Source organism: Rhodanobacter sp. UC4443_H10, assembly GCF_052978325.1.
Map to the genome: position 1 here is coordinate 1,810,605 of NZ_CM129668.1, position 230,686 is coordinate 2,041,290.

186 protein-coding genes, 1 other RNA gene, 1 pseudogene and 1 riboswitch (2 of these 189 only partly in view) are annotated in these 230,686 nt (G+C 66.8%); of the genes and pseudogenes, 92 read left to right on the plus strand and 96 right to left on the minus strand.

Annotated elements, in window-relative coordinates:
• The 6 genes from ACVCMB_RS08550 to ACVCMB_RS08575 form a co-directional block, all read left to right on the plus strand.
• Positions 1–367, plus strand: the end of a protein-coding gene (locus ACVCMB_RS08550; protein ID WP_447106658.1) for a glycosyltransferase family 2 protein. 2,234 nt of this gene lie to the left of the window's left edge; 367 of the gene's 2,601 nt are visible here — the last part of the coding sequence; its start codon lies beyond the left edge, outside the window; its stop codon occupies positions 365–367.
• 119 nt (positions 368–486) lie between these two features.
• Positions 487–2,262 carry an autotransporter assembly complex protein TamA gene (locus tag ACVCMB_RS08555; protein WP_447106659.1) on the plus strand — a complete coding sequence of 592 codons (1,776 nt, stop codon included), beginning with the start codon at positions 487–489 and terminating at the stop codon, positions 2,260–2,262.
• A gap of 263 nt (positions 2,263–2,525) precedes the next feature.
• On the plus strand, positions 2,526–6,275 hold the full coding sequence (locus ACVCMB_RS08560) for a translocation/assembly module TamB domain-containing protein (RefSeq protein ID WP_447106660.1): 3,750 nt from the start codon (positions 2,526–2,528) through the stop codon (positions 6,273–6,275).
• 106 nt (positions 6,276–6,381) lie between these two features.
• Positions 6,382–6,642: a WGR domain-containing protein gene (locus tag ACVCMB_RS08565; protein WP_395120076.1), complete on the plus strand. Its 261-nt coding sequence runs from the start codon at positions 6,382–6,384 to the stop codon at positions 6,640–6,642.
• A gap of 21 nt (positions 6,643–6,663) precedes the next feature.
• On the plus strand, positions 6,664–7,731 hold the full coding sequence (gene hemE / locus ACVCMB_RS08570; protein ID WP_447106661.1) for a uroporphyrinogen decarboxylase: 1,068 nt from the start codon (positions 6,664–6,666) through the stop codon (positions 7,729–7,731).
• Positions 7,732–7,929: 198 nt separating this feature from the next.
• On the plus strand, positions 7,930–9,822 hold the full coding sequence (locus tag ACVCMB_RS08575) for a GGDEF domain-containing response regulator (protein WP_447106662.1): 1,893 nt from the start codon (positions 7,930–7,932) through the stop codon (positions 9,820–9,822).
• A gap of 10 nt (positions 9,823–9,832) precedes the next feature.
• Here ACVCMB_RS08575 and ACVCMB_RS08580 read toward each other — a convergent pair whose 3' ends face one another.
• From ACVCMB_RS08580 to ubiH, 3 genes are all read right to left on the minus strand, one after another.
• A complete protein-coding gene (locus ACVCMB_RS08580; RefSeq protein ID WP_395120079.1) occupies positions 9,833–10,621 on the minus strand; it encodes a dienelactone hydrolase family protein in 789 nt (262 codons plus the stop codon).
• Positions 10,622–10,703: 82 nt separating this feature from the next.
• Positions 10,704–11,915: a UbiH/UbiF/VisC/COQ6 family ubiquinone biosynthesis hydroxylase gene (locus tag ACVCMB_RS08585; protein WP_447106663.1), complete on the minus strand. Its 1,212-nt coding sequence runs from the start codon at positions 11,913–11,915 to the stop codon at positions 10,704–10,706.
• Positions 11,912–13,135, minus strand: a complete 1,224-nt coding sequence (gene ubiH / locus ACVCMB_RS08590) for a 2-octaprenyl-6-methoxyphenyl hydroxylase (RefSeq protein ID WP_447106664.1) — start codon at positions 13,133–13,135, stop codon at positions 11,912–11,914. The genes ACVCMB_RS08585 and ubiH overlap by 4 nt, the downstream gene beginning before the upstream one ends.
• Positions 13,136–13,234: 99 nt before the next feature.
• Here ubiH and ACVCMB_RS08595 point away from each other — a divergent pair, with 99 nt between their 5' ends.
• The 9 genes from ACVCMB_RS08595 (at position 13,235) to ACVCMB_RS08635 (ending at position 22,408) form a co-directional block, all read left to right on the plus strand.
• Entirely contained in the window at positions 13,235–13,834 is a 600-nt protein-coding gene (locus ACVCMB_RS08595) for a hypothetical protein (RefSeq protein WP_447106665.1), read from the plus strand.
• A 1-nt stretch (position 13,835) separates the two neighbouring features.
• Positions 13,836–14,408 (plus strand): cob(I)yrinic acid a,c-diamide adenosyltransferase, encoded by a 573-nt coding sequence (locus tag ACVCMB_RS08600; protein WP_395120083.1) that lies wholly within the window; start codon positions 13,836–13,838, stop codon positions 14,406–14,408.
• 8 nt (positions 14,409–14,416) lie between these two features.
• The gene (locus tag ACVCMB_RS08605) at positions 14,417–15,337 is read left to right on the plus strand and encodes a histone deacetylase family protein (protein WP_395120084.1); all 921 of its coding nucleotides are present in this window, start codon (positions 14,417–14,419) and stop codon (positions 15,335–15,337) included.
• A gap of 97 nt (positions 15,338–15,434) precedes the next feature.
• Positions 15,435–17,837 (plus strand): LPS-assembly protein LptD, encoded by a 2,403-nt coding sequence (locus ACVCMB_RS08610; RefSeq protein WP_447106666.1) that lies wholly within the window; start codon positions 15,435–15,437, stop codon positions 17,835–17,837.
• Positions 17,838–17,870: 33 nt separating this feature from the next.
• Positions 17,871–19,220 (plus strand): peptidylprolyl isomerase, encoded by a 1,350-nt coding sequence (locus ACVCMB_RS08615; protein ID WP_447106667.1) that lies wholly within the window; start codon positions 17,871–17,873, stop codon positions 19,218–19,220.
• A 5-nt stretch (positions 19,221–19,225) separates the two neighbouring features.
• On the plus strand, positions 19,226–20,224 hold the full coding sequence (gene pdxA / locus ACVCMB_RS08620; RefSeq protein ID WP_395120087.1) for a 4-hydroxythreonine-4-phosphate dehydrogenase PdxA: 999 nt from the start codon (positions 19,226–19,228) through the stop codon (positions 20,222–20,224).
• Between the two features lie 88 nt (positions 20,225–20,312).
• Positions 20,313–21,104 carry a 16S rRNA (adenine(1518)-N(6)/adenine(1519)-N(6))-dimethyltransferase RsmA gene (gene rsmA, locus ACVCMB_RS08625; RefSeq protein WP_395120088.1) on the plus strand — a complete coding sequence of 264 codons (792 nt, stop codon included), beginning with the start codon at positions 20,313–20,315 and terminating at the stop codon, positions 21,102–21,104.
• Positions 21,105–21,157: 53 nt separating this feature from the next.
• A complete protein-coding gene (gene apaG, locus ACVCMB_RS08630; protein ID WP_395120089.1) occupies positions 21,158–21,541 on the plus strand; it encodes a Co2+/Mg2+ efflux protein ApaG in 384 nt (127 codons plus the stop codon).
• Between the two features lie 15 nt (positions 21,542–21,556).
• Complete coding sequence (locus ACVCMB_RS08635) at positions 21,557–22,408, plus strand: symmetrical bis(5'-nucleosyl)-tetraphosphatase (protein ID WP_395120090.1); 852 nt, start codon at positions 21,557–21,559, stop codon at positions 22,406–22,408.
• Between the two features lie 109 nt (positions 22,409–22,517).
• On the opposite strand, the gene secA is transcribed toward ACVCMB_RS08635, so the two are convergent.
• Together secA and ACVCMB_RS08645 are read right to left on the minus strand one after the other, a co-directional pair.
• Positions 22,518–25,250, minus strand: coding sequence for a preprotein translocase subunit SecA (gene secA, locus ACVCMB_RS08640; protein WP_395120091.1), 2,733 nt, complete (start codon positions 25,248–25,250; stop codon positions 22,518–22,520).
• 182 nt (positions 25,251–25,432) lie between these two features.
• Positions 25,433–26,362 carry a peptidoglycan DD-metalloendopeptidase family protein gene (locus ACVCMB_RS08645; RefSeq protein ID WP_395120092.1) on the minus strand — a complete coding sequence of 310 codons (930 nt, stop codon included), beginning with the start codon at positions 26,360–26,362 and terminating at the stop codon, positions 25,433–25,435.
• Between the two features lie 27 nt (positions 26,363–26,389).
• Between ACVCMB_RS08645 and ACVCMB_RS08650 the strand changes: the two genes are divergently transcribed.
• Positions 26,390–26,872: a DUF721 domain-containing protein gene (locus ACVCMB_RS08650; protein ID WP_395120093.1), complete on the plus strand. Its 483-nt coding sequence runs from the start codon at positions 26,390–26,392 to the stop codon at positions 26,870–26,872.
• A gap of 216 nt (positions 26,873–27,088) precedes the next feature.
• On the opposite strand, the gene lpxC is transcribed toward ACVCMB_RS08650, so the two are convergent.
• From lpxC to rnpB, 16 genes are all read right to left on the minus strand, one after another.
• Entirely contained in the window at positions 27,089–28,003 is a 915-nt protein-coding gene (gene lpxC, locus ACVCMB_RS08655; protein WP_395120094.1) for a UDP-3-O-acyl-N-acetylglucosamine deacetylase, read from the minus strand.
• 425 nt (positions 28,004–28,428) lie between these two features.
• Positions 28,429–29,607: a cell division protein FtsZ gene (ftsZ, locus tag ACVCMB_RS08660; RefSeq protein WP_395120095.1), complete on the minus strand. Its 1,179-nt coding sequence runs from the start codon at positions 29,605–29,607 to the stop codon at positions 28,429–28,431.
• Between the two features lie 123 nt (positions 29,608–29,730).
• Entirely contained in the window at positions 29,731–30,963 is a 1,233-nt protein-coding gene (ftsA, locus tag ACVCMB_RS08665) for a cell division protein FtsA (RefSeq protein ID WP_447098155.1), read from the minus strand.
• Positions 30,964–30,973: 10 nt separating this feature from the next.
• The gene (locus tag ACVCMB_RS08670; RefSeq protein WP_395120097.1) at positions 30,974–31,708 is read right to left on the minus strand and encodes a cell division protein FtsQ/DivIB; all 735 of its coding nucleotides are present in this window, start codon (positions 31,706–31,708) and stop codon (positions 30,974–30,976) included.
• Entirely contained in the window at positions 31,705–32,739 is a 1,035-nt protein-coding gene (locus ACVCMB_RS08675) for a D-alanine--D-alanine ligase (RefSeq protein WP_447106668.1), read from the minus strand. The genes ACVCMB_RS08670 and ACVCMB_RS08675 overlap by 4 nt, the downstream gene beginning before the upstream one ends.
• On the minus strand, positions 32,736–34,175 hold the full coding sequence (gene murC, locus ACVCMB_RS08680) for a UDP-N-acetylmuramate--L-alanine ligase (RefSeq protein WP_447106669.1): 1,440 nt from the start codon (positions 34,173–34,175) through the stop codon (positions 32,736–32,738). The genes ACVCMB_RS08675 and murC overlap by 4 nt, the downstream gene beginning before the upstream one ends.
• A complete protein-coding gene (gene murG, locus ACVCMB_RS08685) occupies positions 34,172–35,278 on the minus strand; it encodes an undecaprenyldiphospho-muramoylpentapeptide beta-N-acetylglucosaminyltransferase (protein WP_447107152.1) in 1,107 nt (368 codons plus the stop codon). Before murG ends, murC begins: the two co-directional genes overlap by 4 nt.
• A gap of 23 nt (positions 35,279–35,301) precedes the next feature.
• Entirely contained in the window at positions 35,302–36,537 is a 1,236-nt protein-coding gene (ftsW, locus tag ACVCMB_RS08690; protein WP_447106670.1) for a putative lipid II flippase FtsW, read from the minus strand.
• Between the two features lie 129 nt (positions 36,538–36,666).
• Positions 36,667–37,767, minus strand: coding sequence for a phospho-N-acetylmuramoyl-pentapeptide-transferase (gene mraY, locus ACVCMB_RS08695; RefSeq protein ID WP_395120100.1), 1,101 nt, complete (start codon positions 37,765–37,767; stop codon positions 36,667–36,669).
• Complete coding sequence (locus ACVCMB_RS08700; RefSeq protein ID WP_447106671.1) at positions 37,757–39,139, minus strand: UDP-N-acetylmuramoyl-tripeptide--D-alanyl-D-alanine ligase; 1,383 nt, start codon at positions 39,137–39,139, stop codon at positions 37,757–37,759. Before ACVCMB_RS08700 ends, mraY begins: the two co-directional genes overlap by 11 nt.
• Positions 39,136–40,641 (minus strand): UDP-N-acetylmuramoyl-L-alanyl-D-glutamate--2,6-diaminopimelate ligase, encoded by a 1,506-nt coding sequence (locus ACVCMB_RS08705; RefSeq protein WP_447106672.1) that lies wholly within the window; start codon positions 40,639–40,641, stop codon positions 39,136–39,138. The genes ACVCMB_RS08700 and ACVCMB_RS08705 overlap by 4 nt, the downstream gene beginning before the upstream one ends.
• On the minus strand, positions 40,638–42,452 hold the full coding sequence (locus ACVCMB_RS08710; protein WP_447106673.1) for a peptidoglycan D,D-transpeptidase FtsI family protein: 1,815 nt from the start codon (positions 42,450–42,452) through the stop codon (positions 40,638–40,640). The genes ACVCMB_RS08705 and ACVCMB_RS08710 overlap by 4 nt, the downstream gene beginning before the upstream one ends.
• Positions 42,452–42,712 carry a cell division protein FtsL gene (gene ftsL, locus ACVCMB_RS08715; RefSeq protein WP_395121244.1) on the minus strand — a complete coding sequence of 87 codons (261 nt, stop codon included), beginning with the start codon at positions 42,710–42,712 and terminating at the stop codon, positions 42,452–42,454. Before ftsL ends, ACVCMB_RS08710 begins: the two co-directional genes overlap by 1 nt.
• 5 nt (positions 42,713–42,717) lie before the next feature.
• Complete coding sequence (gene rsmH / locus ACVCMB_RS08720; RefSeq protein WP_447106674.1) at positions 42,718–43,677, minus strand: 16S rRNA (cytosine(1402)-N(4))-methyltransferase RsmH; 960 nt, start codon at positions 43,675–43,677, stop codon at positions 42,718–42,720.
• 26 nt (positions 43,678–43,703) lie between these two features.
• The gene (mraZ, locus tag ACVCMB_RS08725) at positions 43,704–44,150 is read right to left on the minus strand and encodes a division/cell wall cluster transcriptional repressor MraZ (RefSeq protein ID WP_447106675.1); all 447 of its coding nucleotides are present in this window, start codon (positions 44,148–44,150) and stop codon (positions 43,704–43,706) included.
• Positions 44,151–44,473: 323 nt separating this feature from the next.
• An RNA gene (gene rnpB / locus ACVCMB_RS08730) (RNase P RNA component class A) lies at positions 44,474–44,838 on the minus strand.
• A 246-nt stretch (positions 44,839–45,084) separates the two neighbouring features.
• On the opposite strand from rnpB, the gene ACVCMB_RS08735 reads away from it, so the two are divergent.
• A complete protein-coding gene (locus ACVCMB_RS08735) occupies positions 45,085–46,056 on the plus strand; it encodes a hypothetical protein (protein ID WP_395120106.1) in 972 nt (323 codons plus the stop codon).
• A gap of 514 nt (positions 46,057–46,570) precedes the next feature.
• On the opposite strand, the gene rsmI is transcribed toward ACVCMB_RS08735, so the two are convergent.
• The gene (gene rsmI, locus ACVCMB_RS08740; RefSeq protein ID WP_395120107.1) at positions 46,571–47,398 is read right to left on the minus strand and encodes a 16S rRNA (cytidine(1402)-2'-O)-methyltransferase; all 828 of its coding nucleotides are present in this window, start codon (positions 47,396–47,398) and stop codon (positions 46,571–46,573) included.
• 74 nt (positions 47,399–47,472) lie between these two features.
• On the opposite strand from rsmI, the gene ACVCMB_RS08745 reads away from it, so the two are divergent.
• From ACVCMB_RS08745 to dusB, 8 genes are all read left to right on the plus strand, one after another.
• Positions 47,473–49,380 (plus strand): penicillin-binding protein activator, encoded by a 1,908-nt coding sequence (locus ACVCMB_RS08745; protein WP_395120108.1) that lies wholly within the window; start codon positions 47,473–47,475, stop codon positions 49,378–49,380.
• Positions 49,380–49,736: a YraN family protein gene (locus ACVCMB_RS08750; protein ID WP_395120109.1), complete on the plus strand. Its 357-nt coding sequence runs from the start codon at positions 49,380–49,382 to the stop codon at positions 49,734–49,736. The genes ACVCMB_RS08745 and ACVCMB_RS08750 overlap by 1 nt, the downstream gene beginning before the upstream one ends.
• A gap of 26 nt (positions 49,737–49,762) precedes the next feature.
• Positions 49,763–51,133 (plus strand): FAD-binding oxidoreductase, encoded by a 1,371-nt coding sequence (locus tag ACVCMB_RS08755; protein ID WP_447106676.1) that lies wholly within the window; start codon positions 49,763–49,765, stop codon positions 51,131–51,133.
• A 78-nt stretch (positions 51,134–51,211) separates the two neighbouring features.
• Positions 51,212–51,805 (plus strand): uracil-DNA glycosylase family protein, encoded by a 594-nt coding sequence (locus tag ACVCMB_RS08760; RefSeq protein ID WP_395120111.1) that lies wholly within the window; start codon positions 51,212–51,214, stop codon positions 51,803–51,805.
• 229 nt (positions 51,806–52,034) lie between these two features.
• A complete protein-coding gene (locus ACVCMB_RS08765; RefSeq protein WP_395120112.1) occupies positions 52,035–53,315 on the plus strand; it encodes a nucleoside permease in 1,281 nt (426 codons plus the stop codon).
• A gap of 76 nt (positions 53,316–53,391) precedes the next feature.
• Positions 53,392–55,515, plus strand: coding sequence for a TonB-dependent receptor (locus ACVCMB_RS08770; RefSeq protein WP_447106677.1), 2,124 nt, complete (start codon positions 53,392–53,394; stop codon positions 55,513–55,515).
• A 1-nt stretch (position 55,516) separates the two neighbouring features.
• Positions 55,517–56,629: a PepSY-associated TM helix domain-containing protein gene (locus ACVCMB_RS08775; protein ID WP_395120114.1), complete on the plus strand. Its 1,113-nt coding sequence runs from the start codon at positions 55,517–55,519 to the stop codon at positions 56,627–56,629.
• A gap of 69 nt (positions 56,630–56,698) precedes the next feature.
• Entirely contained in the window at positions 56,699–57,685 is a 987-nt protein-coding gene (gene dusB, locus ACVCMB_RS08780; RefSeq protein WP_447106678.1) for a tRNA dihydrouridine synthase DusB, read from the plus strand.
• A 49-nt stretch (positions 57,686–57,734) separates the two neighbouring features.
• Here the strand turns inward: dusB and ACVCMB_RS08785 are convergent, their stop codons facing one another.
• Positions 57,735–59,432 carry a lysophospholipid acyltransferase family protein gene (locus tag ACVCMB_RS08785; protein ID WP_447106679.1) on the minus strand — a complete coding sequence of 566 codons (1,698 nt, stop codon included), beginning with the start codon at positions 59,430–59,432 and terminating at the stop codon, positions 57,735–57,737.
• 178 nt (positions 59,433–59,610) lie between these two features.
• Between ACVCMB_RS08785 and ACVCMB_RS08790 the strand changes: the two genes are divergently transcribed.
• The 7 genes from ACVCMB_RS08790 to ACVCMB_RS08820 all read left to right on the plus strand — a co-directional run bounded on the left by ACVCMB_RS08790 (position 59,611) and on the right by ACVCMB_RS08820 (position 67,254).
• On the plus strand, positions 59,611–60,765 hold the full coding sequence (locus ACVCMB_RS08790; RefSeq protein WP_447106680.1) for a transporter substrate-binding domain-containing protein: 1,155 nt from the start codon (positions 59,611–59,613) through the stop codon (positions 60,763–60,765).
• 163 nt (positions 60,766–60,928) lie between these two features.
• Positions 60,929–62,125 carry a methionine adenosyltransferase gene (gene metK / locus ACVCMB_RS08795; RefSeq protein WP_395120118.1) on the plus strand — a complete coding sequence of 399 codons (1,197 nt, stop codon included), beginning with the start codon at positions 60,929–60,931 and terminating at the stop codon, positions 62,123–62,125.
• Between the two features lie 235 nt (positions 62,126–62,360).
• Complete coding sequence (locus ACVCMB_RS08800) at positions 62,361–63,464, plus strand: GGDEF domain-containing protein (RefSeq protein ID WP_395120119.1); 1,104 nt, start codon at positions 62,361–62,363, stop codon at positions 63,462–63,464.
• A gap of 290 nt (positions 63,465–63,754) precedes the next feature.
• On the plus strand, positions 63,755–64,294 hold the full coding sequence (locus tag ACVCMB_RS08805) for a hypothetical protein (protein ID WP_395120120.1): 540 nt from the start codon (positions 63,755–63,757) through the stop codon (positions 64,292–64,294).
• Positions 64,295–64,349: 55 nt separating this feature from the next.
• Entirely contained in the window at positions 64,350–66,212 is a 1,863-nt protein-coding gene (locus ACVCMB_RS08810; protein WP_447106681.1) for an ATP-binding cassette domain-containing protein, read from the plus strand.
• 132 nt (positions 66,213–66,344) lie between these two features.
• On the plus strand, positions 66,345–66,974 hold the full coding sequence (locus tag ACVCMB_RS08815; protein ID WP_447106682.1) for a glutathione S-transferase family protein: 630 nt from the start codon (positions 66,345–66,347) through the stop codon (positions 66,972–66,974).
• 4 nt (positions 66,975–66,978) lie between these two features.
• On the plus strand, positions 66,979–67,254 hold the full coding sequence (locus ACVCMB_RS08820; RefSeq protein WP_395120123.1) for a GIY-YIG nuclease family protein: 276 nt from the start codon (positions 66,979–66,981) through the stop codon (positions 67,252–67,254).
• 86 nt (positions 67,255–67,340) lie between these two features.
• Here the strand turns inward: ACVCMB_RS08820 and ACVCMB_RS08825 are convergent, their stop codons facing one another.
• The 7 genes from ACVCMB_RS08825 to ppc form a co-directional block, all read right to left on the minus strand.
• Positions 67,341–68,693 (minus strand): sensor histidine kinase, encoded by a 1,353-nt coding sequence (locus tag ACVCMB_RS08825; protein WP_447106683.1) that lies wholly within the window; start codon positions 68,691–68,693, stop codon positions 67,341–67,343.
• Positions 68,683–70,080 carry a sigma-54-dependent transcriptional regulator gene (locus ACVCMB_RS08830; RefSeq protein ID WP_447106684.1) on the minus strand — a complete coding sequence of 466 codons (1,398 nt, stop codon included), beginning with the start codon at positions 70,078–70,080 and terminating at the stop codon, positions 68,683–68,685. Before ACVCMB_RS08830 ends, ACVCMB_RS08825 begins: the two co-directional genes overlap by 11 nt.
• A gap of 105 nt (positions 70,081–70,185) precedes the next feature.
• Complete coding sequence (locus tag ACVCMB_RS08835) at positions 70,186–72,606, minus strand: ADOP family duplicated permease (protein WP_447106685.1); 2,421 nt, start codon at positions 72,604–72,606, stop codon at positions 70,186–70,188.
• 2 nt (positions 72,607–72,608) lie between these two features.
• Positions 72,609–75,050: an ADOP family duplicated permease gene (locus ACVCMB_RS08840; protein WP_447106686.1), complete on the minus strand. Its 2,442-nt coding sequence runs from the start codon at positions 75,048–75,050 to the stop codon at positions 72,609–72,611.
• A complete protein-coding gene (locus ACVCMB_RS08845; RefSeq protein ID WP_395120129.1) occupies positions 75,047–75,811 on the minus strand; it encodes an ABC transporter ATP-binding protein in 765 nt (254 codons plus the stop codon). The genes ACVCMB_RS08840 and ACVCMB_RS08845 overlap by 4 nt, the downstream gene beginning before the upstream one ends.
• 122 nt (positions 75,812–75,933) lie before the next feature.
• Positions 75,934–77,181: an efflux RND transporter periplasmic adaptor subunit gene (locus ACVCMB_RS08850; RefSeq protein WP_447106687.1), complete on the minus strand. Its 1,248-nt coding sequence runs from the start codon at positions 77,179–77,181 to the stop codon at positions 75,934–75,936.
• 181 nt (positions 77,182–77,362) lie between these two features.
• Positions 77,363–80,068, minus strand: a complete 2,706-nt coding sequence (gene ppc, locus ACVCMB_RS08855) for a phosphoenolpyruvate carboxylase (protein WP_447106688.1) — start codon at positions 80,066–80,068, stop codon at positions 77,363–77,365.
• Positions 80,069–80,178: 110 nt separating this feature from the next.
• A riboswitch (S-adenosyl-L-homocysteine riboswitch) is annotated at positions 80,179–80,282 on the plus strand.
• An 81-nt stretch (positions 80,283–80,363) separates the two neighbouring features.
• Between ppc and ahcY the strand changes: the two genes are divergently transcribed.
• Both ahcY and ACVCMB_RS08865 read left to right on the plus strand, forming a co-directional pair.
• Positions 80,364–81,803: an adenosylhomocysteinase gene (gene ahcY / locus ACVCMB_RS08860; RefSeq protein ID WP_447106689.1), complete on the plus strand. Its 1,440-nt coding sequence runs from the start codon at positions 80,364–80,366 to the stop codon at positions 81,801–81,803.
• A 23-nt stretch (positions 81,804–81,826) separates the two neighbouring features.
• On the plus strand, positions 81,827–82,888 hold the full coding sequence (locus ACVCMB_RS08865) for a MurR/RpiR family transcriptional regulator (RefSeq protein ID WP_395120133.1): 1,062 nt from the start codon (positions 81,827–81,829) through the stop codon (positions 82,886–82,888).
• A gap of 63 nt (positions 82,889–82,951) precedes the next feature.
• On the opposite strand, the gene ACVCMB_RS08870 is transcribed toward ACVCMB_RS08865, so the two are convergent.
• Positions 82,952–84,412, minus strand: coding sequence for an APC family permease (locus ACVCMB_RS08870; protein ID WP_447106690.1), 1,461 nt, complete (start codon positions 84,410–84,412; stop codon positions 82,952–82,954).
• A gap of 50 nt (positions 84,413–84,462) precedes the next feature.
• Here ACVCMB_RS08870 and dgcA (ACVCMB_RS08875) point away from each other — a divergent pair, with 50 nt between their 5' ends.
• The 11 genes from dgcA (ACVCMB_RS08875) (at position 84,463) to ACVCMB_RS08925 (ending at position 99,545) form a co-directional block, all read left to right on the plus strand.
• Positions 84,463–85,452, plus strand: a complete 990-nt coding sequence (gene dgcA, locus ACVCMB_RS08875; protein WP_395120135.1) for an N-acetyl-D-Glu racemase DgcA — start codon at positions 84,463–84,465, stop codon at positions 85,450–85,452.
• Positions 85,453–85,481: 29 nt separating this feature from the next.
• On the plus strand, positions 85,482–86,996 hold the full coding sequence (locus tag ACVCMB_RS08880; protein WP_447106691.1) for an N-acyl-D-amino-acid deacylase family protein: 1,515 nt from the start codon (positions 85,482–85,484) through the stop codon (positions 86,994–86,996).
• Between the two features lies 1 nt (position 86,997).
• Positions 86,998–88,050 carry a DUF1611 domain-containing protein gene (locus ACVCMB_RS08885; RefSeq protein ID WP_447098124.1) on the plus strand — a complete coding sequence of 351 codons (1,053 nt, stop codon included), beginning with the start codon at positions 86,998–87,000 and terminating at the stop codon, positions 88,048–88,050.
• Between the two features lie 143 nt (positions 88,051–88,193).
• A complete protein-coding gene (locus ACVCMB_RS08890) occupies positions 88,194–90,734 on the plus strand; it encodes a TonB-dependent receptor (RefSeq protein WP_447106692.1) in 2,541 nt (846 codons plus the stop codon).
• Between the two features lie 116 nt (positions 90,735–90,850).
• On the plus strand, positions 90,851–92,551 hold the full coding sequence (locus ACVCMB_RS08895) for an N-acyl-D-amino-acid deacylase family protein (RefSeq protein WP_447106693.1): 1,701 nt from the start codon (positions 90,851–90,853) through the stop codon (positions 92,549–92,551).
• Positions 92,552–92,846: 295 nt separating this feature from the next.
• The gene (locus ACVCMB_RS08900; RefSeq protein ID WP_447106694.1) at positions 92,847–93,905 is read left to right on the plus strand and encodes a GNAT family N-acetyltransferase; all 1,059 of its coding nucleotides are present in this window, start codon (positions 92,847–92,849) and stop codon (positions 93,903–93,905) included.
• Positions 93,902–95,596 carry a thiamine pyrophosphate-binding protein gene (locus ACVCMB_RS08905; protein WP_447106695.1) on the plus strand — a complete coding sequence of 565 codons (1,695 nt, stop codon included), beginning with the start codon at positions 93,902–93,904 and terminating at the stop codon, positions 95,594–95,596. The genes ACVCMB_RS08900 and ACVCMB_RS08905 overlap by 4 nt, the downstream gene beginning before the upstream one ends.
• A gap of 98 nt (positions 95,597–95,694) precedes the next feature.
• On the plus strand, positions 95,695–96,942 hold the full coding sequence (locus tag ACVCMB_RS08910) for a carboxylate--amine ligase (protein ID WP_447106696.1): 1,248 nt from the start codon (positions 95,695–95,697) through the stop codon (positions 96,940–96,942).
• A gap of 76 nt (positions 96,943–97,018) precedes the next feature.
• Positions 97,019–97,843, plus strand: a complete 825-nt coding sequence (gene metF / locus ACVCMB_RS08915; protein ID WP_395120143.1) for a methylenetetrahydrofolate reductase [NAD(P)H] — start codon at positions 97,019–97,021, stop codon at positions 97,841–97,843.
• A gap of 130 nt (positions 97,844–97,973) precedes the next feature.
• Positions 97,974–98,573, plus strand: a complete 600-nt coding sequence (locus ACVCMB_RS08920; RefSeq protein WP_447110594.1) for a DUF4124 domain-containing protein — start codon at positions 97,974–97,976, stop codon at positions 98,571–98,573.
• A gap of 54 nt (positions 98,574–98,627) precedes the next feature.
• Positions 98,628–99,545 (plus strand): branched-chain amino acid transaminase, encoded by a 918-nt coding sequence (locus ACVCMB_RS08925; protein ID WP_447106698.1) that lies wholly within the window; start codon positions 98,628–98,630, stop codon positions 99,543–99,545.
• Positions 99,546–99,756: 211 nt separating this feature from the next.
• Here ACVCMB_RS08925 and speD read toward each other — a convergent pair whose 3' ends face one another.
• Positions 99,757–100,542: an adenosylmethionine decarboxylase gene (speD, locus tag ACVCMB_RS08930; RefSeq protein ID WP_136258246.1), complete on the minus strand. Its 786-nt coding sequence runs from the start codon at positions 100,540–100,542 to the stop codon at positions 99,757–99,759.
• Positions 100,543–100,914: 372 nt separating this feature from the next.
• Here speD and crp point away from each other — a divergent pair, with 372 nt between their 5' ends.
• Positions 100,915–101,529: a cAMP-activated global transcriptional regulator CRP gene (gene crp, locus ACVCMB_RS08935; protein ID WP_395136028.1), complete on the plus strand. Its 615-nt coding sequence runs from the start codon at positions 100,915–100,917 to the stop codon at positions 101,527–101,529.
• 94 nt (positions 101,530–101,623) lie between these two features.
• Positions 101,624–102,361 carry a sulfite exporter TauE/SafE family protein gene (locus tag ACVCMB_RS08940; protein ID WP_395120146.1) on the plus strand — a complete coding sequence of 246 codons (738 nt, stop codon included), beginning with the start codon at positions 101,624–101,626 and terminating at the stop codon, positions 102,359–102,361.
• A 198-nt stretch (positions 102,362–102,559) separates the two neighbouring features.
• On the opposite strand, the gene ACVCMB_RS08945 is transcribed toward ACVCMB_RS08940, so the two are convergent.
• From ACVCMB_RS08945 to ACVCMB_RS08960, 4 genes are all read right to left on the minus strand, one after another.
• Positions 102,560–103,276, minus strand: a complete 717-nt coding sequence (locus tag ACVCMB_RS08945; protein ID WP_447106699.1) for an HAD family hydrolase — start codon at positions 103,274–103,276, stop codon at positions 102,560–102,562.
• Positions 103,273–104,067 carry an indole-3-glycerol phosphate synthase TrpC gene (trpC, locus tag ACVCMB_RS08950; RefSeq protein ID WP_395120148.1) on the minus strand — a complete coding sequence of 265 codons (795 nt, stop codon included), beginning with the start codon at positions 104,065–104,067 and terminating at the stop codon, positions 103,273–103,275. Before trpC ends, ACVCMB_RS08945 begins: the two co-directional genes overlap by 4 nt.
• A 70-nt stretch (positions 104,068–104,137) precedes the next feature.
• Complete coding sequence (gene trpD, locus ACVCMB_RS08955; protein WP_447106700.1) at positions 104,138–105,187, minus strand: anthranilate phosphoribosyltransferase; 1,050 nt, start codon at positions 105,185–105,187, stop codon at positions 104,138–104,140.
• On the minus strand, positions 105,184–105,783 hold the full coding sequence (locus ACVCMB_RS08960) for an anthranilate synthase component II (protein ID WP_395120150.1): 600 nt from the start codon (positions 105,781–105,783) through the stop codon (positions 105,184–105,186). The genes trpD and ACVCMB_RS08960 overlap by 4 nt, the downstream gene beginning before the upstream one ends.
• Before the next feature lie 282 nt (positions 105,784–106,065).
• Here ACVCMB_RS08960 and ACVCMB_RS08965 point away from each other — a divergent pair, with 282 nt between their 5' ends.
• From ACVCMB_RS08965 to ACVCMB_RS09010, 10 genes are all read left to right on the plus strand, one after another.
• Entirely contained in the window at positions 106,066–106,275 is a 210-nt protein-coding gene (locus ACVCMB_RS08965; protein WP_447106701.1) for a helix-turn-helix domain-containing protein, read from the plus strand.
• Entirely contained in the window at positions 106,275–109,565 is a 3,291-nt protein-coding gene (locus ACVCMB_RS08970) for an SNF2-related protein (RefSeq protein ID WP_447106702.1), read from the plus strand. The genes ACVCMB_RS08965 and ACVCMB_RS08970 overlap by 1 nt, the downstream gene beginning before the upstream one ends.
• Entirely contained in the window at positions 109,562–110,272 is a 711-nt protein-coding gene (locus tag ACVCMB_RS08975) for a DUF4391 domain-containing protein (protein ID WP_447106703.1), read from the plus strand. The genes ACVCMB_RS08970 and ACVCMB_RS08975 overlap by 4 nt, the downstream gene beginning before the upstream one ends.
• Positions 110,269–112,149, plus strand: a complete 1,881-nt coding sequence (locus tag ACVCMB_RS08980) for an ATP-dependent nuclease (RefSeq protein ID WP_447106704.1) — start codon at positions 110,269–110,271, stop codon at positions 112,147–112,149. Before ACVCMB_RS08975 ends, ACVCMB_RS08980 begins: the two co-directional genes overlap by 4 nt.
• 2 nt (positions 112,150–112,151) lie before the next feature.
• Positions 112,152–113,561 carry a DUF2130 domain-containing protein gene (locus tag ACVCMB_RS08985; protein WP_447106705.1) on the plus strand — a complete coding sequence of 470 codons (1,410 nt, stop codon included), beginning with the start codon at positions 112,152–112,154 and terminating at the stop codon, positions 113,559–113,561.
• Positions 113,562–113,578: 17 nt separating this feature from the next.
• Positions 113,579–115,447 (plus strand): site-specific DNA-methyltransferase, encoded by a 1,869-nt coding sequence (locus ACVCMB_RS08990; protein WP_447106706.1) that lies wholly within the window; start codon positions 113,579–113,581, stop codon positions 115,445–115,447.
• A gap of 9 nt (positions 115,448–115,456) precedes the next feature.
• Positions 115,457–117,115, plus strand: coding sequence for an RNA-binding domain-containing protein (locus ACVCMB_RS08995; RefSeq protein ID WP_447106707.1), 1,659 nt, complete (start codon positions 115,457–115,459; stop codon positions 117,113–117,115).
• A gap of 105 nt (positions 117,116–117,220) precedes the next feature.
• Positions 117,221–120,292: a type III restriction-modification system endonuclease gene (locus ACVCMB_RS09000; RefSeq protein WP_447106708.1), complete on the plus strand. Its 3,072-nt coding sequence runs from the start codon at positions 117,221–117,223 to the stop codon at positions 120,290–120,292.
• Positions 120,293–120,307: 15 nt separating this feature from the next.
• The gene (locus tag ACVCMB_RS09005; RefSeq protein ID WP_447106709.1) at positions 120,308–121,966 is read left to right on the plus strand and encodes a hypothetical protein; all 1,659 of its coding nucleotides are present in this window, start codon (positions 120,308–120,310) and stop codon (positions 121,964–121,966) included.
• 258 nt (positions 121,967–122,224) lie between these two features.
• Positions 122,225–122,944 (plus strand): MobA/MobL family protein, encoded by a 720-nt coding sequence (locus ACVCMB_RS09010; protein ID WP_447106710.1) that lies wholly within the window; start codon positions 122,225–122,227, stop codon positions 122,942–122,944.
• A 121-nt stretch (positions 122,945–123,065) separates the two neighbouring features.
• On the opposite strand, the gene ACVCMB_RS09015 is transcribed toward ACVCMB_RS09010, so the two are convergent.
• The 9 genes and pseudogenes from ACVCMB_RS09015 to ACVCMB_RS09055 all read right to left on the minus strand — a co-directional run.
• On the minus strand, positions 123,066–124,520 hold the full coding sequence (locus tag ACVCMB_RS09015) for a YfjI family protein (protein ID WP_447106711.1): 1,455 nt from the start codon (positions 124,518–124,520) through the stop codon (positions 123,066–123,068).
• Entirely contained in the window at positions 124,510–124,875 is a 366-nt protein-coding gene (locus tag ACVCMB_RS09020) for a hypothetical protein (protein ID WP_447106712.1), read from the minus strand. Before ACVCMB_RS09020 ends, ACVCMB_RS09015 begins: the two co-directional genes overlap by 11 nt.
• A 2-nt stretch (positions 124,876–124,877) precedes the next feature.
• Positions 124,878–125,186, minus strand: coding sequence for a helix-turn-helix transcriptional regulator (locus ACVCMB_RS09025; RefSeq protein ID WP_447110561.1), 309 nt, complete (start codon positions 125,184–125,186; stop codon positions 124,878–124,880).
• Between the two features lie 435 nt (positions 125,187–125,621).
• Complete coding sequence (locus ACVCMB_RS09030) at positions 125,622–126,521, minus strand: recombination directionality factor (protein ID WP_447106714.1); 900 nt, start codon at positions 126,519–126,521, stop codon at positions 125,622–125,624.
• A 14-nt stretch (positions 126,522–126,535) separates the two neighbouring features.
• Positions 126,536–127,510 (minus strand): YqaJ viral recombinase family nuclease, encoded by a 975-nt coding sequence (locus ACVCMB_RS09035; protein WP_447106715.1) that lies wholly within the window; start codon positions 127,508–127,510, stop codon positions 126,536–126,538.
• A gap of 67 nt (positions 127,511–127,577) precedes the next feature.
• Complete coding sequence (locus tag ACVCMB_RS09040; protein WP_447106716.1) at positions 127,578–128,030, minus strand: hypothetical protein; 453 nt, start codon at positions 128,028–128,030, stop codon at positions 127,578–127,580.
• Positions 128,031–128,042: 12 nt separating this feature from the next.
• The gene (locus ACVCMB_RS09045; protein WP_447106717.1) at positions 128,043–128,999 is read right to left on the minus strand and encodes a DUF932 domain-containing protein; all 957 of its coding nucleotides are present in this window, start codon (positions 128,997–128,999) and stop codon (positions 128,043–128,045) included.
• 314 nt (positions 129,000–129,313) lie between these two features.
• Positions 129,314–129,439 carry a hypothetical protein gene (locus ACVCMB_RS09050; protein ID WP_447106718.1) on the minus strand — a complete coding sequence of 42 codons (126 nt, stop codon included), beginning with the start codon at positions 129,437–129,439 and terminating at the stop codon, positions 129,314–129,316.
• Between the two features lie 106 nt (positions 129,440–129,545).
• Positions 129,546–129,638: pseudogene (locus ACVCMB_RS09055) on the minus strand (arsenate reductase (glutaredoxin)); the annotation flags it as partial.
• A 171-nt stretch (positions 129,639–129,809) separates the two neighbouring features.
• Here ACVCMB_RS09055 and ACVCMB_RS09060 point away from each other — a divergent pair.
• From ACVCMB_RS09060 to ACVCMB_RS09070, 3 genes are read left to right on the plus strand one after another with little or no spacing between them, the layout of a single operon-like run.
• On the plus strand, positions 129,810–131,753 hold the full coding sequence (locus tag ACVCMB_RS09060; RefSeq protein ID WP_447106719.1) for an FTR1 family protein: 1,944 nt from the start codon (positions 129,810–129,812) through the stop codon (positions 131,751–131,753).
• Positions 131,754–131,765: 12 nt separating this feature from the next.
• Positions 131,766–132,389 carry a cation transporter gene (locus tag ACVCMB_RS09065; protein WP_447106720.1) on the plus strand — a complete coding sequence of 208 codons (624 nt, stop codon included), beginning with the start codon at positions 131,766–131,768 and terminating at the stop codon, positions 132,387–132,389.
• Positions 132,386–132,973: a phosphatase PAP2 family protein gene (locus ACVCMB_RS09070; protein ID WP_447106721.1), complete on the plus strand. Its 588-nt coding sequence runs from the start codon at positions 132,386–132,388 to the stop codon at positions 132,971–132,973. The genes ACVCMB_RS09065 and ACVCMB_RS09070 overlap by 4 nt, the downstream gene beginning before the upstream one ends.
• Positions 132,974–133,003: 30 nt before the next feature.
• Here the strand turns inward: ACVCMB_RS09070 and ACVCMB_RS09075 are convergent, their stop codons facing one another.
• The 8 genes from ACVCMB_RS09075 to arsH all read right to left on the minus strand — a co-directional run bounded on the left by ACVCMB_RS09075 (position 133,004) and on the right by arsH (position 141,666).
• Entirely contained in the window at positions 133,004–133,993 is a 990-nt protein-coding gene (locus ACVCMB_RS09075) for a cation diffusion facilitator family transporter (RefSeq protein ID WP_447106722.1), read from the minus strand.
• A gap of 69 nt (positions 133,994–134,062) precedes the next feature.
• Positions 134,063–134,386, minus strand: coding sequence for a P-II family nitrogen regulator (locus tag ACVCMB_RS09080; RefSeq protein ID WP_447106723.1), 324 nt, complete (start codon positions 134,384–134,386; stop codon positions 134,063–134,065).
• Entirely contained in the window at positions 134,383–137,517 is a 3,135-nt protein-coding gene (locus ACVCMB_RS09085) for an efflux RND transporter permease subunit (RefSeq protein ID WP_447107153.1), read from the minus strand. Before ACVCMB_RS09085 ends, ACVCMB_RS09080 begins: the two co-directional genes overlap by 4 nt.
• On the minus strand, positions 137,517–138,614 hold the full coding sequence (locus ACVCMB_RS09090) for an efflux RND transporter periplasmic adaptor subunit (protein ID WP_447106724.1): 1,098 nt from the start codon (positions 138,612–138,614) through the stop codon (positions 137,517–137,519). The genes ACVCMB_RS09085 and ACVCMB_RS09090 overlap by 1 nt, the downstream gene beginning before the upstream one ends.
• Positions 138,611–139,915, minus strand: coding sequence for a TolC family protein (locus ACVCMB_RS09095; protein ID WP_447106725.1), 1,305 nt, complete (start codon positions 139,913–139,915; stop codon positions 138,611–138,613). The genes ACVCMB_RS09090 and ACVCMB_RS09095 overlap by 4 nt, the downstream gene beginning before the upstream one ends.
• Before the next feature lie 71 nt (positions 139,916–139,986).
• Entirely contained in the window at positions 139,987–140,376 is a 390-nt protein-coding gene (locus ACVCMB_RS09100; protein ID WP_447106726.1) for a hypothetical protein, read from the minus strand.
• Positions 140,377–140,440: 64 nt separating this feature from the next.
• On the minus strand, positions 140,441–140,860 hold the full coding sequence (gene arsC, locus ACVCMB_RS09105) for an arsenate reductase (glutaredoxin) (protein ID WP_447107154.1): 420 nt from the start codon (positions 140,858–140,860) through the stop codon (positions 140,441–140,443).
• 20 nt (positions 140,861–140,880) lie between these two features.
• Positions 140,881–141,666, minus strand: coding sequence for an arsenical resistance protein ArsH (gene arsH, locus ACVCMB_RS09110; RefSeq protein WP_447106727.1), 786 nt, complete (start codon positions 141,664–141,666; stop codon positions 140,881–140,883).
• A gap of 72 nt (positions 141,667–141,738) precedes the next feature.
• On the opposite strand from arsH, the gene ACVCMB_RS09115 reads away from it, so the two are divergent.
• The 4 genes from ACVCMB_RS09115 (at position 141,739) to ACVCMB_RS09130 (ending at position 144,301) form a co-directional block, all read left to right on the plus strand.
• Positions 141,739–142,248: an arsenate reductase ArsC gene (locus tag ACVCMB_RS09115; RefSeq protein WP_447106728.1), complete on the plus strand. Its 510-nt coding sequence runs from the start codon at positions 141,739–141,741 to the stop codon at positions 142,246–142,248.
• A complete protein-coding gene (arsB, locus tag ACVCMB_RS09120) occupies positions 142,245–143,333 on the plus strand; it encodes an ACR3 family arsenite efflux transporter (RefSeq protein ID WP_447106729.1) in 1,089 nt (362 codons plus the stop codon). Before ACVCMB_RS09115 ends, arsB begins: the two co-directional genes overlap by 4 nt.
• A gap of 13 nt (positions 143,334–143,346) precedes the next feature.
• Positions 143,347–143,859 carry an arsenate reductase ArsC gene (locus tag ACVCMB_RS09125; protein ID WP_447106730.1) on the plus strand — a complete coding sequence of 171 codons (513 nt, stop codon included), beginning with the start codon at positions 143,347–143,349 and terminating at the stop codon, positions 143,857–143,859.
• A gap of 73 nt (positions 143,860–143,932) precedes the next feature.
• Positions 143,933–144,301 carry an ArsR/SmtB family transcription factor gene (locus ACVCMB_RS09130; protein WP_447106731.1) on the plus strand — a complete coding sequence of 123 codons (369 nt, stop codon included), beginning with the start codon at positions 143,933–143,935 and terminating at the stop codon, positions 144,299–144,301.
• 20 nt (positions 144,302–144,321) lie between these two features.
• On the opposite strand, the gene ACVCMB_RS09135 is transcribed toward ACVCMB_RS09130, so the two are convergent.
• Together ACVCMB_RS09135 and merC are read right to left on the minus strand one after the other, a co-directional pair.
• The gene (locus ACVCMB_RS09135) at positions 144,322–144,537 is read right to left on the minus strand and encodes a GDCCVxC domain-containing (seleno)protein (RefSeq protein ID WP_447106732.1); all 216 of its coding nucleotides are present in this window, start codon (positions 144,535–144,537) and stop codon (positions 144,322–144,324) included.
• Between the two features lie 70 nt (positions 144,538–144,607).
• Positions 144,608–145,030: an organomercurial transporter MerC gene (merC, locus tag ACVCMB_RS09140; RefSeq protein WP_447106733.1), complete on the minus strand. Its 423-nt coding sequence runs from the start codon at positions 145,028–145,030 to the stop codon at positions 144,608–144,610.
• Between the two features lie 68 nt (positions 145,031–145,098).
• Between merC and merR the strand changes: the two genes are divergently transcribed.
• Positions 145,099–145,506 (plus strand): Hg(II)-responsive transcriptional regulator, encoded by a 408-nt coding sequence (gene merR / locus ACVCMB_RS09145; protein ID WP_447106734.1) that lies wholly within the window; start codon positions 145,099–145,101, stop codon positions 145,504–145,506.
• A 128-nt stretch (positions 145,507–145,634) separates the two neighbouring features.
• On the opposite strand, the gene ACVCMB_RS09150 is transcribed toward merR, so the two are convergent.
• The 13 genes from ACVCMB_RS09150 to ACVCMB_RS09210 all read right to left on the minus strand — a co-directional run bounded on the left by ACVCMB_RS09150 (position 145,635) and on the right by ACVCMB_RS09210 (position 160,360).
• On the minus strand, positions 145,635–146,003 hold the full coding sequence (locus ACVCMB_RS09150) for a hypothetical protein (protein ID WP_447106735.1): 369 nt from the start codon (positions 146,001–146,003) through the stop codon (positions 145,635–145,637).
• A gap of 34 nt (positions 146,004–146,037) precedes the next feature.
• Positions 146,038–146,394 carry a copper-binding protein gene (locus ACVCMB_RS09155; protein WP_447106736.1) on the minus strand — a complete coding sequence of 119 codons (357 nt, stop codon included), beginning with the start codon at positions 146,392–146,394 and terminating at the stop codon, positions 146,038–146,040.
• 3 nt (positions 146,395–146,397) lie between these two features.
• Complete coding sequence (locus ACVCMB_RS09160; protein ID WP_447106737.1) at positions 146,398–149,574, minus strand: efflux RND transporter permease subunit; 3,177 nt, start codon at positions 149,572–149,574, stop codon at positions 146,398–146,400.
• Positions 149,571–150,857, minus strand: coding sequence for an efflux RND transporter periplasmic adaptor subunit (locus ACVCMB_RS09165; RefSeq protein WP_447106738.1), 1,287 nt, complete (start codon positions 150,855–150,857; stop codon positions 149,571–149,573). Before ACVCMB_RS09165 ends, ACVCMB_RS09160 begins: the two co-directional genes overlap by 4 nt.
• Complete coding sequence (locus ACVCMB_RS09170; RefSeq protein ID WP_447106739.1) at positions 150,854–152,125, minus strand: TolC family protein; 1,272 nt, start codon at positions 152,123–152,125, stop codon at positions 150,854–150,856. The genes ACVCMB_RS09165 and ACVCMB_RS09170 overlap by 4 nt, the downstream gene beginning before the upstream one ends.
• A gap of 76 nt (positions 152,126–152,201) precedes the next feature.
• Positions 152,202–152,558 (minus strand): hypothetical protein, encoded by a 357-nt coding sequence (locus tag ACVCMB_RS09175; protein WP_447106740.1) that lies wholly within the window; start codon positions 152,556–152,558, stop codon positions 152,202–152,204.
• Between the two features lie 118 nt (positions 152,559–152,676).
• The gene (locus ACVCMB_RS09180; protein WP_447106741.1) at positions 152,677–154,719 is read right to left on the minus strand and encodes a DUF4396 domain-containing protein; all 2,043 of its coding nucleotides are present in this window, start codon (positions 154,717–154,719) and stop codon (positions 152,677–152,679) included.
• 91 nt (positions 154,720–154,810) lie between these two features.
• Positions 154,811–155,263, minus strand: coding sequence for a DUF411 domain-containing protein (locus ACVCMB_RS09185; protein WP_447107155.1), 453 nt, complete (start codon positions 155,261–155,263; stop codon positions 154,811–154,813).
• Positions 155,264–155,265: 2 nt separating this feature from the next.
• Positions 155,266–156,378, minus strand: a complete 1,113-nt coding sequence (locus tag ACVCMB_RS09190; RefSeq protein ID WP_447106742.1) for a c-type cytochrome — start codon at positions 156,376–156,378, stop codon at positions 155,266–155,268.
• An 11-nt stretch (positions 156,379–156,389) separates the two neighbouring features.
• A complete protein-coding gene (locus ACVCMB_RS09195; RefSeq protein WP_447106743.1) occupies positions 156,390–157,688 on the minus strand; it encodes a copper resistance protein B in 1,299 nt (432 codons plus the stop codon).
• Positions 157,685–159,463, minus strand: a complete 1,779-nt coding sequence (locus ACVCMB_RS09200; RefSeq protein ID WP_447106744.1) for a copper resistance system multicopper oxidase — start codon at positions 159,461–159,463, stop codon at positions 157,685–157,687. The genes ACVCMB_RS09195 and ACVCMB_RS09200 overlap by 4 nt, the downstream gene beginning before the upstream one ends.
• Before the next feature lie 113 nt (positions 159,464–159,576).
• Complete coding sequence (locus ACVCMB_RS09205; protein ID WP_447106745.1) at positions 159,577–159,984, minus strand: hypothetical protein; 408 nt, start codon at positions 159,982–159,984, stop codon at positions 159,577–159,579.
• A gap of 58 nt (positions 159,985–160,042) precedes the next feature.
• Positions 160,043–160,360 (minus strand): hypothetical protein, encoded by a 318-nt coding sequence (locus ACVCMB_RS09210; protein ID WP_447106746.1) that lies wholly within the window; start codon positions 160,358–160,360, stop codon positions 160,043–160,045.
• A 150-nt stretch (positions 160,361–160,510) separates the two neighbouring features.
• On the opposite strand from ACVCMB_RS09210, the gene ACVCMB_RS09215 reads away from it, so the two are divergent.
• Entirely contained in the window at positions 160,511–161,740 is a 1,230-nt protein-coding gene (locus ACVCMB_RS09215) for an ISL3 family transposase (protein ID WP_395118704.1), read from the plus strand.
• Positions 161,741–162,094: 354 nt separating this feature from the next.
• On the opposite strand, the gene ACVCMB_RS09220 is transcribed toward ACVCMB_RS09215, so the two are convergent.
• From ACVCMB_RS09220 to ACVCMB_RS09240, 5 genes are all read right to left on the minus strand, one after another.
• Positions 162,095–163,324, minus strand: coding sequence for a tyrosine-type recombinase/integrase (locus ACVCMB_RS09220; RefSeq protein ID WP_447106747.1), 1,230 nt, complete (start codon positions 163,322–163,324; stop codon positions 162,095–162,097).
• A 240-nt stretch (positions 163,325–163,564) separates the two neighbouring features.
• Positions 163,565–164,737 carry a DmpA family aminopeptidase gene (locus tag ACVCMB_RS09225; RefSeq protein WP_447106748.1) on the minus strand — a complete coding sequence of 391 codons (1,173 nt, stop codon included), beginning with the start codon at positions 164,735–164,737 and terminating at the stop codon, positions 163,565–163,567.
• Positions 164,737–166,014, minus strand: a complete 1,278-nt coding sequence (locus ACVCMB_RS09230) for an APC family permease (RefSeq protein WP_447106749.1) — start codon at positions 166,012–166,014, stop codon at positions 164,737–164,739. The genes ACVCMB_RS09225 and ACVCMB_RS09230 overlap by 1 nt, the downstream gene beginning before the upstream one ends.
• Positions 166,015–166,198: 184 nt before the next feature.
• Positions 166,199–168,688, minus strand: a complete 2,490-nt coding sequence (locus ACVCMB_RS09235; protein WP_395120153.1) for a TonB-dependent receptor plug domain-containing protein — start codon at positions 168,686–168,688, stop codon at positions 166,199–166,201.
• Between the two features lie 265 nt (positions 168,689–168,953).
• Positions 168,954–169,856, minus strand: a complete 903-nt coding sequence (locus ACVCMB_RS09240; protein WP_395120154.1) for a LysR family transcriptional regulator — start codon at positions 169,854–169,856, stop codon at positions 168,954–168,956.
• 205 nt (positions 169,857–170,061) lie between these two features.
• Here ACVCMB_RS09240 and dgcN point away from each other — a divergent pair, with 205 nt between their 5' ends.
• The 5 genes from dgcN (at position 170,062) to ACVCMB_RS09265 (ending at position 176,005) form a co-directional block, all read left to right on the plus strand.
• Positions 170,062–171,105, plus strand: a complete 1,044-nt coding sequence (dgcN, locus tag ACVCMB_RS09245) for an N-acetyltransferase DgcN (protein WP_395120155.1) — start codon at positions 170,062–170,064, stop codon at positions 171,103–171,105.
• On the plus strand, positions 171,090–172,076 hold the full coding sequence (dgcA, locus tag ACVCMB_RS09250) for an N-acetyl-D-Glu racemase DgcA (RefSeq protein WP_395120156.1): 987 nt from the start codon (positions 171,090–171,092) through the stop codon (positions 172,074–172,076). The genes dgcN and dgcA (ACVCMB_RS09250) overlap by 16 nt, the downstream gene beginning before the upstream one ends.
• A gap of 104 nt (positions 172,077–172,180) precedes the next feature.
• Entirely contained in the window at positions 172,181–173,983 is a 1,803-nt protein-coding gene (gene ggt, locus ACVCMB_RS09255; RefSeq protein ID WP_447106750.1) for a gamma-glutamyltransferase, read from the plus strand.
• Positions 173,984–174,097: 114 nt separating this feature from the next.
• Positions 174,098–175,318, plus strand: coding sequence for a helix-turn-helix domain-containing protein (locus tag ACVCMB_RS09260; RefSeq protein ID WP_447106751.1), 1,221 nt, complete (start codon positions 174,098–174,100; stop codon positions 175,316–175,318).
• A 36-nt stretch (positions 175,319–175,354) separates the two neighbouring features.
• Complete coding sequence (locus ACVCMB_RS09265; protein ID WP_395120159.1) at positions 175,355–176,005, plus strand: Vgb family protein; 651 nt, start codon at positions 175,355–175,357, stop codon at positions 176,003–176,005.
• Between the two features lie 46 nt (positions 176,006–176,051).
• Here the strand turns inward: ACVCMB_RS09265 and ACVCMB_RS09270 are convergent, their stop codons facing one another.
• The 7 genes from ACVCMB_RS09270 to ACVCMB_RS09300 form a co-directional block, all read right to left on the minus strand.
• Positions 176,052–177,188 (minus strand): NAD(P)/FAD-dependent oxidoreductase, encoded by a 1,137-nt coding sequence (locus tag ACVCMB_RS09270; protein WP_447106752.1) that lies wholly within the window; start codon positions 177,186–177,188, stop codon positions 176,052–176,054.
• A gap of 107 nt (positions 177,189–177,295) precedes the next feature.
• On the minus strand, positions 177,296–178,522 hold the full coding sequence (locus ACVCMB_RS09275) for a dicarboxylate/amino acid:cation symporter (protein WP_447106753.1): 1,227 nt from the start codon (positions 178,520–178,522) through the stop codon (positions 177,296–177,298).
• Entirely contained in the window at positions 178,519–179,295 is a 777-nt protein-coding gene (locus ACVCMB_RS09280; RefSeq protein ID WP_395120162.1) for a L,D-transpeptidase family protein, read from the minus strand. The genes ACVCMB_RS09275 and ACVCMB_RS09280 overlap by 4 nt, the downstream gene beginning before the upstream one ends.
• Before the next feature lie 141 nt (positions 179,296–179,436).
• Entirely contained in the window at positions 179,437–180,294 is an 858-nt protein-coding gene (locus ACVCMB_RS09285; RefSeq protein ID WP_395120163.1) for a MurR/RpiR family transcriptional regulator, read from the minus strand.
• Positions 180,295–180,481: 187 nt separating this feature from the next.
• Positions 180,482–181,573: a dipeptide epimerase gene (locus ACVCMB_RS09290; RefSeq protein WP_395120164.1), complete on the minus strand. Its 1,092-nt coding sequence runs from the start codon at positions 181,571–181,573 to the stop codon at positions 180,482–180,484.
• Positions 181,574–181,625: 52 nt separating this feature from the next.
• Positions 181,626–183,029: a C40 family peptidase gene (locus tag ACVCMB_RS09295; protein ID WP_447106754.1), complete on the minus strand. Its 1,404-nt coding sequence runs from the start codon at positions 183,027–183,029 to the stop codon at positions 181,626–181,628.
• A gap of 25 nt (positions 183,030–183,054) precedes the next feature.
• Entirely contained in the window at positions 183,055–184,206 is a 1,152-nt protein-coding gene (locus ACVCMB_RS09300; protein ID WP_395120165.1) for a DUF819 family protein, read from the minus strand.
• Positions 184,207–184,371: 165 nt separating this feature from the next.
• Here ACVCMB_RS09300 and ACVCMB_RS09305 point away from each other — a divergent pair, with 165 nt between their 5' ends.
• The 8 genes from ACVCMB_RS09305 (at position 184,372) to ACVCMB_RS09340 (ending at position 196,125) form a co-directional block, all read left to right on the plus strand.
• Entirely contained in the window at positions 184,372–185,892 is a 1,521-nt protein-coding gene (locus tag ACVCMB_RS09305; protein ID WP_447106755.1) for a transglutaminase-like domain-containing protein, read from the plus strand.
• Between the two features lie 54 nt (positions 185,893–185,946).
• Positions 185,947–188,973: a TonB-dependent receptor gene (locus ACVCMB_RS09310; RefSeq protein ID WP_395120167.1), complete on the plus strand. Its 3,027-nt coding sequence runs from the start codon at positions 185,947–185,949 to the stop codon at positions 188,971–188,973.
• A gap of 91 nt (positions 188,974–189,064) precedes the next feature.
• Positions 189,065–190,372, plus strand: coding sequence for a diaminopimelate decarboxylase (gene lysA / locus ACVCMB_RS09315; protein WP_447106756.1), 1,308 nt, complete (start codon positions 189,065–189,067; stop codon positions 190,370–190,372).
• Positions 190,369–191,580, plus strand: coding sequence for a dipeptidase (locus tag ACVCMB_RS09320; RefSeq protein ID WP_447106757.1), 1,212 nt, complete (start codon positions 190,369–190,371; stop codon positions 191,578–191,580). The genes lysA and ACVCMB_RS09320 overlap by 4 nt, the downstream gene beginning before the upstream one ends.
• Positions 191,567–193,195: a serine hydrolase gene (locus ACVCMB_RS09325; RefSeq protein WP_447110562.1), complete on the plus strand. Its 1,629-nt coding sequence runs from the start codon at positions 191,567–191,569 to the stop codon at positions 193,193–193,195. The genes ACVCMB_RS09320 and ACVCMB_RS09325 overlap by 14 nt, the downstream gene beginning before the upstream one ends.
• Complete coding sequence (locus ACVCMB_RS09330; protein WP_447106758.1) at positions 193,192–194,007, plus strand: M15 family metallopeptidase; 816 nt, start codon at positions 193,192–193,194, stop codon at positions 194,005–194,007. The genes ACVCMB_RS09325 and ACVCMB_RS09330 overlap by 4 nt, the downstream gene beginning before the upstream one ends.
• A gap of 137 nt (positions 194,008–194,144) precedes the next feature.
• Positions 194,145–195,191 (plus strand): serine hydrolase domain-containing protein, encoded by a 1,047-nt coding sequence (locus ACVCMB_RS09335; protein ID WP_447106759.1) that lies wholly within the window; start codon positions 194,145–194,147, stop codon positions 195,189–195,191.
• Positions 195,192–195,354: 163 nt separating this feature from the next.
• Positions 195,355–196,125: an N-acetylmuramoyl-L-alanine amidase gene (locus ACVCMB_RS09340; protein WP_395120176.1), complete on the plus strand. Its 771-nt coding sequence runs from the start codon at positions 195,355–195,357 to the stop codon at positions 196,123–196,125.
• Positions 196,126–196,137: 12 nt separating this feature from the next.
• On the opposite strand, the gene ACVCMB_RS09345 is transcribed toward ACVCMB_RS09340, so the two are convergent.
• The 4 genes from ACVCMB_RS09345 to ACVCMB_RS09360 form a co-directional block, all read right to left on the minus strand.
• Positions 196,138–199,263 carry an efflux RND transporter permease subunit gene (locus ACVCMB_RS09345; protein ID WP_447106760.1) on the minus strand — a complete coding sequence of 1,042 codons (3,126 nt, stop codon included), beginning with the start codon at positions 199,261–199,263 and terminating at the stop codon, positions 196,138–196,140.
• Entirely contained in the window at positions 199,260–200,426 is a 1,167-nt protein-coding gene (locus ACVCMB_RS09350; protein ID WP_447106761.1) for an efflux RND transporter periplasmic adaptor subunit, read from the minus strand. Before ACVCMB_RS09350 ends, ACVCMB_RS09345 begins: the two co-directional genes overlap by 4 nt.
• Positions 200,416–201,927: an efflux transporter outer membrane subunit gene (locus ACVCMB_RS09355; RefSeq protein ID WP_447106762.1), complete on the minus strand. Its 1,512-nt coding sequence runs from the start codon at positions 201,925–201,927 to the stop codon at positions 200,416–200,418. Before ACVCMB_RS09355 ends, ACVCMB_RS09350 begins: the two co-directional genes overlap by 11 nt.
• 270 nt (positions 201,928–202,197) lie before the next feature.
• The gene (locus ACVCMB_RS09360) at positions 202,198–205,047 is read right to left on the minus strand and encodes a TonB-dependent receptor (RefSeq protein ID WP_447106763.1); all 2,850 of its coding nucleotides are present in this window, start codon (positions 205,045–205,047) and stop codon (positions 202,198–202,200) included.
• Positions 205,048–205,182: 135 nt separating this feature from the next.
• Here ACVCMB_RS09360 and ACVCMB_RS09365 point away from each other — a divergent pair, with 135 nt between their 5' ends.
• Entirely contained in the window at positions 205,183–205,965 is a 783-nt protein-coding gene (locus ACVCMB_RS09365; RefSeq protein WP_395120184.1) for a DeoR/GlpR family DNA-binding transcription regulator, read from the plus strand.
• A gap of 166 nt (positions 205,966–206,131) precedes the next feature.
• Here the strand turns inward: ACVCMB_RS09365 and ACVCMB_RS09370 are convergent, their stop codons facing one another.
• On the minus strand, positions 206,132–207,238 hold the full coding sequence (locus tag ACVCMB_RS09370) for an amidohydrolase family protein (RefSeq protein WP_447106764.1): 1,107 nt from the start codon (positions 207,236–207,238) through the stop codon (positions 206,132–206,134).
• Between the two features lie 113 nt (positions 207,239–207,351).
• Between ACVCMB_RS09370 and ACVCMB_RS09375 the strand changes: the two genes are divergently transcribed.
• The 5 genes from ACVCMB_RS09375 to ACVCMB_RS09395 are packed head-to-tail and all read left to right on the plus strand — an operon-like array spanning position 207,352 to position 213,832.
• Positions 207,352–209,469 carry a glycoside hydrolase family 36 protein gene (locus tag ACVCMB_RS09375; protein ID WP_447106765.1) on the plus strand — a complete coding sequence of 706 codons (2,118 nt, stop codon included), beginning with the start codon at positions 207,352–207,354 and terminating at the stop codon, positions 209,467–209,469.
• On the plus strand, positions 209,466–210,485 hold the full coding sequence (locus ACVCMB_RS09380; protein ID WP_447106766.1) for an EamA family transporter: 1,020 nt from the start codon (positions 209,466–209,468) through the stop codon (positions 210,483–210,485). Before ACVCMB_RS09375 ends, ACVCMB_RS09380 begins: the two co-directional genes overlap by 4 nt.
• Entirely contained in the window at positions 210,428–211,717 is a 1,290-nt protein-coding gene (locus tag ACVCMB_RS09385; RefSeq protein WP_447106767.1) for a D-tagatose-bisphosphate aldolase, class II, non-catalytic subunit, read from the plus strand. Before ACVCMB_RS09380 ends, ACVCMB_RS09385 begins: the two co-directional genes overlap by 58 nt.
• The gene (locus tag ACVCMB_RS09390; RefSeq protein WP_447106768.1) at positions 211,704–212,864 is read left to right on the plus strand and encodes an SIS domain-containing protein; all 1,161 of its coding nucleotides are present in this window, start codon (positions 211,704–211,706) and stop codon (positions 212,862–212,864) included. The genes ACVCMB_RS09385 and ACVCMB_RS09390 overlap by 14 nt, the downstream gene beginning before the upstream one ends.
• Positions 212,861–213,832, plus strand: coding sequence for an N-acetylglucosamine kinase (locus ACVCMB_RS09395; RefSeq protein ID WP_447106769.1), 972 nt, complete (start codon positions 212,861–212,863; stop codon positions 213,830–213,832). The genes ACVCMB_RS09390 and ACVCMB_RS09395 overlap by 4 nt, the downstream gene beginning before the upstream one ends.
• Before the next feature lie 42 nt (positions 213,833–213,874).
• Here ACVCMB_RS09395 and trpE read toward each other — a convergent pair whose 3' ends face one another.
• Positions 213,875–215,365, minus strand: coding sequence for an anthranilate synthase component I (trpE, locus tag ACVCMB_RS09400; protein WP_447106770.1), 1,491 nt, complete (start codon positions 215,363–215,365; stop codon positions 213,875–213,877).
• Positions 215,366–215,494: 129 nt separating this feature from the next.
• Between trpE and ACVCMB_RS09405 the strand changes: the two genes are divergently transcribed.
• Positions 215,495–216,607 carry a hypothetical protein gene (locus tag ACVCMB_RS09405; RefSeq protein ID WP_447106771.1) on the plus strand — a complete coding sequence of 371 codons (1,113 nt, stop codon included), beginning with the start codon at positions 215,495–215,497 and terminating at the stop codon, positions 216,605–216,607.
• Between the two features lie 3 nt (positions 216,608–216,610).
• Here ACVCMB_RS09405 and ACVCMB_RS09410 read toward each other — a convergent pair whose 3' ends face one another.
• Genes ACVCMB_RS09410 through pdsR form a run of 4 tightly spaced genes read right to left on the minus strand, consistent with a single transcriptional unit; the run spans position 216,611 to position 220,362 of the window.
• Positions 216,611–216,994, minus strand: coding sequence for a hypothetical protein (locus tag ACVCMB_RS09410; protein ID WP_447098055.1), 384 nt, complete (start codon positions 216,992–216,994; stop codon positions 216,611–216,613).
• 57 nt (positions 216,995–217,051) lie between these two features.
• Positions 217,052–219,082 (minus strand): ATP-binding protein, encoded by a 2,031-nt coding sequence (locus ACVCMB_RS09415; RefSeq protein ID WP_447106772.1) that lies wholly within the window; start codon positions 219,080–219,082, stop codon positions 217,052–217,054.
• Positions 219,083–219,100: 18 nt separating this feature from the next.
• Entirely contained in the window at positions 219,101–219,685 is a 585-nt protein-coding gene (locus tag ACVCMB_RS09420) for a hypothetical protein (RefSeq protein WP_447106773.1), read from the minus strand.
• Positions 219,673–220,362 (minus strand): proteobacterial dedicated sortase system response regulator, encoded by a 690-nt coding sequence (gene pdsR, locus ACVCMB_RS09425; RefSeq protein ID WP_447098052.1) that lies wholly within the window; start codon positions 220,360–220,362, stop codon positions 219,673–219,675. Before pdsR ends, ACVCMB_RS09420 begins: the two co-directional genes overlap by 13 nt.
• Before the next feature lie 305 nt (positions 220,363–220,667).
• Between pdsR and ACVCMB_RS09430 the strand changes: the two genes are divergently transcribed.
• The gene (locus ACVCMB_RS09430; RefSeq protein WP_447098051.1) at positions 220,668–220,793 is read left to right on the plus strand and encodes a hypothetical protein; all 126 of its coding nucleotides are present in this window, start codon (positions 220,668–220,670) and stop codon (positions 220,791–220,793) included.
• 55 nt (positions 220,794–220,848) lie between these two features.
• Positions 220,849–221,157, plus strand: coding sequence for a hypothetical protein (locus ACVCMB_RS09435; protein WP_447099683.1), 309 nt, complete (start codon positions 220,849–220,851; stop codon positions 221,155–221,157).
• A 346-nt stretch (positions 221,158–221,503) separates the two neighbouring features.
• Here the strand turns inward: ACVCMB_RS09435 and rpe are convergent, their stop codons facing one another.
• Complete coding sequence (rpe, locus tag ACVCMB_RS09440) at positions 221,504–222,172, minus strand: ribulose-phosphate 3-epimerase (RefSeq protein WP_447106774.1); 669 nt, start codon at positions 222,170–222,172, stop codon at positions 221,504–221,506.
• Positions 222,173–222,530: 358 nt separating this feature from the next.
• Here rpe and ACVCMB_RS09445 point away from each other — a divergent pair, with 358 nt between their 5' ends.
• Positions 222,531–223,535 (plus strand): IS110 family transposase, encoded by a 1,005-nt coding sequence (locus ACVCMB_RS09445; protein ID WP_447106191.1) that lies wholly within the window; start codon positions 222,531–222,533, stop codon positions 223,533–223,535.
• Between the two features lie 15 nt (positions 223,536–223,550).
• Here the strand turns inward: ACVCMB_RS09445 and djlA are convergent, their stop codons facing one another.
• Positions 223,551–224,363: a co-chaperone DjlA gene (djlA, locus tag ACVCMB_RS09450; RefSeq protein WP_395120200.1), complete on the minus strand. Its 813-nt coding sequence runs from the start codon at positions 224,361–224,363 to the stop codon at positions 223,551–223,553.
• Positions 224,360–224,674 (minus strand): c-type cytochrome, encoded by a 315-nt coding sequence (locus ACVCMB_RS09455; RefSeq protein ID WP_447106775.1) that lies wholly within the window; start codon positions 224,672–224,674, stop codon positions 224,360–224,362. Before ACVCMB_RS09455 ends, djlA begins: the two co-directional genes overlap by 4 nt.
• A gap of 122 nt (positions 224,675–224,796) precedes the next feature.
• Between ACVCMB_RS09455 and ACVCMB_RS09460 the strand changes: the two genes are divergently transcribed.
• The 3 genes from ACVCMB_RS09460 to ACVCMB_RS09470 are packed head-to-tail and all read left to right on the plus strand — an operon-like array spanning position 224,797 to position 226,591.
• Positions 224,797–225,693, plus strand: a complete 897-nt coding sequence (locus tag ACVCMB_RS09460) for a phosphoribosylaminoimidazolesuccinocarboxamide synthase (protein ID WP_447106776.1) — start codon at positions 224,797–224,799, stop codon at positions 225,691–225,693.
• A gap of 23 nt (positions 225,694–225,716) precedes the next feature.
• Entirely contained in the window at positions 225,717–226,187 is a 471-nt protein-coding gene (locus ACVCMB_RS09465; RefSeq protein WP_395120203.1) for an Mpo1 family 2-hydroxy fatty acid dioxygenase, read from the plus strand.
• On the plus strand, positions 226,184–226,591 hold the full coding sequence (locus ACVCMB_RS09470; protein WP_395120204.1) for a hypothetical protein: 408 nt from the start codon (positions 226,184–226,186) through the stop codon (positions 226,589–226,591). Before ACVCMB_RS09465 ends, ACVCMB_RS09470 begins: the two co-directional genes overlap by 4 nt.
• A 52-nt stretch (positions 226,592–226,643) precedes the next feature.
• Here ACVCMB_RS09470 and ACVCMB_RS09475 read toward each other — a convergent pair whose 3' ends face one another.
• The 3 genes from ACVCMB_RS09475 to ACVCMB_RS09485 form a co-directional block, all read right to left on the minus strand.
• Entirely contained in the window at positions 226,644–227,051 is a 408-nt protein-coding gene (locus ACVCMB_RS09475) for a hypothetical protein (RefSeq protein ID WP_395120205.1), read from the minus strand.
• Between the two features lie 108 nt (positions 227,052–227,159).
• Entirely contained in the window at positions 227,160–230,228 is a 3,069-nt protein-coding gene (locus tag ACVCMB_RS09480) for an error-prone DNA polymerase (RefSeq protein ID WP_447106777.1), read from the minus strand.
• Positions 230,225–230,686: the 3' portion of a Y-family DNA polymerase gene (locus ACVCMB_RS09485; RefSeq protein ID WP_447106778.1), read on the minus strand. 939 nt of this gene lie beyond the right edge of the window; only the last 462 of its 1,401 coding nucleotides appear in the window; the start codon falls outside the window, past its right edge; it ends in the stop codon at positions 230,225–230,227. The genes ACVCMB_RS09480 and ACVCMB_RS09485 overlap by 4 nt, the downstream gene beginning before the upstream one ends.

Genomic DNA, 230,686 nt, shown 5'->3' on the forward strand with positions numbered 1-230,686 from the left:
GTATCGCGCCCGCGTGCCCTGCAGCTGGCGCGACACGCTGATGGCCTCGCTGGCCAGCATGGGCCTCTCCCACGCGATCGCCCGCGGCATCCTGCACGGACTGACCCGCGAGAAGACCTCGTTCGTGGTCACCGCCAAGAGCCGCCGCCTGGGCGGCAGCAACTTCGCCGCGTTCGCGCCGGTGCGCGAGGAGTTGCTGATGGCGCTGGCGCTGATGCTGTGCATCGCCGGCATGGCCGAGGCGTTCGGCACGCGTTATATCGAGGGCACGTTGTGGATGATCATCCTCGCCGCGCAGTCGATCCCCTACGTGTCGGCGGTGACCGGTGCGTGGATCGCGCATCGATCGGGCGACAAGGCCGGTTGAAATCCAGCGTGACCCGCAGGCCCGGGCACCGAAGCCACCTGCCGGCATTCATGCGAGCCCTACGCCCATTTGGGTAAGCTGCGGCGACCTGTCATCCCGTCCAAGGACGCCCTTCGCGCATGCGCCGATGCCGCCGACGCCTGAGCCTGCTGTTGTTGCCGTTGCTTGCGCTGGCTTCGCTGGCGCACGCGAGCGTCGCGCTGCACGTGGACGGCGTGGAAGATCCGCTGAAGGCGGCGGTGATCGACCGCCTGGAGCTGTCGCAGTACGCCAAACGCGAGGTCACCGCCGCGCAGGCCGCGCGCCTGTACCAGCGCGTGCCGGAGCAGGTGCGCGCGGCGCTGCAGCCCTACGGCTACTACGACGCCAGCGTCACCGGCGAGCTCAGGCAGGTCGGTGCGGACTGGCGGGTGGACGTGCATGTGACGCCCGGCGAGCCGGTCAAGGTGGCCAAGGTCGAACTGCAGCTCGATGATGCCGCCGGCAGGATCGCGCCGATCCGCCGCGCGAGCCGCGCGATCGAGCGGCTCGCCGGCAAGACGCTGAACCACGAAGCCTACGAGGAGGCGCGCGACGCCATGAGCGCGCAGCTGACCGCCAACGGCTACCTCGACGCCCGCCTGCTCACCCACCGGGTGGAAGTGAACCGCGGCGAGCGGCGCGCGGTGGTCAAGCTGGGGTGGGAAGTCGGCCCGCGCTATCGCTACGGCCAGGTGCACTTCGAGGGTTCGCAGTTCAACGAGGGCTTTCTCGATCGCTACGTGCCGTTCCAGTCCGGCGACTATTTTTCGCAGGACCAGTTGCTGGCCTTGCAGCAGGCATTGAATGGCGCGGACTACTTTGCCGTGGTCAACGTGCTGCCCGACGTCGACGAGGCGCAGCACGGCGTCGTCGACGTCACCGTGCAGCTGGCGCCGGCCAAGCGCACGATCTACACCGGCGGCCCCTTCATCGGCACCGACACCGGCTTCGGCATGCGCGGCGGCATCGAACGGCGCTGGGTCAACCGGCGCGGGCACAAGTGGAAGAACGAGCTGGTGGTGGCGCAGCGGCTGAAAACGCTCTCGACCATGTACACCATCCCGCTGCCCGGCCCGGACCAGCGCAGCTACAACGTCGGCGCGAATTTCCGCGACGCCGACACCGACACCTCGCAATCGCGGACGCTGGAGCTGGTTGGCAACGAAACGCGCCAGTGGCACGGCTGGACGCGCACGCTGGGCTTGCATGCGCTGGCCGGCACCTTCACCGTGGGCAAGCACGGACGCGAACCGGACAACACGCCGGGCATCGAGCACGGCCGCAGCACCGAGGTGTTCGCCGAAGCCTCGCTGACCCGCAAGCAGGCCGACAACCCCGCCTTCGTGCACCGCGGCTGGTCGCTGACCCTGGCCGCGCGCAGCACCGCCGGCAGCCTGCTCTCCGACGCGAGCTTCAATCAGGTCAGCGCCGACGCCAAGTGGATCCGCGCGTTCGGAGCGAAGCAGCGCAACCGGCTGATCCTGCGCGGCAGCGCGGGCATCACCCGCACCGACGACTTCGCCGCGCTGCCGCCGCAACTGCGTTTCTTCGCCGGCGGCGACCGCTCCGTGCGCGGCTACGGCTACCAGTCGATCGGCCCGCGCAACAGCTACGACCGCGTCATCGGCGGGCGCAACCTGCTGGTGGCCAGCACCGAGGTGGAGCACTACTTCACCCGCAACTGGGGCATGGCCGCCTTCGTCGACGCCGGCAACGCCTACACCGGCACCGATTTCCGCCCGAAGATCGGCGCCGGCCTGGGCCTGCGCTGGCGCTCGCCGGTGGGCATGGTCCGGCTCGACCTCGGCACGCCGATCCACGATTCGGACCATCACGGCATCGAGTTGCACGTGGTGATCGGGCCAGATCTGTAAGCAGCCGGGATTCGGGAAAGGCTGAACTATTGACTATTGAACATGACGCTCACCACAAACACCTCACCCACCACCGCTCTCCCTGAGCGCAGGCCTGAAAGGCCGAAGTCGAAGGGCGCCCCGCGGAAGACTGTCCTTCGACTTCCTCGCTCCCCAAAGCAGCGGCCATCCATGGCCGCTCCCCGCGTGCGCTTCGCTACGCTCAGGGCGAACGGCAGTGAACATTCCATCCGCGTAAACGCCAAGCGGAGCAGGCTGACGGCATGAAGTGGATCAAGCGCATTGCCGTCGCCGCTGTCGCGCTGCTGCTGGTGGCGACGCTGGCGTCGTGGTGGCTGCTCGGCACCGCTCCGGGCCTGCGGTTCGCCCTGGCGCGTGCGCAATCCCTGAGTGGCGGAACGTTGCAGGTGCAGCAGGCGCAGGGGCGGCTGGCCGGGCCGCTGCAACTTTCCGGCGTGCGCTACGACGACGGCCACGGCACCGTGGTGGATCTGGCCACGGTGCGGCTGAACTTGCGCTTCTGGTCGCTGCTGGGCAAGCGCGTGCACCTGACCGCGCTCGACGTGGAGCGCGTCACGGTGGCGTTGCCCGCCGCCAGCACCGATGAAAGCGCAAGCTCCGGCAGCCTGTCGCTGCATCTGCCGGTGGAGCTGATCCTGGATCGCGTGCACGTCGGCCCGATCAAGGTGACGCAGGCGGGCAAGGACGTGTTTGCCGCCGATCGGCTCGACCTGGCCGGGCGCTGGACCGACCGCGGCATCGCGCTGCGCCAGCTCGCGCTGCGCGCACCGGACGGCCATGCCGATCTCGCCGGCGAGCTGGTCTTCGGCAAGAGTTATCAAGGCAACGGCACGCTGGGCTTTGCGTGGAAAGCCGGCGACACCGATGTCGCCGGCACGCTCTCGATCCACAGCGACGGCAGGCGGGCCACGCTGGATGGCGCGCTCACCGCACCGGCGCCGATGAAGCTGCACGCCGAACTCGCCCAGGCCGGCGAATTCGGCTGGAGCGGCACGCTCGAGGCGCCGCGTTTCGACCCCGCGCCGCTGCTCGGCGAAGGCTCGCTGCAATCGCTGGCGTTCTCGCTCGCGGGGCACGGCGACCGCCACGGCGGCACGCTCGAAGGCCAGCTCGACCTGAACCAGTACCGCGTGCTGCTGCAGCCGCTGCGCGCGCGGTTCGACCCCGACTACCACACGCTCACGCTCGAACGACTCCGGCTCGGCTCGCCGCACTTCAAGGGCAACGTGGAAGCGAGCGGCACCGTGCAGCTGGACGCCAAGCCGCTCGCCGCCAACCTGCAGATCGGCTGGACCGACCTGCAACTGCCGGCCGAGCTGGCTGGTCGGGAGTTGGCCAGCCACGGCCAGCTCAAGGCCACGGGCAGCGTCGACGCGTACCGCGTGCAAGGCAATCTCGCGCTGGGCCCGCCCGGCAAGCTGGCGCAGCTGGCGTTGGAACTGGACGGCACGCCGCAGCGCTTGCAGGTGCGCACGCTCGACCTGAAACAAGCCAAGGGCCGGCTCCAGGCGCACGGCGAGCTGACCTTGCAACCGGGGCTGGCGTGGCAGGCCGAGGTCCGCGCCGAGGCCTTCGATCCTGGCCAGTTGCTGGCGCACTGGGACGGCGCGCTCGATGCCGACATCGCCAGCCAGGGCCGGCGCACGGCCGACGGACTCGACGCCACGCTGGACATCCGCAAGCTCGCCGGCAACCTGCGCAAGCGCGCGGTCAGCGGCCACGGCAAGCTGCACCTGTCGCCGCAGCGGGTGCTGGACGGTCGGCTGGAACTGGCCTCCGGTCCCAGCTCGCTGCAACTGACCGCGCGGCCCGGCGCCAGCAACGACGCCGAACTGCAACTGGCGATCGCCTCGCTCGGCGACTGGCTGCCCGATGCCAGCGGCCGTCTGGACGGCCATTTGCGAATCCAGGGCAAGCTGCCGAAGCTCGGCATCAACGGCCAGCTGCACGGAGAGGCGTTGGCCTGGCAGCAGCAGCGCGCACGGCGCCTGCGCCTGATCGTGGGGCTGCCGGACATCAGCCGCGTGGCCGGCAAGCTGGACCTGCAACTGGATGACACTACCGTGCAGGGGCTGACATTCCAGGATATCCACGCGCTGGCCGAAGGCAGCGATTCCAACCATCGGCTCGAAGTGCAGGCGCGCGGCAGCCAGCTGTCCGGCACGCTCGACCTGCACGGCGCGCTCGCCGGTTCGCGCTGGAGCGGCACGCTGTCGACGCTGAATCTGGAACCCCAGGGCCTGCCGCCGTGGCGTCTGCAGCATGCCACCCAGCTCGGCTACGACGATGGCGCGATGCAGCTTGCCGACCTGTGCATCACCGCGGGCGACCCACTGCTGTGCGCCAGCGCGCGCCGCGACAAGGCCGGCAACCTCGACGCCAGCTATCGGCTGCAGGCCCTGCCGCTGGCGCTGCTGCTGAACGCCACCGGCGAAGCCGACCTGCCGCTGCGCGCCGACGGCGACATCGAGGGCAGCGGCAAGATCCACCGCAGCGCGGCCGGTGCGCTGAGCGGCCAGGCGTCGATCGGCTCGGCACACGGTGCGATCAGCTATACCGACGACGGACGCGCGCCGCTGCTGCGCTACGACCGCCTGCAGCTCGACGCCAATCTCGCGCCGCAGCGCCAGCAGATCGACCTGCATGCCGCGCTGAACGATGGCGGCCGCATCGACGGTCAGCTCGGCATCGCCGGCGCGCAACAGGCGCTGAGCGGCCAGCTGGAATTGCACGTGGGCAACCTCGCCTTCGTCGAGTTGCTCAGCCACGAACTGGCCAACGTGAAGGGCCGCGCCGACGGCCGCTTCCAGTTCGCCGGCAGCCTGGCGCAACCGCTGTTGACGGGCCAGGCCGAGCTGGGCGATTTCACCGCGGAGATTCCCGCCGCCGGGCTGACCCTCGCGCAGGGACAACTCCACGTGACCACGCTCGACGGACAGCAATTGCAGATCCGCGGCAGCGTGCAGTCGGGCAAGGGCAGTGTCGCGGTGGACGGCAGCGCCAGCCTCGACGGCGCCCTGCCCACGCGACTCACCATCAAGGGCAGCCAGTTCACCGCGGTGGACATCCCGGCGGCCAGCGTGGTGCTCTCGCCCGACCTGCTCGTGCAGCAAGGCGCCAACGGCATCGACATCACCGGCGCGGTGAGCCTCGACCGTGCACGGGTGAACGTGGACAAGCTGCCCGACGCCGGCGCCAGCGCCGCCTCGCCCGACGTGGTGGTGGTGGACGCCCGGCAGGCGCAGGGCGCCGCCAGCGGCACGCCGTTGAACGCGATGGTCAAGGTCAACCTGGGCGAGCAGACCCACGTCACCGGCATGGGCCTGGACGGCCGCCTCAGCGGCGTGCTGACGGTGATCGAAAAGCCTGGCCGCGCCACCATCGGCCAGGGCCAGATCGCGGTGAACGGCACCTACCGCGCGTACGGACAGGACCTGCAGATCCAGCGCGGCCAGCTGCTGTTCGCCAGCACGCCGATCGACAACCCCGGCCTGAACATCCGTGCGGTGCGCAAGCTCAACCCCAACGCCACCATCGACGAGGGCCAGGAAGTGGGCCTGTACGTCTCCGGCACCGCGCAGCGGCCGATCCTCACCGTGTTCTCCAACCCGGTGATGGAGCAGTCCGACGCGCTGTCGTACCTGATCACCGGCAAGCCGCTGTCCGAGGTCAAGGGTGGCGAAGGCAGCATGGTCAGCGCCGCGGCGCAGGCGCTGGGTTCGGCCGCGGGCGACCTGCTCGCCAAGCGGATCGGCTCGCAGCTGGGGCTGGACGACATCGGCGTGTCCAGCAACGAGGCGCTCGGCGGCAGTTCGGCGTTCACCGTCGGCAAGTATCTTTCGCCGCGGCTTTATCTCAGCTACGGCGTGGGCCTGTTCGAGCCGGGCGAGGTGATCACCCTGCGCTATCGGCTGAGCAAGCGCTGGAACCTGGAGGCGCAGCAGGCCACCGAGTTCAGCCGCGCCAGCCTCAACTACCGGCTCGAAAGATAGGGCCGCCGCGGCCGCCGACGGATTGCCGCGGCGGCAGACGGCCCTGGCCCGGCCCGCTAGAATGGCGGGTGCTGCGGCAATCACGTCCGCACCGTTTCGGAAAACCATGCGCCTCTACCTGCAATCCGTGCCCGGCAGTACCGACACGCCGCGCTATGTCCAGATCACGCTGGAGCAGGATCTGCTCGGCGGCTGGACGCTGTACCGCGAGTCGGGCACCCAGGGCGGGCGCGCCACCATGAAGCGCGAGCAGTTCCTGGAACGCGACGCGGCCATTGCCGCGTTCGAGAAGACCCGCGACGCGCAGCTCAAGCGCGGCTTCCGCCTGATGTTCGCCCAGGGCCAGGAAGGCCCGTACGGGCGCTGAAATCCCTCACCGTTGATTGCCATGCCCGATGCCCTGAACAACGACCGCTTCCTGCGCGCGCTGCGCCGCGAGCCCACCGACACCACGCCGATCTGGGTGATGCGCCAGGCCGGCCGCTACCTGCCCGAGTACCGCGCCACCCGCGAGCGCGCCGGCAGCTTCATGGGCCTGGCGCAGAACCCGGAATACGCCTGCGAAGTGACCCTGCAACCGCTGCGGCGTTTCGACCTCGACGCGGCGATCCTGTTTTCCGACATCCTCACCATTCCCGACGCGATGGGCCTCGGCCTCTCGTTTGCGCACGGCGAAGGCCCGCAGTTCGCGCGCCCCGTCCGCACCGCGGCGGACATCACCCGGCTCGCCGTGCCGGACATGGATGGCGAACTGCGCTACGTGATGGACGCGGTGCGGCTGATCCGCCGCGAACTGCACGGCCGCGTGCCGTTGATCGGTTTTTCCGGCAGCCCGTGGACGCTGGCCTGCTACATGGTCGAGGGCCACGGCTCGCGCGATTTCGCCACGCTCAAGACGCTGTGCTGGAACGAGCCGAAACTCGCCCACCAGCTGCTCGACACGCTGGCCCAGGCGGTGACCGCCTACCTGCTCGCCCAGGCCGCGGCCGGCGCGCAGGCGCTGATGATCTTCGACACCTGGGGCGGCCTGCTCGGCCCGGCGCCGTTCCGCGAGTTCTCGCTGCGCTACATGACGCGGATCGTGGCCGCGCTGAAAGAGCACGCCGCTTCGCGCGAACTGCCGGTGATCCTGTTCTCCAAGGGCGCCCATGGCCAGTTGGCGGCGCTGGCCGACAGCGGCTGCGCGGCGCTTGGCGTGGACTGGACGGTCGACCTGGCCGACGCGCGTGCCGCCGTGGCGGGCCGCGTGGCGCTGCAAGGCAACCTCGATCCGGCGATCCTACGCGCCAGCCCGGCGGTGATCCGCCGCGAGGCCCGCGCGGTGATGGACAGCTACGGCAACCACCCCGGCCACGTGTTCAACCTCGGCCACGGCATCACCCCGGAGGTCGATCCCGACCACGTCAAGGTGCTGGTGGACGAGGTGCACGCCTACGGGCGCACGCTGCGCGCCTGATCGAGGACCGGCCCGCGCGCGGCACTCAAGATCGGCGACGCGACGCCGATACCCCAGTGGCATGGACCCCGGTGCGAGCAGCCAGGCCGCGGCCTGCGGCAGGCCGAATGCCTCGCGGCCCGGCATGAGATGCGCGGCAGTCGCACATCCGCCCGCATCCCGCGTACCGTGTGCGTCATCGACCCAACGAGCAGCTGCATGAAGGCCATCGAACAACTGCGAATCAACGGCGGCCTGCCCAGCCCGAAGGGTGTGGCGCTGGCGATCATGCAGATCAGTCGCCGCGACGACGCGACGCTGGAGGAAATCAGCCGCCTGGTGCAGAGCGACCCGGTCACCAGCGGGCGCCTGCTGCACATGGCCAACGCCGCCAGCATCGGCGGCCGCCCGCTGGCCAGCATCCCCGAGGCGATCATTCGCCTCGGCCTGGCCGCCGTGCGCCAGCTGGCGATGGGTTTCTCGCTGGTCGACCAGTACCGCAGCGGCGCCTGCAAGAGCTTCGACTACCCGCGCTTCTGGTCGCACTCGCTGCTGATGGCGGTGGCCATGCAGGAACTGGGCAAGCGGGTGCGGCTCGCGTCGCCGGATGAACTGTTCGCCTGTGGCCTGCTCGCCCGCATCGGGCAGCTGGCGCTGGCCACGCTGTACCCCGAGGAATACGCGCAGCTGCTGCAACGCGGCGGAGAGACCACGGTGGAGGCGGAGCGGCAACTGCTGCACGTCGACCACAACGAACTCACCGCGGTGATCCTCGAAGACTGCGGCATCCCGCGGGCACTGGCCGAGCCGGTGTTCTTCCACGAAAACGTCGAGTCGGCCAGCTTCGCCGAGGGCTCGCGTCCGTACCAGCTCACCCGGCTGTTCCACCTGGCCAGGCGGCTGGCCGACCTGAGCCTGGCGCCGGACGAGCAGCGTACCCAGCACATCGGCGAGCTGATGCTGCTGGGCGGCAGGATCGGCCTGGACGCCGGCGAACTCGGCATCCTGCTCGACCAGGTGCATGCGCAATGGCACGACTGGAGCGCGGTGCTGCAGGTTCCCGACGACAACGTGTCGGCCTTCACCGACCTGGTCGCCACCCCGGCCGCCGCCGCTGACAACGCGCCCGCCGTGGAGGTCTCGCGCGTGCTGTGGGTGGCCAGCGCGGCGCCGGTGCGCGCGATGCTGGCGGAGATCCTCGGCGGCATGCCCGATCAGGTGGTGCACTCGGCCGGAAGCGGCGAGGAAGGCCTCGCGCTGGCCGTGCAGCTGATGCCGCAGGTGGTGATCGCCGACTCGCGCATGCCCGGGCTGGACGGCTGGGCGCTGTGCCGCGCGCTGCGCGCCACGCCGTGGGGCCAGTCGATCTACCTGATCGTGCTGGCCAGCGTGACGTCCGAAACCGAGATCCGCCTGGCCACCGAGGCGCAGATCAACGATTGCGTGAGCCCGGCCCAGGCCGCCCGCATGTTGCCGTTGCGGATGGGCGCGGCGCGCCAGTACGTGAAGCTGCTCAACCAGTGGGAGCACGACCGCGCGCAGCTCAAGCGGTTCTCCGCCGAACTGGCGATGAGCAACCGCAAGCTGCAGCACTACGCCCTGATCGACCAGCTCACCGGCCTGCAGAACCGGCGCGCGGGGATGGAGTCGCTGGCCCAGGCGTGGAGCATGGCCGAACGCTCCGGCGATCCGGTGACGATGATGATGATCGACATCGACCGCTTCAAGGAGGTCAACGACACCCACGGCCACGCGGTAGGCGACCAGGTGCTGCTCGAAGTGGCCCGCACCATCCGCCGCTCCGCGCGCAAGGAGGACGCCGTGTGCCGCATGGGCGGCGAGGAGTTCCTGGTGATCTGCCGCAATGCCGACTTGTCCTCCTCATTGCACGCGGCCGAGCGCCTGCGCAAGGCGGTGGCCGGCCTGCGGGTGGCCGTCGAGGACCAGCAACTGGGCGTGACGATCAGTATCGGCCTGGCCGCGCGCGAGGACGGCATGGCCGACCCCGGCGCCCTGGTCAACGCCGCCGACAAGGCGCTTTACGCGGCCAAGAAGAAGGGTCGCAACCGCACCTGCCGCTACGAGGACGGCAAGCTTTACCTGGAAGGCTGAGCGCGACGCCTCAGGGCGTGCCGGCGAACGCGTGATCCAGCCAGTCGTGCATCAGCCGGTAGCTGCGCGCCGCGGCCGCGGCGTCGTAGCGGCAGCCGGGCGAGTTCTCGCCGACCTCGGTGAAGCAGTGCACCGCGTGGCCGAGCACCACGAACTGCCAATCGGCGGGGCTCATGCGCATCTCGTCCATGAACTTGCCTGCGTCCGGCATGGTGCCCTTGTCGTCGGCGCCGTTCATCGCCAGCACGCGCGCCTTGATGTGTTTGGCCAGCATCGGATCGTCGGTGGCCAGCCCGCCGTGGAACGACACCACCGCCGCCACGTCGGCGCCGCTGCGCGCCAGGTCGAGCACCGCCGAGCCGCCGAAACAGAAACCGATCGCCGCCAGCTTCGCGGGATCGAGCGGCGCGCCGGCGACCTGCGCCTTCAATTGCTCCAGCGCCACGCCGATCCGCTTGCGCATCAGCGCGCGATCGCCGTACAGCGGCTTCACCGCGGCCTGCGCCTGCGCATTCGTGGTCGGGCGCACGTCTGCACCGTACATGTCGGTGAGCAGGATCACGTAATCCTTGCCGGCGATCATCTCGGCCTTCTTCACGGCCGCGTCGTTCACGCCGTACCAGTTCGGCACCATCACCAGGCCGGGGCGTTTGACCAGCGTGGCGTCGTCGTAGACCAGCACGCTGTGGAAACGGGTGCCGTCCTGCGTCCATTCGACCGGGCGATGCACCATCTTCGCCTGGACGGCGAGGCTTGATCCGGCAAGCAACAGCAGACAGCAGAGTCGGGCGATGCGCATGGTCGATCCTCCGGTGGCGTTACGCTGCCCTCCCCTGCGCGTTCCCGAGGAACCTCCTTCGGTCGCAGGCGAGGGCAAAGATCTAAAGTCCTGCGGCGTGATCCGACAGGCGCCGCTTCAACGGCGCCAGCCGATCGAACAAGCGCACGCCGACGGCGCGCGCGGCGACCAGCGGCGGCGACTGCCAGGCGTAGATGCGCGCGAGCGCGTCGAAGCCGAGCGCATCCAGCGTGTCGGCGCTGCGCCGGCGCCGCGCATAGCGACGCAGCACGTGTTCAGCGCCGATGTCGCGGCCTGCCGCACGCGCCTGGACCAGGGTGTCGCGCAGCTCGGCCACGTCGCGCAGGCCCAGGTTGACGCCCTGCCCGGCCAGCGGATGCACCGCATGCGCGGCGTCGCCCAGCAGCACGAAGCGCTCGGCCTGGTAACGCTCGGCCAGTTGCAGCTTCAACGGAAACGCGGCGCGCGACGTGCTGCCGGTAATCCGGCCCAGGCGGAAATCGCTGGCGGCGCCGAGCTCGTCGCAGAAGCGCCGGTCGTCCAGCGCCAGCACGCGCTGCGCCTCGGCCTCGGGCAGCGACCACACGATCGAGCTGCGCCCGTCGGCCAGCGGCAACAGGGCGAGCGGGCCGCCCGGCAGGAAGCGCTGCCACGCCGTATCTTCATGCGCGCGCTCGGTGTCTACATGCGCCACCACCGCACGCTGCGCGTAATCGCGCCCGCGCGTGCCGATGCCGGCGAGCTGGCGCAGCGGCGAGCCGGCGCCGTCGGCGGCCACCAGCACGGCAGCAGGCAGCGTCGCGCCGTCGGCCAGTTGCAACTGGATGCGATCGTCGCGCGCCTCGAAAGCCGTCACTTCGGCCGGACACAGCCGGCGGACACCAGCTGTTTCCAGCGCCTGCCACAGCGTCCATTGCACCAGGCTGTTCTCGACGATGCAGCCGAGCAGGTCGCGACCTTCCGCAGCGGCATCGAAGTCGATCGACGCGCCGCTGGCGTCGTCCCACACGTGCATGCGCCGGTAGGCCGAGGCACGCGCCTGGCGGATGGACGTCCAGACGTCCATGTCATCCAGCAGCGCGATCGACGAGGGCGCCAGCCCGACCACGCGCAGGTCCACCTCGGCATCTGCGCACCACGGCCGCGGCGCCCGTGCTTCCAGCAGGGCGACGCTGAAGCCCGCGCGGGCCAGCGCGAGTGCAGCCGCCGCGCCGACCATGCCGCCGCCGACCACGGCCACGTCGAGTGCCGCGGCGCGGCGGCGCGGGGCGACCTCGCCGATGGCGGCGTTCATGGCACCCGCTCCAGCACGGCGCGCGGCGGCGTACCGCGAAAGCCCATGCCGCGCCGCGCCAGCGCCCGCTGCAGCGGCGGCAACCGGTCGCAGGCCAGCAAGGCCAGCGAGCGCAGCGGTGCCAGCAACGGTTGCCGCAGGCAGGCCAGTTGCACGAGGCCGTGGCTCATCGCCATGGTGCCTTCGCGATCCGGCGCGCGGCGTGCCGCATAGCGGGCGAGCATGTCCGCGTCGCCGGGATCGGCCTGCGCGGCCACCAGCTCGGCCAGGGTCAGCGCATCGCGCAAGCCCAGGTTGAAGCCTTGCGCGCCGATCGGATGCACGGTTTGCGCGGCATTGCCGATCAGCACCGCGCGCGATGCGATCAATTGCGCCGCCGCGACGCGGTGGATTGCGTAGGGATGGCGCCTGCCCGGTCGGCTCAGTCGCCCCAGGCGCCAGCCGAAGCGTTGCTGCGCCAGCTCGATGAAGGCGGCGTCATCCAGTGCGGCCACCGCAGCCGCTTCGTCCGCGGCCACCGTCAACACCAGCCCGCAGCGGCGTTCGGCCAGCGGCAGCAAGGCGATCGGACCGGCATCGGAAAAACGCTCGAAGGCACGGCTGGCGTGATCGCGCTCGGGGGTGACGGTGCAGACGAACAGGGTCTGCCGATAATCGTGGTGCTCGGCGTCGATGCCCAGTTGCGTGCGCACGAACGAGCCGGTGCCGTCGGCGCCGACCAGCAGCGGCGTGTCGATGTGGCGTGTGCCGTCGGCGGCGTTGACCTGCGCGCGCCAACCGCCAGCCAGCGGTTCGAGCGCGGACAGCGTGGCGGGGGCGAGCCGGGTCAGCCGGGTACAGGCGTCGAGCCGGCGCAGCAGGGCCGCGCCGAGTTCGCGCGCCGGCAGGGTCCAGCCCAGCGCGTCGACGCCTTGCTTGTCTGCGTCGATGCGCGCGCTGCCGAATTCACCGGCACGGCTGACCCGGATGTGCCGGATCGGCGTGGCGCGGGCGGCAGCGTGCTGCCATACGCCGATCGCGTCGAGCCCGTTGACGGTGGCCCTGGCCAGCGCGAGGTTGCGCTCGTCGTAGCTGGGCTGCGCATCGGCGCGCGGCGCGGCGGTCTCGACCAGGGTGGCGGCGACACCGGCCGCGTCCAGTGCGATCGCCAGGCTGGCACCGACCAGGCCGCCACCGACGATCAATACGCTGCCGCAAACAGGGGAGCCGGAGGGTTTCATGCCACGGATGATACGCGTCGACGCCGCACCGACGCATCGGGCCGGCCGCATTGGGCTAAACTTGCACGCCTGTATCCCGCAGCGCCGCACGGAGTTCCCATGGCAACCTCAACGACCCGACGCCTGGTCATCTTCCTGGGCCTGGCCCTGGTGATGGGCGTCACCCGCTTCCACCCCTCGCTGCTGCATCATGCGTTGTGGGACGCTTCGTGGGGCGTGTTTTTCCTCGCCGGCTTCTGGTTGCGCGGCCAGGGCCGCTGGGCCTTCCCGCTGCTGATGGCGGAAGCCGTGCTGGTGGATTACCTCGTGATCAGCGGCCAGGGCATCGACTTCTGGAGCCATTACTGCGTGTCCCCGGCCTACTGGTTCCTGCTGCCGTCCTACGGCGCGCTGTGGCTGGGTGGCAGCTGGCTGGCGAAACACCAGCAGGGCCTGAACCTGCGTACGCTGGGCCTCGCGGCCGGCACGCTGCTGGTGGCCGAGGGCGTCTGCTACCTGATCTCCAACGGCAGCTTCTACTGGCTCAGCGCCAGCGTTCCCGCGCCGCGCAGCCTCGGTGCGTGGTTCGGCAACCTTGGCGACTGGTACCTGCCGTTCCTCACCGGCACCGCCGTCTACGTGGGGCTGGGTGCGCTGCTGCATGCGCTGGCAACCCAGCTGACGCACGCCGCGCCGCGCAGCAGCCACGCCAGGCACTGACGTGGGCAACCGCCTCTCGCGGATCTACACGCGCACCGGCGACGATGGGTCGACTGGCCTCGGCGACGGCTCGCGCGTCGGCAAGGATTCGCCGCGGGTCAACGCCTACGGCACGGTCGACGAGCTCAACAGCACCATCGGCATGCTGCTGGCCGCCGATGGCGTCACCGACGAGGTGCGCGAGGTACTGACCCAAGTGCAGCATGACCTGTTCGACCTCGGCGGCGAGCTGTGCATCCCCGGCATGGCGATGGTCAACGACAGCGACATCGAACGGCTCGAGCACATCCTCGACCGGCTCAACGAGCCGCTGCCGCCGCTGAAGGAGTTCATCCTGCCCGGTGGCGGCATGGCCGCGGCCTGCGGCCACCTGGCGCGCACCGTGTGCCGCCGCGCCGAGCGCGAGGTGATCGCGCTGGCGCGGGTGGAGGATATCCGCACCCAGCCGCAGCGCTACCTCAACCGGCTGTCGGACCTGCTGTTCGTGATCTCGCGGGTGCTGGCGCGCGCCAGCGGCCACGGCGAAGTGCTGTGGCAACACGAGCGCCGCCCCAAGCCCAAGCCCTCCGCCTGAGCTGCCGCATGCTGCGGCTGTACACCCATTCCGCCTGCCTGCGGCACGATCCGGGGCCGGGCCACGTGGAACGGCCGGCGCGACTGCATGCGGTATTGCAGGCACTCGATCACGACCGCTACGCCGCGCTCGACCGTGTCGAGGCACCGCCGGCCACCCGCGAACAGCTGCTGCGCGTGCACGACGCGGGACACATCGGCGAAGTCCTGCTCGGCGCGCCGGCGGGCGAAATGCTGGCGCTGGACCAGGACACCGTGATGGGCCCCGGCTCGACCGAGGCGGCCCTGCACGCTGCGGGCGCCGTGGTGGCGGCGGTCGATGCGGTGCTCGGCGGCAGCGCGCAGCGCGCGTTCTGCGCGGTGCGCCCGCCCGGCCACCACGCCACGCGCGAGCGGGCGATGGGCTTCTGCCTGTTCGACAACGTCGCGGTGGGCGCCGCCCACGCGCTGGCCGCGCACGGGCTCAAGCGGGTCGCCATCGCCGATTTCGACGTGCACCACGGCAACGGCACGCAGGACATCTTCGAACGCGAGCCGCGCGTGCTGTTCGCCTCCAGCCACCAGTCGCCGCTGTACCCGGACAGCGGCCACGAGGACGAGCGCGGCTGCGGCAACATCGTCAACGGCGTGTTGTCGCCCGGCGCCGGCTCGCATGAATTCCGCGAACTGTGGGATGCCGTGCTGCTGCCGCGCCTGCACGCGTTCCGGCCGCAATTGCTGCTGATCTCGGCCGGCTTCGACGCCCACGCCAACGACCCCCTGGCCGACATCCGGCTGAGCGAGGAGGACTACGCCTGGCTCACCGAGCGGCTGGTCGCGCTGGCCCGCCGCCATGCCGAGGGGCGCATCGTCTCCACCCTCGAAGGCGGCTACGACCTCGCCGCCCTGGCCGCCAGCGCCGCCGCCCACGTGCAGGCCCTGATGGAGTGAATCGGCGCCCGCAGCCAAGCCCGCGCTGAACGCGCGGACGCATCGGAGGGGGCGTTTCTGCTAACTTGACCAGCCTTCGAGGTCGGCAGGTTCCATCGTGACATCAACGTTTCCTCCACGTCGCCTGCTGGCAGTCGCCGCCGCGCTGGCGCTCTTCGGCGGCCAGCTTCCCGCCGCCTCCGCCGCCCCGGCGGCACGCAAGGCGCCGGACCCGGCCGACCAGAGTTGCCCGCTGGGCTCGTTCCACTGCGCACCGCGCCCGCTCAACTACGCGATGTGCCGGCCCAACGCGCTGCTGGAGTTCTACGACCCGACGCTGAGCCGGGACAGCAGCCAGCGCGCAACCGCACCGGCGCACGTCACCGCGCAGCACGTGGACAGCTCCGACCAGTCGGTCTACCACCTCTCCGGCGACGTGCTGCTGCAGCGCGCCGACCAGCAGCTGCAGGCCGATACGCTCGACTACAACGACTCGACCACCGACTACGATGCGCGCGGCAACGTGCGTTACCAGGAGGCCGGGCAACTGCTCGCCGCCTCGCACCTGCGCGGCAACACCAATGCCAGCCGCGGTGTGGCCGACGACGTGCGCTACCAGATGCTGGAATCGCGCGGCAATGGCGTGGCGCGCCAGGGACACATGCTGGATGCCGAGCGCACCCGCTATTCCATGGCCACGTATTCCACCTGCGATGTCGGCCACCACGTGTGGGAGTTCCGCGCCAAGTCGATCAGCATCGACAAGGCCAGCGGCGTGGGCGTGGCGCGCGATGCCACCATGCGCATCGGCAAGGTGCCGTTCCTGTACCTGCCGTACTTCACTTTCCCCACCGACGACCGGCGCAAGAGCGGCTTCCTCTACCCCACGCTGGGCAACACCAGCCGCGCGGGTTTCCAGCTCAGCACGCCCTACTACCTCAACCTGGCGCCGAACTACGACGCCACGCTGGACCCGCGCTACTACAGCCGCCGCGGCCCGCTGCTGGCGGGCGAGTTCCGCTACCTGGTGCCCGGCAGCAGCGGGCAGCTCAACGTGGAGTACGTGCCCGAGGACCGCGGCAAGAGCGACGGCCTGGCCGACACCACCGGCAAGTCGCGCCACCTGGTGTCCTTCTCCGACCGCACCGCCCTGTGGGACGGCTGGCGCTTCACCGGGACGTACAACCACGTATCCGACGCCAGCTACCTGTACGACTACGGCAATGCGATGTCGCACAGCCCGGCGTACAGCCTTCGCTCCGGTGCGGCGATCAGCGGCGGCGGCAAGTGGTGGGACGCCTCCTTCGGCGCCACCACCTACCAGAACACCAACCCGTTCGCGACCGACTCCGCGCTGCCTTACCGGCAGCTGCCGTATGCACTGTTCAGCGCGGAAGTGCCGCTGTCGCGCTGGCTGCAGGCCGGCGTGGACACCAGCGCGGTGATGTTCCGCAAGCCCGGCTACGTCGAGGGACAGCGCGAGGACCTCTACCCCTACCTCGCGGCCGATTTCGGCAGTGCCGCGTGGTTCGTGCGGCCGCGCCTGGCCTGGCGCTACACCGCCTACCAGCTCAGCGACGGCTACCAGGACTACGGGCGATTCGGGCGGCTCAGCGGCACGGCAGTGTCGCCGTTCACCGAGCAGTCGCCGACCCGCTCGCTGCCGATCGTCAGCCTCGACTCGGGATTGATGTTCGACCGCAGCACCTCGCTGTTCGGCACGCACTACACGCAGACGCTGGAACCGCGCCTGTACTACCTCTACGTGCCGTACCGCGACCAGGACAACCTGCCGCTGTTCGACACCAACCTGATGTCGTTCGACTACTGGCAACTGTTCTCGACCAACCAGTTCTCCGGCGCCGACCGCCAGATGGACGCGAACAACGTCACCGCGGCGCTGACCACGCGCCTGCTGGACGACGATGGCGTCGAGCGGCTGTCGGCCAGCATCGGCCAGATCCGCTACCTCAGCCGGCAACGCGTGCTGGGCACCGACTGGACCGGCTCGGCCTACGTGGCCCAGCTCGACCTGCAATTGAACGACCGCTGGCGGGTGAACAGTTCCTGGCAGTGGAGCCCGAACAGCCGCGCCGTGGAGGCGGCCACGTTCGGTCTGCAGCGGCGCCTCGGCGATGCGGGCATCGTCAACCTCGCCTACCACTATCGGCGCGGCCGGCTGGAACAATACAGCGCCTCGGCGGTCTATCCACTGTCGGACAGGTGGCGGTTGTTCGGCGCCTGGGCGTTTGCCCCGGCGATCGACACCACCTACAAGCTCCCCAGCGGCACCGTCGACGCGATGCTTGGCGTGGAGTACGACAGCTGTTGCGTCACCCTGCGGCTGGTCGACCGCAATTACGTCAACCAGTCCTACTACGGCACCACGTCGCCACCTTCCGGAAGCAACCTCAATCGGCGCGACAACGCGATCATGTTCGAAATCGTATTCAAGGGGCTGGGCTCGACCGGCGGCCAGATCGAACCGCTGCTGCGCCGTGATATTCTCGGCTATCAATAATCCATCGCCTCGGCGATCCAGGCTTTTTTCTCGATGAAGCAATTCCTTGCATCCCTCCTGCTCGCCCTGGCGATCGCCGTGCCTGCCCATGCGCAGTTGCTGCAGTCGGCCGCACCGGCGAACCAGTCGCTCGATCGCATCGTCGCGGTGGTCAACGACGACGTCATCCTGCAGAGCGAGCTGGACGACGCGGTGCGCACGATCCAGCAGCAGTACGCCGGCCGCGGGCAACTGCCGCCGATGGACGTGGTGACGCGGCAGGTGCTGAACCGACTGATCCTGATGCGCCTGCAGGTGCAGCGCGCGCAGGAACAAGGCATCTCGGTGTCCAGCGCCGACGTCGACCGCGCGGTCCAGGGCGTGGCGCAGCAGAACCGGCTCACCCCCGAGCAGTTGCGCGCGGCGGTCGAGCAGCAGGGCGGCAGCTTCGCAGCATTCCGCAAGGAACTGAGCGACCAGATCACCGTGCAGCGGCTGCACCAGAACGTGGTGCAAAGCTCGGTCTCGGTGACCGACAGCGAGATCGACAACCTGCTCGACAGCCCCACCTACAAGGCCGGCGAAGTGCACCTGGCGCACATCCAGGTGAGCATCCCCGGTGGCGCGGACGCCGCGGCGATCCAGGCCAGCCAGGCCAAGGCCGAGCAGGCCGCCGCCGCCGTCCAGGGCGGCATGGATTTCGGCGCCGCCGCGATCCGCTACTCCGACGCTTCCGATGCACTGGAAGGCGGCGACCTCGGCTGGCGGCGCATGGACGAGATTCCGCCGGCGTTCGCCGACACGGTCGTCACGATGAAGCCTGGCCAGGTCAGCCAGATCCTGCGCGGCCCTACCGGCTTCCACATCCTCAAGCTGGTCGACCAGCGCAAGGGCGACCGCAAGATCGTCACCGAGTACCACGCGCGGCAGATCCTGATCAAGCCGAGCGAACTGCTGAGCTCCGCCCAGGCGCAGCAGAAGGCGCAGGACCTGTACCACCGCATCGTCGACAAGCACGAGGACTTCGCCGCGCTGGCCAAGGAGTTCTCCAAGGACGACACCACCGCCAACCTCGGCGGCGACATGGGCTGGTTCCAGCCCTCGGCATGGGGCACGACGATCGCCGCCAAGCTGGCCTCGCTGAAGGACGGCCAGGTATCCGAGCCGTTCCAGAGCGAGGCCGGCTGGCACCTGCTGGAGCGCCTGGGCACGCGCCAGAGCGACCAGACCGTGGAGATCGAACGCAACCAGGCGCGCCAGGCCATCGGCAACCGCAAGGCCGAGCAAGTCTACGACGACTACCTGCGCGACCTGCGTTCCAACGCCTACATCGAAATCCTCGTGCCGTCCCTGCGCGAACCCGAGCAGGCGCCCGCCGACGGCGCCGCACCCCAGGCCAGCTGAGCGCGATGGCGCTCACCCGGCTGGCCGTCACCGCGGGCGAGCCGGCCGGCGTCGGTGCGGAACTGCTGGTGCGGCTGGCCGGTACGTCGCTGGCGGCAAGCCTCGTCGCGATCACCGACCGCCACCTGCTCGAGCGCGCGGCGACACGCTGCGGCATGCACCTCGAATTGATCGACGACGACGGCGCACCGGCAGACTCCCGCGCCGCCGGCGCGCTGCGCGTGCGTCACGTGCCGCTGGCGACGAGGGAAGTGCCCGGCCACCCCGACCCGCGCAACGCGAGCCACGTGCTGGCCACCCTGGCCGAGGCCGCCGACGGCTGCATGGCCGGCCGTTATGCCGCGGTGATCACCGCGCCACTGCAGAAGTCCTCGATCAACGATGCCGGCGTCGCCTTCCGCGGACACACCGAATTCTTCGCCGAACGCGCGGGCGCCGAGGTGGTGATGATGCTGGCCAGCCCGCAGCTGCGCGTGGCGCTGGCCACCACCCACCTGCCGCTGTCGGCCGTACCGGCGGCGATCACGCCCGCATTGCTGACCCGCGTGCTGCGCATCGTGGACGCCGAACTGCGCGGCAAGTTCGGCATCGACCAGCCACGCATCGCCGTGCTCGGACTCAATCCGCATGCCGGCGAGGGCGGCCACCTGGGCCGGGAAGAAATCGATACGCTGATCCCCGTGCTGGACGTCTTGCGCGGCGAGGGCATGCAGCTGCTCGGCCCGCTGCCCGCCGACACCGCCTTCGTGCCGGCGCAACGCACGCATTACGACGCGGTGCTGGCGATGTACCACGACCAGGCCTTGCCGGTGCTGAAGAGCGAAGCGTTCGATTGCACCGTGAACGTCACCCTGGGCCTGCCCTTCATCCGCACCTCGGTGGACCACGGCACCGCGCTGGATCTGGCCGGCACCGGCCGCGCCGATCCGTCCAGCCTGATCGCCGCAGCCAACCTCGCCATGACGCTGGTGGCGCGAAGGCGAGGAGTGAGTGGAGAGGAGTGAGGAGCGAGAGAGCCGCTCGCGCACTCATCTCCCCGACCTTCCACACAGTCACTCCTCACTCCTCATTTCTCACTGCTCGCTCTGCCCCATGACCGCACGCCCCAAGAAAAGCTTCGGCCAGCACTTCCTGCACGACCGCCAATGCATCGAGCGCATCGTCGCGGCGATCGCACCGCGCGACGACGATTTCCTGGTCGAGATCGGCCCGGGCGAAGGCGCCCTGACGCTGCCCCTGCTGGGCGCGGCAGGCAAGCTCACGGCGATCGAGCTGGACACGGATCTGATCCCCGCCCTGCGTGCGCGCGCCGCCACGGTCGGTGCGCTGCACGTCGTGCACGCCGACGTGCTGAAGGTCGACTTCACCGCGATGGCGCACAGTCACGGCGTGCCGCGGTTGCGGCTGGCCGGCAACCTGCCCTACTACATCTCCAGCCCGATCCTGTTCCACTGCGTCGAGCACGCGGCGGCGATCGAGGACATGCATTTCATGCTGCAGAAGGAAGTCGTCGACCGGATGGCTGCCGCACCGGGCAGCAAGGTATACGGCCGGTTGTCGGTAATGCTGCAGCTGGCGTGCCGGGTGGAACCGCTGTTCGACGTGCCGCCGGAGTCGTTCCGGCCGCCGCCGAAGGTCGACTCTGCCGTAGTGCGACTGCAGCCGCTGCCGCCGGAAGAACGGCACGACGCCGACCCGGCGCAACTCTACGCCGTGGTGAAGGCGGCGTTCGCGCAACGGCGCAAGACGCTGTCCAACGCACTCAAGCAGGTGATGGACAGCGACGCGATCCGCCGCGCCGACGTGGACCCGCGCGCACGCGCCGAAACGCTGTCGCCGGCGGATTTCGTGCGTCTGGCCAAGGTCGTTCCGCCGGCGCAGTGAAGCCGTCGCGCACGCGCCGCCCCATTGGCGAGCGCAGGCCTTACAATCCGGGCATGACCGAACAATCCCCCTACACGATCGACGTGCAGGTGCAAACCCGTTTCGTTCCCGACCAGTCCAGGCCCGGGGACAACCGTTACGTTTTCGCCTACACCATCACCCTGCGCAACGCCGGCCAGCTGCCCGCGCGCCTGCTCGCACGGCGCTGGCAGATCACCGACGCGAACGGCAAGGTCGAGGAAGTGAGCGGCGACGGCGTGGTCGGCGAACAGCCGTGGATGCGCCCCGGCGAGGATTTCGAATACACCTCCGGCGCGGTGCTGGAGACGCCGGTGGGCATCATGGGCGGCAGCTACCAGATGCTCGCCGACGACGGCACCGAGTTCGAGGCGCCGATCCCGACCTTCACCCTGTCCATCCCGCGTACGCTGCACTGATGGCCCGGGACTGACATGGCTACGTACGCCATCGGCGACGTGCAGGGCTGCTATCCCGAATTGCAACGCCTGCTGGAGAAACTGCGCTTCGACCCCGCGCGTGACCAGCTGTGGTTCTGCGGCGACCTGGTCAACCGCGGCGGGCAGTCGCTGGAAACACTGCGACTGATCCACGACCTGCGCGACTCGTGCATTGTCACGCTGGGCAACCACGACCTCAGCCTGCTGGCGATCGCGCAGCGCAAGCCGGAGGCGCAGGCGCGGGTGAACCCCGAACTGCGCGAGGTGCTGTTTGCCGACGATGCGCCGGTGCTGTTCGAATGGCTGCGCTCGCAGAAGCTGATGCACCACGACGAACAGCTCGACTGGGCGATGGTGCATGCCGGCCTCGCACCGGTGTGGACGCTGCGCCAGGCGTTGCGTGCCGCCCAGGAGGTCGAGCGCGAGCTGTCCAGTCCGCGCCACTCGCGCCTGCTGCGCAACCTGTTCGGCAATCGTCCCGCGCAGTGGTCGAGCCGGCTGCAGGGCCAGGACCGTTACCGCGCCACCATCAACACCATGACGCGCATGCGCTACTGCGACGTCAACGGGCGCATCGACTTCGACGCCAAGGGCATCCCCGGCACGCAGAAGCCCGGCCTGTACCCGTGGTTTGCCGTGCCCGGCATGCGTCGACGCGATGTGCGTATCGTCTGCGGCCACTGGTCGGCGCTGGGCCGATTCGACGGACTGGGCGTGCACGCGATCGACACCGGCTGCGTCTGGGGCGGCAAGCTCACCGCACTGCAACTGGACGGCGAGGGGACGCACTACATCACCGTCAACGCCGAGCCGCATCGCAAGCGGCCGCCAGGCGGCGAGGACTGAAAGGCGAGGACTGAAAGGCGAGGAGTGAGTGGAGAGGAGTGAGGAGTGAGAGCGGGCCGGACAGCTTTCTCTCACTCCTCACTCCTCTCCACTCACTCCTGCTTTTGTCTCAGCTCAGCTGTCCGTGACAATGCTTGTACTTCTTGCCGGAGCCGCAGGGGCATGGCTCGTTGCGGCCGACCTTGGGGCCGGCATGCTGCACCGGTTGCGCGGCCAGGTGGGCACCGTCTTCCGGGGCCGCGCCGGCATTGCCGAACGCATCGGGCGGCGCGCCGCCGCCGGTGGCGAGCATCTGCTTCTGCAGGCGCTCGGCCATGCGCTGCTGCTCGGCCTCCATCGCGGCGACTTCCTCCTCGCTGCGGATGCGGATGCGCGCAAGCATCTGCACCACCTCGGACTTGATCCGCGCCAGCATGTCGGAGAACAGCTTGAACGCCTCGCGCTTGAACGCCTGCTTCGGGTCCTGCTGCGCGTAGCCCACCAGCGAGATGCCCTGGCGCAGGTAATCCATGCTGGAAAGATGGTCCTTCCAGGCGTTGTCGACCACGGTCAGCATCACGTGCTTTTCGAGCTGGCGCATGGTCTCGGCCCCGATCTGCGCCTCCTTGCCGTGGAACAGCTCGGCGACCGCCTCGTCCACGTGCTTGCGGATCATCTCGGCGTCGATCTCGCTCTGCTGCTCGACCCAGTGCTTGAGGTCGAGCGACAGGTTGAACTGGCTCTCCAGCTCGCGATCCAGGCCGGCGATATCCCACTGCTCGTCGATGGTCTGCGGCGGCACGTAGGCCTGCACCAGGGTCTGCACCACATCCTCGCGGATGTCGGCGACGGTGGCCGCGACCTCCTCGCCCTCCAGCAATTCGTCACGCTGGGTGTAGATCACCTTGCGCTGGTCGTTGGCGACGTCGTCGAACTCCAGCAGGTGCTTGCGGATGTCGAAGTTGTGCTGCTCGACCTTGCGCTGGGCCTTCTCGATCTGCCGGCTGATCATGCGATCTTCCAGCGCGTCGTCGTCCTTCATGCCGAAGCGCTTCATCCAGCGCACCAGGCCTTCGCCGCCGAAGATGCGCAGCAGGTTGTCCTCCAGCGACAGGTAGAAGCGCGAGGAGCCCGGGTCGCCCTGGCGGCCGGAGCGGCCGCGCAGCTGGTTGTCGATGCGCCGCGATTCGTGCCGCTCGGTGCCGATGATGTGCAGGCCGCCGGCGGCCAGCACCTGCTCGTGCCGCTTCTTCCACTCGGCCTTGACGCGCGCGCGGTCCACCTCGCTGGCGCCTTCGGGCAGTTCGGCCAGCGCGGCCTCGAGACTGCCGCCGAGCACGATGTCGGTACCGCGGCCGGCCATGTTGGTGGCGATGGTGACCTGGCCGGGCGCGCCGGCCTGCGCCACGATGTGCGCCTCGCGCTCGTGATGCTTGGCGTTGAGCACCTCGTGCGCCACGCCCGCCTTCTTCAGCAACCCGGACAGCAGCTCGGACACCTCGATCGAGGTGGTGCCGACCAGCACCGGCTGGCCGCGCTTGTGGCAGTCCTTGATGTCCTCGATCACCGAGTTGTACTTCGGTGTCTGCGACAGGAAGATCATGTCCGGGTTGTCCTTGCGGATCATCGGCTTGTGGGTGGGGATCACCACCACCTCCAGGCCGTAGATGCTCTGGAACTCGAACGCCTCGGTATCGGCCGTGCCGGTCATGCCGGCCAGCTTCTTGTACATGCGGAACAGGTTCTGGAACGTCACCGTGGCCAGCGTCTGGTTCTCGCGCTGGATCGGCACGCCCTCCTTCGCCTCGACCGCCTGGTGCAGGCCGTCGGACCAGCGCCGGCCGGCCAGGGTACGGCCGGTGAACTCGTCGACGATGATCACTTCGCCATCGCGCACGATGTAGTCGACGTCGCGCTGGTAGATGCCGTTGGCGCGCAGGGCGGCATTGAGATGATGAACCACCGCGAGATTCTTGGAGTCGTACAGGCCGCTGTCCTGGTCGATCACGCCGGCCTCGCGCAGCAGCTCGTCCGCGTGCTGCATGCCGGCCTCGGACAGATGCACCTGCTTCTGCTTCTCGTCGACCCAGTAGTCGCCCTCGCTGTCTTCCTCGGCCTGGCGGATCATCCGCGGCACGATCTTGTTGACGGCGATGTACAACTGCGGGGAATCCTCCGCCGGGCCGGAGATGATCAGGGGCGTGCGCGCCTCGTCGATCAGGATCGAGTCGACCTCGTCGACGATGGCGTAATGCAGGCCGCGCTGGTAGCGCTGCTCCTTGCTGAGCGCCATGTTGTCGCGCAGGTAGTCGAAGCCGAACTCGTTGTTGGTGCCGTAAGTGATGTCGGCCGCATACGCCGCGTGCTTGTCGGCGTGGTCCATGCCCGGGTACACCACGTCGACGGTCAGGTCGAGGAAGTTGTACAGCTTGCTCATCTGCGCCGAGTCGCGCCGCGCCAGGTAGTCGTTGACGGTGACCACGTGCACGCCTTTGCCCGCGATCGCGTTGAGGTATACCGGCAGCGTCGCCACCAGGGTCTTGCCTTCGCCAGTGCGCATCTCGGCGATCTTGCCCTGGTGCAGCACCATGCCACCGATCAACTGCACGTCGTACGGACGCATGCCCAGGGTGCGGCGCGAGGCCTCGCGGGCCACCGCGAAGGCTTCCGGCAGCAGCTTGTCCAGTGATTCGCCGGCGGCGTAACGCTGCTTGAACTCGGCAGTCTTGCCGCGCAACGCGGCATCGTCCAGTTTCTCCATCTCCGGTTCCAGCGCATTGATGCGATGGACCGTACGTGAAAGCTGACGCAGCACACGCTCGTTGCGGCTGCCAAACAGACTCGTCAGGGCACGATTGAACATCGATTTTCCGGTTGGGGGAACAAGACGCCCGCTGCACGCGCGAGCCAATCGGGCATGTTACTACATGCCCGGTACGGCTCACCCGCTCTGGCGGGATGGAGGTGCCCGCGCCGCGCGGGAACGCCGGCGAACCGTCAGGAACTGGCGGCTGCCGGGACCGGATTCAAGGGATCAGGGCATCCCTAGCGGTGGCTGCGCACGAACGCCAGCGGGTTGACCACGCGATCGTGGTACCAGACCTCGAAATGCACGTGCGAGCCGGTGGAGCGGCCGGTGGAGCCGGCCTGCGCGATCACGTCGCCGACCTGCACATGCTGGCCGGGATGCACGTCCAGCTTGCTGTTGTGGGCGTAGCGGGTCATGTAGCCGTTGCCGTGGTCGATCTCGACCACGTTGCCGTAGCCGCGACGCACGCCGGCGAAGGTCACCATGCCTTCGGCCACGGCATGCACCGGCGTGCCGAACGGCGTGGCGATGTCGATGCCGGTGTGCCGCGCCGACTGGCCGTCGAACGGGTCCGGACGCACGCCGAAATAGGATGAGATGTAGCCGTGCACGGGCATGCCGGTGGGCTTCAGGTTCGACTCGATGCGGGCATCGAGCAACAGGCTCTGCAGCGCCGACAACTGCGCCTGCTGGACGTTGAACTGGCCGGTGAGGCGGTCGATGCCGGCCTCCAGCGAGGGCGGCATGGCGTAACCGGTGCTGCTGGTGTCCTCGACACCGCCGACGGCGGGCGGCTGGTCGAAGTTGAACTCGCCGCTGTCGAGCTTGCCCACTTGCACCAGGCGCTCACCGAGCGCGTTCAGGCGGGTCGACTGCGCCTGCAGCTGGCCCAGCTTGAGCGCCAGGGCATCCAGGCTGCGCTGCGCATCCGCGCGCACGCCGCCGAGTTCGGCGTTCTGCCGGCGGATCTGCTGCTGCAGGTCGTGGATCTGGCTCAGCGCGCGGTCGCGCGGGCTGGCGATGGCGAGGGTCAGCGCGCCGCCCAGGGCCAGGCAGCCCAACACGCCCAGCGACAACATCGAGAACAGCTTCCAGCGCACCCGCCGGCTGGCCAGATCCAGGGTTTTAGGCAGCTTGCGGGCACGTGAGACGAGTATGATCTGCATGTCTTTCCAAAATCGAATGTCGGCACCATGCACCGCGCGGAACCCGCCACTTCCCGTCGCCGCGACAACGGACCGAAATCCCTTGCCGATTGCGGCTCCTTCGCGTCGCTGGCCCGAAAGGCCGACGCGCTGGAAGCGCTGGACCGCGCACTGCGCCAGACGTTGCCATCGCCGCTGCGCGAACAGGTCAGATTCGCCAATCTGCGCAACAACCGCCTCGTCTTCCTGGCGTCTTCACCGGCCTGGGCGTCACGCCTGCGCTTGATGCAGGCACAGATCCTTGCCTCCGCAAGCGCCGTCGGCGCCTGCGCCAGTTCAGTCACCGTGAAAGTGGCTCCCCAACCACCGGCCGTTACCGTGCCGGAGCAGTCAAAACCGCTTTCGCCAGCCGCGGCCGCCCACCTCAGGGCTGCCGCTGCCTCGTCCACAGACCCCGAATGGCGGGATCTGTTCCTTCAGCTGGCGTCCTTCGCCGAAACCGCTGATTCCCCCGAGAACCCCTCGTACTGAAAGGCGTTCCTGCGAGACGCGCCGCGTCTTGCCCCCGCGGGCTGACCCGCGCGAGCAGCGTTTATACCACGTGAAGAGTTAATGAAAAGTCCAGCCCTCGCGGGGCTGTGACCCAACCCGCGCGGCGAGTGTGTCGCGGTCAACAAAAATGGCCGGATCTTGCGATCCGGCCATTCGGGTGGGCAGTGCCGGAACAGGCCGGCGTGGTTTCGGGTGTCAGATCGCCTGGGCCGGGTGGGCGTAGGAGATCGGCGACACCGCCGGATCCTCGTGGTAGCTGACCTCTTCCCACGCCGAGGCATCGGCGATCAGGGCGCGCAGCAGCTTGTTGTTCAACTCGTGGCCCGACTTGTGCGCGTGATAGGCGCCGATCAGGCTGTGGCCGAGCAGGTACAGGTCGCCGATGGCGTCCAGGATCTTGTGCTTGACGAACTCGTCCTCGTAACGCAGGCCGTCCTCGTTGAGCACGCGGTAGTCGTCGAGCACCACGGCGTTGTCCATCGAGCCGCCCAGCGCCAGGTTGTGCTCGCGCAGCATCTCGATGTCACGCATGAAACCGAAGGTGCGCGCGCGGCTGACTTCCTTGACGAAGGAGGTGGTGGAGAAGTCGATCTCGGCGCGCGAGGTGCGCTTGGAGATGATCGGGTGGTTGAAGTCGATCGAGAAGCCCACCTTGAAGCCTTCGAACGGCTCGAAGCTGGCCCACTTGTCGCCTTCCTGCACCTTGATCGGCTTCTTGATGCGGATGAAGCGCTTGGCCACCGGCTGCTCCTCGATGCCGGCGGACTGCAGCAGGAACACGAACGGTCCCGCACTGCCATCCATGATCGGCACTTCCGGCGCCGACAGGTCGACGTAGGCGTTGTCGATGCCGAGCCCGGCCATCGCCGACAACAGGTGTTCGACGGTGGCCACGCGCACTTCACCATTCATGAGCGTGGTGGAAAGGCGTGTGTCGCCGACGTTGTCCTGGCGTGCGCGGATGTCCACCGGCGGATCGAGATCCGTCCGACGGAAAACGATGCCCGTGTTCGGCGCGGCGGGACGCAAGGTCATGTAGACCTTGTCGCCCGTGTGCAAGCCGACACCGGTCGCCCGGATGATGTTTTTAAGCGTACGCTGCTTGATCATTATTGTTGGGACCCGTGGAGGCAGCAGCCAATCAGGAGCGGATGCTAACACAGTTTTAACCTGGGATAAAAGCAAACCGCACCGTACAGTCTGGTTAAGCCTTCATCTTTCTTTCATCCTTGGGAACTGGCGCACATTTGGCGCCCGCCAGCGCCGAAAGATAAGGAGCGAAGCCCGGGCCTGGGACGGGAATCCGGCCCGGGACATCGCTTCGGCACCGCGGCGACAAATCCGCGGCCCTGCCCCGCGCGCCCATCCCGGCGCACGGCATCGGGTGCCAACCAACCGCCGTCGCCGCAGCCATCGTCGCGCCATCGCGGACCTTGCAAACGGCCTGCCGCAAGGCAGCCATTCGTGAGGCAATGGAGTGACTGACCGACCCGGCGGGCGATCGTTCAACGCATCGACATGCTCCGCAATGCTCCTCAATCAGCCTGCCGGCGCAGGAATGCCGGAATGTCCAGGTAATCGAGGCCGGCATCGCCATGCTTGGCCGCTGCGCTGGACTCGGTCCGACCCTGCACCTCCGGCTGGGCATAGTCCACCACCTCGTTGCCGGTGCCGGTACGCAGCACCACCGGGCGCGGACGCATCTGCATCTGCTGGGTTTCGACCATGCGGATCGGCGGCTGGCTGCGCGAGGCATTGGCGCGGTTGAGGCCGGTGGCCACCACGGTCACGCGCACGTCGTCCTTCATGTCCGGGTCCAGCGAGGTGCCGATCACCACGGTGGCGTCTTCGCTGGCGAAGTCGTGGATGATGCGGCCGATCTCGTCGAACTCGCGCATGGTGAGGTTCGGACCGGCAGTGACGTTGACCAGGATGCCGCAGGCGCCGTTCAGGTTGACGTCCTCCAGCAGCGGGTTCTTGATCGCCGCCTCGGCCGCCGCCTGGGCGCGATCGTCACCGCGGGCGGTGCCCGAGCCCATCATGGCCAGGCCCATCTCCGACATCACGGTGCGCACGTCGGCGAAGTCGACGTTGATCAGGCCAGGGGCGGTGATCAGGTCGGCGATGCCCTGCACGGCGCCCTGCAGCACGTCGTTGGCGGCCTTGAACGCGTTGAGCAGGGTGACCTCGCGGCCGAGCACGCTGAGCAGCTTCTCGTTCGGCACGGTGATCAGCGAGTCGACGTGCTGCGACAGGTCCTCGATGCCCTTCAGGGCGACCTGCATGCGCCGGCGGCCCTCGAACGGGAACGGCTTGGTGACGACCGCGACCGTCAGGATGCCCTTCTCCTTGGCCAGCTGCGCCACCACCGGCGCCGCGCCGGTGCCGGTGCCGCCGCCCATGCCGGCGGTGATGAACACCATGTCGGCGCCTTCGAGCATCGCCTCGATCCGTTCGCGATCCTCCAGCGCGGCCTGCCGGCCGACCTCGGGATTCGCGCCGGCGCCGAGACCCTTGGTCACGTTGCCGCCGAGTTGCAGGTGGGTGCGCGAGCCGCAGTTGGTCATCGCCTGGGCATCGGTATTGGCGACGACGAACTCGACGCCTTCGATGTTGGCGTTGAGCATGTGCGCCACGGCATTGCCACCGCCGCCGCCCACGCCGATCACCTTGATGACTGCATTGGGTGCAAGTTTATCGATCAGTTCAAACATTTCCCGTCCTCCGTAGAGTTGTTGTCGTTTTAACCGCGGGGAGCGACTCCTGTCGGCCCGTGGTGGTGGGTGGATTTCCTTCCACCCGGGGCGGCAGCTCCTGCGCCGCCCGAAACCGCATTGCTAGAAATTCCGCGTGAGCCAGCCGCGCAGCTTGTCGACCATCCCGCCCATGCTGCTGCCCACCGGTCCGCCGACCCGCGCGCCGCCGGCGCGCGCGCCATGCAGCAGCAGACCTACGCCAGTGGCATGCAACGGACTGGAAACCACCTCGCCGAGACCCTCGACTTGCTGCGGCAGGCCGATGCGCACCATCTTGTGGAAGATCTCCTCGGCCAGCTCCAGCGCACCTTCCATCTTCGAGGCGCCGCCGGTAAGCACCACGCCGGCGGCGACCAGGCTCTCGTAGCCGGAGCGGCGCAACTGGTCCTGCACCATCTCGAAGATTTCCTCGTAGCGCGCCTGCACGCTCTGCGCCAGCGACTGCCGCGCCAGCCGGCGCGGCGGGCGGTCGCCGACGCTGGGCACCTGGATGGTTTCCTCCGCGTGCGCCAGCCCGGTCAGCGCGCAGGCGTACTTGATCTTGATCTCCTCCGCGTGCGCGGTGGGCGTGTGCACGCCGTAGGCGATGTCGCTGGTGACCTGGTCGCCGCCGACCGGCAGCGACGCGGTGTGGCGAATCGAGCCCTGGGTGTAGATCGCGATGTCGGTGGTGCCCGCGCCGATGTCGACCAGGCACACGCCGAGCTCGCGCTCGTCGTCGGTCAGCACCGCCTTGGCGCTGGCCAGCGCGGAAGGAACCAGCTCATCGACGGTGAGTCCGCAGCGCTGGATGCACTTGGAGATGTTCTGCACCGCGGCGGCAGCGCCTGTGACCAGGTGCACGTTGGCCTCCAGCCGCACGCCGCTCATGCCGACCGGGCGGCGGATGCCGTCCTGGCCGTCGATGCGGTATTCCTGCGACTCCTTGTAGAGCACCTTGCGGTCGGCCGGGATCGCCACCGCGCTGGCGGCCTCCAGCACCTGTTCCAGGTCAGCGGCGGTGACCTCGCGCTCGCGGATCGCCGCGTTGCCGTGCGAGTTGCGCGTTTCCAGGTGGCTGCCGGAGATCGAGGCGTAGACCGATCGGATGTCGCAACCGGCCATCAGCTCGGCCTCCTCCACCGCGCGCTGGATCGAGTGCACGGTCGATTCGATGTCGACCACCGAGCCACGCTTCATGCCGCGCGAGACGTGGGTGCCGATGCCGATCACGGTGATCGGCTCGCCCGGTTCGTACTCGCCGACGATCGCCACCACCTTGGAGGTGCCGATGTCCAGGCCGACGACCAGCTGCTTTTCATTGCGCGTTTTCATGGCGAGACAGTCATGAGCGGGGTGAACCTCCAGCCGGGGCGCCGGCCGCGTCGGGCCAGCGCACGGCAAAGCCGTTGGTGTAGCGAAGATCGGCGTAAACGAAGCCGTCGGCATGGCCGGCGATCAGCTGCGGGTAGACGTCGAGGAAACGATGCAGCCGGCGGCCGGCCTGCTCGCGGTCGCCGATCACGATGCGCGCGCCGCTGCCGGTGGTGACACTCCAGCTGCCGCGTTCGGTCAGCGCCACGCCATTGATGCGCAGGTGGGTGCCGGCAAACGCCTTGCTGACATCGGCGTAGAAGCTCACCACCTCGGCCAGCCGCGCATCCGGACCACTCAGGCCGGGCAAGGCGGTCAGCTGATCTACGCCGGGGGCGTCGAACACGCGGCCCTGGCGGCTGATCAGCTGCCTGTCATTCCAGCGCGCGAACGGCTGGCGCTCGTAGATGCGCAGTTGCAAGGTATCGGGCCAGCGCTTGCGCGCCTCCACCGACTCCACCCACGGCAACGCGGCGACAGCCTTCTGCACCGCATCGAGATCCAGCGCGAAGAAACCCTTGCCCAGTCGCGGCAGCACCGCCGTGCGGATCTCGGCAGCAGTGACGTGCTTGAACTCCGCCTGCACGGTCAGCTGGGTCACCGGCCAGCGATCGGCGGCAAACCACCCGCGCAGCAGCCCGACGACCGGCAACGCGACGAGCGCGATGGCCAGGCACCAGGCAGCGAGGCGGATGGGGCCTTTCATGGGGCGCCCCCCTCGGAGCCGCGGGCATGGGCAGAACCGGCGTTTGCGGAATCCCGAATCCCCAAACCCGAATCCCGAGCGAAGCTCGTCTCCAGCACACGCCAGCACAGTTCCTGGTAGTCGATGCCGGCGGCGGCGGCGGCCTTGGGCACCAGCGAGTGCGAGGTCATGCCGGGGGCGGTGTTGACCTCCAGCAGCCAGGGACGGCCGTTGCGGTCGCGCATCACGTCGACGCGGCCCCAGCCGGCGCAGCCCAGCGCGTCGAACGCAGCCAGCGACAGCACCGCCAGTTCGTCCGCCGCGGCACCTTCGGCACCGGGGCAGATGTACTGGGTGTCCTCGGCCACGTACTTGGCGTTGTAGTCGTAGAACGCTCCCTTGGGCACGATATGGATGCTCGGCAGCACCTGGCGGCCGAGAATGGCGACGGTAAGTTCGTCGCCCTCGATCAGGGTTTCCATCAGCAGATCGCCCGGATAGCGCTCGGCCAATTCGACCGCCGCGGCCAGGTCCTGCTCGGCGAACACCCGGGTCACGCCGACGCTGGAGCCTTCGCATGCGGGCTTGACGATCAGCGGATAGCCGATCCGCCGCGCCGCGGCGAGCACGTCCGCGCCACGCGGCAGCGCGGCGAAGGTCGGCGTGGACAGGCCCAGCGATTGCCACACGCGCTTGGAGCGGGTCTTGTCCATCGACAACGCCGAGCCGAGCACGCCCGAACCGGTGTACGGCACGTGCAGCGATTCCAGCGCACCTTGCAGCACGCCATCCTCGCCACCGCCGTGCTGGCCGTGCAGGATGTTGAACACACGCGCGAAGTGGCCCGCGCGCAGCGCGTCGAGCAGGGCCGGGATACCGTCGATCGCATGCGCGTCGATGCCGCGCGCGCGCAGTGCGGCCAGCACGTTGCGGCCGGAATCCAGCGACACCTCGCGCTCGGCCGAGCTGCCGCCCATGACCACCGCTACACGGCCGAACTGCGCGGGATCGGTGATGCGGGAGGTGCCGGGATTCGTGATTGCGGCCATCATGCGGCCCCCTTCGTCTTGAGTTGGCCGGCGTTCGCCAGCTCGACCGCCGCCGCGCCGATGTCGCCGGCGCCGAGCAGCAGCAACAGGTCGCCGTCGTGCAGCAGGCTGGGCAGGCTGGCGCGGAACTCGCGCGGATGCTCGACCAGCACCGGGTCGACCTTGCCGCGCGCACGCACGGCACGCGCCAGCGCGCGGCCGTCGGCGCCGGCGATCGGCGCCTCGCCGGCCGGGTACACATCGGTCAGCACCAGCACGTCGGCGTCGGCCAGCACGTTGGCAAAATCGTCCAGCAGGTCGCGCGTGCGGCTGTAGCGGTGCGGCTGGAAGGCCACTACCAGGCGCCGCTCCGGCCAGCCGCCGCGCACCGCCGCGAACACCGCCGCAATCTCGCGCGGGTGGTGGCCGTAGTCGTCGACCAGCAGCACGCGGCCGCCATCGATGGCGAGCTCGCCGCGCCGATGGAAGCGCCGGCCCACGCCCTGGAAACCCTTCAGTGCGGCGGCGATCGCCGCCACCTCGACACCGAGCTGCCAGCCGATCGTGGCGGCGGCCAGCGCGTTGAGCACGTTGTGCCGCCCGGGCAGGTTCAGCGTGACCGGCACGGCCGCCGCGCCATCGGGCAACTGCAGTTCGAAATGCATCTCGAAACCCTGCTGGCGCAGGTTCAGCGCGCGCACGTCGGCGTCCGCGCTGTCGATGCCGTAACGGATCACCCGGCGATTGGTGGCCTTGGCCAGCGCGGCCACTTCCGGGTCGTCCACGCACAGCACCGCCAGGCCGTAGAACGGCAGCCGGTGCAGGAAATCGGCGAACGCCTTCTTCACCTCGGCGAAGTCGCCGTGGTAGTTCTCCAGGTGGTCGGCGTCGATGTTGGTGATCGCGGCGATCACCGGCGACAGCAGCAGGAACGAGCCGTCCGACTCGTCCGCTTCGGCCACCAGGTACTGGCCGGTGCCGAGCCGCGCGTTGGCGCCGGCCGCATTGAGCTGGCCGCCGATCACGAAGGTCGGGTCGTAACCGGCCTCGGCCAGGACGCTGGCGGTGAGGCTGGTGGTGGTGGTCTTGCCGTGCGTGCCGGCGATCGCGATGCCGCGGCGAAAACGCATCAGCTCGCCCAGCATTTCCGCACGCGGGATCACCGGGATGCGCGCCGCGAGAGCAGCAGCCAGCTCCGGGTTGTCCGGCTTGATCGCGCTGGAGGTGACCACCACGTCGGCGCCGGCGACGTTCTCCGCGGCGTGGCCCACGTGCACGGTGAGGCCCAGCCGCTGCAGCCGCTGCACCGTGGGTGAGCCGGCACGGTCGGAACCGGACACCGCGTAGCCCAGGTTGTGCAGCACCTCGGCGATGCCGCTCATGCCCACGCCGCCGATGCCGATGAAATGCACCCGGCGAAACGTGCTCATCGGGTCCTGCTGGGCGGAGAGCCGGCTCATGCAGCCACCTCCGTGCAGGCGCGCGCGATCACCTGCGCCGCGTCGGGCTTGGCCAGCGTGCGTGCCGCTTCGGCCATGGCCAGCAGGGCGGTTCGATCGCCGAGCAGCGCAGCCAACCGCTGCGCCAGTTGTTGGTTGTCCAGTGCATTCTCCTGCATGATCTCGGCGGCGCCGACCGCCGCAAGCGCCTCCGCGTTGCGCGTCTGGTGGTCGTCCACCGCGTACGGAAACGGCACCAGCAAGGCGCCGAGCCCGGCGGCGGAAAGTTCGGCCAGGGTCAGCGCACCAGCACGGCAGACCGCCAGGTCCGCCCAGCCGTAGGCATCGGCCATGTCGTCGATGAAGGCCACCACGCGCGCTTCCACGCCGGCCTGCGCATACGCCGCGCGTGCCTCGTCGAGGCCACGACTGCCGCATTGGTGCAACACCTCGGGACGCTGCCCGGGTTCGAGTCGGGCCAGCGCCTGCGGCACCGCGAGATTCAGCGCACGCGCCCCAAGGCTGCCGCCCAGCACCAGCAAGCGTGGCGCACCCGGGCGATCGACCATGCGTTGCGCCGGCGGCGGCAGCGCGCCGATCACCGCACGTACCGGATTGCCGACCCACTGCGCCTGCGGCAGCACGCCGTCGAAGCCGGCCAGCACGCGGCGCGCCAATGCGGCCAGCTTGCGGTTGGTGAAACCGGCCACGCGATTCTGTTCATGCACCAGCAGCGGCCGCCGCAGCAGCCACGCGGCGAGACCGCCGGGGCCGGCCACGTAGCCACCCATCGACAGCACGCTGCGCGGACGCAGCCGCCGCAGCAACGCCAGCGAGGCAAGAAGCGCGCGCAGCAGCATCAGCGGCGCCAGCAGCCGGGTCTTCCAGCCTTTTCCGCGCAAACCGCCCACCGCCACCGTGTGCAACTCGATCCCGTGCGCCGGCACCACCCGCGTCTCCATCCCGCCGACCGCCCCCAGCCACGCCACCGGCACACCTTGCCCGCGCAGGCATTCGGCCACCGCCAGTCCCGGGAAGATGTGTCCACCGGTGCCGCCGGCCATGATGAGCACCGGTCGCGGATCGGCAAAAGCAGGCCGCGCCCCGCGCCGGTCTTCGCCCATTCCCGATTCCCGCGTCGCGGCGTTCATGCGGCCTCCGCCTCGCGCGGCGTCACCGCGGCATTCGCGTCGGCCACGGTCACGGCTGCCGGCATGCGCGTGGCCATCTGGCGGGCGTCCAGCGCGCGATTGATCTCGAAAGTGGCGCGCAGCAGCACGCCGGCCATGGCACAGGTGAGCACCATCGAGGAGCCGCCGTAGCTGATCAGTGGCAGGGTCAGGCCCTTGGTCGGCAAGGCGCCGAGGTTCACGCCCACCGACACGATCGCCTGCATCGCCAGCATCAGCGACACGCCGAAGGCCACGTAGCCGGCAAAGCGCTGGTTCACGTCGACACCCTTCAGGCCCATTTGCAGCCCACGCCAGACGGCGAGCGCGAACAGGCCGATCACCAGTACCACGCCGGCCAGGCCCAGCTCCTCGCCGATCACCGCGAAGATGAAATCGGTATGCGCCTCGGGCAGGTAGGAGAGTTTCAGCACGCTGGAACCCAGGCCCACGCCATCCCACTCGCCGCGGCCGATCGCCATCAGCGACTGGGTCAGCTGGAAGCCGTCGTTGAACGGGTCCTTCCATGGGTCGAGGAACGAGGTCAGCCGCTTCATGCGGTAGCTCTCGCCGGTCGCCGCGATGTACAGCAGCGGCATCAGCGGCAAGCCCATCAGGAACAGGAAGATCGGCCGCGCCCCGCCCAGCCAGACCATCGCGATGGTCACCGCAATCACCAGCGTGGCCGAACCGAAATCCGGCTGCGCCAGCAGCAGCAGCACGATGATGCCGGCCACGGCGATCGGCTTGATCAGGCCGAGGAAGCGGGTCTCCACGTTGATGCGGTGGCGCACCAGATAGCTGGCGATGTAGATCACCAGGATCAACTTCACCGCCTCCACCGGCTGGAACGTGGTCACCAGCAGGTTGAGCCAACGCCGCGCGCCGTTGATGCGCATGCCCAGGTGCGGCACGAACACCGCCAGCAGCAGCACGAATGCCAGTGCCAGCAACGGAAACGCAAACTTCTCCAGCAGCCGCAGCTCCGTGCGCATGGCCAGCCCGGCCGCGACCATGCCGATGCCGAGGAACACCAGGTGCCGGCGCAGGAAATAGAACGCGCCCAGCTCCTGGCTGTCCGCCACCGCGATCGAACTGGACGCCACCATCACCACCCCGAGGCTGGCCAGCCCCACCAGCGCAACCAGCAGCCACGGGTCGAAATGCCCCCGCGGGCCATTGCGACGACGAGCCTGGGAGGCGGCGTCAAACATTTGCTTGCTCCGCTGCGAGGGAATAGGAAATAGGGAATAGGGAATGGGAAGAGCATGCGGGCGCACGGTCGCGACGCACTGCGCGCTCTTTCCCATTCCCTATTCCCGATTCCCTATTCCCGGCTCTCATCAGCGCACCTTCAACGTGGCAAGACCGACCAGCACGAGGACGACGGAGATGATCCAGAAGCGCACGATCACGCGCGGCTCGGGCCAGCCCTTCAGTTCGAAGTGGTGGTGCACCGGCGCCATGCGGAACACCCGCTTGCCGGTGAGCCTGAAGCTGGCCACCTGGATCATCACCGAGGCGGTTTCCATCACGAACACGCCGCCCATCACCAGCAGCACGATCTCCTGACGCACGATCACCGCGATGCAACCCAGTGCCGCGCCGATCGCCAGCGCGCCCACGTCGCCCATGAACACCTGCGCCGGATAGGTGTTGAACCACAGGAAGCCCAGCCCCGCTCCGGCCAGCGCGCCGGTGACGATCGCCAGCTCGCCCGCGCCGGGAATCGCCGGCACGCCGAGGTACTCGGAGAACACCCGGTTGCCGGCCACATAGGCGAACACGCCCAGCGCGCCGGAGACCAGCACCGTCGGCATGATCGCCAGCCCATCCAGCCCGTCGGTGAGGTTCACCGCGTTGGAGAAGCCCACGATCATGAAGTAGGTGATCACCACGAAGAACAGCCCCAGCGGCACCACCACGTGCTTGAACAGCGGCACGTACAGCGCGGTCTCCGCCACGGTGGCGCCATGCACGGCGTGCGGCGCGGTGTAGAACAGGAACAGCGCCGCGCCGAGCCCGAACACCGACTGCCAGAAATATTTCCAGCGGCTGGCCAGACCGCGGCTGTCCTTCAGCACCAGCTTGCGGTAGTCGTCGTAGAAACCGATCGCACCGAAGCTCAGCAGCACGCCGAGCACCACCCATACGTAACGGTTGTGCACGTCGGCCCACAGCAGGGTGGCCACGGTGACCGAGAGCAGGATCATCACGCCGCCCATGGTCGGCGTGCCGGCCTTGACCAGGTGCGTCTGCGGACCGTCGCTGCGCACCACCTGGCCGGCCTTCAGCGCGGCCAGGCGGTTGATCAGCCACGGCCCGCACAGCAGCGACAGCGACAGCGCGGTGAGCGCAGCCATGATGGCGCGGAAGGTGATGTACTGGAACAGATGCAGGGCGGTGAAATGCCGCGCCATCCAGTCGGCCAGCTCAAGCAGCATCGTTCGCACCTCCGTGGGCGGGCGCGGCAATGAGCGCGGCCACCACCTGTTCCATGCCGGCCGAACGCGAACCCTTGACCAGGCAGGTGACGCCCGCGTGCAGCTGCGCGCGCAGCGCGTCGATCAGGGCCGGCTTGTCGGAAAAATGCTCGCCGCCAGCGCCGAACGCCTCCACCGTGGCCGCGCCCAGCGGGCCGACCGCGAACAGGCGATCGACGCCGCGCTCGCGCGCCCGCTCGCCGATGCTCGCATGCAGCGCACGCGCATCCGCGCCCAGCTCGGCCATGTCGCCCAGCACCAGCCAGCGTTCGCCGCCGGCCAGCAGCAGCGTGTCGATGGCGGCCGCCATGGAACCGGGGTTGGCGTTGTAGCTGTCGTCGATGACCGTCCAGCCGCCGACGGCAACCAGGCGGCGCAGGCGGCCGGCCACGCCGGAAACCTGCTCCAGCCCGGCAACGATGGTTTCCAGCGGCACCTGCAACGCCAGCGCCACCGCAGTGGCGGCCAGCGCGTTGGCGACGTTGTGGCGACCGGGCAGCGGCAAAGTCACCTCGGCCTCGCCTGCCGGCGTGTGCAGCATGAAGCGCGAACCGTCGGCGCGCAGTTCGATCGCACCGGCGCGCACGTCGGCCGGTTGCTCCAGGCCGAAACGCAGCGTCTTGCGCGCACCGGCGAGCCCGCCGAAGAAGCTGGCAAAGCTGTCGTCCGCGTTGATGATGGCAATGCCGTCGGCCGGCAAGGCCTGGTACAGCGCGCCCTTGGTTTCGGCCACGCCCTCGATGCTGCCCATGCGTTCAAGATGGGCCGGCGCGATGAGCGTGACGAGGCCGATATCTGGCCGTGCGATGGCAGCGAGATAGGCGATGTCGCCGGGCTTGCCCGCGCCCATCTCGAACACCGCGTATTCGGTGTCGCGCGGCATTGCCAGCAGGCTCAGCGGCAGGCCCAGTTCGTTGTTGTAGTTGCCGCTGCTGACGTGCGTGCGGCCATGGCGCGACAGGATCGAGGCGACCAGGGTCTTCACCGTGGTCTTGCCGTTGGAACCGGTGATGCCGACCACGCGCACGTCGCGTTGCGCGCGCACCGCGCTGGCCAGGTCGCCCAGCGCCACCTCGACGTCGTCGACGCGCAGCTGCGGCAGCGCGCTGTCGACCGGATGCGTCACCAGCGCCGCCACCGCGCCGCGGGCCAGCGCTTCGTCCAGGTAGTCGTGGCCGTCCACGTGCTCGCCCTTGATCGCCGCGAACAGTTCGCCCGGGCGCAGCTTGCGCGTGTCGATCGCCACGCCGGTGATCTCGGCCTGCTCCAACGTCGCGTCGCCGTCGAGCAGGCGACCATGCAGCCACATCGCGATGGCGCCCAGCCGCATCATGCGTGCGACTCCCGGCCCAGCCGGTCCAGCGCGGTGCGCGCCACTGCCAGATCGTCGAACGGATGCTTGCCGGTGGCGCCGTCCTGGTAGGTTTCGTGGCCCTTGCCGGCAATCAGCACCACGTCGCCGGCGCGGGCCAGCTCCAGCGCGTCGGCAATCGCCACCGCGCGATCGCGCTGGACCGCCATCGCCTTTGCGTCGGCCATGCCGGCCACGATTTGCGCCACGATCGCGTCGCCGTCCTCGCCACGCGGGTTGTCGTCGGTGACGATGGCGATGTCCGCCAGCCGCGCCGCGATCGCGCCCATCAGCGGGCGCTTGCCGGTGTCGCGTTCGCCGCCGCAACCGAACACGCAGATCAGCTTGCCCGCGCAATGCGCGCGCAGGGCGGTCAGCGCCTGCTCCAGCGCATCAGGCGTGTGCGCATAGTCGACTACCACCAGCGGCAGGCCGTGCCATCCGCCCAGCCGGTTCATCCGGCCGTTGACCGGCTGCAACTGCCCGGCCACCTGCACGATGCGTTCGAACGGTTCGCCCAGTGCGCCGAGGCAGGCGATCACGGCGAGCAGGTTGGCGACATTGAACCGGCCGAGCAGGTGGCTGTGCAGTGCGCGGCTGCCCCACGGCGTGCGCAATTGAAAGCTGAGCCCGCTGGCCGAAGTCACCACGTCTTCGGCGGCGACATCCGCCGCGCTCTCGCCGGCCGCGCTGAAGCGCAGCACGCGCAGGTTGTCGGGCAGCGTGCCGGCCAGTTCGCGGCCGAAGCCGTCGTCGCTGTTGAGTGCTGCCACGCGCAGGCCCGGCATCGCGAACAGCATGGCCTTGGCCGCGCCGTAGGCTTCCATCGAGCCGTGATAGTCGAGGTGGTCGCGGGTGAGATTGGTGAAGGCCGCCGCCTCGAATTCCACCCCGGCCACGCGCCCCTGCACCAGCGCGTGCGAGGACACTTCCATCGCCACGTGGCTGACGCCGGCATCGCGGAAGCGAGCCAGCAGCGCCTGCACGCTGATCGCGTCGGGCGTGGTGCGCTCGCCTTCGAGCAACTGGCCATGCACGCCGGCGCCCAGCGTGCCGATGGTCGCGGCGCGGTGGCCGAGCGCCGTCCAGGCCTGCGCCAGCAACTGCACGCACGAGGTCTTGCCGTTGGTGCCGGTGACGCCGACCACGCGCATCGACTCGCTGGGCCGGTCGTGGAAGCGCGCGGCGATCTCGCCCACCTGCGCATGCAGGCCATCGATCCACAGCACCGGCACGTCGAGCGCCGCGACATCCTCGGCCGGGGCTTCGGCCAGCACCACGCGGGCACCACGCTGCACCGCGTTGGCGGCGAACGCGATGCCGTGCGCGCGGCCGCCGCGCAGCGCGAAGAACGCATCGCCGCGGCGCACCTGGCGCGAGTCCAGGGTCATGCCGGACACCACCATGCGCGCCGCCGCCGGGTTTGCCGCCAGCTGAGCATCGGCGATCCCCAGCAGCAGCTGATCGAGGTGGCCGGTGCTCATGGCGTGCCCTCGTCGATCGGCGCGTCGTCGATCGGCGCCTCGACCGGCGGCTTGCTGCCCGCGAGGCCGCCGGCGCCCTGCAGCGGGCCGCCGACGTACCAGCGGCCGATGTTGTCCGGCGGCACGTCGAGCAGGCGCAGCGCACCGCTCATCACGCGCGAGAACACCGGCGCGGAGACCATGCCGCCGTAGTAGCTGCCCTTGCTCGGGTTGTCGACCACCACCACGCCGACCAGGCGCGGGTTGGTGGCCGGCACGATGCCGGCGAATGCCGCGGTGTAGCTGTGCTTGTCGTAGCCGCCGGCGTTGGCCTTGTGCGCGGTGCCGGTCTTGCCGGCGACCGCGTAATTGGCGATGCGCGCCTGCGGCGCGGTGCTGCCGGGGCCGGTCACGGTCTCCATCATCCCGATCAGCTCGTGCGCCACCTCGGGCGAGATGATCTGGCGCGAGGGCGTCTCCGCGCCCTTGATGAAGCTCGGGCCATGCATCAGGCCGTTGTCGGCGATGGTGGCGTAGGCGTTGGCCAGCTGCAGCACAGTGACGTTGAGGCCGTAGCCGTAGCCGAGGATGGCCTTTTCCAGCGGCCGCCAGTCGGCGCCGATGCGCAGGTAGCCGGAGGCTTCGCCGGGGAAGCCGCTGTTGGTGCTGTTGCCGAAACCGAAGGCGCGGTAGGTGTCGTACATCAGCGTGGTGTCCAGATCCATCGCGATGTGCGCCGCGCCCACGTTGCTGGACTTGGTGATCACGCCGGTCGGCGTCAGCAGGCCGTAGTTGTGCGTGTCGTGGATGTCGTGGCCCTGGAAAAACCAGTGCCCGCCGGTGGTGTCGATGATCGGGCTGGTGGGGGTGAACTTGCCGCTGGACAGCGCCGCGGCCATCAGGATCGGCTTGATCGTCGAGCCCGGTTCGAGCACGTCGGTCATCGCGCGGTTGCGGCGCTGGCCAGCGCGGCTGGAGTCGAGCGCGTTGGGGTTGTAGGTGGGCAGGTTGACCATCGCCAACACCTCCCCGGTATGCACGTCGAGGATCACCATCGAGGCCGAATCGGCCTGGAACTTGTCCACGGTGCTCTTCAGTTCGCTGTAGGCCAGGAACTGGATGCGCCGGTCGATGCTGAGGGTGAGGTTGCGTCCCGGCTTGGGCGCACGCACCTGCTCGACGTCTTCCACCACGTGGCCCATGCGGTCGCGGATCACCCGCTTGGCGCCGGGCTTGCCCGAGAGCCAGTCATCGTAGGCCAGCTCCAGCCCCTCCTGGCCGTGGTCGTCGATATTGGTGAAACCCAGCACGTGCGCGGTGACCCCGCCGGATGGGTAGAAGCGCTTGAACTCGCGCTGGCCGTTGATGCCGGGGATGCCCAGGTCCAGCACCGCCTGCGCGGCTTCGGGCGACATCTGGCGACGCAGATAGACGAACTCGCGGTCCGAGCGCTGGGCCAGGCGGCTCTTCAGCTCGTCCGCATTCACGCCCAGCGCGCGCGCCAGATCCGGGATGCGCTGGTCGTTGTCCAGCACCTCGGAGGGATTGGCCCAGATCGAGGTCACCGGCGTCGACACCGCCAGCGGCTCGCCATTGCGGTCGAAGATGGTGCCGCGCGAGACCGGGATCGGCATCTCGCGCAGGAAGCGCGCGTCGCCCTGGCGCTGGTAGAACTGCTTGCGTACCACCTGCAGGTCGAACGCTCGCGCGACCAGGCCGGTGGCGGTAAGCCCGAGCAGGCCGGCGACCAGATACATGCGCCGGCGCGCGCTGGGGCCGCTCGCCTGGCGGCGACCGCGTGCGGCTGGCTTGGCGTGTTTGCGCATGTCCATCAGCGCAGCAACCGGATGTCTTGCGGGCGCGGATCGACCATGCCCAGCTTCTGCCGTGCCTCGTCGTCGATGCGACGCGGCTCGGCGTAGGTGGCCTGCTCCAGTTCCAGGCGGCCGTATTCGATGTTGAGGTCGTCGCGCTGGTTCTGCAGCTGGGTCAGTTGCACGAACAGCACGCGGCTTTCGTGGCGCGTCCACACCACGCCCAGCGCGCTGGCCACCGCGGCCACCAGCAGGAGTGCGCAGATCACGGTGCTGATCAGCTTCACGCGGCGACCTCCCGCGGCAGCTTCTCGGCCACGCGCAGCACCGCCGAGCGTGACCGCGGATTGGCGGCCAGCTCGGCCTCGGACGGGAATTGCGCCTTGCCGATTGCCACCAACTGCGCCGGCGCCCCCTGCACTGGCGGTCCGCGACGACTGTTCTGCACGCGTCCGGAGTGGTCGCGGATGAACAGCTTCACCGCGCGATCCTCCAGCGAGTGGAAGCTGATCACCGACAGCCGCCCGCCCGGATTGAGCCGTTCCAGCGCGGCGTCCAGACCCTGCTGCAAGGCGTCCAGCTCGCCGTTCACGCGAATGCGCAGCGCCTGGAAGCTGCGCGTGGCCGGATGCTTGCCCGGCTCGCGCCGGCCCACCACGCGCTCGATCAGCGCGGCCAGCTGGCCGGTGCGGGTGAACGGGGTGGCGTCGCGATCGGCCACGATGGCGCGGGCGATGCGCCGGCTGTGGCGCTCCTCGCCGTAATTCCACAGCACGTCGGCAATCTCGCGCTCGCTGCCGTGAGCGAGGAAATCGGCGGCGCTCTCGCCCTGCGTGGTGTCCATGCGCATGTCCAGCGGCGCATCGGCCATGAAGCTGAAGCCCCGCGCGGCCTCGTCCAGTTGCGGCGACGAGACGCCCAGGTCGAGCAGCACGCCGTCGAGCCCGGCGGCGGTCTCGTCCCATTCGGCCAGGCTGGAGAAGTTGGCGTGGCGGATCGCCACCCGTGCGTCGGCGGCAAACTCGGCCCGCGCAGCGGCGATCGCGGCCGGATCGCGATCCATCAACAAGAGCCGGCCGGCCGGACCCAGGCGCGACAGCACCGCGCGCGCATGACCACCGCGCCCGAACGTGCCGTCCAGATAGCGCCCGTCTGCCTGCACGGACAATCCCTCCACCGCCTCGCCCAGCATCACCGGGACATGCTGCAATTGCACCGAGCGCACTCCCGTCCCATCCCGCATGATTCCGCCACGCCCGCGCCTGTGGATTACAGGCGCAGCTCTGCCATTTCGCTGGTGATCTCGTCTTCGCCGATGCTTTGGCGGATCTTGGCCAGGTGCGCCCGCTCGCTCCACAGTTCGAATTTGTTGCCCATGCCGAGCAGCACCGCCTTCTTCTCGATGCCGGTGGTGGCCCGCTGGCTGGCCGGCAGCAGGATGCGCGCGGCACTGTCGGGCTCGACCACGGCGGCGGCGCCGACCAGCTTCATCTGCATGTCGCGATGGGCCGCCTTGACCTTGGGCAGCTGGTTCACCTGATCGCGCACCTTCTCCCACTCGTCATGCGGAAACAGCCACAGGCAACCCGGTTCGAACGGGTTGTAGGTGACCACCAGACGATTGGCGCACTCGCCCGCCACCTGCTCCCGATACGCGGTCGGGATGGCCAGGCGGCCCTTGTCGTCGATGGTGATGGCGGTTTCGCCCTGGAACACGGTCAGCAGACTCCACTAAAACCCACGATTTCACACTGAAAGCCACGATAGTCTCGCCCGCTGAGACTGTCAAGCCGAAATTGCTTGTGAATCAAGGAGTAAAGGCGAAGTCTGAATGTATGTGCAGGATATTCTGAGGAAGGCCGACAAGGTGGTTGAAAGCAGGGAATTTTTTGCGGCGACCCTGCAGCCGGTTTGCGGCCGAGGCCAGCCGCTTGGCGCTTCCGCGCCCCCGTGACCGACGCACGCGGATGAATCGCCGTTCATCGGCACGCGCAGCCGACGCCGCGACAGGTCAGTCGCGGCGTCGGCGGTACGGAAAGAGGTGGAGTCGGCCTGTAAGCCGGGTTCTGTACGCCTTGCGGCGCGACAGTCATTCCTCTCGGCCAGGCGTCGCCGCCTGGCTCCAGCAACCTACCCGGGAACAACGCGGGCCGCGTTATCGTTCCCCTATTTGGTCTTGCTCCGAGTGGGGTTTACCGTGCCGTACGGCGTTGGCCCCGTACGCGGTGCGCTCTTGCCGCACCCTTTCACCCTTGCCTGATCCTCTTGCGAGGCCATCGGCGGTCTGCTCTCTGTTGCACTGGCCGTCAGCTCACGCTGCCCAGGAGTTACCTGGCACTCTGCCCTGTGGAGCCCGGACTTTCCTCGATGCGCTTGCGCGCGACGCGACTGCCCGGCCGACTCCGTGGCCAGTGTACTCGGTCGGGATGGGACGCGGCGCATCGGACGGGCACTGCCGGCGTTCAACACGGCACCCGATGGTTTTATCCGCCTCAGCGGGGCGGTCGCCGACACGCAGTGTTGGCATCGTCCGACTTTATTTTGAGCTCACATGTGCTGGGCAAATGCTGATACTTGACACCTCACAGAGGGGGGGTAGCGTTTTTGAACAGGGGATGAATTTGGAGTACCAATGATGAGGATTATCGAAATGGAATCTATGATTATTCCGAACAAGGTGAAAGCCATTGGCTTGATTCTGCTGCTTGTGTGCGGTGGCGTGAGTAATTCTGTATTTGCGGCATCGCCCATGCCTGGTGCATTTGGAGCGCACGGCACTGACCTCGCTGCAGCCATCCAAGCTCAATCTTCCTCCACCGGCTTCGAGCTGAATTACTTCCATGCCGAGAGGGCATCCAAGACTTACGCCATTCGACTTAAGAATGGATTAAGCGCTTCGTTTGACTTCCAGAACGGTACCGTCACACTAGTGGATGTTACGGGCAGCCAGTCAACGCTCCCGCTCGAGCGGGTTCTGCTGCAAGTCACGAATGGTAATGGCCAAGCAGCCAGCCAAATGTACGATCAAATGTATCAGTCCATCAGCGCCGCCAAGTCCGACGCGATCATGGTGCATGCAGGACCACGGAGTGCTAACGCCAACTTTCGTCCGTCGACTGGGGGGCTAAGGAACGTCAATCCGAGTTTTTTCTTTCCGCCACCACGCGATACGGGCGGGCTTGGCGACGACGACGGTTCTCTGTGGGCCACTCCAACCGGTGGCGACTGTTTCCCAATCCCTGGTTCATGCAACGAATGGGCGGGAGGCTTGTCAGACTGGGGCCCTGGTGGCATGTCAAATTGGGGTTCGTACGATCTATGGTGGGGTAGCGCATTCGGGGACGCCCCTCCAACAAGTCAGCCGCCGCGTCCAGACGGTTGCGCTCCGAACGACATAGATTGCATTCTCTATGAGCATGACCGACAGAACGCTTGCGACGATATGGGCACGGATAATTTGGCGCAAGGCGGAAATGACCTGGCAGCTGGCACAGCATGTGGGCTTGCCGAGACGGGTGTAGGAGCAGTGGTATGCGCTGCCGCGATCGTGCCGTTCGTGATCGGCTTGCACAAGCTGCACAAAGATACGGTGACATGCCACACCCCTTACCCAGGTCGCTAACTTGAACTCGTCACCGACGTCACTACTTAGGTATGGGGGCTTATGACGAATCAAAAGCAAATTCCGACGAAAGCCGATGACACGCAGTCGTCCAGTTGGCGTCATTATGCAATTTGGCTAGCATTGTCGGGCTCAGTGATCATAAACGGACTAGTGGCCTATCGGCGCCACCAGAGGGGCGAGGACTGGCTTTCGGCGTTTGGACTCACGCCCGATCCGGAACTTCTCCGGCTTGTCGGGGATGTCGGAGTTCCGATAGTCATGATCACGTTGATCATGCAACAAGTGCGGAGGCTGCCACCGAGCCGGGAGAAAACCGCGACGAGCTGGCTGGGTTGGTCACTCTTCGTCTTTCTGTTCGTGTGGTGGTTTCCTTTGCGCGAAATGCTTTTCGGACCATAGCATTGCCCAGGGGGGTCGTGATCTGGACCCAAGAAAAAGGGAAATGGAAAACGAGGAACCGATAATCGGAAAAGCGCTCAAGACTTGAACGGGTCTCTACCCTCTCCATCCCCTACTCTTGGTACAGAAGCTTGCGCGGTGCCCCGCTGATCGCCGCGGCCAGTTTCGCGGCCTTCGCCGGCGGCAGCTCCTCGCGCAGGATCGCGAAGACACGTCGCCCTTCGACCAATTTGGCGTCGGCTTCCTCACCACGCCCCGCGACCACGATCACATGCTCGCCTCGCTGCTGATCGGGGTCGGCGGCGACACGTGCCGCCAGCTCCGCCAGCGGCTCGCCCAGCACGGTTTCGAACATCTTGGTCAGTTCGCGCGCGAGCACGGCTTCGCGCTCGGCGCCGAACACGTCGCGCATGTCGGCCAGGCTTTCGGCGACGCGGTGCGAGGACTCATAGAAGATGATCGTGCGCGGCTCGCCGGACAGTTCCCGCAGCCGGCTGCGGCGCGCGGCGGCCTTGGGCGGCAGGAAGCCCTCGAACACGAAACGGTCGCTGGGCAGCCCGGCCACGGACAGCGCGGCAATCGCCGCGCAGGCGCCAGGCACCGGCGCGCAGCGGATGCCTGCCGCACGCGCCGCGCGCACCAGGCGAAAACCGGGATCCGAAATCAGCGGCGTGCCGGCGTCGGAAATCAGCGCCACTGATTCGCCGCCCTGCAGGCGTGCCACCAGCGCGTCCACCACCTCGCGCTCGTTGTAGTCGTGCAGGGCGACCAGCGGCGTGGCGACGCCGTGATGGAGCAACAGCGGGCGACTGTGGCGAGTGTCTTCGGCGGCGATCACGGCCACCGCGCGCAGCGTCTCGATGGCGCGGGCGGACAGATCGTCGCGATGCCCGATCGGCGTGGCCACCACCCACAGGCAGCCGGGTTGAACACGAGACATCGGGCACTCCATGAGCCGGCGGGACGATCGGCTATCATCGCGCATTGACGACCATGACGACCAAGGGATTTCCCATGCGCTTCATGCGCCTCGCGCGAGTCATCCTCACGGCCTTGCTGTTCGCGCTCGCATTGAATGCATGCGTGCCGACCGGCGCGGTGCGTTCGCCGGCGGAAATCGCCGCCGCGCAGCACGCCAGCGCGCTGGCGCAGCAGGGCCAGTTCGACCAGGCCGCCCAAGCCTGGCTGCAGCTTGCCGCGCAATCGTCCGCGCACGCAGACAGTTATCGCCTGCAGGCCGCCGAGGCGTGGCGCCAGGAAGGTCGGATCGAACAGGCCGCGCCGGTGCTGGACAAGATCCGGCGCGAGCGGCTGAGCGGCGACGAACCGCTGCGCCTGGACCTGCTGCGGGCGGAATTGGCGCTGGACCAGCACGACGCGCGCACCGCCCTGCGCCTGACCAGCCAGCCGAACGTGTCCGTGCCGCCTTCGCTGCAGCTGCGCCTGCTGGAACTGCGCGCCCGCGCCATGAAGGATTCCGGCGACCTGTGGGGCGCCGCGCGCACCCGCGTGCAGATGGATGCCGAACTGCAAGGCTTCGACCAGGCGCAGAACCGGCGCCAGGCGCTGGATCTGCTCGCCAGGCTCGGCATCGCGCCGCTGCAACACCGCGCCGCCGCGATGAAGCCCGGCGACCGCATGCTGCCGTGGATCAACGAGGCCCTGCGCCAGCTCGGTGTCAGCGTGGCGCAGCCGCAGCCGGAATTGCAGCAAGCGGTGGGCATGCTGCTGCCCGAAGCCGGCGCCAACGTGCGCGAAGGCTACAAGGTGCCGGCCCAGGTCGCCCTGCTGTTGCCGGCCGATGGCGACTACGCCGCCGCCAGCACACCGATCCGCCAGGGTTTCTTCGCCGCCTATTTCGATGCGGGCCGCAACCACGCGCCGCGGCCGACGGTACGCAGCTACAACAGCCACGGCACGGCCGACGGCGCGGTGCAGGCCTACCAGCAGGCGGTGCGCGACGGCGCCCGGCTGGTGGTCGGCCCGTTGACCCGCGGTGAAGTCGCGGCGGTGTTCGCGCTGCCGCAACTGCCGGTGCCGGTGCTGGCGCTGAACCACCCGGACGACCGCCAGCTGCCCGCCGGCAACGCCAGCGAGTTCGGCCTGCTGCCGGAAACCGAGGGCGCGCAGGCCGCCGACCACATGGCCGAGCGCGGCCTGCTGCACGCCTACGTGATGATCTCCGGCGACGACTTCGCGCAACGCGCGGCGAGCGCATTCAAGGCCGAGCTGATCTCCCGCGGCGGCGACGTGGTGGCCATGACGGTGCTGCCGAGCGGCGCCACCAGTTTCGCCGACGCGATCAAGAACCTGCAGTTGCCCACGGCCAGCGCGGCACCGGCGCCTGCCGCGGCGGCAAGCACCGCCGACGCCGCTACGGCGACGCCCGCCGCCCCCGCCGATACCGGCATCTTCATCAGCATGCGCCCCAACCAGGCGCGGCTGCTGATGCCGCAACTGCGCATCGCCCAGGTCCAGCTGCCGGTGTTCGCCACCTCGCACGTGTACGCCGGCAGCGACGACGCGCCAGCCAATCGCGACCTGGACGGCGTCGAGTTCTGCGACGCGCCCTGGCTGTTCGACGCGCAGCCCGGCCTGCCCGACCGTGCGGCGATCGCGGCGAAGCTGCCCGCCGCCCGCGATGGCGCCGCGCGCCTGTTCGCGTTCGGCATGGACGCGTGGAGCCTGGTGCCCTACCTCGACTGGCTGAAGGCGCATCCGGGCAGTTACATGCCGGGCGCCACCGGGCAGCTGGCCGCCGATCCGTTCGGCCGCATCCGCCGCGTGCTGACCTGGGCGAAGTTCGAGAATGGCGTGGCGCGCCCGCTCAGCGGCAACCTGCAGATCGACTCGGTACCTTCGCCGCCGGCGGCGGCGCCGGCGCCGGCCAGTTCCAGCGCCGACGCCAACCCCGCCGGCTGATGCGCGCGGCCGGCGACGACTTCGAACAGCGCGCCTGCGTCGCGCTCGAACGCGCCGGCCTGAAGCTGCTGGCGCGCAACTACACCACCCGCCACGGCGAACTGGACCTGGTGATGCGCGATGGCGACACCGTGGTCTTCGTCGAGGTGCGCTACCGCAAGAGCGCCAGCCACGGCGACGCCGCCACCTCGGTCACCGCAAGCAAGCAGGCCAAGTTGATCCACGCCGCGCAGCACTGGCTGGCCGCCCACCCGCAGCATGCGCGACGCCCGTGCCGCTTCGATGTGGTCAGCTACGACGGCCCGGTCGACGCACTGCAAAGGCAATGGTTGCGTGGTGCCTTCGAAGCGGGTTGAGTCCGGCGCGGTGCGATAATCGCGGCATGGCCCTGCCCGTCTCCCTGCTCGACACCCTGCGCGCGATCTTTCCCGGCGACGCGCTGGACAGCAGCGACGACGCCCTGCGCACCGCGGCGGGCGACTATTCGCGGCATGTGCACCGGCCCGACGTCGTGGTCTATCCCGCCACGCACGCGCAGGTGGAATCCCTGGTACGCGCCTGCCGCGAGCATCGCGTGCCGCTCACCGCGCGCGGCGGCGGCACCAGTTCCACCGGTGCTTCGGTGCCGCTGGCCGGCGGCGTGGTGGCGAATTTCCAGCGCATGGATCGTATCGTGCGCATTGCGCCGGGCGATCGCCTCGCGGTGGTCGAACCGGGCGTCACCAACGAGGCCTTGCAGCAGGCCCTGGCCCCGCACGGGTTCTTCTGGGCGCCCGATCCGGGCTCGGCACCGTGGTGCACGATAGGCGGCAATCTCGCCTGCAACGCAGGCGGACCGCGCGCGCTGAAATACGGCGCCACCCGCGACAACGTGCTGGGCTTGCGCGCCGTGGCCGGCACCGGCGCAGGTTTCGCGGCCGGCACGCACACCACCAAGGATTCCACCGGCTACGACCTCACGCGCCTGATCATCGGCTCGGAAGGCACGCTGGCGCTCGTCACCGAGGCCACGCTCAAGCTCACGCCCCGGCCCTCCGCGGTGCGCTCGCTACGCGCCACCTATCGCGACACGGCCAGCGCGGCGCAGGCGGTGGCGCGCATCATGGCGCAGCCGGTGACGCCCGCGGCGCTGGAATTCATGGACGCGCTGGCGCTCAAGCTGGCGCGCGACCACGCGCCGGACGCGGACGTGCCGCAGGCGGGAGCGCTGCTGCTGATCGAGGTCGACGGCACGCCGGAGACCGTCAGCTTCGCGCAGGACGCCGTGGCGCGCGCCGCGCGCGGCGAAGGCCTGATCGCGCTGGACATCGCGGCGGACGCCAGCGAAAACGCCGCGCTGTGGGCCGCACGCAAGGCGTTGTCGTTCGCCCAGCGTGCGGCGACCCAGCACAAGATCAACGAAGACGTGGCGGTGCCGGTGAGCCGTCTGCCCGAACTCGTCGCCGGGGCGCAGGCGCTGGCCGCCAAGCATGCAGTCCCGCTGGTGTGTTTCGGCCACGCCGGCAACGGCAACCTGCACGTGAACCTGCTGCCGCGCGACGTGGACGAGATCGAACGTGGCTACGCCGCACTGCCCGAACTGTTCGCGCTGGTGATCGCGCTGGGCGGCACGCTGTCGGGCGAGCATGGCATCGGCGTGGTGAAGCGCGACTACCTGCCGCTGGCGCTGGGCGAGTCGACCATCGCGTTGATGCGCTCGGTCAAGGCCGCGTTCGATCCGGATGGCATCCTCAACCCCGGCAAGGTGGTTTGAGGGCCGGTAATGGGGAACAGGAAACAGGGAATGGAGAAGACGAAGAAAAGGCCAGGCCTGAGGCAGCAGCAGCACGCCATGGATGCCCTGCTGGCGGAGATCCGCTGCGGCCACACCTGCGCGATGCAACAGCCGCCGGGGCGGCGGCCGGTGCTGCAGGCTTCCGTGCGGTCGCGCCTGCTGATCGTCAGCCAGGCGCCGGGGCGCAAGGTGGAGGAGAGCGGCATCCCCTTCGATGACGTCAGCGGCGAACGCCTGCGCGACTGGCTGCAGATCGACCGCGACACGTTCTATGACGCCGAGCGCGTGGCGATCGTGCCGATGGATTTCTGCTATCCCGGCAAGGGCAGGAGTGGCGACCTGCCGCCGCGGCCGGCATGCGCCGCGATCTGGCATCCGCGCCTGTTTTCGTTGCTCACCGGCGTGCAACTGACGCTCGCCATCGGGCAGTACGCGCAGGTGGGCATGCTCGGCGACGCACGCGATGCCACCCTCACCGACACCGTACGCAACTGGCGCACGCACCTGGCCCGCGGCGTGCTGCCGCTGCCTCATCCGAGCCCGCGCAACCGGCCGTGGGTGATGCACAACCTGTGGTTCGAAGCCGAGTTGCTGCCGGTGCTGCGCGAGCGCGTCGCGGGCGCGCTGAACACCGTCCCCGAACCAGGATAGCCCGCAGGAGCCCGCTCGCGGGCGATGCTTTTGGGGCCGGATCAGGGATTCGCAATTCGCAATTCGCAAAGGCGAGAGCAAGGGCATCGCCCGCGAGCGAGCTCCTACGGGCGGCGCGACGGCTTCCGTTGCAACGTGCCTTGCCGGTTTCCGGGGGATTCTCTAACCTGCCCCGCTACGACATCGTGGCCACGGGGCCGACCCCGGCCTTGCAGGGGAACCCTCGTCCATGAGCCTCAAGCTCCGCCTCACCGTACTCAATTTCTTCCAGTACTACATCTGGGGCGCGTGGCTGCTGACCATCGGCACCTGGTGGTTCCAGAACCAGCACTGGTCGGGTACCAGCTTCGGCGCGATCTTCTCGACCATGGGCATCGCCTCGCTGTTCATGCCCTCGCTGGTCGGCATCGTGGCGGACAAGTGGATCAATGCCGAACGCCTGTACGGCATGCTGCAGATCTGCGGCGCGGTGGTGCTGTTCTCGATCCCGCACGTCACCGATCCGGAACAGATGTTCTGGGTGATGCTGCTGAACATGTGCTTCTACATGCCCACCATCTCGCTGGCGATCACGGTGGCCTACAACGCGCTCAAGCAGGATGGGCTCGACGTGGTCGTCACCTACCCGCCGATCCGCGTATGGGGCACGATCGGTTTCATCGCCGCCACCTGGACCACCAGCCTGCTCGGCTTCAAGGCCTCGCCCGCGCAGTTCCACGTGGCAGCGGCTGCTTCGCTGCTGCTGGGCCTCTACGCCTTCACCCTGCCCAAGTGCCCGCCCAAGCTGGGCGCCGCCGAGGGCCGCAGCCTGGTCGACAGGCTCGGCCTCACCTCGTTCGTGCTGTTCAAGAACCGCAACATGGCGGTGTTCTTCATCTTCGCGATGCTGCTGGGCGCGGCGCTGCAGCTGACCAACGCCTACGGCGACGCCTTCCTCAGCGACTTCGTCAAGGTGCCCGAGTACGCCAACCTGCTGGCGGTGAAGTACTCGACCATCATCATCTCCATCTCGCAGTTCTCCGAAACCGCGTTCATCCTGACCATCCCGTTCTTCCTCAAGCGCTTCGGCATCAAGGCGGTTATGACGATGAGCATGCTGGCCTGGGTGCTGCGCTTCGGCCTGTTCGCGTTCGGCGACCCGGCCGGCGGGCTGTGGATGATCGTGCTCTCGTGCATCGTCTACGGCATGGCGTTCGACTTCTTCAACATCTCCGGCTCGCTGTTCGTGGAAAGCCAGGCCGACCCGAAGATCCGCGCCAGCGCGCAGGGCCTGTTCATGCTGATGACCAACGGCGTGGGGGCGGTGCTGGGCAGCCTGATCGCCGGCTTCGTGATCGACCATTTCTTCACCGACCACACCTGCAATGACACGGTGCTGATCTGCAAGGACTGGCACGGCATCTGGCTGGCCTTCGCCGGCTACTCGCTGGTGATGGCGCTGCTGTTCGTGCCGCTGTTCAAGCACCGGCACGACCGCGCCGCCGCGCAACGGGTGGTGCCCACGCACTGATCCGGCGGCGGCCGGTCACGGATTGTTATTGCGAATCATTTTCATTTACCATGCGCCTCCTCATGCCGGAGGCCACATGTCCCTTTCCGTTCGCCCGCTCATCCCCTTGCTCGCCCTTGCCCTCGCCGGCACCGCCCAGGCGGCCGACCAGATCTCCGCCATCACGCTCGAACGGGTCGAGGTTTCCGAAAGCACCCTGCGCATGCCGCAGAGCCAGGGCGCGCTGCCGACCACGATCACGGTGATCACCGCCGAGGATCTGCGCCAGCAGTTGGCGATCAACCCGGACCTCTCCGACGCCATCGGCAACCTGCTGCCCTCGTTCGCCCCCTCGACGCAGAAGCTCAGCTCGCGCGGGCAGACCCTGCGCGGACGCAACCCGCTGTACATGATCGACGGCGTGCCGCAATCGAGCCCGCTGCGCAACGGTTCGCGCGATGCCTACACGATCGACCCGGCGATGATCGAGCGGATCGAGATCGTCGAAGGCTCCAACGCGATGCAGGGGCTGGGCGCCGCCGGCGGCATCATCAACATCATCACCAGGCGTGCACCGAAGCAGGATGGCGTGCGCCAGGAAGTCACCGCCAACGCCAGCGCGCCCACCCGCGGCGGTAACGGCCTGGGCTACGGCGCCTCGTACCTGCTCGCCGCGCGCAGCGGCGCGTTCGAGCTGGTCGCCGGCGCGGCGTGGCGCGAGCGCGGCATGTATTCGGACGCCAAGGGGCGGCTGATCGGCGTCGACGGCACCCAGGGCGACCTGATGGATTCGGCGAGCACCGACGGCTTCCTCAAGCTCGGCTACGACTTCACCGACACGCGCCACCTGCAGCTCACCGTCAACCGCTTCGACCTCAAGGGCCACGGCGACTACACCGCCGTGTCCGGCGACATGGCCAACGACCTGCCGACCACGTCGGTACGCGGCAAGCAACCCGGCGACGCGCCGCGCAACCGCGTGCTGACCAGCAGCCTCGACTACCGCGACACCGCGCTGGCCGGCGGCGAGCTGCGCGCCCAGCTCTACCACCAGAAGAACCGCGAGCTGTTCGGCGGCGGCACGTTCGGCACCTTCCAAGACCCGGCCTATGGCCCCGGCCTGCTGTTCGACCAGTCGCAGAATGTCTCGACCAAGGACGGCGCGCGGCTGTCATGGGCACGGCGCGGCCTGCTCGACGACACGCTCACCGTGCTGGCCGGCGCCGACGGCTACCGCGACACCACCTTCCAGGAACTGACCCACACCGGCCGCCACTGGGTGCCGGACAGCACCTACACCGGCTGGGCGCCGTTCCTGCAGGCCGAATACTGGCCGCTGCGGACGCTGTCGCTGTCCGGCGGCCTGCGCCGCGAGCACGGCACGCTGGACGTGCCCACGTTCCAGACGCTCGCCTTCTACAACGCCGTCACCGTGCAGGGCGGCAAGCCCAGCTTCAGCAAGACGCTGCCGAACTTCGGTGCGGTCTGGTACCTCACCGGCCAACTCAACCTGTTCGCCAGCTACGCCGAGGGCTACACCCTGCCCGACGTGGGGCGCGTGCTGCGCGCGATCAAACAGCCCGGCCAGAGCGTGGCCGACTTCCTCGACCTGAAACCGGTGGTGTCGGACAACCGCGAGACGGGCGTCGAGTATCTCGGCGAACGCGCGGGGGCGCGCCTGAGCTACTACGTCTCGCGCTCGCGGCTGGGTTCGGTGCTGGTGTTCGACGCGCCCAACCAGGTCTACAACGTGATGCGCCAGCGCGTGTCCATCAGCGGCTGGGAGGCGCGCGCGAACTGGCAGTCGCTGGACGGCACCCGGCTGGATGCCTCCTTCGCGATCAACCGCGGCCGCTCCGACCGCAACGGCGACGGCAGGATCGACTCGGACCTGGACGGTGCCAACATCGCGCCCAACCGGCTCAACCTGTCGTGGACGCAGCGCTGGAACGAGGCCTGGTCGAGCTACCTGCAACTGAGCCACCTGTACAGCCGCGACTTCAGCACGCTGGGCCAGCGCACGGCGCACTTCGACGGCTACGGCACCGCCGACGCCTACCTGAAGTGGCACAGCGGCAGCGCCGGCGACTGGACGCTGGGCGTGCAGAACCTGGCCAACGAGCAATACATCAACTACGTCTCGCAGACCGTCGGCGACGACGACTCGTACTTCGCCGGCCGCGGCCGCGTGGTCTCGCTGACCTGGCAGCAGGCCTTCTGAAGTGTCCGCCGCCGCGACCACGATCGAGGCATCCGCGCGCCGCGCCGACGCGGTGCGGTACTGGCTCAAGCGCCTGCACCGGTGGGTCGGCCTCAGCGTCGGGCTGATCTACGCGCTGATCGCGCTCAGCGGCAGCGTGCTGGTGCTGCAGGGTCCGCTGCTGCGGCTGCTGCATCCGCCGCTGGCCGCGCATGCGTTGCCCGACGCGGCGGCGCGCGCGGCCGTGCTGACGCGCATCACGCGCGAATGGCCGTCCAGAGGACTGCGCGGCGCCGATCTGCCGACCGCCGGGCTGCCGGTATGGCAGCTGTATTTTTCCGACGGCTCACGGCGCTACCTCGATCCCACCAGCGGCGACCTGCTGCTGACGCGTGCACCCGGCAGCGACCTGCTGCTGACCTTGCGCGACTGGCACACCCACCTGCTCGCCGGGAAAACCGGCGAGGCCGTGCTGGGCGTGCTTGGCTGGCTCATGCTGGGGCTGCTGCTTTCCGGCGTGTGGCTGTGGTGGCCGGGCCGGCGGAACCTGCGCGGCAGCCTGCGCCTCCATACCCAGCCACCGGCACGGCGCTGGGTCAGCTGGCATCGCAGCATCGGCGCGCTCAGCCTGCCGTTGCTGCTGCTGGTGACCCTGACCGGCACCTTGATGGTCTACGGCAAAGGCACCCGACACGTCCTGCAGACGCTGTTCGCGGATGCGCCGGCCACGCCGACGCCGGCCCGCATCGCACCGCGCCCGCAGGCGATCGACTGGGCGGCGGTGCTCGACGCCGCGCAGCACGCTCTGCCGGGCGCCGAATTGCGCCGCATCGCGCTGCCCTCGGCCAACGACGGCCGCGTGACGATCCGCGCGCGGGCGCCGGGCGAATGGCATCCGGTCGGGCGCAGCCGGGTGTGGCTCGATCCCTACCGGGCCCAGGTGCTGGGCGCCGTCGACGCCACCGCCGAGGGCACCGGCGCGCGCATCAGCAACGCAGTTTATCCGCTGCACGCCGGCAGCGTGGGCGGCCTGGCCGGGAAGCTGCTGGTGCTGCTGTGCGGCCTGCTGCCGCCATTCTTTCTGGTGACCGGGTTCCTGTTCTGGCGCACGCGCCAGCGGCGCCAGCGCCGATAAGCCAGCGCCGATAAGCGATCCCGGAGGCCGTCGGCGCGGCCGTTTCCGCGATTCACCTACAATGGGCGGATGCAAATCGGCCCTTACCTGATCGACCCGCCGCTGGTGCTCGCCCCGATGGCGGGTGTCACCGACAAGCCGTTCCGCCTGCTGTGCAAGCAGCTGGGCGCGGGCCTGGCCGTGTCCGAGATGACCAGCGCCGACCCGTCCCTGTGGCAGACGCGCAAGTCGCTGCGCCGGATGGATCACGCCGGCGAACCCGAGCCGGTCAGCGTGCAGATCGCCGGCTACGATCCCGCGATGCTGGCCGAGGCGGCCCGCTTCAACGTCGCCAATGGCGCGCAGCTCATCGACATCAACATGGGTTGCCCGGCGAAGAAGGTGTGCAACGTGTGGTCCGGTTCCGCGCTGCTGCAGGACGAGCCGCTGGTGGCGCGCATCGTGAAGGCGGTGGTGGACGCGGTGGACGTGCCGGTGACGCTGAAGATCCGCACCGGCTGGAACCGCGACAACAAGAATGCGCTGAACATCGCGCGCATCGCCGAGGATGCCGGCATCGCCGCGCTGGCCGTGCACGGCCGGACCCGCGCCGACAAGTACGAAGGCGAGGCCGAGTACGCCACCATCGCCGCGGTGAAGGCAGCCGTGCGCATTCCGGTGCTGGCCAACGGCGACGTCTGCACGCCGCAGCAGGCGAAGCACGTGCTCGCCGTCACCGGCGCCGACGCCGTGATGATCGGCCGCGGCGCGCAGGGCCGGCCGTGGATCTTCCGCGAGATCGCCCACTACCTCGTCACCGGCGAACTGCTGCCCGAGCCCGAACCGGCCGAAGTCGCCGCAATCCTGCTCGGCCACCTCGAACACCTGCATGCCTTCTACGGCGAACCGGCCGGCGTGCGCATCGCGCGCAAGCACCTGGGCTGGTACGCGAAGGACCGTCCCGAGAACGCCGCGTTCCGGCAGGTGGTCAACCGCGCCGAGACGGCCAGCGAACAGTTGCGGCTCACCCGCGACTACTTCACCGCGCTGGCGAGCGGTCTGGCCATGGCGGCCTGAGCGCGCAGGCAGTCACCGCGGCAGCTGTCCGCGCAAACCGCCGTCCATCTCAGGCCATCGCGCGTTCCAGATAACGCTGGCGCTTGCGCGGTCGCAGGCATTCCAGATCCACTTCGATCAGGCCATCGATGGAGCCGCTGAACTCCGGGTCCACGCCGAAAGCGAGGAAGCGCGCGCCGCCGGCTTCGCACAGTTCGGTGTACTGCTTGTACAGCGTCGGCACCGAGGTGCCGAGCCGGGCCAGCGCGGTTTTCATCGCCTCGAACGCGGCGGCGATGTCGAGTCCGTCGAAGGTCGGTGCCGGCGCCGCGAAGGCGAACGGCCGGCGCGCGCTGGCCAGCGTCCGTTCGCTGCCGTAGAAACGCTGGTAGTAGCCGACCACCTGCTCGCTGGCATGCCGCGGCAACGCCGCGCTGATCGACACCGCACCGTAGAGGTAGCGCACGCCCGGGTGGCGCCGCAGGTAGGCGCCGATGCCTTGCCACAGGTAATCGAGGCTGCGGCTGCCCCAGTAATCCGGCACCACGAAGCTGCGACCCAGCTCCAGCCCGGCGGCCAGCCGCGGCACGGCCGCGTCGGCGTAGCGGAACAGCGAGGCGGTGTACAGGCCGGCCAGTCCGGCGCGGGCCAGCGCCTCGGCGCCGCGCATCACGCGGTAGGCGCGGGCGATGCGGCCGGCCTGCGCGTCCCACACCAGGATGTGGTCGTAACTGGCGTCGTAGCGGTCGAGGTCGCGGCTGCAACCGGTGCCCTCGCCGACCTGGCGGAAGGTCAGCTCGCGCAGGCGGCCGATCTCCTGCAGCAACGGCGAACCGCCGGCATCGCGCGCCAGGCGGATCTGCTTGCCGTCGCTGGTGGCGCCGAGCAGCTCGGTCGCGTCCACGGCGCGCGCCAGTTCGCGCGCGCCGATGGCCGGCGCCAGCGGCAACGGGCCCACGGGTGCGGGCGTTTCCGCGCGGCCGGCGGCATCCAGCGCGTGGCGGACGCGCCGCACGGCCGCGTGCTCGCCTTCGCTCTCGCCGATCGTAAGCAAGTCGCCCACGTGCAGGTGCAGCGGACGGCGGTGGCGGGTGAACATCTCGCGCGCCAGCAGCGCCGCCGATGCCGGCCGGCACAGCGCCGACATGCCGTAGAACAGCGCGGAATTGCGCGCCTCGACACGCACCGGCAATACCGGCGCCGACGCACGCCGCGCAAAACGCAGGAAGCCGGCGCGCCAGCGGCCATCGCGCACGCCGCGCAAACCCAGCCGCGACACCTCGCCGGCGGGAAACACGATCACGCATTCGCCCCGGCGCAAGGCACGTTCGACCCGGCGCAACTCGGCCACGCCGGCGGCGCCGCCGAACACGCGCACCGGCAGCAGCAGTTCCGCCAGCGGTTCCACCAGCGCCAGCACCTCGTTGGCAAGCACCCGCACGTCGCGCCGCACGCGTCCCACCATGTCCAGCAGGGCCAGCGCATCGAGCGCGCCGCAGGGATGGTTGGCGACCACCAGCAGCGCCCCGTGCGCGGGTATGCGCGCCAACGCGGCGGTGTCGACCTCATGGCGCGGTTCCAGTTCGCGCAAGGCAGCCGCGACGAAGGCCAGTCCGCGCAGCTGCGCATGTTCGGCATGGAACGCGTCGATCCGGCCGAGACCCGACCAGCGCGCCCACCACCGCAGCAAGGTCGCCGCGAGGCGCCCGCGCCGACCGCGAAACCAGCGTGGATAACGCTGCCGCAAACGCTGCTCGATGGCTTGCATGTCACGCCCCTCGCGTTGGCCTGACGCCAGCTTGCGGAGCTTCGGCGACACCACGATTGCCCCGCTGCGACAGCGGCGTGACAGCCGTGGCGTCGACCCACTCCGCCACGACACGCAGGCCATGCCTGCGTTAGGCTCGGGATTGCCGTGCCCGCATCCGGACGTCCGAGGAGTACCGATGAGAAAACGCCTGTGGCCGCTGTGCCTGCTTTCCCTGCTGGCGCTGATGTCCGTCAGCGGAGTCCGCGCTGCCGGCCAGACCATCAAGGTCTACCCGATCGCCGCCGGTACCGCCGCGACGGTGACGCCGGCCACCGAGCTCAAGCGGGCGAACCAGCCACTGCTGGTCGGGGTGAAGGTGGCGCCGCCGTTCGTGATCGAGGACCACGGCCACTACAGCGGCCTGGCGATCGACCTGTGGCAGGAGATCGCCGCCGACCACGGCTGGAAATACGTCTACCGGCCCTACGACCTGGACGGCCTGCTGCAGGCGGTCAGCGACAGCAAGGTGGACGTGGCGCTGGGCGCGATCACCGCCACCGCCGCGCGCGAACAGCGGATGGATTTCGCCCACCCGATCACCAGCTCGGGCCTGGCCGTGGCGGTGCGCGGCGGGCAGACCGCCGGCTGGCTGGCGGTGGCGCGGGCACTGGTGTCGCCGGCCTTCCTCAAGGTGATCGGCTCGCTGACGCTGCTGTTGCTGGTGGTCGGCTTCCTGGTCTGGCTGCTCGAACACAAGCGCAACCCGGAGCAGTTCGGCGGCAGCCGCCGCCAGGGCATCTTCTCCGGCTTCTGGTGGGCGATGGTGACGATGACCACGGTCGGCTATGGCGACACCGCGCCGCGCACGGTCGGCGGACGCATCATCGGCCTGGTGTGGATGCTGGCCGCGCTGCTCATCGTGTCGTTCTTCACCGCGGCGATCACCAGCGCGCTGACCGTCGGCCAGCTCAGCGAGCGCATTCGCAGCGCCGCCGACCTGGGCGGCATGCGCATCGCCAGCGTGCCGGACAGCACCAGCGCCAGCTGGCTCGACCGCGAGCAATTCGACTACACCAAGGCCCGCGACGTCGATGCCGCGCTGGCGGAGCTGGCCGCCGGCCGCGTCGACGCCGTGGTCTACGACGAACCCCTGTTGCGCTGGAACATCCGCCGGCACTTCCGCGGTCAGCTGAAGGTGCTGCCACTGCTGCTGGAGCGGCAGGATTATGCTTTCGCCCTGCCCACCGGCAGCCGCCTGCGCGAACCGATCGACACCTCGCTGCTGCAGCGGATCAACGCGCCGGACTGGCCGCAGCGGCTGGACAAGGCCTTCGGCGCGACCGGCCAGTGAACGGACCAACGCGCGACGCCAACCCGTTCGGCCGTCCATACGGCTGAACGGAAACCCACCCCCGCCGCGCCCCGCGGACGGGGAGGCTGCAAAGTCGAAGTGGTCGATGTATCATGCCCGACCTCTTTTATCTTTCTATCCGTACAAAGGGATATAAACCGCGATGTCCAACTACCTGTTCACCTCCGAATCGGTCTCCGAAGGCCATCCGGACAAGGTCGCCGACCAGATCTCCGACGCCGTGCTGGACGCGATCATCGCGCAGGACCCGCGCGCCCGCGTGGCCTGCGAAACCATGGTCAAGACCGGCGTGGCGATCGTCGCCGGCGAAATCACCACTGGCGCCTGGATCGACCTCGAGGCGATCACCCGCAAGGTGATCCTCGACATCGGCTACGACTCCAGCCACGTCGGCTTCGACGGCGCCACCTGCGGCGTGATCAACCTGATCGGCAAGCAGTCGCCGGACATCAACCAGGGCGTGGACCGCAAGAACCCCGAAGACCAGGGCGCCGGCGACCAGGGCCTGATGTTCGGCTACGCCACCAACGAGACCAAGGATTTCATGCCGGCGGCGATCTACTACTCGCACCGGCTGGTCGAGCAGCAGGCGAAGATCCGCAAGCGGAAGAATTCGCCGCTGCCGTGGCTGCGCCCGGACGCCAAGAGCCAGGTCACCCTGCGCTACGAGAACGGCGTGGCCACCGCGATCGACGCCGTGGTGCTGTCGACCCAGCATGACCCGTCGGTCAAGCAGAAGGACCTGGTCGAGGCCGTGCGCGAGCACATCCTCAAGCCCGTGCTGCCTGCCAAGCTGATGCACAAGGCCACCAAGATCCACATCAACCCGACCGGCAAGTTCGTCATCGGCGGCCCGGTGGGCGACTGCGGCCTGACCGGCCGCAAGATCATCGTGGACACCTACGGCGGCTGGGCCCGCCACGGCGGCGGCGCGTTCTCCGGCAAGGACCCGTCCAAGGTCGACCGCTCGGCCGCCTACGCCGCGCGCTACGTGGCGAAGAACATCGTCGCCGCCGGCATCGCCGACCGCTGCGAGGTGCAGGTGAGCTACGCGATCGGCGTGGCGCATCCGACCTCGATCTCGGTCACCACCTTCGGCACCGGCAAGATCAGCGACGAGAAGATCGAGAAGCTGATCCGCAAGCACTTCGACCTGCGTCCGTACGGCATCCTGCAGATGCTCGACCTGATCCACCCGATGTACCAGCAGACCGCCAGCTACGGCCACTTCGGTCGCACCCCGCAGGTGGTCAAGGACGCCAACGGCAAGTCCTACACCACCTTCTCGTGGGAAAAGACCGACCGCGCCGAGGCGCTGCGCAAGGATGCGAAGCTGTAACAACGGACCCGCGGGCAAATTCCGCACGCTCACCGAAACAGGCCGCCTCCGTGCGGCCTGTTTTGTTTTAGGCTGGCCAGGGGCCCGCTTGGGTGGATCCCCCGGATCATCCGCCCCGTACGACCTGACGCCGACGACTTCCAGGATTTCCCAGCCGCATGACATCCCGCCACAGATGCACGCCATGGGTCCGGAGCGAGGTCAAGCCAGCCCCATGCCCGGCCGATAACCGCCCATGACGAGAGACGACCCGACCCGGCACGACGCGGAGCATCCCAAGCGTGTCGTGCTGATGGTGGTGTTGATCCTGAGCTGGGTCAGCACGCTCATCGCATGGACCCTGCTCGAGTGGCGTGGCGCGTCATCGACTGCGCTGCGCGCGGTGCTTGGCGCGAACATCGTTTTCCATCCGGTGATGTTCGTCATCGTCCGCCAGCGCCTGCTGACGCAACGCATCATCGACACCAGTTGCCTGGTCTTTGCCGCCGTCATCTGCGCCGGCTGCATGGTGTTGCGGCTGTATTTTCCCGTGTACGGAGCCCGCATCGACCTCAAGCCGCTGTATCTGTGGATCCCGGTCATCTATGTCCTGGCGTTCATGCTCACCAGCCACAAGACCGGGCTGAGGATCTCGCTGGCGGTCCAGGCGCTGTTGCTGGCGATCAGCCTGCCGTACCTGATCCACCACCCCGAGCAGCCCGACGGCAACTTCACCATCCAGCTGCACATCGTGTCCGCCGTGCTGGTGGCGGCGCTGTACTTCTTCTCCAGCTACCAGCAGCGCCTGCAGATCGCACAGCTCACCGTCGACGAACTGGGACAGCTGGCCAACACCGACGTGCTCACCCGGCTGCCCAACCGGCGGCGGCTCGCGGAGATCCTCGAGTTCGAGCTGGTGCGCTTCGCCCGCTACGGACGCGCGTTCGCGCTGATCATGGTCGACGTCGACCACTTCAAGAGCATCAACGACCGCTTCGGCCACAAGGTCGGCGACCAGGCGCTGCTGGCGCTGGCCATCCGCGCGAAAGAAACGCTGCGCGACGTGGACACGCTGGGGCGCTGGGGCGGCGAGGAGTTCGTCGTCATCCTGCCGGAAACCGGCCCCGCCGACAGCCTGCGCAGGGCCGAGGCCCTCTGCGCCCACATTGCCGCGCAACCGCTGATCGGGGAGCTCGCCATCACCATCAGTTGCGGCGTGGCCAGCGTTACCGCCGGAGACACCGCCGAGAGCCTGTTCAAGCGCGCCGACATGGCCCTCTACGCCGCCAAGCAGCAGGGACGCAACCGGGCCGAGGGCGTGAGATCCGCGGCACTGCTGGGCAAGGATGCGGAGCTGTAGAAGCGAACCCTGTGCGCGAGCATCGCGCACCGGACGAAACGGGCCGCCTTGCGCGGCCCGTTTCGTTTCTCCGTCGCACGCCCTCACCGTCCCGCGGCACGACGCGCACCGGCGCGATCATCGCGGATTTCTTTGCCGCCGCGGGCAGCATTGCCCTACGCCCATCCGCGCGCCGCACCGATTCCACGCCCGTTCCGCCGGACTCATGCTGAACTTTCCACCAATGCAGATCGCAAGGAAGCCGCATGCCTTCAGTCCCGCGCCGCCACCATCCCTTTGCCCTGACTGCCGTGCTTCTGCTGGCGCTGGCGCCCCCGCTCGCTGCGGCGCAGACCGGGCAAATGGAAGGCGAGAACCTGCTGATGTCGCTCCCCGACGGCTTCGTTCCCGCCTACCACAATCAAAAGGGTTCCGTGGCGATCTCCGAGATGATCCCCAGCGGCGAGACGCTCGATCACTGGAGCGAGATCCATACGATGCTCGTCCTCTACGGCGGCGGTAACCTGCCGATCGATGCCTATGTCGAGCGCGTGGGGCAAAGCTTCCGCAAGGATTGCGACATGGCCGACACGGTTCCGATCGCCAGTGGCACCGAGAACGGCTACAAGTTCGCGTTCTGGCTGCAGACCTGCTCGTACTTCGACCGGAAGAAGCCGCCGGAAACCACCTGGTTCAAGATGATCAACGGCAACGACAGCAGTTATGTCGTGCAGCACGCGGTGCATGCCGAGCCGACCACGGAGCAGACCGTGCGCTGGGCCCGGTACTTCGCCACGGTCAAGGTTTGCGACTCGCGCATTCCCGACCGGGCTTGCCCGCACGTCCAATAGCCGGCCCGGGCGCCGCCGGTCACGCCGCAACGTCGCTGCCAAGTACAATGGGCGGATGTCCCTTATCCAATTGCAACGCGTCGACTTCAGCATCGGCGGCCCGCTCCTGCTCGAACACGTCGATCTGTCGATCGAGGCGAACGAGCGGGTGTGCATCGTCGGCCGCAACGGCGAAGGCAAATCCACCCTGATGAAGCTGATCGCCGGCGAGCTGCACGCCGACGACGGCGAGGTGCGCATCCAGAACGGCGTGGTGGTCGCGCGGATGGCGCAGGAAGTGCCGCAGGGCACGGCGGGCAGCGTGTTCGACGTGGTCGCCGAAGGGCTGGGCGATCTCGGTCGGCTGCTGGCGCGCTACCACCACCTGTTGGCCGAAGGCGACTTCGACGCGCTGGGTGACGTGCAACACGAGATCGAGGCGCAGCACGGCTGGGACCTGGACCGCCGCGTCAGCGACGTGCTGACCCAGCTCGAATTGCCCGGCGAGACCGACTTCGCCGCGCTGTCCGGCGGCATGAAGCGCCGCGTGCTGCTGGCGCAGGCACTGGTGCGCAAGCCGGACGTGCTGCTGCTGGACGAACCGACCAACCATCTCGACATCGAGGCGATCGGCTGGCTGGAAACCTTCCTCAAGCAGTTCGCCGGCAGCATCCTGTTCGTCACCCACGACCGCAGCTTCCTGCGCGCGCTGGCCACCCGCATCGTCGAGATCGACCGCGGCGCGCTCACCGACTGGCCGGGCGACTACGACAACTACCTGCGCCGGCGCGAGGAACGCCTGCACGCCGAGGCGCAGGCGAACGCGCTGTTCGACAAGAAGCTGGCGCAGGAAGAAGTGTGGATCCGCCAGGGCATCAAGGCCCGGCGCACCCGCAACGAAGGCCGCGTTCGCGCGCTGAAGGCGCTGCGTGCGGAACGTGCGCAACGCCGCGAGCTGGGTGGCAACGTGAAGATGACGGCGGCCAGCGCGCAGGCTTCGGGCAAGAAGGTGATCGAGCTCAGGCACGTGCACCAGGCCTACGACGGTCGCGTGCTGATCGACGACCTCACGACCACCGTGATGCGCGGCGACCGCATCGGCATCATCGGCCCCAACGGCGCCGGCAAGAGCACCCTGCTGAAGATCATGCTGGGCGAACTCACCCCGCTGCGCGGTACCGCCGAGCTGGGCACCAACATCGAAATCGCCTACTTCGACCAGCACCGGCTGCAGCTCAACGACAAGCTCAATGCGCTGGACAACGTGGCCGAGGGCCGCGAGTTCATCGAGCTCAACGGCCAGCGCAAGCACATCATCGGCTACCTGCAGGATTTCCTGTTCTCGCCCGAACGCGCCCGCGCGCCGATCACCCGCCTCTCCGGCGGCGAGCGCAACCGCCTGCTGCTGGCCAAGCTGTTCGCGCAGCCGTCGAATCTGCTGGTCATGGATGAACCGACCAACGACCTCGACGTCGAGACGCTGGAGCTGCTGGAAGAACTGCTGACCGACTACCAGGGCACCCTGCTGCTGGTCTCGCACGACCGCGCCTTCCTCGACAACGTGGTCTCCAGCACCCTGGTGCTGGAAGGGGAAGGCCGCATCGGCGAATACGTGGGCGGCTACAGCGACTGGCTGCGCCAGCGGCCCACCGCACGCAGCACCCCGGCCACCGGCAAGGCCGCCGCGCCGGCTCCGACACCTGCGGCGCCCGTGGCGGCAAAGCGCAAACGCAGCTTCAAGGAACAGCACGAGCTGGAGCAACTGCCGAAGCGCATCGAGCAACTGGAAGGCGATATCGCCGCGCGCACCGCGGCGATGAACGAGCCGGCCTTCTTCCAGCAGGACAGCGCGGCCATCGTCAAGGCGAACGAGGCGCTGGTGAAGTTGCAGGCCGAACTGGATGCAGTCTACGCGCGCTGGTCGGAATTGGATGGCTGAGCGAAGCAGGAGTGAGCGCAAAGCAGAGACCTCCCGCTCATGTGCTTTCTCTCGTTTCTCACTCCTCTCCACTCACTTCTCGCCCTTCCTCCCGGCGTATCATTCGGGGATCTTTCCCACGGACTGCCACGCATGTACACGCTCTACTACGCCCCGGGTTCGGCCAACCTGCTGGTGCACCTCGCCCTGCTCGAAATCGGTGTCCCGCACGAGCTCAAGCGCATCGATCTCGACAAGGGCGAACAGCGCAGCGCCGCGTACCTGGCGATCAACCCGAACGGCGTGGTGCCCACCCTGCTGGTCGACGGCCAACCGCACGGCGAGGCGGCAGCGCTTGCCTTGCTGCTGGCCGAGAGGCATCCCGAGGCGGCACTGACGCCCGTCCCCGGCAGCGCGCAGCGCGCCGACTACCTGCAATGGATGCTGTACTTCGCCAACAACCTGCAGCCACTGTTCCGCCAGTGGTTCTACCCCGGCGAACACCTGGCCGACGGTGCCGACACGATCAAGCAGGCCGCCCGCGCCGGCATCGAAAAATGCTGGACGAAGATCGACGCCCATCTCGCCGCGCATGGCCCGTACATGCTCGGCGACCGCTTCAGCGTGGTCGACCTCTACGCCCTGATGCTGATGCGCTGGTCGCGCAACATGCCCAAGCCCGCCACCGAATGGCCGCAGCTGGCCGCACTGGCCACGCGCCTGAAGGCACGGCCGTCGTGGAAACAGGTCTGCGATGCCGAGGGCCTGATCGAGTGGGCCTGAGTCCATGAGCGACGCCCCCGGCACGGACGCCTGGGCCGTCTACCTGCTCGAATGCGCCGACGGCCGCGTCTACACCGGCATCGCCCGCGACCCCGAACAACGCTACGCGAAACATCTCGCCGGCAAGGGCGCCCGCTTCACCCGGTCCAACCCGCCGAAGCGATTGCTGGGCTGGGTCTGGGTCACCGACCACGGCGATGCATTGCGACTGGAAATGGCATGGAAGAAGCTGCCGCGCGCCCAGCGCATCGCAGCGCTGCAGGCGAGCCTCGATCCGTAGGGGCGGGCACTGCCCGCCGCACTTTGCCGGAGCCGGCGGTCACTACCCTCCATACTTTTGGTCATCCCGCCCCGAGGCATCGCCAGCTAGTGGGCCTCCTGCGACAGCGGACGGTTGGGTAGCCACAGTTTCGCGATGGCGCCTGCGCCGTCGCGGGCGGTGAGGCTGACGCCACCTTCGTGCGCTTCGGCGATCTGCCGCACCAGGGCCAGGCCGATGCCGGAGCCGCCGGGCTTGGTGGTGAAGAACGGCACGAACAGGTTGTCGCTGGCGGGCAAACCCGGACCGTCGTCGAGAATGTCGATCAGCGCGCGCCCACCCTCGCTGCGCCAGCGCATCAGCACGGCGCCACCGGTGGACAGGCTTGCTTCAACGGCGTTGCGCAGCAGGTTGATCAGCGCCTGTTCGAGCTGGTCGGGATCAGCCTGCACCGGCAGCGGCGCGCCCTGCTCCACGGTCACGATCATGCGTTGTTCCAGCCGCGCCACCGCCGGCACCAGCACGGCCAGGTCCAGCTCGCGCTTCTGCGGCGGCGGCAACGCGGCGAGCCGGCTGTAGCCGGCCAGGAAACGCGCCAGCGATTCGGCGCGGTTGCCGATCACCTGCAGGCCGCCGCGTGCGTCGTCGCGCCAGTCCTCGGCCAGCGGTTCGCGCGCGATCAGGGTGGCCAGTGTGCCGGCCAGCGAGCTGATCGAGGCCAGCGAGTTGTTGACCTCGTGGCCGAGCACGCGCAGCAGGCGTTGCCAGGCTTGGCGTTCTTCTTCGCGCAACACCCGGCCAACATCATTGATTACCAGCAACTGGCCGCTGCGGCCTTCGTTGCGCAACGGCGAATGGCGGATGTCGAAGCGGCCGCTGCGGCCGGGGAATGTGTGCCGCACCACCTGTGCCGACGGTGCGGCCAGCAGCGCGTCGAGTGCCAGCTCATCGGCGCGGCGGCCGATCAGCGCGTGCCGCTCGCCGGCGAGCAGGCGCTGCGCGGCCGGATTGAGCAGCCGCAGCCGCGCTTCGTGGTCGAACACCAGCACGGCGCTGTCCAGCGCAGCCAACGTCTTGCCGAGCAGGCGCGCGGAATCCTCGAACTGCAGGCGCTCCTTCTGCAGCCGATCGGCCAGTGCGTTGATGTCGTAGATCGCGTCGCCGAGCACGCCACCCCGCACGCCGCGCATGCTGTAGTCGCCCTCGCGCAGCGCTTCCAACAAGCCGGCCAGGGTGTACAGCGGATACACCACGCGCCGGTGCTGCCAGCGCGCGATCGACGCGGTGGCCACCACGACCACAAAGACCAGCAACCAGCACAACGCACGCCCGGGCACGCCGGCCAGCAACAACACGGCCACGCCGAGCAGGGCCGGCAGCGCCACCAGCCAGTTGCCCAGCAGCACGCGCCGCTCGAACGCGGGCAGGCGGCCGCGGCGGCGGGCGGAATCAGTCGGCATCGTCGGACGAGGGATCGCGCAGCCCGTACTTTTCCATGCGCCGGTACAGGGTCTGGCGGGTGATGCCGAGTGCGTCGGCGGCGTGCTGCAGGTTGCCGCCGTGGCGTTCCAGCGCCCGCCGCACCAGGTGCGCCTCGGCCTGGTCGATGGTCATGCCATCGATACCGGACGCGGATTCCGCCCCCGCCGAGCCGGGACCGAAGGCCAGCGCCGAGTCGCTGACCAGGTCCTGCTCGGCCAGCAGCGCGGCGCGTTCCATCAGGTGGCCCAGTTCGCGCACGTTGCCCGGCCAGCGCCACGCCAGCAGGGCGCGCTCGGCCGACGGCGCCAGCCGCAGGCCGTGGCGGCCGTAGCGCGCCGCGCTGCGTTCGAGAAAGCAGCGCGCCAGCGGCAGGACGTCGTCGCGACGCTCGCGCAACGGCGGCAGGTAGATCTCCAGCGTGTTGAGGCGATACAGCAGATCCTTGCGGAAACGGCCGGCCACCACCTCGGCGGCAAGATCGGCATTGGTCGCCGAGACCAGCCGCACGTCCACGCTTTGCGTGCGCGAGGAACCAAGCCGCTCGAACTCGCCATCCTCCAGCACGCGCAGCAACTTCGGCTGCTGCGACGCCGGCACGTTGCCCACCTCGTCGAGAAACAGCGTGCCGCCGTCGGCCAGTTCGAAGCGGCCGATGCGCTCGCTCTTGGCGTCGGTGTACGCGCCGCGCACGTGGCCGAACATCTCCGACTCGAACACGTTCTCGGCGATGCCGCCCATGTTGACCTTGACCAGCGCTTTCGCCGCGCGACGCGACTGCGCATGCAAAGCCTGGGCGATCACGCCCTTGCCGGTACCGTTTTCACCCAGCACCAGCACATTGGCGTCGCTGGGAGCGACCCGGGCCACCAGCTCCATCACCCGCCGCATCGCCGGCGACTCGGCGATCAGCGCCTCGCCGCCGCCGCGCAACAATGCGTTCTCCGCTTCCAGCCGACGCTGCCGTCGCGCACCTTCGCCCAATGCAATCTGCGTGCGCACGATGCTGAGCGCACGGGTGTTGTCCCACGGTTTCTCGATGAAATCGCCGGCACCGCGGCGCAATGCATCCACCGCCAGCGGCACGTTGCCCCACGCGGTCATCACCACCACCGGCAACTCCGGCGCGTGCTGGCGCAACGCATCGAGCAGGGCCAGGCCCTCCTCGCCCGAGGTCGTGTCGCGGGTGTAGTTGAGGTCGATCAGCGCGCAGCTGAACTCGCGCTGGCGCACCGCCTCCCGCGCCGCCGTCGGGCCGTCGACGCCGACGCTGGCGATGCCCTCGGACTTCAGCAGCAGGCGCAGCGCCTCGCGCACGTCGGCCTGGTCGTCGACCAGCAGCACGAGGGGATGGGTTTCGCGTGTCATGTCTTCCAGCATAGGGTAGGAGCCCGCTCGCGGGCGATGCTTTTGGCGGGCGATCGAAAGATCAAGCGCATGGCTCGCGAGCGGACTACTGCAAGAAGCATCGCGTCACTCGTAGCGCAGCGCGATCGCGGGGTCGACGCGCAGCGCGCGCAACAGCGGCACCAGCGAAGCGATCAGCGCCACCAGCAACACGGTCAACAGGACCGGGGCGAACACCCGCGGATCGTGCGCCTGCGTGTGCAGCCCGGGATCGGCCAGCAGCGCCGACCACAGCCATGCCAGCAGCAGGCCGATGCCCAGCCCCAGCCCGAGCTGCCACAGCAATTGCCGCCCGACCTCGCGCACGATCGCGCGGCTGCCCGCACCGATGGCACGGCGGATGCCGATCTCGCGGGTACGCTGGGCCACCGAGAACGCCAGCACGCCATACAGTCCCGCGCCGGCCAGCAACAGCGCGACCAGCCCCAGCGCGCCGAACACGGTACTGAGCACGGTCAATCCCGCCCGCGCCTCGGCCATCGCGGCGGCCTGGCTTCGCACGCCGTACACCGCCGCCTGCGGCTCGACCGCGTGCACGGCATCGGCCAGTTGCTGCGCGGAAACGCCGCCGGCGACGTGCGCGCGCACCGCCAGGCCCACGGCATGCAGCGGCAACTGGCCGGCCGACTGGTCCAGCGGCAGCAGCAGGCCCGGTCGCGGCTTTTCCAGCACGCCATCCAGCTGCAACGGCTCGATCACGCCGATCACGGTCAGCGTGGCGGCAAACGGACGGCCGGGCCACAACACCAGCTTGCGGCCCACGGCGTTGTCGTGCGGCCACATCGCGGTCGCCATCTTCGCGTCGACCACGGCCACCGGTGCGCTGTGCGCACGGTCGCGCGTGTCGAAGAAGCGGCCTGCCCGCAGGTGAACGCCGTAGGTCCCGAGGAAATGCGGATCGACGATACCCATCTGCGCGCGCGGCCAGCCCTCCGCGGGCTGCGGGTGGCCCGGCAGCGAGACGTCCTCGTGGCTGCCCAGCACCGCGCCGGGCACGGTATCCGATCCGGTGGCGTCGACCACGCCCGCATCCTGGCGCAGGTGTTCGCCCACCGCGTCGAAAAAGCGGATGCGCCGCGCATCGTCGGTGTAGCTGGCCGCCGGCAGCATCACATCGGCGGTGAGCACCTGCGTCGCATGCGCCGCACCGGCCACCGGCTGCGACAGCACGCTGCCCACCGCGCGCACGAAGGTGCCCGCCCCCACCAGCAGCACCACGGTCAGCGCGACTTCCGCCACCACCATGACCCGGGCCACGCGGGCGAAGCCGGCACCCGAACCCTTGCCGCCGTCGCGCAGCACGTCCTGCAGGTCGGCGCGCGCGGCGCGCCAGGCGGGGATCACGCCTGCCAGCGCGGTGCTCAGCACGGCAGCCACGAAAGCCGCCACGAGCACCCGGCCGTCGAGGCCGAAATGATGGAAGGGCGCGGCGCCCGACGCATCGTTGAAGTACACCGAGACGATCCAGCGGTTGCCCCAGTGCACGATCGGCAGCGCCACCGCCAGCGCGGCCAGGCTCAGCAGCAGGCTCTCCGTCAGCGCCGCAGATACCAGTCGCATCCGACTGCCGCCCAGGGCGCCGCGCAGCGCCAGCTCGTGACGCCGCTGCAGGGTCTGCACCAGCTGGAGGTTGGCCACGTTGACGCAGGCCAGCAGCAGCACCAGCGCGGCGGCGCCGAACATCAGCCATACCCACTGGCGCATGTCCTCCGGCACAAAGCTGAACTTCCACGGTTTGAGCGTGACGCCACGGGTGTGCTTCCCCGCTGGCAGCGCGGCCTGCAGGCGCGCCGCCCACGTGTCCAGCTCCGCGCGCGCCTGCGCCAGCTGGTGGTTGGCCGCCAGGCGAACCACGCCCCACACATCGCGGTGCTGCCCGGGCGGCAGCTTCAGCGGCAGCCAGACCTCGCTGCCGCTGACCGGCATGCGCGCCGCCCTTGCCGGCAGCACGCCCACCACGGTGGCCCACTCGCCATTGATCCGCACCGCGCGGCCGGCGATGTGCGGATCGGCCTTGAAACCACGCCGCCACAGGTTCTCGCCCAGCAACACCACGTCCGCGGCGCCGGGCGCCTCGTCCGACGGCAGCAGGCCGCGCCCCAGCAGCGGCGTGACGCCCAGCAGCGGCATCATCGAGGCGGTCACGCGGCTGCCCGGGTAGTACGTCGCGCCGCCGTTTTCCTCCACGCCGGCGCCGATGGGGACGTAGGCACCCACCTCGTCGGCGCTGCGCAGGCCGTCGCGCAGGGCCAGGTACTGGTCGCTGTCGAGGCTGCCGATGCCGTTGCCGCTGTGCGACGGTTCGCCCAGCGCCATGAGGCGTTCGGGATGCGGTACCGGCAACGGTTCGAGGATCAGCGTGTTGACCAGGCTGAACAGGAACAGCGTCACCCCCAGCCCCACGCCCAGCACCGCCACCGAGAGCAGCGCATAGCCGGGCCGCCGCGCCAGCCGTCGCCAGGCCTCGCGAAGTTCGCGCACGATCATCGTCACTCTCCCCTCAAGGCACGCATCGGCGCCACGCGTGCCGCTCGCAGCGCCGGCAACAGGCAGGCCAGCAAGCCGGCGAACGCAAGCACCACGCTCACACCGGCCATCACCAGGGGGTCCAGCGCACCGGCGCGGCCAATCAATCCCATCAGCACCTGCGATGCCGCACGTGCCACCAGCCACGCCCCGGCCATGCCCAGCGCCAGCCCCGCCGCAATCTGCAGCAAGCCGCCGCGCAGCACCAGCTCCAGCAGTCGCGAAGGTCTGGCACCCAGCGCCATGCGCACGCCGAACTCTCGTTCGCGCGTGGCCACCGCCACCGCCATCACGGCGTACAGCCCCGCCGCGGCGAGCAGCAGCGCGAGCGTGGCGAACAAGCCGATCAGCCACAGGCTGAGCCGTGCGCTCGCGGTGGTCTGCTGCACGACGTTCCGCATCGTGCGCAAGTTGGCGATCGGCTGCTCGGGCGCGATCTCGGCCAGCGCCGCGCGCACGCCGTCCTGCCAGTCCATCGGGTTGCCGTGGCCGCGCAACGCGAAGCGCAGCGGCTCCAGGTGACGGACCAATGCCATCACCGGATCGGGTACCTGCGCCAATGGCACGTACAGCACCGGTTGCATGGGCTGCAACGGCCCCTTCTGATAGGTGGCGCCCACTACGCCGACGATGTGCAGCGAAACAAGCTTGCCGTCAACGCCTGTCATCTCGATCCGCTTGCCCACCGCATGACCGCCGTAGAACCTGTCGGCCAGATCCTGGCTGACGATGGCCACCTGCTCGCCTCCTGTCGTGTCGTCACGCGAGAAGTCCCTCCCCTTGAGTAACGGGATGGAGAACAAGCGGAAAAAGTCGTCCCCGATACCGTGGTACTGGGACGCGAACTCTCGCCCATCCGGGGTGTGCAGGGTGGTTTGCAGCTGACCCATCATGCCGTTGCTGGCAGGCAGGTTCGTGGTCGCCACGGCGTCGGCGACGCCCGGGATCACGCGCAGCCGCTGCACCAGCCGCCGCGACAGGCCCCACACCGAGGCGACATCCGGGTAATCGGCCCGCACCGGCGCCAGGTCGAAGGTGAGCACATTGCTGTCGGCAAAGCCAAGATGCATCCGCGAGGCGTCATAGAGCCCATGCATGAACACGCCAGCCGCGCACAGCAGCACCGTCGCCAACGCCACCTGCGCCACTACCAGTACGCGGCCCAGCCGCCCGCCGCGCAGACCGATGCCGCTACGGCCGCCCTCGCGCAATTCGTCCACCGTCGTCGCGCTGCGGCTGCGCCACAACGCGAGCCCCGCCGCCAGCAGCGCGCCGAGCATGCCCACGGCGAACGCCAGCAGCCACGCCGAAGCACGGACATGCAGGCGACCGCCCCACAACCACTCGGCGGGAATGAAGCCTTGCAGCAAGGCCAGGCCAGTCGTCCCCAGCGCCATGCCCGCCAGCGCGCCAGCGCCACCGACCAGCAGGCCCTCGCCCAAGGCCGGGAGTATCAGCCGCAACAGCGGTGCGCCCAGCGCACCGCGCACCGCGGCGTCGTGGTTGCGCGACAACGCGCGCAGCAGCATCAGGTTGGCGAGGTTCACCAGCGCAATCAGCAGCACCAGCACCGCGCTGGTCATGAACAGCAGCAGCATCGGCCGCGCGTCCTGCCGCATGACGGACGCCAGATGCAGGGCGCCGAAGCGCGGCTTCTTCCAGTTGCCGCCCATGCCCATGTCGCGGTACATGGTGCGCTCGCGCGCATCGGCTTGCGCCGACACGGCGGCGATGTCGGCACCGGGTGCCAGCCGTGCAAGCGCCAGAGTGCCGTTGTGGCTGTAATCGCGGCTGCCCACCGGCACCGCCGTCGGCAGCACCACGTCGCCCGACCCAAGCACGGTGTTGAAGGCGGCCGGCAGCACACCCACGATGGTGTGCGGCACGCCTTCCACCTGCAGGCTGCGGCCGATCACGCTGCGGTCGCCGCCGTAGCTGCGCAGCCAGAAGCCGTAGCCGAGCATCACCACGGGCGGGCCGTGCGGATGATCCTCCTGCGCATCGAAGTTGCGCCCCAGCACCGGCTGCAGATCCAGCGTGGGCAGCAATCCCTTGTCCATGCGGATCAGCGGCACCTGCGCCGGCACACTCACGCCGGCGACATTCACCATCGAACCCGGCCACCACAACCCCAGCGAGGCCACGCCGTCGAGCTTGTCCAGGTACTGGTATTCGTGGGGCGAGATGCCGCCCACCTGAGTGGTGTCGCGGATCTGGCCCAGCACCACCAGTCGCGACGGCTGCGGTACCGGCAGGGGTCGCCACAAGCTGTTCTGAATCAGCGTGGTTACCGCCACGCTGGCGCCGACGCCGAGCGCCAGCACGCCGCCGGCCAGTAACAGGAAGCCGGGCCGGCGCAGGCTGGCGCGCCACGCGCGCCAGATCTCGGCAAGCCAGACGTTCACGCGCCGACTTCCACGCGCTGGCCGATCAGCGCGTCCAACCGCTGCTCGTCCTCGTGGCGGAGGCGCTCGTAGGTTTCCTCGTCGACCACGCGGCCGTCGAACAGGCGGATCTTGCGCTGGGCGAGTTCCGCGTAGCGCGCGTCGTGGGTGACCATGCAGAGGGTAGCGCCGCCCTTGTGCAGTTCGTCGAGCAGGGCCATCACCGCCTCGCCGTTGCGCGAGTCGAGGTTGCCGGTGGGCTCGTCGGCGAGCAGGATCGCCGGCCGGCCGACCAGCGCGCGGGCCACCGCCACGCGCTGTTGCTGGCCGCCAGACAACTGCGCCGGGTAATGCCGCATGCGATGCGCCATGCCGACGCGCTCGAGTGCTTCCTGCACGCGCTCGCGCCGTTCGGCGGCGCCGATGCCGTTGCGGTAGGTCAGCGGCAGTTCGACGTTCTCCTGCACGCTCAGGTCGCCGATCAGGTTGAACGCCTGGAAGATGAAGCCGATCTCGGCATTGCGGATGCGCGCGCGCTCGGCCGCGTTCAGTGCCGCGACGTCATGCCCGTTCAGCACGTAGCGGCCGGCGCTGGCGGTGTCGAGCAGGCCGAGGATCGACAGCAGGGTGGTCTTGCCGCAGCCGGACGGCCCGGAGATGGAGACGTACTCGCCGCGCGCGATGGACAGATGCACGTCGGCGAGTGCATGGGTTTCCACCTCGTCGGTCTGGAATACCTTGCGGATGCTGTCGAGGGTGATGACGCTAGTTGACTGGTTCATGACGATACCGAGAGACATGAGGAGTGAGGAGTGAGTGGAGAGAAGTGAGAAGTGAGTGAGGAGCATGAGGGTGCGGGCTTTTCTCTCACGCCACACTCCTCTTCACTCACTTCCAACCCCAGTTAGCGCAGGCGCAGGCGGTCATATTTGTCCCACTGGCTGGTGTCGGACAGGACGACCTTGTCGCCGGTTTTCAATCCACGCAACACCTGCACGCGATCGACCGAGGCGCTGCCGATGCGTACCGGTACGCGGGTGGCCGTGTCGCCGTCGGGATCCAGCCGAAACAGGCTGAGGTCGCTGCCGGCGGCAGCCAGCGCGGGACGCCCTACCGACAGCACGTCGTGCAGTTCGGCTATGCGGATGCGGCCGTCGACGGAAAGATCGGGCCGCGCACCCGGCGGCAGCGCGCCGGCGAGCGTGACATCCACCCGCACGCTGCCGTCGCGCACGGCCGGATCGATGCGTTCGACCTTGCCGGCGATCACGCCGTCGTGGGTATCCACGTTCACCGCCATGCCCATCAATACATCCTTGGCCTGCACCTCGGGCACCTGCAATCGTGCGATCAGCACGTCGGTGCGGGCCACCCGTGCCAGGTTGGCACCGGTGGCGACCTGGGCGCCTTCCTGCACAGCCACTTCCTGCAGCACGCCGGCGATGCCGGCGCGCACCCGGAGCGCATCGGCCTGGCGCTGGCGCAGTTGCAGGTTGCTCTGCTGCTGCAGCAGTTTCGCCCGCACCGCATCCAGCTGAGCCTGCATGCTGCCGCCGAACGCCCGCACGCGCTGCTGTTCGACCTGCATGCGGTTCTTCAGCTGGGCCAGGGCGATCTGTTCCTGTTCGTAGCGCACCTCGGGAATCAGATGCCGGGCCACGGCCTTGGCGTCGGCGTCGGCCTTGACCTTGGCCGAGGCATAGTCGGCCTGCGCCTGCGCCTGGGCCGAGCGGTGGTCGAGCAACTGCGACTGCAGTTCGGCGCGCCGGGCGGCCACGTCGGCGCGTGCCGCCGCCACCTGGGCCTGGGCGTTGCGCAGGCTGTCCTGCACTTCGGGGTTGGCGAGGGTCATCAGCACGGTGTCCGGCTTCACCACCGTGCCCGGCCACACCAGGATCCGGTCCACCTGGGCGGCGGTGGCCGCCGCCAGCCAGCGCGAAGTGCGCGGCACCAGGGTGCCGGTGGCGCGGATCTCCTGCAGCATGTCGCCGCGCTGCACGGTATCGATCCACAGGCTGGCACGATCGGCCCGCGGCAACGCCGGTCCGAGGCGCAGCAGCAACACGGCCAGCATCACGACGGGCACGCCGACCGCCGCGGCGAGCAGGAGACGCCGCCGGCGCTTGCGCAGTTTCAAGGTGGGGTTGGCCATGTCCATGGGGCGAGGAGAGCAAGCCCCGTGCCACGGCGCCAAACGCACTCCATGCAGGGATTTCGTGCCATGCGGTGCGCCAGCGTCGTTCGCCAGCGGACACTCGTGTCCGGGTTCGTACGCGCACACCGTGGCGATGCCCCGGACCCGGCGAACCGGGCCACGCCCCGTGCTGCCGGGCTCAGCCGGTATTCTGCAGCCCCTGCGCCACGCCGTTGACGCAGGCGACCAGGGCCTGCAGCAGCGCGTCGTCCTCGCGGTCGCTCTCGCGCCAGCGCCGCAGCAGGTCGACCTGCAGCAGGCTCATCGGATCCACGTACGGGTTGCGCAGACGGATCGAGGCGGCCAGTCGCGGGGCGTCCTGCAGCAGGGTGCGGTGCCCGTTCAACTGCAGCAGCACGCGGCGGGTGCGCTCGAACTCGCCGCGGACCAGGCCGAACATTTCCTCGTGCAGCGGCCCGGACAGGCGCGAGAACGCCTCGGCGATGTCGAGGTCGCACTTGGCCAGCACCATTTCCACGTCGTCCAGCATGTTGCTGAAGAACGGCCAGTCGCTGGCCATCTCGGCCATCGCCTCCTCGCCGAACTCGCGCACGCCGTGGCCCAGCGCACTGCCGAGGCCGTACCAGCCGGGCAGGATCGAGCGGCACTGGGTCCACGCGAACACCCACGGGATCGCGCGCAGGTCCTGCACGCCGCGCATGCTGCGGCGACTGGCCGGGCGCGAGCCGAGGGTCATGCGCTCGATCACGTCGATCGGCGTGGCGCTGCGGAAGTACTCGACGAAGTGCGCGTGTTCGACGAAGGCGCGGTAAGTCTCGCGGCTGGCTGCCGACAACACGTTCATCCGCGCGCGCCATCGCTCTTCGCGCGGATCGTCGGCGCGCGGGCGCAGCGAGGCGCGCAGCACGGCGCTGACGGTCTGTTCCAGGTTGCGCAGCGCCAGCGCGCGGATGCCGTACTTGCGGTGGATCACCTCGCCCTGCTCGGTCACCCGCAACACGCCGGCCACCGATCCGCGCGGCGAGGACATCAGCGCCGGCGCGATGCGTACGCCGCCGCGGCTGGCCGAGCCGCCGCGGCCGTGGAAGAACGCCAACTCGATCCCCGCCGCACGCGCCACTTCCAGCAGCTCCACCTGCGCGCGTTGCAAACCCCAGCGCGAGGCCAGCGTGCCGCCGTCCTTGCCGCTGTCCGAGTAGCCCAGCATCACCCATTGCTGGTCGCCGCGCGCGGCGAGGTGGCGGCGATAGACCGGGTCATCGAGCAGTGCCCGCAAGGTGGCCGGCGCGTTCTTCAGATCGTCCACCGTCTCGAACAGCGGCGCGATGTTGAGCGGCACGTTGTCGTCCTGCACCAGCCCGCCGTAGCGCGCCAGTGCCAGCACCGCCAGCACGTCGGCCGCGCTGCGCGCCATGCTGATGATGTACAGCCCCACCGCCTCGCTGCCGTAACGCCGGCGGGTGTCGCCCAGGGTGGCGAACACGTCGTACAGCGTGGTAACCACCTCGGCATGGCTGATCGCGAAGCGTGCATCGCCGCTGGCATAGTCGCGCAACTGGCGCGTGCGGTCGGCGGCCGGCCGCGCGGCCCAGCCCTCGTCGGTCAGCAGCGCGGCCAGCGCGTCGTCGTGCACGCGCGAATCCTGGCGCACGTCCAGCCGCGCCAGGTGCAGGCCGAAGGTGCGTACGCGCCGGATCAGCCGCTGCACCGCGTAGGCGCCGGCGTGCAGGCCGCGATGGGCGATCAGGCTGTCGACGATCAGCTGCAGGTCGGCCTGCAGTTCGGCGGCCGAGGCATAGCCGTCGGCGTCATCGTCGTGCAGGCTGGCTTCCAGCCGCGCGCCGATCAGGGTGAGCAGGCAGCGATACGGCATGTCGGCGTGGCGCGGGCGGATGCGCTCGGCGGCCCGCGGGAAGCGCTCGCGATAGTCGGCCAGCCGCTGCTGCAACGCCGGCGCCACCTGCACCCGGCTGTCGGTCTGGCTGAGCAGGCGCGCGAGGTTGGCCACATCCGCCACGTAGTGCTCGATCACGTGCGTGCGCTGGGTGGCGAGGCTGGCGGCGATGGTGTCGGCGCCGACGTTCGGATTGCCGTCCATGTCGCCGCCGACCCAGGTGGCGAAGCCCAGCAGGCGCGGCAGCTCGACCGCCACGCCGTAGACCGCCTGCAGAGCTTCGGCCAGCGCCTCGTACAGCGCCGGCACCACGCGGTACAGGGGGTTGGCGAGGTAGAAGCCGACGTGGTGGTGCTCGTCCTGCACGGTGGGGCGGATCGGCGACGCCTCGGCGGTCTGCCAGCCGGCGGACAGGGCCATGTAGATGCGCTCGTCGTCCGCGGCGCGTTCCTGCGGCGTGCGCGCGGGGTCGAAGCCGTCGACCAGCGAGCGCACGATCGCCTGCTCCTTCTCCAGCAGCGAGCGCCGCACCGCCTCGGTAGGATGCGCGGTGAACACCGGCTCGATCCACAGGCGATCGAGCCAGCCCAGCAATTCGGCCGCATCCACGCCCTGCGCCTTCAGCTGGCCCAGCGCATCGAGCAGCGATTCGGGCTGCACCTGGTCGCTTTCGCGCTGGTAGTCGCGGCGGCGCCGGATGCGGTGCACCCGCTCGGCGGTGTTGACCGCGTGAAAATAGGTGGCGAACGCCCGCGCCAGCGCCTCGGCACGGTCGGGCTCCAGGCCGGCCAGCGAATGCGCCAGCTCGTCGGTCGAGGCGCCCTCGGCGCGCCGCCGGATCGCGGCGATGCGCACCTGTTCGACCCGCTCGAAGAACGCCTCGCCGCCCTGCTCGGCCAGCATCCGGCCGACCATCGCACCCAGCCGGCCCACGTCTTCGCGCAGCGGGCCGTCGTGCGGCAGGAATTCGGGCTCGCGATCTGTCTCCACGCCGTGCTCCACGTTGCGGCCAAGCGCCCAGCCTACCGAATCGGCGCGGCCGCGGCACCACGCCGGCGGGCATAAGCTTATGTCTGCCGCTACAATGGCAAGCTGCACTGCCCGCCGAGGGGCGCTGCGACCGTTGGCGTGAGGCAGATCCATCTGCAGCCCCACGCATCGGCCAGGCTCGGCGCGGCACGTTCCACAACGGCGCCCGGTTGTCTGTACGCGAGTCCCTTCGCGAAAAGACCGGCCAGCCATGGCCGGACCCTTCGCAAGAGCCCCGCACTAACCGGAGATACTCATGAACGCCGCACTCAAAGAAAACCACCAGGACTACAAGATCCGCGACATCTCGCTGGCCGATTTCGGCCGCAAGGAGCTGGACATCGCCGAACACGAGATGCCGGGCCTGATGTCGATCCGCAAGAAGCACGCCGCCACGTTGCCGCTCAAGGGCGTGCGCGTGACCGGCTCGCTGCACATGACGATCCAGACCGCGGTGCTGATCGAGACGCTGAAGGACATCGGCGCCGACGTGCGCTGGGCCTCGTGCAACATCTTCTCGACCCAGGACCATGCCGCCGCCGCGATCGCCGCCACCGGCACGCCGGTGTTCGCCTGGAAGGGCGAGACGCTGGAGGAATACTGGGACTGCACGCTGGACGCGCTGTCCTTCCCCGACGGCAAGGGCGGTTTCCTTGGGCCCCAGTTGGTGGTCGATGACGGCGGTGACGTGACGCTGCTGATCCACAAGGGCTACGAGCTGGAGAACGGCTCGAAGTGGGTGGACGAGAAGGCCTCCTCGCACGAGGAGCAGGTGATCAAGAACCTGCTCAAGCGCGTGCATGCCGAGCGCCCGGGCTACTGGCACACCGTGGTGAAGGACTGGAAGGGCGTCTCCGAGGAGACCACCACCGGCGTGCACCGCCTGTACCAGCTGGCCGAGGCGAAGTCGCTGCTGGTGCCGGCGATCAACGTCAACGACTCGGTCACCAAGAGCAAGTTCGACAACCTGTACGGCTGCCGCGAGTCGCTGGCCGACGGCCTGAAGCGCGCGATGGACGTGATGCTGGCCGGCAAGGTGGCCGTGGTCTGCGGCTACGGCGATGTGGGCAAGGGCTGCGCGCATTCGCTGCGTGCCTACGGCTCGCGCGTCGTCGTCACCGAGATCGACCCGATCAACGCGCTGCAGGCGGCGATGGAAGGCTTCGAGGTCAACACGGTCGAATCCACGCTGGGCCGCGGCGACATCTATGTCACCACCACCGGCAACAAGGACGTGCTGACGCTGGAGCACCTGAAGTCGATGAAGGACCAGGCCATCGTCTGCAACATCGGCCACTTCGACAACGAGATCCAGGTCGACGCGCTCAACGCGATGGCCGGCGTCGAGAAGCTCAACATCAAGCCGCAGGTGGACAAGTACACCTTCAAGGACGGCCGCTCCATCTTCCTGCTCGCCGAAGGCCGCCTGGTGAATCTCGGCTGCGCCACCGGCCACCCGAGCTTCGTGATGTCCAACTCGTTCTCCAACCAGACCCTGGCGCAGATCGACCTGTGGGCGAACAAGGACAAGTACGAGGCGAAGGTCTACATCCTGCCGAAGAAGCTGGACGAGGAAGTCGCCCGCCTGCACCTGGAGAAGATCGGCGTGAAGCTGACCACGCTGACGAAGGAGCAGGCCGGCTACCTCGGCGTGCCGGTGGAAGGCCCGTACAAGCCGGACCACTACCGCTACTGAGCCGCCAGCGGATCATCGGTCGGTTGCAGCAGAACGGGCGCGCAAGGCGCCCGTTCTGCCATCACCGGCTCACCACCGGGCAGCGTGCACCGTGCGGCCAGCGCCGCGCCGGATCATACTTTCGTACCGATCCAACACGGTCGAACCCACGGGAGACGGCGTCGATGTCGCCAAAGCCAAGCAGCGCCGACCGGCGATTGTTCAGCCAGCTTCGCAGTGAAATGGACCGGATGACCGCGTCCGAACGGGTGATCGCAAACTTCCTGCTCACCAACCGGCAGGCGGTGCCGTTCGAGACCGCCAACTCGCTCGCCGCCAAGCTCGCCATCAGCGCCGCGACGGTGGGCCGGTTCTGCCGTCGCCTCGGCTACCGGAACTTCCGCGAGCTGAAGTCGGCTTTCAAGTTCGACGTGGCCGTCGCGCCATGGCCGATCGGCGAAGGCCTGCGCTCGATGCTGCAGACCGGCAGCGGCGAACCGGCGCTGCAACGCGACCTGGACCTGACCATCGCCGGCATCATCGAGGTCTACCGCCGCGCGGAAACGCGCGAATGGCAGGATATCGTCGCGCACCTGGCGCACTGTTCGACCCTGCACATCGTGGGATTCCAGACCGAGCGCGGGCTTGCGGCCCACTTCGCCAGTTTCCTGCAATACGTGCGCCCGCGGGTGCGGGTGGCCGACCTGGCTACCGGAAGCTTCTCGGAGGTGCTGCTCGATGGCACCGACAAGGATTGCGTCGTGATCGTGGAGACGCGCCGCTACTCGCGCCAGGCACAGCTGCTCGCCCGCCATTGCCGGCAGCGCGGGCTGCCGCTGGTGATGATCACCGACAAGTATTGCCACTGGGCCAGCGAATACACGCCGCACATCCTGGCATTGCCGACGGAAAGCGGGATCTTCTGGGGCACCACCGTTCCGATCCACGCGGCGCTCGCGCTGCTGGTCAACGGCGTGGTTCTCGCGCTCGGCGACCGCGTGGAGCAACGCCTGGCCCACGTCTCCGACCTCTACCAGGAATTCGTCGGCCACGTCGGGAAACCCGCGCGCGGGCAGCGCAAGAAGGGCGGCGACATCGAGCCTTGAGCACGCAGCGCACCGTCGGGCCGAGGCCCCGCGCTTCTGCGGAACCATGATCGCCGCTCCCGTTCAGCGCGACCGCACGTAGACCACGTAGATGACCAGGCCGGCCGCGAAATAGCCGCCGACGATCGCCAGCGGCAGCACGTCGCCGCGCGTGGCGCGCAGCACCATGTCGATCAGCAGCGGCAAGCCCATCAGCGCGGCGAAGGCGATGCCGAGCGCCGGAATGATGCCGATCCACCAGCCGCGCACGCGGATGCCGCCCAGCGGCACCCGGAACGATCGCACGCGATCGGGCTCGACCACGCGCAGGCGCATGACCGCCGCACAGACGATCGCGAACGCGACCGCCGTGCCGAGGCTGATCAGGTCGCCGAGCAGGCTGATCGGCAGGCACGCCGCGAGCAACGCCATGGCCACGCCGGTATAGATGGTGCCGACCTGCGGCGTGCGCGTCCTGCCGTCGATCCGCGCGAACACCGGCGGCAGCATGCGATCGCGCGCCATCGCGTAGAAAATGCGGGTCTGGCCGTAGATTGACGTCAGCAGCACCGAAAGCAGGCCGATCACCGCGGCGGACTTGACTGCGATGCCGAACATCGGCAGCTGCATCGCGTCGACGGCGACGGCGATCGGGTCGGCGACGCCGAGCCGGGCATAGGGCACGATGCCGGTCATCACCGCGGCAACGGCCATGTACAGCACCGTGCAGACCGCCAGCGTCATGAAGATGCCGATCGGCAGGTCGCGCTGGGGGTTGCGCGCCTCGGCTGCGCTGGTGGACACGGTCTCGAAGCCGACGTAGGCGAAGAAGATCGCCGAGGCGCCGCGCAGCACGCCGGGCCAGCCGAACTCGAAATCGCCCCGCGCCGGCGGCACGAACGGCGTGAGGTTGGCCGGGTCGATGAAGGCGATGCCGACCAGCACGAAGGCGACCAGCGCGGCAATCTTGAGCAGCACGATGGCCGTGTTGAACGCGAACGACTGCTTCATCCCGCGCAACAGGACAGCCGTCACCACCAGGATCGCGCCGGCGGCGACGAGGTTGATGCCGCCGCCGAACTGCAGGCGGTTGCTGCCGCCGTCGGTGCGGAAGTCGAGCATCGGCGTGGTGATCGACGCCGGCAGGTGCAGGCCGAACTGGTCGAGCAACGCCACCGCGTAGCCGGCGAAGCCGACCGCGACAGTCGCCGCGGCGATGCCGTACTCGAGCAGCAGCAGCCAGCCGGCGCACCACGCGGTGAAGCGCCCAAACGTGAGCAACGCATACGAATAGCTCGAACCGGACAACGGCATCGTGCCGGCAAGCTCGGCATAGCAGAACGCGGTGAATCCGCAGGCGATCGCCGCCACCACGAACGACAGCACCACCGCCGGGCCGGCATGGGTCGCCGCCGCGGTGCCGGTCATGACGAAGATGCCGGCGCCGATGACGCAGCCGACACCGATCATCGTCAACTGGAGCGGGCCGAGCGTGCGCGCCAGCCCGGGTTCGTCATCATTCGCCGATTGCAAGTTTTCTTTCATGAGAGTTACTATGATATAAATTGTGCATACTCGTCCAGAGGCCGATTTGCATGCAGACCGAGGTTCGCCACGAACGCTGGGAGCTCGCCGCGCCATTCGTCATCGCGCACGAGACCTACCTGCATGCCGACGTCATCGTGGCAACGCTGTCGTGCGATGGTGCCGTCGGCCGCGGCGAATGCACGCCCACAGCGTTCTACGGCGAGAGCGTGGACGGGGTGATGAAGACCGTGCGCGAACTGCTCGCCCGCCTCGCCCGCGGCGAGTCATGGGACCGCATCCACGATCGCGTGCCGGCCGGCGCCGCGCGCAACGCGGTCGACTGTGCGTTCTGGGATCTGCGCGCGAAACTGGCGAAGCAGCGTGTCTGGGAACTGATCGGAGTCCCCGCCCCGGGCCAGGTGCGCACCGCACAGACCATCAGCGTGGGCGAAGCGGCGCAGCAGGCGGACAAGGCGCGCGCGATCGTCGCCACCGACGGCGATGGCGCCCTGATCAAGCTGAAGCTCGATGCACACGACGTCGTCGCCCGCGTCGCGGCCGTGCGCGACGCCGCTCCGGCGGCGACCCTGGTCATCGACGCGAATGAATCCTGGGACCCGGTGTTGCTCGCCGGCGTCATGCCGGCGCTGCAGGCCGCGCATGTCGCGATGGTCGAGCAGCCGCTGCCCGTGGGCAAGGACGACGCGCTGGCGCGGATCGAACGCCGCGTGCCGGTCTGCGCCGACGAGTCGGCGCACGTCGGCGCCGACCTCGACGCGCTGCGCGGCCGCTACGACCTGGTCAACGTGAAGCTGGACAAGACCGGTGGCCTGACCGAGGCGCTGCGCATGACCGCCCGCGCGCGCCAGCTCGGCTTCGGGTTGATGGTGGGCTGCATGGAGGGGACGTCGCTCGGCATGGCGCCGGCGACGCTCGTCGCCGGTGCCGCACGCTTCGTCGATCTCGACGGCCCGCTCCTCATCGGCCGCGACCGCGACCCGGGCCTGCACTACCAGCGTGGCCTCGTCTCGCCACCCAGCGCGGCGCTGTGGGGTTGAGCCGCATGTTTTCCAGGAGAACCGATGCCATGACGAGCCGAACACTGATCTCGCTGCTGCTGGTCGCACCGCTGGTCGTGTTGCCAGCCGGCCGTGCAGCGGCGGCCGACTTCATCGTGCGCCATGCCGTCGTCGTCGACGGCACCGGCGCCGCGGCCCGGCACGTCGACGTGCGCGTCGCCGACGGCCGCATCGCCGCCATCGGCGAACTCGCAGCGCAGCGCGGCGAACAGGTGGTCGACGCCCGCGGGCTGGTGCTCGCGCCGGGGTTCATCGACACGCACAGCCACCACGACCGCGGCCTCGACAGCCAGCTCGACGCGCTGCCGGTGACCAGCCAGGGCGTCACCACGATCGTCGTCGGCCAGGACGGCTTCTCGCAGGAGCCGATTGCCGACCTGCTCCGCCGCTACGGCGCCAGGCCGGCGGCGATCAACATCGCCTCGTACGCGGGCCACAACTCGCTGCGCGCGGCGGTGATGGGCGCCGACGCCAGCCACGCGGCGACACCAGCGCAGGTGCAGGCGATGCGCCAACTGCTCGCCGCCGACATGAAGGCCGGCGCGCTCGGCCTGTCGACCGGCCTTGAATACGACTCGGGCATCTACTCCAAGCGCGCCGAGGTGCTCGCGCTCGCCGACGCCGCTGCGCCCTACGGTGGCCGCTACATCAGCCACATGCGCAGCGAGGACCGCAAGGTCTGGGACGCGCTCGACGAACTGCTGACGATCGGCCGCGAGGCGAAGATCCCGGTGCAGGTCAGCCACGCCAAGCTGGCGATGACCGACTGGTGGGGCCAGGCCGACCGCTTCCTGGGCATGCTCGACAAGGCGCGCGCCGAAGGCGTCGACGCGACGCTCGACATCTATCCCTACGACAGCTGGCACAGCGAGTTGATCGTGCTGTGGCCCGAGCGCGACTTCGGGAACCGCGCGACCGCCGAATTCGTGCTCAAGCACCTCTCCCCGGCCGACGGCCTGCGCCTGTCGCAGTTCAAGCCCGAACCGGACCTGGTCGGCAAGAGCGTGGCCGATATCGCGCACCTGCGCGGCACCGACGACGCGGATACGGTGATGGCCCTGATCCGCGAATCGGAAGCGGCCCACAGCACCGCGCAGGTCATCAGCCGCAGCATGGACGAGCGCGACATCGCGAAGTTCATCGCCTGGCCGCAGGCGAACATCTGTTCCGACGGCAGCCTCGACGGCCTGCACCCGCGCGGCTACGGCACGTTCCCGCGCGTGCTGCGCGTGTACGTGCGCGAGCAGAAGATGCTGACGCTCGAGCAGGCCGTGCACAAGATGACCGGACTGGCGGCGCAGCACATGGGCCTGCGCGACCGCGGCCAGATCCGCGTCGGCGCGGCGGCCGACCTCGTCCTGTTCGATCCGCGCACGGTGGCCGACCGCGCCACCTACGAGAAGCCGCACGAGCTGTCGGTCGGCATCGCACGCGTGTGGGTCAACGGCATCGCGGTCCTCGCCGACGGCAAGGCGACCGGCGCCCGTCCGGGCCAGGTGTTGCGCCGCCAGGAGGCACGCTGACATGCAGATCGCCGCCCCGTACCTCCTCTTCCTCGGCAACACCCCGCACCGCCTCGACGCCAAGACGGCCAGCGGCATTCTCGACTGGCGCCCGGAGCTGTGCGCCGGGCAATGCCGGCTCGACGCCGACACGGTCGACCTCGGCCTGCCTGACATGACGCCGGCCGCCGCCGCCCGCGCCGGTGTGCGCACGCTGGTGATCGGCGTGGCCACCTTCGGCGGCGCGCTCGACGAGGCGTGGATCGACACCCTGCTGGCCGCGATCCACGCCGGCCTCGACATTGCCAGCGGCATGCATGCACGCCTCGGCGAGAATCCGCGGATCGCCGCGGCCGCGCGCCTGGCCGGCGTGCGGCTGTTCGACGTGCGCCACGCCGACACGCATTTCGACGTCGGCTCCGGCCGCAAGCGCAGCGGCCGCCGGATGCTGATGGTCGGCGTCGATTGCGCGGTCGGCAAGAAGTACGCCGCGCTGGCCATTCACCGCGCCTTCGCGCGACGCGGCATGGCCGCCGATTTTCGCGCGACCGGGCAGACCGGCATCCTCATCGCCGGCGCCGGCGTCGCGATCGACGCGGTCGTCGCCGATTTCGCCGCCGGCGCGGCCGAAGCGCTGTCGCCCGACAACGAGCCCGGCCACTGGGACGTGATCGAAGGCCAGGGCTCGCTGTTCCACCCGGCCTATGCCGGCGTCAGCCTCGCCCTGCTGCACGGCTCGCAGCCGGACGCACTCGTGCTGTGCCACGACCCGCGACGCACGCACATCGACGGTTATCCGGACTATCCGCTGCCGACGCTCACCGCCTGCATCGCCGCCAACGAACAGGCCGCGCGCCTGACCAACCGCGCCGCACGCTGCATCGCCGTCGCGCTCAACACGCACGGCATGAGCGAAAGCCAACGCGCGGACGCGTTCGCCCGCGCGCACGCGGAAACCGGCCTGGTCGTCTTCGACCCGATCGCGACCGGTGCCGACGCGGTCGTCGAAGCGCTGCTCGCGGAAGCGCCCGATCTCCCGCAGGCAAGTCCACACACCCCGGGGGATCACCCATGAAACGCAAGACTCCGGCCATGGCCACCGTGCTGGCCTGTTCCCATGGCGACGCGCCTGCGAGGCCCACGGGGCATTTCATCAGGTTGCGATAAGGCTCGGCAGGTTTGGTTGCTCCGTTACGCTCACGGGGGAGGTAGCAGATCATGTCCAAAGGTCATTTCAAGTGTGGTGGCAAGGCGCAACGGGTGATGCTGGCGCGCTTGCCGCTCGCGGCGGCGATCGGTTTTGCCGTGGCCGCACCGGCGCTCGCCCAGGATGTTGCCGAGCAGCCCGCATCGGCCGCGACGACCTCGGCGGCAGCGCAAAAGGTCAAGACCCTGGGTACGGTCACGGTGACCGCGCAGAGGCGCACCGAGGATCTGCAGAAGGTTCCGATCAGCATCAACGTGCTGGCACAGGATCAACTCGAGGCCCTGCACGTCCAGAACTTCAAGGACTACGTGAAGTACCTGCCCAGCGTGTCCTTTCAGGACAACGGTGGCGGCAATGGCGCGCAAGGCTTTGCCATCATCTACATGCGCGGTGTCAGCAGCGGCAGCGGCGGGGACTATACCGGGTCGCGGCCGAGCGTCGGCATGTACCTCGACAACCAGCCGATCACCACGATCCAGGGGCCGGTCGATATCCACATGTACGACATCGCCCGCATCGAGGTGCTGGCCGGACCGCAGGGTACGTTGTATGGCGCCAGCGCCGAAGCCGGTGCGTTGCGCATCATCACCAACACGCCCGACCCCGCCGCTTTCGCGGCAAACTACACGCTCGGCGCCAACAAGGTTGCACACGGTGGCATCGGCTCCACCGTCGAGGGCATGGTCAACATTCCGCTCAGCAAGAGTGCCGCCATTCGCCTCGTGGGTTGGCGCGAACACGATGCGGGCTACATCGACAACAAGGCCGGCACGCGTACCTACCCGTCTTCCGGCATTACCATCAGCAACGCCGACGACTGCACCCCCGGCGTGCTGCTGCAATGCCACGGACACGCCCGCAAGCACTACAACGACGCCGACACCCAGGGCGCACGCGCCGCGCTGAAAGTGGACCTGAACGACAACTGGTCGATCAGCCCGACACTGATGGGGCAACAGACGATCTCCCGCGGTTCATCTTCCAGCGATCCGAGCGTGGGCGATCTCGCCGTCACGCACTTCTTTCCCGAGCGCAACAACGATCGCTGGTGGCAGGGCGCGCTGACCGTGCAAGGCAAGATCGGCAATTTCGATATGACCTATGCCTACGCGCACCTCAAGCGCAACCAGGAGCAGGAGTCCGACTACACGGACTACTCATTCTGGTACGACACGCTGTACGGCTCCGGTGTCTATTTTTACGATAACGGCGGAAGCCTGATCGATCCGTCGCAGCATCCATTCTTCCGCGATCACTACACCAACAACAGCCACGAACTGCGTCTTGTCTCGCCCAGCGACGATCGCCTGCGTCTGGTCGCTGGCGCGTTCTGGCAGAAGCTGAAACACGATATCCAGTACCAGTACAAGATCAGCGGTCTGGCCGATTCGCTGACGGTTACCGGCTGGCCTGACACCCTCTATCTGAGCCGGCAGGTCCGCTACGATCGCGACCAGTCGGTGTACGGCGAACTGTCGTGGGACTTCATCCCCGATGTCCTCACGGGCACGATCGGCGAGCGCTATTACCGCGACAGCGGCAGCTTTTACGGCTTCTTCGGTTTCAGCGAGGGCTATTTCCCCGGCTCGAGTTACGGCGAGGCCGGCTGCATCTCGCCCGAGCCATTCGAGGGCGCGCCCTGTCTGGACTTCAACAAGCGGGTGAAGCAAAGCGGGTCGCTCAACAAGGTCAACCTGACCTGGCATGCCACACCCCATGCCATGGTCTATTTCACCCGGTCCGAGGGCTATCGCCCGGGTGGCATCAATCGCAACGCGTCGCTGCCGCCCTATCAGGCGGATTTTCTGACCAACGTCGAACTCGGCTGGAAGACCTCGTGGTTCGACAATCGGCTGACCTTCAACGGGGCCGTGTTCCGCGAGACCTGGAACAATTTCCAGTTCGACATCACGGGTCCGAACGGCATTTCCGAAATCCTCAATGCGAATTCGGCTCGCATCGACGGACTGGAGTCGCAGCTGAACTGGCAGGCGACCTACAACCTGCAGCTGAGCGCCGGCATCGCGCTGTATGACGCCAAGTTGACCGCCAACTACTGCGGATTCACCGACAACAACAACCGCCCCGTCACCGACTGTCCGGCCGGCTCGATCAATACACAAACGGGCGACACGGTGGACGGGCCGCTGGCACCAACGGGCACCCGCCTGCCCATCACGCCACGATTCAAGGGCAACCTCATCGCGCGTTATACCTTTGATGTCGGCAGCAAGAGTGGCTTCGTCCAGGGCGCATTGACGCATGTGGGGGACCGCACGACGAGCCTGCTCCTGCTCGATCGCAGCCTCTACGGCGGGCTGCCTGCCTACAATTCGGTCGACCTCTCCGCCGGTCTCCAGGGGGACAACTGGTCGGTGACTGCCTACATCAACAACGCGTTCGACAAGCGCGCCGCGCTGTACAAGTTCTCCGAGTGTGCGGTAACGGTTTGCGGTGCGCACGGCGTGGTGCCGGAATACCCGAATGGACAGGTGTACACGGGTTTCAGCCAGCCGCGCACGTTCGGTATCAGCTTCAAGCAGGATTTCTAGTCGAGCGGTCGATTGCCGCACCGGACGAACGCCCTGGCGTCGGCCAGGGCTTTTCGTCGCCCGCCCGATGGCGGGCAACGCCTCGCCGACAGATGGCCCTTTGAGGGGAGTGGTTCATGCCCGTCTTCATTCGCACCGCCTGCATGTCGATCGTCGCGGCCATCGGGCTGTCGACAGCGACGCCATCTGCGGCTGCCGGCGTCGAGTACGACACCATCATCCGCAACGGCCACATCATCGACGGTACGGGTTCGCCCTGGTACGCGGCCGATATCGCCGTGAAGGATGGTCGCATCGCCGCGATCGGCAACCTCGCCGACGCGCATGCCAGGCAGATGATCGACGCCCACGGCCTGGTCGTGGCGCCGGGATTCATCGACATGCTTGGTCAATCGGAAATCACCATGCTGGTCGATCCGCATGTGCCGTCGAAGATCTTCCAGGGCATCACCACCGAGATCACCGGAGAAGGTGAATCGGTGGCTCCGCTCGACGCCGAGATGATCAGGCAACGCCAGGCGGCTTACGCGCATTATCGGATAACGCCGGACTGGCGCACGTTCGAGCAATATTTCACGCGCCTGCAAAAGCAAGGCATGGGCATCAACGTAGGCACGTACGTGGGCGCCACTTCAGTGCGCGAGATGGTCATTGGCTACAAGAATCGCGCACCCACGCCGGACGAGTTGAAGAAGATGCAGATGCTGGTCGCGGACGCGATGAAGCAGGGTGCGCTGGGGCTGTCCACTGCGCTGGAGTACACGCCGGCGCCTTACGCCGGAACCGACGAGTTGATCGCCCTGGCGAAGGTTGCCGCACGCCATGGCGGCATTTACGCGACCCACATGCGCAACGAGGGCGATGCCGAGATGGCTGCGCTGGACGAAACCTTCCGGATCGGCCGCGAGGCGGATATTCCGGTGGAGATTTTCCATCTCAAGGCCACGGGCAATCTCAAGGGCAAGATTGCACAGGTGATCGCGCGCATCGACGCGGCTCGTGCCAGCGGCGTCGACGTGGCGGCGGACACCTACGCCTATACCGCGTGGCAGAACGATCTGTCGGCCTTCATCCCGCCCTGGGCCCATGACGGCGGCAACCTGAAACTGATCGAACGCCTGAAGAATCCGGCCACGCGTGCGCGCATCCGCAAGGACATGCTCACTCCCAGCGATGCCTGGGACAACGAGTGGCTCGCGGCCATCGAGCAGGCGCACGGCATCATGATCGGCAGCGTCAACAACAAGGCGTTGCAGAAGTACGTCGGCAAGCGGGTCAGTGAGATTGCAGCGGAGTGGCACGAGGATCCGATCGACACGATCTGCGACTTCCTGATCAAGGACAACGCCGCCACCAGTTCGGTGGTGTTCGGCATGCAGGAGTCCGATGTCGAGCTGGCGCTGAAGCAGCCGTGGGTTTCGATCGACACGGACTATGAGGGAACCTCGCCGGATGGCCTGCTCGGCAAGGATCGTCCGCACCCACGCGCCTACGGCACCTTTCCGCGCATTCTCGCCAGGTACGTGCGCGAGCAGAAGCTGCTCACGCTTCCGGACGCCATCCGCAAGTTCAGCGCATTGGCGGCCCAGCGTGTGCATCTGACGGATCGCGGCGTGCTCAAGCAAGGCATGTGGGCAGACATCGTCGTGTTCGACCCGGCTGCGATCCGCGATGTCGCCACCTTCACCGACCCGAACCAGCTGTCGGTCGGGATGCAATATGTGCTGGTCAACGGGGTCCCGGTGATCGATGGCGGCAAGATGACGGACGCGCTGCCGGGAGTGGTATTGCGCGGTCCGGCTTACTCCGGCAGATAGCCGAATTCCGAAAGGAACGGGTACTGGGGTTTCGGTGGCAAGAGCTGATTCGGCAACTCCCTGCACCCCACCCTTCAAGCGGCCTTCGGGCCGCTCTCTTATTGGCACCGTACGCGCATGGCGGCGCAGCCGGCTGCCGGAGGGCTTTGCACGCAAGCCGTGCGGTGGCCTAGGATGGCGCACCGGCGGGCGAGCAGACAGCCGCCGGGAGGTTCGCAGGGGAACCCTCAACGGTGGAACGGCGCCTCGACAGGCGCCTCGCTGACGCTCTCTCCAGCGAAAAGGACGCGCGACGATGGCCACGCTACCGACAACCCGCATACTCGATCCCGCGGATTATCCGCGCTGGGTCGCCGCGGTCGCCGCCTCCCCCGATGGCAGCGTGTATTCGCTGCCCGAGTATCTCGACGCGCTGTGCGCCGCCACCGGCGGCCGCTTCCGCGTGCTCGCCGCCGAGCGCGACGACCACATCGTGGGCGGCATCGCGCTGTTCGAATGCAGCGACCGCCGCGGCGCCTTCGTGTCGCCGCGGCGGCTGCTCTACTACAACGGCCTGGTGCTGGTGCCGCATGCCTGCAGCTGCCCGGCCACTGCCACCTCGCGCCGGCTGCAGACCATGGATGCGCTGGAGCACGCGCTCGCGCGCCTGCCGCTGGGGCGGCTGCGCTTCAAGAGCCGCTCCACCTGCACCGACCTGCGCACGTTCCAGTCGCGCGGCTGGAGCGTGCAGCCGACCTACACTTATGTGGTCGACATCAGCGACCTCGCCAGCGCATGGACGCGGGTGGACAAGAACCATCGCCGGCTGATCGGGCGCTGCACCGAGCAGGGCCTGCAACTGAGCATGGACGACGACTTCGACGCCTTCCACCACCTGCACCTGCAGACCCACGAGCGCAAGGGTGCGCCGCTGTACCTGCCGCGCGAGGCGTTCCGCCGCTTCGTGGAAACCCTGCGCGAACGCAACCTGGGCCGGCTCTACCACGCACGGATGCCCGACGGCCGCGTGGCCGCCAGCCAGCTGGTGCTGACCGGGCCGCACCCGGTCAGCCACACCGTCTGCGCCGGCGCCGAGGCTGCGTTGCTGAGCCTGGGCGCATCGGCGTTCCTGCGCTGGCGCGCGCTGGAACACCTGGCCGCCGAGGGCTACCGCGCCAACGACCTGACCGACGCCGAACTCAACCCCGTCACGACGTTCAAGTCGCAGATGGGCGGCGAGCTGTCGCTGTGCCTGGAGGTCTCGCGTGCCGACGACATCCGCTTCCGCCTCGGCGACTGGGCAACCACGCTGCCGCAGCGCGCCCGCCGCGGCGTGCACCGTGCCCTGCGCCACCCCACCGGCATGGCCGAATGAGCGAGCCCGTGGTTTCCGGGGCCGAACTGGTCTGCGCCACGCTGACGCGCGCCGGCGTCGATTGCGTGTTCGGCCTGCCCGGCACGCAGACCACGGGTCTGTACGAGGCGCTGCGCCGCGCGCCGCTGCGCAGTGTCGTGGCCACCCATGAGTTGTCGGCAGCGATGATGGCCAACGGCTACTACCGCGCCTCGGGGCGGATCGCCGCCTTGCTGACGATTCCCGGCCCGGGCTTCACCTGGGCACTGACCGGGCTGGCGGAGGCGGCGCTGGATTCGGCCGCGCTGCTGCACCTCACCATGCAGCCGGCACGCTCGCCCGGACAGCAGTTCCAGCTGCAGGCGCTGGACCAGGCGGCGATCGCCGGCCCGCTGAGCAAGGGCCAGTACCACGTCGACCATGCCACCGGGATCGCCCCCGCGTTGCTCGCGGCACACGCACAGGCCGGCGCCGGCGAACCCGGTCCGGTGCTGGTGCAGTTCGCGAGCGATGCATTGCGCGAAGCGGCGCCGCTGGCAGATGTCGCGCCTCCTTCGCCGCCACCGCTCGACGAGGCCGCACTCGACGCCGTGCTGGCCACGCTGCGCCAGGCCGGTCGCTGCATGCTGCTGCTCGGCCAGGGCTGCGCCGCCGCGGCCGGGTTGGCCACGCAGCTGGCCGAAACGCTGTCCGCCGCGGTGGTCACCACCACCTCGGGGCGCGGCGTGGTGGCCGAGGATCACCCGCTGTCGCTCGGCTTCGCGTTCGCCGGCAACGAGTGCGGCACGCTGAACGCGCTGGTCGAGGCCAGCGGCGCGGTGCTGGCGATCGGCTGCAAGTTCTCGCACAACGGCAGCCGCGGCTTCGAGCTGCGGCTGCCGCCGGAAAAACTCATCCACGTCGACGCCAGCGCCGCCGTGCTGGGCGCCAACTATCCCGCGGGCCACGCGATATGCGCGGACGCGGCGACCTTCCTGGCCGCCCTCCTGCAACGGCTGCAGACCAAGCCTGGCCATGCCGGCTTCAGTCACGACGAGATCGCGCAGTGGCGGCGGCGCGCCGACGACGAGCGCGACCGGCGGCGGGTCGAGCCGCGCATCCACGGCGTGGACGGCGGCCAGCCGCAGGCGTTCTTCGCCGCGCTGCGCCAGGCGCTGCCACGGCAGGGCTGCCTGCTCACCGACTCCGGCCAGCACCAGGGCATGGCGCGCCGCCACTTCCCGGTGCTGTGCCCGCGCGGCCTGATCGTGCCGACCAACCTGCAGTCGATGGGCTTCGGCATCGGCGCCGCGATCGGCGCCTGCCTGGCCGATCCGGCGCGGCCGGTGGTGGCGCTGGTCGGCGACGGCGGCCTGGCGATGTCCGGGCTGGAGCTGCTCACCGCGGTGCGCGAACGGCTGCGGCTGACCGTGATCGTGTTCGTCGACGGCGCCTACGGCCTGATCCGCATGCAGCAACTGGCCGGCTCGGGCCATGCGTACGGCACCGAGTTCGACAGCGTCGACGTCGCCGCCCTGGCCGCGGCCGTCGGTGCCACGCACGTACGCCTGCAAGGCGATGCGCAGGCCACCCTGGCCGCGGCGATCGAGGCGCCCGGCGTGACCCTGGTCGAGGTGCGCGTGGGCGATTCCGCACCGATGCACTGGCTGCGAGCCAAGAGCCGGCTGCGCGGTTCGCGGCTGCGCACGTGGTGGCGCCGCCTGCACCGTTGAACCCCCACGCGCGGCGGCCCGGTGGCCATCGCGGGTGCTAGCATGGCCGCACAGGCGCGGCGTCGAGCGCACGCATGCGGCGATCAGGGGAAACATCCATGGGCAAGCGGGACGGGCGGCACGTGCCGGCGATCGTGATGGGCTGCGGCCCCACAGCGTTGGGCATCCTGCGTTGTCTGAAACTGGCCGGCATCCCGACCTACGTGGCCTGCCGCGCGGGCGACCAGGTGACGCGCTCGCGCTGGTTCCGGCCCACGCCCGGACCGACGGCGTGGGATGGCGTGCCCGGTCCGCAGGCGCTGGATCACCTGCGCGACCTGCCGCTGGACGAGGCGGTGCTGATCGCCGGCGCCGACGACGCCGCACTGTGGCTGGCCGACCTGCCGCAGAGCGAGCTGGGCCAGCGCTTCCGCACCAGCACCTGCTCGCGGCAGACGCAGGAACTGCTGCAGGACAAGTCGCGCTTCGCCGCGCTGCTGGCCGAAACCGGCATGCCGCACCCGCCGACCTACCGCATCGACAGCGCGGCGGACATCGCGGCGATGCCGTTCGAGCGGCTCGACCGCGTCTTCATCAAGCCGGTCAACTCGCAGAAGTTCAGCGACGTGCTGGGCATCAAGGGCGTGTGGGTACACAGCCGCGAGGAGCTGCTGGAAACCTGGCAGCGCCTGCACGGCCTGGGCTTCCGCCTGATGGCGCAGGAGTACGTGCCCGGCACCGCCGCCGACCATTATTTCGTGGACGGCTTCCGCGACGCGCAGGGACGTTTCACCGGCCTGTTCGCGCGGCGACGCTTCCGCATCCACCCGGCCGACTTCGGCAACAGCTCGTACTGCGAGAGCATCCCGCTGGCCCAGGTCGAGCCGGCGGCGACCAACCTGACCGCGCTGCTGGCGAAGGTGGATTACCGCGGCATCTTCAGCGCCGAGTTCAAGCGCGACGCGCGCGACGGCCAGTTCCGCATCCTCGAGGTGAACACGCGCGCCTGGACCTATGTCGAGTTCGCCGCGCGCTGCGGCGTCAACGTGTGCGAAATGGCCTGGCAGGACGCGCTGGGCCTGCCGGTCGATGCCGCCGCGCCGGATTACGTGGTCGGCGCCGGTTGCGTGAACCTGCAGCGCGACATCAACGCCGTGCGCGGCCAGTCGCGGCAGGCCCGCGAGCCGTGGTCGAAGATCCTGCGGCAGTGGGCGCGCGCGCATTACCACACGTTCCGTTTCGACGATCCGCTGCCGGGCCTGTCCAGCGCGTGGCGCATCGCCACCCACCGCACCGGGCGCCACCACGGCCCCAGCGAGGCGCCGGTACCGCCGGCCGCCGCGCCGAACGAGCCGCCGGCAAACTGAACTCGGACGGCATATATCGCTCCATCGCGAATCGAAGATATATACTGCCGGGCACCGTGACCCCGGAACCCTTGCGATGCCGTCGATCAGCTTCGAATTCTTTCCGCCCAAGACCGACGACCAGCGCGCGCAGCTCGACCGCGCGGCGCAGGCGCTGAAGGCGCACCAGCCCGAATACGCCTCGGTCACCTTCGGCGCCGGCGGTTCCACGCTGAGCTACACCGGCGACACGGTGGCGCGGCTGCATACGCAGCACGGGCTCAACGTGGCGCCGCACCTGTCGTGCATGGGCGGCACCCGGGCGGAGATCGCCGCGCTGCTCGACGGCTACCGCGCGGCGGGCTATCGGCGCATCGTGGCGTTGCGCGGCGACATGCCCTCGGGCATGGCCACGGCGGGCGACTTCCGCTACGCCGCCGAACTGGTGGCCTTCATCCGCCGGCACTGCGGCGACCATTTCCACATCGAGGTGGCGGCCTACCCGGAGACGCATCCGCAGGCCGACGACGCGCTGCGCGACCTCATGCACTTCAAGGCCAAGATCGACGCCGGCGCCAACGGCGCGATCACCCAGTATTTCTTCAACCCGGATGCGTATTTCCGCTTCGTGGACGACGTGCGCAAACTTGGCGTGAACGTGCCGATCGTGCCGGGCATCATGCCGATCTCCAACTACAGCCAGCTCAGGCGCTTCTCGGAAATGTGCGGCGCGGAAATCCCCCGCTGGATCGCCAAGCGCATGCAGGCCCACGGCGACGATGCGGACGCGGTGCGTGAGCTCGGCGCCGAGGTGGTGGCGCAACTGTGCCGTCGCCTGCTCGACGGCGGCGCGCCGGGGCTGCACTTCTACACGCTCAACCGCGCCCGCGCCACGCAGGCGGTGTTGCAGCAGTTGGCCTGAAACCACCACCGCGCACAACCTCCCGCAGGAGCCCGCTGGCGGGCGATGCCTTTGAGGCGGTGATTTGCAAGCAAGAGCATCGCCCGCCAGCAGGCTACTGCGATGGTGATGCGCCAACGGGAAGTCGTTCGTGGCGCCGCGGGACGGCTATGCTGACCGGATGTTGCGCCTGGTCGCCCTGCTCAGCCTGGCCTTGCTTGCGTGCACCGCCCCCGCGGCGGCGCAGACGCCGATCCATCGTTGCATCGGCGCCAACGGCGGCGCGGTGTTCACCGACCAGCCGTGCGCCGCGCTGCGCGCCACGCCGCTCAACCCCGCGACGCCCACCGATACCCCCGCGCCGAGCGGGCCGCCGCCGGTGCTGTGTGCCGCCAACATCGAGGAGCTGCGCCAGAGCGTGATCGATGCGTTCGCGCGGCGCGACAGCGTCCGCATGGGCGGGCTGATCCTGTGGGACGGTTACGGCCGCGGTGCGGCGATTGCCGACATCCGCGCGCTGACCGCGCTGATGGAACAACCGCTGCTGCAGGTCGACCTGCCCGCTCCCGCGGCATCCGCCGCGGCGTTGCCGGACAACTGGCCGCCCCTCGCCGGCGACCCTGCTCCGGCGGCAACCGCCGCGCCCGATCAACTGGTGCTGCACACCGCCGGCGCCGACGGCGCGGGTTCCACGTGGCGTTTCGACATCGTGCGCCGGGCCGGCTGCCTGTGGCTGCGCAACGCGCCGTAAACGCCGCCCCCGCAGCGACGCGCTATCATATGCAGTCTTCATGGAGAACCGAACATGGCGCAGCAGTACCCCGAATGGATCTGGCAAAACGGCCACATCAAGCCGTGGGCCGAAGCCACTACCCACGTGATGTCGCACGCGCTGCATTACGGTTCGTCGGTGTTCGAAGGCATCCGCAGTTACGCCACGCCCGACGGCGCGGCGATCTTCCGCCTCACCGACCACCTGAACCGGCTGTTCCTGTCGGCCAAGATCTACGACATGCAGCTGCCGCACTCGTTCGAGGAGCTGGCCGCCGCCTGCCGCGAGGTGATCCGCAAGAACGGGCTCGGTGCGTCCTACCTGCGCCCGGTGGCGTATCGCGGCCTGGGCGGCTTCGGCCTGTCCGCCGAAACGCCGATCGACATGGCCGTGGCCGCCTGGCCGATGGGCCCGTACCTCGGGCCGGAAGCGCTGCAGAACGGCATCGACGCCTGCGTGTCGAGCTGGCAGCGCTTCGCCCCGAACACCATCCCGGCCGGCGCCAAGGCCGGCGGCAATTATCTTTCCGGCCAGCTGATCGCGCGCGAGGCGCGCCGGCTCGGCTTCGGCGAAGGCATCGCGCTCTCCTCCAGCGGCCTGCTCAGCGAAGGCGCCGGCGAGAACCTGTTCCTGGTCTTCGACGGCGTGCTGCACACCACGCCGGCCAGCGCCTCGATCCTTGCCGGCATCACCCGCGACACGCTCAAGACGCTGGCCCGCGAGGACGGCATCGAGGTGGTCGAGCGCAACATCCCGCGCGAGTACCTGTACCTGGCCGACGAGGTGCTGATGTGCGGCACCGCCGCCGAGATCACCCCGATCCGCTCGGTCGACGGCAAGCAGGTCGGCGCCGGCAAGGCCGGTCGCGTCACGCTGCGCCTGCAGGAGCTGTTCTTCGGCCTGTTCGACGGCCGCACCCACGACAAGTGGGGCTGGCTGGAACAGGTCTGACGGCGAAGCGCTCTCAAGCCCGTATGGCACTGACTTAAGCTCGTCATTCCCGCTTTCGCGGGAATGACGGCAGTGGAGTTTTGCGCCTGAATCAGTAGCTTTCCGGCGCTGCGCGCCTCCTTTTCACCCGGCGAAGCGAGAAGGGATTTCCGGCCGGGATTCCCGCACGGGCCTGATACGAAAAACCCGCCTTCCGGCGGGTTTTCTTGGTTCACATCAGGTTGCGGCCGTGGAACAGTTCCTCGATCTCGCGCCGGAGCAGCGACTCGATCCGCTGGCGTTCCTTGAACGACAGGTCGTCCGCGTGCGACTCGAACAGGTAGGTGTCCAGGTCGAAGTCCTTGATGTGCATCTTGGTGTGGAACATGTTCTCCTGGTACACGTTGACGTCGAACATCTCGTACTTCTGCCGGATGTGCCGCGCCAGGTAGTCCTGCACCGAATTGATCTTGTGGTCGATGAAGTGCTTCTTGCCCTTCACGTCGCGGGTGAAGCCGCGCACGCGGTAGTCGCACACCACGATGTCCGACTCGAAGCTGTCGATCAGGTAGTTCAGCGCCTTCAGCGGCGAGATCACGCCGCAGGTGGCCACGTCGATGTCCGCGCGGAAGGTGGCGATGCCGTTGTGCGGATGCGTCTCCGGATAGGTATGGACGGTGATGTGGCTCTTGTCCATGTGCGCCACCACCGCGCCGGCGATCGAATCACGGCCGAGCTTCTCCACCACCGGCTCCTCGGAAATGAGGATGGTCACCGACGCGCCCTGCGGATCGTAGTCCTGGCGCGCGATGTTGAGGATGTTCGCGCCGATGATCTCGGCCACGTCGGTGAGGATCTGGGTCAGGCGGTCGGCGTCGTACTGCTCGTCGATGTATTCGATGTAGCGCTGGCGCTGCTCTTCGGACACCGCATAGCAGATGTCGTAGATGTTGAAACTCAGCGCCTTGGTCAGGTTGTTGAAACCCTGCAGGCGAAGACGGGGAAGCGGTTTGACCACGAGCGACTCTCCATGGGCCATGGCGGCCGGCTGTAGAGGCGGGTTAGCGACAAGGGTCCCCGCGATTGGTGTGAAGCACAGGCTGGTGCCTGCGACCCTTGGTTGGTGGCATGCTCTCGACGTTGCCGCTGTCGAAAGACCGCGAAGTATGCGGCAAACGCGTCAGGAAATGAACCTGCAGCCAATCGGCATGTTTGCCATAATGCGGGACAAGCTGACGTGATTGCGGTCACGCTTGCCGCGGAGGCGACAAGCGCCGCAGAACCTTGCCTGACCTGAGGAGTCGACGTGGCCCCACACCTGAAATACCAGTTGCAACAGGCCTTCGAACGCTCGCAGGCCCCACTGGGCTTCGCCCCCGACCCCGCCTCGATGGAGCGCTTCCTGGCGCTCTGCCACCGCCGGCGCTACCCGGGCAAGACCGCGATCATCCGTCCCGGCGATCCGGCCAACACGCTGTACTACGTGGTCGAGGGTTCGCTGGCGGTATGCACCGAGGACGAGCAGGGCCGCGAATTGATCCTCGCCTACATCAGCCGCGGCCAGTTCATCGGCGAGATGGGCCTGTTCGTGGAGCAGGCCCAGCGCGAGTCGGTGGTGCGCTCGCGCACGCCGTGCGAGATGGCCGAGGTCAGCTACGAGCGGCTGTTCCAGCTGATGGAAGGCCCGCTGCGCGAGGAGTGCCCCAAGATCCTGTTCGCGATCGGTGCCCAACTCACCAATCGCCTGCTGCGCACCTCGCGCCAGGTCAGCCGCATGGCGTTCATGGACGTCACCAACCGCATCTCGCGCACCCTGCTCGACCTGTGCGACGAGCCCGACGCGATGACCCACCCGGACGGCACGCAGATCCGCATCTCGCGCCAGGAAGTGAGCCGCATCGTGGGCTGCTCGCGCGAGATGGTCGGCCGCGTGCTCAAGCAGCTCGAAGAGCAGCGCATGATCGACGTCTCCGGCAAGACCATCGTGATCCGCGGCACCCGCTGACCACGCCCGGCCGGCACCGCCACCGGTTCGCCTGAACCGGGTTTTTACGGCCGCCAGTCGAGCATGGTCTCCCGCCCCGGCTGCGAGACGGCGCTTGGATTTCGATCAGTTCTTCCTCTTCGTCGGCATCGGCCTGCTCGCCCAGGTGGTGGACGGGGCGCTGGGCATGGCCTACGGGCTGGTATCCAATTCGATCCTGCTGGCGCTGGGGCTGCCGCCGGCGGTCGCCAGCGCCACCGTGCACACCGCCGAGATCGCCACCACCTGCGCTTCCGGCGCCTCGCACGCATGGTTCGGCAACGTGCGCTGGCCGCTGTTCTGGCAGTTGGCGATACCCGGGGCGATCGGCGGCGTGCTCGGCGCCACCTTCCTCGCCAGCGTGCCCGGCGAGACGATCCGCCCGTTCATCAACGCCTACCTGCTGGTTCTCGGCGCGATGGTCCTGCTGCGCGCGTTCGGCAAGCGGCTGAGCCGGCACCGGGTGCAGCACACCGGCGTGCTTGGCTTCTTCGCCGGCCTGCTCGACGCGATCGGTGGCGGCGGCTGGGGGCCACTGGCCACCAGCACGCTGATCGCCCGCGGCGGTGGCGTGCGCCGGACGATCGGCTCGGTCAACGCGGCGGAGTTCGTGGTGACCGCGTCGATCTCCGCCACCCTGGTGTGGCACGTCGGCATCGGCCACTGGCCGATCGTGCTCGGCCTGCTCACCGGCGGCGTCCTGGCCGCGCCGTTTGCCGCCTGGCTGGTGCGCCACCTGCCCGAACGCGCGGTGATGGCCGCGGTGGGCACCTTGATCGTGGCGATCAGCCTGGTGCAGCTGCTGCGGGGTTAGGGCGGGCGCTGCCCGCCGGCTCTTGCCTGATGGAACGGGATACGGCCGGCACTGCCCGCCCTGCGCCCTACCTCGCCATCTGCAGGAGCGCCCCCTGTGCGCGATGCTCTTGCGAATCCCGAATCCCGAATCCCGGCTCAAAGGCATCGCCCGCGAGCGGACTCCTGCGGTTTCTTGCGAGGTTGGGCGCGAGGTGGTTCAGAACCATTCCACGCGGGTCAGCGTGCGGCCGAGCGCCTTCTCCACCTTCTTGCACAGTTTCGGCGTGCCGTTGACCAGCACCGCCTCGGTGGCCTGCCTGAGCATCGCCACATCGTGCATCGAATCGCCGTAGGCCACGTGCCACGCGGCGACGCCGTGCTCGGCCAGCGACTGCACCTTGCGCCGGCCCACGTTGTGCCGGCGCGGGCGCAGGCCCAGCCAGCCGGGGCGCAGTTGCGAGGCGACCACTTCCACGCCGGCCAGCCCCAGTTCGCGCAGGATGCCGGTCGCCAGTGTCTCTTCGCAGCCGGTCACCACGATCACCCGATCGCCTTGCGCCTGATGCCGGCGCAGCCGGCTCAGTCCCTCGCGGCAGAATTGCTTCGGGCGTCGCGCCAGCACGCCAGCGAAGGCATCGGCGGCCACCCGGTATCGCGGCTCACGCAGGCCCAGCAAGGCGATCCGCACCAGCAGGTACAGCGGCAGGCGCCGCGACAGCGGCCACGTCAGCAGCAACAACGGCGAGGCCAGCAAGGCCACGCCCTTGCGCCATGCCGAGCCGGCATAGCGGCTGCGCACGAACAGGGCGAAGGAATCGCCGTGGATCAGCACCCCATCGAAGTCGAACAGCACCACGCGCGGCGTGTTCTCGCACGGCGCGGCGACCGCGTCATCCCCCGGCGCGGCCGTGACAGGTTCGACGGGAGCGCTCATGCGTTGGCGAACAACCGTCGCAGTTCGCGGCCCGGGTCCTCGGCGCGCATGAACGCCTCGCCGACCAGGAACGCCTGCACGCCGCCCGCGCGCAGGCGAGCCACGTCTTCGGGCGTGTGGATGCCGGATTCGGCAACCAGCACGCGGTCGTATTCGATCAGTTCCTGCAGCGCCAGCGAGGTTTCCAGCGCGGTCTCGAAATTGCGCAGGTTGCGGTTGTTGACGCCGATCAGCGGCACCGGCAGCGCCAGCGCGCGCTCCATCTCGTCCTCGTCGTGCACTTCGCACAGCACGTCCAGGTCGAGCTCGGCGGCGAGCAGCGCCAGCGGCAGCAGCTCGTCGTCGTCCAGCGCGGAGACGATCAGCAGGATGCAGTCGGCGCCGATCGCGCGCGCCTCGTGCACCTGGTAGGGGTCGATGATGAAATCCTTGCGCAGCAGCGGCAGCGAACAGGCCTTGCGCGCCTGCTGCAGGAACGCCTCGCTGCCCTGGAAGAAATCGGCGTCGGTGAGCACCGACAGGCAGGCCGCGCCGGCCTTCTCGTAGCTGCGCGCGATCGCGGCGGGATCGAAATCGGCGCGGATCACGCCCTTGCTGGGGCTGGCCTTCTTCACCTCGGCGATCACCGCGGGCAAGCCAGCCTCGATCTTCGCCTCGATGGCAGCGGCGAAGCCGCGCGTGTCCGGCAGGTCGGCGATGCGCGCGCTCAGCTCGGCCAGCGGGACCTTGCTGCGGCGCTCGGCGACTTCTTCGGCCTTGCGCGCCAGGATGCGATTGAGGATGTCGGTCATGGCATCTCGCTCGGGTGGGGTGACGGGTGCATCGTAGTCGGCCACGACGCGTGGTGTAACCGCACCGTGTTTACGGGACTCCCGCCAGGCGCCGCGTGGCGGCCACGAAGGCCTGCATTTTCGCATGCGCGGCGCCGCTGGCGATCGCCGCACGGGCGCGTTCGATGCCGGCGCCGATGTCCTCGACCACGTCGGCAGCATACAAGGCCGCGCCGGCGTTCAGGCACACGATGTCGTGCGGCACGCCGGGTTCGCCGTGCAGCGCACCCAGCAGCATCGCCTTCGATTCGCCGGCGTCCTCCACCCGCAGGTTGCGGCTGGAGGCCATCGCCAGGCCGAAATCCTCCGGCTCCACCTCGTACTCGTGCACCACGCCGTCGCGCAGTTCGCCGACCATGGTGGCCGCGCCCAGCGAAATCTCGTCCATGCCGTCGCGGCCCCACACCACCAGCGCCCTGCGCGCGCCCAGCGCCTGCAGCACGCGGATCTGGATGCCGACCAGGTCCGGGTGGAACACGCCCATCAGGATGTTCGGCGCGCCGGCCGGATTGGTCAGCGGGCCGAGGATGTTGAACAGCGTGCGCACGCCCATCTCGCGCCGCACCGGCGCCACCACCTTCATCGCCGGGTGATGGTTCGGCGCGAACATGAAGCCGATGCCGGTCTCGGCCAGGCACGCGGCGACCTGCGCCGGCGCCAGTTCGATCGACGCGCCCAGTGCCTCCAGCACGTCGGCGCTGCCGGACTTCGACGACACGCTGCGCCCGCCATGCTTGGCGATGCGCGCGCCGGCGGCCGCCGCCACGAACATCGACGCGGTGGAAATGTTGAAGCTGCACGCGCCGTCGCCGCCGGTGCCGACGATGTCGAGCAGGTGCGCATCGTCGCCCGTCACCGGCACCGGCGCGGCCAGCTCGCGCATCACCCGCGCCGCACCGGTGATTTCGCCCACGGTTTCCTTCTTCACGCGCAGGCCGGTGATGATTGCCGCGGTCATCAGCGGGCTCACCTCGCCGCGCATGATCTGGCGCATCAGCGAGATCATCTCGTCGTGGAAGATCTCGCGGTGCTCGATCGTGCGCTGCAGGGCTTCCTGCGGCGTGATGCCGACCACGCTCATGCCGCCAGCTTCCGTCGCGGCAGGCCGAGGAAGTTGGCCAGCAGGTCATGGCCGTGCCGGGTCAGGATCGATTCGGGATGGAACTGCACGCCCTCCACCGGCAGCGTCCTGTGGCGCAGGCCCATGATCTCGTCGATCGAGCCGTCCGGGTTTTCCGTCCACGCGGTGACTTCCAGGCAATCCGGCAGCGAGGCCTGCTCCACCACCAGCGAGTGGTAGCGCGTGGCCTCGAACGGATTGGGCAGGCCGGCGAACACGCCCTGGCCGCGATGGATCATCGGCGAGGTCTTGCCGTGCATGATCTTCTTCGCGCGAATCACCTTGCCGCCGAACGCCTGGCCGATCGCCTGGTGGCCCAGGCATACCCCGAACACCGGGATCTCCCCGGCCAGCTCGCGCAGCACGTCCAGCGACACGCCCGCATCGTCCGGCGTGCCCGGCCCCGGGGAAATCATGATGTGCGAGGGCTTCAGCGCGCGGATGCCGGCCACGGTGAGCGCATCGTTGCGCACCACCCTCACCTCCTGGCCCAGCTCGCCCAGGTACTGCACGAGGTTGAAGGTGAAGCTGTCGTAGTTGTCGATCATAAGCAACATAAAAGACCTATCTATTTGTTTTTACTAAAGCACATATAGGAATCATCATCTTGATACCCGCATGGATACCCGCAATTTCGTTGGATACCCATGTAGACGGCCAATCGGCATCGAGCCGGCATTTTGGCACGTATCCCACGACTACCAAACGAGCGGCACGGATGCGCTTATGCACTTGTGACCATACAAGAGCCCGCCGTGGCGTGTGGCCTTACCATGCCCAGTGCCCGCAAGAATTGGCTAGACTTGGCCAGCTATAGCCGACAGGGGGCGAAGCCAAACATGACCGGTTCCGACGGGGAAATCCTCACGCTCGACGAAGTTGCCGCCTATCTCAAGGCTGGCAAGCGGACGGTCTATCGCTTTGCCCAGAACGGCGATATCCCGGCCTTCAAGCTCGGGGGCACCTGGCGCTTCCGACGCTCCGAGCTGGAGCGCTGGATTGACGCCAACAGCAACCAGCACAAGACGACAGGCAAGGGACGCCGCTGATGGAAATCCTCGACAACATCAATCACCTCTTCGGCGACGACCTCAAGCAGACGCTCAAGCCGGGAGCCAAGCTCAAGATCGCCGCTTCCTGCTTCTCAATGTATGCCTACGAGGCGCTGAAGGTCGAGCTGGAGAAGATCGAGGAGCTACGCTTCATCTTCACTTCTCCCACGTTTGTGGCCGACGAAGTCACCGATCAGGTGAAGCGCGAGCGGCGCGAATTCCACATCCCCAAATTGGACAGGGAGCGCAGCCTCTATGGCAGCGAGTTCGAAATACAGCTGCGCAACAAGCTCACCCAGCGCGCCATTGCCCGCGAATGTGCTGACTGGCTGCGCCGCAAGGCGCAGTTCCGCAGCAACCGAAGTAAGGCACCCATGCAGCAGTTTGCCGGTGTTGAGGCCCCAAAGGGGGCCACGGCATATATGCCGCTGCATGGCTTCACTGCCGTCGATCTCGGCTACCAAAACGGCAACGCCGTCTCCAACCTCATCAACAAGTTGGACGACCACGCCTCCACGGCAACGTATCTGAACCTGTTCGAGCAAATCTGGAACGACTCCGAAAAACTCGAAGACGTCACTACGCAAATCTGCCAGCACATCGCTTCTGTGTATCAGGAGAACTCGCCGGAGAGTGTCTACTTCCTGATGCTCTACAACATCTTCAACGAGTTCCTCGACGACCTCGACGAAGACGCGTTACCCAATGACCGCACGGGTTACCAAGACACGCTGGTCTGGAACAAGCTCTTCAACTACCAGCGCGACGCCGCCATCGGCATCATCAACAAGCTGGAGACCTACAGCGGCTGCATCCTCGCCGACAGTGTTGGCCTAGGCAAGACATTCACTGCGCTGGCAGTCATCAAGTACTACGAGCTGCGCAACAAGTCAGTGCTTGTGCTCTGCCCCAAAAAGCTTGCGGACAACTGGCTCAACTACAACCGCAACCTGAAGACCAACCTGTTCGCCAAGGATCGCTTCAGCTACGACGTGCTGTGCCATACCGACCTTTCTCGCACCAGCGGCGAATCCTTCGGCACACCACTCAATCGCATCAATTGGGGCAACTACGACCTGGTGGTGATCGACGAGTCGCACAACTTCCGCAACAACGATGCGGTGAAGGAGCGCGAAACCCGCTACCAGAAGCTGATGCGCAAGGTGATGCGCGAGGGCGTCAAGACCAAGGTGCTGATGCTCTCGGCCACCCCCGTCAACAACCGTTTCAACGACCTGCGCAACCAGCTCGCGCTGGCGTACGAAGGTGACTCGGAAAACCTCAACAAGAAGCTGCGCACCAGCAAGTCGGTCGAAGAAGTGTTCCGAAACGCGCAGAGGGCTTTCAACGCCTGGTCGCTGCTGCCGCTGGAGCAGCGCACGCCCCGCGCTATCCTCGACGCACTGGACTTCGATTTCTTCGAGCTGCTGGATAGCGTCACCATCGCCCGCTCACGCAAGCATATCCAGACGTTCTACGACACCCGTGACATCGGCCCCTTCCCGGAACGCCGCAAGCCGTTGTCGTTTCGCTGCCCGCTGACCACGCGGACCGACGTCATGAGCTTTAACGAGATTTTCGAGCAACTTGCCAAACTCAACCTCGCGATCTACGCACCACTGAGCTACATCCTGCCCAGCCGCATCAAGAAGTACGAGGAGATGTACGACACCCAGGTATCGAGTGGCGGCGGCGCACTGCGGCAGATAGATCGCGAACAAAGCCTGAAAAAATTGCTCACGGTCAACCTGCTCAAGCGCCTGGAAAGCTCGGTCGCTGCCTTCCGGCTGACCTTGAAGATGTTGCAAGACAACCACCAGCACACACTGGGCAAGGTCGAAGCTTTCGATACCAACGGCGGCAAGGGCAGCGTGGGCGATCACACAGCTGCGCTGGAAAACCTCGACGCGGACGAAGACGACTGGCTGGACGAAGGTAGCAGCGATTTCAACGTGGGCGGCAAGGTCAAGATCGACTTGGCCGACATGGATCTCCCGCGCTGGCAGTTCGATCTGCAACGCGACCTCGACGTGATCGCCATGCTGTTCGCGGAAATGGAAAAAATCACACCTGCGGACGACGCCAAGCTGCAACACCTGAAGGCCCTGCTGCACGAAAAGATCGCCCACCCAATCAACCCGGGCAACAAGAAGGCGCTGGTCTTCACCGCTTTCGCCGATACCGCCAACTACCTCTACACCAACCTGGCACCGGAGCTTTGGGCCAAGGGGCGGTTGCACAGTGCCAAGGTCACCGGCAGTTCCCGGCCTCAATCCACCCTCGCTACCCGCTACGACTTCCAGGAGCTGTTGACGCTGTTCTCGCCACGGTCCAAGGAAAAAGCCATCGTGCTGCCACAGGAGCCGGCTGAAATCGACTTGCTGATCGGCACCGACTGTATCTCCGAAGGCCAGAACCTGCAGGACTGCGACTACCTCGTCAACTACGACATCCACTGGAATCCGGTGCGCATCATCCAGCGCTTCGGCCGCATCGACCGCATCGGGTCGCCGAACAGCAGCATCCAGCTGGCGAACTACTGGCCTGACATCTCGCTGGACGAGTACATCAACCTCAAGGAGCGCGTGGAAAGCCGCATGACCATCGTCGACGTCACCGCCACCGGCGACGACAACGTGCTCTCGGCCCAAGCCAATGACGTGGCCTACCGCAAGGAGCAACTCAGGCGCCTTCAGGAGGAAGTGATCGAACTGGAAGACGTGAAGGCCGGCGTGTCGATCACCGACCTCGGTCTCAACGATTTCCGCATGGATCTCTTGAACTACGTCAAGGCCCACGGCGAGCTGAAGAACGCCCCCAATGGCCTGCATGCCGTCGTACCCGCCCACGCCGAACTCGGCCTGCCGCCCGGCGTGCTCTTCACCCTGCGCAATCGCAACGCGGGCATTAACCCGACAGCCAACCAGCCTCAGCACAACCGCCTGCACCCGTACTACCTGATCTATATCGGCCGCGACGGCAACGTCGTTCACGACCAGACCGAAGTGAAGCGTCTGCTCGACCTAGCCCGCACCTGCTGCAAGGGGCATGACGAACCTTTCCTCTCACTGTGCGACCAGTTCAACCGGGAAACGGCGGACGGCCGCAACATGCAGGCTTATTCCGACCTCTTGGGCAAAGCCATTCGCACGATGGTCGAGGTGAAGGAAGAAAGGGACATCGACAGCTTGTTCTCCGGGGGCAAGACCACCGCACTAACCCAAACCATCGCCGGGTTGGACGACTTCGAGCTGATTGCCTTCCTCGTCGTGCTGGAAGCGGCATGACCCGGCACGTACGTACAGCCCTGTTCGCCTATCCCGGCAAGGCCGCTTTCGGGCGCGTCGTCCCCAAGGCCAAACTTTACGAACACGGCACAGCCGGCGCCCGTATCAAAGGCCTGTTCGCCGAACAGGTCGAACAGATCGTGTGGCAATACAAGCTGGCACCTGAAACCACCAATTTGTCCGCTTCACCCGGCGCACCGGAGATCCAGGTCTTCAGCGTGCGGCTCAGGGCGTCAGAGCTTCACCACGACATCCTGCGGTGCATCGACAAGGCCATTCCGTTTCCGCTCCTGTTCGAGCTGCATGGCGAGGATCGTCTTCAGGTTGTCGCCTGCTACAAGCGCCCCAGCGAAGCCGAGGCCAGCCGCTGGGTATGCTCGGACTATTTCGCTACCGATTGGATTGCCGCGGAGAGCCCACGCGCCGCCCTGCCGGTCGCGCTGAATCTGGCCGGGCTGTACGAGCAGTTGCTGCATGCGCTGCTCCCCCTGACCCACCGCCCGAAAGAGTCGTTGTTCGATCTGGTCGAACGCGCGAGCAAGGTGCGTATGCTGCGGAAAGAGATGGACAAGGCAGTCTCACGTCTCGCGATGGAGAAACAGTTCAATCGCAAAGTTGAGATCAATGCTCAATTCCGAAGTCTGAAAAATGATCTGGACGAGCTCAGCGCCTCGGATGAAAGGTCAAGGGAGTCGAAACTGGAATGAAAATCCAATCCGTTAGTATCAAGAACTTCCGCACGTTGAAAAACGTGACGATCCCCTTCGACTCCGTTACGACATTCATCGGCCCGAACGGTGCTGGAAAGTCCACCGTACTTCGTGCGCTCGACTGGTTCTTCAACGGCAAGCCGGGTTCGCTGACGGAGAAAGATTGCTCTTTTGGGGCGACCGACGAAGACATCGAAGTCCAAGTTACATTTGCAGGCCTCACCGAAAAGGACCGCGAGGCACTTGGCAAGTACGCGCCGGAAGGGGTCACCACGTTCACCGCCTGGAAGCGCCGATCACCTGATGGCCCTGATGTGCTCTCCGCCAATGCAAAGGGCTTCCCCGATTTCAACGCAATTAAAGCGGCAGGCGGCGCGACCGCGAAGAAGGATCTTTACGCGGAGCTCCGACGCAGCCGATCAGACTTGAATCTCCAAGCAGCCAATTCCGGCGCAGCCGTTGAACAGGCGATGACGGCATGGGAAGCTGCTCACACAGATCAACTTGTCGATGCTCCCGAAGCGCTTCAAACCAATTTCTTCGGCTTCAACAGCGGCGGCAAGATGAGTGGCCTCTTCGACTTCGTCATGGTCACTGCCGATCTTCGCGCGAGCGAGGAGTCGATAGACGGCAAGTCGAGCATCATTGGCCGAATTCTTGAACGTTCAATTGATCGTGCCGCTGCCGATGTGGAAATCGCGAAAATTGTCGAGGATTCGCGCGCTAAGCAGCAGCAAGTCTACGAAGAAAAGTTCAAGGAACAGCTTGAGTCCATCACCACGCAACTGAACGAGGTCGTCACGTCTTACTCGCCGGGTCGGGCCGTCACGGTTGCTCCGGCAGAAGTGGAACTCAAGGCGCCCCGGACCACGTTCGAGGTGGCAGTGCTCGATGGGACGACCGAGACCACCGTCGAACGACAGGGGCATGGCTTTCAGCGCACGATTCTGATCTCGGCGCTCCAACTCTTGGCACAGTCAGGCGCAGCTTCAACCGAGGGAGTCATTTGCCTGGCGATTGAGGAGCCGGAACTTTTTCAGCATCCGATCCAAGCGCAAACCTTTGCAAAGGTACTCAGGTCGCTTGCCGAAGACACTGCCAAACGCATCCAAGTGACTTATGCAACGCATAGCCCTTTCTTCCTGGAGGCTCGCCATTTCGATCAAATCCGACGGCTGACGAGATCGGCAGACGCAACTCCGGTAGTTTCTGTTCACTACGCAACGGTTGCCCACGTCAAGGCGACGCTACAGGGAGTAGTAGACGGTGATGTAGTAGATCGTCGACTTGACCATAACGTTGCCGACCAACTCGCCATAGCACTCTTCGCCAACCGGGCTTTCCTTGTGGAGGGCCCGACAGAGTTATCCGTTTTCTACGGTATCGGCGATAGGCTTTCTCCTGGCTCGCTTGAGGCGACAGGCATCTCGATTGTTCCCGTAGGATCTAAAACGTCAATACCGCTCGCACATGCGATCCTGACCTCGATTGGCGTACCTGTTTACGCGCTTTTCGATGCGGACGGCGGATTTGAGGCACGCGCCAAGGCAAAGAACAAGAAGCAAGAAGATATCGATAAAGAGCGGAGTAACCATGCGACGGAGAACCGCAAACTGCTGCGATACTTCGGCATGCATGAAGAGGATTTTCCGTCTGCCGTTGCTTCCAAAAAGGCCGCAATCTTTGAGGATCACCTTGAGGCGTTTCTCTCCGAGAACTGGAAAGAATGGCTTGCCGCTTGCGAAAGCGTGGAGACCGATACGGGCATAAAGCTTTCCAAGAATCAACTCGCATACCGCACAGCGACGCTCAAGGCTGAAGGTGTGGTGCCTGAAATGCTGTTGCAAATCTTGGCCAAGGCAAAGGGTGAGTAGCCATGCATGAAATCATCTGCCCGCACTGCGGCACGGCATTTAAGATCGACGAAACCCGCTACGCGGACATCCTCAAGCAGGTTCGCGACAAGGAATTCGACAAGCAGCTGCATGAGCGGCTGGAGCTGGCCGCGCAAGACAAACGTAACGCGATCGAGCTTGCCGAGACCAAGCTCGCCGGTGAACTGCAGAAAGAAGCTTCGGCCAAGGACGCCGAGATCAATGAACTAAAGGCCAGGCTGGATGCCGGTGAGGCTTCGCGCAAGCTTGCTGTGACCGAAGCTCTGAGCCCGGTCGAGACAGAACGCAACCAGCTCGCCAACGAACTGGTGCAAGCCAGGCGTGATCTGGAGTCTGCGGCCAAGCTGGCCGAAGTGACGCGGGCAAACGACGTTCAGAGAGCCGCCGCTGCGAAAGACACCGAAATTCAGGCGCTACAGGCCAAGCTCGACGCCAGTGAGGTTGTCCAACAGCTTGCGGTTACCAAGGCGGTCAATGTCGTCGAGGAGGAGCGTAACGCGCTGAAAAGTAGCCTGGAGCTTGCAGCGCTGGAAAAGGATTTGGCCGAGAAGTCCCTGAAGGAAAAGTACGAGACCCAGCTCAAGGATCGCGAAGACACCATTGAGCGACTCAAGGACATGAAAGCCAAGCTGTCGACCAAGATGATCGGCGAAAGCCTGGAGCAGCACTGCGAAACCGAGTTCAACCGCATCCGCGCCACCGCCTTCCCGCACGCCTACTTCGAGAAAGACAACGACGCGCGGAGCGGTAGCAAGGGTGACTTCATCTTCCGTGATCTGGCAGAAGACGGCACCGAGATCGTATCCATCATGTTCGAGATGAAGAACGAGAACGACGCGACCGCCAGCAAGAAGAAGAACGAAGATTTCCTGAAAGAACTCGATAAGGATCGTACGGAAAAGGGCTGCGAATATGCCGTCCTGGTCTCCTTGCTTGAACCCGAGAGCGAGCTTTACAACACCGGGATCGTCGATGTGTTCCATCGCCACCCGAAAATGTATGTCGTCCGGCCGCAATTCTTCATCACCATCATCACGCTGCTGCGCAACGCAGCGATGAAGTCCTTGGCCTACAGGTCGGAACTCGCCCTCGTCAGGGCACAGAACCTCGACATCACCCGATTCGAGACGCAGTTAGACGACTTCAAGACGACGTTTGGGCGGAACTGGCGCCTTGCCTCCGATGGCTTCGAGGAGGCTATCAAGCGGATCGACGAGGCAATCAAAGACCTGGAGAAAACGAAGGATGCGCTCTACAAGTCGGCGAACAATCTGCGGCTCGCGAACGACAAGGCCGAGGATCTGACGATCAAGAAATTGACTCGGGGCAACCCGACGATGGCGGCGAAGTTTGCCGAACTCAATGATCAAGATTCTTCTGACAAAGAATGAATCCAAGGAAGTACAAGATGGAAAAACTGAAGATGCACTCGCCCGATCTCACCCAAGACAACGTCGCACGGATACGCGAGTTGTTCCCGGACTGCGTGACCGAGGCCAAGGGCGCGGATGGCGGCGTGCGGCTAGCGGTGGATTTTGACCAGCTCAGGCAGGCCTTGTCCGAATCGTTGGTGGAAGGGCCGCAGGAGCGTTATCAGCTCAACTGGCCGGGCAAGCGCGAGGCGCTGCTGACGGCGAATGCGCCGATCGCCAAGACCTTGCGGCCTTGCCGCGAGGAGAGCGTGGACTTTGACACCACTAAGAACCTGTTCATCGAAGGCGACAACCTGGAGGCACTCAAGCTGCTGCAGGAGACGTATCTGGGCAAGGTCAAGATGATCTATATCGACCCCCCATACAACACGGGGCGTGACTTCGTTTACGACGACGACTTCGCAGAAGACGCGGAATCGTTTCTCGTCAAGTCACTCCAAACAAGCACGACGGGCGAAAAGCTTGTAGCAAACCCGGAATCGAATGGCAGGTTTCATTCCGACTGGCTTTCGATGATGTACGCGCGCATTCGTCTCGCAAAGAGCCTCTTGACCGACGATGGAATCTTTCTTGCTTCCATTGACGATGGCGAGGTCTCAAATCTCCGAAAAATTTGCGATGAAGTCTTCGGCGAGGAGCAATTCGCCGCACAGATCATCTGGAAGAAGCGCAACACACCGCCCAACGATAAGGTCATTGGCGCCCAGCACGACTACATCTTGTTGTACGTCAAGAATAGTCTTTCGGGGATAAACCTTCGGCCAAGGTCACAGGATCAGATCGATCGTTACAAGAACCCAGACAATCACCCCAAGGGGCCATGGGTAGCTGGTGATCTTACCGGCAACGTGAAGGGAGGCCGCTATACCGCTGCTCTGCACTACCCGATTAAAAACCCAAATACCGGTGAACAGTTCTACCCGCCAAACAATGGGAACTGGCGATTTAACCTATCGAAAATTGAGCGCCTAATCTCCGAAGATGCGATCTACTTCGGCAAGGACGGCAAACAAGCGCCAAAACTGAAGCGATTCCTTTCGGACGTGAAGGAAGGCACGACATGGACATCCCTCTGGGACTTCGCTCCATTCAACACTTCGGGATCAAACGAAATGGGCGAAATTTTCGGTAACTCGACCCTCTTCGAGAATCCCAAGCCCACTGGGTTGCTTGAGCACGTTGTCGAGCTCGGATCATCGCCGGATGCGATCATTCTCGATTTCTTCGCAGGCGCCTCGACCACCGCTCATGCCGTAATGAAGAAGAACGCAGAGGACGGTGGCACCCGCCGCTTCATCATGGCGCAGCTACCAGAAGCCTGTGCCAAGGATTCAGAGGCGTTCAAAGCCGGCTACAAGACCATCGCAGACGTTAGCAAGGAGCGCATTCGCCGCGCAGGCAAGAAAATCAGCGAAGACAGCCCCCAGACGGACGTCGGCTTCCGAGTTCTCAAGATTGAGACCTCCAACATGGCCAATGTGTACTACACACCGGACACCGTGAGTCAGGCCGACTTACTGGGAGCAGTGGACAACATCAAGCCCGACCGCACGGCCTTCGACCTGCTGTTCCAGGTGATGCTGGACTGGGGTGTGGACCTGGCTCTGCCCATCGAAAAGAAGGCAATCCAAGGCAAGAACGTGTACTTCGTGGACGGCAACGCGCTGGCTGCTTGCTTCGACACGCACGACGGCATCGACGACGCCTTTGCCAAGGAGCTGGCCGCGCATCAGCCGCTGCGCGCCGTGTTCCGGGATGCCTGCTTCAAGGACAGCACGGTGAAGATCAATATCGAACAGATCTTCAAGCTGCTGTCGCCCACCACCGAAGTGAAGTGCCTGTGAGGTGGTGTCATGGAACATGTTGAACTGACGCGATTGCTGGACGGCCTGATCGCCACTTGGGAAAACGAGGTGGCGGAGTTCAAGCAGGCCAACGACAACTTCAGCACCGATGACATCGGCAAGTATTTCTCCGCATTGGCCAACGAAGCAAACCTGCGTGGAGCGGACTTCGGCTGGCTGGTATTTGGTGTGAACAACCAAAGCCGCTCCGTCATCGGCACCACTTACCGGCAAGAGGCTGAGCGCCTGCACCAGTTGAAGATGCAGATCACCCAGAACACTGATCCGCGCCTTACCTTCCGCGACATCCACGAGCTCCAGCACACCGACGGTCGCGTCTTGTTGTTCCAGATCCCGGCCGCGCCGCGCGGCATCGCCATTTCGTGGAAGGGGCACTACTACGCTCGCGCCGGGGAAAGCCTGGTCTCCTTGGGCCTGGACAAGCTGGACGAAATCCGCAACCAGACGCTCACGTTGGACTGGACGGCTCAGTTCGTTGCCACGGCAACGCTGGACGACCTGGACGAAGCTGCCGTGCGCAAGGCGCGCGAATCCTTCGCCCAGAAGCACGCCAACAGCTTCGCCCCGGAAGACGTTGCAAAGTGGCCGCTGGAAACCTTCCTCGACCGTGCGCGTGTCACCCGGGATGGCCAAATCACCCGCACCACCTTGCTCTTGCTGGGCAAGGCCGAATCGGCCCACCACCTCTCGCCTCATCCCGCGCAACTGACGTGGAACTTGGTCGGCCAGGAGCGCGCCTACGAGCACTTCGGCCCGCCCTTCCTGCTGAGCAGCACGCGCCTGTATCAGCGCATCCGCAACATCCAGCTGCGCATCCTGCCGCAAGACGAACTGGTGCCGGTGGAAGTGGCCAAGTACGACCAGAAGATCGTGCTGGAATCCCTGCACAACTGCATCGCGCATCAGGACTACGCTCGCAACGGACGTGTAGTAGTCACGGAGCTACCCGACCGGCTGGTGTTCGAGAACGAAGGCTCCTTCTTTGAGGGGCAACCAGGCGACTATATCGACGGTACCCGAACCCCTCGACGTTATCGCAACCCTTTTCTCGCCCAGGCGATGGCCGAGCTGAACATGATCGACACCATGGGCTACGGCATCCACGACATGTACGTACGCCAGGCAAAGCGCTATTTCCCGATGCCTGACTACGACCTTGGCAACACCGGGGCCGTGAAGATGACGATCTACGGTGGCGTGGTCGACCCGGCTTACAGCCGCCTGCTGATCCAGCGTACCGATCTGCCACTGGTCGACGTGCTGGCGCTGGATCGGGTGCAGAAGAAACTGCCAATCCCAGACGAGGCCGCGGCACGCCTGCGCAAGGGCGGACTGATCGAGGGCCGCAAGCCGAAGTATTTCGTTTCAGCCGAGGTTGCCAAGGCAACCGCAAGCGTCGCCGATTACATCCGCACGCGCGCCCAGGACGACGACTATTACGCCAAGCTCATTACCGACTACCTGACGTTGAAAGGCTCGGCGAGCCGCGCCGAAATCAACAAGCTACTGATGGACAAGCTGAGCGACGCGTTGAACGACAAGCAGAAGGACAACAAGATCGCCAACCTGCTGACGAACCTGCGGCGCAGGGGGCGTATCCGCAACACCGGCAGTCGTGGGCACCCGGTATGGCTGCTTGCAGAATGAAAGCGCGTGCCGCTCACACATAAGCGCTTATAAATCAATTACTTAATCCTTTCTGCAAGCAAGCTTTGCAGAAGCCTTGCAGAAAGGAATGCTCGCAGGAACACCATGAAGCTCAAGTTCAAGATCCAGCCCTATCAGACCGCCGCCGTGCAGGCGGTGGTGGACTGTTTTGCCGGCCAGCCACCTGCCAGCGCCCGCGCTGTGAGCTACCGCATCGACCCGGGCAAGCAGACCAAGGGCCAGACCATCGGCAGCACCGTGGGCGGCGGCGATGGCTTCAGGAATGCCGACTTGCTGCTGACCGACCAGGCCCTACTTGAGAACGTCCAGAAGGTGCAGCACAGCCAGAACCTCAGCGCCTCCACGGCGCTCACCAAGACCAAGGTCTCAGCGGTGAATCTCGACATCGAGATGGAAACCGGCACCGGCAAGACCTACTGCTACATCAAGACCGTTTTCGAGCTGAACCGACAGTTCGGCTGGAGCAAGTTCGTCATCGTGGTGCCTTCCATCGCCATCCGCGAGGGCGTTGCCAAGTCACTGGCGATCACCGCTGACCACTTCCAGGAAACCTACGGCAAGAAGGTCCGGTTCTTCATCTACAACTCCAAGCAGCTGCACCAGTTGGAGAGCTTTTCGTCGGATGCCGGCATCAACGTGATGGTCATCAACGTGCAGGCCTTCAACGCCACCGGCAAGGACAACCGACGCATCTACGAGGAGCTGGACGATTTCCAGTCACGCAAGCCCATCGACGTCATCAGCGCCAACCGGCCCATTCTGATTCTGGACGAACCACAGAAGATGGAAGGTGCGGCGACGCTCAAATCACTGGAGGCGTTCAAGGCCTTGATGGTGCTGCGCTACTCCGCCACCCACAAGACCCGCCACAACCAGGTGCACCGTCTCGACGCGCTGGACGCCTATAACCAGAAGCTGGTGAAGAAGATCGCCGTGCGCGGCATCACCATGAAGGGGCTGACCGGCACGAATGCCTATCTGTACCTGCAGTCCATCGAGGTTTCGAGCAAGAAGCCACCTGAAGCCCGCGTGGAGTTCGAGCAGAAGCTCGCCGGCGGCAAGATCAAGCGCACGGTGCGCAAGCTGAGGAAGGGCGACAATCTGTTCACGCTCTCCGACGAGCTGGACCAATACCGCAACGGCTTCGTCGTCTCCGACATCAACGCCAACACCGACACCCTGAGCTTCACCAACGGCGTGGAGCTGACCGTGGGCGATGCGACGGGCGACGTGAACGAGGCCATGCTGCGCCGCATCCAGATCCGCGAAGCGATCAAGGCGCACTTCGACAAGGAACAGGCCTTGTTCTCACAGGGCGTAAAGGTGCTGAGCCTGTTCTTCATCGACGAGGTGGCGAAGTATCGCGACTACACCGTAGCCGACACCAAGGGCGAATACGCGCGCATCTTCGAAGAGGAATACCAACAGTATTTGAACGAGGTACTCGGGCTGGAGGAAACGCCCTGGAGCAGGTACCTCAAGGGCATCGCAACGGACAAGACCCACAGCGGCTACTTCTCCATCGACAAGAAGACCAAGCACCTCACCGACCCCACCGTGGCGAAGCGTGGCGAGAATGCGGGTCAGTCCGACGACGTGGACGCCTACGACCTGATCCTCAAGGACAAGGAGCGCCTGCTGTCGCTCACCGAGCCGGTACGCTTCATCTTCTCGCACTCCGCCCTGCGCGAAGGCTGGGACAACCCCAACGTGTTCGTGATCTGTGCCCTCAAGCACAGCGACAACACCGTCTCGCGCCGCCAGGAGGTGGGTCGCGGCCTGCGCCTCGCCGTGAACCAGCAAGGCGAACGCATGGACAATCCGGTCACCGTGCACGACATCAACCTGCTCACCGTGGTGGCCAGCGAGAGCTACAAGGATTTCGTAGCCGGTCTGCAGGAGGACATGACCAAGGCGCTGTCCGAGCGTCCGCGCAAGGCTGACGAGCAATACTTCGCCGGCAAGGTGCTCAAGACCGACCAGGGTGACGTATCCGTCACGCCGGCCATGGCGAAGCAGATCTACAAATACCTGCTCAAGAACGATTACACCGACGATAACGACAGCATTACGAACGTCTACCATCAGGCCAAAAAGGATGGTGCATTGGCCGAGCTGCCAGCAGAGCTGCGTCCGTATGAGGCACAGGTCGTCATGCTGATCGACAGCGTCTTCAGCGCAGCTCAACTGCCCGACATCGACAATGGCCGCAAGCCGAAGCGCAATCCGCTCAACGCGAACTTCGATAAGCAGGAGTTCAAGGCGCTATGGAACCGCATCAACCGCAAGGCGGCCTATAGCGTGCATTTCGACAGCGATGAGCTGGTGAAGAAGGCTGTGAGCACAATCAACGATCGGGCCGACAGCGTCGGCCTTCGGGTGACACCGCTGCAATACGTGATCGTCAGTGGTGAGCAGGAAGGCGCGGTGGATCGCGACCAGCTCGAAAGCGGAAAGGGCTTCCGCGTCGGTGAGAGCGTGGTCGAGAATCATCGTGCCTCTGTCCATTCCGACGTGCGTTACGACCTGATCGGCAAGCTCGCCGAAGGAACCAAGCTCACCCGACGCACGGTGGCCGATATCCTCAAGGGCATGAACGCCGCGGTCTTCGCTCAGTACAGACTCAACCCCGAGAGTTTCATCGCCGAGGCCATCCGGCTCATCAACGAGCAGAAGGCCACCATGATCGTCGAGCACCTGGCTTACGACCCGGTGGAGGAACGCTACGACACGGACATCTTCACGGCCGGGATGACCAAGCAGGACTTCACCCATGCCGGCGACAAGCTCAAGCACCACATCTACGACTACGTGCTGACCGACTCGAAGGTGGAGCGCAACTTCGTCACCGAGCTGGACACCAGCAGCGACGTGGTCGTCTACGCCAAGCTACCGCGTGGTTTCCTGATCCCCACCCCAGTAGGCGACTACAACCCCGACTGGGCCATCAGCTTCAAGGAAGGCCAGGTCAAGCACGTCTACTTCGTGGCGGAAACCAAGGGTTCCATGTCCAAGATGGAATTGCGCAAGATCGAGGAGACCAAGATCGAGTGCGCCAGCAAGTTCTTCGACGAAATGAACCGGCGGTACGCTCCTGAGAACGTCAAGTACGAGGTGGTGAACAGCTTCAGCAAGCTAATGGAGATGGTGAAGTAAAAGGCCAGCCAGAAGATGAATCAGGAAGCCACGCTGTTTACACAGTTCCTCGCCCATGTGGAGAAGGAAACGGGGAAGACGCCAACGATCACGGACGCAATCTTCCACCGAAAGCTCGCAAAGTATCGTCATCACCCCTACCCCGAAGACGAGAGCCGCACCTGGCTCTCCGTTCTTCTGCGCGAAGGCATGACCGATGATATTCGGCATCAGCTCTATCCCAGACGGTTTGACCTTGGCAACACTCAAACCGATTTCGGTCCGACAGCTACGCCCCAGGAATTGCTTGACGACATCAATGGCCCTCGCCGCAAGAAGCTCAAGGGGGAAAAACTCGGCGAAAGAAACAAGCGAGACCTACTAGGAACGGTCCTGAAGGGGATCAAAAAGATCACCGGAAGAAGCATCGCTAACACTCCTGCCGAACAGCCACTGACAGATCTTCGGGTCATCAAATTGCTGCATCGCGTGAAGGCACGCAAGAGTCACATCTTCAGTTTCATCGCCCTCCCGAGCAGACCCGAGCATCACACGCTCGAATTCAAAGATGCTTACCCTGGCCCCAGAAACGAAGCTGACACACTGCTCTTCTCCGATCTATTGTCTTACATCAGCGTAGAGATCGGAGAAGAGCGGTTGGCGCGAATTGACCGCACACTTCCTAGCTTGCCCGAGGCACTACTAAGGATAGAGAAGGGGAGCACAACCATAAGCAGGACGTTGAGCCTGATGTACCCTGACGATCGGCGAGCAAAAGCAAGGGCATTCAGAAGCCTCACCGAATCCATCAATGCATACGCTCCACATCACGAGTGTTCAACGAATTCGCTGGACGAGTGCATCTATACATACCTACGTGCGCTTAGATTCGTTCACTTTGCAGGTGGTTACGAGCAAGCGATCAAAAAGTCGGCGCTCCCCCGAAAGATTACCCGCGTCGATTTTGAGCTTGAATTACTTTGCTTCAACATCGGAAAAAGCGTAGGTCGTCCCATATTCTGGTTTATGCTGGTCACTTCAGTTAACAATTTTCCCGACTTCGTCAAAGAACACGTGTCCGAGTTCGTTGCCTTGATCGAAAAGGCAACCGGAATGGCAGTTGAGAGAAGGCACCTGAGAACAATTTCCGAACGTGCCAAACGAATACTTCATCTGTACTACCACATCCATCTCGGCGAGAAAAATTGTGACGCTGTATGGCTTTCGGTTTTGGACTGCGCAGCAGCGCTATGCACCGTTCATCAAGAGCAAACCGCGAGAACCGAATATGAACCCTACTGGCACGGACAACCGACACAGGCCAAGAATATACTCCTGCAACTGAAAATAAAGCGGCGCATCGAAGATCTCTATACCGAGGATTACGTACCGCACGGCGCCTACCAAATACTCTATAACCGGTGGTGCGGCATGCACGTCGCCCTTGTGAATAGCAAGGATGAGCAAGACTATCTAGATGCCTGGATGGCCTTTCAAGTTGCTAGAGTTAAAAAGTATGCCCAGTGCCTGCGATCGAACGAGGTCAGCGTCATCTCAAAGTCCCTACTCAAGTTCAGCATGGATTGTCTAGAAATGGCCGCTGACTACCATATTCAGACCACTTCGCTCACCCCATCCATTTTCGAGAGAGCAGGCCGGTGGCTATCAAGTCCTAACGAGAAAATTCACCAATAGCACCTCTTCTTGCTTCCTTGGCTAGTATTTTCTTACTCGGCATGGATTAAGTATATGGAGAGAACTAGGCATGCCCATGACTCGTAGACGTTGACGATGGAGTGTCAACCCGAGGCATTGGGTAGAGAACTAATAGCGGATGCGCACATACCGTTTCTCGAAAAATCGGCTTCAAAACAAACTAGAACCAACTCTCCAAGCAGACGACGAGGACATCCCTCGTCGTTTTTTATTGTCCACGAAAAAGGGTATACGTTTATGGCCAGTTTCCACCACCGTATCAAGAGTGGCAAGAAAGGTGCAGCGCACGACCACGCCGCCTATATCGAGCGTCATGGTCGATACGAGAATCGCGGTGAGGACTTGATCTACACCTCGTACGGCAACATGCCAGCATGGTCAGCGAACAATCCCAACCTATTCTGGAGGATGGCCGACAGATACGAACGCGCGAATGCTGCAGCTTACCGCGAGCATGAAATGGCCCTGCCGAACGAGTTGACCATTGATCAACTCATCGCCCTGGTAGAAAGATTGGTGCTTGAGCTGGTTGGGAAAAAACCTTACCAGTACGCGATTCATGCGCCCGATGGCTCGCTCGGTGTCGTCTCTAACCCGCATGTGCACTTGATGTATTCAGATCGACTGCCTGACGGGATTGATCGCTCACCGGAGCGAATGTTCTCGCGTTACAACGCGAAACAGCCAGAACTCGGCGGTTGCCGCAAAGACAGTGGTGGGCTGTCACCGCTGGAACTGCGCGCCAACGTCCTCTACACGCGCAAGACCATCGCCGACCTTCAGAATGAAGCACTCGCCGAGAACGGGCACGAAGCCCGCGTCGATCACCGCAGCCTGCGCGAACAGGGCAAGCAACGCCAGCCTGAACGCCACCTCGGGCAGGTACGCATCCGCAACATGTCCGTTGACGAGAAGGCCACCTACGCCGAGGCCAGGTCACTCGGTCACGGCATCTAGTATGGCGGGCTGCTGCACCACGCTATTTTTGCTACTAGTAGCAGAAGTAGCATGGTTTTCCATGCGTGCGCCGCCAGATCAAGCAAAAAAGCCCCGGCCAAGCAGACCGGGGCTTGTCAACTCAGGCCACCGCCATTTCCGCGAAAAATTTGTCTTGCAGGCACACGAACCACTGCTTGTTCTTCGGGCTCTGTTCGCGCCATATCGCGAACTCATCCTCAAGTACGTCGAGCGCGGCGTTCAACCGGTCGCGATTACGTACGGGGCCATCCCGACGCAGATCGTTCTTGGCGATCCATGATTTCGAATTCCAACCACGCCAGACGCGGGTACGTAGCCACTTCGCCACGTTATAGGCGTCCGCCTGCTCTTGCGGCATCACGTGTCGAGCCCCAAACAGTCGCTTGAATTCATCGACATGCCACGCCACGATCTCGATAGCGCGCTCCAGTGTATCCAGTGAAATCTTCCCGCCATCACCGGCGAAGTAGTGCATGGACGCCGCCAGTCGCGCGATGATCTCCATAGTCTTGGACGCGAAGTCGTCGATGTCGCTCATGTATTCGCCCGGGCGGATCATCCACTCGGTATCGTTCGCCTGCTGAATCCAGCGTGCCTTCGCATCTTCCGAGAACTCGATGATCTCGCGCTCGATCTTGCCCGACGCCATCATGTCTTGGAACTGCACCAGCAATTCGCGGACGCGTGCATGGAATTTCGGCAAGTGCTCCCAGACGAGCTCATCAGGTGCCATCCAGCGCGTTCCCTTGGTCGTAAGCGGGTATCCGACCAGATACCGCGCCCAGTGACCCGACCCTTTGGCCAGCTTGCCTCGCTTTTCGCAATAAGTCTTCAGCACTTCTTCCTGGGTCATAATCCAGAACGATACACGCGGGTTCAGTACCGAGACATGTTCCTGTCCCGCACGATCCAACGGCAAAGTCTTGGGCGAATCCCAAAGCCGGTTGAGCACACCAAGGTTACTCATCGCACCGCTCTTGAACAGCGATTCGCCATCGTCGGTCATGATGACGATGGATTCACCATCGCCCTCCAATGCATTCATGATCGCGCGCTGCGTGATGTCGTTGCGCACCAAGGTACGCAGCTTTGGCTTCTTCGGTTTCAACTTGACGTGCGCGGCAAGCTTCGCCTTTGCCTCACTCATCCCTTCGTCATCGCGGAATGCCTTATCGATCACGCGGCGAATGCTGTTGTTCACGGTCTGCCACCAGTCATTCTCGATTTGGTACGCTTCAAGAGCAGCTTCGTGCGACTTCTCGATCAGCGCATCAGCATCACGGAACGGTTCGAACACGTGGCCATCGACCGGGGACTTTCGTTCGCCAGATTCGCCGATGAAGAGCATGTTCTGCGTCACAGGACGAATCTGGCCGATTGGCAGCTTCACCACGATCAGTCCTTGGCAAGCCATCGTGATCGCGGCAGCCAGGGACATGCCGACCATCGCATCAGGCGCGCGCACATTACGTTGGAGCTCGAACCCCGCATCACGCACGGTCACGAGAAACGCATGCATCGGGTACGGCGGCGGGGCGAAGAAGTTATTCGACATGGCTCTGCTCCTCCGTACCGCCCATGTTCCCTACCGCCATCGAGGCGGCAGGCAGGCGCTGCCCACACCCGGCACACGTCACCCAGTCGCCGGCCTCGGCGCGACGCTTGCGCTCTGCCTCCAACATCTGGCGAAAACGCGGCGGGTGGATGACGTAGCCGTAGGCTTCGCCAAACATCTCCATCACCACCTTCACCGGCACCTTGCGACCCAGGTGCTGCTCCATGACCGGATACGCCTCGGCGAAATCGGCTTCCTTCTTCTGCTTGCCGCCGACGGCTTTCTTCTGGAGCGCCTGTTCCAGCTTCTCCAGGGGGCTGGTGTTGCCAGCCCCCACCTCTTCGAAAAAGCTCATGATCAGTTGCCCTTCTGCTGGTTGCGGAACTTGTTGCTGCGTGCCTCGACCCACGCCATCGCCTCGTGCGTCCAGTAGAACTTAGGCGACTGATCGCCGTCGTACAGCGGGATGCCCTGCGGGAAGTCCGGATCGGACTTCATCAGTTCGTAGGCCTTGCTCCTGCTCACGCGAACGACCTTCAGCAGTTCCTTGAAGCGCAGCGTGGGACCTTCGGGTTGCCACGCAGGCACAACCAGCGTGTGTCCGATTCCGGTTTTGGGCTGACTCGATCCCTCACTGGGGATAGGGTGGTGTTTGTTGGTGACCATCGGTCTGGTTCCTCTTGGTTAGGTTGCAAACAAAAGGAATCCGGCCGGAGTTCCTAGCCGGGTGCTGCCCGACTGGGTGCCATTTAAATCCCCATCTTTCGGACAGTCAGGGGATTTTTTTTAAAGGTTTTTGCAGGTCGCCCTCCCCCTACAGGCCGTCGCTCTCCTGTCTGAACCGGGAAAAGAAAAAGTCGCCCACAGACGAGGACGGGGAGCCAGTGGCTCCCCGTCCTGTCCACGCTTGTCGATTCCCGATTCGCACCCTGTCAGCCGAACCCTCGGGCCCCAAACGCCCGCTCCTCACTGCATCCAACCTGCACCCCTACCCATCGGGACCGTCATCTCTTCCCTGCAGGAAGTGCACCAGCCCGTACAGTGCAAAGCCGTACACCACCACACCGCCTATGATTGCGAACATCGCCATTACCTCCGTTGCTATCCACCCTGCCCGGCAGCCGCGACACGAGCTTTGAGACGGTCTTTCAGACCTGAAGCCACCGGTTCACGTCTATCGGCACACAGTTCGCCCGCACTTTCCGGATAGAACTCCGCCACCACCGCCGGCACGTCTTCGGCCAGATCTTCAAACGCCCCATTGGCGAACCCCATGCGGGCCGCCTCGTCCAGCGCCTCCTGGTCAAAGCCACTGTCTCGTCGCTGCTGGTCCAGCTGCCGTGCCTCGACGATCGCCTGCTCCAACGTGAGCCCGGTGCGAATCACCAGATCGACGTAAAAGATCGCCGTGCGGTGGCTCATGGCCGTGGACTTGCCGCGCAGCTTCAGTTCCAACGGCAGACACCCCAGTCGTCCACCTGATACGGCGTGGAAGTACTGGAGGCGTGCCGCCAGTGTGCGGATCGTGTTGAAGGACGTGGTGCGCAGGACGAATGAGCCGAGTGCATCGGCCTCGCCATCGCCCACCAACACGTTCAGGCGCGCATACGCCTTGCACTCACCGTTGGCAAAGCCACACGTATCTGGCCCCACGCACGGAAGGGCATCGACGCCGCCCTTACCCGCGCGACGACAGGTCTCGCCATTGCCCACACACACTGGCCGGCCCGAGGTGCGATCGAACAGCGAGTAGTCGGCCCGCAGGTTGAGCGCCGGGTCGTTGAACAGCATGCGTACCGGGATGGATCGCAGCTTGCCGCCAGCTTCTTTGCGCAAGGCTTCGTCCAGCGGATGCAAGATCCAACCATCGCGACTCTGCACTTGGGTAGTCAGGGTGAACTGGTCGTCCTTCTCCGGTAGCCGCTTGCCGTTGCGTTCGACCACACGCCCGATGGAAATCCGCCCGATCACGGGAGGTGTGATAGCCAATCCTTTCAACATGGTGAACTCCTGGGTTAAGGGTCGGAGGCAACAGACAGCACGAACCGGCGCGAGCCGGGACGGATGACGGTGTAATTCGCAGCGATGTCGGGGTGGTCGGCCGCCAGCCGCTTCGTGTCGAGGCTGGTGCCGTCTTTCGACCGTCTGAAGGTGACTTCGCCGCCTTGGAACACGGCGCGGGAGGCGTCGCCCATTGCCTGCTGGATGGTTTGCTTGCACTGTTCGGCGAGTCGTTCTTTTTCTTCCAACTCGGCCTTGAGTGCGGACAGTGCCGTGAACGTCTCACACAGGGCTTCGTCCTGGCCGAAGTCCAGCGTCGTGTCGTTGCCGGGGTAGAGCTGGCGTAAAGCGCGTGCCGCCGACTCGCTGCCATCGGCGGACGGTGGTACGTCCTGTTCCACGCATTGCCAGAAGGTCGTTTCCAAGACGACAAGGCGGGCAATCACTTCGTCGTCGCGTTCGATACGGTGGATCTCCAGCTTCTGCCCGCACAGGAGGACAGCAACATCCGCCGCGGCGTTGCCCGTCACGGCAAGCTGGTGTTGCACCTGTAGTTGCACGTACTCCGGCACGCCGTCCTTCCACAGCCGCGAGCCGAACTCGCCCGCCGTCTTGCACTCCAGAATCTGGACATCCGGACTCCCCACGACCTCCCGGTCGAGGTTCGCAAGCATGAAGTTGAAGGTCGGGTGCTGGAGCACAGCGTTGACGCGCCGTACCTTGCGTCCGGTCTTCTGCTGGTAGGCGGTCGCCACGTAGGGTTCGAGCAGCGTGCCCCAGTAGCACGGATCATCCATGCCGGTGGTTTCCGCTTTCGCCGCCGCCCGTCCGGTTTTTTCCAGCCACAGCTCCAGCTGGCTCTTGTAGGGGCTGAGCCCTACAGCCGCGGCGGCATCAGAGCTGCCGACGCCACCCTGGCGTACGGCCAGCCATTGCCCGCGGTCGAGCGTGCGCGTATCGACCAGCCTCAAGGCAGATCGCTTCTTCATTGGTGTTCTCCCAAAGAAAAAGCCCGGCCAAAGGGCCGGGCTTTATGACGTTTGCATCAGATTGACCTCACCAACTGGCGCGGTAGTAGATGTCCCAGCCTTGCGCCTGCAATTGCTTGGCGTGGTGAAGGACTTTCAGCGTGTAATCGACATCGCATTCCTCCAGCGTTTCACTCTCATCCGTAGTGAAATACTCGCTGGCACTCGCCGGGTCATCGCCTACCTGTTCGAGCTGTTCCTCCAGCTCATTCAGGGTGTCTACGGAAACGAAGGACGGTCGACAGTCGTCATGACCTTGCTGTGTGTTGTTCACAAACCACTGGTGCAGGGCGTCGAACTTGAGCCAGTAACCCACCCTCACCATGACGCCAATGACTTCTAGCAAGGACGCATCTTCGCCCGGCTTTTCTTTCGGCGGCATGTAGCCGATGGCCGCGCCAATGGCTCGGCGCATCGGTTCCGTCTGCGAGTCGCAGGGGGCTACGTACCGCTTGGCTTCCAGATACATATCCAGTCCCATCGCCGGTCTCCGTCAGACCACCAGCTTCATCGCTTCGTCCCAGGCACGTTGCTTGATCTGCGCCCCCTGGCCGAACCACGCCGCGTCACGGCGGTGATCGTCACTGCGCGCCCGTCGATGGTGGTCGACGAACTCGGTCACGCTGTTGACCACACCCCACGCCGTACCCCGGCTGGACGCCATCAACGCGCCGCGGCCACCGCCTTCGTACAGTGAGCGGACGGTGGCAAGCGCCTGCTCGTTGACCACCACGGCCTTACCGTCCGGAGCGGCGTAGGTGAGTACCCGGCGCAACAGGCCTTCGACCGTATCGGGATCGACCGGCCGCTCCACCAATGCTTTCATGCGCGCGACGAAGCCATCCCACGACGAGATGGTGATGCCCAACTGACGCTTGACCGCATCAGGATCGAACTGGCTGCGATGTGGCACCTTGATGGCACCGTTCGCGTTCCCCAGCGCAATTGACAAGGTGTTGTTGCAGACCACACGCACCGATGTGAACTGCGCTGTGGTCGCCAGCGTTCCATCGCAGGCCGTAGCCAACAGCAAGTAGCCATCCACCTTGTCTCGACCCTTGAGCGTGGTGCTCTGGCCAGTGCGTGCCAGCGCCCAGAACTTGCGGCCTTCGCGCAACACGCCGGCCGTTTCCAACTCGAAACCGTTTACAGCAGTGAGGTCACGATAGAACTCCAGAATCTCGCCCGGTTGGACGACCTGGAACCGCTTGGACACCACGGCCAGCGGAGCCTTGCTATCCGATCGGTACAGCACCTTCTGCTCCGGGAAGGCGTTGATGACGCCCACATGGTTGTTGCCGGAGATGTAACGGACTTCGGAGGCTTCGATCTGCCAGTCCATGCCCGCCTGCTGCTTCCACGTGTCGATGGATTGCTGCGGGGCCAATTTGTTGCCAAGACCGTGCCACGGCTTCTCGCCGGCATAGGCCATCGTTTCAACCAAATGCATTGTCGTTTCCTCGTAAGTTGGCGGCATAGACGCACAAGGCCCGGACATGCCGGGCCTTGTGCGCTGTGCTTGTGGCGGAGTGGATTAGGGGGCTTTGAAGCTGTCGCAGTTGGTGCATTTGACGATGCCAACCAGAACTGCAGCAGCAACTACCAGGACGCAGTAGACCGTATCGAGTTTGCCGTTCATGTCGTCGATTACCCATAGCGAACGCTGCGATGCGGAGCGTCCAAACGCGAAGCCGAAGACCACAGACTTCACATGAGTAATATGGATCTGAGATTTCTTTAAATCGAAGCTGTTATGTATTCCTATTACAAAACACCAGCCAACTGGCCGCCGTCACCACAGCGATGGCCAGCATCATCAGCAAAACTGATTGCGGCCGGCAACCACACCGTCATCGTCACGATGCGTTGCCCATTGCCGGAATAGAGCATGCCACCCGCGCCAACAGAACTAGCCAGGCTCACCAAAAGCGGCTATTCGACGGCCGGACACCGAATTGAGGTGCACGGCGGCCCATAGCCAGCAAGGCGCCTATCGCTAACCCAGGCTGCTGACGACCTCTCCATCTTCCTTTGTGAAGGGTTTCGTGATCGGCGGCAGGATGTCCAGTACGACTTCGGAGGGACGACACCAACCATTGGATGACGTCAGTCAGCGACCGACCTTCCCGCAGCGCGACGGCTCTTGCTACTGAATCGATGGACGCCGTGACGGCGACGACGTGCTGGCGTATTCCTCAAGGACGAGTATCATCACTAGATGATAACGACTCGTATTCGCGCCGCTTTTCGCGGTCTTTCCATGGCGATTCTTCTCTTGCTCGGTATGCCGGCCTTTCCGGTCATGGCTCAAGATGTCGTCGCGTCCGTTCCGCAAACTTGGCAGATGCTCGACTACCTGGCGACCGATTACGCCGGCGCGGTGAAGGATGGCGCGGTGATCAGCGCATCCGAGTACGCCGAGATGCGGGAATTCACATCGACGGCTCGATCACGCACCGGCGCGTTGCCACCGACCGCGACCACGCCAGCACTCATGAAGCAGGCCGATACATTGGTCGCCTCGGTCGATGCCAAGGCGGCCCCCGCTCAGGTGGCGACGCAAGCGCATGCGCTGGCCGATGCGTTGCTGCAAGCGTATCCGGTGCCGACCGCACCGGAACATGCTCCCGATCTGGCACATGGGGCAGCGCTCTATCAGAACCAGTGCGCTGCTTGTCATGGGGCTACCGGTCATGGCGATGGTCCGGCCGGCCTGCAACTATCACCCCGCCCGGTAAATTTCACCGACCAGACGCGGGCCGATCAGCGCAGTGCGCTGTCGTTGTACGAAGTGGTCAGCCAGGGCGTGGAAGGCACGCCGATGGCAAGTTACGCGCAGCAACTATCCTCCGATGATCGTTGGGCACTGGCGTACTACGTGGGCTCGTTGGCTTACACGAAGGAAGCGGCCACTGGCGCTGATACCTGGCAACACGACACCGCCGCCCGTGCACAGATCGCCGACTTGAAGGAATTGTCGCGTGTGCGTGTCGCGCAGCTGACGCCCACCCTCGGTGCGGAGCGTGCCCGGACGATCGTGGGGTATTTGAGGACCCACCCTGACGTCATCCAGCAGCAGGCGTTGGCGGGTATCCCGTTGGCACGGGTGCGACTGGCGGCGAGCCTGACGGCTTACCGAGCCGGCGCTAAGGCGCAAGCCACTCAACTGGCGCTGTCCGCTTACCTCGATGGCGTGGAGCCCGTCGAACCGCAACTCAATGCGCGTGACGGCGCGCTGCGCGCCAAGCTCGAAACGGCGATGGGTGCCTATCGCACCGCGCTGACGAGCAGTACCTCGGTGGAGTCGGTGTCGAAACAGGCCGACGACGTCGATGGCTTGTTGGTACGCGCGCAAGAAGTCACCGCCGATGCCGCAGGCGATGCGGCCACTACCTTCCTGGGTGCTTTCACGATTCTGGTTCGTGAAGGTCTGGAAGCCCTGCTGGTCGTGGTCGCCTTGCTCGCTTTCCTGCGCAAGGCCGCGCGACCCGAAGCGCTGCGTTACGTGCATGCCGGCTGGAGCCTTGCGCTGGTCGCTGGCGGCATCACCTGGGCCATTGCCAGCTATGCGATTTCCATCAGTGGTGCCGGCCGTGAATTGACCGAGGGGCTGTCGTCGCTGTTTGCGGCGTTTGTGCTGCTCGGGGTGGGTCTGTGGATGCACCAGAAGAGCATCGGCGGTCGCTGGCAGGCCTACCTGAAGGAGAAGATGGCGGCCGCGCTTAACCGGCGTTCGGCGTGGTTCCTGTTTGGGCTGGCCTTCATCTCGGTCTATCGCGAGGTGTTCGAGAGCATCCTGTTCTACGCGGCGCTGTGGAACGACGGTCAGGAAGTGTGGCTGCTCGGCGGCATCGCCGCCGGGGCGGCGGTGCTGGGGCTGATCGCCTGGGTGCTGTTGCGCACCAGTCGTCGACTCCCCATCGGCACGTTCTTCTCTGCGAGTTCGGCGCTGATCGCCGTGCTCGCCATCGTGCTGACTGGCAAGGGCGTCGCCGCCCTGCAGGAGGCCGGCTGGGTGGCGGTGAGCGTCGCGCCGGTGCCGCATATCGAATTGCTGGGCATCTATCCGACCTGGCAATCCCTGCTGGCCCAGCTGGCTATTCTGGTGCTGCTGGCTGTCGGGTTCGTGTTCAACATCCGTCGTGGCCGTCAACCGATGTCGTCACCTTCTACGATCAGGGAAGTTCTACCCGATGCGGACTGAAGGCGATGCGGCATGAGTGAGTGTGGCTGCCATGCAGAAGCGTCCAATGAGGCGGAGCGCCGGATCCTGCGTCTCGCGCTGGGACTCAATGCCACGATGTTTGTGGTCGGCATCGTCGCTGGCTTGCTTGTCCAGTCGATGGGCTTGGTCGCGGATTCGCTCGATATGCTGGGGGACGCCTTTGCCTACGGCATCGCACTCATGGCTTGGGCGCGCAGTGCACACTTCAGAGCCTCGGCCGCACACTGGAACGGAACCCTACTGGTTGTCCTGGGACTCGGCGTACTGGCCGGCGTGGTCTGGCGCCTGACTATGGGAAGCCATCCCGAGGGTGCCTGGATGATGAGCATTGCCTTCGTCTCCCTGGTCGTGAACGCCACCGTGCTGCGACTTCTGGCGCGTTTTCAGCATGGTGAAGTGCACCTGCGTGCGATCTGGCTGTGTACGCGTGCCGATGTCATCGCGAACTTAGCCGTGATTGTTTCCGGTGTGCTGGTGTTGCTTCTGCACAGTGCGGTGCCCGATCTGGTCATCGGTACGGCCATTGCGTGCTACGTGCTGAAGGAGGCGTTGGGCATCCTGCGTGAAGCGAAGGAAGCGCGGGCCGCAGCCCTTGCTCCGATCACCAAACTATGACCTCGCCGGTCTCGGGGTTTGGCCCGATGGTTTACGCCGTTGACCTTCGACTATTCCACGCCATCCATTCGTCGGTGCCACCATCACCGGCGATGCTTCATCTGGCGCGCGGCCTGGCCGATGGGCCGTTGATCCTGACCGCTGCTCTCCTTGGGACGATGCTGATGTTTCCTCGGTGGTCGATGCGCTCGATCGCCCTGAAAGCAGCGGGTGCCGCTGTCGTGGCATTGCTCGCGAACCTGGTCATCGGCTTGGTCTGGGATCGCGCGCGTCCGTTCGTGGCCGGTGCTGGTCAAGCTTGGGTAACTCATGCGGCGACCGGCAGCTTTCCCAGCGATCACCTGACCGTGCAGTGGGTGGTCGCCGGCATGCTGTTGCTGGATCGACGTACCCGAACTTGGGGCCTGGGGATCGCGCTGCTCGGCCTGCCCATGGCATGGGCCCGCATCTACCTGGGGGTGCATTACCCCGGCGACATGCTGGGCGCGCTCGCGATGGGTGGGCTGATTATGTTGTTTGGTTGGAGGTGGCTGCGTCGCCCTGCGATAACGCGCGTCATCACGCCCACATCGTCACAGGCGTGAGGTTTCGTTCATCGCCAACGCAGCGATGTCCTAATGCTCCCCGCCGGTTGAGGCAAAGCTGCAGCCTGCTGCCGCGCCAGCCGATTCGTCGGTGGTTCCATGATCGGTTTGCAGTGTCGTGTGCGTGATCTTGAAGCGATCGTGCAACATGGCCTCTACCTCACGGCGCACGTCGTGGCAGTCAATGTCGTGGTTCACATAGATGTGCCCCGATAGCGCCGGCATGCCGGAGGTCACTTCCCACACATGCAGGTCGTCCAGCCGGGTCACCGCCGGCATGGCGCGAATCGCTTCGGCAATGGTCACCGGATCGAGGCCGCGCGGTGCCGCTTCCAGAAAGATGCGTCCCGATTCGCGCACCAGCCCGATGCCGGCTTTCAGCATCAACCCGGCCACGACCAGCGCGGCGATTGAATCCACCGGATTCCATCCTGTCCACCAGATGATGGCACCCGCGATGGCGGTCGCGATAAAGGCGTACAGGTCAGTGAGAATGTGCTGGAAGCTGCCTTCCACGTTGAGGCTCTGTCGGTTCGCCTTGCTCATCGCCCATACGGCGAGCAGGTTGACGCCGATGCCGACCACCGCAATCACCGTGACCAGCAAGCCTTCCACCACCGGTGGATCGATCAAGCGACGAATCGCTTCGACGATGAACCAGACTGACAGCAACAACAGTGTCACGCCGTTCGCCTGCGCGCTCAGAATTTCCACGCGTTTGAGTCCGAACGTGTAGCTGCCGCTGGCCGGTCGTTTGGCCAGGCGCATCGCCACCAGGGCCAACCCGATCGAGCCGACGTCGGTGAGCATGTTGCCGGCGTCGGAAATCAATGCCAGCGACTTGGCCAGGATGCCGACCACCACCTCGACCGCCATGAAGCCCAGCAGCAACAGCAAGGCGATGGTCAGGTACTTCTTGTTCGCATCCGGTGCCACACCGTGACTGTGGTCGTGGTGATGCTCGTGATCGTGCGTGTGTGGCTCTGACGTGCTCATCGAAGTCTCCTGTGCGGCGGCCACTCTACGTGAGCACCGCGGTGTTATGACATGACAGGAAATGACGGGCGGGTATGACCCCGCCCGTCCTCGTCAGTCGACTTGACCGTCGATAGGCCACGCTCGATCCACCGTGCTCTGGTAGACCCAGCCGGCCACGCTCTGGCCGGTGCGTCCGTGCAGGCGAATCAGTTGTACCGCGCGTTCGGCCTGATCGTCTTCGCAGAACACTTCGAGCTTGATCTGCCGGGTGACCCGCTCGCCCAGTTCCATCGAATAGACCTGCTCCTGGTCGTTAAGCGCGGTCAGAAGACCTTTGACGTCGCTCACCGACAGGTAGCGGAACCCCGCTTCTTCGAGCGCGTGGATGACGTCCACCACGCGGCCGCGGTGGATGAATGCCTTCACTTCTTTCATGGGGTGTTCTCCTTGGCCAGGCGCCGGGTGGCGCGTTCTTCGATCCAGTCGTAGAGCACTGGCAGCAGCACCAGCGTCAACAACGTCGAGGTGATCAGCCCGCCGACCACCACGGTGGCGAGCGGGCGCTGCGTTTCCGCACCGACGCCACTGGACAGCAACATCGGCACCAGACCCAGGATGGCCACGCTCGCGGTCATCATCACCGGACGCATGCGCAACGCGGTGCCGCGGATCACCGCCTCGCGGACCGGCAGCCCTTTCTCTCGTTGCTCGTTCAAGAAGCTCACCAGCACGATGCCGTTCAACATTGCCACGCCAAACACGGCGATAAAACCGATCGCGGACGGCACCGACAAGTATTGCCCGGTGATCGCCATGCCGACGATGCCGCCGATGGTGGCGAACGGCACATTGGCCAGGATCAGCGTGGCGTGCTTCACCGAGTTGAAGGCGGTGTAGAGCAGCACGAAGATGAAGAAGATCGTTGCCGGCACGATCAGGGACAATCGCTTCAACGCCCGTTGCTGGTTCTCGAACGCACCACCCCATTCGCTGTAGTAGCCCGTCGGCAGTTTCACCTGCTGCGCGATGGCGGCATTGGCATCCTTGACGAAGCCGTCGATGTCGCGACCGCGCACATCCATCTGGATGACGGCGTAGCGCTGCAACTGCTCGCGACGGATGAACGAATAACCCTCCGCATCGCTGACCTCGGCCACCTGCGACAGCTGCACCAGCGCGCCGCTGGGGGTGCGGATCGGAATGCGCTGGATCGCCGGCAACGAGGCCTTGTCCGCGTCGTCCAGCCGCACCGCGATATCGAAACGCTTCACGCCATCGAGCAGCGTGGTCACGGGCTCGCCGCCGATGCCGTTCTTCACTACGGTCAGCACATCGTCGGCGTTCAAGCCGTAACGGGCCAGCGCATCGCGATCCACCTTGATGCGGATTTGCGGCTTGCCGATGTTCGCCTCCAAAGCGAGATCAGCGACGCCGGGCACACCAGCCAGTACGTTCTTGATGCGACCACTGAGACGATCCAGCTCGCCCAGGTCGTCGCCGTAGATCTTCAACGCCAGCGTGGCGCGCACACCCGAGATCAGTTCCTCGATGCGCATCTGGATCGGCTGGGTATAGCTCACCACGGCGGTCGGCAACGCGGCCGACAGTTCCTTCTGCATCGCTTCCTCGATGCTTTCCAGTGTTTCGCCTTTGCGCCATTGATCCTTCGGCTTCAGCGGCGTGTAGACCTCCATGTAGTTCACATCCGCCGTCTCGCCTTTTTCGGCGCGACCGATCATGGCGAGCGTGGTCTCCACTTCCGGAAACTTCTGCTTGACCAAGGTCGACACCTGCTTGGAGATGCGGATCGACTCATCCAGCGACGCCGACGGAATCGAGGTGATGCGCCACATGATGGCGCCCTCTTTCAGGTTGGGCATGAACTCCTTGCCGAGGAACGGGAACAACGCAAGGCTGCCGATCAAGGCCCCGGCGGCGATGCCAAGGACGAGCTTGCGGCGGGCCAGCGCCCAGGCGAGCACCGTGGCGTAGTGGCGTTTCAGGAACGCGACCAGCCAGGTGTCCTTCTCTTCTTTCGGCTTCAACACCAGCGCGGCGAGCACCGGGATCAGCGTCAAGGCAAGTATCAGCGAGCCGGCCATCGCGAAGCTGATGTTGAACGCCATCGGCTTGAACATCTTGCCTTCCAGCCCCTGCAGGCTGAACAGCGGCAGGAACACCACGATGATGATCAGGATCGCGAACGCCATCGGGTTAGCCACCTCGCGGGCGGCAGCCAACACCGCCGACGTGCGATCCACCGGGCCGCCATGTGCCTTGCGTTCGGCCATGATGCGGTAGGCGTTTTCCACCATCACCACGGCCCCATCCACCATCATGCCGATACCGATCGCCAGGCCCGCCAGTGACATCAAGTTGGCCGACAAGCCCGCCTGATTCATACAGATGAACGCGATCAACATCGCCAACGGCAACGCCACCACGACCACCAGCGCACTGCGGAACTCACCCAGGAACAGGAACAGCACGAGCGCCACCAGGATCGAACCTTCCACCAGCGCGCGCACCGCGGTGCCCACCGCCGCGTTAACCAGTTCGGTGCGCTCGTACACCGGTTTCACGACCACGCCCGGTGGCAAGGATTGCTTCACCGTGTCGAGCTTGGCTTTGACCGCATCGACCACGCTTTTGGCGTTCTCGCCGATGCGCGCCAAGGCCATACCCAAGACGACCTCCTTGCCATCGCGCGTCACCGCTCCGGTGCGCGGTGCGCCGGACTCGATAATGGTGGCCACGTCACGCACATAGACCGGCGTGCCATCCTCGGTCTTGAGTACGATGTTGCCGAGATCCTTGGCGTTCTGGATCAAACCCAGCCCGCGCACCAGATACTGCTCGCGTCCCACGTCGACGAAGTTGCCACCGACCTGTGCATTGTTGGCCTGTAGCGCCTCGATCACTTCCTTGAATCCCAGCTTGTGCGCGATCAGTTTCATCGGATCGATGCGCACCTGAAACTGCTTTTCCTGCCCGCCCCACGAGCTGACGTCATCGACACCCGGTGCGGTGCGCAGAATCAAACGAATGGTCCAATCCTGAAGCGTGCGCAGATCCATGTCGTTCGGCGCCGTGCCGGCCGTGGCACCTTTCAGCGTGTCGTCGGCGCGCTCGACGGTGTACCAGAACACTTGGCCCAAGCCGGAGACATTCGGTCCCATTTCCGGTTTGCCATAACCCGCCGGCAAGCGATCGCCCACCTGCTGCAGCCGTTCATTGACCAGCTGGCGGGCGAAGTAGATGTCCATACTGTCGTCGAAGTAGACCGACACAAAGGACAGCCCGAACAGGCTCACCGAGCGGATCTGTTCCACCTTGGGCAGACCGGCTAGCGCCGATTCCACCGGCGTGGTCAGCAGTTGTTCCACATCCTCGGCCGCCAGTCCCGACGCCTCGGTGTAGACATTGACCTGCACCGGTGTGACATCGGGGAACGCGTCGATGGGCAGCTGGCGAACGGCCTGGAAACCGAGAAAACCGATCACCACGAAAATGATCAGCACCAGCACCTTGTAACGCAGGGAGAATTCAACCAGACGTTCCAGCATCATTCTTCTCCCAGCTGCGAGCGCAGCAAGCGGGCCTTCAGGACGAAGGCTCCCTTGCGCACGTAAGTGTCGCCGGCCTTGAGGCCCTGGGTGACCACCGTCCAGCCATCACGCGTGTCACCGACCATCACCGATGCCGGCTCGAACTGATCCTTGCCTTTGGCGACAAACACGGTGGGCTGGTTCTGCAGCAACACGATCGCTTCGGCCGGCACGGCCAGCTTCTGCACGGCGCTGCCGACGGCGATGCGTGCCTCGACCAGCTCACCGGGATGCAGCAGATCCTTGCGGTTATCGACCTCGATGCGTACCGGTACCGTGCGCGTGCGTTCATCGGTCTGATGCGAGCGCTGTACGACCTTGCCGGGGATTTCGGTGTCGTGCACCAGGATGCGGGCGTCGGCATCGGGCTTGACCCGTTCGGCATCGGCCGGCGCCATCTGCGCGACGACCCAGACCGAATCTTCCTTGACCAGGGTGAACAGGGTACGGCCGGGTTCCACTCGCTCACCCACTAGAAACTCATCGGTGGTCACACGGCCAGCGGCCGGCGCGAGCAACTCGAAACTGCCATCGGCACCACCCGATCCCTTGCGCAGCAATCCACCGATCTGGCCGTCGGACAAACCGTAGGCACGCAACTTGGCGCGCGCCTGGTCGCGTTGCACTTTCGCCTCGTTGTAGCGTCGGGCCGACACCGCCTGCGGTCCCAGCGAGGCAATCCGTTGCCAATCCTGTTCGGCGACGATCAATGCGCCTTGCGTCTCGGCCACCTGCACGCTGGAGAGCATCACCAGCGGCGCGCCGGCCTTCACTACGTCGCCAAGCTTGGCCTTGCGAGCCAGCACCTGCGACTCCACGCGGGGCGACACCAGCACGGTGGAATACGCATCGGCCTTCACTTCGCCGGGCGCTTTCAGTTCATCCGTCAGCGCACGTGGAGCGGCCTTGTCGAGGACGATGCCGGCATCCTTGATCGCCTTGGCGTCCAGCGCGAGCGGATTGGCAGGTGTCGGTTCCTGGGCTATTGCCGGGCCAGCCAGCGCGGCGAGCAGCGTCAGCCCCAGCAGACTGCGTTTCAAAAGAGAGAGATTCATCGGGGAATATCCTGATTAAGGCCGTCCTGAGTGCGGCCATCGAGCCAGTCAGTGAGACGGCCCGCAGCGGTGAGGTAGTCGAACCAGGTCTGCCAGGTCTGGCTTTCCAGTTCCTGGCCAGACAGCGCGGTATCGAGGCTTTGTTTGAGCTGTACGAGGTAATCGGAAGTGCTGATTTCGCCGGCACGCCAGAGCTTCTCCAGCAACGCCGTGCGATCCCCGAACGCGGCGGCACGACCACTGCGGAACGCCTCGGCTGCACCGCGCAAGGCGGCGTAGCGGGCTCGCGCTTCCTGCAGTCCGGCACGCAACACAAACTGGCGCGAACGCACACTGGCCGCGGCCGCATCGGCTTCCGCCCGAGCGGCATCCACTTCGGCACGTCCGGTGTTGAGCACGGGCAACGGAATGGACACGCTCACGCCGATCACTTGATCCGTGCGTGGCCCGCTGCGCACCTGACCACCGGTCAGGCTCAGCGTGGGGTCGGGAATACGTGCCCGGCGGGCAACCTGCACGCCGGCATCGGCGCTCGCTTGCTGGGCACGCGACTGACGCAGTTCGGGCAGCTCGTCCATGGGCAACGGCGTGACACTGTCTGCCGCTGGCGATAGTCCGCTTGGCAACGGAGGCAGTGCCATACGTTGATCGCCGCTGATGGCCAGCAACGCGGCGCGTGCTGCCGCTTCATTGCCGGTCAGCGTGGCTTGCTGCACCTGGGCTTCACCCAGTGCCAGGCCGGCCAGATCGCGTTCGGGACTACTGATGTCGCCGACCTTGAGTCGTTGTGCAGCCAGGTCATCGAAGCGTTGCATCAGCACAAGACGACGCTGGCCCAGTTCACTTTGTCGGGCCGCGAGAGCCGCTGTCGACCATGCCTTCAACCAACGGGTGGCCACGTCACGACGCCGCACGTCGTAGCTCGCCTCAGCCGCCAGCAGATCGGCCTCACCTTGGCTGGTGCGTGCGCGACGCTTGCCGGACAGATCCAGTGGCAGACTGATGCCGGCCGTGCGCCGATTGACGTCGGCGTTCTCCGCATCGAGCGACAGCGAGGGGTTGTACAGCGGTTGCGCGGCGGCACGCGCACGGGCTCGGGCAGCGTCGAGATCCGCTCGCGCGGCCTGCACCTCGGGGCTGGCTTGCCAGATACGGCGTACCGCCTCTTGCAGCGGGGACGATGCCAACGATGGCGCGGGAGCCGCCACTGGGGGGAAAGGATCGGATACGGGGGCGGCACTGAGCAGCGCCGCGTACAACAGACACACGGCGCCGATCGGCACCGAACGAAAAACAGACATGAAGCGATCTCCTGAAAACGGTCACGAAGCGACGAACCGCACAAACGGCGGTGTCGCGAAACGGAGCGGTTTCAGGCGATGGGAGGACGCAACAACGAACCGGGCGTGGCCGGCGTGAATCCCGAATGGAGAGTCAGCGGCGCGAACCGCGCCTCCATTCTGGCGATGGACAGCGGCGCAGTGGCCGGCAACGTCACCGAGTGCGCACAGGCACAATGACAACCTGCTCCTTCACCCAGAAGACAGTCGTTCGCATCGTCAGCCGATAGCGTGCTGACGGCGGTATCTGCCAACGAGGTGATCGGGGCAGCAGCGGTCGCCGACGCGAATCGCAATCCGGGTCCATCGGCCACGCAGATCGACCCGCTGATCAGCTTGATCATCAGCACGGCCACGGCCAATACCCACAGACCGCGGTGGCGGCGCAGGCGAGTCAGCAGCGATGGAGTGGACCGATACATCCGCCGATCCTATACGACTGCCGCGCTGTTAGACAATTTCATTCAACCATCATTTGTCGATGGATCAGCGCGACTGTTGGCCATTGGTATCGATCACCACTTCGCCGTCTTCTTTGGTGAACGGCCTTGTCACCGGCGGCAGAATGTCCAGCACCACCTCCGAGGGTCGACACAGCCTTGTGCCACGTGGCGTCACCACAAACGGGCGGTTGATCAGAATCGGATGCTTCAACATGGCATCGATGATGACGTCATCGGTGATGCCGGACCCGCTCAATCCCAGGTCAGCGAAGGGCGTTCCCTTTTCGCGCAAGGCCTCGCGCGGCTTGAGCATGGCTTCGTCGATGAGCTTGAGCAGTTGTTCGCGACTGGGCGGCGTCTTGAGATATTCGATCACCGTGGGCTCGATGCCGACATGGCGGATCAACGCCAGCGTATTGCGCGAGGTACCGCAGTCAGGGTTGTGATAGATCGTGGCGGTCATCGGTGTTGCGGCACTCATCATCAGCAGGCTCCACTGGCACAGCAGCTGGTCTTGACCGGTTTCACCACGACCGGATCCGGCGCAGCTTCTTCGGTCACGCCAGCGGCGACCAACAAGGCGTGCGCTTCAGCTGCACCTTTGCGCTCGCTGTAGCGGTCGACCAGGTAGTCGCTGCGATCGCGCACCATCAGCGTGAACTTGAACAGCTCTTCCATCACGTCCACGACGCGATCGTAGAACGGCGATGGCTTCATCCGGCCGGTGTCGTCGAACTCCTGCCAAGCCTTGGCGACCGACGACTGGTTCGGGATGACCACCATACGCATCCAGCGGCCCAGCACGCGAAGTGCATTGACGACGTTGAACGATTGTGAGCCACCGCTGACCTGCATGACCGCCAAGGTGCGCCCTTGTGTTGGCCGCACGCTGCCTTCTTCCAGCGGCAACCAGTCGATCTGATTCTTGAACACCCCGGTCACCGAACCGTGACGTTCCGGGCTGATCCAGACCTGGCCCTCCGACCACAAGGACAGCGCCCGCAGCTCCTGCACTTTGGGATGCGTGTTGGGCACGCTGTCCAGAATGGGCAACTCATGCGGATCGAACACACGCGTTTCCGCGCCGAACTGGCGCAGGATGCGCTCGGCTTCCAAGGCCAACTTGCGACTGAACGACTGCGGGCGCAGGGAGCCATACAGGATCAGGATGCGTGGTGGATGGGTGGAGTCGGCCGGCAGGGCCAACTTGGCCAAGCTCGGCGTTTCCAGCGCATCGGCAGCAATGTGAGGCAGATCCTGCATCGTCATGAACACGGTTCCTGTTGCTTTGATTAAATGATTCTATCATTATGGAAATATAGAATCCAATCCGAGACCGTCATGCATCCGTGCCGCGTTCTGTTCATCTGCACGGGCAATTCCGCCCGCAGCATCCTGTCCGAAGCGACTCTCAACCATTTGGGCAAAGGCCGCTTTGAAGCCTTCAGCGCCGGCAGTCAGCCGACCGGCCGCGTCAATCCCAATGCGATCGAAGAGCTCAAGGCCTTCGGCATACCTACCGAAAGTCTCAACAGCAAGTCCTGGGATCGCTTCACCGGGGAAGGTGTGCCACCGCTGGATATCGTGATCACGGTCTGCGACAACGCCGCCAACGAGACGTGCCCGGTGCTATTCGGCGATTTCGTGAAGACCCATTGGGGTCAGCCCGATCCGGCGGCCGCCCACGGTGAAGGCGCCGCGATCGAAGCCTTCCGGCTTGCCCACACGCTCGTGCTTTATCGAGTCAACGCGTTGCTGAACCTGCCGGTGGAAACGATGAGCCGGGACGAGTTGAAGTTGGCCCTTGATCACATCGGCACCATCACCGACGCCGAAGAGGAACACGCATGAATCAGTTGTCTGCTGAAGTGCTCGACGCCGATCCGGATACGGCCAGTGGCAGCCGCATCGGCTTCTTCGAGCGCTACCTCACGGTCTGGGTCTTGCTGTGCATCATGGCGGGCACCGTTCTGGGTCACTGGCTGCCGGGTACCTTTGAAGCCTTGGGGGGCATGCAGGTCGCGCAGGTCAATCTGCCAGTGGCCGTGCTCATCTGGCTGATGATCATCCCGATGCTGTTGAAGATTGATTTCAGCGCGCTTGGTGGCGTGCGCCGTCAGTGGAAAGGCATCGGTGTCACGCTCTTCATCAACTGGGCGGTGAAGCCGTTCTCGATGGCACTGTTGGGATGGATCTTCATCCGCCACGTCTTCGCCGGCTACCTTCCCGCGGATCAGCTCGACTCCTACATCGCCGGCCTGATCCTGCTGGCCGCGGCGCCGTGCACGGCGATGGTGTTCGTGTGGAGCAATCTCTGCCACGGCGAGCCGAACTTCACGCTGAGCCAAGTCGCCTTGAACGACACGATCATGGTGGTGGCGTTTGCGCCGATCGTGGCGCTACTGCTGGGCATTTCCTCGATCACGGTGCCCTGGAACACGCTGCTGTTGTCGGTGCTGCTCTACATCGTGGTGCCCGTGGCCATCAGCGTGGCGCTTCGCCGTTGGGTGCTCTCGCGTGGCGGTGAGCCACAGCTGCAGAAACTGCTCCAGCGTCTGGGGCCGGCGTCCTTGTTCGCGCTGCTGGCCACCCTCGTGCTGCTGTTCGGATTCCAGGGCCAGCAGATCCTTGCCCAACCGGCAGTGATCGCGATGCTGGCCGTGCCGATCCTGATCCAGGTGTATTTCAACTCCGGCCTGGCTTACGTGCTCAATCGTCGGTTCGGTGTACCTCATTGCGTGGCCGGACCCTCGGCGCTGATTGGTGCCAGCAACTTTTTCGAGCTGGCTGTTGCCACCGCGGTGGGCCTCTTCGGCGTGCACTCTGGCGCCGCGCTGGCCACGGTGGTTGGCGTCCTGATCGAAGTGCCGGTGATGTTGTCGGTGGTTCGCATCGTCAACGGCAGCAAGCGTTGGTATGAATCACCGCAGGCTTGAGCGGAGCATCGTCATGCAAGGTCATTACAACGTGTTGTTCGTGTGCACCGGTAACTCGGCGCGCAGCATTCTGGCCGAGGCGACCGTTCATCACTTTGGCCGCGATCGTTTTCATGGCTACAGTGCCGGAAGCCAGCCCAAAGGCTTCGTTTATCCCCAGACACTGGACGTGCTCAAAGCCGTGGACCTTCCCGTTGACGGACTGCGCAGCAAGAGCTGGGCGGAGTTCACGACACCGGATGCCCCAGTGATGGATTTCGTGATCACCGTGTGTGACCAGGTGGCCGGTGAGGTTTGCCCCGCGTGGCCGGGTGCGCCGATCACCGCGCACTGGAGCATCCCTGATCCGGCGAAGGCGCAAGGCGATGAGGCCACCGTTTACAAAGCCTTCGTGCTGGCCCGGAACCTTCTGCAACAACGGATCAGCTTGCTACTCAACTTGAACGTCGCGGCTCTGGATCGGCTCGCACTGTCGAGCCGGCTCGATGCGATTGGAAAAGCGCCCAGTAACGACGCGGCCGGTTGATCCGGTGGTGAGCGCAAGCACTACACTGCGAAGGCATGCCAATCCGCACCGTTCTGAGATGGCTACTCGCACTATGCAAACCAAACAAGTCCTCGCGATCCTTTCGGCGCTGGCCCAAGAGTCGCGGTTAGCGGTCTATCGGCTGTTGATCGAACACGCACCGGACGGTCTCGCCGCCAGTGTGATTGCTGAGAAGCTCGGGTTGGCTAATGCGACGCTCTCCTTTCATCTGAAGGAGCTGTCGCACGCCGGCCTTGTGACCAGCCAGCAGAGTGGACGTTTCATCTACTACGCCCCTGTGATCGAGGCCATGAACGATCTCATCGGCTATCTCACAGACCATTGCTGCAGTCAGTCCAACGGCAGCTGTGGAGTCGACAAGACTTCGTGCAAGCCGTCAACGGCTACCACCAAATCGCGAAGCAAGGCCAGAACAGCCTGACGGGCGGAATTTTGCGACCGCTATTCGCAGCAGGATTTCTGCTGCTGGATCGGCGGGCACGAAACATTGCCGTAGGAGCAAAACACGCAACAGTCACCGGCTTTCGGCCGGAGCAGCTCGCCGCAGCTCGCGCAGTCGTAAAAGAACTGGCAGGCGTCAGTCGGCATAGTCTCGACAACCTGGTGGCCGCAATGCGGGCAGGTCAGCGTGCTCTGCAGGATGAGCTCGGTCGTCATGTGTTTCGCCGGAAAAATGAGGGTGAAGTGTCGGCAGAGTCTTCGCTGTGCGCGTATCTATCGTGTCGATTCAGCGGGCGTCCACGGTATCACTGACTGTGCGGCAGGATGCGCTGGGTGCTGGCGCCAGTAGATCGCGGATCGACACGGCCACCATCAGCAGCAGGCCCGGATAGAGCAGCCATCCAGTGCGATGGCCACTGGCCCGCATCACAAATACCGCCGCCAGCACCAGCAACGGGCCGAGCATGCCGAGCGCGGCACGCGGCCACTGCCGGTGACTGAGCCAGCCCAGCGCGTTGGCGAGCAGCGCGATGGCAGCAAACCCCGGCAGCAGGATGCGGATGAACAGGCCTTCGTACGGGCTCAGCACCCCCAGCCCGATCGCCGCACCGAGGCTGGCCAGGGCGGGAAAGCAATTCACGCAGGCCGCCGCCGAGACGGCACTGCCGATCAGTCCGGCCTTGTCAGCCAGCCGGGTAAGCAAGGACATGGGGTCTCCTTTCGCACGGGATGCCAGTGGTCTAAGGTATTCCCGTAGTCAAGTACGGAGTCAAGCCCATGCCCTCCAGGCAAGATACGTTTTCCATCGGTGCTTTCGCCAAGGCAGCCGGAGTCAATGTCGAGACGATCCGCTTCTATCAGCGCAAGCGCCTATTGACGGAACCCGCGCGTCCGCCGGGCGGCATCCGTCGCTACGGAAACGCGGAGGTCGCCCGGGTGAAATTCGTGAAATCCGCGCAGCGTTTGGGGTTCAGCCTCGATGAAGTGGCGCAGCTGCTGCGATTGGAGGACGGCACCCATTGCACGGAAGCGGCCAGTCTGGCCGCGCTGCGGCTGGCCGATGTACGCAACCGGCTGGCCGACCTCACACGCATGGAGACGGCCCTCGCTATGCTCGTCGAACAATGCGGTGCGCGTCAGCGCAGCGTGTCCTGCCCGCTGATCGCCTCGCTGCATGCCTGCTGAAATGACAACAGGCAGGACGCGGGTGAAGCACTTCGGCTAGATGTTGCAGCCCGGCGGCATGCGCCGCCGGGTCGCGTTGATCAGTTTCGGGTTGTGCCAAGTGAGTGGGTGTCACGACACTGTGACGATTACCGTGAGGAACGAAACACCGTCATTTCGACCATCTCCCCCGTCGACGCAATGCCGTCCTCAATCGTGGCCCGTGACGAATGAGCGGTGAGAATCTCATCGATTCGGATGGACCCACTCCTCCTTTCACTGGAATAAGTGTTTCCCTTAGCGGCATCGCCAAAGCGCGTCACCCGGTACACCACAAACTCGTTACCGATGGCGATGTGGTCGGCCGACCCCACATCAATCAGCACGGTGTGATCCGATTGCTCCAAAACGTGTCCTTGAACAACGACCTGATCTTGCTGCACAGCGGAGCTAGCGCAGCCACCGAGCGTCGTCCCGGCGACGCCGAGCACGATGAGGGTAGCGATAGTGCGCCACATGTGAATTCTCCTACGCCATTTCTGAGCGTTGCTCTTAAGGCTGCACGGGTTTGATTGAGGTCACCGTGCTGTCCATGCCCGCTGGGTGCAGCGTGAACTGCACCTTGTCGCCGACCTTCGCGGCCTTGAGCAGATCCGGTGAGGCAACCTTGAAAGCCATGGTCATCGCCGGCCAGCCAATGGAGGTAATCGCCTCGTGCTGCAGCGTGATGGTGTTCTTGACTGTGTCGATTGCCTTGACGATGCCAGTGCCTTGCGCGTCAGCCGGTTTGGCGTCGTGCTGCATGCCGGTCATGCCAGGCATGTTCGGGTCCATCTGCTGGGCGGCGGCCATGGTGGAGGTGGCGATCAGCGCGCCGGTGAGTGCGAGGATGAGGAGATGCTTTTTCATGGGTCAGTTTCCTTGCGGGTGGGAGTGAAGTGAGGTGTCTGTTTTGCTGGCTTGGCGCAATCGATAACGAACCAGCAGGCGAAACGCGGCAGGCAGTACGAGCATGGTCAACAACGGGGCGGTGAGCATGCCGCCGATCATCGGGGCAGCGATGCGCTGCATGACTTCCGAGCCGGCGCCGTGACCGAGCAGGATCGGGAACAGGCCGGCGAGGATCACCGCGACGGTCATGGCCAGGGGCCGCACACGCTGCACGGCACCTTCGCGAATGGCTTCATCCAGTGCGTCGAAACCCGCCTGCGGATCGCGCGCGAGCTGTCGATCCCAAGCATGACGCAGGTACAGCAGCATCACCACACCGAACTCGGCGGCGACACCGGCCAGCGCGATGAAACCGATGATCGTGGCCACCGACACGGCGTGACCGAGCAGCCAGATCAGCCACAGACCGCCGACCAGCGCCAGCGGCACACTGGCCATGATCAGCGCCGCTTCGCTCACGCGCCGGAAGACGGCGTAGATCAACAAGAAGATGATGACCAAGGCGATCGGCACCACCAGCTTGAGCCGCTGCATGGCACTGGCCAGATATTCAAACTGGCCGGACCACGCCACGGTCGTCCCCGGTGGCAAGGTCACCTGTTGCGCCACCGCACGCTGCAGATCCGCGACCACGCCACCGAGGTTGCCGCCGGTTGTGTCGACGTAGACATAGGTGGCCAACTGACCGTCCTCGCTTTTCAGCATCGACGGCCCCGCCACCACGGCGATGTCGGCCACCTGGCTCAACGTGAGTTGGGCACCGTTGGCGGCGACGATGGGTAGCTGGCGTAAGGCTTCGACCGAATCACGCGCGGCACGCGGGTAGCGCACGACGATCGGATAGCGCTCGCGTCCTTCGACGGTCTGGTCGATCGGATCGCCGCCCACGACGGTCGCAATCCACTGCTGCAGCTGCTGTTGGGACAACCCATAACGGGCCGCGGCATCGCGACGGATGTGCACATCGACGTACCGACCGCTGGTTGGGCGCTCGGCAATCGCCGAGCTGACGCCCGGTACGGTCTTCGCCACCGCCTCGATGCGATCGGCCACGGCCTGCATCGTGGCCAGATCGGTACCCAGAACCTTGATGCCGATCGGGCTCTTGATGCCGGTGGAGAGCATGTCGATGCGATTGCGGATCGGCGGCACGAACAGGTTCGTGAGGCCCGGCACATGGACGGCCTTGTTCAGCTCAGCCTTGATCTTGTCCATCGTCATACCCGGCCGCCACTGATCCTTCGGCTTGAACGTGATCGTGGTCTCGAACATTTCCAGCGGTGCCGGATCGGTGGCGGTGTCGGCGCGCCCGGCCTTGCCGAACACGTGATCGACCTCGGGCACGGTCTTGATCATGCGATCAGTGAGCTGCAGCAGTTGCGATGCCTTGCCGGCGGACAAGCCCGGCAACGCCGTGGGCATGTACAACAGCGTGCCTTCATCCATCGCCGGCATGAACTCGCTGCCGAGTCGGCTCATCGGCACGATGGCGGTGAGCAACAGCACACCGGCCAACAACAGCGTCGCTTTCGGATAGCGCAGCACCGTTTCGAGGACTGGCCGATAACCGTGCATCAAGCCGCGATTGAGTGGGTTGGCGCGCTCGGCACGGATGCGTCCGCGCACCAGATAGCCCATCAGCACCGGCACCAGGGTCACGGCCAGCCCGGCCGCTGCCGCCATCGAGTAGGTCTTGGTGAAGGCCAGCGGTTTGAACAGCTTGCCTTCCTGACCTTGCAGCGCGAATACCGGTACAAACGACAACGCGATCACCAACAGGCTCACGAACAGCGCCGGCCCCACCTCGGCGGTGGACTCGGCGATCAGCGACCAGCGTGCGGCTCCTTGCGGATCCTCGCCGTCGTGCGCCTCGCGCCACTGTTCCAGATGCTTGTGCGTGTTCTCGATCATCACGATCGCCGCATCAACCATCGCACCGATGGCGATCGCGATACCGCCAAGCGACATCAGGTTCGCCGATACGCCCTGCAGGTTCATCACGATAAACGCGGTCAGCACACCCAGCGGCAGCGTGATCACCGCCACCAATGCCGAGCGCAGATGACCGAGGAACAACACACAGACCAGCGCGACGATCAGGAACTCTTCCAGCAACTTGCCCCAGAGGTTCTCCACCGCGGCATCAATCAGTCGCGAGCGATCGTAGGTGGGCACGATCTCGACGCCGGCCGGCAGGCTGCGCTGCAATTCCGCCAGCCGTGCTTTCACGGCGGCAATGGTGGTTTTGGCGTTCTTGCCCGTGCGCATCACGATGATGCCGCCAACCACTTCACCTTGACCGTCCAGCTCGGCGAGACCGCGGCGGAACGTCGGGCCGCGCCGCACCGTCGCCACGTCGCGCAGCAGCACCGGCACGCCACCGGAGTTGGTCGTGATGGGCACGCTTTCGAAGTCCGCGCGGCTCTTCAGATAGCCTTCGCTGCGCACCATCAGTTCCGCTTCGCCCTGTTCGATCACCGAGCCGCCGTTGGCACCGTTCGCGCTGCGGATGGCATCGACCAACTGCGTCACGGTGATCCCGCGCGCCGCCAGCGCCTGTGGATCGGGCACGATCTGCCAGGCGCGCTCCATGCCGCCCAGGGTGGCGACCTCGGCAACATTCGGCACTGTCTTGAGCTGATAGCGCAGGAACCAATCCTGCAGCGCGCGTAACTGGCCAAGATCGTGCTGGCCGGTACGGTCGACCAGGGCGTATTCGTAGATCCAGCCCAATCCAGTGGCATCGGGGCCGAGCGCCGGCGTGACGCCGGCAGGCAGGCGATCCCTTGCCTGGCTCAGATACTCCAGTACACGCGAACGCGCCCAGTACAGATCGGTGCTGTCGTCGAACAGCACGTCGACGTAGGAGTCGCCGAAGAACGAAAAGGCGCGCACGGTCGTCGCGCCGGGTACCGACAGCATGGTGGTGGCCAGCGGATAGGTGACCTGATCCTCGACCACCTGTGGCGACTGGCCCGGGTAGCTGGTGCGAATGATCACCTGGGTGTCGGATAGATCAGGCAGCGCGTCGACCGACGTATGCAGCGCGGAGAACACACCGACCGCCGCCAGTGCCAGCGCGGCCAACAGCACGAACACCCGATGGGCGATCGACGCACGGATCAGGGCGGCGATCATGGTTTGTCTCCCATCGGCATGCCCGGCATTGGCGCACTGGTCGCCGGTGCCGGAGGCACCGAGGAGTCATTCAGACGCTCCAGCGCACCGGACAGGCTTGCCTCCGAATCGATCAGGAACTGGCCGGAGACCACCACTTTCTCGCCACCCGTGAGGCCATCGAGAATTTCCGTATAGCCGCCGGCCGCGCGGCCGGCACGCACCGTTACGGCACGGAAGTGACCATCCCCCTCGGCGAGAATGACTCGCGTGTGAGTGCCCGTCGCGATCAGCGCATCGTCCGGCACCACCGGCATAGCCGCGTCGGGAGTCGGTTTGAGCTGCACGGTGGCGAACATGCCCGGGCTCAAGGCGCCATCGGGATTGGCGAGCACGATGCGGGCTCGCTGGGTGCGCGTCATCGCATCCACATCCGGCAGCAAGGTTTCCACTGTGCCGTGAAACGATCGCCCCGGGAGCGCATCGACCGTGACGGTGACTGGCGTGCCGCTGCGCACCGTGCCGGCTGCCGCCTGCGGCAGGGCGGCCTCGATCCACACGGTGGACAGACCATTCACGGTCATCAGGGTCTGGCCCGCCGTAACGCGTTGGCCTTCGCGCACATCCAGTGTCGTGACGACGCCTGCCTGCGGGGCGTGCAGTGTGATTGCCGCACCCGAGCCATGACGCGACGACTGTATATCTGCCGGCGTCAGGCCCAGCACCTGCAAGCGTTCCCGCGAGGCCGCGCGAAGGTCTTTCGCGTCGGTCGATTGTGCTTGTTGAAGTGCACCGTATTCGGCCAGCGCGCTGTTCCATTGCGGCGCCAGCAACTCGGCTAGCGGTGCACCCGCAGCAACCGTGGTGTATGGCGCACGCACATCGAGTTTGCTGATCACGGCATCGACCCGCGCGCTGATGGTGGTGGCCTGGCGAAGATCCCACGTGACCGTGCCCGGCACCTGGATCGCGGAGGCCAGCACGCGACGCTCGACCGGCGCGGTACGCACACCCAGGTTTTGCACCGTCGCCGGGTCGATTCGGACGACGTCCCTGGCGGCACCGTCGTCAGCGTATTTGGGCACCATCTGCATACCCATCGACGACAGCCCGGGCTCGTCGGAATGCTGTGTGGGCACCATCGGGTCGTACCAGTACAGGATTTTTTTGCCACCGGCGTCTGGCGCGGATGTCGCGGCGCTGGTCGATGACCGAGGCGATGGGTGGCGACCACCGAGATAGCCAATCAGGAGCAGCATGACCGCCAGCAACGCGGCAGTGAGCATCATCAGTGCGCGCTTCATGGCGTCGTCTCCGAAGTAGGTAATAGATAGGCCAGCGAGGCCCATAACCGGGCGCGGGCGGCCAGCGCATCGGCATAACTCAGACGCAATTCAATCTCGTCGCGACGGGCATCCAGCCATGGCTGCAACATGCCGCCACCGCGGTAGCCGGCCAGCGCCGTGGTGGCGCGATCCCGATCCAGCGGAAGCAAGGTGTCCTGGTAGCGCTGGATTTGTCGGTTCCATCCTTGCCATGTCGCTACCGCCCGTGTCACTGCCTCTACCTGCGCGCGACGGGCGTCTTCATGCGCGGCCTGCACGGCGTCCCATTGCGCCTGTTTTGCGCTGATGCCGCGATCCTGACGGTTGCGAGTGAACAGCGGCAGGCTCACGCCCACCTGCAACGTCACCATGTCCGACAGGTAGGGCGCACGTTTCCCGTACATGATGCTAACGCTCCAGTCGGGATGTTTGGCCGCACGCGCCTGGTCCAGCGCGGCTTGCGCGACCTGTTCGCGCGCCTGCCACGCCTGCATCGGCGCTTGCTGATCGATGTGCTGTTCCAGGTGATCCGCCGTGACCGGCAATTGACCAAAATCCGGTGCTTCGGCCAGGTCGGAAACGCCGGGTCCAAGCCAGCGCGCCAGACCCGCCTGGGCGGCGGCGAGGTCCGCATCAACGGCCTCCAGACGATTGTCCAGCGTGGCGGCTTCGGCCCGCGTGGCTAGCGCGTCGGTCGCAGTGCCTTCACCGCCACGCAATCGCGCCTGGGTGAATTGCACGGCCAGTGCGCTCTCGCTGCGTAACGCGACCAGCAGCGCGCGCTTCTGTTGGATCGCCCACAGATCGACCCACGCATCGGCGATGCGTTCCTGCACCGTTTGCGCCGTGCCTGCGCGATCGGCCTCGGCGGCACCGATCTGCGCAGCGGCCAGACCGCGCTCGGCGTCGCGCGCCGCTCGCGAGGGAATCGTCTGCATCACCCCGACGGTGCGCATGGTCATCGTGTCCGAGCGCAGACTGAACGCGCCCGGATCAGTGACGGGATAGTTGGATACGCCGAACGTGAGCGACGGATCGGGAAGTTGCCCGGCACGGGCGGCTTCCTCGCGCATCGCATCGATATCGGCGTCACGAGCCGTCAACAGCGGTGCCTGCGTCACACCGCGCTGCACCGCCGCTTCAAGCGTCAGCGGCCGATCAGCGGCGTACGCCGCCGTCGCCATCGCCCAACCCAGGACGACGGCCAAGCTCGGCGCATGGCACCGGGCGAAAGAAAGGAAACCCATGATGGAGCACTCCCATGATCTAGCTTGCGTCGCACCCGGACGGACACGACGACACCGCGGTCGAACCCGCCGTGCGCTAGATCAGGAGAGAGCAGAACAACAACAAGGCCGATGGCGGAGGCGCACGCAGTTGGTAACGCCGCTCGGGCTCCGCCGTGGCCTGTGTTTGCATGGCCATCACGGGCAACACCGGCGGCAACGCCGTCAGTACATTGGGAGGCACCGACAGCGGGCGGGCATCGCTCGGAGCAGAGGCATCGGAGGCGCAATGCTTGGCACACAACAGCCGATCGGCCGGTGCGTGCCGCATCTCCGGGCACGTGGTGGCCATGGAAGCATCCCTGGCGGATGTACTCATGGCCATGGCCGGACCCATCATGCCCGACGGCATCGTGCAGGCGTAGGCGGCCAGGGCCGACTGCAGGCCGAGCATGAACAACACACTCCCGAGCAGCAGCCAGCGCGTCAGGCGTGCGCGACGGAGGTCGCGCAAGCGCCAGCGGCGTGGCATTAGTCTCGGCTGTGGGATGTGGGTCATGGTGATGGCGATCTTACTGCGGCGGCATCGGCAGCGAATGGCCGTTGGCGTCGAGCACGTCGAGCACCATCATCAACCCGCCACCGCCTTGCTGCTCCTGGTTGTTGTTGGTGGTGTGGTGCGGAATATGGCAGTGCACCAGCCAACGCCCTGGCTTGCGCGCGGTCCAGATCACGTCGTACCGCTGGCCGGGGCCGACATTCACGGTGTCCGCCTGGAACTGTGCATCCTTGGGCAGATCCACGCCATCACGGGCCACCACGGTGAACGGGCCGCCGTGGATGTGCATGGGGTGCACGAAATTGGTGTTGCTGCCGATGAAGCGGATCTTGATCGTTTCGCCCACACGCATCTTCACCGTGTCGGTCGACGGGTACGCCTTGCCATTGATTGTGAAGTAGTTGGGCAGACCGCCTTCCATGTTCATCGCCGGATAGGTGATGCCGTCACGGGCCAGCCATTCCTGCAGCAGGAGGGTGTACTCATGATCGGCTTTCACTTCTTTCGCCGGATCGGCTGCGGCGGTTACCTCTTCTGGCGGCAGATGCAACGAGGCGAGGCGTTTGAGATTCTCCGGATTATGCGTGGGGCGTACGATCAGCGCGCCGTAAAGGCCCAGGCTTTGCTGGCGGTCCGGGTGGTCGTGCGAGTGATAGAAATAGGTGCCGACCTGGGGCACGACGTAGTCGTAGGTGTAGGTCGCACCGGGCGCGATTGGCTTCTGCGTGACGACAGCCGGGCCGTCCATCGCGTTGGGCACGATCAGACCATGCCAGTGCAGCGTGGTCGACTCGGGCAGATGGTTGGTCACCACGAAGCGCACGTGATCTCCCTGTTCGAGTTCAATGCGCGGGCCCGGCACCTGGCGATTGACCGCATAGGCGTTCACCGGTCGATCCGCGAGGATGCTCCACTGGATCACTTCGAGGTTGAAATGAAACACCTTCACCCCGTCGACGATCTGCGGCTGTAGAAGTTGGTCACCTTGAGCGCTGACGGGTGCTGTATATACGCTTTCGCGTGGATCGATACCCGCCATGTCACGCATGGTCGCGGCCGGGGTTTCCTGCGTGGTGATCATGCCCGGCGGCATGATCAGCTTGCCGACCTCGTGTGCGGACAGCCGCATGTTGACGAAGGCGGAGGGCAAGGTCATGCCGGCGATCAGCATCAGGCTGGTGAAGCCGGTAACCGCCAGGAGTTGCGCGCGTGTCGGTGTCTTGCCGCCGTCGTGCATGCCGTGGCTGGAGGACGCGTCGTGCTTGCCGTCCTCCATTCCCATGTCCGCCGGCATCACATGGCCGGCGGGCATCGACGCCATCGCGCCATGATCGTGTGACGCGTTCTTCGCCGCCTGCGGTGGTTTATCGTGCGGGGCGGGGGCATCAGCGCGCACCGTCATCAGCCCGTGCTTCATCCCGCGCGACACCAGCCACACGTTGACCGGATAGGTCACTGCATACCCGGCCGTGACACCCAGCGACATCACGAACCAGAACAGCGGCTCACCCGGCCACATCGCGCGCATGTCGCGCCCCATCATCAGAAGCACCATGACCGGTGCCATGCCGGCCATCATCGCGTTCATCGAAATGAATTCCGGCATGAACGATTTGCGCACGTTCTCAAGGTACGAGCCGCCCATCATCTTGCGCATGAACAGCGACTGGAAAATCAGCAGACCAAACAGGAAGCCGGCGGCGTATTCGACGAGCAGGTCGGCCCACATCGGCAGGCCGATCAGGGAAACCACCACAGCGGCGAGAATGATGCCGGTCGCATCACCAGCGACACAGTGCACGGCTGAGCCCACGCCCTGTTTCCACAGCGGCTGCACGAACGCTTCATGGGTGCCTGGTGCCGGCTCCTTGTCGGCCATCACGTAGAGCAGCAAACCGATCGGTCCCATGTACAGCGTAATCAACACAAACCCCCACTTCATCACCGTGGGTTCGGGATTGCCGCGGAATTGATCCCACGCCACATAGATCGCCGAGAGCACCGCGATGGCAAGCCACGCGTAGACAAAAATATCGATCGGCTGCAGGAGCATCATCACTCTCCAAACCATTCTGGGATGTCAGGGGCACATGCTGTGCGAGCGTGGCCGGCACACGAACGGACAATTCGTCCACCGGCCACGGCGATCACGCCTTCGGACCGTGGCTGGCAAAGACACGGGACGATCCATCCCTTCCGATCAACACCACGTCATAGTGCTCCGGCGCGCCCATCTCCATGCCCGGCGAGCCGATCGGCATGCCTGGTGCCGCCAAGCCTCGGGCATCCGGGTGCTCGGCGAGCAGCCGGCGGATGTCTTCCACCGGCACATGCCCTTCGATGACGTAACCGCCGATCAGCGCCGTATGGCAGGACGTGGCGTCGGCCGGCACACCGAGCCGCGTCTTCACTGCCGTCATCGCTTGGTCCTCATGTACCGTGACGGCGTAGCCCTGCGTGCGCAGATAGGAAATCCACGCGCCGCAACAGCCGCACGAGGGATCGCGGTAGACATCGATGGCATTCGCGGCCATCGCCAACGGCGAAAATACGGCGGCAAACAGGGCGAAACCACCCAGTCGGGAAAGCCATCGCTTCATGGTCATTCTCCCGATACCGGTGCGGACTGCCACTGGATGGACACGATTTTCCAGTCCTTGCCGTCTTTCTTGAGGCTAAGCAATTCGCGACTGCGGATCGCGACGGGCTTGCCGTTGGCCGTGGTGTGGATGTTGCTTTCGCTGCCGACCATCGCGGTGTCGCCCATCGGCATGGAACCCAGCGAGACCGGCGTGATCTTGGCACTCTTCAGAAACGCGATGTCCTCGCCCAGGTGACCGTTCGCATAGTCGTCGCGCGTCTGGGTGTGACCGCCTTCGCTGATGGTGACGTTGGATGCCAGCAACGCGAGCACCCCCGCTCGATCACCGTGCTGCAAGGCTGTGTGGAATGCTTGCGCCACGGCCTCGGCTGCTGCTACCGCCTTCGGCTTCATGCCGTCCAGCGACAGCGGTGTCTCAGCCGCAGGTGCGGTGGCGGCTGCATGATCGTGGTCGTCTTCCGGAGCCGCGTCATGGTTGTGACCGGCTTCACCTGACATCACCATGTCCTTCATGTCGGCAGCACCGGCGTCCTCGTCGGCGGCCCCACCGTGGCTATGATTGTGGCCACCCTCGTCGCCCATATCCATGTCTTCATCCGGCGGTGCCTTAGCTACGATGTCCTTGTATTGCTGCGGTGTCATGCCCGGCAGTTTCTGCAGGAACGCGACCATGCTCCAGATGGTCGGATCATCGTGGCTGCCGCCCCATGCCGGCATCGCGCTCATCTTGATGCCGTGCTTGATGATCCAGAACGCGTCCTTCGGGTCGACTCGCACCTGCGACAGGTTCGGCGGCTGCGGATACAGGCCGGGACGAAGTTCCGAGTCCTTCATGCCGGGCTTGAGATGGCACTGGGTGCACATCGCGGCATACTGGCCGGCCCCTTTCAGGATCAGCTGCGGGTCGCTGAGGTCAGGTACCGTGAGGTCTTCCGAGCGCACATGGATGGAGCGCTCACGCAGGGTCTGCAGCACCGCAAAAACCGGCTTGGTGTGGTGGTCGTCGGCACCGATGTTGTAGATGCCGGAGTACACGAACGCACCGGCACCGATGGCAAGAACACCCAGGACAACGGCGACGGTGATGCTGTGATGCTTGATATGTTGTTTCATGATGTTTCCCCTTAAAACCAGATGCGAACGCCGGCCACGATCTGCCGGTCGAGAACGGGTTGATGATCCTGCCGTGCGTAGTCGGCCGTGGTGCCGATGCGGCGCACCCAGTTCACGCCGATGTAGGGCGCGAACTGTCGGCGGATCTCATAGCGCAGCCGCAAGCCGAACTGGACGTCGGACACACCGCTACCGATCCGGCGCTGCGGATCGTTCTTGCCGTACAGGTTGATTTCCGCTTCCGGCTGCAGGATCAACCGCTGGGTGAAGAGCATTTCGTAGTCCGCGCGCAAGCGGGCACCGGTGCGACCGGAAGCCCCGACGTAACCCGTCGCTTCCACTTCAAACCAGTACGGTGCCAGGCCCTGCACACCGAACGCGGCCCACGTGCGCTTCGGGCCTTCACCCAGATCCTGCCGTGCACCCAGCTGGGTGCTCCAGAACGTGGCGACGTTGTGGTTCCAGAACGCCTCTAGGTCACCGTCTTCGAGTTTGCCGCGGCTTTGCTCGCCCTCGGTGCGTACCCATAGTTTGTTTTCGTCGTTGCCGTACCAGCCCTCGGCTTCCCAACTCTGCCCATTCGCATCGCGGCCGTGGAAGGCTTCCAACTGATCGATCAACAGCATGCCCAGCGACGCGTTGTCGGCCATGTCCATGCCTTTCATGGAGCCGTAACCGATGCCATCGGAGTAGTCGGGACTGCGCGCGTTCGGCGGCGGACTACCGCCCTGCATGGGACCCATCGTCATGCCAGGCATCGCGCCCATGCCGGTCATGTCGCCTTGTCCCTTTTGCGGCATCGCGCCGTGATCCATGCCGGCCATGCCGCTGTGATCCATCCCTGGCATCGCCTGCGAACTCATGCCGGGCATCGATGAATGATCCATCCCCGACATGCCACCGGTGGGTGCCGCCGATGCGGCTGGCCTGGCCGGCATCGGCATGTTCGACATCGTGCTGTGGTCCATGCCCGGCATGGCGCTGTGATCCATGCCCGTCATGTCGTCCATGATGTGGGAAGCTGGTGTCGGGGGAGCAGAGACGGGTTTCTTCTTGGCTTTCTTGGCGGGCGCTTTCTTGGCGGGCGCTTTCGTGGCCGGTTTCGCGGCGCTACTGGCGGGAGCCGGCATCGTCATACCGGCCATGCTGCCGTGATCCATGCCCGGCATCGAACTCATGTCCATCGACGATGTGCTGCTGGACGCGGGCACGCTCTGCGCCGTAGCGGCCAGCGGCAAAGCCAGCAGCAGTGCAGCCAGCAGTGCCGAGCGGCGCGGCGCGGTTGAGGTGTTTCGACGATTCACTTTCATGACACGACCACCTCGCGGAACATGCCCGCTTCCATGTGATACAGCAGGTGGCAGTGGTAGGCCCAGCGCCCTGGATTGTCGGCCGACACCGCATAGGTGATGCGCTGGGCGGGCTGCACGTTGATGGTGTGCTTGCGCACCTGGAACTGGCCTTCGGGATTCTCCATCTCGCTCCACATGCCATGCAGGTGGATCGGATGGTTCATCATGGTGTCGTTGACCAGCACGATGCGCAGGCGCTCGCCACTGTTGAAATGCACCGGCTTGGCGTCGGAGAACTTCACGCCGTCGAACGACCAGATGAAGCGCTCCATGTTGCCGGTCAGGTGCAGCTCAATCTCGCGACTGGGCTCGCGCGCGTCGATCGGCCCACCGATCGTGTGCAGGTCGGCGTAGGTCAGCACCCGGCGGCCGTTGTCGCGCAGGCCGATGCCTGGATCATCGAGATTGGTGCGCGGCATGTCCACGTGCATGTCGACACCGGGGCCGTATTCGGTGCGGGCGTGGCGCACCACGGGTGCGGCAGCGGTTGCCATGCCCGGCATCGCGCCATGATCCATGCCGGCCATGCCCGGCATGCCGCTCATGTCCGACATGCCTTGCATGCCGCCGTGACCGGAACCACCCATCGCCATCGCGCCCATCATGTCCTGCATGGCCAACCACTGGATGGGGTCGGGCTTGGGTACGTCCGCTTCCATGCCAGCACGTGGTGCCAAAGTGCCGCGGGCGTAGCCGGTGCGGTCGATCGACTGGGCAAACAGCGTGTAGGCGCGTTCGTCCTGCGGCTCGACGATGACGTCGTAGGTCTCGGCCACCGAGATGCGGAATTCGTCGACCGACACTGGCTCGATGTCCTGGCCATCGGCCGAGATCACCGTCATTTTCAGGCCCGGAATGCGCACGTCGAAAATCGTCTGCGCCGAACCGTTGATGAAGCGCAGCCGGATCTTCTCGCCGGGCTTGAAGATGCCGGTCCAGTTGCCGGCCGGTGCCGCACCGTTCATCAGGTAGGTATAAGTGTAGCCGGAGACGTCGCCGAAATCGGTCGGGTTCATGCGCATCTCGTTCCACATCTTGCGCATGGCCAAAGCTTGACTCAACCCTTTCTCGCGCACATCGCGAAAGAAATCCGGCACGGTGGGCTGGGCGAAGTTGTAGTAGTCGCTCTGCTTCTTGAGCTTGGCGAAAATCCGTTCGGGATTTTCGTCGGTCCAGTCGTTGAGCATCACGACGTAGTCGCGATCGGTCGGATGGCGGTCCGGACCGGCCGGTTCAATCACCAGCGGGCCGTACAAGCCGGTCTGTTCCTGAAAGCCCGAGTGCGAGTGATACCAGTAGGTGCCCGACTGGCGCACCTGGAACCGGTAGACGAAGGTTTCGCCGGGCGCAATGCCGTCGAAACTGATGCCGGGCACACCGTCCTCCTGAAACGGCAGGATGATGCCGTGCCAGTGGATCGAGGTGGGTACGCGCAACCGGTTGGTCACGCGCAGGTTCACCGTGGTGCCTTCCTTCCAGCGCAGGATAGGGCCGGGAATACCGCCGTTGACCGTGGTGGCCAGGCGCGTGGCACCGGTGTAGTTGACCGGGGTTTCGGCGATATCCAGCGCGAAGTCGGTGCCGCTCAGCACCGTGGGCTGGCCGGGACTCGTCAACGCCCAAGCGTTGGAAGGGCGCAACAGGCCGAGACCGGCGACGGCACCGCCGATGGCGACGCCTTGGACGAAACGTCGCCGCGACAAATCTGCCGGGGGCGGGGGAAACAGGTTCATGGACTCTCTCCAGGGCAGGCGGTATCGATCATGCCGATACCGATCACAGCCGATTGCTTGCGATCATCGACACACGACGATCGCCAGCAAAGCTCATCAACAACGAGGGAGAGTCAGACCGCCGGTGGTCGCAACGGAGGGGCGGTATTCAACGAGGGCGCGTTACTGGGCAGCGGCATGGCGTAACGGGCGGTGATTGCGGACGAGACCAAAACCACCGCCGGTTCGGGTGGCAAGGTGGTGCTGCACATCGCGGCACAATTGCAGGTGTGACCGGTCATACCGCCGCAGCAACCGGCCTGATCGTCGCAACAGGATCGAGCTGCCTTGTTGGCGGCCACGTGGTGATGACAGTGTTCACTGGCCGCCGCGACCGTTGTGTGCATGGGATGGGAATGAGGCATTCCCGTCATGCCCATCGGTGCAGCGGCCAATGAGTTGATGACCAGCATCAGCCACGCCAGCACGCCCATCGCCCGGAGGCGACGTGAACGAGCGAGCTGACGTAGCGAGAAGGTCATGAGGTGAGCTTACCCTTGCAATCAGGCCTCCTCAACTCTGGATGAGGGTTCAGGTCGTTCACGGCTTGCTGAAGCCCATATGTAACGTGATCTTGTCACCCGTTTTCAAGCTGGCCATGGCGGACGGCGGGAAATGCACCTTCAAAGCCATACCTTCGGTCGTCACGTCGACCACACCGGTTTTCGCATCCGCCGCCGTCACGGTCGCCGGCATCTTGTGCATACCCATCATGTTGCCGTGCATACCTTTCATGTCCGAGTGCATGGCACCCATCTTGTCCATGCCGCTGGTGGGCGTGCTGTCTTGGGCCACAGCGATACCACTGATGGCCAGTGTGAGCGCGAGTGAACCGAGTAGTTTGTGCGAAATGCTCATGTGACCGTCTCCAACAATAAGTTGCCAGACGCAACAAACCAACGGTGCGCCTGGCTATGTGAAAGCGGTTTGAAATTTAGGTCCTTCCGGGATTCCCGTGGGTAGCTGGGGATAGGAGGATGGGCGGGAGCGGTGAGCGGAGCCCGTCCAATGCGCGATGTAGAGCTATACCGGCAGATCCTTGGTCTATCAGCACCCTGGCGAGTAGCGGATGTTCATCTGGATCTACCAGGGAATCGGGTTGAGGTAGAGGTGGATCATCCGGAGGGATGTCGCTGGCGTTGCCCCAAGTGCGACCAGGAACTGCCGGTCCATGACCATGCGCCGGCGCGCGCTTGGCGCCACTTGGATACCTGCCAGCTGCAGACGATCCTCAAGGCACGGGTGCCTCGTGTTCGCTGCCCGGATCACGGCGTGGTGCAGGTCGCGGTGCCTTGGGCCGAGCCACGCTCTCGCTTCACGTTGCTGATGGAGCGCTGGATCATCGACGTGCTGCAGCAGTGCGCCACGGTCAGTGGCACCTGCCGGCTGCTGCATCTGTCCTGGGACGAGGTGTTCGGCGTCATGGAGCGAGCGGTGCGCCGTGGTCAGTCGCGCAAGGGGCCGCTGTCGCTGCGTCGGATCGGCGTGGATGAAAAGGCGTTCCGCAAAGGCCATTCGTACACGACCATTGTCAGTGACGTGGATCGTTCCACCATCGAGTACATGGCAGATGAGCGCACGCGTGGATCGCTGGCAGAGTTCTACGAGACCCTGACGCCGGAGCAGTGTGAGCACATCCAGGCGGTGGCCATGGACATGTGGGATCCCTATTTCCAGGCCACCGTGTCGCATGTCCCCGCGGCCACCGACAAGATCGTCTTCGATCGCTTCCACATCATGCAGCACATGGGGCAAGCCGTGGATGCGGTACGCAAGGCAGAGCATCGGGCCCTGCGCGCGACCGGGGACAACACCTTGGCGCGAACCAAATACCTGTGGCTCTACAGCCGGGAAAACCTGCCCCAGCAGCGACGGCATCAACTGCGTGACCTGATGGGGCAGAACCTCAAGGTGGCTCGTGCCTGGGCGATCAAGGAGGCCTTGCGCCACCTGTGGTCCTACCGGCGTGAGGCATGGGCACGCCGTTACTTCAAACACTGGTTCCACTGGGCCACGCACAGCCGCCTGGAGCCCATCCGGCAAGTTGCCCACATGCTCAAGCGGCGTCTGGACAACATAGTCACCTACTGTCGCCTACGCATCACCAACGCCGTCGCCGAAGGCATCAACAGCAAGCTCATGGCCATCAAGCGCCGGGCCTGCGGTTACCGCAACCCCGAACACTTCAAGACCGCCGCCTACTTCTTCTGCGGCGGCCTCGATGTTTACCCACGCTAAAGCCGGAAGGACCGAAATTTAAGCGTTTATGCTCAGTACTGTGGAAAGCCGCCTATCCCGATAGGTGCCTCGCCAGATAACGCTCCTGAACGACTGTTTCGATCGCATTCGGTCGTGCTGCGCGTACACGTTTGACCACTTCAGTTCTCTGGAGATCTGCTGGACCGGCACAGTGATCACAATTGGTTACGCGGATCACGAACAGCATTACGATCACGACAAGTTTCGCTGGTCAAGATCAGTCGATCTTAATCATAGGGTCGGCAAGCTAATCATTGCCGGTTGTCTGATCACCTCGGCCCGGTCCCAGTGATCATTCTCATCGGTGTGCGCAGCTTCGGCTGATATGTGCTTCTAAATCGGAGTGACCTTCCGGGATGCAGCACCTTTCCTAGTGCTGCGCACCGGGTCATTCAAGAGGTCCGCCCACTCCTGCATCATCGCCTTGCGCTCATCCATGTACTCAGCATGGTTGTAGCTCGCGCGCACCTTGTCGCGTTCGGCGTGCGCCAGCTGACGTTCGATCACGTCTGAGCGATAACCCATCTCATTGAGGATAGTCGACGCCGTGGCGCGGAACCCGTGAGCCGAGAAACCGATACTGTCCTTGCCATTGAATCCCATGCGCTCCAGTGCGCGATTCAAGGTAGTGGCCGTCATGTACTCCTTTGGCCTGCGGTAGTTCGGGAACAAGGCATCACGCCCTCCCGTGTAGGTCTGCAACTCACGCAACAGGCTCACAGCCTGCTTCGACAATGGGACGATGTGTGGTTCGCGCATCTTCATGCGCTCTGCGGGTATTCGCCATTCGGCGTTGTCCAAGTCGAACTCCGACCACTCGGCCTTGCGAAGCTCGACGGTGCGAACAAAGGTAAGCAGCATCAGTCGTAGTGCGATTACGGTTGTGCGATACCCACCGTACTTTCCCAACGCTTTGGTGAAGTCGACGATCTGACTGCGTGAAAGCGGCTTGTGATGTTCGACCTTCGGGCGATGAATGGCCCCTTTCAATGCGGCCGCGGGATCGCCTTCGGCGCGCAGCGTGGCAACGGCATACCTGAAGATGGCCGAAGACCACTGGCGAACCAACAAGGCAACCGTCTCGGCTCCCCGCCCTTCGATGCGACGGATGATTTCAAGCAGGTGTGCCGCCGTTACGCTGCGAATCGGCAACCTGCCCACATAGGGAAATACATCTGACTCCAGGAACCGCTCCACCTGGCGTAGGTAGTACGGCGTCCACCCGGAAGATTTCTTGGAAATCCACTCCTTCGCAACAGCCTCGAACGTGTTCGCGTTCGCCGCATGGTTCGATAGCCGTTCGGCCTGTCGGCTGTGTGAGGGATGAATACTTTGCTTGACCAGTGCCCGCGCCTTGCCGTGCTCGGCCCGCACCTCGGCAAGAGCGATGCTCGGGTAATCCCCGATGGCGAAAACATTCTCCTTGCCAGCGATGCGATAGCGAAAACGCCACAGCTTCGCCCCGGTCGGACGCACTTCGAGATAGAGGCCACCACCATCCGCCAGCTTGATGGGCTTTGGACCAGGTTTGGTATTGCGGATCTTGGCGTCAGTCAGCGACATGGTGCGGGTATCGAACTTTGGTACCCGCAACGGTACCCGCAATTTCTATGGCTTACAACGGACACTCGCGGACATCCATGGCATAGAAGTCGCTGTTTTCAAGGCATTTCATGCGATCGCGCGGACTGTCATGGATATGCATGGATGCTGATGCTAGTTGTCGATCATCAGGAGCATGGTGTGCTCTGCCGCCGCGGACATACCCAGAGACGCCCATGATAGCGGGACAACCGCGGCCGGTCAGCGCGGATGCGCGTCGGTCGGCGCCGGAGCGGGGTGCGAGAGCGGATAGCCGTGCTCCCGCAGCAGACGCAGCACCCGATCGACGGGGAGTGCCTGCACCTGGTGGCCTTGCCAGCCGCGCATGTCGCCGGCGTGGAACAGGGAGTTGATGATGGCTTCTTCGGTCGCCTCGATGGCGGCCATGAACAGCGGCGACATGGCGTCGTTGCGCAGCACGGCAACCTGGCGCACGGACTGTTCGGCGGCGTACGGCACGCGGTTCGCCGCGTAGGTGGAGAAGGCGATCACGTAGTCGCCGCTGCCGTTGGAGGCGATGCCGCCGCTGCGGGCGAGGCCGAGGATCGCGCGTTTCGCCAGCCGTTTCAGGTTGCGCGCATCCAGCGGGGCGTCGGTGGCCACCACGATCATGCACGAGCCGTCGGGCGAGTCGTTCAATGCGTCGCTGAGGTAATACTTGTGCAGCAGCTTGCCGACCGGGACGCCGGCCACGGTCAGGGTGCCGCCGAAGTTGGTCTGCACCAGCACGCCGACGGTATAGCCGCCCAGACGGTCAGGCAGCTTGCGCGAGGAGGTGCCGATGCCGCCCTTGAAGCCGAACGCGACGGTGCCGGTGCCGGCGCCGACGTTGCCCTGCGCGACCTTGCCGCCGCTTGCCGATGCGATCGCCTGCAGCACGTCGCGCACGGCGACGTGGCGACCGCGGATGTCGTTGAGATAGCCGTCGTTGGTTTCCCCCACCACCGGATTGACCGACAGCACCTCGCGATTTTCGGGGTTGGCGAGCGCGTGCTCGATCAGCGCCGCGGCGGCCACCGGCACGCTCAGCGTGTTGGTCAGCACGATCGGCGTTTCGAGGTTGCCGAGTTCGTCGATCTGGGTGCTGCCGGCGAGCTTGCCGAAACCGTTGCCCACGTACACCGCCGCCGGCACCTTGTGCTGGAAGAGGTTGCCCGCGTGCGGCAGGATCGCGGTGACGCCGGTGCGCACGTCGTCGCCACGGATCAGCGTCTTCTGGCCTACTTCGACGCCGGGCACGTCGGTGATGGCGTTCAGGGCGCCGGGCGGCAGCACGCCGATGGCGACGCCGTAGTCACGCAGGTCGCGCTGCTGACCGAATGCCGGCAGGCAGGCCAGCAAGCCGAGTGCCATCGCGATGGCACGGCGACCCATCAGCCCGCCTCGCGCCGTGGCCGTCGCCAGAAGCGGTAGATCAGCGCGCCGATCAGCAGCGCGATGGCGGCGGCGACCAGGTTGGCAACGCCGGCGCTGGCCAGCAGGCCCAGCGACAACGCCGTCGCGGCGAGCGGGATCAGCGGCCCGCCGGGCAGCCGCATGGCGCGCTCGCGCTGGCCGTGGCGCCTGCGCAGCACCAGCACCGCGACCGCCGTGGCGAGATAGCCGAACAGCCGCGCCACCACGGAGAGCAGCGCCAGCTGCACGAACGAGCCGGACAGCGCCAGGATCACCGACAGCACGCCCACCGTGACGATGGCCACCGCCGGCGTGCGGAAGCGCGGATGGATGCGCGTGAGCGCGGCCGGACCCACGCCGTCGTCGGCGAGCGCGAGCAGGTAGCGCGGGCCGAACATGATCGTGTTGCTGTTGGTACCGAGAATGGAAACGGCCGCGCCGACGGTCAGCACCAGCGCCAGCCACATGCCGCCGAAGCGCGCCGAGGCATCGGCCAGCGGCGTGCTGGACGCGGCCAGCCCCGGCAGCGTACCCAGCGCCACCCACTGCACCGCCACGTAGGTCGCGGTGACGATCGCGATCATGGTCAGCATCGCGAACGGCACGTCGCGCTGCGGGTTGCGATATTCGGCGGCTGCCGCGGGCATGTTCTCGAACCCGGCATAGGCGAACAGCAACAAGAGGGCGCCCTTGGCCAGGTCGTCCATCGGGATCGAGTCCACCGCCAGCGGCGAGGCCTGGCCCAGGTCGACGAAGAACGCGCCGATCAGCACGAACATCGCCAGCGGCAGGAACTTGGCGATCGCCAGGGTCACCCCGGTGCGCGCCGCGGCACGCACGCCGATCACGTTGATGCCGGTCAGCGCCGCCAGCGAGCCGACCACGATCAGCACGCGCACATTGCCGTCGCCCGCCGCCGGCCAGAAATGCGTGACCGCATCGGCCAGGCCGTTGCTCAGCGCTGCGGCGCTGGCGATGCGGGTCAGCAGCAGCATCCAGCCCACCTCGAATCCGGCGAAGCGCCCGAACGCCTCGCGCGCATAGAGATAGCTGCCGCCGGCCTGGTCGAAGTAGCTGGCGGCCTGCGCATAGCACAGCACCAGCAGGCTCACCGCGATGCCCGCCAGCAGCACCGCCCACAGGCTGGCCGGCCCCAGCAGCGCGGCAGCCGCCGCCGGCAGCAGGTAGATGCCGCTGCCGATCACGTCGTTGACCGACAGCCCGACCAGTTGCCAGCGCCCGACCGCGCGCAGCATGTGCGGCTGATGGGTCGCGGCTGCCTTCGGCCCCACGGGGACAACGGACGCCGGCGATATCGGCAATTGACTCAAGAAGACTCCCACCAGGGACAGGATCGGATAGCGCTTGTTTGATGCTCGGAGATTCCCGGCACCCGGCGCCATTCAAAACCGAACCAGGCACCGCTGCCACCGCGACAGGTCACCAGCGATAGGCGACCTTGCCGTACACGTAGGCACCCTGGGCGCCGAACGGCGAGCTGCTCGGATACGGGAAGATGCCGTGGAAGTTGCTGCCGTCCGGTGCCTTCTGCGGATAGGTGTCGAACACGTTGTCCGAACCCAGGGTGAAGGTCCAGCGATCGTGGTAGTAGTTGGCGGCGAGATTGAAGATCCACCGGGACGGGTAGACATCGTCGTAGATGTAGCTGGTCGAGCTGTACTCGGTGACCCCGCCGTAACGCACCGCGGTGCCGGTGAAGCCCCAGTGGCCGGTCTTCCAGGTGTTGGTCCAGATGAACTTGGAGCGCGGCATCTGGTCGGCCAGCAGGCCCTTGGCCTGGCTGCGCGTGATGCGCTGGAAACCGACATTGCCCAGCGCGTCGAGCACCGCGGGGTTGGGCAGCACCTTGGTCACCTTGTTCTTGTGGTACGACCAGTTGACCGTGGTCTGGAACGAGCCGCCGTCGGCAAGCTCCTTGATGTAGTTGGTGACCACGCCGATGCCCTTGATGCGCATCTCGGCCGCGTTGGTGAAGTAGGCCAGCGCCACGTACTCGGAATTGACCACGCCGTTGGCGGCCAGGTAGTCCTTGACCGACTGGGTCACCAGCGACATCGAGCTTGACATCAGGATGCGGTTTTTCAGCCGGATGTCGTACAGGTCCACCGTGGTGGTGAAGGCGCGCGTGGGCGCCCACACTGCGCCGACGGTGATGCTGCGGGTGGTCTCCGGCTTCAGCGGCTCGCTGCCCAGCAGCTGCGCGGTCTTGTTGTCCGGCGGCACCAGGCCGCGCAGGTAGATGCCCTCGGGCAAGCCCAGCGAGTTGCCGGCGGGGTAGGACACCGAGGTGGTCACCGAGGCGTGCTGCTGACCCAGGCCCGGCGCGCGGAAGCCGGTGGAATAGGTGCCGCGCAAGGCAAAGCCGTGGTCGAAGTCGTAGCGGCCGGACAACGCGTAGGAGAGGTTGGTGCCGAAATCGGAGTAGTCCTCGTGGCGCGCCGCGATCGAGGTACTCAGCCGGTCGGTGATGTTGCCTTCCAGTTGCGCGTACTCGGCCACCGAATGCCGCGTGCTGTTGCTGGCGTCCTCCGGGCCCCAGCCGGCAAAGCCCTGCGCGCCGCCGGTGACGCCCGAGGTGCCCACGTAGTACGAGGCAAGGTCGCCGGCCACGATCTTGTAGCCCTGGTGCAGGTACTGCGCGCCGAAGCCCAGGTGCCAGTAGTCGTTGAGCGACTTGCCCATCGAGAAATCGAGGGTGGCCTGCGAGGCGGTCAGGGTGCCGTCGTGGATGTCGGTCGGGGTGTAGCCGAAGTCGTTCCAGAAGGCGAAGTTCACCGTGTTGAAGGTGCCGTAGGACACGCGGTTGGCGCCCCAGGTGGCCGCGGTGTCCCAGTCCCAGCCCGACTCCGTCTCGCCGCGCACGCCCATCACGAAGGACTTGTCGCGCGACACGCCATGCTCGACCGGGTTGAAGCCGTCGCCGTCCGGGAACAGGTACTGCATCAGGTCGTTCTTCGGCTCCGGCGCGTTGGTGCCGTAGCGGTAGAACGCCATCGGCTCGGCCATCAGCCGGCCATAGTGGCCGTAGCCGTACAGATGCACCTTCGGCGTGAAGTCGTACTGCCAGTTGAGGAAGGTGTTGTAGTTGTTGGAATTGGGGATGCCGACGTGGTACTTGCGGCCCAGCTCGGTGAAGCCGGGGCGGTTGTCCAGCCCGGCGCGGTTGGTCGGGTCCTGCTTGCCGACCTGCGCGGAAAGCCGCATCCAGCCCTTGTCGCCCAGCGCGAAGCCGAGGCTGCTCTGCAGCCGCGAACTCGCACCATCACCGGCCGAGTACTTGCCGTAGTCGCCCTGCACCTCGCCGCCCTCGCCGCCCTTTTTCAGGATGATGTTGATGACGCCGGCCAGCGCGTCGGAGCCGTACTGCGCCGAGGCGCCGTCGCGCAGCACCTCGATGTGGTCGATGGCGCCGACCGGGATGGTGTTGATGTTGACGCCCTGCGAGCCCTGGCCGACCTGGCCCAGGGTGAGCATCAGCGCGCTCGAGTGCCAGCGCTTGCCGTCGACCAGGATCAGCACCTGGTCGCTGTTGAGGCCGCGCATCTGGAACGGCCGCACGAAGGCGAACGTGTCGGACATCGAGGCCAGCGGGAAATTCAGCGAGGGTACGGCGAGGTCGAGCGCGTTGCCCAGGCTCACCGCGCCGGAGTCGTTCAGCACCTGCGCGGGGATCACGTCCACCGGCACCAGCGAACTGGATTGCGTGCGGTCGCTGGTGCGCGTGCCGGTCACGATCACCTGCGACAGGTTGACGGCATCCTTCTTCTGCTTTTGCTGGCTCGATGATGCCGCGTCCGCCGGCGCGGCGGGTGCCGACGCGGTTTCCTGCGCGGCAGCGGTGCCCGCCAGCACCAGCGCCACCGATACGGACAACAGCTTGGGAATGATTCGACCGAAACGCTCGTTCATCAGAGACCCCCAACGTTAGGATTGCACCGGAACCGCCCTGCCCCCGGCGATTGCTTGGTCCACTTCAGTCAAGCGATGTATCCGGGCGTCTCCGCACCGGCAAGGCGTTGGCGATGTCCCCGAGAACAAGCGTATTCAGGCCGGGCCCGAAGGCACGCTCCGCAACGTCTGGTCGAGCATAGTCACAAGCCGCCGCCAGCCACCAATGAAAAGACCGGCACCTGGCATAACCGAAAGTTGTAGATGCCCGTGAGCGTGGGCGCGATCAGCCCGGCGCAAGCGTCTGCCGCGCGAGCTGGCGCACCAGTTCGATGAAGTGTTCCTGCAAGGGATTCAGCTGGCTGTCCAGCCGGTACACCGCGTACAGCACCACGTCCAGCTCCAGCGCCAACGGCCGCGTCTGCACCACGTCGCCGTCGCCCTGGGAGGCGGTGAAGGGGTCGACCAGCGCCAGCCCGGCGCCTTGTGCCACCAGTGCGCAGGCGAGTTGATAGGTCTGCACCCACACCGAGATCTGCGGCGGCGGGTCGACATGCATCAGGTGGCTTTGCAGCAGGCTGCCCAGCGCGTCCTGCACGGCGATGCCGATCATCGGCTCGCCGGCCAGCGCCGTCACCGGCAGCGGCTGCGCCAGTTCCGCGGGCGACCAGCGGCCCGGCGGCGCGATCACCATCACGCGGCCCTGGCACAGCGGCTCCTGGCGCAACTCGGGGTGGCTGGCGTCCTGCAGGGTGAGGCCGATGTCGGTTTCGCGCAGGGTCAGCGACTCGCACATCTCGGCCGAGTGCCGCGTGGACAGCTCCGCGGTCGCGGCGGGCCAGGCCTTGCGCAGCAAGGTGGTCGCGTCCGGCACCAGCGACTGCGCCAGGGTGGGCGTGCAGGTCACCCGCAGCGGTTCGCTCTCGGGCCGCGCGAAATTCGCGGTGAGCCGTTGCAGGTCGTGCAGGTCGCGGATGATTTTCTCCACGCGCGGACGCAGCAGCAGCGCCTGCTCGGTGGGATGCAGCCGCCCGCGCACGCGATGGAACAGGGTGAACCCGAGCTGGTGCTCCGCCTGCTGCAGCGCCTTGCTCGCCGCCGGCTGCGAAATGTTCAACAGATTCGCCGCGCCGGTGAGGCTGTTGGTGGTCATCACGGCATGGAACAGTTCGATGTAGCGAAGACGCATGTCGAGAGTTCACCCTGTGGCCGCGGCGGCGCTGTCTTCGAAGTGCAGCACAGCCGGTGCCGCCGGGCAACTCCCGTCGACCGGTTTCCACAACCCGCAGTTATGCCAGGTGTCGGTCTTTTCATTGGTGCCGCGCCGTGGCCGATCACTATGCTCGACGCCGTGTCGTGACGGGCTACCGGATGCCCGCGGGAGTACGCGCACCATGTCCGATCCAAGCAACGCCGCCGAGCCCGGTCACTGGGGCCCGCCCTACCTGCTGTACCTCGGCAGCGCCGCCGACGACCTGGCGATCAAGACCGCCCGGGGCCTGGCCTACTGGCGCCCGGACTGGTGCGTGGGCCAGCTGCGGCGCGGCGACTGCAAGCCGACACTGGGCCTGCCGGAGATGAGCGTCGGCGAAGCGCGCAAGGCCGGCGCCAACACCATGGTGATCGGCGCGGCCAATGCCGGCGGCGTGATGTCCTCGCACATCGTGGCCGATGCCATCGCCGCGCTGGAGGCCGGCCTGCACGTGGCCGCGGGGCTGCACCAGAAGCTGCGCGACAACCCGGACATCGTCGCCGCGGCGCGACGCCACGGCCGCGAACTGTTCGATGCGCGCGACCCGATGCCGGGCCTGCCGGTCGGCAACGGCCGCCCGCGCGCCGGCCGGCGCCTGCTCACCGTGGGCACGGATTGCTCGGTCGGCAAGATGTACACCACGCTGGCGATCGAGCGCTCCATGCGCCGACGCGGACTCGCCGCCGACTTCCGCGCCACCGGACAGACCGGCATCCTGGTTGCCGGCTCCGGCATCCCGATCGACGCGGTGGTCGCCGACTTCATCTCCGGCGCCGCCGAGAAGATTTCGCCGGCACGCCTCGACGGCGGCTGGGACCTGATCGAAGGCCAGGGCTCGCTGTTCCATCCCTCCTACGCCGGCGTGTCGCTGGGCCTGCTGCACGGATCGCAAGCCGACGCGCTGGTGCTGTGCCACGAGCCCACCCGGCAGCACATGCGCGGCCTGCCCGACTACCCGCTGCCGGAACTCAAGCGCTGCCTGCAGGCCAACCTGGTTGCCGCGCAGCTGACCAATCCGGCGGTGAAGGCGGTGGGCGTGGCGGTGAACACCTCCAACCTCTCCGCCGCCGACGCCGCGACCGCCTGCCGCCGCATCAGCGGATTGCTCGAACTGCCTTGCCAGGACCCGGTGACGATGGGCGTCGAAGCGATCGTGGACAACCTGCTCGCATGCTGCGCCAACTGATCATCGAGGAGCGCCGTTTCCCGCTCGCCGCGCCGTTCCGCATCTCGCGCGGGGTCAAGCACAACGCCGACGTGGTCACCGTCGCCATGCGCCAGGGCGACAAGTGCGGGCGCGGCGAAGCGGTGCCCTACGCGCGCTACGGGGAATCCGCCGCGTCGGTGATCGAGCAGATGGAGCAACTGCGCCCGCAACTGGTCGCCGGCATGGGCCGCGACGAGCTGCAGGCACGGTTGCCGGCCGGCGCCGCGCGCAACGCCCTGGACGCGGCGCTGTGGGACCTCGAATCGCAACTGAGCGGCGTGCCGGTCTGGCTGCGCCTGGCGCGGCCGCAACGCGCCGCGCTGGTGACCGCGCTGACCATCGGCATCGACACGCCCGAACGCATGGGCGCGGCCGCCGCGCGCATCGCCGGCACCGGGCTGATCAAGATCAAGGTCGACGCCGACGACCCGGCCGCACGAATCGACGCCGTGCGCCGCGCCGCGCCGCATGACCGGCTCATCGTCGACCCCAACGAGAGCTGGACCATCGAGTTGCTGCGCGACATGCAGCAGCCGCTGGCGCGCGCCGGCGTCGACCTGCTGGAACAGCCGCTGCCGGCCGACGCCGACGACGCGCTGCTGGGTTTTTCCGGCAGCATCCCGATCTGCGCGGACGAGGCCTGCCACGAGACGCGCGACCTGCCGCGCATGCGCGGGCGCTACCAGGCGATCAACATCAAGCTCGACAAGACCGGCGGCCTGACCGAGGCATGGCACCTGCTGCGCGCCGCGCGCCGCGAAGGTTTCAAGGTGATGGTCGGCTGCATGGTGTGCTCGTCGCTGGGCATCGCGCCGGCGCTGGAACTGGCGCGCGAGGCGGCCTTCGTCGACCTGGACGGGCCGTTCTGGCTGCAGCACGACCACCCGGACGGCGTGCAACTGCACGGCGGCTCGCTGCTGCCGCCCTTGTCCGGCTTCTGGGGTGGCTGAGCGCCCCGCCACAACCGCCGGTTATGCCAGCTGACCGTCTTTTCATTGGTGGCTGGCGCACGCCGGCGACTATGCTCGATCCGACAATCGTGGAGGGTGAACCCATGTCCGATCGCAACACCGCGCGCGCCGATGTCCGCCAGGCGCACCGCGCGCGCGCCGCGCGCTGGCGGCAAGCCGCGCTGGCGCTGGCGCTGACCGCGTGCAGCGCGCTGGCGTGGGCGCAGGACGTCAATCCCGATTCGACCGGCCGCGAGCCGGTCATCACCCGCATGGCGCTGGAGAAGGCCAAACCGGTCACCGCCAAACACGCCATGGTGGTCAGCGCGCAGCACCTGGCCACGCTGGTGGGCGTGGACATCCTCAAGCGTGGCGGCAATGCGGTGGACGCCGCCGTGGCGGTGGGTTTTGCCGAAGCCGTGGTGCACCCGTGCTGCGGCAACATCGGCGGCGGCGGGTTCATGACCATCCACCTCAAGGATGGCCGCAACCTGTTCCTCAACTTCCGCGAGAAAGCCCCGCTGAAAGCCACGCCGACCATGTTCCAGGACGCCGACGGCAACGTGGTCGAGGGGCGCAGCACCGACAGCTATCTCGGCGTGGGCGTGCCGGGCACGGTGATGGGTTTCGACACCGCGCTGAAGGCCTACGGCACGATGTCGCTCAAGCAGGTCATCGCGCCGGCCATCAAGCTGGCGCGCGAGGGTTACATCCTCAAGCAGGGCGACGTCGACAGCCTCGAACCGCACACCGGGGATTTCGCCAGGCACGCCAACGTGGCGGCGATCTTCCTCAACCACGGCAAGCCCTTCAAGGTGGGCGAACGACTGGTGCAGAAGGATCTGGCCAACACCCTGGAAATGATCGCCGACAAGGGCATCGACGCGTTCTACAAGGGCCCGATCGCCGAGGCCGTGGTCAAGGCCAGCGACGCCAACGGCGGCATCCTGTCGATGCGCGATTTCGCCAATTACACCGCGCAGTGGGAAAAACCGATCCAGTGCAAGTACCGCGGCTACGCCGTCGTCTCGGCGCCCCCGCCGAGTTCGGGCGGCACCACGCTGTGCCTGATCCTGCAGATCATCGAACCCTACCCGCTGGCCAGGTGGGGTTACGGCTCGGTCAACAGCGTGCACTACATCGTCGAGGCCGAACGCCGCGCCTTTGCCGACCGCAACACCTACCTCGGCGACCCGGCCTTCGTGCACAACCCGATCGACGAGCTGCTCTCGGCCGAACACGTGGCCAGGCTTCGCGCCACGATCCAGCCGGACCGGGCTACGCCGTCCTCCGAGGTCAAGGGCAGCCTCGGCGCCCCCGAAGGCAATCACACCACGCATTACTCGGTGGTCGACAAGGACGGCAATGCCGTCGCCGTCACCTACACCGTCAACTTCCTGTTCGGCAACAAGCAGATCGCCGGCCATACCGGTTTCTTCCTCAACGACGAGATGGACGACTTCACCTCCAAGCCCGGCGTGGCCAACGGCGCCGGCCTGGTGCAGGGCGTGATCAACCAGGTCGAACCGGGCAAGCGTCCGCTGAGCTCGATGACGCCGACGATCGTGCTGCGCGACGGCAAGCCGTTCATGCTCACCGGCAGCCCCGGCAGCGCCACCATCATCTCGTCCACGCTGGCCAGCATCATCAACGTGGTCGACTTCGGCATGAACATGCAGCAGGCCGTCAACGCGCCGCGCCTGCACCAGCAGTGGTACCCGGACGTGGTCTACGCCGGCCAGGGGTTGCTCACGCCCGAGTCGCAGAAATCCCTGGAAGCGATGGGCTACACCTTCCAGCAGTTCAGCGGCGGCGCGGTCGAGGCGATCCTGATCAATCCGAAAACCGGTCTGCTGGAAGGCGCCAACGATCCGCGTCGTCCCGCGGGGCTCGCTGCCGGGTACTGAAATCCGCGAGGCCGTCCGGGTGGGCGGCCTGCGCTAGATTAGGCAGCCGGACCACGAAGGCGGGAATGAACACGTGGCGCGACTGCCCGAACCGGCCGCGACGAGGCCGCCGCGATGGATGCGCTGATCACCGCCGCCGCACAGGCGCTGGCGGCGGGCGACCCGCTCGGTGCGATGACGCGGGTCGCCCTGCGCGAAGATGCGCCGGCGCTGGCGCTGCGCGGACTGGCGATGGCCCAGCTCGGCGATTTCCCGCGCGCAACGCTGCTGCTGCGGCGCGCGGCGCGTGCGTTCGGTCCGCGCGAGGCGACGGCGCGCGCCCGCTGCGTGGTGGCCGAGGCCGAGATCGCGCTGGCCTCGCGCGAGCTGGAGGGATCGACCCGGAAGCTCGACGCCGCGCGCGCCACGCTCGACGCGCACGGCGACCACGCCAACGCGGCGCACGCGCGCTACCTCGGCATCCGCCGCCTGCTCCTGCTCGGGCGTCTCGACGAAACCGAACAGGCGCTGGCCGCGGCGGCCGGCACGCCGCTTCCGCCCGCACTGCTGGCGGTGCACGAACTGGTCGCGGCGGGCGTCGCGATGCGCCGCCTGCGCGCGACGGCGGCACGTGATGCGCTCGCTCGCGCCGCCCGCGCCGCGCAACGCGCAGGCATCCCCGCGCTGATGGCGGAGGTGGACGCCGCCACGCGCACCCTGCACGCGCCCGCCGCACGCTGGCTGGCCGGCGGCGAGGAACGCCTGTTGCCGCTGCGCGATGTCGAAGCCCTGCTGGCGTCGGAAACCTTCGTCGTCGATGCCTGCCGCCATGCCGTGCGGCACCGTGGCAAGACGGTTCCGCTGGCCAGTCGTCCGGTGTTGTTCGCGCTGATGCGGCAACTGGCCGAGGCGTGGCCGCATGACGTGCCGCGCGACGCGCTGGTCGCTCGCGCGTTCCGCGCCAGGCACGCCGACGAGTCGTATCGCGCACGCTTGCGGGTGGAACTCGGGCGCCTGCGCCGCGCGCTGAGCGGGTTGGCCGAGGTGCATGCCACCCCGCACGGTTACGCCTTGCTGGCGCATCGCGCGGACCAGGTCGGCGTGCTGGCGTGGCCGGTCGAGTCCGCGCACGCGGCGGTGCTGGCCCTGCTCGGCGACGGCGAATCGTGGTCCAGCTCGGCGCTGGCTCTCGCGCTGGGGCGCAGCCAGCGCAGCGTGCAGCGGGCACTCGAAACGCTGGCGGCAGCCGGCAGCGTGCAGTGCTCCGGGCACGGTCGCGCGCGCCGCTGGATGACGCCGCTTACGCCGGGATTCGCGACGACCTTGTTACTCCCGGCGCCGCTGTCGTTTGAATAGCATGGCCCGCGTCTTCCATCCCCAAGGAGTCCGGACATGAAACGAAGCAAAGCCGACATCGTCGCCGAACACGGCCCCTACCCCGGCACCGATGGCGTGCATGGCGTCACCTGCGATGGCGAACATGTGTGGTTCGCCTCCGGCGCACGGTTGAACGTGTGGGACCCGGCCAGCGCCCGCGTGTTGCGCAGCATCGACATCGCCGCGCACGCCGGCACCGCGTTCGACGGCCGCCACCTGTTCCAGATCGCCGAGGACCGCATCCACCGGATCGATCCGCAGACGGGCGAGGTGCTGGCCACCATTCCCGCGCCGGGCGACAGCAGCTCGGGCCTGGCGTGGGCCGAGGGCACGCTGTGGGTGGGCCAGTATCGCGGGCGCAAGATCCAGCAGATCGATCCGGCGACCGGCGCGATCCTGCGCACCATCGAATCCGACCGCTTCGTCACCGGCGTCACCTGGGTCGACGGCGAGTGCTGGCACGGCACCTGGGAAAACGACGAGAGCGCCTTGCGGCACATCGATCCGGCGACCGGCGAAGTGCTGGAGCAACTCGACATGCCGCCCGGCGCCGGCATCTCGGGGCTCGCCGCCGAAGACGGCCAGGCCGTGTTCTATTGCGGCGGCGGCCACAGCGGCAAACTGCGCGTGGTGAAGCGGCCGCGAAGCGTCGCGGCGGCTGGCTGACGAGGCGCCGGATTCCAGCTTTCGCTGGAATGACGGCCAAGGAGCTTCAGCGCCGCAGGCGTGCCGGGCTCAACATCTCCATCGACAGCCCGGCATCGACCAGGCGCTGCGGCAGCGGTCGGCCCAGCGCCAGGTTGGCGCAGGTTTCGCCCATCGCCGCGCTGGTCTGGATGCCGTAGCCGCCCTGCGCGGCGACCCAGAAGAAACCCGGCGCATCGGGATCGAAGCCGCCGATCAGGTCGCCGTCGGCGACGAACGAGCGCAGGCCGGCCCACGTGCGCCGGGGTCGGCGGATCGTCATCGTGGTGGCTTCCTCGATACGGTGGATGCCCAGCGCGATGTCGTATTCCTCCGGCTGCACGTCGTGCGGTTCGACCGGGTCGGCATTCGCGCACGAGCCCAGCAGCAGGCCGGCGTCGGGCTTGAAATAGAACCTCTCGCTGAAGTCGGTGACGAACGGCCAGCGTGCCGTGGCCACGCCTTCGGGCGGCTCGAACACGAAGGCGGAGCGGCGCTTCGGCACGATGCCCAGCGGCGCCACGCCGGCCAGCGCGGCCACGTGGTCGACCCAGGCGCCGGCGGCGTTGAGCAGCAGCGGCGCGCGGAACGACTGCGCCCCGCTGTGCACCCGCCAGCCGCCCGCCTCGCGCTCGATCGCGTCGATGGCGACGTCCACGCGCAACTCGCCGCCATGCGCGCGCAAACCGCGCAGAAAGCCGAGGTGCAATTCGTTGACGTCGATGTCGGCCGCGCCCGGCTCGTGCAGGCCGATCTGCGCGAACTCCGGCCGCAGCACCGGCACCGCGGCCTGCACGCGGGCCGCGTCGTGCAGCTCGATGTCGCGGCTGAACGGCACGATGGCCTCGTACAACGCGCGCACGTCGTCGCGGCGTTCCGCGCCGGCGATGATGGTGGCGCCACGTGGACTCAGGATCGGCTCGGCCGAGAATCCCGCCGGTGGCGCCGCCAGGAACGGACGCGCGGCACGGGTCAGCGCGCGCACCTGTGGCGAACCGTAGGTTTCGCTGAACAGCGCGGCCGAGCGTCCGGTCGAGTGCACCCCGGCATGCGCCTCGCGCTCCAGCACCAGCACCCGCACATGCGGTGCGAGGAAATACGCGACCGACGCGCCGGCCATGCCGGCGCCAATCACGATCACATCGGTTTCGATCCGTTCCATCATCAGTTCTTTCGTTGAGAAGGGAATAGGGAATCGGGAATGGGGAATCGCAAAAGCAGAGAGCACTGCTCTTGGCTCTTGGCTCTTGGCTATTCGCTATTCCCCATTCCCTACTCCCTGGTTTGTTTCGCCACCACGCTGGCGGCGGTTAGGTCGGCGGTGACGTTGCCCAGCGTGGCCAGGGCGTCGGGCACCGTATCCACCGCCAGCATCAGGCCCAACGGGGACAGCGGCAGGCCCATCGCCTGCGCCACCGGCAGGTTGGTGGCGACGAAGGTGACCTGGCCCGGCAATCCCACCGAACCGAGGCTGACCACGACCGCCAGCAGCGCACCGGCCAGCAGCTGCGCGGTGGACAGATCCACGCCATAGGCCCACGCGATGAACGCCGCCGACGTCATGTACTGCACCGGGCTGGTCAGCCGGAACAGGCTCACCGCCATCGGCAGCACCAGCGCGGCGACCTGCTTGGGATAGCCGAGGCGGCGGTCGGCGCTTTCCAGCATCGCCGGCAGCGAGGCCAGCGAGGACTGCGTGCTGATCGCCACCACCTGCGCCGGCACCAGCGCGGGCACGAAGCGGCGCAGCCGCTCGCCGCCGAACACCAGCGCCACCGGCAGCATCATCGCGGTGACGGCGAGATACAGCAGGCACTCGGTCAACACGTACACGCCCAGCGCACTGAGCATGCCCAGTCCGGAGCGCGCGCACACCGAGAGGATCAGCGCGAACACGCCCAGCGGAGCCACCCACAGTACCCAGCGCACGATCACGATCATCGCGTCGGCAATCGCCTGGAAAAACTCCACCAGCATCGCGCGCCGCGCCGGTGCGATGCGGGTCAGCGCGAAACCGAGGAACAGCGCGAATACCACCAGCGGCAGCATCGCGCTCTGCGCCGCGGCCATGATCGCGTTGCTGGGTACGATCGCCACCAGCGTGTCGACCCACTGCACCGGCGCCACCGACACCGCCGGCACGCTGGCGTGGTCGAGCGCGGCGACCAGCTCGGGGTTGTGCGGAAACAAGGAAAACACCAGCGGCGCCGCCAGTGCGGCGAACAGCGCGCCGCCGGTGAGGATCACGATGAACACCACGATCGCGCGGCGCGCGATGCGGCCGGAGGCCGCCGCGTCGGTGGCAGTGTTGACGCCCACCACCACCAGCGCCAGCACCAGCGGCACCACCGTCATCTGCAGCGCGTTCAACCACAGCTTGCCGACCGGGTGCACCGCGTTGGCCACCTGCAGCGCCACGGATTGATCCCAGCCGGCCAGCAGCAGGCCGATCACCGCGCCGGCGGCCAGGCCGGTGAGCACGCGCGCGGTGGCGCTCATCGCGCGCCGTCCGCGTGGAGGACGGGCAACTGCCACGTGTTGCGCAGGCGCTCGTACTCGGCCTGCGGCAGCAGCACGAACACCGGATGGTCCTGCGGCTTGAGCCAGGCCAGCAGCGACTGCATCACCGCCGGCGTCATCGCGGTGCAGCCGGCGGTGGCGTCGGTGGGCGACTTCCACAGGTGGGCGAAGATGCAGCTGCCGCCTTCCGGCGCCGCCTGCGCGTTGTGCTCGATGACGAAGCCGAGCCGGTAACGCTGGTCGCCATCGACATGCAGGTCGCGGCGCATCGGCTCGCTGGAACCTTTCACGGCCTCGGCACCCACCACGTCCGCATCGACGATGCGGTTGTAGTGCGGCGAACCGCTGACATCCATGCACCAGTCGCTGGCGCCGAGCGCACGATACGGCAGCGCGGTGGCCGCATGCGCGGCATAACCGAACGCCGTGCCGATGCGGAACACGCCGGCCGGGCTGCGGTTGTCGCCTTCGCGCTTGACCGGCCCGCCGGTCTGCGCAGGGTTCAGTCCCATGCCCCAGCCGGAACCGCGCTTGCCGACGGTGACCGGCGCGGCGGGGCGCACCTGGCGCCAGCCGTCGCCGTCGCGCTCGAACGCGCGCAACGTGCCGTGGTCGGCGTGCCAGTCGGCGGTGGTGACCACGATCATCTGGCGGGCGTTGCGCCACGGCGCGTCCGCGGCACCGGCGTGCGCGACGCCGGCAAGCACGGCGGCGAACGTCAGCAAGGCAAGCATGCGGCGGCGAACAGTCATCGGGTTTCCATCCGGCACATCATCGTCATCTCGTCAAGTTGCAGGAGCCCGCTCGCGGGCGACGCTTTTTTTACCGGGATTCGTGGCGAGAACATCGCGCGCGAGCGGGCTCCTGCGATTCCCAATTCCCAATTCCCGTCCTCATGGCTCCAGCATCTGCTGGATCCGGTCGAGGTTGCCCAGCAGCAGGGCACGGCGGTCGTCGTGGCTTTCGCACAGCTGCACGAATACGCCGTCGAGCAGGTGCTGCAGGGCGGACTGGTACAGCAGCGGCTGGATGTAGGGCAGCTCGTCATGGGCGGACACCACCAGCGCGATGTCGGCCAGCGTGCGCAGCGGATTGGCGGTGTGCCGCGTCACCGTGATCAGCTGGCCGCGGCGTTCGCGGAAATAGCGGGCGATCTTGCACAGCGCCGGGTGGTTGCCGTGTTCGGAGAACATGATGAGCACGTCGCCGGCGCCGGCGGCGGAGACGTTGGCGGTCATCCGCGCGGTGTCGAAGTTGTGCACGGTGAGGATGCCCAGCAGCGACAGGCGCAACGCGAAATTGCGCGCATAGATGTCGTCCTCGCCCAGGCCGATGATGAACACCTTGCCGGCGCGGCCGGCCTGGCCGATCGCGTCGGCCACCGCATTGAGCATCTCCGGCGGGTTGATCAGCCGGGTGGCTTCCTCGGCCTCGGACTTGCGCCGCCACAGGTTGCCGGCGAACGCGCCGGTGCCGTCGCCGCCGGCGGTCGACTCGACCTGCAGGGTGTCGCCGTTGTCGGCGCGGGCGATCGCCTCGCCCACGGAATACTTGAGGTCGGGATAACCCTTGAAGCCGAGCTTCTGGGTGAACTTGACCACGCTGGACTGGCTGATGCCCAGCGCATTGGCCAATTGCTGCGAAGAGTAGTCGCGCAGCAGGTGCGCGTTCTCCAGCACGAAATCGGCGATGCGCCGCTCCACCGCGGACATCTGGTCGCGTTCCGAACGGATTTTGACCAGCGGGGACATCAGTTCTCTATCCTCTCCAGCGCTTGCGAAAAATTCGACTGCCGTGGCGAGAGCGTCGCCGGGCGTTCGTGGCAAGGTGCGTTGTGGGCAACTCCGGAAAAGCCTGGAGAACCGGTGACCCGGATTTGCCCGCAGCGCGCCGCCGCTACGGACGTCCGGCGGCGGTCGCAGTAGGCGGGCGATTTTTTCACAAGCGCTCCAGGCCGCGAATTTCGCGAATGCCCAGGCCGGGCGCGTCCGTTACCGAGATCTCCGATTCGTTGAAGATTACCCCACCGTCGACCGGGTTGAACTGGCACAGCGAGGGGCCATCCAGGTCGATCTTGGTGATCGCGTTGGACTTGGCCACCGCCACGTGCACCGCGGCCGCCACGCTGATCGAGGTTTCCAGCATGCAGCCGATCATGCACTCGATGCCGTGCATGCCGGCGATGTCGGCGATGCGGATCGCATTGGAGATGCCGCCGGTCTTCATCAGCTTGATGTTGATGATGTCGGCCGCGCGCAGGCGGATCAGCTCGATCACCTCCATCGGGCCGAACACGCTCTCGTCGGCCATCACCGGCGTATGCACGCGCTCGGTGACGTAGCGCATGCCGGCCAGGTCGTTGGCCTTGACCGGCTGCTCGATCAGCTCGAGCTTGATGCCGGCCTCCTCCAGCGTCTGCAGCGCATACACCGCCTGTTTGGCCGTCCAGCCCTGGTTGGCATCCAGGCGCAGCAGGGCGCGCCCTTCCACCGCGGCGTAGATCGCCTTGACCCGCTCGATGTCGACGCCGATGTCCTTGCCGACCTTGATCTTCAGCGACTCGAAACCGCGCTCCACCGCGGAGACCGAATCGGCCACCATCTTGTCGATGTAGTCGACGCTGATGGTGATGTCGGTGGTGATCACCGGATCGCCGCCGCCGAGCAGCTTGTACAGCGGCGCGCCGTAGAGCTGGCCCCACAGGTCGTACACCGCGATCTCCACCGCCGCCTTGGCGCTGGTGTTCTTCTCCATCGAGGACTGGATCAGCTGGGTGATCTGGTTGAGGTTGGCAATCTCCTGGCCGATCAGCCGCGGGGAGATGTAGTGGCGGATCGCGTCGATGATCGAGCCATGGGTGTCGCCGGTGATCACCGCGGTGGCGGGCGCCTCGCCGTAGCCGACCTCGCCGGTGTCGGTATGCATCATCACCACGATGTCGTCCACCGTGTTGACGGTGCGCAGCGCGGTCTTGAACGGGGTCTTCAGCGGTACCCGCAGCATGCCGAACTGGATGTCGGTGATTTTCATGGGAAGGCCTTCATGGAATCCGTGTCCTGTTTTCTTTTTGGTGCCGGCGGGCTCAGCGGCGGATGCGCACGATGCTGGTCATGCGGTCGACATAGGTCTGCTTGTCGTTGTAGAGCAGCGGCAGCAGCGGGGTCACCGACACCGCGTTGAGCTTGATGCGCACGCGGCTGCCGTCGGCCTTGCGGTAACTCATGCCGCCCACGTCGTGGATCACGTAGGGCTGACCGTGCAGGCGGCCGATCACCATCATCACGTGGCCGGGGATGTAGACCAGGTCGCCGACCTCCAGCGCCTGCGCGGCCTTGAGGCGCGTCTCGCGGCTGTCCTTGGCGGTGAACGCGCGGTGCTCCAATGCCGGGCTGATCGCCTGCCTGCTGGTGTTGCGCGGCATCTGCACGCCCATGCTGCGGTACACGTCGGAGACGAAGCCCGAGCAGTCGCGGCCATCGTACGCGTGGCCCCAGCCGTAGCGTTCGCCGAGGAACTTGAACGCCTGGCGGATGATGTTGGCGCGGGTCAGCGGCAGGTAGTCGGCAGCCGTGTCGGTGTTCTTCTGCAGCAGCGCCGGGGTGAAGCCCAGCGTGCCGTCGGCCTTGCGCAGCGGCAGGTCGAGCACGTGCGCGGCGTACGGCGTCTGCCCGTTCACCGGCTGGTCCGGCGGCAGATCGGTCACCAGCGGCAGGCGCGTGCCCATGTCCAGCGGCAGCTGCGAGACGGCCGGCACCTCGCGGGTGAACACGGTGCGTTCGACCGCGCCGGTGATCACCCGGTACGGCGTCCTGTCAACGTAGCCGAACACCTCGGCCGCGCTGCCTTCGGCCACGTTGTCCTTTTCCGTCCACGCCGCATAGCGCGGGCTGACCACGAACAGCCACTGGCCGTCGGCGCTCGCATGCACGATCGCCACCGGCGTGCCGGGAAATTCGGCGGTCTCCTGGAAGCGGTCGATGTCGGTGTCGCCCTTTTCATTGAACACGCGCAGCGTGGTGGGGAAGGTGCGCAGCGCAGCGCGGCGCACCACCAGGCCGTAGCGCGTCTTCTGCTGCGCGGGAATCGCATCCAGCGCGAGGTTGGCGACCACCGCGTCGAGCGTGGCCGCGCTCACCGATTTGCCCTCGACGTCGAACAGCGGTCGATCCGGCCGCTGCGACAGATCCTTGATCCAGCCTTCGACGCGGGCGCGGTCCAGCGTCGAAGGCAACGCGCGCAGATCGTGCATCGACGGGTCGATCTTCAGCAGCCTGGCGTTCTGCGCCGCGATCGCCGCGCGATCCATCACCGGCGCATCGGGCTGCGCCAGCCGCTCCACCCAGAACTGCGGCGTCAGCTGCGCCTCGCCCACGCCGAGCACGCCGGAGGGCGGCACGACCAGCGCGTCGTCGGCGCCGCGGGCCTGCGGCGGCGCCGCGGCGAGCAGGGGCGCAAGCAGGAGAGTGGCAAGCAGGGGAAATCGCATCATCGTGTCCTGTCGCAAGAACGCATCACGGAAGGGCCAGCTGCTTCAGGATCGACGCCACCACCAGGCCGAAACCGGTGCCGAGGATGTAGCCGAGCAAGGCCAGCAGGATACCCACCGGCACCAGCGCGGCCGAATAGCTGGCCGCCAGGATCGGCGTGGCGGCCACGCCGCCAATATGCGCCAGCGAGGAGATGCCGCACAGGTAGAGGTCGAAACGGAACAGCTTGGCGAAGCCGATCAGCAGCAGCGCGTGGATCGCGATGACGGTAACGCCGCACAGCAGGTACAGCGGTGCCGCGGCGATGCCGTGGAAGTTGCTCTGCGAGGCCAGCACCGCCACCACGCTGATCAGCAGGGCGCCGGAGATCGTGCTGGCGCCCGGATAACGCGCCAGCGGCGTATGCGCCACCACCAGCCCTGCGCCGGTGGCCAGCAGGATCGTCCAGGTGGTCGCGCTCAACATGCTGGAGGTCGGCAGTTTCGTCGCCACCCAGCCAGCCAGCGCCGCCGCCAGCAAGGCCATGCCCAGCCACAGCAGCACGCTGTCGGGCGTGGTCGGGCCGGTGGGTTTCGTTTCCGCCAGCGGGATGTCGCCGCTGGACTTGGCCCGCGTCCAGCGGTTGAACGCCGGCGCCAGCCGCGCCACCGAAAACAGCACCACCACCCACATCGAGTAGCACAGCGCGTCGGTCAGCAGCGACATCGCCAGCAACTGGTCGGACATGTCGATCGCCTGCTTCACCGCGATCATGTTGGCGGTGCCGCCGACCCAACTGCCGGACAACGCGGCCAGCGGTTGCCACTGGTCGCCCGGCAGCCAGTGCCGGTAGATCAGGAACGCGCCGATGAAGGCCACGAACAGGCTCACCGAGGTGCAGGCGAACACGGCCAGCACGCGCGGCCCCAGCCGCCAGATCGCGCGCAGGTCGCAGTTGATCATCAGCAGGAACAACAGCGCCGGCACCAGGTGCGAGACCAGCATCGTCTGCGCCGCATGGATCTCGTCGTTGACCTGCCACAGCCCCGACACGGCCAACGCGGTCACCAGCAGATAGGTCAGCACGATCGGCGGCAACACTGAGAAGACCTTCCAGCCGTAGCGGCGCTCGATCGCCGGAAACACCCCGGCGGCCAGCAACATCACCGCCAGGTAGGGCCAGACCGTTTGGATCACATGCGTCCCCTCGTGGTTCGTGCGCGGGCCTGTGCCAGCCTCGCTGTCGTGTCGGCAAGGAATAGCTGATTCGAGCCGAATTGGTTTGAAGCATAAATTATTGACCAGCATTTGCAAGCGTGTTACACAGCCATTTCAGGGGATCGGATGCGGAGACGCCGCTCGATGGATACACCATTGCCTGCCACCACGAGAATACGACGCCATGCCCGGGCCGCGCGCCTGTTGCTGGTGGCCGCGCTGGCGCTGTCCGCCGGCCTGCCGGCGGGGGCGAGCGTGGGCAGCTCACCGCTGAATCCCGTCATTGCCCAGATCGACGCCGGCCATTTCAAGGCGGCGCAGGCCGCGATCGAGACCGCGCTGGCGCAGCCGGGCGTGTCGGCCGAGCAGCGCCAGGCACTGCTGTTCCAGCGCGAGCGCATGCGCCGCATCCTGCTCGACTTCACCCTGAGCGCGGACGAGGTCGAGGCGCGCGTGCGCAAGCAGATCCCCGACCTCACCGACGCCGAGTTCGCGAAGTGGAACGCCGCCGGCCTGTTCGAACATCAGGTCATCGACGGCCGCACGCTGTACTTCAAGCGTTCGCCCGGCAACCTGTTCCGGCTCAGCCCCGAGGCGGTGGCGCGGCGCGCGGTGCAGGCACCGATTACCGACGGCCCGATGGAATCGCTCAACGACCACCAGCGCGCGATCTTCCACGCCGCGCTCGACCAGCATCGCGCCAGCGTGCTGCCGCAGCGCCTGCGCATGACGCAGACACTCACCGTCGACGCCGATGCGGTGCCCGCGGGCAAGATCGTGCGTGCGTGGATTCCCTACCCGCAGGCGATCCCCGGCCAGCAGGAAGACATCCGCTACGTCGCCAGCGTGCCGGCGAAGCACGACATCGCGCCGAAGTCGGCGCCGCAGCGCACGGTGTACCTGGAAAAGCCCGCCGTGGCCGGGCAGAAAACCGTGTTCTCGATCACCTACGAACTGACCTTGCTGGCGCAATACCACGCGATCGACCCGGCCAGGGTGCAAGCGGAAACCATCACCCCGGAGCTGGCCCCGTTCGTGGCCGAGCGCGCGCCGCACATCGTGTTCACCGACGCCATGCGCGCGTTCTCGCGCAAGGTCGTGGGCGAGGAGAAAAACCCGTACCGCATCGCGCAGAAACTGTTCGCCGCGGTGGACCGGATTCCCTGGGCCGGCGCGCGCGAGTATTCGACGATCTCCAACATCAGCGACTACGCGCTGCACGCCGGCCACGCCGACTGCGGCCAGCAGACCCTGCTGCTGATGACCCTGCTGCGCCTCAACGGCATCCCCGCGCGCTGGCAGTCCGGCATGGTGTTCGCCGCCGACGGCAGCGGCTACAGCAACATCCACGACTGGGGCTTCCTGTACCTGGCGCCGTACGGCTGGGTGCCGATGGACGTCACCACCGGCCGCCTGCATCCGGCCGCGGGCGACGACCCGGCGCTGGAGTGGTTCTACCTCGGCGGGCTCGACAATTGGCGCATCGCCTTCAATGCCGACTACGGGCGCCGCTTCGAGCCGCCCAAGCACCACTTCCGTTCCGACGACGTGGATTCGCAGCGCGGCGAGGCCGAGTGGGACGGCGGCAACGTGTACTTCGATCAACTGGACTACGACTTCGACTGGCAGGTGCTGCCAGCGGAGCACGGACGCGGCGGCAACTAACCGGCAGCTATTCACAAAAACTGGCATCGACGGCGTCGATGGGGAGATGGGGAAATGAGCAACAGTCGCAGCTTGCGCAGAACCGTACTTTGCATGGCGCTTGGCATGGGCCTGGCCTCGCTGGCCGTGCCTGCCGCCTTTGCCGGCAGCAACGACGGCGCCGTGGTCGGCCACACCGCGGCGGGCGCGGTGGTCACGGTGACCAGCACCGACACCGGCCTCACCCGCAGCGTCACCGCCGATGCCAAGGGCAACTACCGCTTCCCGTTCCTGCCGGTCGGCACCTACACCTTGCAGAGCAGCGGCGGCGGTGCCGCGAGCGAGCCGATCAACGTCACGGTGAGCCTGGGCAACACCACCACCGTCAACGTCGGCTCGGCTCCGACCGCGACCGAACTGAGCGCGGTCACGGTCAGCGGCTCGGTCCTCCCCGGCGTCGACGTCACCTCCACCGAGTCGGCCACCAACGTCACCCGCGAGCAACTGGCGCGGCTGCCGGTGGATCAGAACATCACCTCGGTGGCCGTGCTGGCGCCGGGCGTCAACAAGGGCGTCGCCGGCTTCGGCGGCATCTCCTTCGGCGGCTCGTCGGTGGCGGAGAACTCGTTCTACGTCAACGGCCTCAACGTCACCGACTTCTACAATCGCAACGGCTTCTCCTCGGCGCCGTTCGCGTTCTACCAGGAGTTCCAGGTCAAGACCGGCGGCTACTCGGTCGAGTTCGGCCGCACCACCGGCGGCGTGATCAACGCGGTGACGCGCTCGGGCACCAACCAGTTCAAGTACGGCGCCGAGCTCACCATGGAGCCGGCCAGCTGGCACTCCCGCGCCGACGACCACTACCGCGCCGACGGCACGCGCTACCTCACCGCCAGCCGCGACCGCGACGCGCTGGCCAAGCTCAACGTCTACGCGTCCGGCCCGATCGTGAAGGACAAGCTGTTCTTCTTCGCCATGTACGAGGCGCGCGACTCCTCGCCGGAGAACACCAACGACGCCGGCACCACGCTGACCAAGAACAGCGCCGACACCGGCTTCTGGGGCACCAAGATCGACTGGCACATCACCGACGCCAACCTGCTTGAGTTCATGGCCTTCTCGGACAAGAACAGCAACGTGGGCGACGTCTACGACTACACCTACACCGGCGACATCACCGGCAACAAGACCAACGAGATCTACACCGACACCGGCGGCAGGAACTGGAACCTCACCTGGACCAGCTACCTCACCAACGACCTGTCGATGAAGCTGATGTACGGCCGCAACGACCGCGAGTCGTTCAACCGCGGGCTCAGCGACGTGGAATGCAACCGCGTGGCCAGCGACGGCAAGATCGCCCTGCCCGGTGTCGCGCTCGGCTGCACCACCAACTCATCGGTGAGCCATCGCAACGACGTGCGCAAGCAGGCGCGCGCGGACTTCGAGTGGACGCTGGGCGACCACCTGCTGCGCTTCGGCTTCGACCACGAGCAGAACACCTCCGACTACGAGCGCTACTACCCCGGCCCCGGCGCGATCTACTACAACGTGTACAAGGCCGACCCGGGCTCCTCGATCTCCAACCCCAACGGCGGCGGCGTGATCCCGCCCGGCTACACCGGCTACGTGCGCGCGCGCCGCTACGAGATCGCCGGCAACTTCGAGACCACCAACTCGGCGTACTACATCGAGGACAACTGGCAGGTCACCTCCAACCTGCTGCTGAACGCCGGCATCCGCAGCGACGGCTTCGACAACAAGGGCGGCGACGGCAAGAGCTACATCAAGATGGACAACATGATCGCGCCGCGCGTTGGCTTCTCGTGGGACATGAAGGGCGACGGCAGCACCAAGCTGTTCGGCAACCTCGGCCGCTACTACCTGCCGGTGGCCAACGTGATCAACATCAAGCAGGCCGGCGGCCTGCTCGACGAACGCACCTACTACGCCTTCGGCGGCTGGCAGATCGAGGACCGCAACGGCTCGCAGTACGCCATGCCGATCCTCGGCCCGCAACTGGGCGGCGTCGACACCTCGCAGGGCGACGGCACCGTCGGCGACCTGCGCTCGGAGGTCGACCACGACATGGACCAGGTCTACCAGGACGAGGCGATCCTCGGCTTCCAGCAGATGATCGACGACAAGTGGTCGTGGGGCGTCAGCGGCACCTATCGCCGCCTGCACAACGCGATCGACGACATGGAGATCAGCGCCACCGCGCAGTGCGGCGAGGATGGCTACATCGGCTGGGTGATGGCCAACCCCGGCTCCAAGGTGCAGGTGTGGGGCGACTCCAACTGCGACGGCACCCCCGACGGCTACATCACCGTGGACACCTCCAAGGAAGGCTGGGCGATGTACCGCCAGGATGGCGTCGACGCCGACGGCGACCCGATCATGACCTACATCGGCCAGCGCGGCTGGGTGAAGCCCAAGCGCAGCTATACCGCGGTGGAGTTCCAGATCAACCGCGCGTGGGACGACCAGTGGGCGTTCAACGCCTCCTACACGCTGTCGTGGAGCCGCGGCAACGCGGAAGGCCCGGTCAACTCGGACACCAACTTCGACGACACCGGCCGCACCGAGAACTTCGATGACCCGTGGGTGAACTTCGGCGGCGACGGCTACCTGCCCAACGACCGGCGTCACCAGTTCAAGCTGCGCGGCACCTACGCGCTGACTCCGCACTGGCAGCTCGGCGCCGACCTGCAGGCGCTGTCCGGCACGCCGATCACCGGCTTCGGCGTGGGCAACCCGTTCGACGCGTCCAACTACCACAGCTACTACACCTGCGTGCAGAACTGCGATTCGGAGTTCTCCGCCGACCGCGTCTATGTGAACTCGCCGCGCGGCAAGTACGGCCGCACGCCGTGGACCTACAACGTCGGCGCCAGCGTGAGCTACATCCTGCCGATCGGCGACACCGGCCGCTTCAAGGCCAAGCTGGCGGTGTACAACCTGTTCAACACCCAGCAGACGCTGAACGTGGACCAGGACCTGCAGACCACCATCGGCAACGGCACCAGCGACACCTTCGGCGACGGCATCAGCTTCCAGGCGCCGCGCTTCACCCAACTCACCCTCAGCGTGGACTTCTGAACGTACTCCCCTGGCGGCGACCCACACGGAATGGTGGGTCGCCCTTTTTTTGCCCGCCCTGCGGGCGACCGACAATGGCCCGCCACTGCCCATGAACCACCTCCACGCCACGCCGGCCGCCATGCCCGGCAACCTCGCGGCCGCCGGTACGCCGGCGCCGCGCTGGCTCGATGGCGTCGACCTGCAGCGGCTGGCCGAACGCATCCCAACCCCCTTTCACGCCTATTCCGCCAGCGCGATCCACCAGCGCATCGACGCACTGAAAACCGTGCTGGCCGGCCTCGACGCCACCATCTGCTTCGCGGTCAAGGCCAACCCCAACCTCGCCATCCTGCAGCTGATGGCCGGCGCCGGCGTCGGTGCCGACATCGTCTCGGTCGGCGAACTGCGCCGCGCGCTCAACGCCGGCATGCCGGCCGAACGCATCGTGTTCTCCGGTGTCGGCAAGAGCGCCGACGAGATCGCCGGCGCGCTGAACGTCGGCATCATGCGCTTCAACGTCGAATCGCTGGACGAACTGCATACCCTGCAGCGGGTCGCGAAGGCTCAGGAAGTGACCGCGCGCGCCGCCGTGCGCATCAACCCCGACGTGGACGCGCAGACCCACGCGAAGATCTCCACCGGCAAGTCGGAGAACAAGTTCGGCGTCAGCATCGACGAGGCGCGTCGCTGGTTCGCCCAACGCAAGTCGTTCGACCACGTGCAGCTCGACGGCCTGCACGTGCACATCGGTTCGCAGATCCTCAGCGTCGAACCGTTCCGGCTCGCGCTGCAGCGGGTCGCCGCGTTCTGGCGCGAACTCGAGCAGGCCGGCCATCCGGTCAACAGCATCGACGTCGGCGGCGGACTGGGCGTGCGCTATCGCGCCGGCGTGGACCAGCCGGTGGCCGCGGCCGATTACGTCGGCGCGATCCGCGAGGCGCTGGCCGGTTTCCGCGGCCGCCTGCTGCTGGAACCAGGCCGCTACCTGGTCGCCGAGGCGGGCGTGCTGCTGACCCGGGTGATCCGCGTCAAGCCCGGCATCGAGCGCACGTTCCTGGTGCTGGACGCGGCGATGAACGACCTGCAGCGGCCCAGCCTGTACGACGCCTGGCACGACATCGTGCCGGTAGCGGACGAGCCGCGCCCGATGACCACCTACGACATCGTCGGCCCGGTGTGCGAGACCGGCGATACTTTCGCCCGCGCACGCGAACTGCCCGAATGCGCGGCCGGCGACCTGTTGCTGATCAAGGCCACCGGCGCGTACGGTACGTCGATGGCCTCCACCTACAACTCGCGGCCGCTGGCCGCCGAGGTACTGCTGCAGCGGGGCCGCTACGCCGTGGTGCGGCGGCGGCAGCATTTCGAGGAAATGATCGCCGGCGAACAGCCGGCCCGGAACTGGGAAACGCCATGAACACGACTGTCCGCCTCGCCCTCCTCGCCGCCTTGAGCCTGGCTGCCGCGCTGCCCGCGCAGGCACAGCAGGATCCGCCGGTCACCATCGACACCCACGTCGACATCCCGTTCAACTACATGGGCGAGCCGCGCTTCGACGTCGGGCACGACACCCGCCTGCTGGTCGACCTGGGCAAGATGGAGCGCGGCGGCCTGAACGCGGCGTTCTTCGTGGTCTGGGTGCCGCAGCACAAGCTCGACGCCGCCGGCTATGCCAAGGCGGTGAAACAGGCCAGCCAGAAATACGACGGCATCGGCCGCATGCTGATGATGTATCCCGACCGCATCCGCCTGGCCACCACGCCCGAACAGCTGCTCGCCAACCACAAGGCCGGCCTGCTCTCGGCGACGATCGAGATCGAGAACGCCTACTCGCTCGGCCACGACATCCGCCGCCTCGACGCCGCGTTCGATCGTGGCGCGCGCTCCGTTGGCCTGGTCCACGTCGGCAACAACGACCTGTGCACCAGCTCGCTGCCCGACACCGAACACGGCGAGCCGGCGATGAACAGCGCCGGCGACAAGGGCATGAGCGACTTCGGCCGCGCCGTGGTGAAGCGCGCGAACGAACTCGGCATGCTGGTCGACATCTCGCACGCCTCGGACAACTGCGTGCGCGATGCTCTGAAGGCATCCAGCACGCCGATCATCGCCTCGCACTCCGGCGCCCGCGCCGTGCTCGACCACCCGCGCAACCTGCCCGACGACCTGCTGCGCGCGATCGCCGCCAAGGGCGGCGTGATCGACGCCGTGGCCTACAAGGAGTTCCTCAAGCACGACCCCGGTCGCGCGGCCGCCGAGAAGGCGCTGCAGGAACGCGTGGCGAAACAGGCCGGCGAGAAGGAATACGACAGCGACAACGACGACTACCGTCCCGAGATGGAAGCCGGCATGGCCGCGATCCAGAAGCAATACCCGCTGGCCACCCTGGACGACTACGTGAAGCAGATCCGCCACATGGTGAAGGTGGCCGGCATCGACCACGTCGGCATCGCCTCCGACTTCGACGGCGGCGGCGGCATCACCGGCTGGAAGGACGCCAGCGAGACCCGCAACGTCACCGCCGCGCTGCGCAAGGCCGGCTTCAGCGACGAGGACATCGCCAAGCTGTGGGGCGGCAACCTGCTGCGCGTGTGGGGCGAGGTCGAGCGCCATGCCCAGCACTGACCCAACGGGTTTTCTCCCTCCCCTGCGACCGAAGGAAGTCCCCGTGCGGCAACGCAGGGGAGGGTCGGGTTGGGGTGCTCTTGCTTTGTTGCTCCTGCTCGCCGTCCCAGTTGCCACCGCTCAAACCGCCAACCCCGCCTACGACAAGATCGTCGACGCCACCGTCGCCCGCTACCACCTGCCAGGCATCGCCGTGGGCGTGATCGAGAACGGACAGGTCGTCTACACGCGCACCGTGGGCGAAACCGTCGCCGGCTCGGGCCAGCCGATCACCCCGCAGACGCTGTTCAAGATCGCCTCCAACAGCAAGGCGATGACCACCGCCCTGCTCGGCCGGCTGGTCGACCAGGGCAAGCTGCGCTGGGACGATCCGGTGACGAAGTACCTGCCGCAGTTCCGCATGCACGATCCGTGGGTCACCGCGAACATGCGCGTGGCCGACCTGCTCACCCATTCCAGCGGCCTGCCCGAGGGCGGCGGCGACCTGATGCTGTGGCCGGAGCCGAACGCGTTCACCCGCGCCGACATCATCCACGGCCTCGCCTTCATCAAGCCCGGCTACAGCTTCCGCTCGCAATACCAGTACGACAACCTGCTCTACGTGGTGGCCGGCGAAGTCGCCGCCGCCGCGGGCGGCGCGCCGTACGAAACGCTGATGCGGCGCGAAGTGTTCGAGCCGCTGCACCTGGACCGCTGCCAGGTCGGCGCGTGGAACCGCGACACGGTCGGCGACGTGGCCACGCCGCACCGCCGCGACGGCGGCCGCAACGTGCCGATCCCCGAAGCCGCGGCGATTCCCGCGATCACCTCGGCCGCCGCCGGCGGCATCCGCTGCGACCTCACCGACATGCTGGCCTGGGCGCGCAACTGGCTGGTGCCGACCCACGCACAACTGCAGTGGCTGTCGCCGGTGCAGCGCGGCGTGCTGCAGGCACCGCACATGCTGATCCCGGTTTCCGCGCAACGCCGCGCCTGGGACAACAGCCACATCATGGCCTACGGCTACGGCTGGCGCATGGCCGACGTCGACGGCCAGTGGAGCGTGTGGCACACCGGTACGCTGAACGGCATGTACTCGATGCTGGCCCTGCTGCCGGACCGCAAGAGCGGCTTCGTGTTCATGATCAACGGCGAGGCGGACGACGCACGCACCGTGCTCGGCGAAGTGCTTATGAAGCATTTCACCGCGCCCGACTCCAGCCGCGACGTGCGCTGGTACGCCGACGCGCTGGAGCAGCAGGCGAAGCAGCGGTCGCCGTCCTCGTCCGCCCCGGACACCTCGACGCAGCGACCAGCCAGCACCGCCGAACTGGCGCGCTGGAGCGGGCAGTATCGCGACCCGTGGTTCGGCGACGTCATCCTGTGCCCGCGCGATGGAAAGATGCATTTCGCCGCCGCGAAGTCGCCGACGCTGGCCGGCACGGTGATGCGCCTGGGCAAGCGTTATTTCGTGCACTGGGACGATTCGGCCGACCTGGATGCCTGGCTGGATTTCCATGCGGCCACCGCCAGCCAGCCGATCACCCTGCGCATGGCCAAGCTCGACCCGCTGGGCGACTTCAGTTCCGACTACGAGGACCTCGATTTCCAGCGCGTGGGGAGCTGCCACCCATGACCAACCCGTCGCCCATCACCGCCGGCAGGAGCCCGCTTGCGGGCGATGCTCCCGTGCCTGGCGGAAGAAAAGGCATCGCCCGCAAGCGGGCTCCTGCGAAAGCCGGGCATCTGATCGCGTTTGCCCTGCTCGTCGCCGTCAGCGGCATCGCCCACGCGGACCAGCCGCCGGCGCTGTCGCCGGCGACGACTGCCGCCGCGGCGAACCTGGTCGACATCCGCACGCTGGTGCGGGACATCGCCGAGGACATCAAGTACGCCGGCAGCGACAACTTCATGGGCACGCCGGCGGACGGCTACCGCGCGCCGGCCTGCCTGCTGCTGCGCCCGGTCGCCGAGGCGCTGGCGAAGGTCGAGCACGAGCTGCGCGCGCAGCACCGGCGCCTGAAGATCTGGGACTGCTACCGCCCCGCCCGCGCGGTGGCGCACTTCGTGCGCTGGGCGCACGACCTTTCCGACCAGCGCACCAAGCCGCAGCACTACCCGCGGCTGGACAAGTCCGAACTCCTGCACGGCTACATCGCGGACAGCTCGGGTCACAGCCGCGGCGCCACCATCGACCTGACCATGCAGCAGTGCGCCGACGACGGCACGCATTGCACGCCGCTGGACATGGGCACCGATTTCGATTTCTTCGACGTGCGCGCGCACACCGACTCGCCCGAGGTCACGCCGCAGCAGCACGCCAACCGCCTGCTGCTGCGCGATGCGATGCAGCGCGAGGGCTTCCGCAACTACCCGATGGAGTGGTGGCATTACACCCTCGAGCCGGAACCGACCCCACACACGATCTACGACGTGCCGGTGCAATGACCGGCCCGGAGCAACCATGCGCCGATACCCGTAGGGCGGGCACTGCCCGCCGGCTCTTCGGCGCGGCGCAACGCGCTTCGCAAATGCGGCGGGCAGTGCCCGCCCTACGAGGCACGATCAACGAGGGGAGATCCGCCATGCATAGACTCTTCATCGGCCTCGCCGCTGCCACCCTGCTCGCCGGCTGCGGCGGAACCAAGCCGGTCGATCCGGTCGACGCGCTGATGGCGCCCTACGCCGGCGACGTGCCCGGCGCCTCGCTGCTGGTCATCAAGGACGGCAAGGCCGTCGTCGATCGCAGCTACGGCCTGGCCAACCTCGAGGACGACGACAAGGCCACGCCGGCCACCAACTATCGGCTGGCCTCGGTGAGCAAGCAGTTCACCGCCGCGGCGATCCTGCTGCTGGCCGAACAGGGTCGACTCACGCTGGACGATCCGATACGCCGCTGGCTGCCCTCGCTGCCGCAGACGACCTCCGCCGTCACCCTGCGCCAGCTGCTCGACCACACCGGCGGCCTGGTCGACTACGAAGACCTGATCCCGCCCGGCACCACCGGGCAGGTCAGCGACAACGACGTGCTGCGCATGCTCTCCGCCACCCCGAAGACCTACTTCGCGCCCGGCACCGCCTACCGCTACAGCAACACCGGCTACGTGCTGCTCGGTCTGGTGGTCGAGCGCGCCTCGGGCTACAGCCTGCCGCTGTACCTCAAGCAGCAGATTTTCCAGCCGCTGGGCATGAATCACACGCTGCTGTACGAGAAGGGCGGCCCCGACGTGGACGACCGCGCCTACGGCTACAGCGAGGTGGGCGGCCAGTGGATGCGCACCGACCAGAGCGTCACCAGCGCCACCCGCGGCGACGGCGGCATCTATTCCTCGGTCGAGGACCTGGCGAAGTGGGACGCCGCGCTGTACGACGACCGCCTGCTCAGCGACGCCTCGCGCAAGCTCGCCTTCAGCCCGCACGTGAAGGTCAGCGGCGAACCGTACGAGGCCAGCTACGGCTATGGCTGGCGCATCACCGGCGACACGCTGTGGCACTCCGGCGAAAGCATCGGTTTCCGCAACGTGATCGTGCGCTGGCCGAAGCAACACCTCACCGTGATCCTGCTCAGCAACCGCAACGAGCCGGAGCCGTACCGCACTGCGCTGGAGATCGCCCGGCCGTGGTTGCGTTGACCACGACCATCACTTCACCGTCATTCCAGCGCAGGCTGGAATCCAGTGAAGTACGCGTGCGAAGCACACAAAGTCGATTTGGTGTGCTTCGCACGAATCGCCTGACTGGATTCCAGCTTGCGCTGGAATGACGGGCAATAGCGAAACCATGGGACCCATCGCGATGCGCTCGACACTTCCGATACGCTACCTGCGTCCCTTCTCCGTGCTGCTCCTGCTCGCCCTGCTCGCCGCCTGCGCCCCGCTGCCGCCGCGCAATCCGCTGGCGACCTGGGTGCCCTCGCCGAACCACGACATCCGCCGGCCGGTGCTGATCGTGCTGCATTTCACCGACCAGCAATCGGTGCGGCAGAGCCTGGAAACCTTGCGCACGGCCAACAGTGGCGGTCCGGTCAGCGCGCACTACCTGATCGGCGCCGACGGGCATCTCTACCAGCTGGTGTCCGACCAGCTGCGCGCCTGGCATGCCGGCGGCGGGCGCTGGGGCACGATCACCGACCTCAACTCCGCCTCGATCGGCATCGAGCTGGACAACGACGGCCACAGCCCGTTCGCGCAAGCGCAGATCGACAGCCTGCTGCGCCTGCTCGCCGACCTCACCGAACGCCTGCAGATCCCGCGCGCGCAGATCATCGGCCACCAGGATCTCGCGCCTGCGCGCAAGAACGATCCCGGCCCGCTGTTTCCCTGGCAGCGACTGGCCGCCGCGGGCTTCGGCCGCTGGCCGCAAGGCGTGCTGGTCGATCCGCCCGCCGGCTTCGATCCGTGGATGGCGCTGGCCGTGGTGGGCTACCCGCTGGACGATCGCGCCGCCGCGGTGCGCGCGTTCCACAACCACTTCCGCGGCCTCGGCGGCGACGAACTCGATCCGCAGGACCTGCGCATCCTGTACAACCTCGCCCAGCAGATCGAGGCGACCGGCAACGGCGGTTGAGCGCCGCCTGCGCTATACCTGCAGGTGATCGTTCGGCCGCGCCACCAGCGCATACAACGCCGGCATCAGGTACATGCCGATCAGCAATCGCGACAGCATGCCGGCCACGATCACCAGCGCGAACGGACGCTGCGAATCGGTGCCGACGCCGCTGGCGATGGCTGCCGGCAACAGGCCGAGCGCAGCCACCAGCGCGGTCATGGTGATCGGACGCAGGCGCAGGATCGCCGCCTCGTGCACCGCCCTGGCGATGTCCATGCCGCCCAGGCGCAGCTCGTTGACGCAGGAAATGTAGACCACGCCGGTCAGCACCGACACGCCGAACAGCACGATGAAGCCGATCGCCGAGGACACCGAGAACGGCGTGCCGGTGAGCCACATCGCCACGATCGCACCGAACGGTGCGGACAGCAGCACGCCGGCCACGGTGATGAACGGGAACTTGAAATTGCCGTAGAGCACGAACAGCAGGCCGAAGATCAGCAGCAGGGTGAGCGGCAGGATCACGTTCATCTGTGCGCGCGAGGCGGTGTACTCCTTGTACTCGCCGCCCCACTCCAGCCGATAGCCGTGCGGCAGCTTCACGTCGCGGCCGACCCGGGCGATCGCTTCGTTCACCGCACCGGCCAGGTCGCGTCCGCTCACCGAGAACTGCACGCCGATGTAGCGTGAACCGTTCTCGCGATAGATGAAGGAGGCGCCGTTGGCGATGCTGATGTCGGCCAGCTCCTTCAGCGGAATCTGCTGGCCGCCGGGCGTGGCTACCGGGATCTCGCCGATCTGCTGCGGGTTGTCGCGGTATTGCGGCTGCAGCCGCACCAGCAGGTCGAACTGCTTTTCGCCCTGCGCCACCTCGGTGGCCACGTCACCGCCGATCGCCGCCTCGATCAGCTTGTTGATGTCCTCGACGTTGATCCCGTAGCGCGCGATCTTGGCGCGATCGATTTTTATCGACAGGTTCGGCTGCCCCAGCTCGTGGACCAGGGTCAGGTCGGTGATGCCGCGCACCTTTTCCATCGCCTGCTTGATTGCCTTGCCCTTGGCCTGCAGCACGTGCAGGTCCGGGCCGTAGATCTTCACCGCGAGCGAGCTTTTCAGGCCGGTCTCGGCCTCGTCCACCGCATCCTCGGCCGGCTGGGTGTAGTTGAACTGGATGCCCGGAAACACCTGCAGCTTCCTGTCGATCGCCGCGATCAGGTCGGCCTTGCTGCGGTACTTGCCGTCCCACTGCGAGTACGGTTTCAGGCCGACGAAGAACTCGTCGTTGAAGAAGCCGGTCGAATCGGTGCCGTCGTCCGGGCGACCCAGCTCGGAGCCGACCGTGGTGACCTCGGGGAAGGAGCGCAGGATGCGCCGGATCTGCGGCGAGATCTTCGAGGCCTCGTCGAAGGAGATGGTGTACGGCATGGTGGCGCGCACCCACAGCGAGCCTTCGTCCAGGTGCGGCATGAACTCGGCGCCGATGCCGCGCATCATCACCAGCGCGATCACCAGCAGCAGCAGGGAGGCCCCGGTCACGCGCCACGCGTGCTGCTGCAGGCGCTCCAGTCCGCGCACGTAGCACGCCTTGAACCTGTCGTAGATAGCGTTGCGCCGCTCGCGCACGCCACGGCGCATGAACAGTGCGCACAGCACCGGCAGCAGGGTCAGCGTGACCAGCAGCGAGCCGACCAGGGCGAAGATCATGGTGTCCGCCATCGGCTTGAACAGCGTGCCGGAAGGCCCGGTCAGCACGTAGATCGGCAGGAAGCTGGCCACGATCACCGCCACCGCGTAGACCAGCGGGCGGTCCACTTCCGAGGCGGCGCCCTGGATGACTTCCCTGATGTTGAACTCGCTGCCCTGCCGCGCGGCCAGCTCGCGGAAGATGTTCTCGACCATGAAGATCGCGCCATCGACCAGGATGCCGAAATCCACCGCGCCGATCGACAGCAGGTTGGCCGAGGCGCCCTTCAGGTCCAGGCACACGAAGGCGAACAGCAGCGCCAGCGGGATCGTGACCGCCACGATCAGCCCCGCGCGCACGTCGTAGAGGAAGAAGATCAGCACCGCGATCACCAGCGCCATGCCCAGCAGCAGGTTGTGCATCACCACCGCCTTGGTCTGGCCGATCAGGTCGGTGAGGTCGTAGAAGGGGTGGATCTTCACGTCGTCGGGCAGCACGTCGCGGTTGAGCTCCTGCGTCTTCGCCTCGACCCGCTGCAACACGTTCTCGGTCTTCGAGCCGGTCAGCGCCAGCACCACGCCCTCCACCGCGTCGTCCTGGTCCATGTAGCCGAACTCGCCCAGCCGCGGCGCGATGCCGACCTGCACGGTGCCCACGTTCTTCACCAGGATCGGCGTGCCGTCGTGCACCGCCAGCACCACGTCGCCGATGTCCTGTACGGTCTCGAGCCGGCCCAGCCCGCGCACGTAGAAGAACTGCCCACCCTGGGTGTAGAAGCCGCCGCCGGCGTTGCCGTTGTTGGCCGCCAGCGCGGCCTCGACCTGCGCCACCGACATGCCCAGCGCGGCGATCTTCACCGGATCGAGCAGCACCTGGTACTGCATGGTGCCGCCGCCGAAGCCGGAGTCGTCGGCCACGCCCGGCACCGAGCGGTACTGCGGCGCGACGACCCAGTCGTTCAGCGTCTTCAGCTCCATCGGCGAGCGGTCGGTGCTCTGCAACACGTAGCGGTACACCAGCCCCGAGGGCGGCGACATCGGCGACATCGACGAGGACACGCCGTCGGGCAGTTCGACATCCGGCAGGCGGTTGCGCACGCGCTGGCGCGCGAAATACGGATCGGTGCCGTCGGCGAAACCGAGCGTGACGTCGGACAGGCCGTACAGCGAGACCGAGCGCTTGGTCACCATGCCGGGGATGGCATTCATGCCCAGCTCCACCGGCACCGTGATCAGCCGCTCCACTTCCTCGGCCGAATGCCCCGGCCACTGCGTGACGATGTCGACCATCGGCGGCGACAGGTTCGGGTACGCATCCATCGGCAGGATGTTGTAGGACCACACGCCGGCCGCGGCCAGGCCCAGCGCCAACAGCACCATCAGCATGCGCTGCTGCAGCGCGAACGCGACGATGCGGTTGATCAGCGAGGTGGGGCGCGGCGGCAGCCCCTCGGGTGGGGTCTGCGCGCTCATTGGGTCTGCATGAAATGCAGGAAGATCGCGCCGTCCACCACGACCTTGTCGCCGGCGTGCAGGCCGTCGGGAATCTCGAAGGAATCGCCCACGCGTCCGCCCAGCGTGATCGTGCGCTGCGCGTAGCCGCCGTCGGCCGCCGCCACGTACACGAACGGCAGGTTCTCGTCATCGCGCAGCACCGCCGACGCCGGCAACAGCAAGCCCGTGCGCGCGTCGCCGGAGCGGATCTTCACGCGCACGTACATCTGGCGCTTGAGCACGCCGTCCGGGTTGTCGACCAGCACGCGGGCGCCGACGGAGCGCGTATCGGGATCGACCACGGCACCGACGTTGGTCACCTTGCCGGGCATCGCCGCGTCATCCCCGCCGACCTCGACGGTGGCCGCGTCGCCGTTCTTCACCGCCGCCAGGTCGTCGCCGAACAGCTGCGCCATCACCCACATTTTCGACGTGTCGGCGACGGTGAAGCAGGGCGTCGAACCGGCCGCCAGCAACTGGCCCGGCGCGATCGACTTCTCCACCACGGTGCCGGCAATGGGCGCGCGGATCACGCCCTGGCCATGCGCCACCGGCTTGCCTTCGCGTATCGCCGCGATGGTTTGCGGGTCGACATGCAGGGCCAGCAGCGCCTGCAACGCGGCGTCGCGATCGGCATCCGCCCCCGCCGCATCGGATTGCGCCTGCGCGTGCTCGCGCTGCGAGATCGCCTGGTGTGCGTACAGGTCACGATCGATCGCCGCCAACTGGTCGGCGGCATGCGCCGCGGCGAGCGCCTTGCGATACGCGCCGACGGCGGCGGCGAAGTCGGGCGAATCCACCCGCGCCAGCGGCTGCCCCGCCTTGACCTTGTCGCCCGGGTTCACCAGCACCTCGGTCACCGGGCCGGAGAACGGTGCCAGCACCTGGGTGGCGCGGTCGTGGTCGAAATCCACCACGCCGCTGGTTTCGATGCTGCGATGGAAGCTGCTGCGTTCGATGGTCAGCAGATGGATGTGCTGGCGCTGCGCAGCGGTCAGCGTCACGTTGTGCGGCGTGTCGGCGGCGGCCTGCGGCGCGGCCTTCGACGAGCAGGCGGCCAGCGTCGACGCGGCCAGCAGCACAAGCGCGGACAACAGGACGGGCGCGCGCCGGGTCGGCGCGGAGGATGGTCTATTTTTCATCGCTATCCCGGGTGGCAGCGGCATCGGTGGAGTGGGTGTCGGCGTCGTGCCACCAGCCGCCGCCCATGGCCTGGAACAGCGCGGCGGTGTCGACATAGCGGCTCGCCTGCGCCTGCACCAGCGCGATGCGCGCCTGCTGGTCGGCCTGCTCCGCACCAAGCAGCGACAGGTAGCTGGCGTAGCCGTCCTGGTACTGGCGCTGCGAGATTTCCAGCGCGAGTTTGGCCGCGTCCGCCGCCCTGGCCGCCGCCTGCAGGCCCTCGGCATCGTGCTGCAGCGCGGCCAGCGTGTCGGCCACGTTCTGGAACGCGGTCAGCACCGTGCCGCGATATTCCTCGGCCGCCTGCACGTAGGCCGCCTTGGCCGCGCGCTCCTGATGCAGCAGGCTGCCGCCCTGGAAGATCGGGGCGGCCAGATCCGCGCCCAGGCTCCAGAAGCCGGTGCCGCTCTTGAACAACTGCTTGATCGCCAGCGCGCTGCTGCCTGCATTTGCCGACAGCGTGATGTCGGGCAACCGGTTCGCGATGGCTACGCCGATCTGCGCGCTGGCCGCATGCAGGTTGGCCTCTGCCTGGCGAACGTCGGGGCGCTGCGCCACCAGGGTCGAGGGCAGGCTCAGGGGAAGCTGCTGCGGCAGATGCAGGCTGGCCAGGTCGAACGCCTGCGGCGCCGCCTCGCCGGGCAGTTCGCCGGCCAGCACGGCCAGCAGATGGTTCTGCTGGTCCAGCTGGTTCAGCAGCGGCGGCAGCGTGGCCTGCAACTGGGCCAGCTGGGATTCCTGCGCGGCGAGATCGAGCCGCCCCGCGTAGCCCTTGACGAGCTGGTAGCGCAGCAGCTCGACCATCTTCGCGTTGGTCGCGATCAGCTCGCGGGTCGCGGCGACCTGCGCGCGCAGCGAGGCTTGCTGCACTGCCGCCACCACCACGTTGGCGCTGAGCGTGATGCGCGTGGCAAGCATCTGGAACCGCACCGCCTGCTGCTGCGCCTTGAGCGATTCCACGTTGCGCCGGTTCAGGCCGAACACGTCCGGCACGTACGACACGCTGACCTGCGGCGTGAACAGGTTGTACAGGTACGCGTTGTTGCTGGGCACCGGCGCCAGCGCGCCGGGCGGGTCCTGTTCGCGGCTGGCCGAGAAGCCGGCGCTGACGCTTGGCGCGTACGCACCGCGTCCGGCGCGGGTGTTCTCGCGCGCCACCGCCAGTGCGGCCTGTGCGGCCTTGAGATCGGGGTTGTGCGCCAGCGCCTGTGCGATCAGCGCGTCGAGCGCGGCCGAATGGAACAGCGTCCACCACTGCGCGGGAATGTCGCCGCCGGAAACGAAACGCTGGGGCTGCCCGCCGGCGACATTCGCACCGGGGGTGCGCTCCGGCAGCGGCCCGGCGGCCACGCCGGCAACATCCGGTGCCGCCGGCTTCCGGAAATCCGGCCCCACCGCGCAGCCGCCGATCGCCAGCACCGCGACGACCGCCAGCAGCGACCCGCCTGCCCGTCTGATCATCGCGGCCGTCATCGCGACGGTGCCAGCAGACAATCGGACCGCGGGTTTTTCATGCGTGCGCGTCTTGAGGAATAGATCGGAACGCAACGATATAACGTACCAAGCCGACGCGAAAGCCTGCAAGAAATTGCGTTTGCGCAGCCCGTCCTGCGGGAAGTCGCATCGGGAGGGCGCGACACTCGCCCCTCCCGATGCGGATCAAGCCATGCAGATCAAACCCACGCGCCACGCGGTGCCCGGGAAGTCGGGCACGCCGGCGCGCGCGCCGCCCTAGAAGCGCAGCGCCACCCCCAGGTTGACGGAACGGCCATAGCGGTAATAGCCCTGCGACAGCAGCGGGTTGCCGTTGATGCTGTAGGTCTGCGCCTTGTCCAGCAGGTTCTGGCCGTCCAGGCTGACGCTGATCATGTCGTTGAACTTGTAGGAGACGTGCGCGGTGACCCAGGTGATCGCGTCGGCCTGCTCGTTGTAGCCGGTACCCAGCACGTTGATCGCGGTGACGAAGCCGTTGGTGCGGTCGGCGTTGGCGCCCACCGACCACTTGCCCTTCTCGTACATCACGCCCAGCGAATAGGTCGCCGGGGCGATGCCTTCGAGCGGCCGCTGCTCGCCGTCCACCCAGCTCGTGGACAGGTTGCGCGTGTACTGCGCACGCACGCCGAAACCGTTGTTCCAGAAGTGCTGCAGGCTCATCTCCATGCCCTTCACCCTGGCGTGGTCGCCATTGATCGGGCGCATGATGTTGAACAGGTAACCCGGCACGCCGATGTCCTGGCCGGTTTCCCAACTGGTGGTGATCTGGTTGGTGATGCGCTTGTAGAACACCGCCAGGCTGGCGACGGAGTGCTCGGCGAAATACCACTCCAGCGACAGGTCGCCCTGCGCGGCGCTGTACGGCTTGAGGTCCGCGTTGCCGCCGTAGACCTGGGTGAACTCGCCCCACGACACGCTTTCGGTGGTGTTGGTCGGCGCCAGCTGGTTCACTGCCGGACGCGCCATGGTCTTGGCCGCGCCGGCGCGCAACTGCAACTGGTCGGTGAAATGCCAGGTGAAGTTGGCCGAGGGCAGCAGATAGCTGTAATGGGCGTCCTGGACGACCGGCGTCGGCGCGTCGTATTGGGCGGTGTAGTTGAAAGGCCCGTTCTCGGTGATGCTCAGGATCTTGGCGTCCCAGGCCTGGGCGCGGGTATCGGTCTGCACCAGGCGCACGCCGACGTCGCCTTCCCAGCGATCCCCGGACATGTCCGCCTGCACGTAGAACGCGTTGGTCTTCTCGCTGACGCGGTAGCTCTGCAGCGGGTTCCATTGCGGGCCGGCCAGCGCGTAGTCGTACGGCGTGCCGTCCGGGCGGAGATTGCCGTTGTAGGCCTGCAGCCGGGCCAGGTAGTTGGGCACGTCGAAGGCCAGGAAGCTGCGCGGGAAGCTGCTGCCCACGCCGGACATGAAGTGCGGCAGGTGGAAGGAGTGCGAGATCACGTTGCCGCCGAGGTCGGCCACGTTGATGGCGTTGTCTTCGGAGTAGTAGTCCGCGCCGCCGTTGAGGGTGTTGTTGACCAGGTCGCGCGACTTCTCCCGCTCGGTGCGGGTCACGCCGAAGCGCAGGTTGTCCACGCCCCACTTGCCGACGAACAGCTTGCCGGCCACGGTGCCGCCGGTGATCTCGTCGCGGATGTTGTCGCCGCTCAGCTCCATGTAGTGCGTGTTGAAGTCCGAATCGCTGAACTGGCCGCTGGCGAGGCCCGAGATGAGGTCGCGGCCGTCATCGAACTTGACGTCGACGTTGGGCACCGCATACGGGCCGAGGGTGATGCGGGCCGTGTTGGGCTGGTTCATGCGCAGCACGACGTAGGTATCCTGGCCGCCGGAGCGGCGCTCCGAGGTGGAGCGGTACAGGTCGCCGGTCAGGGTCAGGTCGTCGGTGGCCTTCCACTCGCCGTTGATGCCGTACAGCGCGGTATCGACGACGCGGTACTGGGTCTGGTTCAGCAGTTCCGGATTGAGCCGCAGCTCCGGGTCCGGGTTGTCCATGGTGAAACCGGTGACGATGCCGTTCTGCACGGTGATGTCGGACCAGCGCCCCGGCGCGAACAGCGGGTAGTAGGACTGCTGGAAGGACACCTGCGGCGAATCCAGGCGCGTCTTCAACCCATCCACCACGATGCGCACCCGGTCGTTCGGACGCCACTCGATCTTGCCGGAATAGGCGCTGCGCTTCTTGTCCTCCAGGATCGAGCCGACCCGGAACTGGCCGGGGGCGATCAATCCGTAATCTTCCGGGTCCAGTTCGCCGTTGCCGTTGAGGTCGATGTTGCCGCCCCAGGCGTTGCCGTACCAGTTGGGATCGTTGGGGTCGGGGTTGCGCGTCCAGCCGCCGTCGTTGCCGGCGACGTCGGTGCGATCCTTGCGCTTGGCCTTGACCACGCCCAGCAGCACGCCGACGGTGTCGTTGGCGAAGGTGTTGCTGTAGGCGGCCGAAAACTTGTGTCCGTTGAGTTCGGACATCTGGTTGCGGTCGCCCTCCAGGCGCACGATGCCGTGCTGTCCCGGCCGGTCGAACGGGCTGGCCGAACGCAGGTTGATCAGGCCGCCGATGGCCCCTTCGGTCAGCGAGGCCTGCGCGCCCTTGATCACGTCGGCACCGCTGATCACGTCGGCGGGCAGGACGTCGAAGGCAAAGTCGCGACCGGCGCCATCAGTCGCCAGGATGCGGCCGTTGAATGTGGTCAGCGTGAACTCCGGGCCGAGGCCGCGCACGCTGACCTTCTGTCCCTCGCCGCCGGCCGTGCGCGAGATGGCAACGCCGGTAATGTGGCTGAGCGAGTCGGCCACGTTGTCGTCGGGGAACATGCCCAGTTCGAGCGCACTGATCGAATCCTGCACGGTGCCGGCATCGCGCTTGAGTTCGGTCGAGCGCGCCATGCTGCCCCGCTCGCCGGTGACCACCACGGTGGCCAGCTCGGTGGCGGCGCGCGGCGTGCCCTGGTCGACCGGGACCGCCTGCGGACTCTGCGTCGTGGCGGCGCTGGCAGGCGCTGTCTGGGAGAACGCCGCCGCCGGTATCAGTAGCGCCAGGGCGACGGCACAAGACAGTGTGTTTCGGTGAAAGGATGCGGCGTTCAAAGGCTCTCTCCTGGGGGCGCGATGGCGGACCTTACATCTAAACAACGAAACCGAGCCTATATCATGTTTCGTTTCGTATCAATAGCGAAATACAACGAAATGCGGCATAATTTCGCCACCCGTCGGAACTCCCAAATGGCCGCTACTCGCGATACCAGTCAACGACGCCTCCAGATCAGCGAACTCGTCCGCCAGCAAGGAAGCGTCCAGGTCAGCAGGCTCGCCGACCGCTTCGGCGTGAGCGCGCAGACCGTGCGCAAGGATCTGCGCTACCTGGCCGAGCGCGGCGTGATGGCGCGCGCCTACGGCGGCGCGATCGACAGCGGCGTGATCGGCAACGGCAGCCCCGCCGAACCCAATTACGAAGCGAAGATCACCAGCTACCTGGCCGAGAAGCGCCGCATCGGCGTGCGCGCCGCGACCCTGATCAAGCCCGGCGACACCGTTGCCATCGACTCGGGCACCACGGCCATCCAGCTGGCCAAGGCGTTGCCGGACATCGACATCACCGTGGTCACCAACGACTACGGCGTGCTGACCGCGCTGGCATCCAAGCCGAGCATCAACCTCGTCATGCTCGGCGGCGAACTGCGCCGGCGCAACATGGCGTTCTACGGCGGGCTGACGGTCGAGGCGCTGGACGCGCTGCACGTGGACAAGCTGTTCCTCGGCGTGGACGGTTTCGACCTGGAGCGCGGCATCACCACCCATTACGAGCCCGAGGCCCTGCTCAACCGCAAGATGGTGGAGGCCGCACGCGTGGTCATTTCCATCACCGACAGTTCGAAGTTCGGCAAAGTCTGCCTGCACCGCATCATCCCCGTCACCGCGTTGAACGTGTTGATCACGGACACCGGCGCACCCGAGGACATCATCCAGGCCAGCCACCAGCTCGGTTTCGAGTTGTTGCTGGCCTGAGAGCAGGGATTCGGGATTCGCAAAAGCGTGAGAGCGCCGCCGCCGCAGGGGCCCGCTCGCCGGCGATGCTCCTGACGCTCCCGCAAATCCCCAATCCCCCATTCACTGCCCCGAGCTTGTCGAAGGGCCCTATCCCGGCTCAAAGGCATCGCCCGCAGGCGGGCTCCTACGTGCCCGGCCTGACGAACACGCGCATCGCATTGCCGTAGTAGATCTTGTCGATCACCGCGCGCGGCAGCGCCAGGCCCGGCACGTCGGCGTGGATCATGTCCACGTGCTGCGTCTCGCCGGTGGCCAGGTAGCGCCAGTCGGAGCTCCACGCCGCGTGCGCCTCGCGGCGGAACTCGGCGGGGTCGGCATCGAGGCCGTAGGTCAAGTCGGTGCCGTACATCACCCGATCCTGGTAGCGGATGAAGAAGTTGCGCACCTTCTCGCGGTCGCGCACCGACTGGTATTGCACCTGGCTCATGCGCGCGGCCATGTCCACGGTGGCATCGGGAAAACGGTCGAGGAAGGCGGCGATGCGGTCGACGTCATACTCCAGGCTGGCCAGATGCGCGCCGACGAAGCGCAGCTTCGGGTGCGCGGCCACGAAGCGGTCGCGCACCGCCATCAGATCCTCGTAGCGCGGCATCTCCGGATGCAGGTGCATGTAGTACTCCGGATGCTTGCTGAAGTACTCGCGGTCGTTGTCGGTGGTCATCTGGTCCAGCGGCAACCAGCAGTTGCGCGGCTCGCCCTGGTGGTCGATCAGGGCCACGCCGAGCGCGCGCACCTGCTCGGCCACGGGCGCCAGGCCCGGATCGTCGAGCATGATCAGTTTGCCGTCGGCGCTCCGCTCCGCGAGGCCCACGTTTTTCCAGATCTTCACTGCCAGGGCGCCCGCCGCCACGTCGCGGGCAAGTTTCGCGTCGACGCGTTCGGTCCAGCCCGGCGTGCCGAACCCCTTCATCGAGAAGGTGGTGGCCCAGTGGAAATGCGCCGGGTCCCTTGCCGCCAGGGCCACGGCGGCCGCGTGCTGCCGCGCGATGCTCGGGAAGTCGGGGTAGTCGACGTTGATCGACAGCAACTCGAAACCGTCCGCGCGCGCCTGTTCGAGGAATGCCGGATCGGGCGTGTTGGCGTGGACGTGGGCGTCGAACTTGCGCACCTGGCTGAAGTCGGCCATCGAATAACTTTCCGCGGCATGCCGGCTCGCCGTCGAGCAGGCGCTGGAAAGGGCTGCCGCGATGGCCAACAGGGCAAGGACGGCGGGACGGAAGATCGTGTTCATCGGTCCACCTCGGCAATATAACGAAACATTTTCGAACCATACCGAAACGAAACGCTTGCATCAAGAGCAACGGCTGACGCAGAATCGGGACGACGTCTCAAGAGGAATTCGCCATGCGCCCGATCGGACGACGCACTGTATTGAAGCTCGTGGCCGGCAGCGTGGCCGGTGGCGCGGCGTGGCTCATGCTGCCGAAGGCGCTGGCGGCATCCCGGCCTGGCTATCCCGGTGCCGGCCGCACCGATGGCGGCACCGGCGCCACCGCCGGCGATGCAGTACTGGCGATCGCCTTCGATCACCGCCTGCACACGCGCCTGGTGGTCCGCGGCAAGCCGCTCACGCCGTGGCAACCCAGCGAGAGCCTGCTGTTGGCCGATGGCGCGGTCGACGACTTCGCCATCACCAGCCACCGGGAACAACCGATCGCCGACGCGCGTCACGGCAGCGGTCACCAGTCGATCGTCACCGGCCGTTCCGGCAACCTGGAAAAGGAAGTCGCGCTGACCTTCTTCGACGGTCTTCCCGGCTTCGCCGTGCTGCAGACGCGCTACCGCAACCTGGGCAGCACCGCCGTGCAGGTCGCCGGCTGGCGCAATGCCGCGCATGAACTGGCCGAGGCGCCCGGCGGTTTCTGGAGCTTCTCCGGCACCACCCACACCGATCGTCGCGACTGGGTGCAGCCGATGGCTGCCGGGTTCGACCAGCGCAACACGCTGGGGATGGATTCGTCCGACTACGGCGGCGGCACGCCGGTGGCCAACATCTGGCGCCGCGACGTCGGCCTGGCGGTCGGTCATGTGGAGCCGGTGGTGCGTCCGCTGGATCTGCCGGTGCGCAAGACCGACCGCGGCGCGCACATCGCGGTCGAATCGCTGCAGGCCTCCGCCCTGGCGCCGGGCCAGGCCCTGGTCACCGAACGCACTTTTCTGGCGGTGCACACCGGCGATCATTTCGCGCCGCTGCTGCAGTACCGGCAATACATGCAGGCCGAGGGCCTGGAGGCGCCGCGGGCTCCGGAATCGGCCTTTGCGCCGGTGTGGTGCGCGTGGGGCTACGGCCGCGACTTCACCGTCAAGCAGATCCTGGACACGCTCCCGAAAGCGCGCCAGCTGGGCTTCGGTTGGGTGGTGATGGACGACGGCTGGCAGACCAACGAAGGCGACTGGCGCATCGACAGGCGCAAGTTCCCGCGCGGCGATGCCGACATGCGCGACTTCACCGCCAAGGTGCGCAGCCAGGGCATGCACCCGCGCCTGTGGATCGCGCCGCTGGCCGCCGACCCGGGCAGCGACGTGCTGCACGACCATCCCGACATGCTGCTGCTGGACCAGGACGGCGGGTTCCAGAAGGTGACCTGGTGGAACGCGCTCACTCAGTGCCCGGCCTACCAGCCCACCGTCGACTTCTACGTGGCCTTGGTGAAGAAGGTCATCGGCGACTGGGGCTTCGAGGGCATCAAGTTCGACGGCCAGCACCTCAACGCCGTGGCGCCCTGCTACAACCCCGCGCACAAGCATGCGCATCCGGGCGATTCGGTCGAAGGCCTGGCCACGTTCTGGCAGGCCATCCACCGGGCGGCGCACGAGGCCAACCCGCAGGCGGTGGTCGAGCTGTGCCCCTGCGGCACGGCTTTCGATTTCCACAACCTGCCGGCCACCGACCAGTACCCGGCGTCCGACCCGACCTCTTCGTGGCAGGTGCGCAGCAAGGGCAAGAGCATGAAGGCGCTGATGGGCTCGCGCAGCAGCTATGCGGGCGACCACGTGGAACTGTCCGATCGCGGCGACGACTTCGCCTCCACCGTCGGCATCGGCGCGATTCCCTCCACCAAGTTCACCTGGCCGAAAGACACCGAGCATCCCTCCGAGCCGCTGCCGCCGGGCGGCCTGGTGCTCAACGCGGAGAAGGAGGCGCTGTGGCGCAAGTGGGTGGCCTTGTACAAACAGCACATGCTGCCCAAGGGCGAATACCTGGGCACGCTGTACGACATCGGCTTCGACAAGCCCGAGGCGCACGCCATCGCCAAGGACGGGGCGATGTATTACGCCTTCTACGCCGACCGGTTCAACGGCAAGGTGCCCTTGCGCGGCCTGGGCGCCGGACGCTACAAGGTGCGCGACCTGTTCAATGAAGTCGACCTTGGCGAGGTGGATGCCAGCGGGGCGAACCTGCCGGTGGCGTTCAAGCACTTCGTGTTGCTGCAGGCCACGCCGCTGGGGACGCCGGCATGAGCCTGGCAGCCAGCGCGGTCGCCGCGCCACGCCGTCGCCCCTGGCTGGTCTTCGCCGTCACCACCGTCGCGCTGTGGGGTGTGTGGGGCGCGCTGTCGCCGCTGTCGGCCGAGCACGGTTTCCCCGAAACGCTGGTGTATTGCGTGTGGGCGCTGACCATGATCCCGCCGGCGCTGTACATCCTGTGGCGCAGCGGCTGGGCGCTGGAGCATTCACCGCGCGCGATCGCCTACGGCATGGCCATCGGCCTGCTGGGCGCCGGCGGGCAGATGCTGCTGTTCCACACGCTGACCATCGGGCCGGCGTATTTCGTGTTTCCGATCATCTCGCTGTCGCCGGTGGTGACGATCGCCCTGTCCTTTGCGTTCCTGCGCGAGCGCACCGGCTGGAGCGGCGCGCTGGGCATCGTGCTGGCGCTGGTGGCATTGCCGATGCTGGACCTGTCGTTCGGCCGCGGCGCCGGCGGCGGACTGGGCTGGTTCCTGCAATCGCTGCTGATCATGCTGGCCTGGGGCGTGCAGGCTTACTTCATGCGCCTGGCCAACCACACCGTGCGCGCCGAGAGCATCTTCTTCTACATGATGCTGGGCGGCCTGCTGCTGGCGCCGGTGGCGCTGGCGATGACCGACTGGTCGCAGCCGATCAACACCGGCATCGACGGCCCGTGGATGACCGCCGCGATCCAGTTGCTCAACGCCATCGGCGCGCTGACCCTGGTCTACGCCTTCCGCCACGGCAAGGCGATCGTGGTGGCGCCGCTGACCAATGCCGGCGCCCCGCTGGTGACCGCCGCGCTGGCGCTGGTGTTCGCCAGCATCGTGCCGGGCCCGCTGAAAATGATCGGCCTGGTGCTGGCCCTGATTGCCTCGTTGCTGTTGGCACTCGAACCCGAGGCCGTGGCCGAAGCCGAGGGCGATCCCGACGTTTCCACCCCCTCCCCCGAATGGACTCCGTCCCCATGCACGTCCTCTCCGAGCTCATCGCCCGTCACAAGCAGGGACACGCCGGTGGCGTGACCTCGATCTGTTCCGCGCATCCCCTCGTGATCGAAGCCGGCCTGCGCCACGCGCAACGCACGGGACAGGCATTCGTGCTGTTCGAGGCCACCTGCAACCAGGTCAACCAGGACGGCGGCTACACCGGGATGAAGCCGGCCGATTTCGTCGCCTTCGTGCATGCGATCGCCGACCGCGTCGGCTTCGACCGCGCGCGCATCGCGCTGGGTGGCGATCACCTGGGGCCCAACCCGTGGACGTCGCTGGACGCGGACGCGGCGATGGACAAGGCCGAGGTGATGGTGGCCGCGTACGTGGCCGCCGGCTTCCGCAAGATCCACCTGGACTGCTCGATGGCCTGCCGCGGCGATCCCGAGCCGTTGCCGGAGGCGGAGATCGTGCGCCGTGCGGTACGCCTGTGCCGGGCCGCCGAGGTCGCTCACGCGCAGGCCGGCGGCGAGGCGCCGGTGTACGTGATCGGCACCGAGGTACCGGTGCCCGGCGGTGCCACCGAGGCCATCGAAGGCCTCGCCGTGACCACGCCGCAAGCCGCGCTGGCCACGATCGAGGCGCATCGCCAGGCCTTCGCCGCCGCGGGGCTGGACGCCGCATGGCAACGCGTGATCGCCTCCGTGGTGCAACCGGGCGTGGAGTTCGATCACCACGACGTGGCGGATTACGACCCGTCGAAAGCGCGCGAACTGAGCCACGCCATCACCGGCGTGCCGGGCATGGTGTTCGAGGCGCACTCGACCGACTACCAGACCCGCGACGCGCTGGCGGCGCTGGTACGCGATCATTTCGCCATCCTCAAGGTCGGCCCCGGCCTGACCTTCGCCCTGCGCGAGGCGCTGTGGGCGCTGGACGCGATCGAGCAGGAGTGGATCGGGGATGCGCGTCGGGCACGCCTGCGCGAGGTAACCCTGGCGCGCATGCGCGAGCAGCCCGGTTACTGGCGACGCTACTACCACGGCGAGGGCCACGCGCTGACCATCGACCTGCAATACAGCCTCAGCGACCGCATCCGCTATTACTGGCCGGACCCGGTGATCGAGCAGGCCTGCCAGCGCCTGTTCGACAACCTGCGCGCGACCCCGCCGCCGCTGCCGCTGATCAGCCAGTTCCTGCCGCACGCGCTGCGCGCGCTGCGCACCGGCGGCGCGACCAACGACCCGCTCTCCCTGACCATGGCACACATCAGTGCCGCACTCGACGACTACCACCATGCCTGCCATGACCATGACATCCACTGAGTACCTGGGCGCGTCCGAGTCCGAGCTGACCGCCGCGGGCGCGCTCTGCACCGCACGCGAGATCGAGCAGCAGCCACGGATGCTGCAGCGGACCCACGCGCTGGTGGCCGGGCTGCACGCGCAGATCCGGGCATTTGCCGGCCCGCTGATCGACGACCCTGCCGCGCGGGTGATCCTGACCGGCGCCGGCAGCTCGTCCTATATCGGCCAGTGCGTGGCGCCGCTGCTGGACCGCCGGCTGGCCGCCCGCGTGGACGCGGTGCCGACCACCGACATCGTGTGCGCCCCGCGCTTGTATCTGGAGCCGGAACAGCCACTGCTGCTGGTCTCCTTCGGCCGTTCCGGCAACAGCCCCGAAAGCCTGGCCGCGGTGGAACTCGCCGAGTCCCTGGTGCGCGACGTGCGCCACCTGGCGATCATCTGCAATGCCGACGGTGCGCTGGGCAAGGCGCCGGTTGCCCGTTCGATGACCCTGCTGCTGCCGGCCGAGACGCACGACGCCGGCTTCGCCATGACTTCCAGCTTCAGCTGCATGATGTACGCGGCCATGGCCGCGTTGTTGCCAACCGGCAGCATGGACGCGCGCATCGACGCCATTGCCGAGGCCACCGCGCGGGTCATCGCCGGATCGCTGCCGGCACTGAACGAGCTGGCGCGCGGCCAGTACGACCGCGTCGCCTACCTTGGCAGCGGCGTCTTGCAGGGGCTGGCCCGCGAGGCGGCGCTGAAGCTCGGCGAGCTCACCAATGGCGCGGTGGCGACCTGCTTCGAGTCGCCGCTGGGTTTCCGCCACGGGCCCAAGACCTTCGTCACCGAACACGCCCTGGTGATGGTGTTCGTGTCCAACGACCCGCTGACCCGCCGCTACGACCTCGACCTGGTGGACGAGCTGCGTCGTGACGGCCGCGCGGCGCGCATCATCGAGGTGAACGCCCAGCCGCGCGCTGCCGCGGGTGCCGACGGCATCACGGTGCCGGCGATGGCCGATGCCGCCGATGCGGATCTGCTGTGGCCGTACCTCGCCATCGCGCAGATCCACGCCTTCCTCCGTTCGCGCGCCATCGGCGTGACGCCCGACAATCCCAACCCCGCGGGCCTGGTGAACCGCGTCGTGCAGGGCGTGCGCCTGTACGCTCTGAGCGCATGAATCGGATGACTTACCTGGGCGTGGACGGCGGCGGAACGAAAACGCGTTTCGCCCTGATCGACGCTGACGGCCGACTGCTCGGCGAAGCGGAGCTCGGCACGACCTACCATCCCCATGTCGGGCTGGACGGCGTGCGTGCCATCCTGGCCGAGGGCGTGACCGCGGTGCTGGGCACCGCCGGCCGGACCCTGGCCGACATCGGCCATGCCTTCTTCGGGCTGCCCGCCTACGGCGAGGACAGCCGCGCCACCGCGCTGTTGCAAACGTGCCCCGCGGCGATCCTCGGCCACGACCGCTACACCTGCGACAACGACATGGTGTGCGGCTGGGCCGGCTCGCTGGGCTGCGCCGACGGCATCAACATCGTCGCCGGCACCGGTTCGATCGGCTACGGCCAACGCCAGGGCCTCGCGGCTCGCGCGGGCGGCTGGGGCGAGGCGTTCTCCGATGAAGGCTCGGCCTACTGGATCGCCATGCGCGGACTCAACGCCTACTCGCGCATGAGCGACGGTCGCCTGCCCCGCGGCCCGCTGCACGCGATCCTCAACGCGCACTTCCAGCTCGACAACGACCTGGACATCTGCGCCCATGTCTACGGCGGCAACTCCTACGCCCGCGGCGACCTGGCGCAGCTCTCGCGCCAGGTGGCCGAGGCGGCACGGGCCGGCGACGGCGTGGCCGCCACCATCTTCCGCGATGCCGGCCACGAGCTGGCCGGCATCTGCGACGCACTGCGACGGGCCCTGCACTTCGAAGCCGGCGAAACCGTACCGGTGTCCCATTCCGGCGGCGCCTTCAATGCCGACGAACTGCTGCTGGCACCGCTGCGCGAGGCGCTTGCCGCCGCAAGCACGGATTTCGACCTGCGGCCGCCGTTGCACGCGCCGCATTACGGCGCCGCGCTCTACGCGGCCCGGCTCGCCGGCCACCCGGTGCAGGCGGCAACGCGGGCTGCCGTCGCCCCCTGAGCGAGACTGTCCGGTTCGCCGCGGACTTTTGCCGGGACCGCCCTACAAGCCTTTCGCCGCCTGCGCCACCGCGCGGAACAACGCGCGGCCCTTGTTCATCGTCTCCTCCCACTCGGCGGCGGGGTCGGAGTCGAACACGATGCCTGCGCCGGCCTGCACGTGCAGGCGGCCGCCGTGGATCACCGCGGTGCGGATCGCGATGGCGGTGTCGGCGTCGCCCCACCAGCCGATCCAGCCGATCGCGCCGCCGTAGATGTTGCGCTTGTGCGGTTCCAGCTCCTGGATGATCTCCAGCGCGCGCACCTTCGGCGCGCCGGAAAGCGTGCCGGCCGGGAAGGTCGCCTTGAGCACGTCCATGTAGCTCAGGCCTTCGCGCACCGTACCCTGCACCTGCGAGACGATGTGCATCACGTGCGAGTAGCGCTCGATCGCGAACGAGTCGCCCACTTCCACGCTGCCGGTCTCGCTGATGCGACCGAGATCGTTGCGGCCGAGGTCGATCAGCATCACGTGCTCGGCGCGCTCCTTCGGATCGGCCAGCAACTCCGCTTCCAGCGCGCGGTCCTCTTCCTCCGTGGCGCCGCGCTTGCGCGTGCCGGCGAGCGGGCGCACCACCACCTTGCCGCCCTTCAACCGCGCCAGGATCTCCGGCGAGGAACCCACGATCTGGGTGTCGCCGAGATCGACGAAGTACATGTAGGGCGAGGGATTCATCGCGCGCAGCGCGCGGTACACGTCCACCGGCCGCGCGTTGAAGCGCACGGAAAGGCGCTGTGACGGCACCACCTGGAAGATGTCGCCGGCGCGGATGTATTCCTTCGCGCGCTCGACCATCGCCTCGAACTCGTCCCTGGTGAACGAGGACTTGAAGTCGCTTTCGTCCAGCGCGACCGACTGGGTCAGCTGCGGATACGAGGCGCCGCCCTGGCGCAGCCGATGGACCAGCGCATCGAGCCGCCGCTGCGCCTGCGCGTAGGCGTGCGGCTGCGACGGATCGGCGTGCACGATCAGGTACAGCCGGCCCTTGAGGTTGTCGAATACCGCCACCTCCTCGGCCAGCATCAGCAGCACGTCGGGCGTGCCCAGCTCGTCGAGGCGGTCCCACTGCGCCAGCCGCGGCTCGATGTAGCCGATCGTCTCGAAACCGAAGTAGCCGACCAGGCCGCCGGAGAATGCGGGCAGCTGCGGCAACTGCGGCACGTCGTACTGCGCGCGCAGCTTCTCGATCTCCGCCAGCGGATCGTCGAGATGGCGGCGCTCGGTGATCTCGCCGGAATCCTCCACTTCCAGCTCATGCCCGCGCAGGCGGAACACCCGCTTCGCCGGCAGGCCGATGATCGAATAACGCCCCCAGGTGGCGCCGCCCTCGACCGACTCGAACAGGAAGGTATACGGACCGTCGGCGAGCTTCAGGTACACCGACAGCGGCGTGTCGAGGTCGGAGAACACCTCGCGCACCAGCGGGATGCGCGTGTGACCGCGGGCGGCCAGCGCGTCGAATTCGTTTCGGCTGATGGGGTCGGGAGAGCTCACGGGTCGCGGTTCCGGGTGGTCACGAAGGGGAAACGAGCATTGTAGGCCAAGCGCAGGCGCCGCCGCGGCGCGCTTGATACGCTGGTGGCGGCGGTCTACTCTCGACGGTCGGGCTACAGGGGACCGTGCGTGGATCAGTATTGCGTCGTAGTGTGCGGCTTGCGGGCCGGTGCGTCGGACGAGGCGTCGACGTGGGCGCCGGTGGCGGCCGCGCTGAGGATGGAGCACGACGAATTTTCCCGGCGCGTGGTCGCCGCGCTGCCGCGGATCGTGCGCCAGCAACTGGACCGCTCCAGCGCCGAGCGCATCGCGCAGTTGCTGCAAGGCCTGCACGTCGATGCCCGCGCGCTCCCCGGCGACGAAGAACTGGCGTACATCGACCGCGACGGCAGCAGCCGCGGGCCGTTGCCGCGGTCGGCGCTGGACGCGTTCATCGCGCCGGGCGAGTCGTATCGGCTGCACGGCAGCCTGGCATGGCAGATCTGGCCGGAGCCGCTGGAGTACGAGTCCTCGCCCCCGCCCGCACAGGCATTCGACGAGGTGATGGCCGCGCCCGTCGACGAAGCCTTCGCCGCGGCGCCCATCGAGCCGCTCGACGATGAACCGCCTGCGCCCGCGGCCGTGAGCGCGTCGCCCGGCCTGCCGCCGCCATTGCCCACCGCGTCGTCGCCCGCGGCCGTCGAGCCGCCGGTGCCTGGCGACGAGCTGGCGACAGACGATGCCCTGATCAATCCGTCGTCGGACGAGCCCGTCGGCGAAGCCGACGTCGCCGCCCCGCCAGCCGAGACCACAAGCCACCCGCCACGACGCTCGCGGCTGGGTCGCATGTTGCTGCTGCTGGCACTCGTCGGCGTGGCCGCGTGGGCTTATCTGAATTGGGGCGCCGATACGCACGTCGACGATTCCCCGCCGGCGGCAGCGGTCGGCCATGCGCAGCCGGCGAACAGCACCACCGCGGCAGCGGCAGCGGCAGCGGCAGCGGCGACTTCGGCCGCGGCAGCGCCCGCCATGGCCGCGTCCACCCCGACGGCAAGCGCCAGTTCGACGCCCGCGGCGGCGACGTCGGTCCCGGCCTCCGGCGGCACGGCGGCCTTGCCTGCGGCGGCCGCGACCACGGCGGCACCGGCAGCGGCATCCAGCGCGGCGCCCGCTGCATCGGCCAGCGCCGTGCCGGCGCATGCGGCCAGCGCGATGGCCACGCCCACCACGCCCGCGGCGGCGGGCTCGTCAGCTCGGAGCTGAAGCTCAGGCGGTTTCGGTCACCGGCTCCACTGCCGGCGCGGCATCCGCCGCCATGTCTGCCGACGCCTCCGCACCACCGGCGAGCGCGAGCAAGGCCTGGTTCTCGCGCATCACCTCGCGCAAGGCCAGCAGCGCACGCACGTTGCGTTCCAGCTCGGCGATCGAGATCGGGAAGAAACCGTCGTCGCGGTCGCTGACCACCCAGCTGCGCGCACGCGCCAGGTCGACCGGGATCTGCGCGGCATGCAACGCCTCGACCACATCCGCGGGACGCAACTCGGCCAGCTCGCACACCAGTCGCCACAGCCAGTTCATGCGTTGCGGATCGGTGGCACGCAACAGCGGCGGGCGGCGATAGGGTTGCCGGCTGAGGTTGGGGACATCCATGGCGACATTTCCGCGGGAAGCCGAGATGTCCGGATAGCGGCACACGGCGGCGAAGCTTTAACCGCCCAGCCGCTGCCGCGGCATGCCGCGCAGGGTGAGGGTGAACGCCACGCCGCTGCCGTCGTCGAGATTGCGCGCGCTGACGCTGCCGCCATGGCGCTCGGCGACCAGGCGCACCACGTACAAGCCCAGGCCCAGGTGCGGCGCCTCGCCGGGCACCGCCTTGTCGCGCAGGCTGACCAGCGAGTCGAACAAGCGGCCCTGCATCGCCGCGGGCAACGGCGGGCCCTGGTTGGCCAGCTCGATCTCGGCGCCACCGTCGAGCGCACGCAGGCTCAGCCGCAGCCAGCCCTGCGCGGGGGTGAACGAGAGGGCGTTGTCGAACAGCTTGTCCAGCGCCTGCGCGATCAGTTCCGGCGCGCCGTGCAGCGGCAGCGGCGCATCCGGCAGGCGGCAATCGAGCCGGCGCGTGCCGACCAGCGGGCGGTAGCCGTCGGCGCAGCCGCGCACCACGTCGCGCAGGTCGACATCCTCGGGCTCGGCCGCTTCGATCGAGCGCTCCATCCGGCTCGACTCGCTCATCGCCCGCACCAATGCGCCCAGCCGCGCCACCCCGTCGCGGGCGCGTTCCAGGTAGGGCTTGGCCGGCTCCGGCAGCGCGGCGTGCTGCTGCAGCGCGTGTTCCAGGTTGTCCAGCGAGGACTTCACGATCGCCAGCGGCGTGTTCAACTCGTGCGACAGCTTCGAGGCGAGCGTGCGCAGGTAATCGGTGTAGTTGCCCACGGCCACGAACAGCTTCTCGAAGCTGCGGGCGAGATCGCCGATCTCGTCCGGCGCGTCGATCATCGGGAAGCGGTCCGGATTCAATTGGCCGTCCAGACGTCCATCGTTGCGCTGCGCCCGCTCGACGGCATTGCGCAGCCGCGCCAGGCGCAGGCTGAGCCGGGTGGCGAACGCCAGCAGGATGCCGCCGGCCAGCAGCAGCACGACGAAGCTGGTCAGCAGCACGCCGAACAGCGCGCGGTTGGCCAGCAGCGGCACGGTGCGACTGGACTGCTCCAGCAGCAGCACGCCCTCGACCTTGCCGGCCCGCTCGATCGGCACCGCCGCGGCGAGCACCACGCTGCCGCGCTCCTCGCCGTGGCGCCAGCGGCTGATTGCATGGCCGGCACGTGCCTGCTCCACCTCGCGGGTATCCAGCCGCGGCACGTCCTGCGCCCACAGGTTGGCGTCGTCCAGGCGAGTGGCAAGCAGCGAGCGATAGACCAGCGAGGCGAACCAGCCCGGGTCGCGCTCGGCCGCGCTGCTGCCATGCAGGCGGCCGCTGCGCGCCAGCAGCCAGCCGGCCGGTGACAGCACGCGCGCTTGCACACCCGTAGGCACCAGCTGCGCCAGCTCGCCGGACAGCACCGCCGAGTAGCGGCGCAATGGGCGCGACTCGACGGCCTGCCGATCGCCGCCGCTGCTGGCGTCATAGGCGCCGATACCCAGGCGGCTCGGCGCCGGTTGCCTCGGCAGGCGCAGCTCGACCTGGTAGCCGCTGCCGTCCTCCTGCCAGCTCGCGCCGAGCTGATCGGGCAGGCCGGGCACCGGCGGGTCCAGCGGCAACGCCTGCAGCGGCCCCGGTGCCGCGCTGGCCAGCAGGTAGCGCCGCTGGCCGGCGGCGTTGCCGAGGGCGAGAATCAGATGGTCGGCCAGCAGCGCGTTCGCGTCTTCGGCATCGGCGCGGGTGCGGTGGGTGTCGGCCACCTGCGCATGCAGGTAGAAGCCGTCCGCATCCTCGGCCAGCAACAGCTGTCCGCGTCGCGCGAACGGCTGGCTCCATGGCGTCAGCGGTGCCCAGTCGTCGCCGTAGCCGTCGACGGTGATCGGCGTGGGCGCCTCCTGCACGTACCAGCTCGGGCCGTCGGCCGGCGGCAACGCACGGGTCACCACCAGGCTGCGCGCCACCACCTGCGCCGAGGCCACCAGGGCCTGGGCCTGGCCGTCGCGCAGCAACGACTCCATCTGGCGCACGTCGAACCAGCCGGCCACCGGCAGCGCCAGCGTGCACAGTGCCACCAGCAGCAGCTTGCGACGCAGGCTCATGCCGCCCCGGTCCGTCGCTCAGCGGGCATCGGCCGGTGCCGTGGCACGCTGGTAGCGCGAGGCCATCACCACCCGCATGAAGTCATCCAGCAGCGCACGCCGCGTGGGGTCGCCGTCATCGAAGGCCATCGACCAGCTGTAGCGGATGCCGCTGGCCTGGCCCGGATCGCAGAACACCAGCACGTCGTCGACGTGGTCGCTGCCTTCGTAGACGCTGGCCTCGCAGGACATGTGCGGATGGCGCACGGCGAAGCTGGCGGCCTTGCCGGCGGGGTCGAGCTGGAGGTAGCGCTTCCGGTCGGCCTGCACCTCGGCGGCCAGGCTGGGCAGCACGCGCGGCCACACGTTCAGCACCATCACCCGCTGCGGCTTGCCGCTCCACTCGCCCTGGTACAGCACCGCGTTGACGCCGATCGCCTGGGCGTAGGTGCAACAGTCGCGCGTCCAGCCCGGCGGCGATGCCACCGCTATCGTCCAGGCCGGCGCGTTGCCGTCGCGGGCGCCGCGGGCCAGCACGTCGTCGTCGGTGCCGGTCGCCCAGGTCAGCGCCGCGCAGAACAACAGTGCCAGCGCCACGCACAGACGCGCGCTCACGGCTTCCACCGGTAGCCCACGCCATGCACCGTCTCGATCGCGTCGAACTCGGGCGCCACCGCCACGAACTTCTTGCGGATGCGCTTGATGTGCGAGGTGATGGTGGCGTCGTCCACCACCAGCTCCGCCTCGCGCATCAGCTGGTCGCGGTTCTTCACGTGGCCGGGGAAGCGCACCAGCGTGTGCACCATCCAGAACTCGGTGACGGTGAGCGGGATTTCCGCGCCGTTCCAGGTGATGCGCATGCGCTCGGATTCCAGCTTCAGCGGGCCGTGCTCGAGCACCGTCTCGCTGGAGGCGGGCGCCTTCAGCGACTCGATCCGGCGGAACAGCGCGGCAATGCGCGCGGCCAGCTGGTGCAGGCTGGTGTCCTTGCTGAGGTAGTCGTCCGCGCCCAGCCGCAAGCCGGAGATCACGTCGAAATCCGAGTCGCGCGCGGTGAGGAAGATCAGCGGCAGCGTCGACGATTTCGCGCGCAGTTCGCGGCACAGGTCGAAGCCGCCCTCCGGTTCGTCGCCCAGGCCGATGTCGATGATGACCAGCTCGGGCAACTTCATCGCGAACGCGCTGGACGCTTCCTGGCGCGAACCGTAGCCGCGCGCGTCGTAGCCGAAACGGTTCAGCGCCTCGACGTAGTTGGCGCGGATCAGCGGTTCGTCCTCGACGATGGCAATGCTGCGGCCCATGGCGCACTCCTTGGATGATGGCTGCAGCGTGCTATGCGCGCCGCGCGGGCGCAAGCGGTCGCAGCGCGCTGCCAGCGATTTGCCACAAGCCGCCGGCAAATCGCCCGGCAGCGGCCGGCGCACGCGCCGCGACGGAGGCTTTGATGTGATCCACGCACTCCATCACGAGGTCACTCATGGACACCCGCCGCAACGAACACGACCCCCGCGCCGAACTGCACGGCTTCGAGCCGCTGCGCACCGGCCTGGCGCTGGGCGCCCTGCTGCTGGGCCTGTTGGTCGGCTTCTTCTGAAGGAGGCGCGCCATGTCCCGTCATCTGTCCAGACTCGATCCGTTTGCCGTGGTGGAAGTCGTCCGCGCACCCGGCGCGAAAGGAATCGCGCCGGGTGCGGCCCGGGACGACACCGATCCCGACTGGCAACCGCTGTAACCGTGTTCCTCCCCCTGGTGGTTGCTTGCCCCTCGCTTGCGAGGGGCTTTTTTTCGTGCGCGTGCTGCCCGCCCTTTGCCACGACTGGCCCGAACGCCGCCGCCGGCGCGGCTCCCGCGCGACCTTCACGCGTGCGGCAATGCCATCGTGGCTCGGGCCACAGGAGGACACCGACATGCATGCAGCAATACGGCTTTCGCGCACATGGCGTCACTGGTTGATGGTCGGCAGCCTGATGCTGGCCGCCGGACTGGGCCTCGATGCGGTGTGGCTGCACGCCCGGGTCGCGCTGGCGCAATGGCTGAACATGCGCGCGCAGGCTCGATCCAGCCGGCTGCGGCCGCGATCCGCACAGCGAACCTGAACGACACAGTTGGCAAATTGAGCCTCGCCGCGGGAACCAATCGGCAGGTACCGGGTCGGACCTGATGATTGGCGTGCGTTCCTCTTTGCCGTGGAACCTGCCGGTGCGAGGTTTGCGAGCTCCCTGGCGGACTTTCGCGCCGGCACGCGCCAATCCATGGTGTTTTCCCCCTTGCGTCCCCGACGACGTTTATCCCGGTGCCTCCCTCCTGGCGCCGGGATTTTTTCTTTGTGCCGTCTGGCCAGGCGATCGCCTTGCGCGTGGCGGCGGGCACCCTCAACCGATCGCCTTGCGCATGGCGGCGGGCATCCTCACTCGATCGCCTTGCGCATGGCGGCGGGCATCCTCACTCGATCGCCTTGCGCATGGCGGCGATCTCGGCCGCGTAATCCTTCGCATGGAAGATCGCCGAGCCGGCCACGAAGGTGTCGGCGCCGGCGGCGGCGATCGCGCCGATGTTGTCGGCGGTGACGCCGCCGTCGACTTCCAGCCGGATCGCCCGGCCGCTGGCTTCGATCCGCTCACGCGCCTGGCGCAGCTTCTCCAGCGTGCCAGGGATGAACTTCTGCCCGCCGAAACCGGGGTTCACCGACATGATGAGGATCATGTCCAGCTTGTCCATCACGTAATCGAGATGGTCCAGCGGCGTGGCCGGGTTGAACACCAGCCCGGCCTGGCAGCCGGATTCCCGGATCAGCCCCAGCGTGCGGTCGACATGCTCGCTCGCTTCCGGATGGAAGCTGATCAGGCTGGCGCCGGCCTTGGCGAAATCCGGCACGATGCGATCGACCGGCTTGACCATCAGGTGCACGTCGATCGGCGCCGTGATGCCGTACTTGCGCAACGAGGCGAGCACCATCGGCCCGATCGTGAGGTTCGGCACGTAGTGGTTGTCCATCACGTCGAAATGCACCCAGTCCGCCCCCGCGGCGAGCGCCGCGGCGGTGTCCTCGCCCAGCCGGGCGAAATCGGCGGCGAGGATGGACGGGGCGATGATCGGGGATTGCTTGGGCATGGGTGGCTACCGGGCGGCTCGAAGACGACGTCTATTGTAGGAGCCCGCTCGCGGGCGATGCTCCTGCTCTTGCGAATGCCGAACCTCGAAGCCCGAAAAGGAGCATCGCCCGCGAGCGGGCTCCTTGTACGTTGGTCATCGAGGGCGGCAGGCGTAAGGTCGTCCACGTTTTCGGGGAAGCCGCGGGCTCCTTGAGGCAGCCTGGCTGACCTCGCACGTAGAGCGGCTCCCCGCCCCATTCGCTGAGCACGATAAGTGTCCCGGGCCGTTGAGCCAGCGTGACAAGGGTGTGCCGCGAGAGTGCGGGGTCGGGGAACCTGAAAACATCCTACCCCACGATACCGCACGAGGCACGCGCATGACTTCTTCTTCGGATACGGCTTGGCTGGCATTGGACATCGGCGCGAAGTCCCATGCCTGGGCCAGCGAGATCGCCGGCGAGCGTGAGCAAGGCACGGTGGATAACACGGCGCCAGCCTTGCTGACGTTCCTGAAAGGGCGCTTGCGCCACGGCATGACGCTGCGCGTACTGGTCGAGGCCACGGGCGTGTATTACCTGGACGTGGCGCTGCAGGCGCAGCAGCTGGGCGCCGAGGTGATGGTGATCAACCCGCGCGTGGCGCACCACTTCGCGCAAGCGCTGAACCAGCGTAACAAGACCGACCGGCTGGACGCCAAGATGCTGCTGGAATGCCTTCAGCGCATGCCGTTCCTGGCCTGGGTGGCGCCGAGCGAGGCGCACCTGCAGCTGCGGAGCTACGGACGTTTCCTTGTCCAGCTGACCGAGGCGAACACCGCCAACAAGAACCGCCTGCACGCCTTGCAAAGCGTCAAAGGCAGCCCGCGCCTGTTGCGCGACGAGCTCAAGCGCATGATCGCCAGCACCGACAAGCGCATCGCGCGCATCCGCACCCACGCCATCGCCCTGATCCGCGAGGAGCCTCACTTGAACGCCTGCTTCAAGGCACTGTGCAGCTTCACGGGCATCGCCGACGTCTCCGCTGTCGCCCTGCTCAGTGAACTGATCACCCTGCCACCCACGCTCAGCAGCCGCGCCTGCGTCAGCCACGCCGGCCTCGACCCGCGCGTGTTCGAATCCGGCACCAGCGTGCACAAGGCGCCGCGCATCTCCCGCCACGGCAACAAGTACCTGCGCCGCGCGCTCTTCCTGCCCGCCATGAGCGCGACCGTGCACGACCCACGCGCCAAGGCCTTCAAGGAACGCCTTGTCGCCCGCGGCAAGAAGCCCTTGCAGGCCACCACCGCCGTCATGCGCAAGATGCTCACCGCCGCTTGGGCCGTCATGAAAAACCCCGCCCTCTACGACTCCGCTCTCCTCTATGCAGACCTCGAAAAGGCTTGACTTCGATCTAAGTGTCTACTTGAATCCTCTTGCTTCCTTGATGCGGTCGTAGGCGGCGTTGATCTCGCTGGCGCGCGACTCGGCGCGCTTGCGCATGTCTTCGGGCAGGTCGCCGAGGCGGTCGGGGTGGTGCTCGGAGATCAGCTTGCGGTAGGCGCGCTTGATGGCGCGCTCGTCGGCGTTGCGGTCGATGCCCAGCACGGCATAGGGATCGGGCCCTTGCGGCGTGCGTTGCGGCGGCACGTAGCCGCCGCCATTGCCGTACTGCTGGCGGCCGCCGCGCGGGCCGCCCGCGCCCTGGTTCCAGGCGTAGCCCTTCATCGCCATCAGCGCCATCAGCTCCATGTCGCTGACGCGCAGCGCGAAGGCGAGCTGGCGCAGGATCGACATCTTCTCCGGTCCCGGGTTGCCCTCGGACAGTACCGTCTCGATCACCACGTCCAGCACCGGGAACGCGTGGTCGCGGCGCAGGCCGACCCAGCTGCGCAGCTCGGCGATGGTGCGGGTGACGTCGAACTCAGGCTGCTTGCCCGCATTGAAGCTGGCCACGGCCTGCGCGCGCTGCTCGGCGGTCAGGCCCATGCGCGTCATCAGCCGCTCGGCCACCGCGATCTCGGCCTCGGAGACGCGACCGTCGGACTTGGCCACCGCGCCAAGCAGGGTGAACAGCGGGCCGACGAAACCGCCGGCCTCGGGCGTGGCCTGGCGGCGCTGGCTGTGGCGCAGGTTGTCGAAGATGAAACCGAGCACCGCGCCCACCACCGCGCCCGGCATGTGGCCGACCAGCAGGCCGAAGATGCCGAACCAGATCGTGTAGGTGAAACTCATGGCTGCACCTGCGCCGGCGCGGCTGCCTGCGCGCTGTACCAGCGTGCCAGCGCGTCGAGCTCGGCGGCGTTCAGCGGACCGATCGCCGCGCGCATCACCGGCACGTTGCGGCGGCCATCGCGGTACTGCTTGAGCGCATCGCGCAGATAATCCAGCCGCTGCCCGGCCAGGTTCGGCACGCCGGGCATGTGCGCCTGCCCGGTCTCGCCGTGGCAGGCCGCGCAGAGGCCGAGCCGGCCGGGCCGGGAGGCAGATTGGGCAAGGCTGGGCGAGGCGGCCAGGCAAAGCGCCGCGATCAGGAATATTCGCATCGGCAACACATGGGGCCAAAGGATGCCAATTCTAGCAGTGCGCCCGATCGGCCCGGCGGCACGCTCCCGGCGCCGTGCCGGCAGTCGCTACAATAGACATTTGCCGCCTCGTGGAACCCGCCGTGCCCACCACCCTGCCCCAATCGAACCTGCCTGGCCTCGAGCTGATCCATCGCGGCAAGGTGCGCGATGTCTACGCGCTGGATGATCAGCGGCTGCTGATGGTGGCCACCGACCGGTTGTCGGCGTTCGACGTGGTGATGCCCAACCCGATCCCGGGCAAGGGCGAGATGCTCACCCAGATCTCCAACTTCTGGTTCGGCAAGACCGCGCACCTGGTACCGAACCACCTGCTCGACGTACCCCTGGCCGAGGTGCTGCCGCGCGGCACCGACCTCAAGCTGTACGAGAAGCGCGCGGTGGTGGTGCGGCGGCTGAAACCGGTGCCGGTGGAATGCATCGCCCGCGGCTACCTGATCGGCTCGGGCTGGAAGGATTACCAGGCCAGCGGTGCGCTGTGCGGCATCGCGCTGCCGACCGGCCTCAAGCAGGCGCAGCAGTTGCCCGAACCAATCTTCACGCCCTCGACCAAGGCGGCGGTGGGCGACCACGACCAGAACGTCAGCTTCGACGCCGTGGTGGACGCAGTCGGCGCCGACCTCGCCGGGCAGGTGCGCGACGCCACGCTGGCGATCTACCGCTGGGCCGCCGCCTATGCGGCCGAGCGCGGCATCATCATCGCCGACACCAAGTTCGAGTTCGGCACCGATGCGAGCGGCAAGCTCTACGTGATGGACGAGATGCTCACCCCGGATTCCTCCCGCTTCTGGCCGGCCGACGAATACCGCACCGGCATCAGCCCGCCCAGCTACGACAAGCAGTTCGTGCGCGACTGGCTGGAGACGCAGCACTGGAACAAGACCGCGCCCGGCCCGGTGATCCCGGACGAGGTGATCGCACGCACCGCGGCCAAGTATGCCGAGGCGCTGCACAAGCTGGCCGGCATCCGGCTCGACTGAGGTTTCATCGAGGGGGAACGCTCATGCGCACCATGCAGGACTGGCTCGACAGTTACAGCAGCGACCACCAGAACCCGACCAACCAGATGTTCCACTGGTTCTGCGTGCCGCCGATCGTGTGGTCGGTGATCGCGCTGCTGTGGGCGGCCCCGGTGCCGTTCACCGCGCTGCGCCCCGGTTCGTGGGCGGTGCTGGTGATGGTGCTGGCGTTCTACTGGTACTGGAAGCGCTCGCACCGGCTCGCGGCGGGCCTGCTGATCGCGTTCGCCGTGCTGGGCCTGTTCACCAACTTCCTGTACTGGCGGCTGGGCGCGCCGGCGCTGGCGTGGTGGGCGGTCGGCGTGTTCGTGGTGGCCTGGATCGGCCAGTTCATCGGCCACAAGTACGAAGGCCGCAAGCCCAGCTTCCTCACCGATCTGTCCTATCTGCTGGTCGGCCCGGCGTGGCTGATGGCCAAGCTCTATCGCAAACTGGGACTCCGCCAGATCACATGAATACCGCACTTGCCGTGACCAGCACCCTGCTCTGGTGGGTGCTCTACAGCAGCATGGCGGCGCTGGTGTTCGCGCTGATCGGCTGGTCGGTGCTGCGCTGGACCGAGCGCTGCGCGGTGGTGTTCAACCGCGTCTACCTCGCCTGCCTGCTGTGGACGATGCTCGGACTGTTGCTGGTGTTCCTGGTGGCCGTCTACGAAGGCGCGGTGCATCCACCCTACGGCGGCCTGCTGCACTCGGGCCTGCTGCGCGTCGCGCTGGTGCTGGACATGCTGCTCGGCGCGGTCCTGCTGTGGCGGCTAGTGCCGCGCATCGACGCCCGCCGCATCCGCCCCGGCAGCGCCTGCATGGCGGTGGCCGCGAGCATGGCGATCGGGTTCGGCGTGGCCACCACGCTGGTGTAGCCAGACCGCACGAGGCGCGGGTCAGCCCGCGCCTCGTGCCGGACACGCCGGATCAGTGCGCGAGGATCGCCGCGCCGAAAATGAGCACGACGAGGAAGCCCAGCACCATGCCGGCCACCATGTTGATCAGCTCGACCACGCAGGCCTTGCCGAAGCCGATCTCGCTGCCGTCCGCGGCCCGCAGCAGGTAATTCACCACGACGGCACCGACGAGGAAGGTCACGATCAGCGACAGCACGCTGCTGTGCACCACCATGCCGAGGATCAGCATCGCCGCGAACGCGCCGACATAGGTCAGCACCACCGCGCCCAATGCACGCAGGTAGGACGGCATGAAACCGACCACCAGGCGGAAGGACACGCTGAGGATCAGCGCGCCGAGCGCGATGCCCACGACGATCATGATCAGCATGGCGAATAGGCCCATGCCGGCCAACGCGGCAAACGTAGAAGTACCCATAAAATCCCCTGGATTGCGATGGAAGGAAAACCGCCCGGTGGCATCCCCATGCCTGGCCGGGCGGCGGCTCCAGCCTAACCGATTCCCTGCGCGGCGGCAGCGCCGGAGTCAGTGGAAATCGCGCGAGCGACTGTCCAGCTCGCCCAGCCACGCACTCATGTCGGTAAGCCGCCGGGCGATCAGGTGGGCCACGCCGTCGACGCACTCCCACTGCCCTTCCACCCCGAGCAGGCGCGCCTCCAGATACGCGCGCCGTTGCCGCTCGGCCACCTGGCTCCACACCACCACGTTGATCGCGCCGTGCTCGTCTTCGATGGTGATGAAGGTGACGCCGCTGGCGGTCTGCGGGCGCTGGCGCTGGGTGACCAGGCCGGCGGCGCGCACCGTGCTCTGGTGCGCTTGGCCGCGCAGACTGCGCGAGTCGGCGAAACGCGCTGCGTGCAGGCGCGGGCGGATCAGTTGCAGCGGGTGCGGGCCGAGGCTGAGTCCGGTGCGCGCATAGTCCGACTGCAGGTTTTCCGCCACCGACGGCACCGGCAGCACGACGGCCTCTTCCGCCGGACTGGCGCGCCCGAACAACGGCAGCTGCGATTCGACCCCGGCCACCGCCCACTTCGCGCGATGGCGATGACCCGCCAGGCCGCGCAAGGCGCCCGCCTCGGCCAGCAGTTCCTGCTGGCGGCGGTCGATGCCGGTGCGGGCGCACAGCTCCGTCACGTCGACGAAGGCACGCACGGCGCGCGCTGCCGAAATCCGCCCGGCGACATCTTCGCGAAAACCGCGCACTTGCCGCAGCCCGAGCCGCAGCGCCGGCTGATCGCGCCCGTCGTCCTCCAGCGTGCAGTCCCAGTCGCTGTGGCGCACGTCGACCGGGCGCACCGCGATGCCGTGGCGCTGCGCGTCCTGCACGATCTGGCTGGGCCCGTAGAAACCCATCGGCTGCGCGTTGAGCAGGGCACAGGCGAACGCAGCCGGCTCGTGGCATTTCAGCCAGCAGCTGGCGTAGACGATGCCGGCGAAACTGGCCGCGTGGCTCTCGGGAAAACCGTAGCTGCCGAAGCCCTTGATCTGCTCGAACAGTCGCGCGGCGAACTCGGCGGTGTAGCCGCGTTCGAGCATGCCGCGGATGATCCGCTCGCGGTGGTGCTCCATGCCGCCGTGACGTTTCCACGCCGCCATCGCGCGGCGCAGCTGGTCGGCCTCGCCGGCCGTGTAGCCGGCCGCCACGATCGCCAGCTTCATCACCTGCTCCTGGAACAGCGGCACGCCCAGGGTGCGTTCGAACACCGCCTTCAGATCCTCCGAGGGATAGTCCACCGGCTCCTCGCCGCGCCGGCGGCGCAGGTACGGATGCACCATGTCGCCCTGGATCGGGCCGGGCCGCACGATCGCCACCTGGATCACCAGGTCGTAGAAATTTTCCGGGCGATGCCGCGGCAGCATCGCCATCTGCGCGCGACTCTCGATCTGGAACACGCCGACGGTGTCGGCGCGCTGGATCATCTCGTACGTTTGCGGGTCTTCGGTCGGCAGCGTCGCCAGGCTGTAATCCTGGCCGCGATGCGCGCGCAGCAGGTCCAGGCAACGGCGCACGCAGCTGAGCATGCCCAGCGCCAGGCAATCGACCTTGAGCAGGCGCATGGTGTCGAGGTCGTCCTTGTCCCACTGGATGATGGTGCGATCGGGCATCGCCGCGTTTTCCACCGGCACCAGCTCGGCCAGCGGTGCGTCGCTGATCACGAAGCCGCCCACGTGCTGCGACAGGTGCCGCGGCATGTCGCGCAACTCGGCGGTGAGTTTCAGCACCCGGCGCAGCACCGCGCCCTGCGGGTCGAAACCGTGTTCGCGCAGGCGTTCGTCCAGCGATTGCTCACCGCGCCAGCCGAAGATGCCGCTCAGCTGGTCCACCTGGTCCGGCGGCAGGCCCAGCGCCTTGGCCACGTCGCGCACGGCGCTCCTGCCGCGATAGCAGATCACCGTGGCCGCCAGCGCGGCACGCTCGCGGCCGTACTTGGCATAGATGTACTGGATCACTTCCTCGCGCCGCTCGTGCTCGAAATCCACGTCGATGTCGGGCGGCTCGTTGCGCTCCTTGCTGATGAAACGCTCCACCAGCAGGTTCATCCGCGCCGGGTCGACCTCGGTGACGCCGAGCGCGAAACACACGGCGGAGTTGGCCGCCGAGCCGCGGCCCTGGCAGAGAATTCCCTTGCTGCGGGCGAAGTGCACGATGTCGTGCACGGTGAGGAAATAGGACTCGTACTTCAGATATTCGATCAGGCCCAGCTCGTGCTCGATCTGTGCGCGGACTTTCTCCGGCACGCCATCCGGCCAGCGCCAGCGCATGCCTTGTTCGGTGAGATGGCGCAGCCAGCTGCTGGCGCTGTGGCCGGCCGGCACCAGTTCGGCGGGGTAGCGGTATTCCAGTTCGTCGAGGCTGAACGTGCAGCGCGCGGCGATGGCGGTGCTTTCGAGCATCAGCGCGGCAGGGTAGATCGCACCCAGTGCCTCGCGCCGGCGCAGGTGGCGCTCGCCGTTGCGGAAGATCAGCGCGCCGGCTTCGGCCAGCGGCACGCGATGGCGGATCGCGGTCAGCGTGTTCTGCAACGCCAGCCGGCGACGCACGTGCATGTGCACGTCGCCGGCGGCAACCAGCGGCAGGTCGAGGCTGTGCCCGAGCCGCTGCAGCTCGCGCAGGCGTTGCGCGTCGTCCGGCCCGTGATGCAGTTCCACCGCCAGCCACGCCCGCTCGGCGAAGGTGTCGCGCATCCAGCGACCGTGCGCGACATCGGGCTCGCGCCCGGGCATCCACAGCGCGAAGGTGCCCGGCACGCCATCGGCGAGATCGGCGCGCTGCAGCCGGTACGTACCCTTGGCCGCGGCGCGGCGGCCACGGGTGATCAGCGCGCACAGTGCGGTATAGCCGGCCTTGTTCTCGCACAGCAGCACCAGTTTGGGGCCGTCGTCGAGCTGGAATTCGGCGCCGACGATCAGCTTCACGCCGGTGGCGCGCGAGGCTTCCAGCGCGCGCACGATGCCGGCCAGCGAGCATTCGTCGGTGACCGCCAGCGCCTCGTAGCCGCAAGCCTTCGCGCGTTCGAACAATTCACGCGCGCTGGACGCGCCGCGGCCGAACGAGAAGTTCGACAGGCAATGCAGCTCGGCATACGCGTTCATGCGAACCAGCCGTGCAGCATCCAGCCGTCGCGCTCGCCCGGCGCGCAAAATGCCCAGCCGCGCTGGCCTTGCGCGGTTTCCACCACGTAGTAGTCGCGGCACACCTCGCCGCCATCCCACCAGCCGGTTTCCAGCCGCTCGGGGCCGGCCAGGATCTGCGGGGCGGGACCACGCAGGGGAATCGGCCGCTCGAACAGCCAAGTCGGTCGCGGCGAGGGTTCCTGCCAGCCGTCATCGTGGGCCGTCACTTTCTGCGCCAACTCGGGCCGCGGATCGGTGGTGCTGCCCAGTTGATGCACGGCATGATCGCCCAGCCGCGCACGCAGGCGTTCGCGCAACTGTTCGATCGGCAATGCGTTGGCGGGGCGCTCGTCGAACAGGTCGCGGCCGGCCGGCACGAACGCAGGCAGGTCGCGCGCGATCAGGCGCATGGCCAGCACCGGCTGCGGCAATTGCAC

Excerpts from the sequence above, each read along its gene's own strand:
- ACVCMB_RS08555 (WP_447106659.1), top strand. The coding sequence starts at position 487 with ATGCGCCGATGCCGCCGACGCCTGAGCCTGCTGTTGTTGCCGTTGCTT.
- ACVCMB_RS08560 (WP_447106660.1), top strand. The coding sequence starts at position 2,526 with ATGAAGTGGATCAAGCGCATTGCCGTCGCCGCTGTCGCGCTGCTGCTG.
- ACVCMB_RS08565 (WP_395120076.1), top strand. The coding sequence starts at position 6,382 with ATGCGCCTCTACCTGCAATCCGTGCCCGGCAGTACCGACACGCCGCGC.
- hemE (WP_447106661.1), top strand. The coding sequence starts at position 6,664 with ATGCCCGATGCCCTGAACAACGACCGCTTCCTGCGCGCGCTGCGCCGC.
- ACVCMB_RS08575 (WP_447106662.1), top strand. The coding sequence starts at position 7,930 with ATGAAGGCCATCGAACAACTGCGAATCAACGGCGGCCTGCCCAGCCCG.
- ACVCMB_RS08580 (WP_395120079.1), bottom strand. The coding sequence starts at position 10,621 with ATGCGCATCGCCCGACTCTGCTGTCTGCTGTTGCTTGCCGGATCAAGC.
- ACVCMB_RS08585 (WP_447106663.1), bottom strand. The coding sequence starts at position 11,915 with ATGAACGCCGCCATCGGCGAGGTCGCCCCGCGCCGCCGCGCCGCGGCA.
- ubiH (WP_447106664.1), bottom strand. The coding sequence starts at position 13,135 with ATGAAACCCTCCGGCTCCCCTGTTTGCGGCAGCGTATTGATCGTCGGT.
- ACVCMB_RS08595 (WP_447106665.1), top strand. The coding sequence starts at position 13,235 with ATGGCAACCTCAACGACCCGACGCCTGGTCATCTTCCTGGGCCTGGCC.
- ACVCMB_RS08605 (WP_395120084.1), top strand. The coding sequence starts at position 14,417 with ATGCTGCGGCTGTACACCCATTCCGCCTGCCTGCGGCACGATCCGGGG.
- ACVCMB_RS08615 (WP_447106667.1), top strand. The coding sequence starts at position 17,871 with ATGAAGCAATTCCTTGCATCCCTCCTGCTCGCCCTGGCGATCGCCGTG.
- pdxA (WP_395120087.1), top strand. The coding sequence starts at position 19,226 with ATGGCGCTCACCCGGCTGGCCGTCACCGCGGGCGAGCCGGCCGGCGTC.
- rsmA (WP_395120088.1), top strand. The coding sequence starts at position 20,313 with ATGACCGCACGCCCCAAGAAAAGCTTCGGCCAGCACTTCCTGCACGAC.
- apaG (WP_395120089.1), top strand. The coding sequence starts at position 21,158 with ATGACCGAACAATCCCCCTACACGATCGACGTGCAGGTGCAAACCCGT.
- ACVCMB_RS08635 (WP_395120090.1), top strand. The coding sequence starts at position 21,557 with ATGGCTACGTACGCCATCGGCGACGTGCAGGGCTGCTATCCCGAATTG.
- secA (WP_395120091.1), bottom strand. The coding sequence starts at position 25,250 with ATGTTCAATCGTGCCCTGACGAGTCTGTTTGGCAGCCGCAACGAGCGT.
- ACVCMB_RS08645 (WP_395120092.1), bottom strand. The coding sequence starts at position 26,362 with ATGCAGATCATACTCGTCTCACGTGCCCGCAAGCTGCCTAAAACCCTG.
- ACVCMB_RS08650 (WP_395120093.1), top strand. The coding sequence starts at position 26,390 with ATGCACCGCGCGGAACCCGCCACTTCCCGTCGCCGCGACAACGGACCG.
- lpxC (WP_395120094.1), bottom strand. The coding sequence starts at position 28,003 with ATGATCAAGCAGCGTACGCTTAAAAACATCATCCGGGCGACCGGTGTC.
- ftsZ (WP_395120095.1), bottom strand. The coding sequence starts at position 29,607 with ATGTTTGAACTGATCGATAAACTTGCACCCAATGCAGTCATCAAGGTG.
- ftsA (WP_447098155.1), bottom strand. The coding sequence starts at position 30,963 with ATGAAAACGCGCAATGAAAAGCAGCTGGTCGTCGGCCTGGACATCGGC.
- ACVCMB_RS08670 (WP_395120097.1), bottom strand. The coding sequence starts at position 31,708 with ATGAAAGGCCCCATCCGCCTCGCTGCCTGGTGCCTGGCCATCGCGCTC.
- ACVCMB_RS08675 (WP_447106668.1), bottom strand. The coding sequence starts at position 32,739 with ATGATGGCCGCAATCACGAATCCCGGCACCTCCCGCATCACCGATCCC.
- murC (WP_447106669.1), bottom strand. The coding sequence starts at position 34,175 with ATGAGCCGGCTCTCCGCCCAGCAGGACCCGATGAGCACGTTTCGCCGG.
- murG (WP_447107152.1), bottom strand. The coding sequence starts at position 35,278 with ATGGGCGAAGACCGGCGCGGGGCGCGGCCTGCTTTTGCCGATCCGCGA.
- ftsW (WP_447106670.1), bottom strand. The coding sequence starts at position 36,537 with ATGTTTGACGCCGCCTCCCAGGCTCGTCGTCGCAATGGCCCGCGGGGG.
- mraY (WP_395120100.1), bottom strand. The coding sequence starts at position 37,767 with ATGCTGCTTGAGCTGGCCGACTGGATGGCGCGGCATTTCACCGCCCTG.
- ACVCMB_RS08700 (WP_447106671.1), bottom strand. The coding sequence starts at position 39,139 with ATGATGCGGCTGGGCGCCATCGCGATGTGGCTGCATGGTCGCCTGCTC.
- ACVCMB_RS08705 (WP_447106672.1), bottom strand. The coding sequence starts at position 40,641 with ATGAGCACCGGCCACCTCGATCAGCTGCTGCTGGGGATCGCCGATGCT.
- ACVCMB_RS08710 (WP_447106673.1), bottom strand. The coding sequence starts at position 42,452 with ATGGACATGCGCAAACACGCCAAGCCAGCCGCACGCGGTCGCCGCCAG.
- rsmH (WP_447106674.1), bottom strand. The coding sequence starts at position 43,677 with ATGCGGGATGGGACGGGAGTGCGCTCGGTGCAATTGCAGCATGTCCCG.
- ACVCMB_RS08735 (WP_395120106.1), top strand. The coding sequence starts at position 45,085 with ATGGAATCTATGATTATTCCGAACAAGGTGAAAGCCATTGGCTTGATT.
- rsmI (WP_395120107.1), bottom strand. The coding sequence starts at position 47,398 with ATGTCTCGTGTTCAACCCGGCTGCCTGTGGGTGGTGGCCACGCCGATC.
- ACVCMB_RS08745 (WP_395120108.1), top strand. The coding sequence starts at position 47,473 with ATGCGCTTCATGCGCCTCGCGCGAGTCATCCTCACGGCCTTGCTGTTC.
- ACVCMB_RS08750 (WP_395120109.1), top strand. The coding sequence starts at position 49,380 with ATGCGCGCGGCCGGCGACGACTTCGAACAGCGCGCCTGCGTCGCGCTC.
- ACVCMB_RS08755 (WP_447106676.1), top strand. The coding sequence starts at position 49,763 with ATGGCCCTGCCCGTCTCCCTGCTCGACACCCTGCGCGCGATCTTTCCC.
- ACVCMB_RS08760 (WP_395120111.1), top strand. The coding sequence starts at position 51,212 with ATGGATGCCCTGCTGGCGGAGATCCGCTGCGGCCACACCTGCGCGATG.
- ACVCMB_RS08765 (WP_395120112.1), top strand. The coding sequence starts at position 52,035 with ATGAGCCTCAAGCTCCGCCTCACCGTACTCAATTTCTTCCAGTACTAC.
- ACVCMB_RS08770 (WP_447106677.1), top strand. The coding sequence starts at position 53,392 with ATGTCCCTTTCCGTTCGCCCGCTCATCCCCTTGCTCGCCCTTGCCCTC.
- dusB (WP_447106678.1), top strand. The coding sequence starts at position 56,699 with ATGCAAATCGGCCCTTACCTGATCGACCCGCCGCTGGTGCTCGCCCCG.
- ACVCMB_RS08785 (WP_447106679.1), bottom strand. The coding sequence starts at position 59,432 with ATGCAAGCCATCGAGCAGCGTTTGCGGCAGCGTTATCCACGCTGGTTT.
- ACVCMB_RS08790 (WP_447106680.1), top strand. The coding sequence starts at position 59,611 with ATGAGAAAACGCCTGTGGCCGCTGTGCCTGCTTTCCCTGCTGGCGCTG.
- metK (WP_395120118.1), top strand. The coding sequence starts at position 60,929 with ATGTCCAACTACCTGTTCACCTCCGAATCGGTCTCCGAAGGCCATCCG.
- ACVCMB_RS08800 (WP_395120119.1), top strand. The coding sequence starts at position 62,361 with ATGACGAGAGACGACCCGACCCGGCACGACGCGGAGCATCCCAAGCGT.
- ACVCMB_RS08810 (WP_447106681.1), top strand. The coding sequence starts at position 64,350 with ATGTCCCTTATCCAATTGCAACGCGTCGACTTCAGCATCGGCGGCCCG.
- ACVCMB_RS08815 (WP_447106682.1), top strand. The coding sequence starts at position 66,345 with ATGTACACGCTCTACTACGCCCCGGGTTCGGCCAACCTGCTGGTGCAC.
- ACVCMB_RS08820 (WP_395120123.1), top strand. The coding sequence starts at position 66,979 with ATGAGCGACGCCCCCGGCACGGACGCCTGGGCCGTCTACCTGCTCGAA.
- ACVCMB_RS08825 (WP_447106683.1), bottom strand. The coding sequence starts at position 68,693 with ATGCCGACTGATTCCGCCCGCCGCCGCGGCCGCCTGCCCGCGTTCGAG.
- ACVCMB_RS08830 (WP_447106684.1), bottom strand. The coding sequence starts at position 70,080 with ATGACACGCGAAACCCATCCCCTCGTGCTGCTGGTCGACGACCAGGCC.
- ACVCMB_RS08835 (WP_447106685.1), bottom strand. The coding sequence starts at position 72,606 with ATGATCGTGCGCGAACTTCGCGAGGCCTGGCGACGGCTGGCGCGGCGG.
- ACVCMB_RS08845 (WP_395120129.1), bottom strand. The coding sequence starts at position 75,811 with ATGAACCAGTCAACTAGCGTCATCACCCTCGACAGCATCCGCAAGGTA.
- ACVCMB_RS08850 (WP_447106687.1), bottom strand. The coding sequence starts at position 77,181 with ATGGCCAACCCCACCTTGAAACTGCGCAAGCGCCGGCGGCGTCTCCTG.
- ahcY (WP_447106689.1), top strand. The coding sequence starts at position 80,364 with ATGAACGCCGCACTCAAAGAAAACCACCAGGACTACAAGATCCGCGAC.
- ACVCMB_RS08870 (WP_447106690.1), bottom strand. The coding sequence starts at position 84,412 with ATGAAAGAAAACTTGCAATCGGCGAATGATGACGAACCCGGGCTGGCG.
- dgcA (WP_395120135.1), top strand. The coding sequence starts at position 84,463 with ATGCAGACCGAGGTTCGCCACGAACGCTGGGAGCTCGCCGCGCCATTC.
- ACVCMB_RS08880 (WP_447106691.1), top strand. The coding sequence starts at position 85,482 with ATGACGAGCCGAACACTGATCTCGCTGCTGCTGGTCGCACCGCTGGTC.
- ACVCMB_RS08885 (WP_447098124.1), top strand. The coding sequence starts at position 86,998 with ATGCAGATCGCCGCCCCGTACCTCCTCTTCCTCGGCAACACCCCGCAC.
- ACVCMB_RS08890 (WP_447106692.1), top strand. The coding sequence starts at position 88,194 with ATGTCCAAAGGTCATTTCAAGTGTGGTGGCAAGGCGCAACGGGTGATG.
- ACVCMB_RS08895 (WP_447106693.1), top strand. The coding sequence starts at position 90,851 with ATGCCCGTCTTCATTCGCACCGCCTGCATGTCGATCGTCGCGGCCATC.
- ACVCMB_RS08900 (WP_447106694.1), top strand. The coding sequence starts at position 92,847 with ATGGCCACGCTACCGACAACCCGCATACTCGATCCCGCGGATTATCCG.
- ACVCMB_RS08905 (WP_447106695.1), top strand. The coding sequence starts at position 93,902 with ATGAGCGAGCCCGTGGTTTCCGGGGCCGAACTGGTCTGCGCCACGCTG.
- ACVCMB_RS08910 (WP_447106696.1), top strand. The coding sequence starts at position 95,695 with ATGGGCAAGCGGGACGGGCGGCACGTGCCGGCGATCGTGATGGGCTGC.
- metF (WP_395120143.1), top strand. The coding sequence starts at position 97,019 with ATGCCGTCGATCAGCTTCGAATTCTTTCCGCCCAAGACCGACGACCAG.
- ACVCMB_RS08925 (WP_447106698.1), top strand. The coding sequence starts at position 98,628 with ATGGCGCAGCAGTACCCCGAATGGATCTGGCAAAACGGCCACATCAAG.
- crp (WP_395136028.1), top strand. The coding sequence starts at position 100,915 with ATGGAGCGCTTCCTGGCGCTCTGCCACCGCCGGCGCTACCCGGGCAAG.
- ACVCMB_RS08945 (WP_447106699.1), bottom strand. The coding sequence starts at position 103,276 with ATGAGCGCTCCCGTCGAACCTGTCACGGCCGCGCCGGGGGATGACGCG.
- trpC (WP_395120148.1), bottom strand. The coding sequence starts at position 104,067 with ATGACCGACATCCTCAATCGCATCCTGGCGCGCAAGGCCGAAGAAGTC.
- trpD (WP_447106700.1), bottom strand. The coding sequence starts at position 105,187 with ATGAGCGTGGTCGGCATCACGCCGCAGGAAGCCCTGCAGCGCACGATC.
- ACVCMB_RS08960 (WP_395120150.1), bottom strand. The coding sequence starts at position 105,783 with ATGTTGCTTATGATCGACAACTACGACAGCTTCACCTTCAACCTCGTG.
- ACVCMB_RS08965 (WP_447106701.1), top strand. The coding sequence starts at position 106,066 with ATGACCGGTTCCGACGGGGAAATCCTCACGCTCGACGAAGTTGCCGCC.
- ACVCMB_RS08970 (WP_447106702.1), top strand. The coding sequence starts at position 106,275 with ATGGAAATCCTCGACAACATCAATCACCTCTTCGGCGACGACCTCAAG.
- ACVCMB_RS08975 (WP_447106703.1), top strand. The coding sequence starts at position 109,562 with ATGACCCGGCACGTACGTACAGCCCTGTTCGCCTATCCCGGCAAGGCC.
- ACVCMB_RS08980 (WP_447106704.1), top strand. The coding sequence starts at position 110,269 with ATGAAAATCCAATCCGTTAGTATCAAGAACTTCCGCACGTTGAAAAAC.
- ACVCMB_RS08985 (WP_447106705.1), top strand. The coding sequence starts at position 112,152 with ATGCATGAAATCATCTGCCCGCACTGCGGCACGGCATTTAAGATCGAC.
- ACVCMB_RS08990 (WP_447106706.1), top strand. The coding sequence starts at position 113,579 with ATGGAAAAACTGAAGATGCACTCGCCCGATCTCACCCAAGACAACGTC.
- ACVCMB_RS08995 (WP_447106707.1), top strand. The coding sequence starts at position 115,457 with ATGGAACATGTTGAACTGACGCGATTGCTGGACGGCCTGATCGCCACT.
- ACVCMB_RS09000 (WP_447106708.1), top strand. The coding sequence starts at position 117,221 with ATGAAGCTCAAGTTCAAGATCCAGCCCTATCAGACCGCCGCCGTGCAG.
- ACVCMB_RS09005 (WP_447106709.1), top strand. The coding sequence starts at position 120,308 with ATGAATCAGGAAGCCACGCTGTTTACACAGTTCCTCGCCCATGTGGAG.
- ACVCMB_RS09010 (WP_447106710.1), top strand. The coding sequence starts at position 122,225 with ATGGCCAGTTTCCACCACCGTATCAAGAGTGGCAAGAAAGGTGCAGCG.
- ACVCMB_RS09015 (WP_447106711.1), bottom strand. The coding sequence starts at position 124,520 with ATGTCGAATAACTTCTTCGCCCCGCCGCCGTACCCGATGCATGCGTTT.
- ACVCMB_RS09020 (WP_447106712.1), bottom strand. The coding sequence starts at position 124,875 with ATGAGCTTTTTCGAAGAGGTGGGGGCTGGCAACACCAGCCCCCTGGAG.
- ACVCMB_RS09025 (WP_447110561.1), bottom strand. The coding sequence starts at position 125,186 with ATGGTCACCAACAAACACCACCCTATCCCCAGTGAGGGATCGAGTCAG.
- ACVCMB_RS09030 (WP_447106714.1), bottom strand. The coding sequence starts at position 126,521 with ATGTTGAAAGGATTGGCTATCACACCTCCCGTGATCGGGCGGATTTCC.
- ACVCMB_RS09035 (WP_447106715.1), bottom strand. The coding sequence starts at position 127,510 with ATGAAGAAGCGATCTGCCTTGAGGCTGGTCGATACGCGCACGCTCGAC.
- ACVCMB_RS09040 (WP_447106716.1), bottom strand. The coding sequence starts at position 128,030 with ATGGGACTGGATATGTATCTGGAAGCCAAGCGGTACGTAGCCCCCTGC.
- ACVCMB_RS09045 (WP_447106717.1), bottom strand. The coding sequence starts at position 128,999 with ATGCATTTGGTTGAAACGATGGCCTATGCCGGCGAGAAGCCGTGGCAC.
- ACVCMB_RS09050 (WP_447106718.1), bottom strand. The coding sequence starts at position 129,439 with ATGCTCTATTCCGGCAATGGGCAACGCATCGTGACGATGACGGTGTGG.
- ACVCMB_RS09060 (WP_447106719.1), top strand. The coding sequence starts at position 129,810 with ATGGCGATTCTTCTCTTGCTCGGTATGCCGGCCTTTCCGGTCATGGCT.
- ACVCMB_RS09065 (WP_447106720.1), top strand. The coding sequence starts at position 131,766 with ATGAGTGAGTGTGGCTGCCATGCAGAAGCGTCCAATGAGGCGGAGCGC.
- ACVCMB_RS09070 (WP_447106721.1), top strand. The coding sequence starts at position 132,386 with ATGACCTCGCCGGTCTCGGGGTTTGGCCCGATGGTTTACGCCGTTGAC.
- ACVCMB_RS09080 (WP_447106723.1), bottom strand. The coding sequence starts at position 134,386 with ATGAAAGAAGTGAAGGCATTCATCCACCGCGGCCGCGTGGTGGACGTC.
- ACVCMB_RS09085 (WP_447107153.1), bottom strand. The coding sequence starts at position 137,517 with ATGCTGGAACGTCTGGTTGAATTCTCCCTGCGTTACAAGGTGCTGGTG.
- ACVCMB_RS09090 (WP_447106724.1), bottom strand. The coding sequence starts at position 138,614 with ATGAATCTCTCTCTTTTGAAACGCAGTCTGCTGGGGCTGACGCTGCTC.
- ACVCMB_RS09095 (WP_447106725.1), bottom strand. The coding sequence starts at position 139,915 with ATGTCTGTTTTTCGTTCGGTGCCGATCGGCGCCGTGTGTCTGTTGTAC.
- ACVCMB_RS09100 (WP_447106726.1), bottom strand. The coding sequence starts at position 140,376 with ATGTATCGGTCCACTCCATCGCTGCTGACTCGCCTGCGCCGCCACCGC.
- arsC (WP_447107154.1), bottom strand. The coding sequence starts at position 140,860 with ATGACCGCCACGATCTATCACAACCCTGACTGCGGTACCTCGCGCAAT.
- arsH (WP_447106727.1), bottom strand. The coding sequence starts at position 141,666 with ATGACGATGCAGGATCTGCCTCACATTGCTGCCGATGCGCTGGAAACG.
- ACVCMB_RS09115 (WP_447106728.1), top strand. The coding sequence starts at position 141,739 with ATGCATCCGTGCCGCGTTCTGTTCATCTGCACGGGCAATTCCGCCCGC.
- arsB (WP_447106729.1), top strand. The coding sequence starts at position 142,245 with ATGAATCAGTTGTCTGCTGAAGTGCTCGACGCCGATCCGGATACGGCC.
- ACVCMB_RS09125 (WP_447106730.1), top strand. The coding sequence starts at position 143,347 with ATGCAAGGTCATTACAACGTGTTGTTCGTGTGCACCGGTAACTCGGCG.
- ACVCMB_RS09130 (WP_447106731.1), top strand. The coding sequence starts at position 143,933 with ATGCAAACCAAACAAGTCCTCGCGATCCTTTCGGCGCTGGCCCAAGAG.
- ACVCMB_RS09135 (WP_447106732.1), bottom strand. The coding sequence starts at position 144,537 with ATGACGACCGAGCTCATCCTGCAGAGCACGCTGACCTGCCCGCATTGC.
- merC (WP_447106733.1), bottom strand. The coding sequence starts at position 145,030 with ATGTCCTTGCTTACCCGGCTGGCTGACAAGGCCGGACTGATCGGCAGT.
- merR (WP_447106734.1), top strand. The coding sequence starts at position 145,099 with ATGCCCTCCAGGCAAGATACGTTTTCCATCGGTGCTTTCGCCAAGGCA.
- ACVCMB_RS09150 (WP_447106735.1), bottom strand. The coding sequence starts at position 146,003 with ATGTGGCGCACTATCGCTACCCTCATCGTGCTCGGCGTCGCCGGGACG.
- ACVCMB_RS09155 (WP_447106736.1), bottom strand. The coding sequence starts at position 146,394 with ATGAAAAAGCATCTCCTCATCCTCGCACTCACCGGCGCGCTGATCGCC.
- ACVCMB_RS09160 (WP_447106737.1), bottom strand. The coding sequence starts at position 149,574 with ATGATCGCCGCCCTGATCCGTGCGTCGATCGCCCATCGGGTGTTCGTG.
- ACVCMB_RS09165 (WP_447106738.1), bottom strand. The coding sequence starts at position 150,857 with ATGAAGCGCGCACTGATGATGCTCACTGCCGCGTTGCTGGCGGTCATG.
- ACVCMB_RS09170 (WP_447106739.1), bottom strand. The coding sequence starts at position 152,125 with ATGGGTTTCCTTTCTTTCGCCCGGTGCCATGCGCCGAGCTTGGCCGTC.
- ACVCMB_RS09175 (WP_447106740.1), bottom strand. The coding sequence starts at position 152,558 with ATGCTCGGCCTGCAGTCGGCCCTGGCCGCCTACGCCTGCACGATGCCG.
- ACVCMB_RS09180 (WP_447106741.1), bottom strand. The coding sequence starts at position 154,719 with ATGATGCTCCTGCAGCCGATCGATATTTTTGTCTACGCGTGGCTTGCC.
- ACVCMB_RS09185 (WP_447107155.1), bottom strand. The coding sequence starts at position 155,263 with ATGAAGCGATGGCTTTCCCGACTGGGTGGTTTCGCCCTGTTTGCCGCC.
- ACVCMB_RS09190 (WP_447106742.1), bottom strand. The coding sequence starts at position 156,378 with ATGAAACAACATATCAAGCATCACAGCATCACCGTCGCCGTTGTCCTG.
- ACVCMB_RS09195 (WP_447106743.1), bottom strand. The coding sequence starts at position 157,688 with ATGAAAGTGAATCGTCGAAACACCTCAACCGCGCCGCGCCGCTCGGCA.
- ACVCMB_RS09200 (WP_447106744.1), bottom strand. The coding sequence starts at position 159,463 with ATGAACCTGTTTCCCCCGCCCCCGGCAGATTTGTCGCGGCGACGTTTC.
- ACVCMB_RS09205 (WP_447106745.1), bottom strand. The coding sequence starts at position 159,984 with ATGACCTTCTCGCTACGTCAGCTCGCTCGTTCACGTCGCCTCCGGGCG.
- ACVCMB_RS09210 (WP_447106746.1), bottom strand. The coding sequence starts at position 160,360 with ATGAGCATTTCGCACAAACTACTCGGTTCACTCGCGCTCACACTGGCC.
- ACVCMB_RS09215 (WP_395118704.1), top strand. The coding sequence starts at position 160,511 with ATGCGCGATGTAGAGCTATACCGGCAGATCCTTGGTCTATCAGCACCC.
- ACVCMB_RS09220 (WP_447106747.1), bottom strand. The coding sequence starts at position 163,324 with ATGTCGCTGACTGACGCCAAGATCCGCAATACCAAACCTGGTCCAAAG.
- ACVCMB_RS09225 (WP_447106748.1), bottom strand. The coding sequence starts at position 164,737 with ATGGGTCGCCGTGCCATCGCGATGGCACTCGGCTTGCTGGCCTGCCTG.
- ACVCMB_RS09230 (WP_447106749.1), bottom strand. The coding sequence starts at position 166,014 with ATGCTGCGCGCGGTCGGGCGCTGGCAACTGGTCGGGCTGTCGGTCAAC.
- ACVCMB_RS09235 (WP_395120153.1), bottom strand. The coding sequence starts at position 168,688 with ATGAACGAGCGTTTCGGTCGAATCATTCCCAAGCTGTTGTCCGTATCG.
- ACVCMB_RS09240 (WP_395120154.1), bottom strand. The coding sequence starts at position 169,856 with ATGCGTCTTCGCTACATCGAACTGTTCCATGCCGTGATGACCACCAAC.
- dgcN (WP_395120155.1), top strand. The coding sequence starts at position 170,062 with ATGTCCGATCCAAGCAACGCCGCCGAGCCCGGTCACTGGGGCCCGCCC.
- dgcA (WP_395120156.1), top strand. The coding sequence starts at position 171,090 with ATGCTGCGCCAACTGATCATCGAGGAGCGCCGTTTCCCGCTCGCCGCG.
- ggt (WP_447106750.1), top strand. The coding sequence starts at position 172,181 with ATGTCCGATCGCAACACCGCGCGCGCCGATGTCCGCCAGGCGCACCGC.
- ACVCMB_RS09260 (WP_447106751.1), top strand. The coding sequence starts at position 174,098 with ATGGATGCGCTGATCACCGCCGCCGCACAGGCGCTGGCGGCGGGCGAC.
- ACVCMB_RS09265 (WP_395120159.1), top strand. The coding sequence starts at position 175,355 with ATGAAACGAAGCAAAGCCGACATCGTCGCCGAACACGGCCCCTACCCC.
- ACVCMB_RS09270 (WP_447106752.1), bottom strand. The coding sequence starts at position 177,188 with ATGATGGAACGGATCGAAACCGATGTGATCGTGATTGGCGCCGGCATG.
- ACVCMB_RS09275 (WP_447106753.1), bottom strand. The coding sequence starts at position 178,522 with ATGAGCGCCACCGCGCGCGTGCTCACCGGCCTGGCCGCCGGCGCGGTG.
- ACVCMB_RS09280 (WP_395120162.1), bottom strand. The coding sequence starts at position 179,295 with ATGACTGTTCGCCGCCGCATGCTTGCCTTGCTGACGTTCGCCGCCGTG.
- ACVCMB_RS09285 (WP_395120163.1), bottom strand. The coding sequence starts at position 180,294 with ATGTCCCCGCTGGTCAAAATCCGTTCGGAACGCGACCAGATGTCCGCG.
- ACVCMB_RS09290 (WP_395120164.1), bottom strand. The coding sequence starts at position 181,573 with ATGAAAATCACCGACATCCAGTTCGGCATGCTGCGGGTACCGCTGAAG.
- ACVCMB_RS09295 (WP_447106754.1), bottom strand. The coding sequence starts at position 183,029 with ATGCGATTTCCCCTGCTTGCCACTCTCCTGCTTGCGCCCCTGCTCGCC.
- ACVCMB_RS09305 (WP_447106755.1), top strand. The coding sequence starts at position 184,372 with ATGGATACACCATTGCCTGCCACCACGAGAATACGACGCCATGCCCGG.
- ACVCMB_RS09310 (WP_395120167.1), top strand. The coding sequence starts at position 185,947 with ATGAGCAACAGTCGCAGCTTGCGCAGAACCGTACTTTGCATGGCGCTT.
- lysA (WP_447106756.1), top strand. The coding sequence starts at position 189,065 with ATGAACCACCTCCACGCCACGCCGGCCGCCATGCCCGGCAACCTCGCG.
- ACVCMB_RS09320 (WP_447106757.1), top strand. The coding sequence starts at position 190,369 with ATGAACACGACTGTCCGCCTCGCCCTCCTCGCCGCCTTGAGCCTGGCT.
- ACVCMB_RS09325 (WP_447110562.1), top strand. The coding sequence starts at position 191,567 with ATGCCCAGCACTGACCCAACGGGTTTTCTCCCTCCCCTGCGACCGAAG.
- ACVCMB_RS09330 (WP_447106758.1), top strand. The coding sequence starts at position 193,192 with ATGACCAACCCGTCGCCCATCACCGCCGGCAGGAGCCCGCTTGCGGGC.
- ACVCMB_RS09335 (WP_447106759.1), top strand. The coding sequence starts at position 194,145 with ATGCATAGACTCTTCATCGGCCTCGCCGCTGCCACCCTGCTCGCCGGC.
- ACVCMB_RS09340 (WP_395120176.1), top strand. The coding sequence starts at position 195,355 with ATGCGCTCGACACTTCCGATACGCTACCTGCGTCCCTTCTCCGTGCTG.
- ACVCMB_RS09345 (WP_447106760.1), bottom strand. The coding sequence starts at position 199,263 with ATGAGCGCGCAGACCCCACCCGAGGGGCTGCCGCCGCGCCCCACCTCG.
- ACVCMB_RS09350 (WP_447106761.1), bottom strand. The coding sequence starts at position 200,426 with ATGAAAAATAGACCATCCTCCGCGCCGACCCGGCGCGCGCCCGTCCTG.
- ACVCMB_RS09355 (WP_447106762.1), bottom strand. The coding sequence starts at position 201,927 with ATGATCAGACGGGCAGGCGGGTCGCTGCTGGCGGTCGTCGCGGTGCTG.
- ACVCMB_RS09365 (WP_395120184.1), top strand. The coding sequence starts at position 205,183 with ATGGCCGCTACTCGCGATACCAGTCAACGACGCCTCCAGATCAGCGAA.
- ACVCMB_RS09370 (WP_447106764.1), bottom strand. The coding sequence starts at position 207,238 with ATGAACACGATCTTCCGTCCCGCCGTCCTTGCCCTGTTGGCCATCGCG.
- ACVCMB_RS09375 (WP_447106765.1), top strand. The coding sequence starts at position 207,352 with ATGCGCCCGATCGGACGACGCACTGTATTGAAGCTCGTGGCCGGCAGC.
- ACVCMB_RS09380 (WP_447106766.1), top strand. The coding sequence starts at position 209,466 with ATGAGCCTGGCAGCCAGCGCGGTCGCCGCGCCACGCCGTCGCCCCTGG.
- ACVCMB_RS09385 (WP_447106767.1), top strand. The coding sequence starts at position 210,428 with ATGCACGTCCTCTCCGAGCTCATCGCCCGTCACAAGCAGGGACACGCC.
- ACVCMB_RS09390 (WP_447106768.1), top strand. The coding sequence starts at position 211,704 with ATGACATCCACTGAGTACCTGGGCGCGTCCGAGTCCGAGCTGACCGCC.
- ACVCMB_RS09395 (WP_447106769.1), top strand. The coding sequence starts at position 212,861 with ATGAATCGGATGACTTACCTGGGCGTGGACGGCGGCGGAACGAAAACG.
- ACVCMB_RS09410 (WP_447098055.1), bottom strand. The coding sequence starts at position 216,994 with ATGGATGTCCCCAACCTCAGCCGGCAACCCTATCGCCGCCCGCCGCTG.
- ACVCMB_RS09415 (WP_447106772.1), bottom strand. The coding sequence starts at position 219,082 with ATGAGCCTGCGTCGCAAGCTGCTGCTGGTGGCACTGTGCACGCTGGCG.
- pdsR (WP_447098052.1), bottom strand. The coding sequence starts at position 220,362 with ATGGGCCGCAGCATTGCCATCGTCGAGGACGAACCGCTGATCCGCGCC.
- ACVCMB_RS09430 (WP_447098051.1), top strand. The coding sequence starts at position 220,668 with ATGTCCCGTCATCTGTCCAGACTCGATCCGTTTGCCGTGGTGGAAGTC.
- rpe (WP_447106774.1), bottom strand. The coding sequence starts at position 222,172 with ATGCCCAAGCAATCCCCGATCATCGCCCCGTCCATCCTCGCCGCCGAT.
- ACVCMB_RS09445 (WP_447106191.1), top strand. The coding sequence starts at position 222,531 with ATGACTTCTTCTTCGGATACGGCTTGGCTGGCATTGGACATCGGCGCG.
- djlA (WP_395120200.1), bottom strand. The coding sequence starts at position 224,363 with ATGAGTTTCACCTACACGATCTGGTTCGGCATCTTCGGCCTGCTGGTC.
- ACVCMB_RS09455 (WP_447106775.1), bottom strand. The coding sequence starts at position 224,674 with ATGCGAATATTCCTGATCGCGGCGCTTTGCCTGGCCGCCTCGCCCAGC.
- ACVCMB_RS09465 (WP_395120203.1), top strand. The coding sequence starts at position 225,717 with ATGCGCACCATGCAGGACTGGCTCGACAGTTACAGCAGCGACCACCAG.
- ACVCMB_RS09470 (WP_395120204.1), top strand. The coding sequence starts at position 226,184 with ATGAATACCGCACTTGCCGTGACCAGCACCCTGCTCTGGTGGGTGCTC.
- ACVCMB_RS09475 (WP_395120205.1), bottom strand. The coding sequence starts at position 227,051 with ATGGGTACTTCTACGTTTGCCGCGTTGGCCGGCATGGGCCTATTCGCC.
- ACVCMB_RS09480 (WP_447106777.1), bottom strand. The coding sequence starts at position 230,228 with ATGAACGCGTATGCCGAGCTGCATTGCCTGTCGAACTTCTCGTTCGGC.